General features: G+C 58.5%; 204 protein-coding genes and 5 tRNA genes (2 of these 209 cut by a window edge). 102 read left to right on the top strand and 107 right to left on the bottom strand.

Annotated elements, in window-relative coordinates:
- Positions 1-157: the 3' portion of a pirin family protein gene (locus GJT30_02620; protein ID MSM38504.1), read on the top strand. 752 nt of this gene lie to the left of the window's left edge; the window shows 157 of its 909 coding nt (coding positions 753-909); the start codon falls outside the window, past its left edge; it ends in the stop codon at positions 155-157.
- Between the two features lie 17 nt (positions 158-174).
- Here GJT30_02620 and GJT30_02615 read toward each other — a convergent pair whose 3' ends face one another.
- From GJT30_02615 to GJT30_02590, 6 genes are all read right to left on the bottom strand, one after another.
- Complete coding sequence (locus tag GJT30_02615) at positions 175-888, bottom strand: hypothetical protein (GenBank protein MSM38503.1); 714 nt, start codon at positions 886-888, stop codon at positions 175-177.
- A 248-nt stretch (positions 889-1136) separates the two neighbouring features.
- Entirely contained in the window at positions 1137-1361 is a 225-nt protein-coding gene (locus GJT30_02610; GenBank protein MSM38502.1) for a ribbon-helix-helix protein, CopG family, read from the bottom strand.
- 70 nt (positions 1362-1431) lie between these two features.
- Entirely contained in the window at positions 1432-1722 is a 291-nt protein-coding gene (locus GJT30_02605; GenBank protein ID MSM38501.1) for a hypothetical protein, read from the bottom strand.
- 22 nt (positions 1723-1744) lie between these two features.
- Positions 1745-2515, bottom strand: coding sequence for a TerC family protein (locus GJT30_02600; GenBank protein MSM38500.1), 771 nt, complete (start codon positions 2513-2515; stop codon positions 1745-1747).
- A gap of 51 nt (positions 2516-2566) precedes the next feature.
- A complete protein-coding gene (gene htpX / locus GJT30_02595) occupies positions 2567-3421 on the bottom strand; it encodes a zinc metalloprotease HtpX (GenBank protein ID MSM38499.1) in 855 nt (284 codons plus the stop codon).
- Positions 3422-3734: 313 nt separating this feature from the next.
- Positions 3735-4811: an AI-2E family transporter gene (locus GJT30_02590; GenBank protein ID MSM38498.1), complete on the bottom strand. Its 1077-nt coding sequence runs from the start codon at positions 4809-4811 to the stop codon at positions 3735-3737.
- Positions 4812-5069: 258 nt separating this feature from the next.
- On the opposite strand from GJT30_02590, the gene GJT30_02585 reads away from it, so the two are divergent.
- From GJT30_02585 to GJT30_02535, 11 genes are all read left to right on the top strand, one after another.
- Complete coding sequence (locus GJT30_02585) at positions 5070-5318, top strand: hypothetical protein (protein ID MSM38497.1); 249 nt, start codon at positions 5070-5072, stop codon at positions 5316-5318.
- 56 nt (positions 5319-5374) lie between these two features.
- Complete coding sequence (gene kdpA, locus GJT30_02580; protein ID MSM38496.1) at positions 5375-7156, top strand: potassium-transporting ATPase subunit KdpA; 1782 nt, start codon at positions 5375-5377, stop codon at positions 7154-7156.
- Positions 7157-7225: 69 nt separating this feature from the next.
- The gene (gene kdpB, locus GJT30_02575) at positions 7226-9295 is read left to right on the top strand and encodes a potassium-transporting ATPase subunit KdpB (GenBank protein ID MSM38495.1); all 2070 of its coding nucleotides are present in this window, start codon (positions 7226-7228) and stop codon (positions 9293-9295) included.
- A 77-nt stretch (positions 9296-9372) separates the two neighbouring features.
- A complete protein-coding gene (gene kdpC / locus GJT30_02570) occupies positions 9373-9942 on the top strand; it encodes a potassium-transporting ATPase subunit KdpC (GenBank protein ID MSM38494.1) in 570 nt (189 codons plus the stop codon).
- Positions 9939-12614: a DUF4118 domain-containing protein gene (locus tag GJT30_02565; GenBank protein ID MSM38493.1), complete on the top strand. Its 2676-nt coding sequence runs from the start codon at positions 9939-9941 to the stop codon at positions 12612-12614. Before kdpC ends, GJT30_02565 begins: the two co-directional genes overlap by 4 nt.
- A gap of 18 nt (positions 12615-12632) precedes the next feature.
- Positions 12633-13334: a response regulator gene (locus tag GJT30_02560; GenBank protein MSM38492.1), complete on the top strand. Its 702-nt coding sequence runs from the start codon at positions 12633-12635 to the stop codon at positions 13332-13334.
- A gap of 83 nt (positions 13335-13417) precedes the next feature.
- Complete coding sequence (gene mutS, locus GJT30_02555) at positions 13418-16042, top strand: DNA mismatch repair protein MutS (protein MSM38491.1); 2625 nt, start codon at positions 13418-13420, stop codon at positions 16040-16042.
- 52 nt (positions 16043-16094) lie between these two features.
- Positions 16095-17495 (top strand): AMIN domain-containing protein, encoded by a 1401-nt coding sequence (locus tag GJT30_02550; GenBank protein MSM38490.1) that lies wholly within the window; start codon positions 16095-16097, stop codon positions 17493-17495.
- A 14-nt stretch (positions 17496-17509) separates the two neighbouring features.
- Entirely contained in the window at positions 17510-20215 is a 2706-nt protein-coding gene (gene glnD / locus GJT30_02545) for a [protein-PII] uridylyltransferase (protein ID MSM38489.1), read from the top strand.
- The gene (gene xerD / locus GJT30_02540; GenBank protein ID MSM38488.1) at positions 20212-21099 is read left to right on the top strand and encodes a site-specific tyrosine recombinase XerD; all 888 of its coding nucleotides are present in this window, start codon (positions 20212-20214) and stop codon (positions 21097-21099) included. Before glnD ends, xerD begins: the two co-directional genes overlap by 4 nt.
- 130 nt (positions 21100-21229) lie before the next feature.
- Entirely contained in the window at positions 21230-22429 is a 1200-nt protein-coding gene (locus GJT30_02535; GenBank protein ID MSM38487.1) for a cofactor-independent phosphoglycerate mutase, read from the top strand.
- Between the two features lie 90 nt (positions 22430-22519).
- Here the strand turns inward: GJT30_02535 and GJT30_02530 are convergent, their stop codons facing one another.
- Both GJT30_02530 and GJT30_02525 read right to left on the bottom strand, forming a co-directional pair.
- Entirely contained in the window at positions 22520-23374 is an 855-nt protein-coding gene (locus GJT30_02530) for a PEP-CTERM sorting domain-containing protein (protein MSM38486.1), read from the bottom strand.
- Positions 23375-23622: 248 nt separating this feature from the next.
- The gene (locus GJT30_02525; GenBank protein MSM38485.1) at positions 23623-24321 is read right to left on the bottom strand and encodes a hypothetical protein; all 699 of its coding nucleotides are present in this window, start codon (positions 24319-24321) and stop codon (positions 23623-23625) included.
- A 344-nt stretch (positions 24322-24665) separates the two neighbouring features.
- Here GJT30_02525 and GJT30_02520 point away from each other — a divergent pair, with 344 nt between their 5' ends.
- The 11 genes from GJT30_02520 (at position 24666) to GJT30_02470 (ending at position 35854) form a co-directional block, all read left to right on the top strand.
- The gene (locus tag GJT30_02520; protein ID MSM38484.1) at positions 24666-25478 is read left to right on the top strand and encodes an electron transfer flavoprotein subunit beta; all 813 of its coding nucleotides are present in this window, start codon (positions 24666-24668) and stop codon (positions 25476-25478) included.
- 112 nt (positions 25479-25590) lie between these two features.
- Positions 25591-26925 carry an electron transfer flavoprotein subunit alpha gene (locus tag GJT30_02515; GenBank protein ID MSM38483.1) on the top strand — a complete coding sequence of 445 codons (1335 nt, stop codon included), beginning with the start codon at positions 25591-25593 and terminating at the stop codon, positions 26923-26925.
- 11 nt (positions 26926-26936) lie between these two features.
- Positions 26937-28913, top strand: a complete 1977-nt coding sequence (locus GJT30_02510; protein MSM38482.1) for a 4Fe-4S dicluster domain-containing protein — start codon at positions 26937-26939, stop codon at positions 28911-28913.
- A complete protein-coding gene (locus GJT30_02505; GenBank protein MSM38481.1) occupies positions 28910-29632 on the top strand; it encodes a type 1 glutamine amidotransferase in 723 nt (240 codons plus the stop codon). Before GJT30_02510 ends, GJT30_02505 begins: the two co-directional genes overlap by 4 nt.
- Before the next feature lie 33 nt (positions 29633-29665).
- On the top strand, positions 29666-30736 hold the full coding sequence (gene ispG / locus GJT30_02500) for a flavodoxin-dependent (E)-4-hydroxy-3-methylbut-2-enyl-diphosphate synthase (protein MSM38480.1): 1071 nt from the start codon (positions 29666-29668) through the stop codon (positions 30734-30736).
- 180 nt (positions 30737-30916) lie between these two features.
- Positions 30917-32632 (top strand): proline--tRNA ligase, encoded by a 1716-nt coding sequence (locus GJT30_02495; protein ID MSM38479.1) that lies wholly within the window; start codon positions 30917-30919, stop codon positions 32630-32632.
- Between the two features lie 26 nt (positions 32633-32658).
- Complete coding sequence (pyrF, locus tag GJT30_02490) at positions 32659-33375, top strand: orotidine-5'-phosphate decarboxylase (protein ID MSM38478.1); 717 nt, start codon at positions 32659-32661, stop codon at positions 33373-33375.
- Between the two features lie 51 nt (positions 33376-33426).
- Entirely contained in the window at positions 33427-34173 is a 747-nt protein-coding gene (gene rlmB, locus GJT30_02485; GenBank protein ID MSM38477.1) for a 23S rRNA (guanosine(2251)-2'-O)-methyltransferase RlmB, read from the top strand.
- Between the two features lie 67 nt (positions 34174-34240).
- Entirely contained in the window at positions 34241-34573 is a 333-nt protein-coding gene (locus GJT30_02480) for a hypothetical protein (protein MSM38476.1), read from the top strand.
- Positions 34574-34604: 31 nt separating this feature from the next.
- A complete protein-coding gene (hisI, locus tag GJT30_02475) occupies positions 34605-34982 on the top strand; it encodes a phosphoribosyl-AMP cyclohydrolase (GenBank protein ID MSM38475.1) in 378 nt (125 codons plus the stop codon).
- Positions 34979-35854: an ATP phosphoribosyltransferase gene (locus GJT30_02470; protein ID MSM38474.1), complete on the top strand. Its 876-nt coding sequence runs from the start codon at positions 34979-34981 to the stop codon at positions 35852-35854. Before hisI ends, GJT30_02470 begins: the two co-directional genes overlap by 4 nt.
- Positions 35855-35966: 112 nt before the next feature.
- Here the strand turns inward: GJT30_02470 and GJT30_02465 are convergent, their stop codons facing one another.
- Positions 35967-36455, bottom strand: coding sequence for a MucR family transcriptional regulator (locus GJT30_02465; GenBank protein ID MSM38473.1), 489 nt, complete (start codon positions 36453-36455; stop codon positions 35967-35969).
- A gap of 179 nt (positions 36456-36634) precedes the next feature.
- On the opposite strand from GJT30_02465, the gene GJT30_02460 reads away from it, so the two are divergent.
- The 10 genes from GJT30_02460 (at position 36635) to hrpB (ending at position 47235) form a co-directional block, all read left to right on the top strand.
- Positions 36635-36838 (top strand): 4Fe-4S dicluster domain-containing protein, encoded by a 204-nt coding sequence (locus tag GJT30_02460; protein MSM38472.1) that lies wholly within the window; start codon positions 36635-36637, stop codon positions 36836-36838.
- An 81-nt stretch (positions 36839-36919) separates the two neighbouring features.
- Positions 36920-37978 (top strand): 3-methyl-2-oxobutanoate dehydrogenase subunit VorB, encoded by a 1059-nt coding sequence (gene vorB, locus GJT30_02455; protein MSM38471.1) that lies wholly within the window; start codon positions 36920-36922, stop codon positions 37976-37978.
- A 69-nt stretch (positions 37979-38047) separates the two neighbouring features.
- Positions 38048-38791, top strand: coding sequence for a 2-oxoglutarate oxidoreductase (locus GJT30_02450; GenBank protein MSM38470.1), 744 nt, complete (start codon positions 38048-38050; stop codon positions 38789-38791).
- Positions 38792-38862: 71 nt separating this feature from the next.
- Positions 38863-39408: a 2-oxoacid:ferredoxin oxidoreductase subunit gamma gene (locus tag GJT30_02445; GenBank protein MSM38469.1), complete on the top strand. Its 546-nt coding sequence runs from the start codon at positions 38863-38865 to the stop codon at positions 39406-39408.
- A 74-nt stretch (positions 39409-39482) separates the two neighbouring features.
- A tRNA-Gln gene (locus GJT30_02440) sits at positions 39483-39557 on the top strand.
- A 66-nt stretch (positions 39558-39623) separates the two neighbouring features.
- A tRNA-Glu gene (locus GJT30_02435) sits at positions 39624-39698 on the top strand.
- A 113-nt stretch (positions 39699-39811) separates the two neighbouring features.
- Positions 39812-42706, top strand: coding sequence for a polysaccharide biosynthesis protein (locus tag GJT30_02430; GenBank protein MSM38468.1), 2895 nt, complete (start codon positions 39812-39814; stop codon positions 42704-42706).
- Positions 42707-43070: 364 nt separating this feature from the next.
- On the top strand, positions 43071-43991 hold the full coding sequence (locus GJT30_02425) for a phosphatase PAP2 family protein (GenBank protein MSM38467.1): 921 nt from the start codon (positions 43071-43073) through the stop codon (positions 43989-43991).
- Positions 43992-44008: 17 nt separating this feature from the next.
- Positions 44009-44692 carry an HAD-IA family hydrolase gene (locus GJT30_02420; GenBank protein ID MSM38466.1) on the top strand — a complete coding sequence of 228 codons (684 nt, stop codon included), beginning with the start codon at positions 44009-44011 and terminating at the stop codon, positions 44690-44692.
- Between the two features lie 2 nt (positions 44693-44694).
- Positions 44695-47235: an ATP-dependent helicase HrpB gene (hrpB, locus tag GJT30_02415; GenBank protein ID MSM38465.1), complete on the top strand. Its 2541-nt coding sequence runs from the start codon at positions 44695-44697 to the stop codon at positions 47233-47235.
- Positions 47236-47285: 50 nt separating this feature from the next.
- Here the strand turns inward: hrpB and GJT30_02410 are convergent, their stop codons facing one another.
- The gene (locus tag GJT30_02410) at positions 47286-48017 is read right to left on the bottom strand and encodes a peptidoglycan DD-metalloendopeptidase family protein (GenBank protein MSM38464.1); all 732 of its coding nucleotides are present in this window, start codon (positions 48015-48017) and stop codon (positions 47286-47288) included.
- 81 nt (positions 48018-48098) lie between these two features.
- On the opposite strand from GJT30_02410, the gene GJT30_02405 reads away from it, so the two are divergent.
- The 18 genes from GJT30_02405 (at position 48099) to GJT30_02320 (ending at position 69595) form a co-directional block, all read left to right on the top strand.
- Entirely contained in the window at positions 48099-49061 is a 963-nt protein-coding gene (locus tag GJT30_02405; GenBank protein ID MSM38463.1) for a putative 2-dehydropantoate 2-reductase, read from the top strand.
- A gap of 217 nt (positions 49062-49278) precedes the next feature.
- The gene (locus tag GJT30_02400; protein MSM38462.1) at positions 49279-49617 is read left to right on the top strand and encodes a P-II family nitrogen regulator; all 339 of its coding nucleotides are present in this window, start codon (positions 49279-49281) and stop codon (positions 49615-49617) included.
- A 131-nt stretch (positions 49618-49748) separates the two neighbouring features.
- The gene (gene glnA / locus GJT30_02395; protein ID MSM38461.1) at positions 49749-51161 is read left to right on the top strand and encodes a type I glutamate--ammonia ligase; all 1413 of its coding nucleotides are present in this window, start codon (positions 49749-49751) and stop codon (positions 51159-51161) included.
- A gap of 236 nt (positions 51162-51397) precedes the next feature.
- On the top strand, positions 51398-52078 hold the full coding sequence (locus GJT30_02390; GenBank protein MSM38460.1) for a site-2 protease family protein: 681 nt from the start codon (positions 51398-51400) through the stop codon (positions 52076-52078).
- A gap of 20 nt (positions 52079-52098) precedes the next feature.
- Positions 52099-53082, top strand: coding sequence for a tryptophan--tRNA ligase (gene trpS, locus GJT30_02385; GenBank protein MSM38459.1), 984 nt, complete (start codon positions 52099-52101; stop codon positions 53080-53082).
- 8 nt (positions 53083-53090) lie between these two features.
- On the top strand, positions 53091-53915 hold the full coding sequence (locus GJT30_02380) for a segregation/condensation protein A (protein MSM38458.1): 825 nt from the start codon (positions 53091-53093) through the stop codon (positions 53913-53915).
- Positions 53896-54498 (top strand): SMC-Scp complex subunit ScpB, encoded by a 603-nt coding sequence (scpB, locus tag GJT30_02375; GenBank protein MSM38457.1) that lies wholly within the window; start codon positions 53896-53898, stop codon positions 54496-54498. Before GJT30_02380 ends, scpB begins: the two co-directional genes overlap by 20 nt.
- A gap of 107 nt (positions 54499-54605) precedes the next feature.
- Positions 54606-55409: an AmmeMemoRadiSam system protein B gene (amrB, locus tag GJT30_02370; GenBank protein MSM38456.1), complete on the top strand. Its 804-nt coding sequence runs from the start codon at positions 54606-54608 to the stop codon at positions 55407-55409.
- A gap of 195 nt (positions 55410-55604) precedes the next feature.
- Positions 55605-58517: a PAS domain S-box protein gene (locus GJT30_02365; protein ID MSM38455.1), complete on the top strand. Its 2913-nt coding sequence runs from the start codon at positions 55605-55607 to the stop codon at positions 58515-58517.
- A 242-nt stretch (positions 58518-58759) separates the two neighbouring features.
- Complete coding sequence (locus tag GJT30_02360; protein ID MSM38454.1) at positions 58760-61432, top strand: CBS domain-containing protein; 2673 nt, start codon at positions 58760-58762, stop codon at positions 61430-61432.
- Positions 61433-61648: 216 nt separating this feature from the next.
- Positions 61649-62041 carry a hypothetical protein gene (locus GJT30_02355; GenBank protein ID MSM38453.1) on the top strand — a complete coding sequence of 131 codons (393 nt, stop codon included), beginning with the start codon at positions 61649-61651 and terminating at the stop codon, positions 62039-62041.
- Between the two features lie 147 nt (positions 62042-62188).
- The gene (gene ettA / locus GJT30_02350) at positions 62189-63865 is read left to right on the top strand and encodes an energy-dependent translational throttle protein EttA (protein MSM38452.1); all 1677 of its coding nucleotides are present in this window, start codon (positions 62189-62191) and stop codon (positions 63863-63865) included.
- 18 nt (positions 63866-63883) lie between these two features.
- On the top strand, positions 63884-65767 hold the full coding sequence (locus GJT30_02345) for a DUF4080 domain-containing protein (GenBank protein MSM38451.1): 1884 nt from the start codon (positions 63884-63886) through the stop codon (positions 65765-65767).
- Between the two features lie 169 nt (positions 65768-65936).
- A complete protein-coding gene (gene moaA / locus GJT30_02340) occupies positions 65937-66914 on the top strand; it encodes a GTP 3',8-cyclase MoaA (GenBank protein ID MSM38450.1) in 978 nt (325 codons plus the stop codon).
- Positions 66915-66930: 16 nt separating this feature from the next.
- Positions 66931-67395 (top strand): MOSC domain-containing protein, encoded by a 465-nt coding sequence (locus tag GJT30_02335; protein MSM38449.1) that lies wholly within the window; start codon positions 66931-66933, stop codon positions 67393-67395.
- Positions 67392-68606 (top strand): molybdopterin molybdenumtransferase MoeA, encoded by a 1215-nt coding sequence (locus GJT30_02330; GenBank protein ID MSM38448.1) that lies wholly within the window; start codon positions 67392-67394, stop codon positions 68604-68606. The genes GJT30_02335 and GJT30_02330 overlap by 4 nt, the downstream gene beginning before the upstream one ends.
- 24 nt (positions 68607-68630) lie before the next feature.
- The gene (moaC, locus tag GJT30_02325) at positions 68631-69113 is read left to right on the top strand and encodes a cyclic pyranopterin monophosphate synthase MoaC (GenBank protein ID MSM38447.1); all 483 of its coding nucleotides are present in this window, start codon (positions 68631-68633) and stop codon (positions 69111-69113) included.
- Positions 69110-69595: a molybdenum cofactor biosynthesis protein gene (locus GJT30_02320; GenBank protein MSM38446.1), complete on the top strand. Its 486-nt coding sequence runs from the start codon at positions 69110-69112 to the stop codon at positions 69593-69595. Before moaC ends, GJT30_02320 begins: the two co-directional genes overlap by 4 nt.
- 70 nt (positions 69596-69665) lie before the next feature.
- On the opposite strand, the gene GJT30_02315 is transcribed toward GJT30_02320, so the two are convergent.
- Both GJT30_02315 and GJT30_02310 read right to left on the bottom strand, forming a co-directional pair.
- The gene (locus GJT30_02315; protein MSM38445.1) at positions 69666-70595 is read right to left on the bottom strand and encodes a ParB/RepB/Spo0J family partition protein; all 930 of its coding nucleotides are present in this window, start codon (positions 70593-70595) and stop codon (positions 69666-69668) included.
- Between the two features lie 42 nt (positions 70596-70637).
- Positions 70638-70712, bottom strand: a tRNA-Val gene (locus GJT30_02310).
- A gap of 223 nt (positions 70713-70935) precedes the next feature.
- Here GJT30_02310 and GJT30_02305 point away from each other — a divergent pair.
- From GJT30_02305 to GJT30_02285, 5 genes are all read left to right on the top strand, one after another.
- Positions 70936-71466 carry a cob(I)yrinic acid a,c-diamide adenosyltransferase gene (locus tag GJT30_02305; GenBank protein ID MSM38444.1) on the top strand — a complete coding sequence of 177 codons (531 nt, stop codon included), beginning with the start codon at positions 70936-70938 and terminating at the stop codon, positions 71464-71466.
- Between the two features lie 55 nt (positions 71467-71521).
- Positions 71522-71926 (top strand): methylmalonyl-CoA mutase, encoded by a 405-nt coding sequence (locus GJT30_02300; GenBank protein MSM38443.1) that lies wholly within the window; start codon positions 71522-71524, stop codon positions 71924-71926.
- A 163-nt stretch (positions 71927-72089) separates the two neighbouring features.
- Positions 72090-73046 carry a methylmalonyl Co-A mutase-associated GTPase MeaB gene (gene meaB / locus GJT30_02295; protein ID MSM38442.1) on the top strand — a complete coding sequence of 319 codons (957 nt, stop codon included), beginning with the start codon at positions 72090-72092 and terminating at the stop codon, positions 73044-73046.
- Between the two features lie 8 nt (positions 73047-73054).
- Positions 73055-73978, top strand: coding sequence for a L,D-transpeptidase family protein (locus GJT30_02290; protein MSM38441.1), 924 nt, complete (start codon positions 73055-73057; stop codon positions 73976-73978).
- Positions 73979-74020: 42 nt separating this feature from the next.
- Positions 74021-74737 carry a thioredoxin fold domain-containing protein gene (locus GJT30_02285; protein ID MSM38440.1) on the top strand — a complete coding sequence of 239 codons (717 nt, stop codon included), beginning with the start codon at positions 74021-74023 and terminating at the stop codon, positions 74735-74737.
- 86 nt (positions 74738-74823) lie between these two features.
- Here GJT30_02285 and GJT30_02280 read toward each other — a convergent pair whose 3' ends face one another.
- The 4 genes from GJT30_02280 to GJT30_02265 all read right to left on the bottom strand — a co-directional run bounded on the left by GJT30_02280 (position 74824) and on the right by GJT30_02265 (position 78624).
- Positions 74824-75687 carry a chemotaxis protein CheX gene (locus GJT30_02280; protein MSM38439.1) on the bottom strand — a complete coding sequence of 288 codons (864 nt, stop codon included), beginning with the start codon at positions 75685-75687 and terminating at the stop codon, positions 74824-74826.
- A gap of 49 nt (positions 75688-75736) precedes the next feature.
- Positions 75737-76096, bottom strand: a complete 360-nt coding sequence (locus GJT30_02275; protein MSM38438.1) for a response regulator — start codon at positions 76094-76096, stop codon at positions 75737-75739.
- 97 nt (positions 76097-76193) lie between these two features.
- On the bottom strand, positions 76194-78218 hold the full coding sequence (locus GJT30_02270; protein ID MSM38437.1) for a hypothetical protein: 2025 nt from the start codon (positions 78216-78218) through the stop codon (positions 76194-76196).
- 330 nt (positions 78219-78548) lie between these two features.
- Positions 78549-78624, bottom strand: a tRNA-Ala gene (locus GJT30_02265).
- A gap of 96 nt (positions 78625-78720) precedes the next feature.
- On the opposite strand from GJT30_02265, the gene GJT30_02260 reads away from it, so the two are divergent.
- The 4 genes from GJT30_02260 (at position 78721) to GJT30_02245 (ending at position 82694) form a co-directional block, all read left to right on the top strand.
- A tRNA-Leu gene (locus GJT30_02260) sits at positions 78721-78807 on the top strand.
- 293 nt (positions 78808-79100) lie between these two features.
- A complete protein-coding gene (locus tag GJT30_02255; protein MSM38436.1) occupies positions 79101-79511 on the top strand; it encodes a hypothetical protein in 411 nt (136 codons plus the stop codon).
- Positions 79512-79629: 118 nt separating this feature from the next.
- Complete coding sequence (locus tag GJT30_02250) at positions 79630-82305, top strand: UPF0182 family protein (protein MSM38435.1); 2676 nt, start codon at positions 79630-79632, stop codon at positions 82303-82305.
- A gap of 188 nt (positions 82306-82493) precedes the next feature.
- Positions 82494-82694, top strand: coding sequence for a hypothetical protein (locus GJT30_02245; GenBank protein MSM38434.1), 201 nt, complete (start codon positions 82494-82496; stop codon positions 82692-82694).
- 177 nt (positions 82695-82871) lie between these two features.
- Here GJT30_02245 and GJT30_02240 read toward each other — a convergent pair whose 3' ends face one another.
- Positions 82872-84257 (bottom strand): FAD-binding protein, encoded by a 1386-nt coding sequence (locus GJT30_02240; GenBank protein ID MSM38433.1) that lies wholly within the window; start codon positions 84255-84257, stop codon positions 82872-82874.
- Positions 84258-84455: 198 nt separating this feature from the next.
- On the opposite strand from GJT30_02240, the gene GJT30_02235 reads away from it, so the two are divergent.
- Both GJT30_02235 and GJT30_02230 read left to right on the top strand, forming a co-directional pair.
- Positions 84456-84773 (top strand): type II toxin-antitoxin system MqsR family toxin, encoded by a 318-nt coding sequence (locus GJT30_02235; protein MSM38432.1) that lies wholly within the window; start codon positions 84456-84458, stop codon positions 84771-84773.
- Positions 84766-85179, top strand: a complete 414-nt coding sequence (locus GJT30_02230) for a YgiT-type zinc finger protein (protein MSM38431.1) — start codon at positions 84766-84768, stop codon at positions 85177-85179. The genes GJT30_02235 and GJT30_02230 overlap by 8 nt, the downstream gene beginning before the upstream one ends.
- A 104-nt stretch (positions 85180-85283) precedes the next feature.
- Here GJT30_02230 and GJT30_02225 read toward each other — a convergent pair whose 3' ends face one another.
- The 5 genes from GJT30_02225 to GJT30_02205 form a co-directional block, all read right to left on the bottom strand.
- Entirely contained in the window at positions 85284-85691 is a 408-nt protein-coding gene (locus GJT30_02225; protein ID MSM38430.1) for a hypothetical protein, read from the bottom strand.
- A 107-nt stretch (positions 85692-85798) separates the two neighbouring features.
- On the bottom strand, positions 85799-86227 hold the full coding sequence (locus GJT30_02220) for a DUF1311 domain-containing protein (protein MSM38429.1): 429 nt from the start codon (positions 86225-86227) through the stop codon (positions 85799-85801).
- A 188-nt stretch (positions 86228-86415) separates the two neighbouring features.
- On the bottom strand, positions 86416-86919 hold the full coding sequence (locus tag GJT30_02215) for a hypothetical protein (protein ID MSM38428.1): 504 nt from the start codon (positions 86917-86919) through the stop codon (positions 86416-86418).
- Positions 86920-86943: 24 nt separating this feature from the next.
- The gene (locus tag GJT30_02210) at positions 86944-87642 is read right to left on the bottom strand and encodes a hypothetical protein (GenBank protein MSM38427.1); all 699 of its coding nucleotides are present in this window, start codon (positions 87640-87642) and stop codon (positions 86944-86946) included.
- 10 nt (positions 87643-87652) lie between these two features.
- Positions 87653-88414: a hypothetical protein gene (locus GJT30_02205; protein ID MSM38426.1), complete on the bottom strand. Its 762-nt coding sequence runs from the start codon at positions 88412-88414 to the stop codon at positions 87653-87655.
- Positions 88415-88831: 417 nt separating this feature from the next.
- Here GJT30_02205 and recG point away from each other — a divergent pair, with 417 nt between their 5' ends.
- The 19 genes from recG (at position 88832) to GJT30_02110 (ending at position 116672) form a co-directional block, all read left to right on the top strand.
- The gene (gene recG / locus GJT30_02200; protein MSM38425.1) at positions 88832-91135 is read left to right on the top strand and encodes an ATP-dependent DNA helicase RecG; all 2304 of its coding nucleotides are present in this window, start codon (positions 88832-88834) and stop codon (positions 91133-91135) included.
- A 67-nt stretch (positions 91136-91202) separates the two neighbouring features.
- Positions 91203-92504 carry a DUF898 family protein gene (locus GJT30_02195; protein ID MSM38424.1) on the top strand — a complete coding sequence of 434 codons (1302 nt, stop codon included), beginning with the start codon at positions 91203-91205 and terminating at the stop codon, positions 92502-92504.
- Positions 92501-93550 carry a M48 family metalloprotease gene (locus GJT30_02190; protein ID MSM38423.1) on the top strand — a complete coding sequence of 350 codons (1050 nt, stop codon included), beginning with the start codon at positions 92501-92503 and terminating at the stop codon, positions 93548-93550. The genes GJT30_02195 and GJT30_02190 overlap by 4 nt, the downstream gene beginning before the upstream one ends.
- A 90-nt stretch (positions 93551-93640) precedes the next feature.
- On the top strand, positions 93641-93955 hold the full coding sequence (locus tag GJT30_02185) for a DUF1255 family protein (GenBank protein MSM38422.1): 315 nt from the start codon (positions 93641-93643) through the stop codon (positions 93953-93955).
- A 75-nt stretch (positions 93956-94030) separates the two neighbouring features.
- Positions 94031-94969, top strand: a complete 939-nt coding sequence (locus GJT30_02180) for a tRNA glutamyl-Q(34) synthetase GluQRS (protein MSM38421.1) — start codon at positions 94031-94033, stop codon at positions 94967-94969.
- A gap of 297 nt (positions 94970-95266) precedes the next feature.
- Complete coding sequence (locus GJT30_02175; protein MSM38420.1) at positions 95267-96424, top strand: sensor histidine kinase; 1158 nt, start codon at positions 95267-95269, stop codon at positions 96422-96424.
- Positions 96421-97782, top strand: coding sequence for a response regulator (locus GJT30_02170; protein MSM38419.1), 1362 nt, complete (start codon positions 96421-96423; stop codon positions 97780-97782). The genes GJT30_02175 and GJT30_02170 overlap by 4 nt, the downstream gene beginning before the upstream one ends.
- Before the next feature lie 40 nt (positions 97783-97822).
- A complete protein-coding gene (locus GJT30_02165) occupies positions 97823-99076 on the top strand; it encodes a TolC family protein (GenBank protein MSM38418.1) in 1254 nt (417 codons plus the stop codon).
- 30 nt (positions 99077-99106) lie between these two features.
- Positions 99107-100477, top strand: a complete 1371-nt coding sequence (locus GJT30_02160) for an efflux RND transporter periplasmic adaptor subunit (GenBank protein ID MSM38417.1) — start codon at positions 99107-99109, stop codon at positions 100475-100477.
- A gap of 48 nt (positions 100478-100525) precedes the next feature.
- A complete protein-coding gene (locus GJT30_02155) occupies positions 100526-103666 on the top strand; it encodes a CusA/CzcA family heavy metal efflux RND transporter (GenBank protein ID MSM38416.1) in 3141 nt (1046 codons plus the stop codon).
- Between the two features lie 52 nt (positions 103667-103718).
- Positions 103719-104165, top strand: a complete 447-nt coding sequence (locus tag GJT30_02150; protein MSM38415.1) for a hypothetical protein — start codon at positions 103719-103721, stop codon at positions 104163-104165.
- 206 nt (positions 104166-104371) lie between these two features.
- On the top strand, positions 104372-107221 hold the full coding sequence (locus GJT30_02145; protein ID MSM38414.1) for a hypothetical protein: 2850 nt from the start codon (positions 104372-104374) through the stop codon (positions 107219-107221).
- The gene (locus GJT30_02140; GenBank protein MSM38413.1) at positions 107196-108104 is read left to right on the top strand and encodes a hypothetical protein; all 909 of its coding nucleotides are present in this window, start codon (positions 107196-107198) and stop codon (positions 108102-108104) included. The genes GJT30_02145 and GJT30_02140 overlap by 26 nt, the downstream gene beginning before the upstream one ends.
- Entirely contained in the window at positions 108104-110929 is a 2826-nt protein-coding gene (locus GJT30_02135; protein ID MSM38412.1) for a tetratricopeptide repeat protein, read from the top strand. Before GJT30_02140 ends, GJT30_02135 begins: the two co-directional genes overlap by 1 nt.
- A 41-nt stretch (positions 110930-110970) precedes the next feature.
- Positions 110971-111489, top strand: coding sequence for a penicillin-binding protein activator LpoB (locus GJT30_02130; GenBank protein ID MSM38411.1), 519 nt, complete (start codon positions 110971-110973; stop codon positions 111487-111489).
- A complete protein-coding gene (locus tag GJT30_02125) occupies positions 111486-112793 on the top strand; it encodes a hypothetical protein (GenBank protein ID MSM38410.1) in 1308 nt (435 codons plus the stop codon). Before GJT30_02130 ends, GJT30_02125 begins: the two co-directional genes overlap by 4 nt.
- A complete protein-coding gene (locus GJT30_02120) occupies positions 112790-113791 on the top strand; it encodes a hypothetical protein (protein MSM38409.1) in 1002 nt (333 codons plus the stop codon). The genes GJT30_02125 and GJT30_02120 overlap by 4 nt, the downstream gene beginning before the upstream one ends.
- Positions 113788-115302, top strand: coding sequence for a DUF3492 domain-containing protein (locus GJT30_02115; protein ID MSM38408.1), 1515 nt, complete (start codon positions 113788-113790; stop codon positions 115300-115302). The genes GJT30_02120 and GJT30_02115 overlap by 4 nt, the downstream gene beginning before the upstream one ends.
- Positions 115302-116672, top strand: a complete 1371-nt coding sequence (locus tag GJT30_02110) for a histidine kinase (GenBank protein ID MSM38407.1) — start codon at positions 115302-115304, stop codon at positions 116670-116672. The genes GJT30_02115 and GJT30_02110 overlap by 1 nt, the downstream gene beginning before the upstream one ends.
- An 89-nt stretch (positions 116673-116761) precedes the next feature.
- On the opposite strand, the gene GJT30_02105 is transcribed toward GJT30_02110, so the two are convergent.
- Both GJT30_02105 and GJT30_02100 read right to left on the bottom strand, forming a co-directional pair.
- Complete coding sequence (locus GJT30_02105; GenBank protein ID MSM38406.1) at positions 116762-117808, bottom strand: response regulator; 1047 nt, start codon at positions 117806-117808, stop codon at positions 116762-116764.
- Between the two features lie 68 nt (positions 117809-117876).
- Positions 117877-118824, bottom strand: coding sequence for a response regulator (locus GJT30_02100; protein MSM38405.1), 948 nt, complete (start codon positions 118822-118824; stop codon positions 117877-117879).
- Between the two features lie 174 nt (positions 118825-118998).
- Between GJT30_02100 and GJT30_02095 the strand changes: the two genes are divergently transcribed.
- The 5 genes from GJT30_02095 (at position 118999) to GJT30_02075 (ending at position 123624) form a co-directional block, all read left to right on the top strand.
- Complete coding sequence (locus GJT30_02095; GenBank protein ID MSM38404.1) at positions 118999-120861, top strand: PAS domain S-box protein; 1863 nt, start codon at positions 118999-119001, stop codon at positions 120859-120861.
- Between the two features lie 322 nt (positions 120862-121183).
- Entirely contained in the window at positions 121184-121663 is a 480-nt protein-coding gene (locus tag GJT30_02090) for a hypothetical protein (GenBank protein ID MSM38403.1), read from the top strand.
- A gap of 124 nt (positions 121664-121787) precedes the next feature.
- Positions 121788-122156, top strand: a complete 369-nt coding sequence (gene queD / locus GJT30_02085) for a 6-carboxytetrahydropterin synthase QueD (protein ID MSM38402.1) — start codon at positions 121788-121790, stop codon at positions 122154-122156.
- A complete protein-coding gene (locus GJT30_02080; GenBank protein MSM38401.1) occupies positions 122149-122892 on the top strand; it encodes a radical SAM protein in 744 nt (247 codons plus the stop codon). Before queD ends, GJT30_02080 begins: the two co-directional genes overlap by 8 nt.
- 12 nt (positions 122893-122904) lie before the next feature.
- The gene (locus GJT30_02075) at positions 122905-123624 is read left to right on the top strand and encodes a creatininase family protein (GenBank protein ID MSM38400.1); all 720 of its coding nucleotides are present in this window, start codon (positions 122905-122907) and stop codon (positions 123622-123624) included.
- Positions 123625-124052: 428 nt separating this feature from the next.
- Here the strand turns inward: GJT30_02075 and GJT30_02070 are convergent, their stop codons facing one another.
- From GJT30_02070 to iorA, 11 genes are all read right to left on the bottom strand, one after another.
- On the bottom strand, positions 124053-125354 hold the full coding sequence (locus tag GJT30_02070) for an AMP-binding protein (GenBank protein MSM38399.1): 1302 nt from the start codon (positions 125352-125354) through the stop codon (positions 124053-124055).
- A 14-nt stretch (positions 125355-125368) separates the two neighbouring features.
- A complete protein-coding gene (locus GJT30_02065) occupies positions 125369-126115 on the bottom strand; it encodes an ATP-binding cassette domain-containing protein (GenBank protein MSM38398.1) in 747 nt (248 codons plus the stop codon).
- A gap of 6 nt (positions 126116-126121) precedes the next feature.
- Complete coding sequence (locus GJT30_02060; GenBank protein MSM38397.1) at positions 126122-126874, bottom strand: ATP-binding cassette domain-containing protein; 753 nt, start codon at positions 126872-126874, stop codon at positions 126122-126124.
- Positions 126867-127832 (bottom strand): branched-chain amino acid ABC transporter permease, encoded by a 966-nt coding sequence (locus GJT30_02055; protein MSM38396.1) that lies wholly within the window; start codon positions 127830-127832, stop codon positions 126867-126869. Before GJT30_02055 ends, GJT30_02060 begins: the two co-directional genes overlap by 8 nt.
- 8 nt (positions 127833-127840) lie before the next feature.
- Positions 127841-128725: a branched-chain amino acid ABC transporter permease gene (locus GJT30_02050; protein MSM38395.1), complete on the bottom strand. Its 885-nt coding sequence runs from the start codon at positions 128723-128725 to the stop codon at positions 127841-127843.
- 77 nt (positions 128726-128802) lie between these two features.
- Positions 128803-129945: an ABC transporter substrate-binding protein gene (locus GJT30_02045; protein MSM38394.1), complete on the bottom strand. Its 1143-nt coding sequence runs from the start codon at positions 129943-129945 to the stop codon at positions 128803-128805.
- 12 nt (positions 129946-129957) lie between these two features.
- Positions 129958-131097: an ABC transporter substrate-binding protein gene (locus GJT30_02040; GenBank protein MSM38393.1), complete on the bottom strand. Its 1140-nt coding sequence runs from the start codon at positions 131095-131097 to the stop codon at positions 129958-129960.
- 28 nt (positions 131098-131125) lie between these two features.
- A complete protein-coding gene (locus GJT30_02035) occupies positions 131126-131557 on the bottom strand; it encodes an ACT domain-containing protein (GenBank protein ID MSM38392.1) in 432 nt (143 codons plus the stop codon).
- A 66-nt stretch (positions 131558-131623) separates the two neighbouring features.
- A complete protein-coding gene (locus tag GJT30_02030) occupies positions 131624-132931 on the bottom strand; it encodes an AMP-binding protein (GenBank protein ID MSM38391.1) in 1308 nt (435 codons plus the stop codon).
- 10 nt (positions 132932-132941) lie between these two features.
- The gene (locus GJT30_02025; protein MSM38390.1) at positions 132942-133520 is read right to left on the bottom strand and encodes an indolepyruvate oxidoreductase subunit beta; all 579 of its coding nucleotides are present in this window, start codon (positions 133518-133520) and stop codon (positions 132942-132944) included.
- Entirely contained in the window at positions 133517-135307 is a 1791-nt protein-coding gene (gene iorA / locus GJT30_02020) for an indolepyruvate ferredoxin oxidoreductase subunit alpha (GenBank protein ID MSM38389.1), read from the bottom strand. The genes GJT30_02025 and iorA overlap by 4 nt, the downstream gene beginning before the upstream one ends.
- A gap of 231 nt (positions 135308-135538) precedes the next feature.
- Here iorA and GJT30_02015 point away from each other — a divergent pair, with 231 nt between their 5' ends.
- A complete protein-coding gene (locus GJT30_02015; protein ID MSM38388.1) occupies positions 135539-135808 on the top strand; it encodes a cytochrome C in 270 nt (89 codons plus the stop codon).
- An 8-nt stretch (positions 135809-135816) separates the two neighbouring features.
- Here GJT30_02015 and GJT30_02010 read toward each other — a convergent pair whose 3' ends face one another.
- From GJT30_02010 to GJT30_01970, 9 genes are all read right to left on the bottom strand, one after another.
- Entirely contained in the window at positions 135817-136743 is a 927-nt protein-coding gene (locus GJT30_02010; GenBank protein MSM38387.1) for an exopolyphosphatase, read from the bottom strand.
- Entirely contained in the window at positions 136736-138388 is a 1653-nt protein-coding gene (locus tag GJT30_02005; GenBank protein MSM38386.1) for a Na/Pi cotransporter family protein, read from the bottom strand. Before GJT30_02005 ends, GJT30_02010 begins: the two co-directional genes overlap by 8 nt.
- 12 nt (positions 138389-138400) lie before the next feature.
- Positions 138401-139042, bottom strand: coding sequence for a hypothetical protein (locus tag GJT30_02000; protein ID MSM38385.1), 642 nt, complete (start codon positions 139040-139042; stop codon positions 138401-138403).
- Positions 139043-139123: 81 nt separating this feature from the next.
- Positions 139124-139561, bottom strand: coding sequence for a hypothetical protein (locus GJT30_01995; protein MSM38384.1), 438 nt, complete (start codon positions 139559-139561; stop codon positions 139124-139126).
- Positions 139558-141069, bottom strand: coding sequence for an OmpA family protein (locus GJT30_01990; GenBank protein ID MSM38383.1), 1512 nt, complete (start codon positions 141067-141069; stop codon positions 139558-139560). Before GJT30_01990 ends, GJT30_01995 begins: the two co-directional genes overlap by 4 nt.
- A gap of 191 nt (positions 141070-141260) precedes the next feature.
- Complete coding sequence (locus GJT30_01985) at positions 141261-141539, bottom strand: integration host factor subunit beta (GenBank protein ID MSM38382.1); 279 nt, start codon at positions 141537-141539, stop codon at positions 141261-141263.
- A 45-nt stretch (positions 141540-141584) separates the two neighbouring features.
- Positions 141585-142610 (bottom strand): tetratricopeptide repeat protein, encoded by a 1026-nt coding sequence (locus tag GJT30_01980; protein MSM38381.1) that lies wholly within the window; start codon positions 142608-142610, stop codon positions 141585-141587.
- 33 nt (positions 142611-142643) lie between these two features.
- On the bottom strand, positions 142644-143966 hold the full coding sequence (gene rlmD / locus GJT30_01975) for a 23S rRNA (uracil(1939)-C(5))-methyltransferase RlmD (GenBank protein ID MSM38380.1): 1323 nt from the start codon (positions 143964-143966) through the stop codon (positions 142644-142646).
- Positions 143963-144352, bottom strand: coding sequence for a hypothetical protein (locus tag GJT30_01970; protein MSM38379.1), 390 nt, complete (start codon positions 144350-144352; stop codon positions 143963-143965). Before GJT30_01970 ends, rlmD begins: the two co-directional genes overlap by 4 nt.
- Positions 144353-144541: 189 nt before the next feature.
- On the opposite strand from GJT30_01970, the gene infA reads away from it, so the two are divergent.
- The 3 genes from infA to genX all read left to right on the top strand — a co-directional run bounded on the left by infA (position 144542) and on the right by genX (position 146446).
- A complete protein-coding gene (gene infA / locus GJT30_01965; GenBank protein MSM38378.1) occupies positions 144542-144760 on the top strand; it encodes a translation initiation factor IF-1 in 219 nt (72 codons plus the stop codon).
- A gap of 197 nt (positions 144761-144957) precedes the next feature.
- Positions 144958-145521: an elongation factor P gene (gene efp, locus GJT30_01960; protein ID MSM38377.1), complete on the top strand. Its 564-nt coding sequence runs from the start codon at positions 144958-144960 to the stop codon at positions 145519-145521.
- Between the two features lies 1 nt (position 145522).
- On the top strand, positions 145523-146446 hold the full coding sequence (genX, locus tag GJT30_01955; GenBank protein ID MSM38376.1) for an EF-P lysine aminoacylase GenX: 924 nt from the start codon (positions 145523-145525) through the stop codon (positions 146444-146446).
- Here the strand turns inward: genX and GJT30_01950 are convergent.
- Genes GJT30_01950 through rimI form a run of 4 tightly spaced genes read right to left on the bottom strand, consistent with a single transcriptional unit; the run spans position 146427 to position 149703 of the window.
- On the bottom strand, positions 146427-147494 hold the full coding sequence (locus GJT30_01950) for a KamA family radical SAM protein (GenBank protein MSM38375.1): 1068 nt from the start codon (positions 147492-147494) through the stop codon (positions 146427-146429). The genes genX and GJT30_01950 overlap by 20 nt on opposite strands.
- On the bottom strand, positions 147491-148414 hold the full coding sequence (locus GJT30_01945; GenBank protein ID MSM38374.1) for a dihydroorotate dehydrogenase: 924 nt from the start codon (positions 148412-148414) through the stop codon (positions 147491-147493). Before GJT30_01945 ends, GJT30_01950 begins: the two co-directional genes overlap by 4 nt.
- A gap of 3 nt (positions 148415-148417) precedes the next feature.
- Positions 148418-149233: a dihydroorotate dehydrogenase electron transfer subunit gene (locus GJT30_01940; GenBank protein ID MSM38373.1), complete on the bottom strand. Its 816-nt coding sequence runs from the start codon at positions 149231-149233 to the stop codon at positions 148418-148420.
- A complete protein-coding gene (rimI, locus tag GJT30_01935; GenBank protein ID MSM38372.1) occupies positions 149233-149703 on the bottom strand; it encodes a ribosomal-protein-alanine N-acetyltransferase in 471 nt (156 codons plus the stop codon). The genes GJT30_01940 and rimI overlap by 1 nt, the downstream gene beginning before the upstream one ends.
- A gap of 126 nt (positions 149704-149829) precedes the next feature.
- On the opposite strand from rimI, the gene GJT30_01930 reads away from it, so the two are divergent.
- Together GJT30_01930 and GJT30_01925 are read left to right on the top strand one after the other, a co-directional pair.
- Positions 149830-150870 (top strand): phosphoribosylformylglycinamidine cyclo-ligase, encoded by a 1041-nt coding sequence (locus GJT30_01930; protein ID MSM38371.1) that lies wholly within the window; start codon positions 149830-149832, stop codon positions 150868-150870.
- Positions 150863-151495: a phosphoribosylglycinamide formyltransferase gene (locus tag GJT30_01925; GenBank protein ID MSM38370.1), complete on the top strand. Its 633-nt coding sequence runs from the start codon at positions 150863-150865 to the stop codon at positions 151493-151495. The genes GJT30_01930 and GJT30_01925 overlap by 8 nt, the downstream gene beginning before the upstream one ends.
- Here the strand turns inward: GJT30_01925 and GJT30_01920 are convergent.
- From GJT30_01920 to rimP, 35 genes are all read right to left on the bottom strand, one after another.
- Positions 151473-152186 (bottom strand): YkgJ family cysteine cluster protein, encoded by a 714-nt coding sequence (locus tag GJT30_01920; protein MSM38369.1) that lies wholly within the window; start codon positions 152184-152186, stop codon positions 151473-151475. The genes GJT30_01925 and GJT30_01920 overlap by 23 nt on opposite strands.
- Before the next feature lie 90 nt (positions 152187-152276).
- Positions 152277-152828 (bottom strand): orotate phosphoribosyltransferase, encoded by a 552-nt coding sequence (gene pyrE / locus GJT30_01915; protein ID MSM38368.1) that lies wholly within the window; start codon positions 152826-152828, stop codon positions 152277-152279.
- Positions 152825-154243: an amidophosphoribosyltransferase gene (locus GJT30_01910; protein MSM38367.1), complete on the bottom strand. Its 1419-nt coding sequence runs from the start codon at positions 154241-154243 to the stop codon at positions 152825-152827. Before GJT30_01910 ends, pyrE begins: the two co-directional genes overlap by 4 nt.
- Positions 154244-154313: 70 nt before the next feature.
- Positions 154314-155144, bottom strand: a complete 831-nt coding sequence (locus GJT30_01905) for a phosphoribosylformylglycinamidine synthase subunit PurQ (protein ID MSM38366.1) — start codon at positions 155142-155144, stop codon at positions 154314-154316.
- Positions 155145-158135, bottom strand: coding sequence for a phosphoribosylformylglycinamidine synthase (locus GJT30_01900; protein MSM38365.1), 2991 nt, complete (start codon positions 158133-158135; stop codon positions 155145-155147). It abuts the gene before it with no gap.
- On the bottom strand, positions 158135-159247 hold the full coding sequence (locus tag GJT30_01895) for a mechanosensitive ion channel (GenBank protein ID MSM38364.1): 1113 nt from the start codon (positions 159245-159247) through the stop codon (positions 158135-158137). Before GJT30_01895 ends, GJT30_01900 begins: the two co-directional genes overlap by 1 nt.
- The gene (locus tag GJT30_01890; GenBank protein MSM38363.1) at positions 159210-160505 is read right to left on the bottom strand and encodes an adenylosuccinate lyase; all 1296 of its coding nucleotides are present in this window, start codon (positions 160503-160505) and stop codon (positions 159210-159212) included. Before GJT30_01890 ends, GJT30_01895 begins: the two co-directional genes overlap by 38 nt.
- A gap of 38 nt (positions 160506-160543) precedes the next feature.
- Complete coding sequence (locus tag GJT30_01885; protein ID MSM38362.1) at positions 160544-161314, bottom strand: MBL fold metallo-hydrolase; 771 nt, start codon at positions 161312-161314, stop codon at positions 160544-160546.
- 95 nt (positions 161315-161409) lie between these two features.
- On the bottom strand, positions 161410-163479 hold the full coding sequence (locus GJT30_01880) for a PAS domain S-box protein (GenBank protein ID MSM38361.1): 2070 nt from the start codon (positions 163477-163479) through the stop codon (positions 161410-161412).
- 186 nt (positions 163480-163665) lie between these two features.
- Complete coding sequence (gene gltX / locus GJT30_01875; GenBank protein MSM38360.1) at positions 163666-165078, bottom strand: glutamate--tRNA ligase; 1413 nt, start codon at positions 165076-165078, stop codon at positions 163666-163668.
- Positions 165079-165273: a DNA gyrase inhibitor YacG gene (yacG, locus tag GJT30_01870; GenBank protein MSM38359.1), complete on the bottom strand. Its 195-nt coding sequence runs from the start codon at positions 165271-165273 to the stop codon at positions 165079-165081.
- A 16-nt stretch (positions 165274-165289) separates the two neighbouring features.
- Positions 165290-166537, bottom strand: coding sequence for an aminotransferase class I/II-fold pyridoxal phosphate-dependent enzyme (locus GJT30_01865; GenBank protein MSM38358.1), 1248 nt, complete (start codon positions 166535-166537; stop codon positions 165290-165292).
- A 90-nt stretch (positions 166538-166627) separates the two neighbouring features.
- Complete coding sequence (gene rpiB, locus GJT30_01860; GenBank protein MSM38357.1) at positions 166628-167077, bottom strand: ribose 5-phosphate isomerase B; 450 nt, start codon at positions 167075-167077, stop codon at positions 166628-166630.
- 9 nt (positions 167078-167086) lie between these two features.
- Positions 167087-168319: a beta-ketoacyl-ACP synthase II gene (gene fabF, locus GJT30_01855; GenBank protein MSM38356.1), complete on the bottom strand. Its 1233-nt coding sequence runs from the start codon at positions 168317-168319 to the stop codon at positions 167087-167089.
- A gap of 86 nt (positions 168320-168405) precedes the next feature.
- Entirely contained in the window at positions 168406-168639 is a 234-nt protein-coding gene (gene acpP, locus GJT30_01850) for an acyl carrier protein (protein MSM38355.1), read from the bottom strand.
- A 97-nt stretch (positions 168640-168736) separates the two neighbouring features.
- Entirely contained in the window at positions 168737-169474 is a 738-nt protein-coding gene (gene fabG / locus GJT30_01845) for a 3-oxoacyl-[acyl-carrier-protein] reductase (protein MSM38354.1), read from the bottom strand.
- A gap of 33 nt (positions 169475-169507) precedes the next feature.
- A complete protein-coding gene (fabD, locus tag GJT30_01840; protein MSM38353.1) occupies positions 169508-170428 on the bottom strand; it encodes an ACP S-malonyltransferase in 921 nt (306 codons plus the stop codon).
- Positions 170429-170449: 21 nt separating this feature from the next.
- Positions 170450-171427 (bottom strand): beta-ketoacyl-ACP synthase III, encoded by a 978-nt coding sequence (fabH, locus tag GJT30_01835; GenBank protein ID MSM38352.1) that lies wholly within the window; start codon positions 171425-171427, stop codon positions 170450-170452.
- A gap of 18 nt (positions 171428-171445) precedes the next feature.
- Complete coding sequence (plsX, locus tag GJT30_01830) at positions 171446-172486, bottom strand: phosphate acyltransferase PlsX (protein ID MSM38351.1); 1041 nt, start codon at positions 172484-172486, stop codon at positions 171446-171448.
- 30 nt (positions 172487-172516) lie between these two features.
- Entirely contained in the window at positions 172517-172699 is a 183-nt protein-coding gene (gene rpmF / locus GJT30_01825) for a 50S ribosomal protein L32 (GenBank protein ID MSM38350.1), read from the bottom strand.
- Between the two features lie 14 nt (positions 172700-172713).
- The gene (locus tag GJT30_01820; GenBank protein MSM38349.1) at positions 172714-173253 is read right to left on the bottom strand and encodes a DUF177 domain-containing protein; all 540 of its coding nucleotides are present in this window, start codon (positions 173251-173253) and stop codon (positions 172714-172716) included.
- A 163-nt stretch (positions 173254-173416) separates the two neighbouring features.
- Complete coding sequence (locus GJT30_01815; GenBank protein MSM38348.1) at positions 173417-173773, bottom strand: hypothetical protein; 357 nt, start codon at positions 173771-173773, stop codon at positions 173417-173419.
- Between the two features lie 12 nt (positions 173774-173785).
- Positions 173786-174394, bottom strand: coding sequence for a threonylcarbamoyl-AMP synthase (locus tag GJT30_01810; GenBank protein MSM38347.1), 609 nt, complete (start codon positions 174392-174394; stop codon positions 173786-173788).
- 1 nt (position 174395) lies between these two features.
- A complete protein-coding gene (locus tag GJT30_01805; protein MSM38346.1) occupies positions 174396-175499 on the bottom strand; it encodes an aminopeptidase in 1104 nt (367 codons plus the stop codon).
- Positions 175500-175559: 60 nt separating this feature from the next.
- Positions 175560-176009 carry a dUTP diphosphatase gene (locus GJT30_01800; protein ID MSM38345.1) on the bottom strand — a complete coding sequence of 150 codons (450 nt, stop codon included), beginning with the start codon at positions 176007-176009 and terminating at the stop codon, positions 175560-175562.
- Between the two features lie 12 nt (positions 176010-176021).
- Positions 176022-177278, bottom strand: a complete 1257-nt coding sequence (locus tag GJT30_01795; GenBank protein MSM38344.1) for an insulinase family protein — start codon at positions 177276-177278, stop codon at positions 176022-176024.
- A 135-nt stretch (positions 177279-177413) separates the two neighbouring features.
- On the bottom strand, positions 177414-179507 hold the full coding sequence (gene pnp / locus GJT30_01790; protein MSM38343.1) for a polyribonucleotide nucleotidyltransferase: 2094 nt from the start codon (positions 179505-179507) through the stop codon (positions 177414-177416).
- A 225-nt stretch (positions 179508-179732) separates the two neighbouring features.
- Complete coding sequence (rpsO, locus tag GJT30_01785) at positions 179733-179999, bottom strand: 30S ribosomal protein S15 (protein MSM38342.1); 267 nt, start codon at positions 179997-179999, stop codon at positions 179733-179735.
- Between the two features lie 80 nt (positions 180000-180079).
- Complete coding sequence (gene truB / locus GJT30_01780) at positions 180080-180979, bottom strand: tRNA pseudouridine(55) synthase TruB (GenBank protein ID MSM38341.1); 900 nt, start codon at positions 180977-180979, stop codon at positions 180080-180082.
- Positions 180980-180981: 2 nt separating this feature from the next.
- Positions 180982-181947 carry a bifunctional oligoribonuclease/PAP phosphatase NrnA gene (locus GJT30_01775; protein MSM38340.1) on the bottom strand — a complete coding sequence of 322 codons (966 nt, stop codon included), beginning with the start codon at positions 181945-181947 and terminating at the stop codon, positions 180982-180984.
- Positions 181919-182284, bottom strand: coding sequence for a ribosome-binding factor A (locus tag GJT30_01770; protein MSM38339.1), 366 nt, complete (start codon positions 182282-182284; stop codon positions 181919-181921). The genes GJT30_01775 and GJT30_01770 overlap by 29 nt, the downstream gene beginning before the upstream one ends.
- Positions 182285-182458: 174 nt before the next feature.
- Positions 182459-185131 (bottom strand): translation initiation factor IF-2, encoded by a 2673-nt coding sequence (gene infB, locus GJT30_01765; GenBank protein ID MSM38338.1) that lies wholly within the window; start codon positions 185129-185131, stop codon positions 182459-182461.
- A complete protein-coding gene (locus tag GJT30_01760) occupies positions 185128-185724 on the bottom strand; it encodes a DUF448 domain-containing protein (GenBank protein ID MSM38337.1) in 597 nt (198 codons plus the stop codon). The genes infB and GJT30_01760 overlap by 4 nt, the downstream gene beginning before the upstream one ends.
- 6 nt (positions 185725-185730) lie before the next feature.
- A complete protein-coding gene (gene nusA / locus GJT30_01755; GenBank protein MSM38336.1) occupies positions 185731-186894 on the bottom strand; it encodes a transcription termination/antitermination protein NusA in 1164 nt (387 codons plus the stop codon).
- 45 nt (positions 186895-186939) lie between these two features.
- Positions 186940-187419 (bottom strand): ribosome maturation factor RimP, encoded by a 480-nt coding sequence (gene rimP, locus GJT30_01750; GenBank protein ID MSM38335.1) that lies wholly within the window; start codon positions 187417-187419, stop codon positions 186940-186942.
- Between the two features lie 215 nt (positions 187420-187634).
- On the opposite strand from rimP, the gene bioB reads away from it, so the two are divergent.
- The 3 genes from bioB to bioA are packed head-to-tail and all read left to right on the top strand — an operon-like array spanning position 187635 to position 190723.
- A complete protein-coding gene (gene bioB, locus GJT30_01745) occupies positions 187635-188624 on the top strand; it encodes a biotin synthase BioB (GenBank protein ID MSM38334.1) in 990 nt (329 codons plus the stop codon).
- On the top strand, positions 188617-189342 hold the full coding sequence (bioD, locus tag GJT30_01740; protein ID MSM38333.1) for a dethiobiotin synthase: 726 nt from the start codon (positions 188617-188619) through the stop codon (positions 189340-189342). Before bioB ends, bioD begins: the two co-directional genes overlap by 8 nt.
- The gene (gene bioA / locus GJT30_01735; GenBank protein MSM38332.1) at positions 189245-190723 is read left to right on the top strand and encodes an adenosylmethionine--8-amino-7-oxononanoate transaminase; all 1479 of its coding nucleotides are present in this window, start codon (positions 189245-189247) and stop codon (positions 190721-190723) included. The genes bioD and bioA overlap by 98 nt, the downstream gene beginning before the upstream one ends.
- A 60-nt stretch (positions 190724-190783) precedes the next feature.
- Here bioA and GJT30_01730 read toward each other — a convergent pair whose 3' ends face one another.
- A complete protein-coding gene (locus tag GJT30_01730; protein ID MSM38331.1) occupies positions 190784-195526 on the bottom strand; it encodes a choice-of-anchor D domain-containing protein in 4743 nt (1580 codons plus the stop codon).
- Positions 195527-195703: 177 nt separating this feature from the next.
- Here GJT30_01730 and GJT30_01725 point away from each other — a divergent pair, with 177 nt between their 5' ends.
- On the top strand, positions 195704-195952 hold the full coding sequence (locus tag GJT30_01725; GenBank protein ID MSM38330.1) for a putative motility protein: 249 nt from the start codon (positions 195704-195706) through the stop codon (positions 195950-195952).
- A gap of 23 nt (positions 195953-195975) precedes the next feature.
- The gene (locus tag GJT30_01720) at positions 195976-196272 is read left to right on the top strand and encodes a flagellar basal body rod protein (GenBank protein MSM38329.1); all 297 of its coding nucleotides are present in this window, start codon (positions 195976-195978) and stop codon (positions 196270-196272) included.
- A 188-nt stretch (positions 196273-196460) separates the two neighbouring features.
- On the opposite strand, the gene GJT30_01715 is transcribed toward GJT30_01720, so the two are convergent.
- The 10 genes from GJT30_01715 to GJT30_01670 all read right to left on the bottom strand — a co-directional run bounded on the left by GJT30_01715 (position 196461) and on the right by GJT30_01670 (position 206686).
- A complete protein-coding gene (locus tag GJT30_01715; protein MSM38328.1) occupies positions 196461-197411 on the bottom strand; it encodes a diguanylate cyclase in 951 nt (316 codons plus the stop codon).
- A gap of 161 nt (positions 197412-197572) precedes the next feature.
- Positions 197573-198601: a cytochrome d ubiquinol oxidase subunit II gene (cydB, locus tag GJT30_01710; protein MSM38327.1), complete on the bottom strand. Its 1029-nt coding sequence runs from the start codon at positions 198599-198601 to the stop codon at positions 197573-197575.
- 1 nt (position 198602) lies between these two features.
- Positions 198603-199952, bottom strand: coding sequence for a cytochrome ubiquinol oxidase subunit I (locus GJT30_01705; GenBank protein ID MSM38326.1), 1350 nt, complete (start codon positions 199950-199952; stop codon positions 198603-198605).
- 150 nt (positions 199953-200102) lie between these two features.
- Entirely contained in the window at positions 200103-200516 is a 414-nt protein-coding gene (locus GJT30_01700) for an Rrf2 family transcriptional regulator (GenBank protein MSM38325.1), read from the bottom strand.
- A 73-nt stretch (positions 200517-200589) separates the two neighbouring features.
- Positions 200590-201870: a tetratricopeptide repeat protein gene (locus GJT30_01695; GenBank protein ID MSM38324.1), complete on the bottom strand. Its 1281-nt coding sequence runs from the start codon at positions 201868-201870 to the stop codon at positions 200590-200592.
- Positions 201852-202145 carry a DnaJ domain-containing protein gene (locus GJT30_01690; protein MSM38323.1) on the bottom strand — a complete coding sequence of 98 codons (294 nt, stop codon included), beginning with the start codon at positions 202143-202145 and terminating at the stop codon, positions 201852-201854. The genes GJT30_01695 and GJT30_01690 overlap by 19 nt, the downstream gene beginning before the upstream one ends.
- A gap of 63 nt (positions 202146-202208) precedes the next feature.
- Entirely contained in the window at positions 202209-204098 is a 1890-nt protein-coding gene (dxs, locus tag GJT30_01685) for a 1-deoxy-D-xylulose-5-phosphate synthase (GenBank protein MSM38322.1), read from the bottom strand.
- Entirely contained in the window at positions 204095-204985 is an 891-nt protein-coding gene (locus GJT30_01680; protein ID MSM38321.1) for a polyprenyl synthetase family protein, read from the bottom strand. Before GJT30_01680 ends, dxs begins: the two co-directional genes overlap by 4 nt.
- A gap of 51 nt (positions 204986-205036) precedes the next feature.
- Positions 205037-205267, bottom strand: coding sequence for an exodeoxyribonuclease VII small subunit (locus GJT30_01675; protein ID MSM38320.1), 231 nt, complete (start codon positions 205265-205267; stop codon positions 205037-205039).
- Between the two features lie 54 nt (positions 205268-205321).
- Positions 205322-206686 carry an exodeoxyribonuclease VII large subunit gene (locus GJT30_01670; protein ID MSM38319.1) on the bottom strand — a complete coding sequence of 455 codons (1365 nt, stop codon included), beginning with the start codon at positions 206684-206686 and terminating at the stop codon, positions 205322-205324.
- A gap of 163 nt (positions 206687-206849) precedes the next feature.
- Between GJT30_01670 and GJT30_01665 the strand changes: the two genes are divergently transcribed.
- Positions 206850-208256, top strand: coding sequence for an AAA family ATPase (locus GJT30_01665; protein ID MSM38318.1), 1407 nt, complete (start codon positions 206850-206852; stop codon positions 208254-208256).
- A 3-nt stretch (positions 208257-208259) separates the two neighbouring features.
- Here the strand turns inward: GJT30_01665 and GJT30_01660 are convergent, their stop codons facing one another.
- The 3 genes from GJT30_01660 to GJT30_01650 all read right to left on the bottom strand — a co-directional run bounded on the left by GJT30_01660 (position 208260) and on the right by GJT30_01650 (position 213423).
- Positions 208260-209210: a divergent polysaccharide deacetylase family protein gene (locus GJT30_01660; protein MSM38317.1), complete on the bottom strand. Its 951-nt coding sequence runs from the start codon at positions 209208-209210 to the stop codon at positions 208260-208262.
- 107 nt (positions 209211-209317) lie between these two features.
- On the bottom strand, positions 209318-210679 hold the full coding sequence (locus GJT30_01655; protein ID MSM38316.1) for a hypothetical protein: 1362 nt from the start codon (positions 210677-210679) through the stop codon (positions 209318-209320).
- 140 nt (positions 210680-210819) lie between these two features.
- Positions 210820-213423 (bottom strand): CxxxxCH/CxxCH domain-containing protein, encoded by a 2604-nt coding sequence (locus tag GJT30_01650; protein ID MSM38315.1) that lies wholly within the window; start codon positions 213421-213423, stop codon positions 210820-210822.
- Positions 213424-214031: 608 nt separating this feature from the next.
- Here GJT30_01650 and GJT30_01645 point away from each other — a divergent pair.
- The gene (locus GJT30_01645; protein ID MSM38314.1) at positions 214032-215543 is read left to right on the top strand and encodes a response regulator; all 1512 of its coding nucleotides are present in this window, start codon (positions 214032-214034) and stop codon (positions 215541-215543) included.
- A 197-nt stretch (positions 215544-215740) separates the two neighbouring features.
- On the opposite strand, the gene GJT30_01640 is transcribed toward GJT30_01645, so the two are convergent.
- Positions 215741-215935 carry a hypothetical protein gene (locus GJT30_01640; protein MSM38313.1) on the bottom strand — a complete coding sequence of 65 codons (195 nt, stop codon included), beginning with the start codon at positions 215933-215935 and terminating at the stop codon, positions 215741-215743.
- 4 nt (positions 215936-215939) lie between these two features.
- On the opposite strand from GJT30_01640, the gene GJT30_01635 reads away from it, so the two are divergent.
- Both GJT30_01635 and GJT30_01630 read left to right on the top strand, forming a co-directional pair.
- A complete protein-coding gene (locus GJT30_01635) occupies positions 215940-216479 on the top strand; it encodes a hypothetical protein (protein MSM38312.1) in 540 nt (179 codons plus the stop codon).
- A gap of 120 nt (positions 216480-216599) precedes the next feature.
- The gene (locus GJT30_01630) at positions 216600-218492 is read left to right on the top strand and encodes a DUF4062 domain-containing protein (protein MSM38311.1); all 1893 of its coding nucleotides are present in this window, start codon (positions 216600-216602) and stop codon (positions 218490-218492) included.
- A gap of 102 nt (positions 218493-218594) precedes the next feature.
- On the opposite strand, the gene GJT30_01625 is transcribed toward GJT30_01630, so the two are convergent.
- From GJT30_01625 to pyrR, 9 genes are all read right to left on the bottom strand, one after another.
- Complete coding sequence (locus GJT30_01625) at positions 218595-218792, bottom strand: DUF1858 domain-containing protein (GenBank protein ID MSM38310.1); 198 nt, start codon at positions 218790-218792, stop codon at positions 218595-218597.
- Positions 218793-218863: 71 nt separating this feature from the next.
- A complete protein-coding gene (gene greA, locus GJT30_01620) occupies positions 218864-219340 on the bottom strand; it encodes a transcription elongation factor GreA (protein MSM38309.1) in 477 nt (158 codons plus the stop codon).
- A gap of 86 nt (positions 219341-219426) precedes the next feature.
- A complete protein-coding gene (gene carB / locus GJT30_01615; GenBank protein ID MSM38308.1) occupies positions 219427-222675 on the bottom strand; it encodes a carbamoyl-phosphate synthase large subunit in 3249 nt (1082 codons plus the stop codon).
- 14 nt (positions 222676-222689) lie between these two features.
- Positions 222690-223016, bottom strand: a complete 327-nt coding sequence (locus GJT30_01610) for a hypothetical protein (GenBank protein MSM38307.1) — start codon at positions 223014-223016, stop codon at positions 222690-222692.
- The gene (locus tag GJT30_01605) at positions 223013-223948 is read right to left on the bottom strand and encodes a radical SAM protein (GenBank protein MSM38306.1); all 936 of its coding nucleotides are present in this window, start codon (positions 223946-223948) and stop codon (positions 223013-223015) included. Before GJT30_01605 ends, GJT30_01610 begins: the two co-directional genes overlap by 4 nt.
- Before the next feature lie 121 nt (positions 223949-224069).
- The gene (carA, locus tag GJT30_01600) at positions 224070-225191 is read right to left on the bottom strand and encodes a glutamine-hydrolyzing carbamoyl-phosphate synthase small subunit (protein ID MSM38305.1); all 1122 of its coding nucleotides are present in this window, start codon (positions 225189-225191) and stop codon (positions 224070-224072) included.
- 27 nt (positions 225192-225218) lie between these two features.
- Positions 225219-226496 carry an amidohydrolase family protein gene (locus tag GJT30_01595; GenBank protein MSM38304.1) on the bottom strand — a complete coding sequence of 426 codons (1278 nt, stop codon included), beginning with the start codon at positions 226494-226496 and terminating at the stop codon, positions 225219-225221.
- Between the two features lie 65 nt (positions 226497-226561).
- Complete coding sequence (locus GJT30_01590; protein ID MSM38303.1) at positions 226562-227497, bottom strand: aspartate carbamoyltransferase catalytic subunit; 936 nt, start codon at positions 227495-227497, stop codon at positions 226562-226564.
- Between the two features lie 11 nt (positions 227498-227508).
- The gene (gene pyrR / locus GJT30_01585; GenBank protein ID MSM38302.1) at positions 227509-228045 is read right to left on the bottom strand and encodes a bifunctional pyr operon transcriptional regulator/uracil phosphoribosyltransferase PyrR; all 537 of its coding nucleotides are present in this window, start codon (positions 228043-228045) and stop codon (positions 227509-227511) included.
- A 559-nt stretch (positions 228046-228604) separates the two neighbouring features.
- Between pyrR and GJT30_01580 the strand changes: the two genes are divergently transcribed.
- On the top strand, positions 228605-230686 hold the 5' portion of the coding sequence (locus tag GJT30_01580; protein MSM38301.1) for a hypothetical protein. The gene runs 1593 nt beyond the window's last position; the window shows 2082 of its 3675 coding nt (coding positions 1-2082); its start codon is at positions 228605-228607; its stop codon lies off the right edge, out of view.

Raw genomic sequence — 230686 nt, 5'->3', positions numbered from 1 at the left:
TACCGCCGGGGAAGCGGGGGTCCGGTTTCTCTTTATCGCCGGCAAACCGCTGCACGAACCGGTTGCCTGGTACGGTCCCATTGTCATGAACACCCAGGAGGAGTTGCGGATTGCCTTCGAGGAATTCGAAAAGGGGACGTTCATCAAGAAACGGTGAGTGCCGGGGCGGACCGGTCAGTCAATCAGGAGGGGCGCCTGTTCCGGGCTGGAGGTTGCATCGGTCGGCCCCAGGGGGAGGATACATTCCGGTGTATCGTTTCGTGGGTTGTTGACAAGGGATGTGACAGGATAGGCCGTCATGACACCGGGAGGGTAGGGCTTGCAGAGAGGGAGAAGCCTCTCGGGCTCGGATACCTCGCGGTCCAGCCAGAGTGAATATTCGGCAGGATGCAGAATGACCGGCATCCGGTCATGGATCTCTTCCATGAGCTTGTTGGCGCTGGTCGTCAGGATGGCGCAGGATTCGAGGATGGCGCCTTCAGGGGTTTTCCAGTGTTCCCAGATGCCGGCAAACCCCATGGGAGAACCATCGGCCATGCCGACATAGTAGGGGGATTTCTCCGTGTCGTGCTGACGCCATTCGTAGAAGCCGGTGGCAGGGATCAGGCATCGGCGGGTGCGGACCGCCTGACGGAAGGTGCGCTTTTCAAAGACAGTTTCCGCCCGTGCATTGAGCAACCGGTAGCCGATGGCGGGATCGTCGGCCCATGACGGAACAAGGCCCCATTTCATGAGATCGAGCCGGTTTTCGCCGCCGAGGCTCCTGATGACAGCAATCTGTTGGCTCGGCGCAATATTGAAGCGGGGCAGCAGGTCAGGCATCTCTGCAAGCATGAAGATTTCGGCAAGCTGTGTCGCGCTCAGTTGTAGGGTAAATCGGCCGCACATGGGATCTCCTCTGGTTCCGGGTTTGCAGATTGACTGTGAGCGCGAACAGGTTCAACCCTGAAAGAGCATACCATATGTGTATCATGCCCGGAATCAAGAGCAAAGAGAATCTCATCCTGTTAGCATAAAAGCGCTGATACGGCGGATCGAGGGGTGGGAGATTCCGGAGGGGTTCTCATGGACAGGCAAGGGGCCGGCATAGTGTCCGGCCCCTGCAGGGGATCTTTCAGGCAAGGGGTGCTGTCAGGTCATACATCGAGACAGAGTCGCTGCCGCTGTGCCATCCAGAGATCCAGCGCCTCGCGGATCACCTCCGACACATTCTTTGAACTTGCCTTGGTTATCCGTTCAAGTATCTTTTTTTCTTTATCACTGATCCGTAGCGAAACGACATTCTTCAACGCAGTGTCGTCCCGTCTTCGCTTTTGTGCCTTTGACGATTCATCCTGGGGTTTTTTTCTGTAATAGCGCATCTCCTCTCCTCCTATTGTGAAATATGATCGGTTTGTTTCTGCGATAAACCGACTGCCTGCTTTTGTTGAATCAATCGAAATCGAACAAATCCGAAAGCAGCGATTTCTTTTTGTGCGGCTTGTAGCCACCCTGGTGGTGACCGGGCATGCCGTGCTGGTAATGGACAGGGGCGGGCGCCGGTTCAGGTGCCCGCTGTTGCGGTCGGGCAGGGGCTGTCTCACTGTTGTCGGACCGCTCGATGATCTTGTCGAGTTCGCCGCGGTCAAGCCAGACCCCGCGGCAGCGGGGGCAGTAATCGATCTCTACTCCCTGACGTTCGGACATCAGGAGATCCACGTTGTCACAGACGGGACATTTCATCTGCATCCTCCTTGGTTTGAATTCAGCTGGTTTTTTCAAGTGCCGCGTTTTCCTCTTCTTCGGTAAATGGCTGATGAAGCTTGACCGGCGTCCCGGTCTGACGAAGGCGGAGGTTAAGCATCTCGACCATGACGGAAAAGGCCATGGCGAAGTAGATATATCCTTTGGGAAGGTGCCGGTCCAGACCGTCGCCGATCAGTGCGACTCCGATCAGGATGAGGAAGGAAAGGGCCAGCATCTTGATGGTCGGGTGCCGATCCACGAAGGCGCTGATCTTGCCGGAAAAGAGCATCATGAAGCCGACTGCCAGGACTACCGCAGCGACCATCACCCCGACCTTGCTGGCCATCCCCAGGGCGGTGATGATGGAATCGAGGGAAAAGACGATATCCAGGAGAAGGATCTGGACGATGACCGCGGCAAAGTTTGACCCTGCCCGGGTACTGGAGTGCCCTTCCTTCCCCTCCAGCTTCTCGTGGATCTCCATGGTGCTTTTCCCCAGGAGAAAGAGCCCGCCGGAGAGAAGGATGAGGTCTCTTCCCGATATCTCGTTGCCGATTACCGTGAAGAGCGGGGCGGTGAGACCCATCAGCCAGGTAAGGGAAAAGAGCAGGGCTATCCGGATGAACATCGCCAGGCCGAGCCCGGTCAGGCGGGCCTTTTCCTGCTGGTGGGCTGGAAGCTTCCCGGCAAGGATGGAAATAAAGATGATGTTGTCGATGCCGAGCACGATCTCCAGCGCCGTCAGTGTCGCCAGCGCCAGCCAGACCTGGGGATCAGTCAACCACTCCATGGTGTGAGGCTCCTTATTCTATGATGAATTATGCCCGTTTCTGCTGCAATTTTACCGGGGGCTCATCGCTTCCAGCCGGGCGATCCGCTCCTCCATGGGGGGATGGGTGGAGAAGAGGGACATGAGGCTGCCGCCGGTGAGCGGGTTGACGATGAAGAGGTGCGCCGATGCGGGGCGCGCTTCCTGCATCGGGATCATCTGCGAGGCCGTGTGGAGCTTGCGCAGGGCGTTTGCCAGGGCCAGGGGCTGGCCGCAGATGCGGGCGCCGCTTTCGTCGGCCAGGTATTCGCGGGAGCGGGAGACCGCCATCTGGATCAGCATGGCAGCAATCGGGGCAATGATCGCCATGGCCAGCGAACCGATCAGTCCGCCTGCTCCCTCGCCATCTTCGTCGCTCCGGCCGGCACCGAGCATGGCCCCCCACTGCAGCATGTTGCCGAGCATGGAGATGGCGCCGGCAAAGGTGGCGGCAATGGTGGAGACGAGGATGTCACGGTTCTTGACGTGGGCCAATTCATGGGCCATGACCCCTTCCAACTCCTCCGGGGAGAGGATGCGCAGGATCCCCTCGGTGGCGGCGACCGCGGCATGATCCGGGTTGCGTCCGGTGGCAAAGGCGTTGGGGCTCTCCGAAGGGACGATGTAGACCTTCGGCATGGGGAGGCCGGCCTGCAACGCCAGGCGGCGAATCATGCCGTAGAAAGCGGGATGGTCGTTTTCGCCGATCTCCTGGGCGCCGTACATCTTCAGGACGATCTTGTCGGAGAACCAGTAGGAGAAGAAGTTCATGGCGAGTGCCATGCAGAAGGCGAAGACCATGCCGGTCTTGCCGCCGATGGCGCTCCCCATCAGGACCATCAGCACGGTGAGCAGTGAAAGGAGAAGGGTTGTCTTGAGTTGATTCATGGTGTCTACCTCCAACGTTCTGGTAATCGCCGGGGTAAAAAAAAAGACCTTTACCCGCGGCACTGTTGCCTGGATAAAGGTCTTGTTGGCAGATTTCTGCCCCGGTTCCGGGCCTTGCGGCCGTCTTGACGGAAACCGGGTCGGCCTTGTCGGTGGCCGATAACTACTCCCCTTTACGATATCGAAACAATAATAATCATCGGGTCGGTTGTCAAGGCAATTTTTCAACCCGTTTCCCGATAACGGTCGGCCTTGCCGACTATGTGCCGTGGTATGATCGTCCCGCCTTGCGTATACAGGCGCTCCACAGACGTCAGCCGTTTTCAGTCCCCTTGTTCAGCGGGCCTTCAGACTGGTATAGGTCGAAGAAAACGATGATCATGGCCAGGATGATCGGTCCTATCATTACACCCAGAAGCCCGAATGCCAGGAGGCCGCCCAGGGCGCCGAGGGCTATCACCAGGATGGGGAGCTGGGCCTTGCCGCTGATGAAGAGCGGCCTGATGAAATTGTCGATGGAACCGACCACCAGAACCCCCCAGGCGATCAACAACACCCCCTTCAGAATTTCGCCGTGGAGCAGCAGGTATCCGGCACCGGGCAGCCAGACCAGGGCCGTTCCGACCAGGGGGACCAGGGCACAGATCGCCATCAAAGCGCCAAAGAGAAACGGCGACGGTAACCCGGCGACCCAGAAACCGAGCCCCCCCAGCGCTCCCTGCACCAGGCAAGTGAGAAAGATGCCGTACATCACGGCTCTCACGACACGCTTGATCGTGGCGATTATGATCTGTCGATTATTTTCGCTGATGGCAACAACCCGCCAGAATCCTTCCTGCATCCGCCGACCGTCCTTGTAGAGGAAAAACAGCGTGATCACCATCAGGACCATGTTGATGAAAAAGCCGAAAAAGTTTTTCAGGATGCCAGTGGAGTAGTTGAGCAGGGAGGAAACCCCTCGCTTTACGGCATCCAGCAGCATGGTATCCATCTCCTGGCTGACAGGCTGGATCATTGGCATAATCCGTTTCAGCCAGGGGCCGACCAACGGGTGGTTCAACAGGTCCTGAAATTCGAGCAGGCGAGAGCCCTGGGCAGCGCTTTCGAGATAGGAATAGGCTGCTGCTGTCTCCTGCGTCAGAGAGATGCCCAGAATCATAATGGGGATGATCAGTGTAAGGACAACCACCGTGGTCATCAGCGCGGCTGCGGTTATTTCCCGGCCTTTGCAGCGTTGCAGCAGCCTGGCGTGGAGCGGGATGGTAACGGTCCAGATGACTCCAGCCCAGCCCAGCGCATTCAGAAACGGCGAAAGAATGACATAGACAAGGTAAAGAAAGAGGCAGGTCATGAAAAGAACGAATAATGTCACATATAGTTTGCGGTCCATACACATTCCCTTGCGAGTGAAGGTTACCGGAGGAATCTCCCCGCGCAGTCTGAGACTCCCTCCCAACATCTAAGCGTACATCTGCTCAATATCCTGAAACAACCTCGTTGTAAAGCGCTCGTTTTATTTGATCGGCGATCTTTCGATCTTGATGAGTTTTTGACACGTTCAGAGCCTATCTTGAAACCTAATTTATATCGGATGTCATATCTTGATACTAGATAAAATACATCAGATCGGAAACGGAGGTCTCGCGTCATGAAAATCTATTTTTTCGATCGGGACAGCGGTATTTATCAGGGAGAGGAGTTCGAGGATGATGCTCTCATTTCCGAGATGGACGATGCAACGACCGTTGTGCCTCCTCCGTCGTGTAACAGGGGTGAGATTGCGGTATTTGACCTTGTTGCACAGAGATGGGATATCAGGAATCTGGCTGAGGTTTCCCGGCAGACTCGGGCAGTAGCCGGTGCTCCGGCTCAAAATCCGGATTCGCGCAGCTCGTAAGCTACATGAAATGCGCTACAATTGCACCATGTACCAGTGAGAGAAAGTGAGAAGCCATGCCAGTCTATGCTGATCTCATCCAGTCCTTCGTTTTGCTGGCGTTGCTTGTTGTGCTTGCCCGGCCCATGGGCGGATTCATGAAGAAGGTCTACCAGGGAGAGCCGACTCTTCTGACTCCCCTGATCGGCCCCTGCGAACGCCTCTTCTATCGACTCTGCGGGGTCGATCCGGACGATGAGATGACCTGGCAACGGTATGCCCGGTCCATGGTTCTGTTCAACCTGGTACTCGGCGTAACACTCTTTGCCATGCTGCTGTTACAGCACCTGTTGCCGCTCAATCCGCAGCGGATGCCCGGCTTCACCTGGCAGCTGGCGTTCAACACGGCTGTCAGCTTCGTCACCAACACCAACTGGCAGGCATACAGCGGTGAGCAGGCTGCCAGCTATTTTACCCAGATGGCCGGTCTCACTGTCCACAACTTCGTCTCTGCAGCCACCGGCATGGCGGTCGCCATTGCCCTGATCCGCGGCTTCGCACGGCGCAAAACCACGGTCATCGGCAACTACTGGGTGGATATGACGCGCGGCACTCTGTATATCCTGCTCCCTTTTTCACTCATAGCCGCATTGTTCCTGGTTTCACAGGGGGTGATCCAGAATTTCGGCGCCTACCGGAACGTGCCGCTGGTTCAGCCCGCAAGCCTTGAAAAACCGAAGTCGGATGGAAATGGCAACCCGCTCAGGGATGCAGCCGGCAGGCCGGTCATGGAAACCGTGACAGTCAAGGATGCCCTGATTCCCATGGGGCCGGTGGCATCCCAGGAGGCGATCAAGGAGCTGGGAACCAATGGCGGCGGCTTTTTCAACGCCAATTCGGCCCACCCCTTCGAGAATCCGACACCGCTCACCAATTTCGTGGAGATACTCCTGATCCTGTTGATTCCGGCCGGACTCACGGTTACCTTCGGCCTGATGGTCGGGAACATCGCCCAGGGACGGGCGCTCTTCGGGGTCATGCTCTTCCTGCTGGTTCTCTCATTCGGACTTCTGTACTGGACTGAAACGACCGGTACCCCGCTAGTCTCCGTTCTTGGAGTCCAGGGTGGAAACATGGAAGGGAAGGAGGTCCGTTTCGGGGTCTCAGGCAGCGCCCTGTTTAGCGTTGCCACCACCGCCACCTCCTGCGGCGCGGTGAACGCCATGCACGATTCCCTCACCCCGCTTGGAGGCATGATCCCCCTGGGCCTGATCCTTCTGGGGGAGATCGTCTTCGGCGGCGTTGGTTCCGGGCTCTATACCATGCTTGCTTTTGCCGTGATAGCGGTCTTCGTCTCCGGCCTGATGATCGGACGCACCCCGGAGTACTTGGGGAAAAAGATCGAGGTGCGGGAAATGTGGATGTCGATACTGACGATCCTGACGGCCGGGGTTACAGTGCTGGTCATGTCGGGCATTGCCATGGTCACCCCCTCTGCTGTTTCTTCCATGGCCAATCCTGGAGCTCATGGCCTCACGGAGGTGCTCTATGCCTTTGCCTCGATGGCAAACAACAACGGCAGCGCCTTTGCCGGCCTCAACGCCAGCACCGGTTTCTATACCATCCTCGGCTCCCTGGCCATGCTGCTGGGTCGTTATGTCCCGGCCATTTCCATCCTGGCCATGGCCGGGTCGCTGGCGGAAAAGAAGTATGTCCCGCCGAGCCTCGGGACCCTGCCGACCGACAAGGTCCCCTTTGCCCTCTGGCTGACCCTGGTTATCATGATCGTCGGGGCGCTGACCTTTTTCCCGGCCTTGGCACTAGGGCCGATTGTCGAGCACCTGACCATGGTCGGGTAGGGACAACCCTGTTTGGTTGCCCGATCGGCGGGGCAATGGAGGAGCGACGCCTACAGGAGATCAATTACCATGTCCAAACACGCACCTCAGCCGATATCGATCTTCGATCCGCGGATCATGGGCCCCGCTTTTGTCCAAGCCCTGAAGAAACTCGATCCCCGCGTCCTCTGGCATAACCCGGTCATGCTCTGTGTGGAGATCGCCAGCGTCATCACCGTGGTGACCTTTATCATGTCTCTTTCCGGCGTCAATCGCGAGCCGGCCTGGTTCACCGGTACCGTTTCCCTCTGGCTCTGGCTTACCGTTATCTTTTCGACCTTTGCCGAGGCGCTGGCCGAGGGGCGTGGCAAGGCGAGGGCTGCGTCGCTGCGGAGTTCACGTGCCGAGGTGACCGCTAAGCTCCTTGTCAAGCCGGAATTCGGGAGCTCTTTTACGACGGTAGGCGCCGGCCAGCTCCGAAAGGGTGACCTGGTCCTGGTGGAGGCAAACGATGTGATAGCAGGCGACGGCGACGTGGTGACGGGTGCGGCGCTGGTGAACGAGTCGGCGGTCACCGGCGAGTCTGCGCCGGTGGTGCGCGAGTCCGGCGGCGACCGGAGCGCGGTGACCGGGGGGACCACGGTCATCGCCAATGCCATCATCGTCCGGATAACCGCCAATCCGGGCGAGACCTTTCTCGACCGGATGATCGGCCTGATCGAAGGGGCCAAACGGCGCAAGACCCCTAACGAGATCGCCCTGGAGGTGCTGCTGATCGCCCTGACCCTGGTCTTCCTGCTGGTCTGCGCCAATATCAGCCCCCTTTCCATTTATAGCGTCAAGGCTACCGGGCAGGGGTCTCCCATATCGCTCACCGTGCTGGTGGCGCTCTTTGTCTGTCTTGCTCCCACCACCATCGCCGCGCTCCTGCCCGCTATCGGTATCGCCGGCATGGACCGGCTCTTCCAGAAGAACGTCATCGCCCTGTCCGGCCGGGCCATCGAGGCGGCGGGCGATGTGAACGTGCTCCTCTTGGACAAGACCGGCACCATTACCTACGGCAACCGGGAGGCGGTCGCCTTTGTCCCGGTGGGAGGACATAACGAACGGGAGGTCGCCGAAGCCGCTCTGATGGCATCACTGACCGACGAAACCCCGGAGGGGCGCAGCATCGTGACGCTTGCCGTGCAACAGTACGGTCTACAGGCGGAGGAGCTTCCTGCCGATGCCGAACCGATCGTTTTCAGCGCCGATACCCGCCTATCGGGGCTCAATCTCGGCGGGCAGCAGTACCGCAAGGGGGCGTCCGATTCCCTGGTCGCCTTTGTGAAGCAGCAGGGAGCGAAGGCCATCCCCGACAAACTCGCCGAGATCGTGGACAAGATCGCCCGGGCCGGGGCCACGCCGCTGGTGGTCAGTTGCGACAGGGAGATCGTGGGGGTCGTCAACCTGAAGGACATCGTCAAGGCGGGCATCCAGGAGCGCTTCCTGCAACTGCGCAGCATGGGAATCAGGACCGTGATGATCACCGGCGACAATCCGCTCACCGCAGCGGCCATCGCCGCCGAGGCACAGGTGGACGACTTCCTGGCCCAGGCAAAGCCGGAGGACAAGCTGCGCCTGATCAGGGACAACCAGGAGGCGGGATTCATGGTGGCCATGACCGGCGACGGCACCAACGATGCCCCGGCCCTGGCCCAGGCAGATGTGGCGGTTGCCATGAATACCGGCACCCAGCCGGCTCGCGAGGCAGCCAACATCATCGACCTGGACAGCAACCCGACCAAACTGCTGGATATCGTCGAGGTGGGTAAACAGATCCTCATGACGCGGGGTAACCTGACCACCTTCAGCATCTCCAACGACATCGCCAAATACTTCGCCATCATCCCTGCGGCCCTGCTTTCCATCTATCCGCAGCTGGGAGTGCTCAACGTGATGCACCTGGCAAGCCCCTACAGCGCCATCCTGTCGGCGGTCATCTTCAATGCCGTCATCATCCCGATGCTGGTGCCGCTGGCGCTCAAGGGGACCAGATTCCGCCCGCTGCCGGCCGAAAGGCTCCTGATCCACAACCTCCTCATCTATGGGGTAGGGGGGATTATCGTGCCGTTCGTAGGAATCAAGGGGATCGACCTGTGTGTGGGGATGTTACTGTAGCAGTGGAGAAAAGGGGAGTAGCTCGAGGCGAACATCTCCCCCTCTTGGGGCAAGAGGGGGGAGGGGGGAATTGATCAATGAAAGACCTGAAATCTGCGCTGCTGCTTTTTTTCCTGCTCACCGTCATCTGCGGTGGTCTCTATCCCGCAGTGGTTACCGGCGTTGCCGCCGTTGTCTTCCCGCACCAGGCCCAGGGAAGCTTCATCACCGGCGCGAATGGCCGCGAAATCGGTTCGGCACTCATCGGCCAGCCCTTTTCCGATCCGAAGTATCTCTGGCCACGGCCGTCGACTACTCCTGACAGTGCCTACAATCCCGCAGGCTCGGGCGGTTCCAATGCCGGCCCCACCAACCCGGCCTACCTGCAGACCGTTGCCTACCGGGTCAAGTCCCTGCGGTCGGCGGGCATCTCAGGAACGATACCCGCCGAGATGGTCCAGGCATCTGCCAGCGGCCTCGATCCCCACATTTCACCCGCAGCGGCTCTGATGCAGGTTCCGCGCATTGCCAGAGCCCGCAACCTGAGCGAGGAGGAACTGCAACGCATTGTTGCAGTCCATACCGAGAACCGTTTGCTCGGCATTTTCGGCGAATCGCGGGTGAATGTGCTTGCAGTCAACGGTGTATTGGATAAGCTGACCCCATGACCGATCAAGGCGACGACAATCGCCCTTCTCCCGAAATCCTGCTGAAACGAGCCCAGGCCGAAGAAGCGGAACAGGGACGGGGCAAACTGAAGATCTTTCTCGGCTATGCGGCCGGCGTGGGGAAGACTTATGCCATGCTTGAGGCTGCCGAGCAACGTAAGCTCGAAGGCTGTGACGTGGTGGTCGGCTATGTGGAGTCCCACGGCCGATTCGAGACAGACTCGCTTCTGGCGCTATCGGCACTGGAAATCATCCCCAAGGCCCGGGTCAGCTACCAGGGGGTCGTGTTGACTGAGCTGGACATCGATGCGGTGCTGGCCCGCAAGCCGCAGATCGTGTTGGTTGACGAACTGGCCCACACCAACGCACCCGGCTGCCGCCACGAGAAGCGCTGGCAGGACGTGGCTGAGTTGCTGGCTTCCGGCATCGATGTCTACACCACCCTGAATGTCCAGCACTTTGAAAGCCTCAACGATGTGGTCGCTCAGATCACCGGCATCGTCATGCGGGAAACCGTGCCCGATCGGCTCCTGGACGAGGCTGCAGAGATCCGACTGGTCGATATCTCTCCCGATGACCTGCTGCAGCGCCTGCGTGAAGGGAAGGTCTATATCCCCGAGCAGGCGGCCCGCGCCATGGAGACCTTTTTCCGCCCCGGCAACCTGCTCGCTCTGCGGGAGCTTTCCATGCGGCGGGCAGCCGCCCGCGTCGACGACCAGATGCGGGCCTACATGGAGAGGCAGTCCATCGCCGGGCCCTGGCCGACAGCGGAACGTCTCCTGGCCTGTGTCAGCGGCAGCCCGAACAGCGACACCCTGATCCGCGCCACCCGGCGCCTGGCCGACGAACTGAAGGCAGGCTGGATGACCCTGTACGTCGAGACACCCGACGGTGGCCGGCATGCACATGAAAACAGGGAGCGGGTCTGGCGGGACCTCCGGCAGGCAGAGAGCCTGGGCGCAGAGGTGGCAACGGTGACGGCACCTTCGGTGACCGATGCGGTGGTCGATTTTGCCAGGCGGCACAACATCACCAAGATCGTCATGGGCAAGCCCCATCGTTCACGCTGGCAAGAGATTGTCAGCCCGCCGTTGGTGCATCGTATCATCCGCCAGAGCGGCTCCATTGACGTGATGGTAGTCAGTTTCGCAGCGCCTGTATCTGCCCCGGTAAAAATGGCTGCAAAACCGAGACAGCCGTTCAATCTGGCTGGCTATACCGGCAGTCTCGTCCTGGTTGCTGCGGTGACTCTGGTCTGTGAGATGTTCCGCTCCGTTCTGGTGCCGACCAACATGGTCATGTTCTACCTGTTGGCCGTGGTCCTGGCCGCGGTTCGTCTCGGCAGGCGCCCGGCCGTGGCCACCGCTTTTTTCGGGGTGCTGGCCTTCGATTTCTTCTTTGTCCCCCCACGTCTCACCTTTGCCGTGGCAGATACCCAGTACCTGATGACGTTCGTGGGGCTGTTCGTCGTCGGTGTGGTAATCAGCTCGCTGGTGGCCCGCTCTCGCGAACGGGCCGAGGTGATCCGCACCAGGGAGGTGCAGACCGCCAGTCTCTACTACCTGAGTCGCGATCTGGCCGCTGCCGGAGACCTGGCCGCAATCTTCGAGGCGCTGGTCAGGAACGTGGAAAGCGCCCTGGATGCGCGGATGGCCCTTTTCCTGCCGGAGGGGGAGCGGCTGGAGATAGCTGCTGCCAGCCAGGAGCTCGCGGTCGACCTGAAGGAACAGGCAGTGGCAGACTGGGTGTTCCGCAACCGGCAACCGGCCGGGCGTGGAACGGAAACGCTTGTCTCGGCCGGGATGATCTATCTGCCGCTCTCGACCCAGGCTGCCATCCTGGGGGTACTCGGGGTGCGGATGGAGAACGAAACCGATTATCGTTCCACGGAAAACCGCCGCCTGCTGGACGCCTTTGCCATGCAGACGGCCATGGCTATCGAACGGGTCCAGCTGGCCAAGCAGGCAGAACAGACTCAGATCCTCCAGGCCAGGGAAAACCTGGAGCGGGCGCTGCTCAATTCCGTCTCCCACGACCTGCGGACCCCGCTGGTTTCCATCACCGGAGTGCTGGCGAGCCTGCGCAAGGAAGACTGCACTCTGGGAGAAGCGGCCCGGCGCGACCTCCTGGATACGGCCTGGGGTGAGGCGGACCGTCTCAACCGTTTTGTCGGCAACCTGCTGGACATGACCAGGCTCGAATCGGGGAATGTCGTCCTGAAACAGGAGCTGTGCGATATTCAGGACCTGGTCGGCTGCACCCTTGCCGCGCTGGACCAGAGTGTCAGCAGTCGGGCCATTGCGGTAAAACTCCCTCCCGATCTCCCGTTGGTAAGCATGGATATGGTGCTGATGACCCAGGTGCTGGTGAACATCCTGGATAATGCCGTGAAATATGCGCCGCCCGCAAGCCCGATCGAGATCGCGGCACGCAGCGACCGGGAATGGCTTACCTTGGAGGTGACGGATCAGGGACCGGGGGTGCCGGAGCATGACCTGAAAAGGATCTTTGACAAGTTTTACCGGATTCCGGTCCCCGAAGGGGCAGGGGGGACCGGTCTCGGGCTCTCCATCTGCAAGGGGATCGTCGAAGCGCATGGGGGAAGGATTCGGGCGGAAAATCTCTCCGGCGGCGGCTTCAGGATCATTGTGCGGCTGCCGCTTAAAACGTGACGAAAAGGACCGGAAACCATGGGCACCGATACGGGCAGCAGCAATCTTCCTCGCATTCTGATCGTGGACGACGAGGTGGCAATCCAGCGTTTTCTCCATGCCATTCTGGATAAAGAATTTTCCCTGCACCGGGCCGAAACCGGCCATGCCGCGTTGGCCGCGGCTGCAGCGGTTCGGCCCGACCTGATCCTGCTCGATCTGGGCCTGCCCGATCTCGACGGGGTCGAGGTGATTCGGCGGATCCGGGAATGGTCTCCGGTCCCGATCATCGTCCTGTCGGTACGGGAGCGGGAGGACGACAAGGTGAACGCCCTGGATGCCGGAGCCGATGACTACCTGACCAAGCCGTTCGGCATCGGCGAACTGTTGGCCCGGATGCGCGCAGCCCTGCGCCGGGCCATCCGGACTGTGCCCGAGCCGGTTTTTCGGGTCGATGAGCTGGAGGTGGATCTGCCGCGGCGCCGTGTCCTAGTCCGGGGGGAGGAGGTCCAGCTTACGCCCACTGAGTACGAGTTGCTGAAGTTCCTGGTGACCCATGCGGGAAAGGTCCTCACACATCGGCAGATGCTCCGGCAGATCTGGGGGCCGGCCTATGTCGAGCAGCCCCATCTGCTCAGGGTCAATGTCAGCAACCTGCGGCGAAAGATCGAGCCGGACGCCTCACGGCCACGCTACATCCTGACCGAACTGGGGGTGGGGTACCGTTTGAAGGAAGGCTAGTGCCGCACCACATGATGAGTTGGCGCCGGGGGCATGTTTTGTTTTACAAGGGTGGCTGATTTTGCTAGATTCCCATACTGCAAATGAGCCACCATACTGAACATACACCCATGATGCGCCAGTATCTGGAGATCAAGTCCCAGTACCCTGACGCCATCCTCTTTTTCCGCCTCGGCGACTTCTACGAGATGTTCCTCGACGATGCCGTCAAGGCTGCCCGCATCCTCGACATTACCCTCACCTCCCGCAACAAGAGCTCCGACGGCACTGATGTGCCGCTCTGTGGCATCCCGTTCCATTCCGCCGGTCCCTACCTGGCCAGGCTGGTCGAGGCAGGGGAGAAGGTGGCCATCTGCGAGCAGGTCGAAGATCCCAAGGGGGCCAAGGGGATCGTCAGGCGCGAGGTGGTCAAGGTCGTCACCCCCGGCCTGGTGGTGGACAGCGACTCCCTGCAGCCCAAGGAGAACAATTATCTGGCCGCGCTTGCTCCCGGCGCGGGCGGGACATGGGGGCTTGCCTGCCTGGATATCTCCACCGGCGAGTTCCGGGCCACCGAACTCTCCGACGCTGCTGCGGCCTCTGCAGAGCTTCTCTGTCTCAATCCCCGCGAAATCCTGCTCCCCGCATCCCTTAGCGCGGCGGAGAGCCGTGCCGGGCTTGCCGAGGTGCTGACCGACCGGCTGGTCTCGCCGCTGGACGAGTGGGTGTTCGAATACGATTACGCCCGGCGCCTCCACGAGTCGATACTCGCCGGACCGGCCCCGACCGCAGTTGACGGCAGGAACCTGAAGGAAGGTCTCCTTGCCGCCGGCGCAATCCTGCACTACCTGCGCGAAACACAGAAGGGGAGCGCATCCCACATCCGCCAGCTCCTTCCCTATGCCACCACCCAGCACTTGGTCTTGGACGAGCGGACCCGGCGCAACCTGGAGCTGACCGTTACCCTGCAGGATGGCAAGCGGAAGGGGTCCCTGCTCTGGCTCATGGACCGGACCGTCACGGCCATGGGGGGAAGAAAGCTCAAGCAGTGGATTAATTATCCACTGGTATCTGTCGAAAAAATAAACGATCGACATGATGCCATCGGGGAATTCGTCGAGAGCCAGCAGTTTCGCCGGGAGGTCAGCGGGCAGCTGAATGGCGTTGCCGACCTGGAGCGCCTGAACGGCCGGATCAGCCTGGCATCCGCATCAGCCAAGGATCTGGCGGCCCTGCGTGTCTCCCTGGAGCGGCTGCCGGCCCTGCTCGCGCTGCTGTCCGATGTTGCCGCGCCGCTGCTTCGGGAGACGGTCCGCGCCATCGATCCGCTGGACGACCTGGTCTCGTTGATCAGCTCAGGCATCGTGGAGAACCCCCCGTTCGTGCTGCGGGAGGGGGGGATCATTGCCGCCGGTTTCAACGCCGAACTGGATGAGCTCCGCCTGATCAGCCGGGAGGGAAAGGGGTTCATCGCCCAGCTGGAGGCCCGCGAGAAGACACGCACCGGCATCTCGTCGCTCAAGGTCCGCTACAACAAGGTCTTTGGCTATTACATCGAGATTACCAAGACCCATCTCGCCTCCATCCCCGACGATTATCTGCGCAAGCAGACCCTGGTCAATGCCGAGCGCTTCATCACCCCGGAGCTGAAGGAATACGAAGAAAAGGTCCTGGGGGCGGAGGACCGGATCGCCGAGCTGGAGTATTCCCTGTTCCAGGCGATCCGCGAGCAGGTGGCGGCCCAGGCCGAGCGGATAGCACGCACCGCCGATGCCGTTGCCACCCTCGACGTGCTCACTGCCCTGGCCGAACTCGCCCACGACCGGAGCTACTGCCGGCCCGAGATGAACGACAGCGACCGGATCGAGATCACTGACGGTCGCCACCCCGTGGTGGAGGCGATGCACCTGGCGGAACGCTTCGTCCCCAACGATACCCTGCTGGACAACGGGGATAACCAGCTCCTGATGATCACCGGCCCCAACATGGCCGGCAAGTCGACCTACATGCGCCAGGTCGCCCTCATTACACTCATGGCGCAGGTCGGGAGTTTCGTCCCGGCGGAAAAGGCGGTCATTGGCCTTGCCGACCGAATCTTCACCCGGATCGGCGCCTCGGACAACCTGGCCAGCGGGCAGTCCACCTTCATGGTGGAGATGGCCGAGACCGCCAACATCCTGCACCATGCCACCCCCAAAAGCCTGGTACTCCTGGACGAGATCGGCCGGGGGACATCGACCTTCGACGGGGTCTCCATTGCCTGGGCCGTGGCCGAGTACCTCCACGATGCCCGTCAGCACGCTGCCAGGACCCTGTTTGCCACGCATTACCACGAATTGACCGAACTGTGCGTCACCCGGCCGGGGATCAAAAACTTCAACATCGCGGTCCGGGAATGGAACGAGCAGATCATCTTTCTCCGCAAGATCGTATCCGGCGGGACCTCCCATTCCTATGGCATCCAGGTCGCCCGGCTCGCCGGGCTGCCGATGGATGTGGTGGAGCGGGCCAAAGAGATCCTGAAGAACCTTGAGCAGGGGGAGTTTACCGAAGGAGGGGAGCCGCGGATCGCCAACCCGAAGGGGAAGAAGCGGTCCGCACCGGTGGCGCAGCTCTCCCTGTTCGGCGACAACGACGAACTGCGGCAACGGCTCAGAGAGCTGGAAGTGACCCGTCTTACCCCGCTGGAGGCTTTGAATATCCTCGACGAACTGCAAAGGATGGCGTGAAACCATGCAGCATTGTATCGTTCGATTGATCGGAGGTGTCTGTCTCGCGCTTATGCTCATGTCCGCTCAGGTCAGGGCCGAAGACGACCAGCCGCGAACCGCGAAAAAACAGGCTGTTGTGAAGAAAAAGGTCCAAAAAGGCAAGGCTGCGACGGCCAAGGCGACAAAGGCGACAAAGGCGACCAAAGGTGCCCGGAAAAAGAGCTCTGCCGCTTCGGAAAAGAAGCCTGTTGCGAAACCGCCGAAGGTGGCGGAGGCCCCGGCGCCCGTGAGCAAGCCAATGGCCGTGGTTAAGGAGTTCCGCTCCTGGTCCAATCCGGATTACACCCGGATTGCGGTAACCCTGGATCACGAGGCACGCTTCGAGTATCACCAGTTGGGCCAGAACCGGGAGACAGGCATTCCGGGTCGGCTCTATCTCGATATCGGCAATGCGCACGTCGGGCCCGGCGTGAAAGACATTCCCATTGCCGACGGCCTCCTGAAGACCGCCCGGATAGGGCAGTTCCGGCCGGATACGGTGCGGGTGGTGCTGGACATGGAGAGTATCAAGGACTACAAGGTCTTTACCTTTTCCGATCCCTACCGGATTCTGATCGACGTGCGCGGCGAACGCCGCATGGAGATTTCCTCGCTCAGGGAGCGGATAGAGTCGGCCCCGTCACTCCCCCCTCCCGCAAAGGAACCGGCTGTTGAAAAGCCTTTGCGGCCGACGGTTGCCAAGGCGGTTCCCGTTGCTATCGGCAAGATTCGCCGGGTGGTGGTCGATCCGGGGCATGGGGGGCACGATCCCGGCGCCATCGGCGCGGGCGGCACCAGGGAAAAGGACGTGGTGCTCGCTATCGGTCTGAAGCTCGCCAAAAGGCTCAAGGAGGAGCTCGGTCTGGATGTGGTCATGACCCGTTCCACCGATGTTTTCCTGGAACTCCAGGAGCGGACGGCCATTGCCAACCAGGTGGGGGCAGACCTCTTCATCTCCGTCCATGCCAATGCGGCCCCCAATCGAGCCAGCGCCGGGATCGAGACCTACTATCTCAGTCTGGCCAAGACCGAGAAGGCTGCCCAGCTTGCGGCCAAGGAAAACGGTACCTCCCTGGAAAAGGTGAGCCTGCTCCAGGCGGTGCTGTTCGACCTGATGGTCAATTACAAGATCAACGATTCCGCCCACCTGGCAGAAGTAGTGCAGAAAGAGCTCCATCACAAGGTGGATGTGCAGTATCCGGTCAAGTCGCTGGGGGTGAAACAGGGGCCGTTCTACGTGCTGGTCGGTGCCACCATGCCGAGCATCCTGGTGGAGACCGCCTTTCTCAGCAATGAGAAAGAGGAACAGCGTCTGCGGGATGCCCAGTATCAGGAAATGACAGCCGACGGGATCATGGAAGGCGTCAGGGCGTACATCGTCAGTCAGCATCAGCAGTCAGCCTATGTGCGACAGGGTGACACAGGCCGCTGACCAAAGGGGAGCCGATGGAATTCAGCATCAACAAGTATTTCCCGGATGAAACGCACGAAACGGGCGATGCCGGCAAGGCCTCCTTCGAGGAGAAGCGGCCGCTCTATTTCACCGCCAGCAAGCGTTTTCTCGCCCATTACCGGCAGGTCATCATGGAGAAGCACCGTGCAGGCGCCTCCGGCGAAGAGGTGGTGCAGCACATCACCAAGATGACCGACACCATGATCATCAAGCTGTTCCGCTCCATCCTGGAGGATCTGCCTCCGGTCAAGCGGAGGGACGAACAGCTGACCCTGGTTGCCACCGGCGGCTATGGCCGCGGCGAATTGAACCCCTTTTCCGACATCGACCTGATGTTCCTCTACAAGGGGAAGGACTCTGCCCGGATCGAGGATATTGCCCAGAAACTCCTCTATTTCCTCTGGGACATGCGTCTCGATGTCGGCTACTCCGTCCGGACCATACCCGATTGCATCGAGATGGCGGGAAGCGACCTGACGATCAGGACGGCACTGCTGGACAGCCGCTACCTGGCCGGCGGGCGGCTCTTGTTCAAGGAGCTGCAGAAAGTGATCTTCACCCAGATCCTGACCAAGGGGAGCGATGCCTTCATCCGCGAGAAGCTGGCGGAGATGCGCAAGCGGCGGGAAAAGTACGGCTCGTCGGTTTATATCCTGGAGCCGAACCTCAAGGAGGGGGAAGGGGGGCTTCGGGATCTGCATACCGCCATCTGGGCGGCTAAGAGCAAATACAAGGTCGCTACCCTGCGTGAACTGATCATCAAGGGGGTGCTGGCCGAAGAGGAGCTGGACGAGTATTCCCGTGCGCTCTCCTATCTCTGGCGGATCAGGAACGAGCTCCATTACCTGGCCGGCAGGAAGAACGACCAGCTCACCTTCGATGCCCAGAACAGGGTAGCCGAGTTCCTCGGCTATCAGGACAACGGGCGGGTCCTTGCCGTCGAGGAGTTCATGCGGGACTACTACCTGCATGCCAACGATGTGGAGCATTTCTCCTCGCTCCTGGTCAACAAGTGCGTCACCCGCGAGGAAGGGGCCTTCAGGATCATCGGCTACTTCATCCGCCGCCCCATCGGCGAGGGGTTCTACGTCCTCAAGGGTGAACTGGTGGTGCCGGACGAATCGGTGATTGAAAAGGACCCGGCCCGGCTGATGAAGTTGTTCGAGTATGCCCAGAAGCAGGGGGTCAGCCTCAGTCTCAGGGCAAAGGCCCTGATCCGGCGCAGTCTCGACCTGGTGAACGACAAGTTCCGGCGCAGCCGCGAGGTGAATGCCTCGTTCTTCAACATCCTCCGGAGCGACAAGGGGGTTGCCGAGACCCTCCGGCTGATGCATCACCTGCAGTTCCTGAACCGGTTCATCCCCGAATTCGAGCGGACCTACTGCAAGGTCCAGCACGATCTCTATCACATCTACACCGTCGACATCCATTCCCTCTTTGCCGTGGAGGAGATCATCCGGCTCTGGAAGGGAGAACATGCCGAAGACCTGCCGCTTCTGACCCAGGTCGCCCGTGACGTGGACAAGCGGGAACTCCTTTTGCTGGCGGTCCTGATGCACGATATCGGCAAGGGGGGAGGAGGGCGCCACGCCGAGCTGGGGGCGGAGATGATGCCGACCATTGCCCGCCGCATGGGCCTTTCCAAGGAGGACAGTGAGCGGCTGGAGTTCCTGATCCGGCACCATATCCTCCTGGCGCACATTGCCCAGCGCCGCGATCTCAACGACGAGAAGATGATCGTCCAGTTTGCCCGCCAGATGGGAACCAGCGAAAACCTGAAGATGCTCTACCTGTTGACCTATGCCGACATCAAGGCGGTCGGTCCCGATGTCTGGACTGAATGGAAGGGACGGCTGACACAGGAGCTCTACGAGAAGGCGTTCCAGGTCCTGGAGCGGGGCGATTTCCGCATGGAGGCGAGCAGCGAGCGGGTGAAGAAGGTGAAGCGACAGGTCATCGAGCTTCTGGGGGATGAGTTCCCGCTCCCGGCGGTGAAGGAGGAGTTGAAGGCCATGGCCATCCGCCACCTCCTGGCCAATCCGCCCAAGGTGCTGGCGGAACATGTGAAGATCCTCCTCTCCCTGGAGGGGAAGACCATCGTTACCCGTGTCGAGCACGACCACGAAGGGGGCTTTTCCAACTGCACCGTCTGCACCCTCGATGTGCCGGGCCTGTTCTCCATGATCACCGGGGTGATGGCGGCCAACGGCATGAACATCCTCGGCGCTCAGATCCACACCGGCACCAACGGCAAGGCCCTGGACGTGCTGCAGGTCAATGCCCCCCAGGGGTTCGTCATCACCGATCCGGCCCGGTGGGCGCGGCTGGACGAGGACCTGAGGCAGGTCCTGCAGGGCCAGGTGAATGTCCGCACCCTGGTGGAAAAGCGCCAGCGGGGCACCGTGCTCACCGACCGCCCCCGGCCCCGCTTCCCGACCAGGGTGGAGATCGACAACGAGGTCTCTGCCGATTATACGGTCATCGACATCTATACCCACGACAAGGTCGGTCTGCTCTACAGCATCACCAGCACCCTGACCGAGCTGGGGCTCTATATCGGCATCTCCAAGATATCCACCAAGGTGGACCAGGTTGCCGACGTCTTCTACGTCAAGGATATCTTCGGGCACAAGGTAACCAGCGACAGGAAGGTAGAGGAGATCAGGGAGCGTCTCTGCAAGGCCATTGACGAGCTATGAACGAATACCTGGACCTCTTCCTGAGCTATCTCGTGGTGGAGAAGGGGTTGTCCCGCAATACCCTGGAGGCGTACAGCCGGGACGTGGCAGGCTACCTGGGGTATCTGGAGCGGCAGGGGGTGGCAACGGCGACAGATGGCCGGCCGCTGGATATCAGCGGCTACCTGGCGGAACTGAAGGGGGCCGGACTTGCCCCGCGCAGCCGGGCCAGGGTGCTGTCGGCCATCCGCATGTTCCACAAGTTCCTGGTCATCGAAGGGTATGCGACGGTCAATCCCGCGTCGCTCATCGAGGCGCCCAAGACCCTGCACCGGTTGCCGTCGGTACTTTCGTCCCGCGAGGTGGAGCTGCTCCTGGCGGCTCCTGTTGGCGACGATCCGGGCGCCATCCGCGACAGGGCTATGCTGGAGCTTCTGTATGCCACCGGCCTCCGGGTTTCCGAGCTGGTGTCACTCAGGGTCCAGGACATCAACCTGAACGCCGGCTATCTCCTGACCATGGGGAAGGGTTCGAAGGAGCGGGTGGTGCCGATCGGCGATTCGGCCCGGGACCAGTTGAACGACTATCTCGGCCGGGCACGGCCCGAACTGGGGAAGTCGGGCGATTCGGCCCATCTCTTTCTCAGCAGGCTCGGCAACGGCATGAGCCGTCAGGCATTCTGGAACATCATCAAGAAACGCGCGCTGGAGGGGGGGATTGTGAAAAACATCTCCCCCCATACCCTGCGCCATTCCTTTGCGACGCACCTGTTGGAAAACGGGGCGGATCTGCGGAGTGTCCAACTGATGCTCGGCCATGCCGACCTCTCCACGACCCAGATCTATACCCACATTACCCGTGAGAGGCTGAAACGGCTTCATGCGGAGCATCATCCCCGCGGCTGACAACGACGGCAGCGGATAGCCGGCATTCCTGCCGCGTAGACCGGCATGGAGCTTTTTTCTGTAACTGAGCGAACATTTTGCGGTATAGTGGGTGAACAAACTCTGGACGGAAAGGATTGACATCTTCGTTATGAAATACTTGGTTCTCCTTGGCGATGGCATGTCCGATGAAAAACTTCCGCAGCTTGGCGGGAAGACCCCTCTGCAGGCGGCCCATACGCCAAACATGGACTTCATGGCGCGTCGTGGCCGGCTGGGACTGGCCAGAACCGTGCCCAAGGGTTTGCCGCCGGGGAGCGATGTCGCCAACCTGTCGGTGTTCGGTTATGACCCGCGGACCTGCTATACCGGTCGTTCCCCCCTGGAGGCAGCCAGCATGGGCGTCTCCCTCGGTGCCGACGACGTGGCGTTCCGCCTCAACCTGGTCACCCTCAAGATCTCCGGCAGAAGGATCTTCATGCAGGACTATTCGGCAGGCCATATCACCACCGACGAAAGCCGGGTGCTGATCCAGGACCTGCAGAAGGAGTTCGGCACCGACGGCGTCGAATTCCACCCCGGCGTCGGCTACCGTCATCTGATGGTCTGGCGGGGGGGGAAGGATGCGCTCAAGGCGACTCCGCCCCACGATATCACCGGTAAGGACATATGCGAGTTTCTGCCGCAGGGGGATGGCGCAGATCGGCTCATTTACCTGATGAACGCATCGCAGATGCTCTTTTTGAACCACCCGCTGAACAAGCAGCGCGAGGCTGACGGCAAGAATCCCGCCAGTTCCATCTGGCTCTGGGGACATGGCAAGTCGCCGCGCATCGAGACCTTCCAGAAGCGGTACGGGCTGACCGGTGCGGTCATCTCGGCGGTGGACCTGATCAAGGGGATCGGCATCTATGCCGGCCTGGACGTCATTGCCGTCCCTGGCGCGACCGGGTACATCGATACCAATTACGAAGGAAAGGTTGCTGCCGCCCTTGCCGCACTGGAGACCAAGGATTACGTTTATCTCCACGTGGAGGCGCCGGATGAGGCTGCCCATTCGGGCAATCTCGAACACAAGCTGAAGGCCATCGAGGATTTCGACGCCAAGGTTGTAGGTCCGATCCTGGCCGGGGTCAAGAAGTTTGATGGGTACCGGATCCTCTGCACGCCGGATCATCCCACGCCGCTTGCCCTCATGACCCATACCTCCAACCCGGTCCCCTTTATCCTCTACAGCGGGGAAGAGGCTGAAAACCGCTCTGTCGCGGGGTATGACGAGGAGACGGCCGCGGCAACCGGGCTTTCCCTCGACGAAGGGCACCGGCTGATGGAACTGCTGCTGCAACGCTGACCCTGCCGTTCACAAGAATCCCGGAACAAAAAAGGGATGCCCCGAAAAGAGGCATCCCTTTTTTTACTGCATGAGCCGGAACAGCGGAGCTCATCCCCTCCGTTTGAACCTGAACACGCCGACACCGAGCAGCCCAACGCCCAGCAGCACCAGTGTCGACGGTTCGGGGACTGGGGGAGGGGTGGGAGCCATCCCCTCGATGGTGTCGTTTCCGCAACTCATGGCCCAGTGATATCCCCATCCGTTTGGTGAATTCAGATCCTCTGTGGTGAAATATTCGCTGAAATCGGCGAGATCAAAGGTCAATGCCTGGTCGGTGCGGGTCCAGGTGCCAGCGCCCAGAGCCCCTTCCCTGGTGACGCCTGCTCCGTTTTTATTGACGGCCCATTCCTGGCCGTCCCGCCAGATGTACCCGCTCGGCATGCCGCTGAACCGGGTGGCTGCTGCAGCGGCTGCGACGGTCGCGGTCGGCAGGGCATAGACGGAGAACGTCCCGCTGGTGACCTGGCCACTGCCGGTGGGAAGGCTTCTTGCGGCATCGGAATCGAAGACAAAGGCGTATTCCCACATTTCCCCGTCGTTGCGTATCCATGTGCCGTTCTGTTGCTTCCATCCGTCGTTCAGGTAGTTTGCCTTGCTCGTGTCGGGACGCCAGCCATTGGTGCTGATGAACAGGTCACCCATGGTCGTACCGTACTTGTTGCCCGAAGTCGGGTTGAAATAGGAGCCGTTGACCGAGATCTGCAGTTTCGACCCGGTGGTGACGACCTGGAGAGAGGATACCTGGAATGCATTGACATTGGTGCTGGCTGCCAGTACGTCCCCATAGCCATGATCGTAGGACCCGTAGAACTGGTCCTGGATGGTTGAGGTCAGTGCGTGGGCTTGCGTCGCCAGCACCGCGACTGTCATGCAGGTGGCGAACATGGTTTTCCAGGGTGTCATGTCGGTATCTCCTCTACGATTTTGTTCTAGATCCGTATTTACGACGGTACGTTGCAATCCATGCTAATACTAAAGTCGTATATGCACTGGTCATGCCATTGCCGGATCATGCGCGGGTATGTGGTAACTCACCGGGAATACAGAGGGATGGGGTGGGAACGGCCAGGGGAGTACGCTCAAATATGTAAAAGAAACCGACAACTTGGTTGAATAATCTTACAGATTGGTCGGGGTTGCCGGGGTGGGAACTACTGGTTCGGCCTGATGATAACCCCTTCCGGGCGGAAATGCATCGGCACGTCGTGGCCATAGTAGTACGGGTCGATCAGGTTGGTGCCGGGGATGCCGAAGGGGCGTTGCGGTTCGTCGTCTTCCTGCCAGAGATGGATCTCTCTGATGGATACGACCGGATAGGTATACGAAATTTCGTCGAGGGGGCGGGTCCTGGTCCCCTTGAACTCGCCGGTGAGGGTCACCAGCGTACCGGGGAGGTAGACCAGCGGGTCCAGCAGGGTCGGGGCGGTGGCGAGGAATCTGCCGCCGGTGACCTGTGACCGTTCGGGGTAGCCGTCATCGGCGAGCTGGAACTGGACAATTTCAAGTTGTCCGCCGTCAGGTGTATTTCTGGTTTCTGCCACCATGCCGCCGAGCATGACCAGTTTCCCCAGGTAGCGGGACGGACATTCCTTGAGTAACTCGATGGTTACGGAGGGATCTGCCCCTTTTCCCATCTCGTCTCTGATGACATTGGTGCAACCGGCAAGGGAGACGAGGAGAACAGCTGCAAGAGTAACGACGATTCGACCCGTCATGGGCGCCTCCTGGCAGGTGATTCCCCGTACTATGCCCCGATCCGGACTGTTTGTCAAACCCGTACCTGCCTTCTCAAAAATGCATCTGGCGATCGATCGATATGTTTCCTTTGCCTTGAGCCGCAGACGCAGCATATTTGCCTTCTGGATCTCGAAGAGGCAGTTTGACCCAGCATCAAGCGCTCCCTGGTGGTTTGGGCGATGCGTTTTGGCTTCAGTTATTTTCCGACGCCTGCCCGTGCAGAAATGGAACCGCTTTGTTTTTCTGATCTGACCTGTGATAAATATTTAGTCACAATAAACGTGCTTTGATTAAAATTTAAGCAAATCACGCTTGCCATCATTAATGAGCTTTGATATATTTGGCATCGCCTAAAAACTGTACAGTGACGCCCTGAGCGATTTTTTTCAGTCATTCGTGGCTGGGTGGCCTTTACCTTGCTATCTGCACAGCAAGGTCCACAGCGAGGTTACAGACAATGCAGATCGTAGCGTGCATCAAACAGGTTCCCGACACGACACAGGTGCAGATCGACCCGGTTACGAACACGCTGATTCGGGAAGGGATTCCGTTCATCATGAATCCCTACGACACCCACGCTCTGGAAGAGGCCTTGCGGATCAAGGACCGCTTCGGCTGCAGCGTGACCGCCATCTCCATGGGGCCCCCCAATGCCGAGGCCACGCTGAAAAAGGCGTTGGCGCTGGGTGCGGACCGGGTGGTGCTCCTGTCCGATCGCTGTTTCGGCGGCGCCGACACCCTGGCGACCAGCAACGTGCTCACCGAAGCGATTCGCGCCCTGTCACGGGAGGACGAGGTCGGGATCATCATCTGCGGCAAGCAGACCATCGACGGCGATACCGCCCAGGTGGGACCCGGCATTGCGACCCGGCTCCATTATACCCAGCTGACCCTGGTGGACCGGGTCATCGACCTGGACCTCGGCCAGCGCAGGGTCAGGGTGAGCCGCAAGCTCGAAGGCCGGCACGAGATCGTCGAATCCCCCTTGCCGGTCCTGTTGACCGTTGTCCGCGAGCTGAACCGTCCCCGCTACCCGACCGTCCCCATGCGTCTGGCAGCAGCCGACGCCACGGTGGAGGTCTGGAACAACCAGGTTCTGAAACTCGATGAAACGACCATCGGGCTCAAGGGCTCCCCGACCTGGGTGAGCAAGATCTTCTCTCCCCAGCGGGACAAGGGGGAATTCATCGGCGAAGCCTCTTCGACCTCCGATGAGACGGCGCAACTCCTGATCGACAAGCTCTTGAGCAAGGACTTGCTGTCGATATAAGACAGATTGAGATTTCGCCTGCTTTGCACGCTCGTTCGCCATCGCTCACAGCTTAAGGTTAAGAAGGGCTTTTCCCTCAACCTTAACCTCAACCTTCACCTAAGGTGTACCAATGTCCGAACCTAAGAAACTGAAAAAGCCCCGGGGCAAGGCACGTCTCATCCCCGGCAAGTGCATTGCCTGCGGAGCACGGTGTCAGACCGCCTGTCCGGTAAATGCCGTGGAGATGACCGACGCGGGCGAGCCGATCATTTTGAGCGATAAGTGCATCGGCTGCATCAAGTGCGTCAAGATCTGCCCAGCCGAGGCGCTGGAGATGTTCTTCACCCCTGAAGAGTTGAAGATCCTCGAAGAGCTTGCCCGGCTGCAGGGGGGGAAGCCGGAAGAGGAAGAACCGGACGAGGAGGCCAAAGCCCTGGCTGAGAGCCTCTCGGCCTGGCGAGGGGTCTGGGTTTTTGTCGAGCAGACCGAGGGGGAGGCGGCCAAGGTTTCCTGGGAGCTTTTGGGCAAGGGGCGCGAGCTGGCCGATGCCCTCCGGGTGCCGCTTTCGGCAATCGTGCTGGGGGAGGGGGTGGAACACCTCTGCCACGAAGCCTTTGCCTATGGGGCCGACCAGGCCTACCTGATGGATGCGCCGGTGCTGCACTTCTACCGTACCGAGTCGTATCTTCGCGGGATCTGCACGCTGATCGATGCCTACAAGCCCGAGATCATCCTCATGGGCGCCACCGGCCTGGGACGCGATCTGGCCGGGGCCGTGGCCACCGTGGTCGGCACGGGTCTCACCGCTGACTGCACCGGCCTCGGGGTAGACGACAAGCGCAACCTGATGCAGACCCGACCCGCTTTTGGCGGCAATATCATGGCCACCATCATGTGCGACAAGTTCCGTCCCCAGATGTCCACGGTCCGGCCCCATGTCATGCAGATGCCGGAAAAAAAGGCAGCGGCCTCCGGCAGCATCGTCAGGGTTGACTGTCCGGTCAGGGAAGAGGAGCTTCTGGTCAAGGTCCTGGAGATCATCAGCGACAAGCAGAAGGACCATGTGGATATCGCCGGGGCCGAGGTGATCGTCTCCGGCGGCCGCGGCCTCATGGCCAAGGAGAATTTTGCCATTCTCAAGGAGCTTGCCGACGAACTGGGCGGCGTGGTCGGTTCGTCCCGAAGCGCGGTCGATGCCGGCTGGATGCCCCACGAGCGCCAGGTGGGACAGACCGGCAAGACCGTGCGGCCGAAGATCTACATCGCCTGCGGCATCTCCGGGGCCATCCAGCATCTCGTCGGCATGCAGGACTCCGACACCATCATCGCCATCAATCGTGACAGGGAGGCGCCGATCTTCGAGGTCGCCACCTACTGCATCGTCGGTGATCTGTTCCAGATCGTACCTGCCATGACCCGCCGGATCAGGGAACTGAAGGCCGAACGGGCACGAAACGCCGCATAGGGGAATTCTCGATGATCCGAAACTATCTGTTCACCATCCTGTTTGTCGGATCTGCCGGCGTCTTTGCCTGGGAGATAGGAAAGCGTCTCCGTCTCATCAGGCTCGGACGGCCTGAATCGCGCTTCGACAGCATCGGCCGCAGGCTCAGGTCCATGTTCCTCCATGCCTTTGCCCAGGACCGCGTCCTGAAGCGCCCCTTCGGGATCAATCATCTCGTGATCTTCTGGGCATTCATGGCGCTGCTCCTGGTCAATGCCGAATTCATGGTCAACGGCATCTTTCCCGATGTCCGGCTGGCCCTGCTTCCCGACCCCATCTACCTCCCGATCCGTTTCATATCCGATGTCATGGCACTGCTTACGCTTATTGCCTCGGTAATCGCCTTGTTCCGGCGCACGATTTTCCCTCCTTTCAGGGAGGCGCGGAGCCTGGAGGGGTATGCCATCATCATCCTGGTTGCGCTCCACATGGTGGCATATCTGGGGATGAACGGCGCGGAGATATCCATGTTCAGGGAGCGGGGAGGGGCGGCCATGCCGGTATCCTCGTTCGTGGCCATGCTGCTCGGCAATGCGGACGTCCAGCTGCTCTGGCCGATCTATATGGGGTTCTGGTGGCTGCATGCCGTGGCGCTTTTCGCCTTTGTCGCGCTCCTGGTCCCCAGGACCAAGCACCTCCATATCATGACCGCCATTGCCAACTGCTTTTTTGCCAGGGAGGGGAAGCCGAACAGCCTGAAGCCCGAACAGTTCGCCATGGATGAGGTCTACGGGGCCGGCCGTGTCGACCGTTTCTCCTGGAAGGACCTTCTGGACAGCTTTGCCTGCGCCTCCTGCGGCAGATGCGAGAGCGCCTGCCCGGCCACCACGACCGAAAAGGCTTTGAACCCCCGCAAGGTCATCATGGAGATCCGCAACAACCTGCTGGCAAACGGCTCTCTCCTCAAGACCGGCGGCGCCCCGCAACTCCCCCTGATCGGGGAGGACGGCACGGTGAGTGTTTCTCCCGAAGCCATCTGGTCGTGCACCACCTGCGGCGCCTGCATGGAGGCCTGTCCGGTCCTCATCGAGCACATGCCCAAGATCATCGAGATGCGGCGCTACCTGGTGCAGATGCAGGCGGATTTCCCCGAGGAGCTGCTCAACCTCTTCGAGAACATGGAAGGGCGGAGCAACCCCTGGGGGATCGCCCCGTCCGACAGGGGGAAGTGGGCGGCTCCCGTCGGCGGCCGCCTCTATGAGCCGGGCCGGACCGAATACCTCTACTATGTCGGCTGCGCCGGCTCGTTCGACTCCCGCCAGAAACAGGTAACGGTTGCCCTGGCAACCATCCTGGATGCAGCTGGTGTGACCTGGGGAATACTCGGCAAGGAGGAGCTCTGTTGCGGCGACAGTCTCCGGCGGCTGGGCAACGAGTATGTCTTTGACCGCAAGGCGCGGGAAAACGTCAAGCTCTTCAAGGAAAAGGGGGTGACCAAGATCATCACCCAGTGCCCCCACTGTTTTTCGACGCTCAAGAACGATTACCGCCAGTATGGCCTCGAAGTCGAGGTGATGCACCAGTCGCAGCTGATCGACAAGCTCATCCGGGAAGGGAAGATCAGTATTACGGCAAAGATTGAATGGGTCGGCAAGGTCCTGTTCCACGATTCGTGCTATCTCGGCCGGCACAACGACGTCTATGAGGAACCGCGTCACCTATTGCAGACCGTGACCGGCTCGGCGCCGCTGGAGTTTGCGCGGACCAGGGAAAATGCCTTCTGCTGCGGTGGTGGCGGCGGCCGGATGTGGCTTGAGGAGAACACCGGCAAACGGATCAACATCGAGCGGGTCGAGGAGGCGTTGTTCAAGAACCCCGACACGATCTGCGTTGCCTGCCCCTACTGTCTGACCATGTTTGAGGATGGCCTCAAGGACCGCCAGGCAAAGAGTACCCGTGTCCTGGACCTTGCCGAGGTGGTTGCCGAAGGGCTGCGGATGTCCCAATGACGGATGCTGCAGGGTGCCGCACGCTGCTGGTGGTCCAGAACGACCCGGAGGTCCCGCTTGGCAGGTATGCAGAGACCTTTGCCCAGCTTGGCATACCCTGCCGCACGGTCCGGGCCTATGCCGGTGAACACCTTTCCCTGTCCGCGGAGATGGCAGGGGTGATCGTGCTGGGAGGGGCGATGGGGGCGAACGATGAAGAGGCCCATCCGTTCCTCCGCGGGGTGAAGGGTTTTATCGCGCTCTGCTTGGAGAAGCGGGTCCCCTTTCTCGGCATCTGCCTCGGCGGCCAGCTGCTCGCCGACGTGGCCGGGGGGAGGGTGACCTCCCGGACTTGCGGAGAGCTGGGAACACTTTCGCTTCAGCTGACCGGGGCAGGGAAGCTCGACCCGCTGTTTGCCGGTCTCTCCTCGCCGTTTTACTCCTTTCAGTGGCACAACGACAGCTTTACCATCCCGGACGGAGCCGTGCATCTCGCCCGTTCGCCGGTTTGCCCCCATCAGGCATTCCGTTGCGGCAACGCCTACGGCCTGCAGTTCCATCCCGAGGTGACCGCTGCCATCGTCGCCACCTGGGCCCAGGAAATTGCGGTGGAACCGCCCCTTGCCGCGGCGGATGCCCAGCGGCTCCTGAGCGAATTCGACCGGCTGCAGCCTGACTATGCCGATGCATCGCAACGGCTCATCCTCAATTTCCTGGGGCTTGCCGGCCTCCTCCCTTGACTTTTCCCGCCTGTTCACCTACTATTCGCGATTGTGAAACGACTTACCAGGCAGATATCCGTTGGCAATGTCACCGTCGGGGGGGGTGCCCCCTGCTCGGTCCAATCCATGTGCAACACCGATACCCGTGATGTTGCCGCCACCCTGGCCCAGATCGGGCAGTTGACCGCGGCCGGCTGCGAGCTGGTCCGCTGCGCCGTGCTCGACATGGAGGCTGCGGAGGCTCTGGGGCGGATCAAGGCCGAAAGCGCCATTCCGGTCATTGCCGACATTCATTTCGACTACAAGCTGGCTCTGAAGGTACTGGAGGGTGGCATCGACGGCCTGCGCCTCAATCCGGGAAATATCGGCGAGCGGTGGAAGGTCGCCGAGGTGGTGAAGGCCGCCTCCGAGCGGCGGGTGCCGATCCGGATCGGCGTCAATGCCGGCTCCCTGGAGAAGGAACTGCTCGTCAAATACGGCCATCCCACTGCCCAGGCCATGGTCGATTCGGCCCTGGGCCATGTCCGGATACTGGAAGAACTCGGTTACGACCAGATCAAGATCTCCCTCAAGGCATCCGACGTGCCGAAGACCGTGGCGGCCTACCGCCTCCTCTCGGCCAGCGTCGACTATCCGCTCCATATCGGCATCACCGAGGCGGGCACGATCTTCTCCGGTACCATCAAGTCTGCAGTTGGGCTCGGCATCCTGCTTGCCGAAGGGATCGGCGACACGCTCCGCGTTTCGCTCACCGGCGATCCGGTGGATGAGGTCCGGGTCGGTTTCGAGATCCTCAAGGCGCTCGGCCTGCGCCAGCGGGGGATCAACTTCGTTTCCTGTCCCACCTGCGGCCGCTGCGGCATCGACCTGATCGGCGTTGCCCAGGAAGTGGAAGAGCGCTTGAAAGACCTGGATGCACCGTTGACCGTTGCAGTCATGGGCTGCGTGGTGAACGGTCCCGGCGAGGCCCGCGAAGCCGATGTGGGGGTGGCAGGCGGCCGCGGGGAGGGGCTTCTGTTCCGGCACGGCGAAATCGTCCGCAAGATCCCCGAGGCGGAACTGGCCGATGCCCTGGTTGCCGAGGTCCAGGCCCTGGCTGCAGCCAGCCGCACCTCACACTGAGCGTCCCGCAAGGGTTCCTGCCCTGTCGGTCTGCTGTCGTTTCAGTGTCGTGAGCTTTCCGCAGATCCGCGTCATTCCCCCCTGTCAGTTCCGGAAAGCGGCGGATGCAGATCCGCTGTTCATCTGTGGAACCCATACGGACGTTGTATCCCGTACAACATACAAGCAGGCGAGGTAGCAATGCGATATTCCCAGTATTTCATCCCCACCGTGAAAGAAACCCCGGCGGATGCCGAGGTGATTTCCCACCAGTTGATGCTCCGTGCCGGCATGATCCGCAAGGTGGCGGCAGGTCTTTACAATTATCTTCCCCTGGGGTTGCGCTCGCTGCGCAAGGTGGAGAACATCGTCCGCGAGGAGATGAACCGGGCCGGCGCCATCGAGATCCTGATGCCGATGGTGACCCCTTCCGAACTCTGGCAGGAATCGGGCCGCTGGGAGCAGTACGGCAAGGAACTGCTCAGGATCAAGGACCGAAAGGATACCGAATTCTGTCTCGGACCGACCCACGAAGAGGTGGTCACCGACATCATCCGCCGCGAGGTGCGCAGCTATCGCCAGTTGCCGCTGAACCTCTACCAGATCCAGACCAAGTTCCGGGACGAGATCCGTCCCCGTTTCGGGCTGATGCGGGGTCGCGAGTTCATCATGAAGGACGCCTACTCCTTCGATGTGGATAGCGCGGCAGCAGACGGCTCCTATGACAAGATGTACCGCGCCTATCGCCGGATCTTCGAACGGTGCGGACTGAAGTTCAGGGCGGTAGAGGCGGATACCGGCTCCATTGGCGGTTCCTCTTCGCACGAGTTTATGGTCCTGGCCGAATCGGGCGAGGATGCCATTGTCTCGTGCAGCGCCTGTGATTATGCCGCCAATGTGGAAAAGGCCGAGGCACGACAAGTGGAGACCGTGGAACATGCCGAGCCGCGGCCGCTGGAAAAGGTTGCCACGCCGGGGAAGAAGACCATCGATGAGGTCAGCGAATTCCTCGGGGTGCCTGCCGCAACCACCGTGAAGATGCTGATCCTGCTGGCGGACGCCGTGCCGGTGGCTGTCATGGTGCGGGGCGACCACGAGCTGAACGAGATCAAGCTGAAGAACTATCTCGGCTGCGAGACCCTGGAGATGGCCAGCGACGAGATCATCACCAAAACCACTGGTTCGCCGGTGGGATATATCGGCCCGATCGGTCTCTCCCTGCGCATCATTGCCGATGTTGCGGTGCGCGGCATGCGGAATTTCGTTGCCGGCGCCAATCTTGCGGACTTCCATCTGAAGAATGTGAACCTGGAGCGGGACTGCACGGTGTCGGAGTTTGCCGATGTCCGCTCCGTTGCCCATGGCGACCCGTGCCCCCGCTGCAGCACCGGCACCCTGGAGATGTGGCGCGGCATCGAGGTGGGTCACGTCTTCAAGCTCGGCACCAAATATTCCAAGGCCTTGAAGGCTACCTATCTGGATGCCTCGGGCCAGGAGCAGATCATCTTCATGGGGTGCTACGGCATCGGCATCGGTCGAACCGTGGCGGCCTGCATCGAGCAGAACCATGACGACAACGGTATCATCTTTCCGGTGCCGATCGCGCCGTTCCATTGCATCATATCGGCACTGAGCGTCAAGGACGAGCCGGTGGTGCAGGCTGCCGAACAGCTCTATGCCCGGCTCACCGGCGCCGGCGTGGAGGTGCTCCTGGACGACCGCGACGAGCGGCCCGGCTTCAAGTTCAAGGATGCCGACCTGATCGGGATCCCCCTGCGGATCGTCGTGGGAAGCAAGCATCTTGCCGACGGCAACGTGGAACTGAAAGACCGTCGTAGCGGCGAGGTGGAGATCCTCCCGGTCGAAGACGCGGTTGCGAAGGTGATAGCAACGGTAAAACAGTCACTTGAGTTGTAAAATATCCTGTAATGGTTGAGGTTGTTATGACGAAAGACGAGGCGCGATCCCGGATCATCTTTGCCCTGGACGTTCCGGGCATGGACGAGGTGCGACGGTGGGCCGGACTGCTGGCTCCCCACGTGGGCATGTTCAAGATCGGCAAGCAGCTCTATACCGCCTGCGGTCCGGAAGCGGTCCGGACGATCCTGCAGGCCGGCGGCCAGGTCTTTCTGGACCTCAAGTACCACGATATCCCCAACACCGTTGCCATGGCTTCCTTGGAGGCAGCCCGCCTGGGGGTGAAGCTCTTCAACCTGCACGCCCTGGGTGGCTACGAGATGATGGCAACGACCGTTGATACCCTGGACCGCGAGTTCAAGGGCGCTGAGCGGGCCAAGGTGCTGGCGGTAACCGTCCTGACCTCGTCCACCGGGGAAACCCTCCGGGAGATCGGGATAGGCGTGCCGGTCGAGGAGCAGGTGGTGCGGTTAGCCCGGCTGGCGCACAAGGCCGGGGTCGACGGTGTCGTTGCATCGCCCCGCGAGGTCCCGCTCATCAGGGAGGCCTGCGGCGCCGATTTCCTGATCGTGACGCCGGGTGTTCGTCCTGCCTTTGCCGCGGCTGACGATCAGAAGCGGATCATGACCCCGCGGGAGGCGATCCAGTCGGGTGCCGACTATCTGGTGATCGGCCGGCCGATCAGCGCCGCACCCGATCCGGTGCGCGCTGCCGAGCTGATCGTCGAGGAGATGGTGCAATAGGAGTTCATCCGCTAGTCCTGCTGCAGGCGCAGCCGGGGAATGGTTCATAACGTGACCGATGAGATAGTCTACGGCATCAATGCCGTAACAGAGGCCCTTCGCGGCAAGAGGAGGGCCTTTGAGCTGTTTGCCTCTCCTCCGCCGGGGAGCGACCGCCGTTTTGCCAAGCTGCTCGAACTCGCCGCCGAAAAGGGTGTGCCGGTGCGCCAACGGCAGAAGCAGGATCTTTTCCGCCTCTGCGGCAACGAATACCATCAGGGCGTTGTCCTGCGCGTCGAGCCGTTTCCCTATGCCGATCTGGACGATCTGGTCGCGGCATGGAAGGGCGCGGAGGCAGGGGTGGTGCTGGTGCTGGATTCCATTCAGGACCCTGCAAACCTGGGCTCTCTGGTTAGAAGCGCTGCCTGTGCCGGAGTCCTGGGCGTGGTCATTGTCAAGGACCGCGCCGTCGGCGTCACCCCGGCGGTGGAGCGGGTTTCTGCCGGGGCAGTGGAGACCGTCCCGGTTGCCCGGGTCACCAATCTCGTCCAGGCCCTGGATCAGCTGAAGGAAGCGGGGTATTGGGTCTACGGACTCGACCAGGATGCCCGGACCACCCTGTATCAGCAGGACCTGCGCGGCAAGGTGGCCATGGTGATCGGAAGCGAGGGGGAGGGGATCAGGCCCCTGGTCCGGAAGAGCTGCGACCTCCTTTTGTCGATACCGCTCACGGGCGGGGTAGGATCGCTCAATGCCGCGGTTGCGGGGAGCGTCGCACTGTTCGAGGTCGTTCGGCAGCGGTTGCAGAGTGGCGGCTGATCCGCGATACATGAAACTTGCAAATGGAAAATCTTTGATTTAGGATAACCGAATTTTGGAGGTTCCCATGCTCGATTCGTCTGATATCCCCAAGGATATGGAAGTCATCGATACCATTCTTTCCAAGACCCTGAAGAGCGGGTTTCTGATCGACGTGAAACTGGTACGGCGGCCGCGTCAGTATGAGGCGGCACTGTTCGTCAACGACAAGTACAAGCCGGGTCCGCCGCTGCCCCGATCGATGGATGCCCCGGTGGGGGACGCCACCCACTGGATGGGGGTCAGGCCCAAGGTCGGCTTTACCGCGGAAGAGGCCGACAAGATCATGGACGAGGTCAGCGGCCAGAATGTCCTGCATCGGATCAGGATGGTCGACCGATGGGGAATGGAAGAGGAGTGACGCACTCCATCTCACGATACGAGGAGCAGTGATGATTTCGATTGATTTCGACAAGATGGGTGGGTTGATCCCGGCGGTCATCCAGGATCATGAGAGTGGCGACGTGCTGATGGTTGCCTTTATGGATGAAAAGACGCTCAACCTCACCCTTGAAACCGGCAAGACCTGGTTCTTCAGCAGGAGCAGGAACAAGTACTGGATGAAGGGGGAGGAGTCGGGAAACACCCAGGAGGTTGTGGAGGTTTATACCGATTGCGATGCCGACACCGTGGTGATAAGGGTGAAACAGAACGGTCCCGCTGCCTGTCATACCGGCAATCGGAGCTGTTTCTACGTCAAATGGGAAAACGGGACCTGGGTGGAACATTCCAACCCCCTGTTCGATCCCAAGGAGGTCTACAAGAAGTGAGCAATCCCCTTCAATTCGGCATCCCCAAGGGAAGTCTCGAAAATGCCACGGTCGAACTGTTCAAGAAGGCTGGCTGGCAGATCAGCATCTCGTCGCGGAGCTATTTTCCCGGTGTGGACGACGAGGAGATGAACTGCAAACTGATCCGTCCCCAGGAGATGGGGAAGTACGTCGAGCGGGGAACCATAGACGCTGGCATAGCCGGTCGGGACTGGGTCCGCGAGAACGAATCGGATGTGGTGGAAGTCTGCGAGATGGTCTATTCCAAGGTCTCGCGGAAACCGGCGCGCTGGGTGCTGGTTGTGAACAAGGATTCGAAGGTCGGAAAACCCGAAGACCTCCATGGTGCGACGATTTCGACAGAGCTGGTCGGCTTCACCCAGCGCTATTTTGCCGAACGTAATATCCCGGTCACGGTGGAATTTTCGTGGGGAGCCACTGAGGCAAAGGTTGTGGACGGATTGTGCGATGCCATCGTCGAGGTGACGGAGACCGGTTCGACGATCAAGGCCAACGGCCTTCGGATCGTCTGCGACCTTATGGAATCGGTGCCTGTTCTGGTCGCCAACAAGGCGTCCTGGGCAGACCCCTGGAAGCGGGAAAAGATCGAAACCATCGCCACCCTGCTCAAATCCGCGCTTGCCGCGGAAGGGATGGTCGGCCTGAAGATGAATGCCCCCAACAGCGCCGTGGAAGCGATCACTGAGATTCTGCCGAGCCTCAACAACCCGACGGTTGCCCATCTCTACAAATCCGACTGGGTCTCAATTGAGAGCATCCTCCCCGAGCAGGAGGTACGCCGGATCGTGCCGAAACTGATCAAGCTGGGTGCCGAAGGGATTGTCGAATATTCGCTGAACAAGGTGCTCTGACGTTCGGGGAAGCAGTGCAGATGGACAGATGCGGTATTTATCGCCGTGGATGATAAAAAACCCGGCTGACCAGTCAGTCGGGTTTCTCTGTGTCATGCGGCGGTGCTACGGATCAGGCCTTTTTCGCCTTGCTCGTCTTTGTCTTGACCGCAGCAGGCGCCTTGGCCTTGGCAAGCTTGGCGGCCCGGACTGCCCTGGCCTTGGCCAGGTTGTCGGCCAGCCCCCGCTCGTTGGCCATTTTGCGACGGGCGTCGGAGAAGTTCTTGGCGGTCAGCGACTGGCTGGTGGGGATACCGAACTGCTTCCGGTATTCGCGGGGTTTCATGCCGTGAACCTGCGACAGGTGCCGGGTGAGGGTCTTCATGCCGCCCTTGCCGCAGATCATGCAGAAAATCTGGTCGGGCTGGAACGCCTTCTTGAGACTCATGGTCGGAGCCTTTGCCGAAAGGTCCCCGGCAGCATCCGGGGCAGCACCTTCAAGAACCTGCAGGGACGAAAAGACCCTCTGGATTTCCTGAAGGAGTTCGTCTCCTGACATTTCTGTCACTGAAGCATGTGCTGATACAATACTAGCCGTCAGTTCTAACAGTGTCTGTGCCATGCATTCCTCCATAAGGGGGTTGTAATCGTACTGTGTACCTATTTAACGACATATTATTTGGAAATCAAGTAACTTTTTATGATTACTTATTTTTTTCTTACTGTGAAGCTCAGTTGACTGGTCAGTTCATCTTTAGAGAAACGAATCAGCCTTTCATTTCATGAACAAGGAAAGCCGTTATGCCTAGAATAGAGATTGACGAGTTGCGCTGTAAAGGATGCGGTCTCTGCACTACCGTCTGTCCCCACAACATTGTGATACTGTGTGAAAAGATCAATGCATACGGTTATCATCCCGCAGCAGCTCCTTTACAGGAAAAATGCATCGGCTGTAAGCTCTGTGCCGAGATCTGTCCTGACGTAGCCATCACTGTCTTCAAGTAAGTGGATTGCTGAGCGGGGCAGGCCGGACAGGGAGATACAGTTGTCCGTCTTAATGACTTTGCCGGAACCTGGAGGTATCAGTTGACGACGCGGTTGTTCGTAAAAGGTAACGAGGCAGTGGCCATGGCTGCCATCGAGGCAGGGTGCCGATATTATTTCGGTTATCCCATCACCCCTCAGAGCGATATCCCCGAATATCTCTCCCGTGAGATCCCCCGTCTGGGTGGCGAATTCATCCAGGCGGAAAGCGAGATTGCCTCCATCAACATGCTGCTGGGAGCATCCGCAACCGGCGTCCGGGCCATGACCTCTTCGTCCGGTCCGGGGATCTCCCTCAAGCAGGAAGGGATCTCCTACATGGCCGGGTCCGAGCTCCCCGGCGTGATCGTCGACATCTGCCGCGCCGGCCCCGGACTCGGCGGGATCGATGCCTCCCAGGCCGACTATTTCCAGGCGGTAAAGGGAGGGGGGCATGGCGGCTATCACATCATCGTGCTCGCCCCGGCATCGGTGCAAGAGATGTACGATTTGACCATGCTCGCCTTTGACTTGGCCGACATCTACCGCATGCCGGCCATGGTGTTCGCCGATTCGGTGATCGGCCAGATGAAGGAGTCGATGGTGCCCCATCCCCGGCCGGCCATGGCGCTGCCGGTCAAGGACTGGGTGGTGCGGGGCAGGGAAGAGGGGCAGGAGCAGCGGGTGGTGAAATCGCTTTATCTTGGCGATGGCGAGATGGAGGCTTTCCACTGGCGTCTCCATGCCCGCTATGCAGAGCTGGCCAAGAAAGAGGTGCGTTGGGAGGAGTTTCAGACCGATGATGCCCAGCTGGTCATCACCGCGTTCGGTTCTGCCGCCCGGATTGCAAAGACCGCAGTCATCATGGCGCGCGAGGCCGGCCTCAAGGTCGGCCTGTTCCGGCCGATCACACTCTTCCCTTTTCCGGCGGAACAGCTCCGCGACCTGACGGCACGGGTGGGGCATATCCTGGATGTGGAACTGAATGCCGGCCAGATGGTGGAGGATGTCAGGCTGGCCGTTGCCGGGGGGACCAGGGTCTCGTTCTATGGCCGTCCGCCTGGCGCCGGGTCGTTGCCGAATCCGGAAGAGCTCTTCGAGCAGATTCGGAAGCACTACTGACCACGGTAACCCGGCCGGCGGCAATGGCCGGAAGCAATCGGTTCCTGTCCATATTTTCGAGGTTATACAATGCAACAGATATTCAAGAGACCGGCCAGCCTGAAGGATGTCCAGACCCACTTCTGCCCCGGCTGCCAGCACGGCACCATCCACCGGATCGTTGCCGAGGCCTTGGACGAGTTCGACGTGCGGCACCGGACCATCGGCGTCGCGTCGGTGGGATGTTCCGTCTTTCTCTACAGCTACTTCGACATCGATGCGGTGGAGTCGCCCCATGGCCGTGCCCCGGCTGTGGCGACCGGCGTCAAGCGGGCGCGTCCCGATTCCATCGTCTTTACCTACCAAGGGGATGGCGATCTCGCTGCCATCGGCACTTCCGAGATCATCCATGCCGCCAACCGGGGGGAGGGGATCACGGTGATCTTCGTGAACAATACCACCTACGGCATGACCGGGGGGCAGATGGCCCCCACCACGCTGGTCGGCCAGAAGACCTCCACCTCTCCCTATGGACGGGACCAGGCCAAGGATGGTGCGCCGCTCAAGATGGCCGAACTGCTGGCGCAACTCGGCGGGGTTGCCTTCAGTGCACGGGTTGCCGTCAATAACCCGAAAAACCTGATGGATGCCAAGAAGCAGATCCGCAAGGCCTTTCGTTATCAGGTCGAGGGGGCAGGCTTTTCGTTTATCGAGGCGCTTTCCGCATGCCCCACCAACTGGGGAATGACCCCGCTTCAGGCCAACGAGCGGGTCGAACAGGAAATGATCCCCTATTTTCAACTCGGGGTCTACAAGAACGACAAGAATCTCTAACGGAAGGGGCGAACACGGCGAGCGGTGGAGCTGCTGTTTCACCCTTGCCCATCGTCCTGCACGAGGTCTGTATGCGTCATGATCTGTTTATTGCCGGTTTCGGCGGCCAAGGGGTGCTGCTTGCCGGCAATCTCCTCTCCCTCGCTGCCATCAAGGAAGGGAAGAACGTTTCCTATTTCCCTGCCTACGGTGTCGAGAAGCGGGGCGGTGCTGCCATGTGCACCGTCATCATCGCCGATGGCGACGTCGGTTCTCCCGTGGTGGGCAACCCGTCGGTGGCCATCCTCCTGAACCAGGCTTCCTTTGACAAATATGTCGGCAAGGTCAAAAAGGGTGGTGTCTGTATTGTCAATGCATCCCTGGTCGACTGCTCCGGGGCTGACCGGGACGACATGGAACTCTACCCCATACCGATGAACGATATTGCCAATGAGCTGGGCGACCCGCGGATGGTCAACATGGTCGCAGCCGGCGCCTATGCCGCCAAAACCGGCGCCGTATCGCTCGAATCCCTTGCCGAGGCACTGAAGAAGGCGCTTCCCGAGCGTAACCACCGCTTCATCCCCGCCAATGTCAAGGCCATGGAGGCCGGGGCAGCGAGCATCTCCCCCCGATGATCGTGGATCTTTGGTCGCCTGGCAGCGGAAAAGGCTTGACCGCCGTCAATATATTTGTTATGTAATTGCGTCGTTGGGGTGTAGCCAAGCGGTAAGGCAATGGACTCTGACTCCATCATCCCTAGGTTCGAATCCTAGCACCCCAGCCATTTAAGGAATGTACCGTACTTAACGGATAAACGATATTTCCTTTCATACGTTCGTCATTTTATATCGGTCCCATCGTCTAGTGGTTAGGACACCGGCCTTTCACGTCGGTAACAGGGGTTCAAGTCCCCTTGGGATCACCATTTCCAAGCAGTGATTCTTGATTCAAGGGTTGCTGTTTTTTTTTATGCAGCTTCAGGCTGCCATCCCGCCATGGGGGGCGGAGACCCGGAACAGGCAGCGAAAGGGAGATCCGATGCGTAGATTCAAGCAGGTAATCGGTCTTTGGCTTCTGTTGTTTTTCATCCCGGCCCTTGGCGGCGCTGCATCGCTTTCCGACCAGGAAACTCAGCCGGATGAGGGGGTCTACGTCGGCGAGGTGAAGCAGGAATTCCCCCTCGGCAAAGAGATGGTCTCCGATGACCAACTCAAAGAGACCAGGAAATCCGGGGATGGGTGGCAAGCGCTGAAACCGCTGAAACCGACCGTCAAGACGTCGGAAGATGCCAAAACCGACAAGGTCCCGGCTGCCAAAAAGCTACGCATCCTCCTTCGCGCCGAGCCGGGCGACAGCATGCTGACCCTCTCCTGGAAGCTCAAGGAGCTGAACGTCCGACCCGGTGACCTCCCACCGAAATTTACCCTCTATTACGGCATTGAACCGGGCCGCTACGAAAAAAAGCTCGAAGTCGGCGACGTCAGCGAATACAAGCTCCGCTTCCTCCGCAACAATCAACTCTACTATCTCAAGCTGCAGGGAGTGATCCCGGCCCCGGTCGAGACGACGAAATCCGTTGAAGCCGCGGACGACGCCACCCAGCCGTCCGAACTCACCATCTTTTCCAACGAGATAAAGGCAACCCCGGCGCCACCTGAAGAGCTGGGCTCCCCCCTGGAAAAATCGTTTGCCGCCAAGACCCAGACCCTGCAGGACAAGATCGAGGCAGAGCCCTTCCAGCGCTCGCTGCAGCAGTTCGGCTACGATTTCTTCAAGAACAGCCTGACTGCCGGAACAGCCCTGGAGAATACACCGGTCGGCCCCGACTATGTCATCGGACCGGGTGATTCCCTCCGCATCGACCTCTGGGGCTCGATCCAGGCCCGCCAGGATCTGGTCGTCGACCGTAATGGAGAGATCTCCATCCCGCGGATCGGCACCATCAAGGTCTGGGGGGTGACGTTCCAACAGGCCCGTGAGATCATCGACAAGGCGATTTCCCGTTACTACAAGGGGTACGAACTGAATGTCTCCATGGGGCGGCTCCGCACGATCCAGGTCTTCGTGGTAGGAGAAGTGGAGTCTCCCGGCACCTACTCGGTCGCTTCCACTGCCACGGTCATCAATGCCCTGGCCCTTGCCGGGGGGCCGGCAAAGACCGGCACCCTGCGGGCCATCAGGCTCTCCCGCGGCGGGTCGATGGTCCAGGAGATCGATCTCTACGCCATGTTCCTCTCCGGCGACCGCTCCAAGGACCTGCGGCTGGAGAGCGGGGACACCATCTTCGTGCCGGTGATCGGACCGGTTGCAGCCGTGGCCGGTGAGGTCAAGCGGCCCGGCATTTATGAACTGAAGGAGAAGACCACCCTCCAGCAGCTCCTGCAGATGGCGGGCGGGGTAACGGCGTCCGGCGATCTGGGGCGGATACAGCTGGAGCGGTTCGAGGGGAATGCCTCCCGGGTGGTCATGGACTTCGAGCTGCAGAATGCCCGGCTCGACGGCCCGGCAGCAGCGTTGGAGATCAGGGACCGCGACCTGGTGAAGATTTTCCCGGTCTACCAGGCGCTCCGCCAGGTGGTGACGCTGCAGGGGAATGCGGTGCGCCCCGGAGAATACCAGTTCCGCCAGGGTATGCGCATTTCCGATCTTCTCCCTTCCTACCGGGATCTTCTCCCCCAATCCTACCTTGAATCGGCACAGGTGATCAGGCTCGTTCCTCCCGATTTCCATCGCGAGTCGATTGCCGTCAACCTGAAAAAGGTCTGGGACGGGGATACCGGTGAGAACATCCTGCTGCACGAACAGGATACGCTGAAGATCTTTTCCCGGACCGAAATGGAAGAGAAGATGTCGGTGGCGATCAACGGGCATGTGGTCAACCCCGGCACCTATGACTATTATGACAGGATGACGATCCGGGACCTGTTGGCAGCAGCAGGGAGCCTCAAGCGGAACGCCTATATGGAGAAGGCCGAGCTGACCAGGACCGTTACGGCTGACGGCGTCGCCCGGACCACCCGTTTTGACGTCAATCTCAACAAGGCGCTGGCAGGCGACCCGCAGAACAATCTCACGCTGCAGCCGGACGATGTCCTGATCGTGCGGGGCATCCAGGAGTGGCTGGAATCCGACGACCGCTTCGTTACCGTCGAGGGGGAAGTGCGGTTTCCCGGCACCTACTCCATCGGCAAGGGAGAAAAGCTGAGCTCTGTGTTGGAGCGGGCAGGCGGTTATACGGACAAGGCGTACCTGAGTGGGGCGCGCTTCACCCGGAAGGCGGTGCAGAAGGAGCAGCAGAAGCGGATGGATGAGATCATCCTTCGCACCGAGCAGGATATCCTGAAGAAACAGGGAGAGCTCGCCTCGGTGGCGGCGTCGCGTGAAGAGCTGGAGGCGACGAAATCGGCACTGGAAGGCCTCCAGAAGAGCCTGGAGAAACTGAAGACCCTGAAGGCAGAGGGAAGGGTCGTGGTCAAGCTCGAAAAACTCGATGCATTCGAAGACAGCGCCTATAACGTGGAGCTTCAGGGGGGGGACCTGATCCAGATCCCGCCCCGGTCCAACGTGGTCAACGTGCTCGGCCAGGTCTACAATCAGACCGCCCATATCTACCAGCCCGGAGAGCAGGTATCCTATTACCTGGAAAAGGCCGGTGGTGTGACCCGCGATGGCGACGAAAAGGACATGTATATCATCCGGGCCGACGGATCGGTGTTCAGCAGGCAGCAGGCATCGTTCGGCATTCACTGGGACGACGCCTCGAGCAGTTGGACCTTCGGCAGCTTCATGGCCGCTGCCCTGCAGCCCGGCGATACCCTGGTCGTCCCCCAGAAGCTGGAGCGGACAGCCTGGCTTCGCGACATCAAGGACATAACCCAGATCCTGGCCAATGTGGCCCTGACCGCCGGCACGGTCCTGATCGGACTCAAATGATGATCCGCACCGTGACCTCTGCCGACGGTGCCGGTTCCCCGCCGGGAGGGACTGCCTTGGTACGCCTCTGGCGGCAATCCGCATGAGATGGGCGAACTTGCGCAGGTTGGCCCTTGTGCTCTGCATTGCCTGGGCGCTGGTCATTGTCTGGCTCTCGCTCACCCCTTCGCCACCCGTCATCCCCCAGGCTTTGCTGGGGTGGGACAAGTTCCAGCATGCGGCTGCCTATGGGCTGCTCACCATCCTGGCACTGCGTGCCTCCAGTGGCGATCCCCTCCCGAAGCGTCTGCAGCCTCTGCGCATAGCGGTGGCGGTGATTCTGTTCGGTGGGCTCATGGAGGTGGCGCAGGGGCTCCTGACGAGCATGCGCAGTGCCGATCCGCTGGATCTGCTGGCAGATGCGGTCGGAGTGCTGGCTGCCTACCTCTTGTTCAAATTCCTGAATTCCCGCTCCCGCACGGAACATTGCCCCGTTTTCATCCTTGCCGCGACCGTTGCGTGTCTCCTGCACGCCTCCCTGCCGGTTGCGGCAGCTGACCATCTCCTGAACAGCACCGCCGAATACGGGCGGGTAGCTGGACGGCTGGCCGATGAGGCTCTGGAGGTGGCAGCGACGCCGGTCGACACCAGGGGATACGGCATGCTCGGAACCCTGCTGGTGACCGGGGCGGTGGCGTTCACCAGCAGTTACGACAGCGACATCCGCGACAAGGTCGGCGGCATCAAGGGGACAACCCTCGACCACGTAACGGATGCCGGCAGCATCGCGGGCGATCCGTTCCTGCACCTGGGATTGGCTGCAGCTGTCTATGGCGGCGGAATCCTGGCCGAGTCCCCCAAGTACCGGGAACTGGGAGAGATGCTCGGCGAGGCGGCCATCTTGGCCGATGCCACGACCTTCATCCTCAAATCGGCAACGGGCCGGGCACGGCCGAATACGGGGAGCGGTTCGGGCAGCTTCCGTCCGTTCCGTTTCGCTGCGGATTACGACGCACTGCCGTCCATGCACACGGCAAGCTCCTTTGCCATGGCCTCCGTTGTCGCGTCCGCCGCCGACAATCCGCTGATCGGGATCGGTGCCTATGCCGCAGCCGCCTTTGTCGGGTTTTCCCGCATCTACCAGGACAAGCACTGGGCAAGCGACGTGGTGCTTGGCGCAGCGATCGGCGAGCTCTGCGGCAGGGTGGCAATGGGGTATCATGCATCGGGCAAGGCCCGACGCTTCTCGGTCGCGCCGGTGGTCAGCTCTGAGGCGGCTCTGGTTGCCGTGACCGGGCGATTTTGACCTATTCTGGAGGGGAGATGCTGTCTGCAGTCATATTCGATTTTGACGGGATCATCGTCGACACCGAGCCGCTGCACTACCGGTCGTTTCAGATCATACTCGAACCGCTCGGGCTCGGCTATTCGTGGGATGAGTACGTCTCCCGCTACATGGGGTTCGACGACCGCGACGCCTTTGCCGAGGCGTTTCATGCCGCCGGAAGAGCGCTTGCCCCGGCCGAGCTCGATGAACTGATCCAGCGGAAGGCGAAGGTCTTCCAACAGGTCATCAGCGGCGGGGTTACCCCCTATCCGGGAGTCACGGAACTGATCCGCGGGCTTGCCGGTTCCCTGCCGCTTGCACTCTGCAGCGGGGCGCTCCTGTCCGACATAACCCCCATCCTCTCCCAGTTTTCCCTGGAAAATGCCTTCTCCGTCATTGTCACGGCCGATGACGTCGCTGCCAGCAAACCCGACCCAGCCAGCTATGCCCTGGCAGTGACCCGGCTGCAGTCCCGCTTTCCCGCACAGGGAATCGTCCCGGCGCACTGCCTTGCCATCGAAGATACCCCTGCCGGTATCGCCTCGGCTCAGGGGGCCGGCATCCCGGTCCTGGCGGTCACCAACAGCTATCCCGCTCCTGATCTGCACGCAGCCGACCGGGTAGTAGCCTCCCTCGAAGGGCTCGACCGGGACCGGCTGACAAAGCTCCTCACCCCCTGACCATGTCCCGGCTCCCCGTCGACCAGGTCATCCCCGACCTTCTCAGGGCGCTGACCTCGGCGCCGGGGGCGGTTCTCCAGTCTCCTCCCGGCTCGGGCAAGACCAGCCGGGTTCCCCTGGCCCTCTTGGATGCGCCTTTCCTGCGGGACAAACGGATCGTCATGCTCGAACCGCGCCGTCTGGCAGCGGTGAATGCCGCCACCTGGCTCGCAAGAAGCATCGGTGAGGAGGTGGGGGGGACGGTTGGTTATGCCATCCGCTTCCAGCGGAAGGTATCTGCACGGACACGCCTGGAGGTGCTGACCGAAGGTCTACTGGTGCGGCGCCTGCAGAACGATCCCTCCCTGGACGGGATCGGTGCGGTGGTCTTCGACGAGTTTCACGAACGGAGCATTGCCGCCGATACGGCGCTTGCTTTCTGTCTGGAGGTGCAAAAGACCCTGCGCCCGGACCTGAAGATCGTGGTGATGTCGGCAACCCTCGATGCGGGTGGGCTGGCTCGCCTGTTGGGGGATCTGCCGATCATCAGGGCAGAGGGGAAGAGTTACCCAGTGGCCCTGCGCTACCTTGGGGAACCGCCGGGGCAGCTGGTGCCGGCCGTGATCCAGGCCATCTCCAGGGCACTGGCAGAGGCTCAAGGGGATATCCTGGTCTTTCTGCCCGGCAGCGGCGAGATCCGTCGCTGTCACCAGCAGCTCCGGGATGCGCCGCCGGTGCGCGACCTGCTGGTCGTGCCGCTCTATGGCGATCTCCCCTTTGCCGAGCAGGAGCGGGCCATCCTCCCGGAAGACCGGCGCAAGGTGGTCCTGGCAACCAACATTGCCGAGACGAGCCTGACCATTGAGGGGATCGGGCTCGTCATCGACAGCGGCCTGACCCGGCGGTTGCAGTTCGATCCGTCGTCCGGCCTCAACCGGCTGGTTACGGTGCGGGTTTCGGCTGCATCGGCCACCCAGCGAGCAGGCCGTGCCGGGCGCCTCGGGCCGGGAACCTGCTTTCGCCTCTGGAGCGAAGCGGGCAATGCCGCGCTGGTCCCCTTCAACCCGCCCGAGATCAGGATCGCCGAGCTTTCTCCACTGGCCCTGGAGCTGGTCAACTGGGGGGTGAGCGATCCCTTGGCGCTTTCCTGGCTCGATCCCCCGCCGTCGGGCGCCCTGGCCGAAGGGCGTGTCCTGCTCACTGCGCTCGGCGGGCTGGACCGGCAGGGGCGCATAACCCCCTGCGGCAGGCGGATGGCCGAGCTGCCGCTCCATCCTCGCCTGGCCCGGATGGTGCTGGCCGGGGCAGAACGCGGGCAGGCCGGTCTTGCCTGCGATCTGGCCGCGCTTCTGGAGGAACGGGACATCTTTCGCCGCGACCGGCAGGAGTCGCTCGCTGTCAGCGGCTGCGATTACCTCGACAGGGTCGAGGCGCTTGAGGTGTGGCGCATGCATGGCTCGGGCCGTAACGATCCCCACCTCGATCCGCAGGCCTGTGCCGTTGTCCAGCGTACTGCCGAGCGGCTGCGGCGCCTGATTGGCGCCCCTGCCCGTGGCCCGGAGCCTGACAACGACGAGATCGGACTGCTCCTTGCCCATGCCTTTCCGGACCGAATAGCGCGGCAGCGCGAGCCTGGTTCGGATCGTTACCTGCTCGCCAATGGGACGGGTGGACGGCTCGGCACCAGGAGCGCCCTCCGTGACCGGCAATTCATCGTTGCCGTGGAAATCAACGCCGGTGCCGGTGGCGACGGTCTCATCCATGGGGCATCGTCCCTTTCCCCGGAGCTGCTGCGACGCGAATTTGCCGAAGAGATCCGCACCGAGCGGCGCGTTGGCTGGGATGCCGAACAGGGGAGGGTCTGGGTGCGGGAAGAGGAGCGGCTGGGGGAGCTGGTGTTGTCGTCCCGCCCCGTTACCCCGGGCGATGCGGAAAGCAGTGCGCTGCTTCTCGAGGTGATCCGCGCGGATGAAGAGTTGGCGCTTCTCCCCTGGACCCCTGCATGCCGCCAGCTGCAGGCGCGGGTTGCCCTGCTGGCACGGGTCGCCCCGGAGCGGGAGTGGCCCGATATCGGGAATGCCGCCTTGGCTACGAGGCTCGATGACCTGCTCGGCAGCAGCCTGCGCGGATGCCGGACCGCCAGCGATCTGCAGCGTATCGACCTGGCGGGGCTGCTCAAGGGGCTGTTCAGCTGGGAGCAGCAGCGGCAGTTGGACGAGGGAGCGCCGACCCATCTCACTGTCCCCAGCGGTTCGCGGCTCCCCCTTGATTACGAAAGCGGCGTGCCGGTCCTCTGTGTCAAGCTGCAGGAACTTTTCGGCTGTGCCGACACGCCGACAGTGGCATGGGGGCGGGTAGCGGTACTCCTGCACCTTCTGTCGCCGGCCCGGCGGCCGGTCCAGGTGACCAATGATCTCAGGAGTTTCTGGGATTCCACCTATCCCCAGGTGAAGAAGGAACTGAAAGGGCGCTATCCCAAGCACCCCTGGCCCGACGATCCGTGGCGTGCGGCACCGACGCGCAAGACCAGAAACCAGCAGGAAAAAACTCCCGGCAGGGCTTGACAGAGTCCCTCGCTTTCATGTATTCCTCTGTCTCTGCGTTCTTCTAATGGTTAACGGAGATTGGTAAAGAGGATGGTTCCGTCCGGCTGCAGCAGCCTGCGCACGGGTGCGCTGGCCATAGCCGGAGCGTCGCGGCCAGAGGCGTGTGCCGGCATGAAGGACCGTGAGATATTGGTGTCGTCCTGCCATGCCTCGAAATGGAGGTGGGGTCCGGTTGAACGGCCGGTTGAGCCGGAAAGGGCGATGACCGTGGCACAATCCACCTCTGCCCCTTCCGGGACCAGGTTCTCGGCATGATGGGCGTAGATGGTCTTCATGCCGTCGTGGTGGTCGATGATAACGGTGTTGCCGTATCCCGAGCGCTGTCCGCTGAAGATCACGGTGCCCGGTGCAACCGGTTTTACCGGTGTCCCGGTTGGTGCAGCAATGTCGATGCCGTTGTGGTGCCTGAGTTTTCCGTCGAAGGGGTCGAAGCGGAGACCCGCGGTGGAGGTGATGACCCCCTGAAGTGGCAGGGTGCCTCTCTGCAGCACGGAACCCGTTTCATCCCTGTTGTCCGTGGACGACTTGACCTGACCTGCGGTTGATCCCGGCCTGCCCTTCTTCCCGGCGGGGTGGCGCGTTGCCCGGTCGCGCATGATCAGGGTATAGCGGCGACTGCTGGGGGAATCGGTGAAGGATACCACGCCGTCGTCATCCTCCAGCCGGAATATGTCGGCCTGTGCCGTACCGGCAGCGGTTACGCAGATGAGCAGCAGTGTGGTGACGAGGAAGCGGATCATGGGCGCCTTGGTGCTGAGATGATGTTCCCTTTACTCTATATACTTCGGCAGGGGTTTTGACAAGTTGAGGAGTTGCTGGAGATGCGGATAGCGGTAGTGGGTGCCGGTGCCCTCGGCCTGTATTACGGTGCCATGCTGCAGCGGGGTGGTGGGAAGGTCGCTTTTCTCCTGAGGCGCGATTACGAGGCGATCTCCGCTCATGGCCTGCAGGTCAGTTCCGTGAACGGTGATTTCCACCTTCCCCACGTGGCCGGTTATCGGCAGACCACGGATATCGGGCCGGTGGATCTGGTGCTGATCGGGCTCAAGACCTTTGCCAACGACCAAATCCAGGAGTTGATCCCACCGCTTTTGGGGGAGCAGACCCTCCTGCTTACCTTGCAGAACGGCCTCGGCAACGAAGATCTGCTGGCCGGGCTGTTTGGCAGTCAGCGGGTGCTTGGCGGGGTCGCTTTTCTCTGTGCCAACCGGGGGGAACCCGGAGTCGTCCACCATCTCGGCGCCGGCAGGATCGAACTCGGGGCCTGGGGTGATGTCCCGGTCGGGCGCCTCGCATCGGTCGCTGCTGCCTTTGTGGCAGCCGGCATCGAGTGCCGAGTGGTGGCCGATGTTCGCAGGGCCCGTTGGCAAAAGCTCGTCTGGAATATCCCCTTCAACGGTCTCTGCGCACTCCTGGATCAGCCTGTCGACCGTTTGTTGCGTTTTCCCGCCACTCGACGGCTGATTCGGGAGATCATGCTGGAAGTCATTGGCGCTGCCAATCTGCAGGATCTTTCTGAGCCGATAGCCGATGCGTTTGCCGAACAGATGCTCGTCTTTACCGATGCCATGGGGCCCTACCTTCCTTCCATGCTGATCGATCGCCGGGAAGGGCGGCCACTTGAGCTCGATGCAATCTTTGCGGCGGCCGTGTCTGCCGGAGCAGAACGGGGCGCGGCTCTTCCCCGGACGTCGACGGTCCATGCGCTGCTCTCCTTTGCGGTTGACAGCGGCGTTGCCGCCGACACTCTGTTGCTTAAAAAAGAGGCGCATGTGGCGGGTTGATGCCGTAAATTTGGGCTGATTTGTTTCCTTTTCAGTGTTTGTTGTTGGCAGTGGCTGTAATATGTTGAAAATACTGGGGCTGGTTTCCGCTCATGAGTTGGCAGCATATTTGCTTCCTTGGGTGGAGCAGACGCCGCGTGCTTTTGACGTAGGCACCCTTGTGCAGTACAATTTACGAACAATCCATGACTTATCAATCACAAGGGGGTGAGTGGCCTTGAAAAAAGTGGAAGCGATAATAAAGCCGTTCAAGCTTGATGAAGTGAAGGATGCGCTCAACGAGATCGGCATCCAGGGGATCACTGTCAGCGAGATCAAGGGATTCGGCCGCCAGAAGGGTCATACCGAACTCTATCGCGGTGCCGAATATGTGGTGGATTTTATCCCCAAGATCAAGATGGAGATCATCGTCGGCGACGATATCGTGGCCAAGGTCGTGGAGACCATTGAGCAGGCGGCAAAGACCGGCCGGATCGGCGACGGCAAGATCTTTGTCACCTCTGTCGAGGAAGTAGTCCGGATCAGGACGGGAGAGCGGGGAGAAGACGCCCTGTAGGGCTGCCCTGCGGTCTGCCCCGTCCGGCCTTCTTTAATACAATCCATCCAATATGCTTAAAACCCGTCGAAACAATCGGGTTAACAAAGCGTACGTGCGTTCATGCGCATTAAACCGAAAGGAGAGTCTTGATGACACCACAAGAGGTAGTAGCATTTGCCAAAGAAAATGGCGCAATGATGGTAGATTTCAAATTCATGGACTTCGTGGGGATCTGGCAGCACTTTTCCGTGCCGATGTCAGAGTTCGGCGAGGATACCTTTGAAGAAGGGCAGGGTTTTGACGGTTCCTCCATCCGTGGCTGGCAGCCGATCCATGCTTCGGACATGATCATCCTTCCCGACCCGACCACCGCAAAGATGGACCCCTTTACCGCGGTGCCGACCCTGTCGCTGATCTGCAACATCTTCGATCCGATCACCAAGGAAGACTACAGCCGCGATCCGCGTAACATCGCCCGCAAGGCCGAAGCATACCTCAAGTCCACCGGCATTGGCGACACCGCCTATTTCGGACCCGAAGCAGAATTCTTCATCTTCGACGACGTCCGCTACGACTCCAGCGCCAACCAGTCGTTCTACGCGGTCGACTCCGTCGAGGGGACCTGGAACACCGGCCGCGAGGAGTTCCCCAACCTCGGCTACAAGCCGCGCCACAAGGAAGGGTACTTCCCGGTTTCCCCTACCGACTCCCAGAACGACCTGCGCAACGAGATGGTTATCGAGCTGCAGAAGGTCGGCATTCGCGTCGAGTGCCAGCACCACGAGGTTGCCACCGGCGGCCAGGCCGAGATCGACATGCGCTTCAACTCGCTGGTTGCCATGGCTGACGATCTCCAGTGGTTCAAGTATGTCATAAAGAACGTTGCCTGCCGCAACGGCAAGACCGTTACCTTCATGCCGAAGCCGCTCTATGGCGACAACGGTTCCGGGATGCACTGCCACCAGTCGATCTGGAAGGCCGGCACCAACCTGTTCGCCGGCGACAAGTACGGCGGGCTTTCCCAGATGGCCCTCTGGTACATCGGCGGGATCATCAAGCATGCCAAGGCTCTCTGCGCCTTCACCAACCCGACCACCAACTCCTACAAGCGTCTGGTGCCCGGTTTCGAAGCCCCGGTGAACATGGCTTACTCCAGCCGTAACCGTTCCGCTTCCATCCGTATCCCGATGTTCTCCACCAACCCGAAGGCGAAGCGGATCGAGTACCGTACGCCCGACCCGTCAGCAAACGGCTACCTGGCCTTTGCCGCCATGCTGATGGCAGGCCTCGACGGCGTCGAGAACAAGATCGATCCGGGCCAGCCGCTGGACAAGGACATCTACGGTCTCTCCCCGGAAGAGCTGAAAGACATCCCGTCAGCTCCGGGCACGCTTGAGGAAGCTCTCAACTGCCTCAAGGACGACCACGAGTTCCTCCTCAAGGGGGACGTCTTCACCCCCGACGTCATCGAGAAGTGGATCGAGTACAAGATGGAAGCAGAGGTCAACCCGGTCCGCATGCGTCCGGTTCCCCTCGAATTCGCCCTCTACTACGACATCTAGGCAGAGGTTCCATACGGAGCAGTACGAAAAAGGCGGGGGAGCAATCTCCCGCCTTTTCCCGTCTGCAGGGCGCTTTCCGGCAACGAGCAGTTTTCAGCCGGTGTAGGTTGTCAACAGAGAAGCCACAACCGAAGGCGAACGGTTGAGCGATCAGTTTCGGCGCGGCCCGACATTGACTTTGTCCGCCCAATCTGCTAAAAACAACAGTCTTGTCAATTCGTTTACCCGGAGGCGGAATGGATCAGTTTTTCCTCAAAGTCTCCATCATGCTGGTGCCGGCACTGATGGCCATCACCTGTCACGAAGTGTCTCACGGGTACGTGGCCTACCGTTTCGGCGATGATACGGCAAAGTCTCTGGGCCGCCTCACCCTGAATCCCCTGAAGCACCTGGATATCATCGGCACCCTGATGATCTTCATCGTCGGCATCGGTTGGGCCAAGCCGGTACCGGTGAACTTCGGCAATCTCCGCCGTCCCAAGCGCGACATGATCTGGGTTGCCGCTGCCGGCCCCATCACGAACTTTTCCCTGGCAGCAGTGTCGGCACTGCTCATGCGGGGGATGCAGGCCCTGGGCGACCTGATCGGCGATGCTTCGCTGATGCAGTTCCTTATCGACCCGATGGTGCTGATGCTGGCCTTTTCCGTCTACATCAACCTGCTATTGGCAATCTTCAACCTCATCCCCGTGCCGCCGCTGGACGGTGGCCGGGTTGCGGTGGGGCTCCTTCCCGAGCGGCAGGCGATCGCCTATTCGCGGATCGAGCCGTACGGCATGATCATCATCATTGTCCTGGTCTTTTTCACCAATCTGTTCAGCTATATCATTTCACCGGTACTGAGCATGGGGGTTCGGCTTCTGGCAGGCTCCCAGAGCAACCTCGTTTTCAGCGTCACCAATCTGATGTTCAAGTAAACCGGCAGGGGAGAGGAATCATGAGCAACAATCGCGTAGTCAGCGGCATGCGCCCGACGGGCAAGCTGCACCTGGGACATTTTCATGGCGTGCTGGATAACTGGCTGAAGCTCCAGAACGAATACGAGTGTTTCTTCTTTGCCGCTGACTGGCATTCCCTGACCACCGAATATGCCGATACCTCTGGTATCCGCGAGAGCACCCGCGAGATGGTTCTCGACTGGCTCGCCTTCGGGCTCGACCCGAAGAAGTGCACCATCTTCGAGCAGAGCCTGGTGCCACACCATTCGGAACTGAACCTGATCCTCGGCATGATCACGCCGGTGTCGTGGCTGGAGCGCAACCCGACCTACAAGGAGATGCAGGACAACCTGGAGCACAAGGACCTCTCCACCTTCGGTTTCCTTGGCTATCCGGTGTTGATGGCCGCGGACATCATCATCTACAAGGCGACCAGGGTGCCGGTCGGGCATGACCAGCTCCCCCATCTGGAGATCACCCGCGAGATCGCCCGCCGCTTCAACCATCTCTACGGCCAGGTCTTTCCCGAGCCCGAGGCGTTGCTCACCGAAACCCCCAAGCTGACCGGACTGGACGGCCGGAAGATGAGCAAGTCTTACGGCAACTCCATCTATCTCTCCGACACGGCCGAGGATACCCGCAAGAAGATCATGACCATGATCACCGATACCCAGCGGGTCCGCCGCGCCGATCCGGGTGAACCGGACCGCTGCATCGCCTTCAACCTCCATCGCCTCTATGTGTCGCAGGAGAAGCTCGACATGATCGTGCCTGCCTGCCGCGGGGCAGAAATCGGTTGTGTGGAGTGCAAGAAGATCCTGGCCGAGTCCGTGGTGGAGGGGCTTGCCCCGTTCCGCGCCAGGCGCGAGGAGCTGGCCGCCCGGCCGGAGCTGGTGAGCGATGTCCTGTCTGACGGCAGCAAACGTGCCCAGGAAGAGTCGGGAACGACGCTGGCGGAGGTCAGGGCTGCCCTGAAGTTCTGATAACGGCCATGCCCGATACAGCCCCTTCCCAGCCCCTCTTTGACAGTCAGCAGTTCTCCGCCTACTCGGTCAAGGTGGAGTCCTTCGAGGGGCCGCTCGACCTTCTCCTGCATCTGATCAAGAAGAACGAGCTGGATATCTACGATATCCCCATCGCCATCGTCACCCGCCAGTATCTGGAATACCTGGAGGTGATGAAGGAACTCAACCTGGAGATCGCCGGCGAGTTTCTGGTGATGGCCTCGACCCTGCTGCAGATCAAGTCCAAGCTGCTCTTGCCACTCCCTGAAGAAGAGGATAGCGGCGAGGACGAGGAGCTGGACCCCCGTGCGGAACTGGTCCGGCGGCTGCTCGAATACCAGAAGTACAAGGAAGCGGCTGCCGGCCTGGCCGGCCGCGAGCTGCTCGGCCGCGACGTCTTTACCCGTACCATCCCCTTTGTCGACGAGTCGCTGCTTCCGGCCGGCGAAGAGCCGCTGGAGATCGAGCTGTTCGAGCTGGTGGACGCCTTTCGCCGCGTGCTTGCCCGCATCCCGGTGGAGCGCTTCCATGAGGTCGTCAGTGAATCGATCAGCGTTGCCGACCGGATCGGTCGCATCCTCGATCTGGTCCAGTCGCGGCAGTCGGTGCAGTTCGACGACCTCTTCGACGACGAGGAGATAACGCGCGAACTGGCGATAGCGACCTTCCTGGCTCTCCTCGAACTCTGCAAGCTGAAAACGATCAAGGTCTCCCAGTTGACCCCGTTCGGCGTGATCTGGCTCGTGCCGGGGGCACTGGAACCTGAGGAGGACTCTGCCGGAGTGGACGACGATGACAGCGAAAAGCCTTAAATCATTGCTGGAGTCCCTCTTTTTCGTTGCCGAAGGTCCGCTTTCCCTGGACCGGCTGACAGCGGTGCTGGAGGAGTTCGACCGGGCCGAGATCGCCCTGGCGCTCGATGAGCTGGCAACTGAGTGCATAGCCCAGGAGCGGGGGATCATCCTGGCCGAGGTTGCCGGCGGCTACCAGCTCCGCACCCCTTCCGAGCACACCGAGTATCTCAAGCGGTTGCAACGGAGCAGAGGGGCGAAATTCAGCCAGTCCGCCCTGGAGACCCTGGCGATCATCGCCTATCGGCAGCCGGTGACCCGTGCCGAAGTGGAATACCTGCGGGGCGTCGACTGCGGCGGTGTGCTGAAGACGCTCCTGGAGAGGAAACTTATCCGGATTCTCGGCAAGAAAGACGTGCCGGGCAAGCCGCTGGTCTACGGCACGACCAGGGAGTTTCTCGAAGTCTTCAGCCTCAAGAACCTGACCGCACTCCCCACCCTCAAGGAGATCCAGGACCTGGCAGAGCCGCCGGTCTTCGAAGAACAGGCAGAACTGCCGTTGGAAGGCGATCCGTCCCCTCCCGAATTCCCCAGCGGTGAATGACCCCTCGTTGCATTCCCTTCACAATCGGGTAAGCTGACAGGAAGGGTGTCCGCCGCGACACCCTGTCTCCATACAGCACCAGACCTGTTCCGGTACGGGAGGATGCCATGATTCGCCAGCCAGCCGTAGCCAATCAGTTTTACACCGGTGATACGCAGCGACTTCGAGCCGAACTTGATACCCTGATCGTCCGGTCGGCAGAACCGGAGCAGGTCATCGGCGTCATCTCTCCCCATGCCGGCTACATCTATTCCGGCGCCGTCGCCGGCGCTCTGTTCGGTGCCATCGCCATTCCCCGGACCGTCCTCATCCTCGGTCCCAATCACCACGGGCTCGGGGCACGCGTCTCCCTCTATCCCTCCGGCACCTGGCATACCCCGCTCGGCAACGTACCGATCGACGCGACTCTCGCCGCGCTGGTGCGTCGCCACGCCCCCATGGTGGAGGAGGAGACGGCGGCCCACCTGCGTGAACATTCCCTGGAAGTCCAGGTACCGTTTCTCCAGCACCTGCAACCAGAACTCGCCATTGTCCCGATCTGTCTCGGATTCGGAGATTATGCCACCTGCCGGCAGTTGGGGGAGGGTATTGCCGTGGCGATCCGGGAATATGGCGCTCCGGTTCTCATGGTTGCCAGTTCCGACATGACCCACTACGAGTCCGCAACCGTCGCCAGGGAGAAGGACGACATGGCGCTGGAACGCGCCCTGGCGCTCGATGCAGAAGGGCTGCTCGCCGTCTGCCGGTCCAAGCGTATCACCATGTGCGGCGTGGTCCCTTCCACAGTCATGCTGGTGGCCGCCAAGGCCCTGGGTGCTTCCGAGGCCCGAATGGTGCGGTATGCCAACAGCGGCGATACGAACGGAGATTACGAGCAGGTGGTGGGATACGCATCGGTTGCCGTATGGTAGTTTCCGTCCGGAAAGGGTTCTTTTCCGCCCTGGCGGCGTCAATCCGCGGGATTGCTTGTGCGGCGTACCGATGTACGCCTCCGTGCAATCCCTTGATTTCCTTGCCAGGACGAAAAATCCCTCTTTTCCGATCCGGAAACCATTCGTTTCCATCCGAAGTTTCCGGATGGAAACGAATCAGCGAGTAGGGGAGAAATGGACCGGGCAGACAGCGACTACGAGAACAGATACCAGTCCCTCTTCGAGGAGATGCCGGTCGGCGTTTTCTATCAGGACGCAGATGGCACGCTGATCGATGTCAATCGGGCAGCACTGGAGATGTTCGGCCTGAGCCGGGACCAGCTCCTTGGCAGGACTTCGTACCATCCCGAGTGGCGGGTCATCGACGAGAACGGAACTGAACTGCCTCCGGAACGGCATCCATCCATGGTTGCGCTTCGGACCGGGAAACCGGTCGCCAATGCGGTTGCCGGCGTCTATTCCCCCGAGCGGGGAGATTTTACCTGGCTGCGGATCACTGCGATCCCCCAGTTCATGCCGGGAGTGACGGCTCCCTTCCGGGTTTTCGTCACCCTGCTCGACATCACCGAGCGCAAGCAGACCGAAGATATCATGGCGGCTCGCCTGCGGCTGCAGCAATTCGCCACTTCTGCCTGTTCGCTGGAAAAACTCCTCCAGGCAACCCTGGACGAGGCGGAAAAGCTGACCGGCAGTTCCATCGGTTTCTATCATCATTTCAGCGATGATCAGCAGGCGCTCACGCTCCAGGCATGGTCCACCCGGACCATGACCGAATTCTGCCGGGCCGAGGGGAATGGCCTGCATTATCCCCTGGCACATGCTGGGGTCTGGGTCGACTGCATCCGCGAGCGTCGGCCGGTGATCCACAATGATTATGCCTCGCTGCCGCACCGCCGGGGGATGCCGGAAGGGCATGCCGACGTCGTGCGGGAGCTGGTGGTTCCGGTCTTTCGCAACGAAAAGATTGTGGCGATCATCGGGGTCGGCAACAAGACAACCGGCTATCACCAGCAGGATGTGGAAGCGGTCTCGCTATTGGCGGACCTTTCCTGGGACATCACCGCGCGCATGAATGCAGAATCCCGCCAGCAGGAGAGTGCCGAGCTGTTCCGGACCCTCACCGAAACCACCAGCGACGGGTTCTGGATAACGGATGCGGATGGCAGGATCATTGAGGTCAATGACGCTGCCTGCAGGATATACGGATACGGGCGGAACGAATTGCTGGGCAAGTCCCTCCGCGACTTCGAGGAGATCGAAAACGAGCAGGAGACCCAGGATCATGTTCAGCGGATCATCGCCAACCGGTTCGAACGCTTCGAAACCAGGCACAGATGCAGGGATGGCACCGTTATCGACGTGGAGGTGAGCACTACCTTCATCCCCGGTAAAAACCAGTTCCTTGCCTTCCTGCACGGGGTGACCGATCTGAAACGCTCCGAAAAGGCGCTACGCGACAGCGAATTGCTGCTCAGAGAGGCGCAGAGGGTAGGGCATCTCGGCACCTATGCCTATGACATCCCCATTGACCGGTGGAGCTGTTCGCCGGAACTGGATCGGATCTTCGGTATCGACGATTCCTTTCCGCGGACCTTCAATTCCTGGCTTTCGCTGGTACATCCCGACCACCGCACCAGGATGGACCAGTATTTTTCCTCGCTGCACCGTACCCAGACATGGTTCGACATGGAGTACCCGATCGTGCGCCCCGTTGATGGCGCCGAGCGCTGGTTGTACGGCACCGGTGAATTCACCAGGGACGACGCGGGCAGCCCGATCAGGATGATCGGCACGATCCAGGATATCACCGAGCGGAAATCCCGCGAGATCGACTCGTTGCGGATGCTGCAGGCGCTGATAGACCTGGCCCGTAACAAGGCGCTCTATGTTGTCCAGCTCCCTGCTGCGCTGGCAACCATAACCGAGGCTGCGGCAGAGGCGCTCGGGACCTGGCGTGTCAGTGTCTGGTTCTACAGCGACGATCATGAGGGGATCGTCTGCAGCGACATGTTCGACCTGGAGCAGCGGCGTCATTCTCAGGGGGATTTCCTGAAGATCGCCGATTTTCCCGCCTATTTTGCCGCCGCTGCAACCGGCGAGGTCATCGCTGCCCACGACGCCTGCAACGACCCGCGCACCGTGGAATTTACCGAGCGATTCCTCTTCCCCAACGGCATCACCTCCCTCTTGAATGTGCCGATCCTTGCCGAAGGGCAGGTGTTGGGCGTTGTCTGCCATGAACATGCCGGACTGGCACGGAACTGGACCCTTGAGGAGCAGAGTTTCGCCATGGCCGTAGGCGGCTTCGTCTCCATGCTGGTCGAGATGAACCAGCGCAGAAACGCCGAGGCGGAGTTTCGCAGGCTCAATGAGCAGCTTGAACAGCGCGTGGCCGAGCGCACTGCCCAGTTGGAGGCGATAAATCGGGAACTGGAATCGTTCTGCTACTCGGTATCCCATGACCTGCGAGCCCCGCTGCGGCATATCGGCGGATTCAGCAGGATGCTGCTCGATGACCACGTGCAGCAGCTCGACCCACATGGTATCCACTGCCTGCAGCGGATTGCAGCCGGGGTCGAAAAGATGCAGGGGCTGATCGACGACCTGCTCGCCCTGTCGAGGGTGAACCGGGCCGAACTGCACCGCCAGAAGCTCAATCTCTCCTCGCTGGTGCGGGAACTGGCCAGTGATCTGAAAAACACCTATGCTGGGCGCGATGTGGAGATCGTCATCGCCAACGGCATCGAGGTTCAGGGAGACCCCGGTCTCATGCGGGTTGCCCTGGAGAACCTCCTGCACAATGCCTTCAAATACACCGGCAAGCGAGATCATGCGGTCATCGAGTTCGGTTCGTTCGAGCGGGTCGGCGAGAAAATATTCTTTATCCGTGACAATGGCGCGGGTTTCGACATGGCCGGCTACGAAAACCTGTTCGGCGTCTTTCGCCGACTGCACCGCGAGACCGAATTTCCCGGCACCGGCGTCGGCCTGGCAACGGTCCAGCGGATCATCCGGCGCCATGGCGGCAGGATCTGGGCAGAAGGGGTGCCGGACGCCGGGGCAACATTCTATTTCACGCTGCACTAACCTGGTTTCCAGCCGGAAACGGTTCTTTTCCGCCCTGGCGGTGTCAATCTGCGGGATTCCTTGTGCGGCGTAGCGCTGCTACGCCTCCGCGCAATCCCTTGATTTCCTTGCCAGGACGAAAAATCCCTCGTTTCCGATCTGGAAACCGGCAATGTCTCATCCGATGTATCCGGTTGGACACTAGTCTGGAAACTTCACTGCCACAGGGGGATTCTGCCCGGCTTTTGGGGGCAGGCTTGTCGATGGAAGTCATAACTACGCACATCAATGCCGATTTCGATTGCCTGGGCGCCATGGTAGCGGCTCACAAGCTCTATCCCGACGCCCATATGGTTTTTGCCGGGTCCCAGGAAAAGAGCATGCGCGACTTTTTTCTCAAGTCGTCCAGCTATGTCCTTAATTTCACTCGGATCAAGGATATCGATTTCGATCGTATCGACCGGCTGATCCTGGTCGACTGCCAGCACACCTCGCGGATCGGCCGTTTTGTCGACGTGGTCCGCCGGCCGGGCGTATCGGTCCATATCTATGATCACCATCCGGAATCTGCCGGCGACATCGGGCATGACGGCGGCCTGATCCGCGAATGCGGTTCCTCAACCACGATCATCGCCCGCATCCTCGAGGGACGGGGGATTGGGGTCTCCCCCATCGAGGCGACCCTGATGATGCTCGGCATCTACGAGGACACCGGCAGCCTCACCTTCGTCTCCACCACCGAGGACGATTACCTGGCTGCTGCCTGGCTCCTGAAGCAGGGGGCCAACCTGAACACGGTGGCGGACTTCATGACCCAGGAGCTGACCGCCGAACAGGTCTCGCTCTTGAACGACCTGCTCAAGTCGCTGCAGACCATTACCCTGAACGGCATCACCGTTTCCATTGCCCAGGCCTCCCTTGACTACTATGTGGGGGATATTGCCGTGCTTGCCCACATGATGCGGGACATGGAGAACCTGGAGGCGCTGTTCCTGGTGGTCGAGATGGGGAGCAGGGTGCACATCGTGGCACGCAGCCGCATCCCCGAGGTGAACGTGGGGGAGATCCTGCGCGAAATGGGGGGGGGCGGACATGCCACGGCAGCTTCGTCAACCATCCACGAGCTGACCATGATCCAGGTGATGGCACGTCTGGAAGAGGTGCTGCGACTGAAGGTGAACCCGCGCCGGGTCGCCAGGGACATCATGTCGATGCCGGTGAAGACGGTGACGGTGCAGACGAGTCTTGTCGAGGCACGTGATCTCCTGACGCGCTACAACGTCAATGCCATGCCGGTTCTGGCTGGTAGGAACATGGCCGGCATCATCTCCCGCCGGATCGTGGAAAAGGCGCTCTACCACAACCTGGGGCATCTCCCGGTCAGCGAGTACATGCACACCGAATACCTCTCGGCCACCCCCGACACCCCGGTCCAGGAGATCCAGGAGTACTTCGTCAGGCATAACCGCCGCTTTGCTCCGGTTTTCGACGGGGAGGAACTGGTCGGGGTCGTGACCCGGACCGACCTGCTCCGCTCCATGTATGCCGGCGAGGCGCTCTACGACCTGGCCCGCGAGGCGTTGCCGATGCGGAGCAAGGAGGTTGCCCGTCTCATGCAGGGGAAGCTCTCCCGTCGCGTGCTGCAGCTCCTGAAGGAAGCGGGGGAGACCGGCACCGCGCTCGAACTGCCGGTCTACGCGGTGGGCGGCTTCGTGCGCGACCTGTTGCTCGGGATCGAAAACCTGGACATCGACATCACCGTGGAAGGAGATGGCATCCTCTTTGCCGAGACCTTTGCCCGCAGCCATGGCTGCCGCTGCAAATGCCATCACAAGTTCGGCACGGCAGTGATCGTCTTCCCGGACGGCTTCAAGATCGATGTGGCGAGCACCCGCCTGGAGTTCTACGAAACCCCGGCTGCGCTCCCCATCGTGGAGCGTTCGTCCCTCAAGATGGACCTCTACCGGCGCGATTTTACCATCAATACCCTGGCCATTCAGCTGAACAGCGGGGACTTCGGCCTCCTGATCGACCACTTCGGCGGTCAGCGGGACATCCACGAACAGACCATCAGGGTCCTGCACAACCTCTCCTTTGTCGAGGACCCGACCAGGGTGTTCCGCGCCATCCGTTTCGAGCAGCGCCTCGGCTTCCATATCGCCACCCATACGGAAAACCTGATCAAGAACGCGGTCCGGATGAATTTCCTGGAAAAGCTTGGGGGGAAGCGTCTGCTCACCGAGCTGGTGATCATCCTCCGGGAGCGTGATCCCCTTGCTGCCGTGGGTCGAATGGCCGAGCTGGAACTGCTCCGCTTCATCCATCCCGAGCTGAAGCTGACCGCTGAGACGCGCCGCGTGCTGGATGAGTCGCGCCAGATCATCTCGTGGTTCGAGCTGCTCTTCCTCGACCGCCGATACGAAAAGTGGGTGGTCTATTTCCTGGGACTCTGCGAGACCCTGGAGGACGAGGCATTTGTGGCGGTCTGCATCAGGCTGGCGGTGAGCGAACACTACCGGGAAAAACTGGCCGAGATGCGGCGCCGGGGCAGGCAGATCATGGAGGCATCGACACGCCGCAGCCTGCGTCGGGACAGCCTGACAAAGAGCGATGTCTACAAGATGTTCAGCGATCTTTCCGTCGAGGTCCTGCTCTACCTGATGGCGCGCACCAGGGAAGAGGAGATGAAAAAACACCTCTCCCTCTATTTCACCCAGCTGCAGAATGTCCATTGCCTCATCACCGGCACCGACATCATGGCAATGGGGGTCCCCGAGGGGCCGCTGGTGGGGATGATTCTCGGTTTGCTGCTGGAGGCACGGCTCAACGGCGAGGTGATGAGCCGGGAAGACGAGTTGCGCTTCGTCATCGCTGCCCGCGATCGGCTGTTGCACGAGCGCAACAGTTCCGGCGATATGGCCGAGTCGCGACAATAGCCCGAATTATAATGAGAAAACAGCCCGGCACCATCCGGGGTGAAGTGAAATCGCCACAAAGGAATTGACTGTTCGTCGGTTTGGGTTATAGTAGGAACCGGCAATACACCGGATATCAGACGGTTTTCACGTTCTTGCCCCTGCCTGTTGCCCTGGCCCGATAGTTGCTAGTTGCAGGATACCCGTAACAACCGAACAGTCACGAGAGGGGATGGTATGAAGAAGATGAAGAGAATCCTGGCACTGACCCTGGCAGTATCCCTTTTGACCCTGTGGAACCTTCCCTGTTACGCATCCGACAACGGCTTCAAAGATACCTTTGAAAATGCCTTCTACGGCGGTCTCGCCGGTACCCTGGTGGGTGCTGCCTTGCTGGCATTTACCAACAAGCCGGGCGACCACCTTGATTACATGGTCTATGGTGCTGCCGGTGGCGTCCTGCTCGGTGCGACCTTCGGCATCGCCAAGTCCACCAGGGCCCTGGCGGAATACGAGAACGGCAAGGTGAAATTCGCCATCCCGACCGTGATCCCCGAACTGCGCGAGAACGCGGCGACCGGCCAGGCATCCCTGGCATTCAACGCCCAGCTGGTGCGGGGCAACTTCTAACCCTTTGTACAGATACCTGTCGAAAGGCGGTCTTCGGACCGCCTTTTTTTATTCCTCCGTTTCCGGCCGCCGGACCGGAGGCTTTCCTGTTGACACCCGCCCGTGGGAGCGGGTAAAAGAAGACCACATTCCCCAGGAGGTTGGCTGATGAGTACCGAAGGTCAGAAAATCATTTACACCATGATGCGGGTTTCCAAGTTCTACGACAAGAAGCCGGTCATCAAGGATATCTCGCTCTCCTATTTCTATGGCGCCAAGATCGGCGTCCTCGGCCTGAACGGCTCGGGCAAGTCCTCGCTTTTGCGGATCATGGCCGGGGTGGACAAGGAGTTCAACGGCCAGGCAGTCCTCTCCCCCGGCTACACGGTCGGCTACCTGGAGCAGGAGCCGAAGCTGGACGAGGCCAAGACCGTGCGCCAGATCGTGGAGGAGGGGGTGCAGGCGACGGTGGACCTTCTGGCCGAGTTCAATGCCATCACCGACAAGTTTTCCGAGCCGGATGCCGACTTCGAGAAGCTGTGCGATCGGCAGGCGGAGCTGCAGGAGAAGCTGGACCATCTGGAAGCCTGGGACCTGGATTCGCGGCTGGAGATGGCCATGGATGCGCTCCGCTGCCCGAACGGCGATACGTCGGTCAAGGTGCTCTCAGGCGGCGAGAAGCGGCGGGTGGCGCTCTGCCGCCTGCTCCTGCAGAAACCGGACATCCTGCTCCTGGACGAACCGACCAACCATCTGGACGCCGAAACCGTGGCATGGCTGGAGCATCACCTCCAGAGCTACCCCGGCACGGTCATTGCCGTCACCCATGACCGTTACTTCCTCGACAACGTGGCCGGCTGGATCCTGGAACTGGACCGGGGGGAGGGGATCCCCTGGAAGGGGAACTATTCTTCCTGGCTGGAGCAGAAGCAGACACGGCTCGCCAACGAGGAGAAGCAGGAGAGCGAGCGGCAGAAGACCCTGCAGCGCGAGCTGGAATGGATCAGGATGTCCCCCAAGGGGCGGCATGCCAAGTCCCAGGCCCGCATCAGCGCCTACGAGCAGCTGGTCAACGAGGCGGGTGAGAAGCAGGCAAAGGAGCTGGAGATCTATCTCCCGGCCGGCCCGCGCCTGGGTGACGTGGTCATCGAGGCGGAGAATGTCGCCAAAGCCTATAACGACCGGCTCCTGTTCGAGGGGATGACCTTCAGGCTGCCGCGCGGCGGCATCGTCGGCGTTATCGGCCCCAACGGTGCCGGCAAGACCACGCTGTTCCGTCTGATCACCGGCCAGGAGACCGCCGATTCCGGCACGATCCGGGTCGGCGATACGGTGAAGCTCGCCTATGTCGACCAGAGCCGCGATGCCCTCAACCCGGAGAAGAGCATCTGGGAAGAGATCGCGGAAGGGGCAGATACCATCCAGCTCGGCAGGGTGAGTGTCAACTCCCGCGCCTACGTGGCCCGCTTCAACTTCTCCGGCAGCGACCAGCAGAAAAAGGTCGGCACGCTCTCCGGCGGCGAGCGGAACCGGGTTCACCTCGCCAAGATCCTCAAGGAGGGCGCTAACGTCGTCCTGCTCGACGAACCGACCAACGACCTGGACGTGAACACCATGCGCGCACTCGAAGAGGCGTTGGAAAACTTCGGCGGCTGCGCCGTGGTCATCTCCCACGACCGCTGGTTCCTCGACCGGATCGCCACCCATATCCTGGCCTTCGAGGGGGACAGCACCGCAGTCTGGTTCGAGGGGAACTACTCGGAATATGAGGAAGACCGGCACAAGCGTCTCGGCGCGGCCGCAGACATCCCGCACCGGATCAGGTACCGCCAGCTGACCCGCTAGAGGGAGCCCGACCAACCCATGCACCTGCACCTGGTCACCATCCATGCCATGCACTCCCCCCAGGCCGTGCCGCTGGCAGCCGCCAGCCTCAAGGCCTTCCTCGATGCGCGCGACAACCGGAACCCCCCGGTAACGGTCACCTGCGCCGAGATCTTCTCCGGCACCCCCCTGGATGCGGTCGCTGGCGAGATCCTTGCGCTTGAGCCGGACATGGTCGGCTTTCCGCTCTACGTCTGGAACCGGGCAGAGTGTTGCGGCCTGGCGGAATTGCTGCGCCGGGCCGCGCCGGGCCTCATGATCATCGCCGGCGGCCCGGAAGCGACCGCCGATCCCGAGGGCGTCCTCAAGGAGGCGCCCTTTGACCTCGTGGTGATCGGCGAAGGGGAGTTTACCCTGGCCGAGCTGTTCGATCGCCTTGCTGCCGGTGTAGCCATCGACGATCTGCCGGGGATCGCCCGGCTCGTCCATGGCCGAGCCGTCTCTGTCAAGCGTCCGCCGATCCCCGACCTGGGTCTGCTTACTTCTCCCTACCTCTCCGGTCTGCTCGACGCCCATATCCCGAACGGAGTGGTCTGGCAGCTGTCGCGGGGCTGCTCATTCGGCTGTGATTTCTGCTTCGACGGCATGGGTGACCGCAAGGTCCGGCGCTACCCGCTGGAGCGGCTGGAAGCGGAACTGGACTATGTCCTGGCCCATAGGGTGAACCAGATCTTCGTCCTCGATTCCACCTTCAACCAGGATGTGAAGCGGGCCAAGACCCTGCTCCGGCTGATCGCGAAAAAGGCCCCTCATGTTCATTGCCATTTCGAGGTGCGGCACGAACTGCTGGATTCGGAGCAGGCCAGGCTCTTTGCCGGGTTGACCTGTTCCCTGCAGATCGGTCTGCAGAGCGCCGATCCCGAGGTGGCCCGCAACGTGGGCCGAGCATTCAGGCGCGACGATTTCGTTGCCAAGATCGGGATGCTCAACGAAACCGGCGTTATCTTCGGCTTCGACCTGATCTACGGCCTGCCGGGCGACAGCCTGGCCCGATTCAGGGAGGGGCTCGATTTTGCCCTCTCCCTCTATCCCAACCACCTGGACATCTTTCCCCTCTCGGTCCTGCCCGGCACGGCGCTTGCCGGCCGCGCCACAGCCCTCGGCATGAAGCACCTGGCAAAGCCCCCCTATACCCTGCTGGAGACGCCGACGTTCCCGGCTGCCGATATGGTTCGTGCCCGCCGACTCGGGGCTGCCTGCGACATCTTCTACAGCAGGGGCAAGGCGGTGGCCTGGTTCAATGGCGTGGTCGCAACGCTCCGCCTGACGCCGGTCGCCTTCCTGGAGCGCTTTGTCGCCTGGCTGCAGGAACAGGGAGCAGGGGAGTGCGACGAGTCCCGCTTCGGCGACGAGGCAATCTGGCGGCTGCAGCGGGAGTTTCTTACCGCCCGGTTCACCCGGCAGCGGGTCGGACGCCTCTTGCCGCTCGCCCTCGATTTCGTGGACTACCATTACCATTATGCCGCCACCGTCATGGCGGTGCCGCCGCAGCTTCCCGGCCGGCGAAAGCCCTCCCGTGCCGACCTGCTCCGCAAACCGCTCATGCTGGCGCCGTCGTCGCGGCTGGCCACGTTCACCTACGAGATCCTCGATCTCCTGGAGACCGGGGAGCCCGACCTGCGCGCAATAGCCGCCACCCTGCAGCCGTCGGGATCCTATGCGGCCATCTATCCCCATGACGGCCAGGTCTGTACCGAGTCGCTGGCTGAACCCTATTTCCGCCTGCTGGAACGGCTCGACGGTGAGACACCGGCAGCCCTTCTGGCCGCCGATCTGGAGATTGCTGCTGACGAGGCAGGGGATTTTCTCGCATTTGCGACTGCGGAGGGGATCGTTACCCCTGTTGCACCTCTAGGCGCCTAATCCTTGGTCACATCCCTGTGCGTTCATGCCTGTAATGCCATCCCCTGTGCGTTTGCAAATTCGCAGGGGTGTGTTATAAGCGCTCAGTGGGCCGCTGCATGAATCAACAGACAGAGCAGGGGGGAAACGGGTGACATCCCAATCGTTCGAGCCGGGAGAGGATCAGCGCGTGCAGCTGGTTGATACCTTCGGGCGGACCATCAATTATCTGCGGCTTTCCGTGACCGATCGCTGCAATCTCCGCTGCCACTACTGCATGCCCGACAAGGGTGTGGAAAAGCTTGCCCACGGCGATATCCTCAGTTACGAGGAGTTGCTGCTGATCGCCCGGACAGCGGTGCAACTCGGGGTGGAAAAGGTGCGGGTGACCGGCGGGGAGCCGCTGGTGAGACGCGGCATTACCTCGTTCCTGGCCCGGCTGGCCGGGCTGCCGGGGCTCAGGCACCTGGTGCTCACCACCAACGGGCTGCTCCTGGCAGAGCTGGCTGCCGATCTCAGGCACGCCGGCGTGCAGCGGGTCAACGTCAGTCTCGATTCGCTCGATCCGGCGACCTTTGCCGCCATCACCCGCGGTGGCGATCTGGCCCGCGTCCTAGCCGGGCTGGCTGCTGCGGATAGTGCCGGTCTCCCCCTCAAGCTCAACATGGTGGTCATGCGCGGGGTCAACGATGCCGAGATCGAGGCGTTTGCCCGACTGACCCTGGAGAGCCCCTTTGCGGTCCGCTTCATCGAATACATGCCGACCCTGCAGGATAGCGGCTGGCAGGAGCAGATCGTTCCCGGCAGCGAGATCCTGGAGCGCCTGGCGAAACGGTTCCGCTTCGCCCTGGTCGATCGGGGCCCCTATGCCGGGCCGTCCCAGGATTTCAGGATCGAAGGGGCCAGAGGAACCTTTGGCATCATTACCCCGGTTTCGGGGCACTTCTGCAGCGATTGCAACAGGATTCGGGTCACGGCGGCCGGAGAGGCGCGCAGTTGTCTCTTTTCCGCAGCGGGCATCGACCTGAAGCCATTCCTTCGGCCTGAGGATGGCGAGGGGCTGCGGGAGGCCCTGCGCCGGCTGGTGGAAGAGAAGCCGCACCGGCACGGGATGAACCGCTGTGGCTGCGAACACGAGCCGTTTGTCATGGCCAAGATCGGCGGATAGGCAAAATGGAGGAGAGATGGCCAGCGTAACAGCGGTCTGCGTGAGCAAGGAGAAGGGGGAGCGGAAGGTGCCGGTCCCCAGGGTCGAACTGGTGGTCGGTCATGGCATCGAAGGGGATGCCCATGCCGGTGACTGGCATCGCCAGGTGAGCCTTTTGGCCAGCGAGAGCATCGCCAAGATGCGCGCGCTCGGGCTGGATGTCTCCAGTGGGGACTTTGCCGAGAACATCACCACCGCCGGCATCGAGCTGATCGCCCTCAAGGTGGGGGACCGGCTGGCGATTGCCGATGCGCTGCTGGAGATCACCCAGCTCGGCAAGGAGTGCCATAGCCGCTGCGCCATCTACCACCAGGCCGGCGACTGCGTGATGCCGAAGGAGGGAATCTTCGCCCGCGTGCTGCGGGGGGGGACCATACAGCCCGGAGACGAGATCACGCAGGTCTTTCCCGAGACCGGGAGTCCTGCAGGAGGGGAGTCATGACGACGTTGGCGCAAGCCTTGACACAGATACTCGATTCGGTTACGCCGCTCGACACGGAGCTCGTGGAACTGGGGAGCGCCCTCGGCAGGGTCATTGCCGGGGAGATTGTCGCCCTCTGGGATCTGCCGATGGTCGACAACTCGGCAATGGACGGATATGCCGTCCGCCATGTCGACTGTACCCCCTGTGCATCATTTCGCGTCACCGGCTTTCTGCCGGCGGGGAATGAGCTGGTGCCCCAGGTACGGCAGGGGGAGGCGGTCAAGATCATGACCGGCGCGCCGATCCCCGCCGGCAGCGACCTGGTTGTCCCGGTGGAGGAGGCCGAGGAGCGTGACGGGCAGGTCACCTTCTCTGACCCGGTCAGGATGGGACAGCATATCCGGTTTCGCGGCGAGGATGTGCGGGCCGGCCAGACCATCGCCGGACCCGGCACCCTGATCCGGCCGGCGGAGATCAACATGCTGGCATCGCTGGGCAAGGCGCTGGTCCCGGTCTATCGGCGGGCCAGGGTGGCTGTCGTGGCAACCGGCGACGAGCTGGTCGAGCTGGGCCAGCTGCCGGAGCCCGGCTGCGTCATCAACAGCAATTCCCTGGCCCTGGCAGCCGCCATCAGGGAGATCGGGGCCGAACCGGTGATGATCGGCATCGCCCGCGACGATCTCGACAGCCATCGCCGGCTCCTGACCGCTGCCCTGAGCGCCGATGCGGTCATCACCTCGGCGGGGGTCTCTGCCGGTGACCGCGACCTGGTGCGGGACGTCCTGGCAGAGCTCGGGGTTCGCCAGCTCTTCTGGAAGGTCAAGGTCAAGCCGGGTGGGCCGACCGCGTTCGGCATGAAGGGAGCGGTGCCGGTCTTTTCCCTGCCCGGCAATCCCGTCTCCACGCTCCTCACCTTCGAGATGCTGGTCAGGCCGGCGCTGCTCAAGCTGATGGGGCATGCCAGGCTGTTCAAGGTCCCGGTCAGGGCCATCCTTGCCGAAGATGCCCGCCCCCGCGAAGGGAAGACGACGCTGCTGCGGGTGAGGCTTTCCTATGCCGACGGTGCCTGGTCCGCCTCTTCTTCGGGAGACCAGAAGACTAGTTTCCTCCGTACCCAGGTTGCGGCAGACGGCATCGTGCCACTGGCACCGGGCAAGGAGACGCTCCCTGCCGGGAGCGAGGTTGGCGTCCTGGTGCTCGGCGAGCGGCAGTGGTTGGTGGAGTGCTGAGGGAATCAGACGTGGAGGAGCATGATGGCTTTCAATCATTTTGACAGTCGCGGCCAGGCGATCATGGTGGATGTGAGCGCCAAGGAGCCGACCTTGAGGGCTGCCGTTGCCTCTGCCAGGGTGCGGCTCACCCCTGCCATACTCCGGTCGATCCTGGAGGGGGGGGGTGTCAAGGGGGATGTGCTGGGGGTTGCCCGGCTTGCAGGGATTCAGGCGGCAAAACGGACCCCGGACCTGATCCCCCTTGCCCATCCGCTCGCCATCCACCATGTTGCCATTGAGTTCGCACCGGTTCCGGAAACGGGGGTGGTGGCGATCAGGGCAACGGTGAAGGCCCTGGAACGGACCGGCGTGGAGATGGAGGCGATGGTGGCCGCCAGTGTTGCGGCGCTCACGGTCTATGACATGTGCAAGGGCGTGGACAAGGGGATAGCCATCGAAGAGGTGGTGCTGCTCGCCAAGGATGGCGGCAAGAGCGGCAGCTACCGCCGGGGAGAGACATTATGAGGGTGGCAATCCTGACCCTGAGCGACAAGGGGGCCCGCGGCGAGCGGCAGGACCTGAGCGGCCCGGCACTGCAAAGCTGGCTGGAAGGGAAGGGGGCGACTGTCTGTGCAACCGAATTGCTGCCGGACGAGCGCGGGATGATTGCCGAACGGCTGGCATCCTGGGCGGCAAGCGGCAGCGTCGACCTGGTGCTCACCACTGGCGGCACCGGGGTTTCGCCCCGCGATGTGACGCCGGATGCTACCCTGGATGTGGTGGAACGGGTCATACCCGGATTCGGCGAGGAGATGCGCCGGGCGAGCCGGGAAAAGACTCCGCATGCCCTCATCTCCAGGGCGGTTGCCGGCATCCTGAAGTCGACCCTCATCATCAATCTCCCCGGCAGCCCCAAGGGGGCCGTGGAGAACCTCGAAGCGGTCTGGCCCGCCATCCCCCATGCCATAGCCAAGATCCAGGGTGATCCTGACGACTGCGCCTCCTGAACGTCCCTTGCCGGCACTCTTTCCGGCGTCTTTCTCTGGGAGCTTCGGCATGCCGAAAGCGGGTGTCGTGTTACCTCTCGTCGACCAGTTCCGCCAGGTGCCGGTCGATGATCTCCCTGAGCCCTTCCAGTTCTGTCTTCACCTTCACACGCTCTTTCCCCTGCAGGGCGGTCACGTCAATGGCTGTAATTTTTTTCGAAAATGAGCGGCAGAGCCGGTGGTAACCCGGACTGACGGCCTGTTTTGCCGAGGTGCGGGAACGCAGGGCCGCGCGCGACAGCCCTTCCCGGTTATAGCGCCGGTAGAGGGCAAGCATCTCCTCGGTGGTTGAGAGCTTGGCGATCTCCACCAGGATGCTGCGGGCCAGGTCGCGGCGGGGGCGGCATTCGTCGCGGATCTCCAGCGGGAGCCGGGTCAGGGAGATGATCTCGGAAAGGGTGGAGACCGACTTGCCGAGGATGGCGGAGAGATCGGCAAGGGTATAGTCGTGCGAGCTCTTGAGCCGTTCCACGGCCTCTGCCTCTTCGATGCAGCCGAGATCCTGACGGATAAGGTTTTCCACCAGGGCGATCTCGGCTGCCTGGCCGTCGCTGCAGATGGCTGGAATGGTCTTTAGCCCGGCCTGGCGAGCTGCGGCGAGTCTGCGGCCACCGGCGACTGTGAAAATGCTGCCGTCGGGTTCCTGGCGAAAGATCACCGGCTGAAGGAGCCCATGACGGGCTATGGAGATTGCCAGTTCGTCAAGGGACTCTTTGTCGAAGTGCTTGCGGGGCTGTGACGGATCGGGAAGCAGATCGGCAACAGCGACACGGTAGAGCCGGCCCTTCTGGTAGCTCGTGGTAGCCGGAGCCGGGGGCGGTGGTGCCTGCTGCATCACGGTTTCCGGAAAGAACGACAGCTGGTCGAGATGGTGTGCATCCTGCGCTGGTGTGCGTGCCGATTTGTTTGTCATAGCGGTCTCTGTTCCGAGGTTGTCTGCGCACCGGGGGATGGTACACATAAAAAATGGGTTAGCCTGGTGGGGCTAACCCATTGTCGTTCCTGGTGGGCGCTACTGGGATTGAACCAGTGACCCCTGCCGTGTGAAGGCAGTGCTCTCCCGCTGAGCTAAGCGCCCCAAGCACTCTTTCAATAGCAAATGTTCAATTCCCTGTCAAGAACGTTGTGTTGACGGGCCGGCCAATCGCCTGACCAGTGCCGTTGCACGGCTAATACGCCTTGACCTCCCGTTGCACTCCTGCTATATTTCTGCGTCATCATTAAAATCCGAAGTAATGGAAAGTTATACCGAAATGCCGCCTGCCGCGATTTTCGCGGATGTGGGGGGGCCAGGAGGGTGCATGCCGCTCGAACAGGGACTGGTGCAGGTCTATACCGGAAACGGCAAGGGAAAGACGACCGCTGCCCTGGGATTAGCCTTTCGCGCCTGCGGCAGGGGGCTCAAGGTCCTGATGATCCAGTTCATGAAGGGGGGCGGTCCCTACGGCGAGCACCTTGCCGCGGAACGACTTGCGCCCCTCCTGACCATTGTCCCTTTTGGCCGGCCCGGCTGGGTCAACCGCGACAACCCTGACCCGGAAGACCGGCGCCTGGCCCTGGAGGCCCTGGCACTTGGGCATGAAGCCGTGAGTGGCGGCAACTACGACCTGGTGATCCTGGACGAGGTGAACGGGGCGGTCGGCTTCGGCCTGTTGACCGTCGAGGAGGTGCTGGCATGTATCGCTGTCAGGGCGCCTGGCGTGGAGCTGGTCCTGACCGGAAGAAATGCCGACCAGCGCGTTATCGATGCCGCGGACTTGGTGACGGAGATGCGGGAGGTAAAGCACTATTACCGCGCCGGCGTCCCCGCCCGGATTGGCATCGAGAAATAAGGATTTACGGCTCTGAGCGAGTTGAAGCTATTTTCACCCTACAAGGAGATCGACCATGGCTGAAAGAACGTTACGCGTACTGGTTGGAAAGCCGGGCCTGGATGGCCACGACAGGGGGGCGAAGATCATTGCCAGGGCCTTCCGCGATGCGGGTTTCGAGGTTATCTACACTGGTCTGCACCAGACCCCGGAGCAGATCGTCTCTGCCGCCATACAGGAGGATGTGGACTGTGTGGGGCTTTCCATCCTTTCCGGTGCGCACAACACCCTTCTTCCCAGGGTCTGCCAGCTCCTGAAAGAGAAAGACGCCGACGACATCATGGTCTTTGGCGGCGGGGTGATCCCTGATGACGACATCCCCGGTCTGAAGAACGCCGGTCTCAAGGAGGTCTTCACGCCGGGGTCCTCCACCGAGGATATTGTCAAGTGGGTCAGGGACAACGTGCACCCGCGCGCATGAGTTCCGGGAGGTTCCGGGACTTGCGTAGCTCGACGTGATGATCGACGGCGAGATGGATGCCAGGGCATATGAAGGCGAGGGGAATCCCTCGCCTTCGCCATGCCGGGGTGGTGTCTGCCTATGCCGTTTTGCTTGAACTATTGCTGGAAAGAAGGGTACGACCATGTCACTTGCAGAACGGATTCTCCTGGGGGATACCCGCGCCGCAGCGCGGCTGATGAGAGATATCGACGACGGTTACGCCAGCGCCCGCGAAGAGCTGAAGCTCCTCTACCCGCACAGCGGCTCTGCCTACCTCATCGGCATCACCGGACCCCCCGGAGCCGGCAAATCGACCCTGGTCGACCAGGTCACCGAGGCGTATCGCCGTCGCGGCAAGCGGGTCGGCATCGTGGCGGTCGATCCCACCAGCCCGTTTACCGGCGGAGCGATCCTGGGGGACCGCATCCGCATGAACCGGCATGCCGACGACGAAGGGGTATTCATCCGGAGCCTGGCAACACGTGGCCATCTCGGCGGCGTCTCCCGTTCCACCGGGGACGTGGCGCTGGTGATGGACGCCATGGGGATGGACGTGGTGATCATCGAGACCGTCGGGGTGGGGCAGGATGAGGTGGATATCGTCAAAATGGCCCATACCACGGTGGTGGTGATGGTGCCCGGACTCGGCGACGACATCCAGGCCATCAAGGCGGGCATCCTTGAGATCGGCGACGTGTTCGTGGTGAACAAGTCGGACCGGCCCGATGCCGACCGGACGGTCCGGGAGTTGACGACCATGCTGGAGATGAACAGTGCCAGGGCCGATGACTGGCGGCCCAAGGTGATGCGGACCGAGGCACACCGGGGGACCGGGATCGCGGAGTTGGTGGAGGAGTTCGAGACGCACCGTTCGCACCTGTTCGGTTCTGCGGCCATACACCGCTTCCTTGCGGAAAAGGGCGCACGTACCTTCATGGAGATCCTCAAGGATCGGCTTTTTGCCGAGGTCTTTGCCCCTCTGGAGGCAGACGGCCGTTTTGCCCGGATCGTAGACGATCTGGCCAACCGGCGCATCGACCCGTACAGCGCGGTTGAAGCGGTGGTTGCCGAACGCTTTGCCGCAGGAGCAGACAACTGATCATGAAGATGTACAGTGGAAATTCGCAATCGACGAACACGAAACGCCCGGAGACGGGAAGGCCGCTGCTGCGAAGGATTGCCCTGAGGCTACCGCTGATCCTCATCGTGCTCTTTCTCGGCGGATGGATCATCGTCAAGGAGCCGGCAGTGGTGGACGACCCTGCCGCCAACCCGCAAGACCCTGCCAGGGAGGATCTGAGCAGGGTATTTTATCCCAGTGCGGAGCAGATAGCCTGGCATCCCTACTTCGTCAAGCCGAACGATACCCTCGAATCGCTCTTTGGCAAAGACTGGCCCCTGGTGGCGCGCTTCAACCGGATCGACCGCCGCCATGTCTATCCCGGCATGACCATCAAGGTTCCGGACCGGATGGACGACATCAGGGACTACACCCCGTTGCCGAAGTTCTATGAACCGGCCCGCCGGCATGAGAAGTATATCCTGATCAACATCATGGAGCAGTGGCTGGGCGCGTACGAATACGGGAAGCTCAAGTTCTCCATGCCCGCAGCTACCGGCAGCAGCGGCCACGAGACACCGACTGGGCTGTTCAGGGTCGATGCCCGACACCGTAACCATACCTCGTCGCTGTACAAGACCGAGGATGAGGCGGCGCAGTACCCCATGGACAATGCCATCCGCTTCCATGTGGGGGCGGACAATGTTTCTTATTGGATTCATGCCAGGGATCTTCCCGGCAAGCCGGCTTCCCACGGGTGTGTCGGATTGTATGACGAGTCGATGCAGAAGCGGATCTACAGCTTCCCGACCGATCCGGTGCTTCTCGATTCCAAAAAGCTTTACCAGTGGGCGGTTGGGGAAGACGAATACGAAGACGACACCGGTGCGCTGGAAGAACTTGAGGATGGACCTCTGGTCGAGGTTATCGGAGAGAACCCCGTCTATCTGACAGGGGCCATGCAGCACTAATCACTGTTGTTCCGCTCCGTGCGGCACAACATCGGAGGAAGCATGAACAGAACGTTGAAGGTGGCGGTGTTGAGCTTGACGCTGGGTCTCCTTTTCCTGGGGCAGACTGTTTGGGCAGCCGCATTGGCAACCAGTCCGGAGGCGGCCCTGAAAAAGGCGTTTCCCGAGATCACGGTCGACAGCATGCAAAAGATCGACGTACCCGGCTGGTACGAGGTCGTCACGGGGCAGAATGTCCTCTATTTCTATCCCGAGAAGGATTATCTCTTTGTCGGCGAGATCTATGGCAAGGATCGACAGAGCCTGACAGCCGCGCGCAAGCGGCAGCTCAGTGCCAAGCTGGTAAAGACCCTGCCGCTGGAGAAGGGGGTGAAGATCGGTTCTGGTAAAAACGTCATCATCGAGTTTACCGACCCGGATTGCCCCTATTGTCGGAAAGCCTCCGAGTTCCTAGCCAAGCGACGGGATGTGACCCGGTATGTCTTCTTTGCTCCGCTTGCCCATCCCGCGGCAATCGGCAAGATACAGCACATCCTGAATGCCAAAGACAAGGCGCGGGCCTACGAGGAGATGATGAGGGGCGCATCGCCGCCGCAGGGTGAAAACTTCCCCGAATCGGTGAAGGCCCTTGCCCAGGAGCATCTGGCGCTTGCCCGAAAAGTGGGCGTACAGGGAACGCCCACCTTCTTCGTGAACGGAACGGAAGTTGTGGGAGCTGATGAAAAGCGGATCGAGGCGCTTTTGACCGGAGGAAAATAGTTTCGGAAGTTCACTGCACATAAAAAGGCCCCGCTGTACCGTATCCGGTTACAGCGGGGCCTTTTTCGTAGTCAGTCTGAAGCGATTCAGGGATAGATGATGATGCTGATGGCTGCCAGACCGTTGTCTGCGAGGCAGACCGGGAAATAGAGACCGGTATAGCCGACCGGGATATCGATCCCTCCGGTGCTGTCGATTATCTCCGGCGGCATGATGTCCAGGCTCTTCCCCTGCTGGGCTGATTTGGCAACCACATTGCCGCAGACCACATTGACAAACTCCATGACCGTGTCATCCAGCACTTCCTTCGGCTCATGGGAGACACTCTCCTGGTTCAGGATCGCCTTGGCGATCTCTTCCTGCACATCTGCAGAAGCCGTCAGAATGTAGCGACAGCGGAGGTCTCCGGTAAAGTCCATGGCTGCCATCACATGCACCTGGTCAAGATGGGTGACGATCTGGCAGGGGCCGGGACGGAAGGTCAGGCGGGCAACACGGGTGAACATCTTGTAGGTCATGTCCACCATGATTTCACAGAGATCAGCATAGGGGACCCCTGCGGGGATTTCCACCTTGCTGGTGGCAAACTGCGCCTGGTCTGCCTTGAATTCCGCTAGATAACGCTGCAAATCCTCATCGGTGAACCCGCCTACCTGAACGATCGCCTCGCCGATATAGAGGTGTGTCTCTGACTGCCTGGCCAGGGCACGTTGTAACTGATCGGGTGTCAACAGCCCCATCTGTACGGCGAGGTCTCCAAACCGCATGTCTACGGTTCTTTGTGCCCGGTTTACCTTTTCCACTGCCTCTGCGTTCAAGAACCCCAGGTCGAGGACGATCTCCCCAACGCTTTTATTTACCGATTCCTGCAGGTTAATGGCCTGCAACAGGACATCCCGGGGGATGATCCCCTGTTCTACCAAAAACTGCCCGAAAAACTTGACCGCCATTACGGTTCTCCTTTGGCTCTGTTGTCGATACCGGCTCTGCAACCCTTATTCATGCTTCCCGCAGGATCTTCAAAACGTTGTCCGTCTCGAACGGTTTGGAGATAACATTCCGCGCACCCAGCTTGATGGCCTCGTTGAACTTGTCTCCCACGCCTCCCAGCGAGGTAATCATGACTACCTTGATGTTCCGGTCCAGCGCCATGAGTGTCCGCAGGGCGGTGATCCCGTCCATCCCCGGCATGTTCATGTCCATGCAGATGATGTCGGGGTGGAGCGACTGGTACATCTTTATGGATTCAAGGCCGTTCTTGGCATGTCCGACCACCTGGAATTCTCCGCTTTCAGTCACGATCTTTTCCAATTGACGGGCTACCGAGATGCTATCGTCTACCAGCAGAACCTTTCTCATATCTTTCTGTCTCCTTGATATCAATAAACAACATATTAAGTCGGCTTTTGTTCATATCGGCGCCGAGGACGATTCCTTAAGGATCTCTACTGTGATTTTACAGGAGTAACATGATGACGGCAATCACGACGCCATTGATTATGCCGATGACCGTGTATTCTTTCGTGCGGTCAGGGCCTGAAGGTACAGCGGTGTCAGCGGGGTATTCTCCGGAATAGGTGTCTGAGGGCATGCCAGCGTCACTGGCCTGCATTGTCGCGCTGTCGGCTGGCTGCGCAGTCTGGGGCAGCACCTGCTTTTGGTCTGGGGCGCTTGCTCCATCAGCGGCAAGGTCGGCTGTGCGCTCTTTTGCCAGAGGCCGGATGACTGCAGCAGGAGGGGGTTTGGGAACCTCCACGATAACGGTTGCCGATTTTTCCTTTTCGCGGTTTCCCGCCCGGTCCACGCTCCAGTAGCTGATCCGGTAGCTGCCGTCCGTGGCTATGGTGAACGGTTCGGATCCGTAGCGCTCGCTGGTGCCGCTTATCCTGTATTCGCTGGTGGCAACGCCTGACAGCGGGTCCTCAGCTTCAAGGGCGATGACGGTCTTGTCCGAAATGCGATAAACACCATTCTCGACCGTTTTTGGGGTGCCGATCAGCAGACTGGTCTCAGGTGGGGTCTGGTCGATGGTGATCTTGACAAAGCGCGTCGGTTCCAGATTTCCCAGGCGGTCGCTGCTGCGGTATTCCACCAGGTGGACCCCTTGCGCCGAGATGGAAAAGGGCTTGCAAGGGAGCCACTGGCTGCTGTCCAGCTTGTATTCGACCGTTTTGACTCCGGCGTTGTTGTCCGTTGCCGTGCACGAAACCTGGCTTGCCGTGGCGCTGATGACGATATCGCCGTTCTGGCGGCTCTGTCTGTTGACGGTCAGTACCGTTGAAGGAGGTGCGGAGTCGACGGTAACGGTTTTAGATCGGGCAGTTTCGACATTTCCGGAGCGGTCGATACTGCGATATTCGATAAGATGCTCGCCCGGTTCCTGGATGGTAAAGGGGGAATAGGGGAGCCAATCGCCGCGGTCGAGGCGGTATTCGCTCGCATCGACTCCCGATTGGGAATCCTCGGCCTGCAGTGTGAAAAAGGTGCTGTCCGTTACCATGGTTGCACCAGAGGTAGAGGTCACCTGGGGGGAGCCAATGGAGATGGTGGTGACCGGCGGCGTCTTGTCGATTTTGATGGTGACAGACTTCGCTGATTCGCGGTTTCCCACCTGATCGGTGCTGCGAAAGGAGATGACGTGGGTGGTGCGATCATCGACCCTGAACGGCTCATAGGGCAGCCACCCCCCCTCGTCGATACGGTATTCCCTTGTTGCGATTCCCGACAGCATGTCGACGGCATCCAGTTCAAATGCAGTCGGCTGTCTGATGTACAGGGCATCGGCGGAATTCAGGGAGTGGCCCGCCGACGTGAGGGAAGTAATGGGGGGCGTCGTGTCGGTAATCAGGGAGAGGATGTGCACGGCATCCTGATTGCCGACATTGTCGGTGCTGCGATATTCCAGCCGGTGCTCACCTTCATTGGCAATGGTGAAAATTTCCCGAAACGGGAGCCAAGGCCCGCCGTCAACGCGATAATCGATCTGGGCGATACCGCTCATGGCATCGCTGGCGGAGAGGGTAATGGTGGTATTGGCAGAAATGAAGGTCTTGCCGCTGGGGGCTGTCCGGTTTGGCGAGCCAATCTGGGCCGAGCTGACCGGACTGGTGGTATCCAGGGAGAACGAAAGCGACTGGGCCTGCCCCTGGGTACCGGCAGGATCAACGGAGCGGTAAAAGAGCGTATGGGCACCTTCCGGCAGTTGTGAGAGGGAAAGCGGACCCTGTAACGTTTTCCACTGGTCGGCATCGTCAAAACGGTATTCGGCCCTGGCAACACCGGAACCGTTGTTCGTAGCGGCGAGCCTGATCGTCGCTTTTGGGGAAACAAAAAGCGCTTTAAGGGTTGTGTGCTGCGGGCCTTCGACAACGGCAGTGGGGGAGGGCGTAACGTTGTCGAGGGTTGCGCACCACCCGTCAGGGAGCGGTGGCATGACGGCCAGGGCCGACAACAGGTAAACGATCTTGGCGTATCGTATCATAATCGGATTTCCGGCCCTGTCCTCTCGGGATTGCGTTAAAACCCGGTAATGATACCTGCCGTGGCGACTCTGTGCAAGTCAAAATACCAGCAACAAGGTTAAATACTGGACATCAGAACAGATATTGGTGATTATGACTCAGTAATAGTCACAAGGTATGTCAAAATGGAAATAGTTACTGTAATAAATTGTTACATGAAGCGCGAGAATAGATTGTGACGTCTTTGGTTGCTGACAGAGGCAGGTACTCTGTTATGGCGGATGGAGTAAAAGGTGTGCAGTAATAAAACAAAAAGGGATTAGCGTTGCCGCTAACCCCTTATCTGTTTATGGTGGAGCTGATCAGGATCGAACTGACGACCTCTTGAATGCCATTCAAGCGCTCTCCCAGCTGAGCTACAGCCCCAAATACGAGGCATTTATAACAAACCTGCCGGGAGGTGTCAATGATTTTTTAAATCTTGACGCCTATTGGGCAAATAGCTATAATTCGCCAGCAATCGCCGGAGTGGTGAAATTGGTAGACGCACCGGACTCAAAATCCGGCGCCAGCGATGGCATGTCGGTTCGACTCCGACCTCCGGCACCATAATATACAAGGGCTCGCGTTATCTATTGACGCGAGCCCTTTACCGTTTCTGCCCGAAGGATCAGAGATAAAACAGCTTGACAGGAGCATAGGGGAAGGCTATCTTGAATTTCGTAATAAAGGGGAGTAGTTATCGGCTGGAGAAATAGCCGACCCGGTTTCCGTCAAGACGGTCGAAAGACCCGGGACCGGGGCATGAACTTGCCAACAAGACCTTTATCCAGGCACACATGCCGAGGGTAAAGGTCTTTTTTATTACCCCCGCACACGCAGGAAACCAAGGAGCCAACAGAATGAAAAGACATGTCGTCAACGTATGTGCCGTACTCGCAGCCGTCCTGTTCCTGAGCATCACCGTGCTGGAGCTCACTGCTGAAGCCAGAATCGGCGGGAGCCGCTCGTTCGGAAGCCGCGGCTCGCGCAGCTACTCCAAACCTGCCGGCACGTACTCCCAGCCGAGCCCGTCGCGCCAGCAGTTATCGCCTTCTGCCGGTCCATTTCAGCAGCAGGCGGGCGGCGGATTCATGAGAAGCATGGCAGGCGGAATCATGGGGGGCATGCTGGGAAGCATGTTGTTCGGCGGCACTGCCGGAGCCGGGACAGGCGGTATGGGAGGCGGTGGCGGCATAGGCCTGTTTGACATCGCCCTCTTGGGTGGCGTCGGCTATCTCGTCTACCGTGTCGTAAGACCCAGAATAGGCTGATACTTCCTTTTTCACGATGCAAACGGAACTGTAATCAGATACAGGAATGCTCACTGGTGCCCGTTCCAGGGCACCTTTCCAGCGCATGTTGTTGAACAACCTGCTAGGGGAGGCCACGATGCCCAATAAAAAATTCATGTTCGTCCTGATTCTCCTGGCAGTGGTTTTCCCGCTCTTGTCATACCTCCTGAATGTCTATTCCGACTGGCTCTTTTTCGTCGAGACCGGATATTCGTCGGTCTTTGCCACGACACTCACAGCCAAGACGGTCTCCGGGCTGCTCTTTGGCGGGCTGTTGTTTCTCTGCGTGCAGATAAACCTCCACCATGCGTTCAAGGCACGGTTCCCCCTGACCGGCATTTTCATGGTGGGAGGCGGCAACATCCGCATCAACAGGGAAGAGGTGGTCCACTTCGTCAAACCTGTCGCCATGCTCCTCAGCATAGTACTGGCACTTTTAGCGGGCAACTGGGGGGCTGCGCAATGGGAAGATCTGCTGCTGTTCACGAATAAGCTGGCGGTCGGAACGGTCGATCCGGTTATCGGCAAGGACATCGGTTTCTACCTGTTCAGCCTGCCGTTTCTGGAAATGCTCAAGGCCTTTGTAAACTTCACGCTGCTGGCAACGGCGCTGGTTACCGCTGCGGTCTATTTTGCCCGTGGGGGCATCACCCTGTCGGAGCGGGGCACGGCAGTCGACGCGCAGGTTCGCCGACATCTGGCGGTTCTGGTCGGGATCTTTTCGTTCGTGGTCGCTGCCGGCTTCTATCTGGACGGCTTCAGGCTGCTGTTTGCCAACAACGGCGCCTTTTACGGTGCAGGATACGTCGATGTCAACTCCCGGCTGCTGACCTACCAGGCTCTCACATTCCTGACCCCCGTGGCAGGGGCCGTGCTGGCGTTCGGGATCTGGAAAGGCGCCTGGCGCCTGGCTCTTCTGCCGCCAATCATCGTGGTTGCCCTGTACGTCATCGGCATCCGGGTCTATCCGGCGGTACTCCAGAAATTCAAGGTCGCGCCCAACGAGTTGGCCCTGGAAACCCCCTACATCGAGCATAATATCCGATCCACCCGTTTCGGCTACGATCTGGACAGGATCGAAACCGTCCCCTTCGATGTTGACACGAGGCTTACGGCTGCCGATATCGCCAACAATGATGCCACCATCAAGAACATCCGGCTCTGGGATCATGCACCGCTGCTGAAGACCTACAGCCAGCTGCAGCAGATCAGGACCTATTACAAGTTCTTCGACGTGGATAACGACCGCTACATGGTCAACGGCCAGTACACCCAGGTGATGCTGTCGCCTCGCGAGCTCTCCTACGCCGACCTCCCCAGCAAGAACTGGATCAACGAGCGCCTGATCTTCACCCACGGCAACGGCATCACCTTCGGTCCGGTCAGCCGGATCAGCAAGGAAGGGCTGCCGGAGTTTTTCGTCAAGGATATCCCGGCGGTCAGCCTGGCCGACATCAAGGTAACCAGGCCGGAGATCTATTACGGCGAACTGTCCAACGACTATGTGGTCGTCAAGACCAAGGTCCCGGAATTCAGCTACCCCACCGCAACCGGCAACATAAACACGACCTATGCCGGCAAGGGAGGGGTACCGATCGATTCCATCCTGAAAAAGGCGCTCTTCGCAGCCAGGTTCAGAACGGAAAAGATCCTGCTCTCCTCGGACATCACCGCGCAGAGCCGCATCCTTTACAACCGCAACATCAGCGAGCGGGTCAGGACGATAGCCCCCTTCCTCCATTTCGACGGCGACCCCTACATGGTGGTGGACGATGGGGGGAGACTCAAATGGATCATCGATGCCTACACCTATTCGAACCGGCTCCCCTATTCGAAGCCTCTTAAGGGTGGGATCAACTACATGCGGAACTCCGTCAAGGCGGTCGTCGATGCCTATGACGGCTCCATCGATTTCTACATCAGCGATCCGGACGATGTCCTGCTCAAGGTCCATGCACAGATATTCCCGAAGCTCTTCAAGCCGATTGCATCAATGCCGGCCGTTCTGCATAAGCATGTCCGCTACCCCCACCAGCTCCTGCAGGTCCAGGCCGCCATGTTCGCCACCTACCACATGACCGACCCGAAGGTCTTCTACAACCGGGAAAACCTCTGGGAGATCCCAGTCCTGGGCGAAAAGCCGATGGAGCCGTATTACACCATCATGAAACTGCCGGGGGAAACGAAGGAGGAGTACATCCTGCTGCTCCCCTTTACCCCTTCCAAGCGGGACAACCTCGCAGCCTGGCTCACGGCGCGCAGCGACGAGCCGAATTACGGCAAGATCCGCGCCTATACCTTCCCGCGAGACCGGCTGATCTATGGGCCGAAGCAGATCGATGCGCGGATCAACCAGGACTCCTTCATCTCCCAGCAGTTGACGCTCTGGAGCCAGCGCGGCTCCGAGGTCATCCGGGGGAGCCTGCTGGTGATCCCGATCGAAAAATCGCTGCTCTATGTCCAGCCGCTCTTTCTTGCGGCCGACAAGGCCGGTCTGCCCGAGTTGAAGCGGGTGATTGTCGCCTTCGGGGATGAGGTGGTCATGGAGGAAAACCTGGAACTGGCCCTGCAGCGACTCTTCGGGGGCAAAAAGACTGCCGTCGCTGTTGCCGTGTCAGCCGCAACGGACGTGAAGGCATCGCCTGCATCGCTGGCCAAGGAGGCGATGAGCATCTACGAGAAGGCCATGACCCTCCAGCGCCAGGGTAACTGGGCCGGTTACGGCGAGGAGTTGCGCAAGCTGGAGCAGGTACTGAAGCGGATGGCGCAGTAACACCCCTGGGGGGGGAGCGACCGGTCGACTTTCAAGCAGGGGATGACCTGACCGGTATCGCAGTCCCCAGCTTGTTTGGACATCGTAATGCCATGAACCAACCCATAGAGAAGATTAGCGCATTCTAAAAAAATGTGGTACGCTGTAGACCATCACTGGTGGTCACAGGGGAACAAGGGGGTGGGGTCATGAAAATTCTCGTCAAGTATTGCGATCTGAGGTCGGGGTTGGTCAGGGCGGAAGAGCTGCAGGAAATGATACAGACCGGAAAGATCCTGTCATTCCGTCGGAACGAAGATGAATGGGTGCGCATCGGCGTTGACCCGATTCGCGGCACGGGAGGGAAATACCGCGGCCCGGAGCGGAGGGGAAACGTCTACTTTATGTAGCTGATCCTCCACCTTCTACCGGGACAGGTCGGCATCCACTCGCTTCGATGCGGCCTGTCCCGCCTTCCACTCTTCCCTCCATGTTTATCCTGTGCCGTGCTGCTCTCATCGCCCAGCGCCGAAAGTCCGACCAGTGGAGTTTGCGACTAGCCCGGCCGTCAGGCGCATGAACTCTCCTCATACCGGCTTGATGTTCTGGTTCATCCTGAAAAGGTTCGTCGGGTCGTACTTCTTCTTGATTTCCACCAGCCGGCTATACGTCGCACCGTAGGCAAACGCGATACGCTCGCTCTCATCCCTGGTGAGGAAGTTGATGTACGCGCCGCTGCTGGCAAACGGCTGTGACGCGGCGAAGAATGCGCGCGACCAGGCTATGCAGCGATCATCCTCGACGGAAGACTCCCAGCGGCTGTGCACGTTCATCACGTAATTGGCGTCCCGGCTGGAGTAGGCCATAGCATCCGGCGCCACGCGGCCTGTCTGGCCTCCGACCGTGCCTACCAGAATCTCGCACTGCGGCGACGGCAGCGTAGCGGCGTATTCGATGATGACGTCGATCGCACCATCGCTGAGCTGCGAGAAGTTGTGCGACTTCCAGTAATTGCGTCCACCCGGTGTCAAGAGTGGATCAAAGGCCTGCTGCCAGGCGGTGTACGGCTGCACACCGACATGCTCGCCAAGCGGCGTGCCGAACCCGCGCAGCGGCTCGATCAGCTTCTTCCCCTCAGCCGGGTCACCCGAATAGAACAGGGCGAGCGCGACGATCTCCTTGCCGTGGACCTCTTCGGGCAGGAAGGGGAGGGGGGGCGCCTTCCTGGTGATCATCCAGACGTTGAGCTCGTCGGGCATCGTCTCGGTGAAACGTGCGAACCGCGTGATCACGGATTTCGCCTGGCTGAACGGGAAGACGATGAGCCCGCTCAGCACGTCCGGTCCAACGGGATGAAGCTGGAATTCGAAGCTGGTGACAATGCCGAAGTTCCCACCGCCGCCACGCAGCCCCCAGAAGAGATCACTGTTTTCCGCCTCGCTGGCGTGCACGAGACTGCCATCTGCCGTGACAACGTTCGCGGAGAGCAGGTTGTCGACGGTCATGCCGTATTTCCGGCTCAGCCAGCCGAAGCCGCCGCCGAGTGTCAGACCGGCCACGCCTGTGGTGGAGTTGATGCCCAGCGGCGTGGCAAGGCCGTGCAGCTGGGCTGCCGCGTCGAAATCGGCAAGGGTGCAGCCGGGCTCGACGGTTGCCCGGCGGGTGCTCGGGTCCACCTGGACGCCCTTCATCAGCGAGAGGTCGATCATGAGGCCGTCATCGCAGACGGCATTGCCCGCGATGTTGTGTCCGCCCCCACGGATCGAAACAAGAAGAGCGTGCCTGCGCGCCAGGCCGACAGCCTGGACGACATCTTCAGGCGACGTGCAACGGGCGATCAGCGCGGGCCTGCGATCGATCATGGCGTTCCAGATCTGGCGCACCTTGTCGTAGCCCGTGTCGCCGGGAATGAGCAGATCTCCCCGGAAGTGCGCCTTTAACTCCTCGACATGTGCCTTTGATAACCGGTTCATGGGTGCCTCCTTTGTTTACGCCTACGCCACCATCCTCCTGTTTTCTATAAGGTTACGGCATCTGCCGGGAGTTGCAAGGGGGGGTCGGTTCGGAGGTGACTGAGAGCTGCACCGTCACCGTCCACACTCTTTCGTTTTATCAATAAGCAGAAAATCGAAACCATTGCCATATACACCATAATGGTGTATAAAATTTCCATGGCCGAAAAAAAGAAACCTACCTACGATCTTGATGCGTTCAAGGCCACGTTTGCAAGTGTCGAAAGGCTTGCAGTTACAGGTACGGCACTTCGCAGTGCATCTGTGCTCGGATATGGCCGTGCCGAGATCGTGGGCACCATCCAAACGATGCAGCGAGGCCATTTCTACAAATCGATGACGGCTTATGCAGATTCCCGATTGTGGCAGGACGTGTATCATGTCCCGTCTCCGGTGGGTATGCTCTATGTTAAGTTTACCGCCGATGCCATAACCGAGTTTTTGCTGTTGTCCTTCAAGGAGAAAAACAATGACTAATCCTGTCTGCCCGGAAACGGGGGCACCGATGTATCGCGGAGTGCGCCCCATGACTCTTACCTTCAAGAGTAAAAGCATTACGTTCGATATGCCTGGCTGGTATTGTGATCGATCAGAGGAGAGTATTCATACCGGAGAGGATATGAAGGTTTCCGACCGGATGTTGAATCTCCTCAAGGCTCGGAGCGAAGGGCTGCTTGAACCGGAGGGAATTCGTCGTATCCGCAAGAAACTTCATCTCTCGCAGGAAGCGGCAGGCCTCTTGATCGGCGGGGGGCCGCGGGCTTTCCAGAAATATGAAAGCGGTGACCTGTTGCCGAGCCGCGCTGTCTGCAGCGCTCTTGTCCTGCTGGATCATGACCCGTCGGCGTTGTCGGTGCTCAAGGAGCACAACAGAGCTGCTTAGTCTGAAGGTGGCTGGTTGGTGGCATGAAACTTGGCAACTTGTGGGTCTGGCGCACACATTTTGCCATCGAATCGTTGTCATATCACCAGTTACATGGAGGGTAGTTATTCTCCGCGATGGTTATGCAATAATTCCTTCTTTTCTCGCTTTACTTTCAACACTGCACTGTAAGGCAAATACTCACCCTCTGCTGGCTCAAGCCACTGTATTTTATGTGTCGATCGATTAACTCTGAAACGATCCACAATCGGGGTGGTATCAGGATCACCGGGACATGCGCCACCATGCTTTTCATGGATTGCAAAGTCAAAATATTTCTTTGTTATTTCCTCAGTGATGAATGACAGGCAATCCATGCTTGTCCAACTGTCATATAATTTGTCTTTTTGAATTTGTGACACCATAATATTTAAAGCATGCTCTTCATCAAGTATGCTCTTAGCATTGGCTGGAATAGAAAGTAAAAATACAATAATCAAAAATAGTAAGCTCATTAAGCGCATCTGTTTCATAAATTACCTTATGCGTTATTGTTTAACCTGTTATTGAGACAGCTTCTCGATATAAGTAATTTATCTACTATATTGATACCTAGGAGTCGGGGATCTTCGTTCGCTTTCTACAATTCTAATTCATTCAGATAGCGTTCAAGCTCTTGTACTCGTCTTTTAAGCATTTCGTATGCAAACCCACCGGCTGATACCGACTGCAATGTTCCCCCTTCATTCGGGTCAAGAGCATATGACAAATCCTGCTCGGTAGTGCGCCATGCCAGCCACTTCCGTTGAGTGTTTTTCAATAACTCCTGTTTTGGTTTCGGCAGTTTTTCCATCAGCGCCTTGTAAACCTGATTCATACGTTTGTCCATTTTGCTGATGGCATCACCTGAACAGTTGTTCATGTTTGCCGTTACGCCTTTGGATTTATCTAAGCAGGCGGAATATGCATCATCAATCCTGTCGGTTTCAGTGATCTTTAGAGCTGAATGACTGGAAGTTGCTGTCAACAGGATTGTCAGCAGGCAAACGGTAATAGTTAGTCCCCTCATTATTTCTCCTATAAAAGAAATCTACTCCTCTTGAGTTTAAGGTATTCAAGATGGCTACCTGGCTCTTGAACGTATCACTTCGAAGCCTGACCAGTCATGCTGTTCAAAATATGTTTAGTGATATCGATGTATTATGAGTTATTTTGCATGTTAGCATGCTTGGTCTTTCGCGGCCCACTCCCCCTTTGTTATTTGTTGTCATTTATTGCAATATTTTCTAACGTAGCAATTATAATGTCATTACATATTGAACCTACATGCATTTTATTACTGTTATTAATAAATAATCCGCAAAATTCTTTATTGACTGGCTCGAATAGAATTAATAAATTATTTGTATCACATTCTTTTTGTTTGCATGTTCTTACTAAGATATATTCTACTGATTTTATTTTAATCAATCTATTTCTTCTGCCTGGACCAGACATATCAGTAGCCCATTTATCAAAGTTATATTTTGAAGCTAACTTATTATATGGCATTATAAATTCATTTACCTTTTTCAATTCCCATGGATAAGTTTCATATTTTTTGTAGTTATTATTAAAATAAACAAACTCGTATAAATCATTATTGTAGTTATCTGACTTTGTAATATTATCTGCATAAATAATGTTACTAAATAATAAAGATGAAATTATCAATAAGCACACATATAGCTTATTCCAACTAAATCTAGTTATAAAACTCATTTGATCCCTCCTCACAATTTATGCTTATATCAGCACATTATGAGTCATTTTTGCATGTTTGCAGGCCTGACCCCGCGGCCCATGTGACCCCGCGGCCCATGTTTGCAGGCCTGACCCCGCGGCCTGTGACCCCGCGGCCTGACTTATTTCGGGATTGTCGTAAAGGCAGCCAGTCGCTGGGCCTGCAAGATAGATTCGAGCTGGCTCTTTATTTAGATCGTCGATGACCTGAGAAACTCGTGCATATAAGGTCCAAAGTGCAGTTTGTGCAAACTGTTCACGGGTTTGCTCGCGTAAATCGTTAAGGCTGGTCAGGGTAATGTTAGTAAATTGTGAACATCGGACAGCTCCAGCCTGAAATCCTGATTCCGATAGCAGAAACGCGCGATCCGATCCGATATCCATTGCAATTGCTTGAAGAGCGAGCACCTTCTCCTTAGGAACGCTCGACTTCCAGTCTTTGCATTCGATGATCCAGCGCACCTGAAAGCTTTGGATTTTCCCAGTGATCCAGACGTCAATGTTGTGAGTTCCGCGTGCGCCAACAACTCTTTTTTCGATTTCAGCTGTAAGTCCCAGCGTACGAAAGAACTTTGCAGCCTCTTCAGTGTACTCGCTTCCAGCCTTCGGCATAATTGCCCTCAATTTTTTGTATTCAGTTTGCTGGTATAACGTCGTGGGGGCGCACCGGCGGAGCGTAGCGGAGGCCGCGTGCCGCCGCATTGTTGAACCCTCAGTTTTTCTGCCTCAGAGGAGGAAACAGCGATTCTTTGGGGAAATCTCCTTCGTTTTCCCAAAAACCATCCTCTGACCGGCTGTAATGAATCCAATCGTGTCCGTTGTAACGATAACGTTTGTAAGTTACTTCAAAGGTATCATCGCTCTTACTCTTGAATGCAGGTCTACAAAGGATTTCAAGAATGTCCTGATTCTTTCCGTGCGGGAATAGCTTCCATACCGTTTTCAGAGTTTGTGCCACATGAATTTTTTCAACTTTATTGGTTTTTTCATCTTTGGCCTGTACCCATTTTATCTTACCTGCAGCAACATCGAAGAACTTGGTGCCTGGTCCAGCATATGATCCAAATCCGGCACTATAATCTACTGTCAGGCTAAAACTTTTAGGCCTTCCACCAATGAGGTTGACGGTGTTGATTCTTGCAATGGGCCTTTCCAATTCATGGGTTTCAATTCGTTTGTTGTTGTTCCCTTCGAGATAGAGGAGTGCATTGCAGGAGGTTTCATGATCGTCAACAGAATACTCTTCGGCAGTAATCATGCTTCGATCTCTCATTACGACAAGCGCACCGTCTATGCCGTGCTGCTTTGTGAGCGGCAGGCGCTGATATTCGACATAGTCACACTTTGGTTGCGGTTCATTGCCTCTTGCCGCATTGGCTTCTCCTGTGTTCAGCACCAGCACCGTCGATAAAGCCAGCAGATATGCTCTTGCGGAACAAATTTCCATGTCTCGAATCGCTTTCATTATTCTCATGGTTCAACTCGCAAATCACCCGTTAGAGGGTGGTATCTATATGTATATGAATGCCTGTCATCTATATGTAGATGCTTTTTCTAATATTCCCAGTTATCCCGTTTCATCTACCTGTATATGCTTTTCCGGTTCAGCTCCAGAGCCGTCATAGTATCTGCGAAACCATGGACGTGTCTCTGGTTTTCAAGATATCCCGACTGACTTGATCAGCGCGCACATACTAACACGGCTTGACAGCAGAATAAACGGTATCATATTCAACCGGTTGCAAAGCAAACGCAGGCAAAACCTTGTGCGGATTAATATCCGGCGCAATGCCATATGAGCCCTATCTGCATGACCGCGCATCGCGATATTTACGAATCGCCTCATGAATGGTACTATTTCCCTGCCGGTGCATGCCCCGGCTCCCATACCATGCCCATTATCACACTCACCGACAACAATATCCTGACCATTCCCGCTGAACTGGTGCAGCAGCTCGGCCTGAAGCCGGGGGACCGTCTCTCCGTTGAGATCGACGGCGAGGGGCGGCTCGTCCTCTCACCGGTGCGCGGGACTCCGCCGCCTCCCGAGCCGTCCCTGCAGCAGTCCATCAACCGCAAAAACCTGGAGACCTCCATCCAGTTCATCAAGGGGGTCGGGCCGAAGCTGGCAGAAACCCTGAAGAAAAAGGGGATCACCACGGTGGAGGAGGCGCTCTATCTGCTTCCGCACCGCTACGAGGACCGCCGCACCCTGGTCCCCATCGCCCGGCTGGCCCCCGGCGCCATCCAGGTCTTCAGCGGCGAGATCATGGCCGCCGACAGCGTGACGACCAAGGGGGGGCGCCGCTTCTTCGAGGCGGTGGTGCAGGACGCCTCCGGCATCATCCACCTCAAGTGGTTCCACTTCAACCCGGTCTTCATCAAGCGGACCTGGCGACCGGGGCGCAAGGGGATATTCACCGGCCAGGTGGGCCAGTACGGTTTCCAGAAGGAGGTCCACCACCCGGATGTGGACTGGCTGGGGCAGGGGGAGACCCTGGCAACGGTGATGGAGCGCGACCCGGTGAACTTCGGCCGGGTGGTGCCGGTCTACCCGCTGACCGAGGGGGTGTCGCAGAAGATCATGCGCAAGGTGCAGAAAGAGGTGGTGGACCGCTTCGCCCCTTGTGTGGAGGACCTGCTGCCGGAGAAGCTGCGTCAGCGCCATGGCCTGCTTCCGCTCTCCACGGCCATGCAGGAGACCCATTTCCCCACGGAGTTCACCGACCTTGCCCGGCTGAACCGGGGCGAATTCCCGGCCCACCAGACCCTGGTGTTTGACGAATTCTTCTTCCTGGAACTGGGCCTTGCCCTGAAGAAGCGGGGGATCGCCCTGGAGCCGGGGATCTCTTTCACCGTTTCCCATCGCTATACCAAGCCGCTCCTGGAGCGGCTGCCGTTCCATCTCACCGCTGCCCAGCGCCGGGTCCTGACCGAGATCAAGGAGGACATGATGGCACCCCATCCGATGCACCGCCTGGTGCAGGGGGACGTGGGGAGCGGCAAGACACTGGTGGCGCTGATGGCGGCGCTGGTGGCGGTGGAAAACGGCTACCAGGTTGCGATCATGGCTCCGACCGAGATCCTGGCCGAGCAGCATTTCCTGAACATCCACCGCTGGTGCGAGGAGCTGGGGGTGTCGGTGGTGCTGCTCACCTCCGGCCTGAAGGGGGCCCGCCGCAAGCTGGTGCTTGAAAAGATCGCCTCGGGCGACGCCCGGATCGTGGTCGGCACCCATGCGGTGATCCAGGAAAAGGTGGAGTTCCAACGGCTCGGGCTCGGGATTGTGGACGAGCAGCACCGCTTCGGTGTGCTGCAGCGGGGCATCCTGCGCCGCAAGGGGGAGAACCCGGACATCCTGGTCATGACCGCCACCCCGATCCCGCGCACCCTGGCCATGACCGTGTTCGGCGACCTGTCGCTGTCGGTGATCGACGAGCTGCCGCCGGGCCGGACCCCGGTGGAGACCAGGGTCTATGCCGAGTCGCGGCGAAGCCTTGTCTACGCGGCCATCCGCGAGGAGGTGCACAAGGGGCGGCAGGCCTATGTCATCTACCCGCTGGTGGAGGAGTCGGAGAAGAGCGACCTGAAGGCCGCCACCCAGATGGCGGAGCACCTGGCCAACGATATCTTCCCCGACCTGCGGATCGGCATCCTCCACGGCCGGATGAAGCCGGAGGAGAAGGAGGCGGTGATGCGCTCCTTCAAGGTCCGCGAACTGGATATCCTGGTGGCGACCACGGTGATCGAGGTGGGGATCGACGTCCCCAATGCCACGATGATGGTGATCGAGCATAGCGAGCGGTTCGGCCTCTCCCAGCTCCACCAGCTCCGGGGGAGGGTGGGGCGGGGGAGCGACAAATCACGCTGCATCCTGCTCGCCTCCCACAAGCTCTCCGAGGATGGCCAGCAGCGGCTCAAGGTGATGGAGGCGACCACCGACGGCTTCCGCATCGCCGAGGAGGACCTGGCGATCCGCGGACCTGGCGATTTCCTCGGCACCCGCCAGTCGGGCCTGCCCGATTTCCGCATCGCCAATATCCTGCGCGATGCCGGGATTCTGGAAGAGGCCCGCAAAGAGGCGTTCGCCGTTGTCGAGCGCGACCCGGAACTGGCCCTGCCGGAGCATGCCGGGCTCAGGGCCGAACTGGTCCGGCGCTGGGGCGGGCGGCTGGAACTGGCTGGTACCGCCTGAGTTACAGTAGCTTATCCCACCTGCCGATAAGCTCTTTCATGGATCAACAGTTTCCAGGGAGGGCTCGATGCTTCGCGTGACAATCACCTGCCCGCATTGCGGCTACAGCAGGGCCATGAACGAGTCGGCCATCCCCGATGGAGTCGTCAGGGCTACCTGCCCTTCGTGCCGTAACTCCTTCGAGCTGGCAGCCGCCATCACGGAGGTCGGCACGGCCTCTGCTGCAGAGCCGCCCCCCCCGCCTCAACCCCCATCACCTGCCGCCCCCGAAGGGATGCCCCCCCCGGCAGCTCCCCGGTCACGCACCCAGCGCCTGCTCCATTTTTCCTTTAACGGCGATGCCCGCGAGTATTTCGGCATCTGGATCGTCAACACCCTGCTTAAGATGCTTTCCTTCGGCATCTATTCCGCCTGGGCCAAGGTGCGCAAGAAGCGCTATTTCTACGGCAACACCCTGCTCAACAGCGCCTCCTTCGAGTATCTCGCCGATCCCATGGCCCTGTTCAAGGGGTGGCTGATCGGTGCCGGGTTCTTCATCCTCTACACCATTGGAACCAACGTGAGCCCCGTTCTGTCGGGGATCTGCGGTCTTACCTTCTTCATCGCCATGCCCTGGCTGATCGTCCGCTCCCACATGTTCAACCAGCGCAACTCCGCGCACCGCAACATCCGCTTCAATTTCCGTCCCGACTACCGCGAGGCCTATCTGGTGTTTGCCGGCCTGCCGATCCTGGTCCCTTTCACCCTCGGGTTCATCCTCCCCTACATGGTCTACCGCCAGAAGCGGTTCGTCATCGAGAACAGCTCCTACGGCAAGACCGGCTGCACCTTCGACGCCACGCCCAAGGAGTTTTACCTGGTCTTTCTCAAGGCGATCGGCTGGTTCCTGCTGTTGGCAACGGCGTTCGCCGTCGGTGCCTTCTGCCTCTCCGCCACGGTGCGGGAATTTTCGCCGCTCTTCCTCGGCAACATGGAGAGCGACAACGAGACCATCAAGAAAGGGGTCGCTGCCCTGGTGATCATCTTTTTCCTCGCCATCAACGCCATCTATCTCTATTTTGCCATCTACGTCCAGACCGCGCTGGCAAACCTCACCTGGAACAGGACACGGATCAAGGGGAGCCGCTTCGTCAGCACCCTGCGGGTCCGGAACATGGCATGGCTCTATCTTTCCAGTGCCGTGGCCATCATCTTCTCCCTGGGGCTCCTGATTCCCTGGGCCTCCATCCGGCTTGCCCGGTACCGCTTCGACAACCTGGCACTCAATCTCAGCGACGACCTGGAGACCTTCACCGCCACCGCTGCCGACCCGGTCGGCTCTGCCGGCGAGGAGATCGGCGATATGTTCGGAATCGACATCGCCCTATGAGCCTGGTCAACGGCTATTTCTACGACGGCAAGAGTTCGGCACGCACGCTGGTGTCGGTGGTCCGCTCCGGGGATGAGCTGATCCTGCGCGGCGAAGGCCTGGAGCGGCACTATCTCCTTGCCGGGGTCAAGGTCTCGGCGCCGGTGGGCGATACCCGCCGTTCGCTCCGATTCGCCGATGGCGCCCTGTGCGAGATCATCAACGATTCCGCCATCGACCTCGCCCTGGGGGACGAGACCGGTGGGCTGTTCCAGCGGCTGCTCAACCGCTGGGAACGGAGCATGACCCTGGCGCTGCTCGCCCTGGTGCTCACCGTGGGGGTGATTGCCGCCTTCATCAAATACGGTATCCCGGCGATCGCGAAACAGGTGGCATTCGCCATCCCCCCGGCCACGGAGAAGAGCCTGGGGAAAGAGTCCCTGGCATTTCTCGACAAGCTGGTGATGCAGCCGTCGCAGCTCCCCGAATCGCGCAAGAAGGAGCTGACCGCGCTGTTCAGCCGGATGCGGCAGGACCTCCCCGGCGGACAGGAGTACCTCCTCGATTTCCGCAAGAGCGACAGGATTGGCGCCAATGCCTTTGCCCTTCCCGGCGGCACTATCGTCATCACCGACGGCCTGGTTAAGCTGGCGAAGAACGACGAGGAGATCGTGGCAGTGCTCGCCCACGAGGCGGGCCATGTCCGCAACCGCCATATTCTGCGCCACGTGCTGCAAAGCTCCGGCACGGGCCTGTTGATCGCCGCCGTGACCGGTGACGTTACCTCCATTACCTCCCTCTCCGCCGCGCTCCCGACCAGCCTGATCGATGCCCGGTATTCGCGCGAATTCGAATACGAGGCCGACGATGCCGCGGTCGACTACCTGGTGCGCCGGCGGATCCCGCGGCAGCGTTATGCCGACATGCTGGCCCGGCTCCAGGCCGAATACGACCGGAAACGGGGAGAGAAGGGTGGGGAGGAGGAACAGTCGAGCCTGGGCGACCTGTTTGCCAGCCACCCGGTCACCTCAGAACGGATCAGCCGGATCATGGGCCATGGTCGCTAGCACGGCTTCGTCTTGACATCGACGGTCAAATCGGGCGATTATGGGCAGCCGGTAAGCGGGCACATTTCCAAACGATACAAGGAGCAGCGCATGTCAGAATTTACCAATGTCACCATCGTCCGCGAGGCAAATGTCTATTTTGCCGGCGGCGTCACCAGCCGCACCCTCCTTTTTCCCGACGGCACCAAGAAGACCCTGGGGATCATGCAGCCGGGCGAATACGAGTTCTCGACCGGCGCAGCCGAGATCATGGAGATCCTTTCCGGCGAGCTGGACCTGAAGATGCCGGGGAGCACCGGCTGGGACCGGATCGGCGGTGGCGAATCCTTTCAGGTGCCGGCCAACTCCTCCTTCACCATGCGGGTCCTATCGCTTACCGATTACTGCTGCTCATTCCTGCCGTAAGATCCTGAGACTCTCGCACCGTTGCCGGCGCCTCTTGAGCAACCGAGGCGCCGGCAACGGTCATGGCACCTTCCCATGACCCATTCCCCCGAAAACAGGCCGGTCGTCGGCCGGTTCGCGCCGTCTCCCACCGGTCCGCTCCACATCGGCTCCCTGGTTGCGGCCGTGGGGAGCTATGTCATGGCGAAGCGGGCAGGGGGGCTCTGGCTCGTCCGGATGGAAGACCTGGACCGGCCCAGGGTGGTTCCGGGCATGGCCGACGACATCCTGCGGACCCTGGAGACGCTCGGCTTTGCCTGGGACGGTCCGGTGCTCCGGCAGAGCAGCCGGGACGAGGCGTACGAGGCTGTTCTCTCGCGGCTCCTGGCAGAGGGGCATGCCTATCCTTGCGGCTGCTCGCGGGCTGAGATCGCCCGTACCGCTTCCGCCCCCCATGACGGCGACGTTGAACCGGTCTATCCCGGCACCTGCCGGGGCGGGCTCTCTCCCGGCAAGACGGCCCGCTCCTTCCGGGTGCGGGTGGGGGAAGAGGAGACCGTTTTCCACGACCTGTTCCTGGGGGAGCAGCGTTTCGACCTGGCTACGGCCTGCGGCGATTTCGTGGTGAAGCGGGCCGACGGCCTGTTCGCCTACCAGCTCGCCGTGGTGGTGGACGACGCGGCCCAGGGGGTGACCCAGGTGGTGCGGGGCGCCGATCTCCTCTCCTCTACGCCACGCCAGATCCTGCTGCAGCGGCTACTCGGCTGCGATTCTCCCGTCTACGGCCATCTGCCGCTGGTGACCGGGCCGGGCAGCGCCAAACTCTCCAAGCGCGACAATGCCGTCTCCCTTACGGGAGGCGGCGACCAGCAACCTTCCGCTTCCGCTCTCCTCTGTGCGGCCCTCCGTTTCCTCGGCCAGCGGCTGCCTCTGGACCTTGAAACCGCTCCCCCTGCCGAAGTGCTGGCTTGGGGTGTTACCCGGTTCGATCCTTCCTTGGTCCCCTGCAGTTCAGCACCGCTCTCCATCTCCTGAAATCCCGCAGTACTTTAAAAAAGCATTTAACCGCAGATAAAAACGGATAACTGCGGATAAATGCGATTTTTTTACCGAAGGGATGAAGTCGTGGGTGAAGTTATCTGCGTTTATCTGCGTCCATCTGCGGTTACCTGTTTTTCGGGTTTATTGTTGTATCCAGGATGTTGAATATTCCCCGTTCTGCTGTAGAATATTCTACAGAAATGGTTGTGGTATTCCGCGAATAGCGTGTGAAATCCACGAGATATGCGCTGGTACGCGTTGTGTATTGCAGAGGGCAGAGGTGGGAATGCGATGGCCGACACAGGGTTCCAGACGACGCAGGCGCTGACAGGGGCAACAGAGCGGCAAAACCGTTTCCGTTACGGGGTGGTGGCGGCGTCCATCGTGGCAATCTCCCTGGTACATTATACGACCCCGCTCCATCATCCCGCGCTGCACGATATCTTCCAGCGTCTCTACTATATCCCCATCATCCTGGCCGCCGTCTGGTTCGGCTTCAAGGGGGGGCTCACCGCCTCCATCATCATCAGCATCATCTATGTTCCCCACGTGATGTTCCAGTGGGGGGACCGCCTGACCATGGAGCTGGAAAAATACCTGGAGATCGTCCTCTACAACGTGGTGGGAGGGATCACCGGCCTGCTCTCGGAACGGGAGAAACGCTACGCCGAGGAGCTGAGCCGGACTGCCCGGGGGCTTGAGGAGTCGTGCAGCAACCTGCAGCGCCAGTCCGAGGTGATCATCGAGCTGGAGGAGCAGCTGAGACGTTCCGAGCGGCTCTCCACCCTGGGGGAGATGACTGCGGTCCTGGCCCACGAGATCCGCAATCCGCTCGGCTCCATCCGGGGGACCGCCGAGATCCTCAAGGACGATTACCAGCCCGACGATCGCAAGTACGAATTCGTCGAGATCCTGGTGAAGGAATCGGAGCGGCTGAACCGGGTGGTGGAGGATTTTCTCCGGCTGGCGCGGACGAAAAAGACCGAACGCCGCATCTGCGATCTCGGCGACGAGCTGCAGAACGTGGTCACCCTGGTGACTGCCGAGGCGCGACGGCGCGGGGTTTCCCTGGAGTTCGACCGGGTAGCGCTCCCCGCTCTGTTCGGCGACCGGGAGAAGCTGATGCAGGCATTCCTCAATATCGTGCTCAACGGCCTGCAGGCAACCCCGCCGGGTGGACGCATGGCCATCCGCGCCTCCCACGATGAGGCGGCCGGGACCCTCCGGGTCGCCTTTGCCGACAGCGGCAGCGGTATCGGTCCGGATGCCCTGGCCCGGATCTTCGAGCCGTTTTATACCACCAAGGAAGAGGGGACCGGGCTCGGCCTGGCCATAACCCGGAAGATCATCGAGGCCCATGGCGGCACCATCGGCGTGGAGAGCACGCCGGGGCAGGGGACGACCTTCACGGTCACGCTGCCGCTGCCGCAGGGGGAGGAGACCTCATGACGCCGCGCATCCTGGTCATTGACGACGATGCATCGCTGCGCCGGGTTCTGGAATACAACCTGGAGGAGGAGGGGTATGAGGTTCTGGCCGCTGCCTCCGGCGAGGAAGGGCTCAGGCTCTTTGCCGCACATGCACCCGCCCTGGTGATCACCGACATGAAGATGACCGGGATCGACGGGTTCCAGGTGCTGCGCCAGGTGAAGGAACAGGCGCCCGAAACCCTAGTCATCATCATCACCGCCTTTGGTGCCGTCGACGCCGCGGTGGAGGCGATGAAGCTCGGAGCCTACGACTATATCACCAAACCGTTCAAGCGGGACGAGCTGAAGCTGATCGTTGCCAAGGCGCTGCACCTGAGGGGGCTGTCCGAGGAGAACCGGCGGCTGCGGGAAGAACTGACCGACCGCCAGGATTTCCAGCGGATCATCGGCACCTCCCGCGCCATGGAGCGGGTCTTCGAGATGGTGCGAAAGGTGGCCGACACCGAGGCCACGGTGCTGATCACCGGCGAATCCGGGACCGGCAAGGAGCTGGTGGCGCGGGCGATCCATGCCCGGAGCTCCCGTCGGGACGGGCCGTTCGTTGCCATCAACTGTGCCGCCATCCCCCGCGACCTGTTGGAGAGCGAGCTGTTCGGCCATGTGAAAGGGGCATTTACCGGTGCCATCCGCGACAAGACCGGCAGATTTCGGCATGCCGAAAGCGGGACGATCTTTCTCGACGAGGTGGGAGATCTCCCGTTGGAGCTGCAGCCCAAACTGTTGCGGGTGCTGCAGGAGCGGATGGTCGAACCGGTGGGGGGGAGCGCGCCGATCAGGCTGGATGTGCGGGTCATCACCGCCACCAATGCCGACCTGGAACAGGCGATCGAAAGCGGGGCCTTTCGCGAGGACCTTTACTACCGCCTGGCGGTGATCCCGATCCATCTTCCCCCCCTGCGCGAGCGGCGGGAGGATATCCCGCTTTTGCTGAGGCATTTCAGTGCCCAGCACGGCGCGCCCGATGTCACCTTCGACCGTGAGGCCACCGAGGCGCTCAGCCGCTACCCTTGGCCGGGCAACGTGCGGGAACTGGAGAACACCGTGGAGCGGATGCTGATCATGCGCCAGGGGGATACGGTCACGGTTGCCGATCTCCCCGAACGGGTCCGCTCGGGAGGAGCCCGGCGGGAGGGGTCGCGCATCGTCAACCTCCCGGACGAGGGCTACCCCCTGGAGCAGCTGGAACGGGAGGTGGTTATCGAGGCGCTGGAACGGAACGGCTGGAACCAGACCTCGGCGGCCCGATTCCTCAGGATTCCGCGCCATACCCTGATCTATCGCATGGAAAAATACGGGATCAGGACACCGGATCGATAGGAGAGCCATTGTGAAACCGCTTCATACATGCTGCATCTGGATGCTCCTGCTGGCTCTTTCCCTGCCGCTTGCGGCCGTTGCAGAGGAGCGTCTCCCACCGGCAACGGAGAGACTGGACGAGTTGGTGGCATTCTCCCTTGCCAACAACCCGGAACTCAGGTCGTCACAGGCGCGCTGGCAGATGTACGCCGGCAGGATCAGGCAGGCCGGGGCTCTGGATGACCCGATGCTGATGCTGAAGATCCAGAACGGCATCCTGAGCGACCCCCTGAATTTCAGCAAGGACCCGATGACCCAGAAGGTGATCGGCATCTCCCAGCAGATCCCTTTCTGGGGGAAACGGGCGCTCAGGGAAGAGATCGCCAGCCACGAGGCCGCAGCCTTCCGCTGGCAGCTGGAGGAGCGCAAGCTCGAACTGGCCCGGATGGTCAAGGAGTCCTGGTACCAGCTCTACATGACCGACCGCGCCTTGGAGATCGTTGCCCGCAACATCCGGATCATGGACGATTTCATCACCCTGGCACAGACCAAATATAGTGTGGGGCAGGGGGTGCAGCAGGACATCTTCCGCGCCCAGGTGGAGCGGTCGAAGATGCTGGAGATGCAGATAACGCTCAGGCAGCAGCGGACGAGCCAGCAGGCCGTGCTCAATACCCTGGCGGGCCGGCCCGCCGATACCCCGGTGGGGGCGATCCCCGATTTCGCCGTTTCCCCGGTGAAAGAGACCGCGCAAGAGCTGCAAGCAGCGGCCGAAGAACACCGCCCCCAGCTCAGACAGACCCAGGCGCTGATCGAGAAGGGGAAGGCCGGGCACCGGCTGGCGCAGAAGGAGTTCTATCCCGATGTCAACCTCTCCTTCGAGCTGATGCAGCGCAACCCGACCATGAACGACGAAGGGCTCAACATGTATTCCCTGGGGGTGACCTTCAACCTGCCGGTGATCCGTGAGCGGCGCGAGGCGATGCTGGCCGAGTCCTCCGCCGAGACCGGCATGGCAACAGCCGAGCTTGCAGCGGTGCGCAATGCCATCAACAGCGGCATCGTCGACCTGCTGGCCCAGCTTGATCGCCGCCGCCAGCTGATCGACCTCTACAAGACCGGCATCATCCCCCAGGCGCAGCAGTCACTGGAATCGTCCACCATTGCCTACCGGGTGGGGAAGGTGGACCTGCTCACCCTGATGGAAAGCCGGATCACGCTGTTCAATTACGAACGAGAGTATTACGACTCGCTGGCCGACTACCAGATGCGCCGGGCCCAGCTCGAAGCGCTGGTCGGCACCGAGCTGCACTGATGCAATGAAAGAGACGAAACGGAGCGTCACATGAGCCTCTCCAGAAAGATTACCATCCTCGTAGCCCTGATCGCCCTCGTTGCCGTTGCCGGGGGGGCATACTACTATTTCCGCCATGCCGGGCACGACCATGCCGCGGAAAAGAGCGGCACAGCGGCACAGGGAAAGGTGCAGTACACCTGCCCCATGCACCCGTTCATCATCAAGGATCAGCCCGGCACCTGTCCCATCTGCGGGATGGATCTGGTTAAGAAGGTGGAGGGGGCTGAAGGGACGCCCGAGGAACGGGCCAGGCTGGGAGAGATCGCACTCTCCCCCACCCAGCAGGTGATCGCCAACGTGGCAACCGTGAAGGTGAACCGGGAGCCGCTTACCAGAGAGATCCAGGCGGTCGGCATCGTTCAGTACGACCAGTCGCGACAGGCAAAGGTGACCGCCTGGGTGGCGGGCCGGCTGGACCGCCTGTATGTAGATGCCGTGGGGGAAACCGTGAGCAGGGGGCGGCCGGTGGCCGAGGTCTATTCGCCCGAGCTGGTTGCGGCCCAACAGGAGTATCTGCTGGCGCTCAAAAGCCGCGAGCAGCTTAAGGATTCGTCCATCGCGGCCATCTCCCAGGGTGGAGAGGGGCTGGTTGCCTCGGCCCGGCAGCGGCTGAAGCTGATGGGGGTGAAGGATGCACAGATCGCCGACCTGGAACGGTCGGGTGAGGCCACCATCCGGCTTGCCATCTATACTCCCATCTCCGGAGTGGTGATCGAGAAACTGGTGCAGCAGGGGCAGTACGTCAACCTGGGCGACCCCCTGTTCAACGTGGCCGACCTCTCCCGTATCTGGGTGGATCTGGACATCTTCGAGAGCGACCTGGCCCTGGTGAAGGTGGGGCAGCGGGCAGAAATCACCGCCCAGTCCTATCCCGGACGCACCTTTTCCGGGCGGGTGGCGCTCGTCAACCCGTTCCTCGACCCCAAGACCAGGACCGTCAAGGTACGGGTCGAGCTGGCAAATCCTGGCCTCATCCTCAAGCCCGACATGTTCGTCAACGCCCGGATCAGGGTGCCGCTCGGCGAGACATTGACGGTGCCGGTGTCAGCCCTTATCGATACCGGCAAGCGCCAAGTGGTCTGGGTCCGGGTCAAGCCGGGGCTCTTTGCCCCCCGCGACGTGGAGATCGGCCAGCGGGCCGGCGACAAGGTCCAGATCCTCAAAGGCCTTTTCAGGGGGGATGTAGTGGCGGCCAGCGGCGGTTACCTGATCGATTCCGAGGCCCAGCTCTCCGGCGGCAACAAAGCGGAACATGCCGGCCATGCCGCGCCGTCGACACCGCTGGAGCCGGGGACAGATACAAGGCAGAAACCGGCAGCGCCAAAGGGCGGCCTGGATATGGGCGATATGAAGATGTAACGGGAACAGCGGCCTGAACCGTAACCATTGCCGCAAGAGGATCTCTTTGTGATCGAAAAAATCATCGAATATTCCGCCCGCAACCGGGTGATCGTCCTGATGCTCTATGCGCTGGTAGTGGCATGGGGGATCTGGGCTGTCTACCGGACTCCGGTGGACGCCATCCCCGACCTGTCGGACAACCAGGTCATCGTCTTCACCGAGTATCCGGGACGCTCTCCCCAGGTGGTGGAGGACCAGGTGACCTATCCCCTGGCGGTCAACCTGCAGGGGCTCCCCATGGTCAAGGCGGTGCGCGCCTCGTCGGCCTTCGGCTTCTCCATGATCTACGTGATCTTCGAGGACAAGGCAGACATCTACTGGGCCAGGACCCGTGTCCTTGAGCGGCTCAACTACGCTGCTTCGCTCCTCCCCCCCAGCGTCCGGCCCACCCTGGGACCGGACGGCACCGGTGTCGGCCACGTCTTCTGGTACACCATCGACGGGCCGGGGTACGACCTGGAGCAACTGCGCACCCTACAGGACTGGTTTGTCCGCTACCAGTTGAACACCGTTCCCGGGGTGGCCGAGGTCGCCTCCATCGGCGGGTTTGTCCGCGAATACCAGATCGATCTCGACCCCAACAAGCTGCTTGCTTACAAGATCTCGGTCGGCCAGGTGATGGAGGCGGTGGGGCGCTCCAACAAGGACGTGGGGGGGCGGCTCCTGGAACAGTCCGATGCCGAGTACCTGATCCGCGGCCAAGGATACGTGAAGTCGCTGGCCGACCTGGAGGATATCGTGGTCGGGGCCGACATGCGCGGCACCCCGGTCTCTGTCAGGAATCTGGGTACGGTGCAGCTGGGAGGCGCTATCCGGCGCGGGATGCTGGACATGAACGGCCAAGGTGAGGCGGTCGGCGGCATCGTGGTCATGCGCTACGGCGAAAATGCCAAGGACGTGATCGACCGGGTCAAGGAGAAGATCGCGGCACTGCAAAAGGGGCTGCCGCCGGGGGTGAAGATCAATGTCTCCTACGACCGCTCCGATCTGATCAGCCGGGCCATAGACACCCTGAAGCATGCCCTGGCCGAGGAATCTGTGGTGGTCTCCCTGGTGATCCTCGCCTTCCTGCTCCACTTCCAGAGCTCGCTGGTGATCGTCCTGACCCTGCCCATCTCGGTGCTGATCGCCTTCATCACCATGAAGCTGATGGGGGTCACCTCCAACATCATGTCCCTGGGGGGGATCGCCATCGCCATCGGTGTGCTGGTGGATGCCGGGGTAATCATGGTTGAGAACTGCTACCGCCACCTTTCCGAGCTGCCGCCGGAGGAACGGGCGGAAAAGCGGCTGGAGACGGTCATTGCCTCGGCCAAACAGGTGGGGAGGGCGATCTTCTTCTCGCTCGCCATCATCGTCCTCTCCTTCGTGCCGGTCTTCCTGCTGGAAGGGCAGGAGGGGAAACTGTTTCACCCGCTCGCCTTCACCAAGACCTTCTCAATGGTCGGCTCGGCGATCATCGCCATCACCCTGGTGCCGGTGCTGATGTTCTTTTTCATGCGGGGGAAGATGCCGCCGGAGAGTGCCAACCCGGTATCCCTCTTCTTCATCAGGATCTATTCACCCATAATCCGCTGGGTGCTGAAATGGAAAAAGACCACCATCGCCCTGAATATCGCTGCCCTGGCCCTGGCCGTGCCGCTCTTCATGCACCTCGGCTCCGAGTTCATGCCCCCCCTGGACGAGGGGTCGCTGCTCTACATGCCGGTCACCCTCCCCAATATCTCCATCACCGAGGCCAAGCGGCTGATCCAGGTCCAGGACCGGATCATCAAGGAGGTGCCCGAGGTGGAGCATGTGCTGGGCAAGGTGGGGCGGGCAGAGACCTCCACCGATCCGGCGCCGGTCTCCATGTTCGAGAGCATCATCATCCTCAAGCCGAAGGAGGCGTGGCGAAAAGGGCTCACCAAGGCTGACATTGTTGCCGAGCTGGATGCCAAACTGCAGCAGATCGGGGTGCGCAACGGCTGGACCCAGCCGATCATCAACCGGATCAACATGCTCTCCACCGGGGTACGCACCGACCTGGGGGTGAAGATCTTCGGCAATGACCTGAACGTCTTGAAGGACCTGGCCGTCGCGGCGGAAGGTATCCTCAAGACCGTGCCCGGCTCGGCCGACGTGGTTGCCGAACGGGTCACCGGCGGCAACTACATCGACATCGACATCGACCGGGAGGCTGCGGCGCGCTACAACGTCAAGGTTGGCGATATCCAGGACATCATCGAGACTGCGCTGGGGGGCGAGACCCTCTCCACCACGGTGGAAGGGCGCAACCGTTTCCCGATCCGGGTTCGCTACCTGCGGGAATACCGCGACAGCATCCCCTCCATGCAGCGGATCCTGGTCTCCGGCATGAACGGCGAGACCCAGGTGCCGCTCTCCCTGGTGACCAGGATCAAGGTCTCCACCGGCGCCCCGGAGATCAACAGCGAGGGGGGGCTGCTCCGCTCCATTGTCTTCCTCAACGTGCGGGGCCGCGACATGGGGGGCTTTGTCACCGAGGCGAAACAGGTACTGGAAAAGCAGCTGAAGCTCCCGCCGGGCTACTATGTCGCCTGGTCGGGCCAGTGGGAGAACCAGATCCGCGCCAAGCAGCGGCTGCAGTACCTGGTCCCTGCCGGGATGCTGATCATCTTCATCCTGCTCTATTTCACCTTCCACTCGGCCCTTGAGGCGTCCATGGTAATGCTGTCGGTCCCCTTTGCCCTGGTAGGGGGGGTCTACCTGGTAGCGGCGCTCGGCTACAACCTGTCGGTGGCGGTCTGGGTCGGCTTCATCGCCCTCTACGGGGTGGCGGTGGAGACCGGGGTGGTGATGGTGATCTACCTGCACGAGGCACTGGATAAGCGGTTGCAGAAAGGGCCGGTGACGGAGCAGGATATCTACGACGCCACCTTCGAGGGGGCGGTGCTCCGGCTGCGTCCCAAGCTGATGACCGTGGCCGTGGCGCTTCTTGGCCTGGTGCCGATCATGTGGTCGACCGGCACCGGCGCCGATGTCATGAAGCCGATCGCCGCGCCAATGATCGGCGGCATGATCTCCTCTGCCATCCATGTTTTGATCATGACGCCGGTGATCTTTGTACTCATGAAAAAGCGGGACCTGAGGAAGGGGAGGCTCCACTATTCAGGGATGAAACACTAGGCAGTTACTCGCAATATGCGAGCATTCACAACATACACAAAGGAGAAAAGCGATGAAAAAACTGGTACTGATCTTTTCGGCAATCCTGGCATTGACTGCCCCGGCAGCGTTTGCCATGGAGCACGGCGGGCATGGCGGCCACGGCGCTGCAGCCCATGAGGAAGTGGTGAACGGGGTCAAGGCGACCTTCATGGTGCAGACCATGGCTGATGCCATGAAGGCCATGGGGATGGAGATGCCCAAGGGGGTGAAGGAGACCCATCATATCTCGGTCATGTTCAAGGATGCAAAAACCGGCAAGCCGATCACGGGAGGTGAGGTAATGCTGAAGGTGCAGGGACCGGACAAGAGCGAGCAGACCAAGGAGCTGATGGCCATGCAGGGGCATTTCGGCGCCGATGTCACCCTGGCGAAGAAGGGGAAATACGGCATCATGAGCAAATTCAAGCTCACCGACGGCAAGGTGAGAACCGCCAAATTCTGGTACGAGGTAAAATGATCATATTTCCTCTGCGAGGAAATTTTGATGCCTGAAAAAGGGGGGCCGGCCGGCTCCTCTTTTTTTTTGTTTTGTAACCCCCTTGGTCTGCGTGGAAATCGATTCACGTATGAAAATGGCGTAAAACAAAAGTTGCAGATTCGAATGTCAAACGGTATGCTAAGCACATTTTCATGTTCCGGGTGTAATCTGGTGTGGCATGCTCCATGCCGGACAGATCCGACCTCTACCGTAACCGAATGAGAAATCCCGTCCTTTTCCGGAAGTTAGCCTCTATGATGCACGATTCACGTATAGGTGCCGTGAGACACATCCTGTTCTTCCTCCTGTGTGGCCTCGCAATGGTCTGTGCCGCGGCGCCGGCTCATGCCGCAGACTTTTCCATCGCTTTCTTCTATGCTGAATCCCCCCCGGTTGACGAACTCAAGGCATTTGATCTGGTGGTGGTCGAACCCGATGCCGGCCTGTCGCCAGCAGTCTATGGCGAGGGCAGGAGCGAGCTGTTCGCCTATGTCAGCATCGGCGAACTCGACCCGAAGCGGAGTTACGCCGCCGGTCTGGAGAAGGGGTGGATCATCGGCCGCAACGACGCCTGGGGAACCTCTATCCTCGACCCTGCCAACCCTGCCTGGCGTTCCTATCTGCTGGAGCAGGTCATGGCGCCTCTCTGGGAGAAGGGGTACCGCGGCTTCTTCCTCGACACCCTGGATTCCTACCAGCGGGCCGCGGGAGGCATTGAAGAGCGGCAACGGATGGAGGATGGGCTTGCAGCGACGATCTACGCCATCAGGAAGCGTTTTCCCGGAGCCAAGCTTATCCTCAACCGCGGTTTCGAGATCTTCGACCGGGTCAGGGGAGAGGTGATGGCGGTGGCAGCCGAGTCGCTGTTCCAGCGCTTTGATCCGGTCAGCGGCACCTATGGCGCAGTGTCGGAAGAGGACAGGGAGTGGCTCAAGGGGCAGCTGGCGCACATCCAAAAAGCCGGGGTCCCGGTGATCGCCATCGACTATGTGCCGCCTGACAAGCGTGAACTTGCCAGGGAGACTGCAGCGAAGCTGAGCGAACTGGGCTATATCCCCTGGGTGGCTGACAGCGATCTTTCCAGCCTGGGGGTCGGAGCGGTGGAGGTTGTGCCGCGGAGCATTCTCGGTATCTACGACGGGCTTGAAGGAGATATGGCCTATACCCGGCTGCACCGATTTGCCCAGATGCCGCTCAATCATCTCGGCTATCGGCTGGAGCTGCACAATCTGCGGGAGCCGCTTCCCAAGGGGATCCTGGCAGGCCGCTATGCCGGCGTGGTTGTCTGGCCTCTTTCCGGAGCTCCGGGAGAGCAGCTCGAACTTCGCAGCTGGGTGCTGGAACGGTTCAAAGAGCAGGTGCCGGTGGCATTCCTGGACAGTTTTGGCTTCACCCTTGCCGATCTGCCTGATCCGTTCGGGTTGCAGACGGGCGGGCAGCCTGTTACGGGAAGCGGGACCCTGCAGGTCGTCTCCCGCGATCCGATAATCGGTTTCGAGTCGCCGCCGCTTCCCCAGCAGGATGCCTTTGTCCAGCTCCGTCTCCGCAAAGGACGCTCGCTGCTCAAGGTGAGCCGCGGCCCGGCAGAATCCGACCTTGCCGCCATCACCCCCTGGGGCGGGTATGCCCTGACCCCCTTTGCCCTTGCCATCCCCCTGGGTGAGCAGTTTTCCTGGGTCGTCGACCCTTTTGCCTTTTTCCGTACGGCGCTGCGCCTGCCGCAGTTCCCGGTCCCCGACACCACCACGGAGAACGGCTCCCGACTGATGCTGGTTCACGTCGATGGCGACGGCTTCGACAGCATGGCCGAGTGGCCCGGCGGCAAAGGCGCAGCGGATGAACTCCGCACCAGAATCCTGGAGCGCTACCGGGTGCCGACCACGGTTTCGGTGATCACCGGAATGATGGAGAAGGATGGGCTTTATCCGAAGGGAAAAGCCGCCGACCTTGTCCGCCAGGCCCGACAGATCTTCCGGCTTCCCTGGGTGGAGGCCGCGAGCCATTCCTTTTCGCACCCGTTTGTCTGGCCTGGTCGCACCCGTATCGAACCCCGGGAAGAGGCGGCCATGCACAACCTGCCGATTGCGGGGTACACCATGGACCTTGAGCGGGAGATTGCCGGTTCGCTTCGCTTCATCGACGACAATCTCCTGCCGACGGGTAAAAAGGCGAGGCTGTTTTTCTGGACCGGCGACTGCACCCCGGACGCCGAGGCCGTGGCAGCGACCTATCGTGCCGGCGTGGGAAACATGAACGGCGGCAGCACCCTGATCAACGAGTCCGATCGCTCCCTCACAGCCGTAGCGCCACTGGGCATCTACCGCAACGGCGTTTTCCAGGTCTATGCGCCCAACCAGAACGAAAACGTCTATACCAATCTCTGGCAGGGACCGTTTTACGGCTATCGCCGCGCCATCGAGACCTTCCGTCTCACCGACAGCCCGCGGCGCCTGAAACCGATGGATATCTATTACCACTTTTACTCGGCCACCAAACCAGCCGCTCTCAAGGCCCTGGAAGCGGTCTACGACTGGGCGCTCACCCGCGACCGGCTGAATATCTTCGTTTCCGAGTACGTGGAGACGGTTCTCGACTTCAACCGGACCGTGGTGGCACGTGACCTCTCCGGGGGCTGGCTGGTGCGGAACAGCGGCGCGTTGCGCGAGTTCCGCATCCCGTCGGAACTTGGCTATCCCGACCTGAAACAGAGCCGCAACGTGGCGGGGTTTGCAGATTTGAACGACAGCAGGTACCTGCATATCGGCCCCGGGGGCGAGGCACACATTGTCGTTGCGACAAAGAAGCCTGTATCTCCCTATCTGTCCACCCTTGGCGGTCACCTGATCCGTTTCGGGACAAAGGGCAAAGATCTGCGCATGAAGTTAAGCAGCCATACGCCATTCTCCCTCACCCTTGCCAATGCCGACAGATGTTCTCCGGCCGGGAAAAAGGGTGTGCCGTTCCGTCGCCAGGGGAACGCACTGACCGTTTCGCTGCCTGAAGGGAATCATGAACTGGTTTTCACCTGTAAATAGGACTTCGGCCCAACGGGAGCGCTTTGCCTCTCCCATGGCAGTGGCAGGGATGTTTCTCTCCTTTGTACTGCTCCTGGTCGTGCTCTATCCGGAACGTGAAATCCTGGCGCTGCTCCGGACTGGCGAACTGGGGAGCCCGGTTGCCATGCACTACCTGAGGGCACTGGCCGGCATTCGCCCCAATGACGGCGCACTGCAGCTCAGTTATGCAGAGGCTCTGGTTGCGGCAAAGCGATTTTCCTCGGCGCTGCCGGTTCTGGACCTGGCGGCAGCCCATCTCCCCCCTTCGCAGCAGCGGCACTGCCTGGAACTCCGCCTGGTGATCCTGCAGGGGCTTTTGCGGGAGACTCCGGCCAACGCACCGAATCGCCAGGTGCTGGAAGCCTATTTCTCCGTGACCGCGCGACAGCTCGCCGGCAGTGGCAGTTCGCTCGAAGATCTCCGTCGTTACCTCGGCCAGGCCCGTTTTGCCGGCGCAGCCGAGGCGCTGTCGTACCTGGAAGGGAAGGTGACTCCGCACGGTACTGCCAACTCCCGTCTCGACATCCCGAACCTGCCGTCGGAAGAGACCCCTGAATCGGCTCTGGCGGCTGGTGACTACCGGAAGAGCGCTCAACTCTACTTCGACGCCATGGCGAGCGAGCCGGATCAGTTGCAGCGACGGCGTCTCTATCTGAAAGGGGTGCGGACACTGCAGGCGGGGAACCTGGTGGAAGAGGCGCTGGCGGCAGCCGACCAGTACATGGGCGCCATCCAGGTCGATCGGGATACCCTGATCTATCTCACGCGTCTCGCCCTGGCAGCGAACCGGCCGGCAAAGGCGCAGGAATATGTCAAACGGGCACTCGGCGAGAAGACGCGGGCCGAAGGGGGGAACGGCTGATGCGTCCCGCCCTGCTCTTGCCGGCACTTGCGCTCTGCGTTCTGGCCTCTGGCCCGGCGCACGCCGAATCAACGGCTTCTGAGATTGCCGAGGCTGCGATCGGAGCCCCCTTTGAGCATGAGCTCTACGAACTGGCATACAAGGTGTTTCTTGCCAACAACAATGCCGATGATGCCTTTCGGCTCGCCGAAGCTGCGTTGAAAGCGCGGCCCCGCGACACTCTCTGGCGCCGAAGAGCCGTACAGGCTGCACTCTGGCGATCCCGAACCACTGATGCCCTTGTGCACCTGAGCTACCTGGCCCTTTCTGCCGGTGATGCGAAAGCCTTGGAACAGGCCCTTACGCTTGCCGAGGGGATCAACGATCAGGCGAGCCTCAAGCCGCTCTTGGCCCTTCGCCTGAAAAAGCGGAACGATGCTGCCACGCTCCGGGAATACGTAAAGGTTGTCGAGGCGCTGGGCGAGCCGGAAGAGGCTGTCGCCACCCTGAAACGTTACCAGAACGGCCCTTATCGGCGCGAAGTGCTCGAACTCCTGGCCCGGCTCTACGAATCTACCGGCAATCCCGCTGCATCCGTCAAGGGAGTGGACCTCTATGCCCATGAATACCCGGTGACCGTGCCGCTTGCCATGCTTCGCAGCAGGCTCCTCTATGGGACGGGGGACATTGCGGCTGCCTGTCGGAGCCTGCAGGAAGGCGCGGCAAGTGCCAAACCCGCAGATACCGACTTCTGGATGACCTTGAGCGATCTCTGCTGGGCGATGCAGGATGGCGCCTGCGCGGTCAATGCCTCGTCGCAGCTCATTGCAGGTGGGGCGGGCCGCGAAGATGACTATCAGCGGATGGTGACCTATTATCTGCAACATGACCCGGAGCGGGCCTATGCCACTGCGCGCGAAGGGTGGCAGCGCTTCCGGAAAGAGTATTACTTTGTTGCTGCCGTCGAAGCCGGGCTGGCGCTCGGACGTCATGACGAACTGTTGGCATTCGTGGGCAATCTTGATGAGCAGCAGCGATCGGCCCTTGCCAGGAGCGGTTACGCCTGGCAACTCCGCTCCCGGCTCTACCGCCAGGCCGGCAGGACGGGAAAAAGCCTGCACTCCTATCAGCAGGCCCTGGCACTGGAACCGGGCAATGCCGAGGTGGCTGCCGGTTATCTCTGGCTGCTCATCGATCTGGAAAAGACCGAAGAGTTGCGGGAAACGGCAGAGCTCTTCCGTTACCGCTTCCGTGGTAAGCCCGAACTGCTCGATCCGTTGGGAGCGGCCTATGCGTGGCTGGGAGATTATCGTCGTGCACTGGATTATTACCGGCTCAATTACCACCAGCGGCGAGACGACCCGCTCTGGCTGGCAGATTACGCCGAGCTGCTCGATCAGGCCCATATGGCCGATTCCGCCTACCGGGAACGGTTGCGGGCCCTGCTTCTGGTACGCCAGGTCGGCGCCGGGGGCACAGGGGGGGGAAAAGAGCCCGAACGGCCGCTCTTAAAGACACGACTCCTGCTTTTGCTCAATCCGGGGGATGCCACGGATGCCGCATTCGGCAAGCTGCTTGCCGACGACAGCGGCAATGGTGCCACCCGTGAACTGCTGGTCGCCTGGGCGCTCTCCACCGAACGGAACGATTATGCGCGGTTGTGGCGTCTGCGCCGGTTCGGTCTTCTCGCCCGGCAACCCCGGTGGGCACAGCTTTCCCTGGCTCTGGAGGAGAACGACACGACAGCCATCGCAGATTTGCTCCAGAAGGATCTTGAACGGCTTCCCTACCGGGATGCTATAGAGGGAGCCCGCCGGACCGGCCAGTTCCCTCTTGCTGCCGATCATGCCTTCAATCGGTTCGATCGCAATCCCGAGGACGAACTCCTCGATCTCCAGTTCCGCGAACTGGCCGTTGCCCATCCCTCCCAGGCATCGGCCGGGTTGCGCCTCATGGACCGGGGCGGAATCGGTTTCATCCAGACGGCCGAGCAGGTCTCCCGCCCGCTCACCAATCGCTATTCCCTGGCGGGCAGGTTTTCCTACACCGGCTTCGGCACGTTGAAGGATGATGTCGTTGGTACCATGCCCGACCGGGATGTAGCGGGGCAGTTGAGTCTGTCGACCTTGTTCGGGCAGGGAAGGGCCAGCGTCAGCGTCGGCGGCAGAAGCTCGTTGAACTCCTTTGCCTTTGTCGGGCTGGATGCGGATTACCGGCTTTCGTCCACGCTGTCGCTAGAACTTTCGGCAGACTGGTCCGGCCTGGCGGAAGAGACGGCGCCGCTGCAGATCGGCGGCCTCAAGGACCGGCTCACCATCGGGATAACGCATCAGTTGTCGGGGCGGGACACCCTTTCGTGGCGCGGATCTGTTTATTCCCTGCGCGACCAGTGGCGGCGCGAGCTGGGCAATGGCGGATCGATAGAGGCCGAAGCGGTGCATCGGCTCTCCGTCGCCTACCCCGATCTGCTCGTGCGGGGCTTTGCCGGCGGTTACCAGTACTCCCGAACCGGCGCTCCGGAAGGAGAGACCTATCTCTTGCAGCCGGCCGGCTCCGTCCCGGACAGCGGCTACTTTGTGCCGCACAGCTTTGTGCAGGTCGGCATCGGCACTGCCGTGGGGAGTTCGGCGCGTGAAGGATACAGCCGCTGCTGGCAGCCGTACGGCTCCGCTGATCTGCTCTGGAACAGCGAATCCGGGGTCGGCTTCCATTACGATATCGGGCTGGCAGGCCCTCTGATCGGCTACGACCGCCTGATCTTCGGCGTTGCCCAGGACAGCGGCAGGTTCGGCAGCAGTGATCTCAATTCGCTCCTGGAGATGCAATACCGTTACTATTTCAATTGAGAGCCGGGGAGAGTTGCTCCCCGCGCGGAAAGGACCGTATCATGCGCAACATGCTTTTCATCCTTGTCCTGGCCCTGGGGTTCACGGGCTGCACCACACTGCACCAGGGAGGGGGCGGACCGCTTGCCCGCTCCGAGTCATGGGCGGTGCTTCCGTTCGTCAACAACACCGAAACGCCCTATGCCGCTGAGCGCGCAGAAGCGGTCACGACGGCCCTGCTCCTGGCCGAAGGGTTCGGCCGTGTGGAACAGTACCAGCCGAGCGGCAAAGAGGATGAGCCGGTACTTGATCGTGGCGTGAAACGCCATGCCGAGGCTCTTGCCTGGGCACGCCTGCACAATGTTCGCTACGTGGTGAACGGTGTGGTCAACGAATGGCGCTACAAGGTCGGCCTGGACGGCGAGCCGGTGGCGGGGCTGACCCTGCAGGTCGTCGATCTCCCCAGTGGGAAAGTGGTCTGGAGCGCCACGGCGGGCAAGAGCGGCTGGAGCCGCGATGCGGTGAGTGCCGTTGCTCAGCAGGTGATCGCCAGCATGATCAACATGATGCCGGTGCAATGAACGAGCAGGTCAAGAACCTCTTTTTCAGGGTCGAGAAGTGGCTGGAGGTGGCGGTTATCACCTGTGGCCTGTTCCTGTTCTGCCGCTATCTCAATCCTCTCGATCCGTTCTTCGTCCAGGGGCAGTTCCCCTGGCCCTGGATAGCGCCGCTCCTGCTCTCGCTCCGCTACGGCATTGCCGCGGGGATGACCTCTGCCTTTCTCCTGGTTGGCGCACTGCTGACCCTGATCTGGGAAGGAGGGACTTCCGCGCAGCTCCCCACCGGGTATATCCTGGGAGGACTCCTGACGGTCCTGATCAGCGGCCAGTTCAGTTCCGTCTGGAACAAGCGTCTGCGGAGGGCCACCCTGCTCGGGAGCCATGCCGGCGAACGGTTCGAGCAGCTCTCCAAGGCCTATTTCATGGTGCGGCTCTCCCATGACCGCCTGGAGCAGAACCTGATCAGCAGACCGGTAACGCTGCGGGGGGCGATGACCGAACTGCGCGGGCTCCTGGCAAGGGAAGGGGGAGAGCTGAACGAGCGGACCGCACGTGCGTTGATGGCGATCCTGGTCCATTACTGCAGACTCGGGAGCGCCGCTATCTACCCATGTGTCGACGGCCGGGTCAGTGACCAGGTTCTGGCCTCCTGCGGACGCGGTGCACCGCTGGAGCGGAGCGATCTGTTGCTCAGCTCCGCCCTGGAATCGGGAAATACGATCTATCAGGCAGTGAACCGCCTGGCTCCCGACGAGCGGAGTTCCTACCTCGTTGCCGCACCCATCAGGACCAGCAGTGGCGACCTGCCCGGCATCCTGCTCATTTCCGACATGCCGTTTCTCGCCCTGGAACGGGAGACCCTGCAGATCATGGCCGTGATACTCACCTATTTTGCCGATCATGCCGGTGCCGCAGGGGTTACGCAGGAGGTCCTGGCGGTCTTCCCTGACTGCCCGGTCATGTTTGCGGCTGAACTGGCCAAGATGGTACATCTCCGAAAGGACCTGGAGATCGGGAGCGTCCTGGTGGTCATCGAGGTTCCGCAGGGGCCGCGCCAGGACGAGATCTGCGTCAGGATGGAACGTCTGCAGCGGGGGCTGGACCATTCATGGCGCCACAACACCCCGGATCTGGTCCAGTTTGTCACCCTGATGCCCTTCTCGGGACCGGCAGGAGTGGAGGGGTTCAAGACGCGCATGCGGGAGGTACTCCGCAAGAACTACGGGCTGTCGTTCGACCAGGACGGACTCCGTTTCCGTTCCAGGTTGGTGACTTCCGATGAGCCGCAAAAGCTCCTTGTCGAACTTCTGCAGGAGGCGTCATGAACGGCAGCGCAAAACTCCTGGTTATGGGCATAGTCGGGGAACTGGCTGCCCTTGCAGCGATGTTTCTGACACTGCCGCTCTGGGAGCGCGTCAGCATTTTTTTCCTCACCCATGGAGCCGCAAGCTTCTCCTTTGCCCTGTTCATGACCATGCTGCTCCCCAGCCGCTATAGCGGCAGGCAGCGGGCAATCTTTGCGCTGTTTTTCTGTTTTTCCTTCTGTATCCCTCTGTTCGGGGCGTTCGGGATGCTCGTATCCCTCATCTATTTCCGTTTCTTCCTGAAGACCGGCGAGCGGGCGGAGTTTTCCGCTGTTCCGGTGCCCGATTTCGTGGCAGAGAGCGGTTATACCCCTCCGGTAATGGGGGAGGGAGGGGCATGGTCACGCCTTTCCAACGACCTGGTCTCGCGGGATCTCCGCCTGAAAGCACTCCTCTCGGTCGGTTCCCTGGAGGGGGGCAATTCCAGCCGGCTGTTGCAACTGGCATCCGCAGACCCAGACGACGAGATCCGCCTGCTGGCCGTCGCCATCTTCGACCAGCGGGAAAAGCTGATCAGTGCAGACATCACCGAGGCGCTTGTCTCTCTGAAGGCCTGCATGGACAGGAGTGAGCAGGGTGCTCTCTGCCGCCGCCTGGCATTCTCCTACTGGGAGATCGTCTATAATGAACTGGCCCGCGACGAACTGCACGAATTCTTTGTCCAGCAGGCGCTCACCTATGCCGACCGGGCTCTTGGGCTTATTGGCGAGGATTCGGCGCTCACCGCGCTGAAGGGGCGCATCCACCTCCTCCGGGGCGATGTGGAGAAGGCTGAGGCCGCAGCCAGTGCCGCCCTTGAGCAGGGGGCGCACCCCGACCGCATCCTGCCATATCTGGCGGAACTGGCCTTTGTTCGGCGCGATTTCAAGGCATTGCGCTCCATCTTCGACTTGGACTCCACCCTTCGCCACAAGCCGGGGATCGGGCATGTAGTCCGCTTCTGGCAGGATGCGACATGACGGAACGATTCCCAACGGCCGAAAGCGTCGATATCATGCTCCTCCTTGAGGGGACCTTCCCCTATGTGAGCGGCGGTGTTTCCAGTTGGGTGAACCAGATGATCCGCGGTTTTCCGGAATATCGCTTCGGAGCGGTGTTCCTGGGGAGCCGGGCCGAGGATTACAGCGGGCTCAAGTACGAACTGCCCGAAAACCTGGTCCATCTGGAGGCGTGGTATCTGCAGGGAGGGCAGCAGCAGCCCCGCATCGAGCCGCAAAAGGGGAATCCCCCGGCATTCTCCGCCATGCGCCAGCTGCACGACTGGTTCCGAAGCGGTGGCGAGAAGCTGTTCGACCATCGCCTGCTACAACCCGATTACTTCCTGGACCGGGACGCAGGGGTCGATTTCGCGCAGTTCCTCTATTCCGAGCAGTCGTGGCAGATGATCACGGACCTCTACCGTGAGCACTGCAGCGATCCATCATTTGTCGATTTCTTCTGGACCGTGCGAAACATGCATGCGCCCATATGGCAGATGGCATCCATAGCAGCAGGGATGATACCTGCCCGGATTTATCATACGGTTTCCACCGGCTATGCCGGTTTCCTCGGCGCACTGCTGCATCAGCGAACCGGCAGACCACTGCTTTTGAGTGAGCATGGGATTTACACCAAGGAACGCCGCATCGATATCTTTCATAGCGACTGGATACGTGACAACCGGAATGCATTCCAGCGTGATCCTTCTGAGGTCAGCTATTTCCGGGAGTTGTGGATCCGATTTTTCGAAACCATGGGGCGGCTCTGCTACGAATCGTCCGATCTCATCGTTTCCCTGTATGAGGGCGCCCGAGAGCGACAGATCCTGGATGGCGCACCCGAAGAGAAAACCCGTGTCATCCCCAACGGTGTGGACATCGAGCATTATGCGCCGCTTCGCAGCCGTCGTTCCGACACTGCACCTCCCATCCTCTGTCTTGTCGGCAGGGTGGTGCAGATCAAGGACGTCAAGACATTCATCAGATCCATCCGGATCATGGCCAACCATCTGCCCAACGTTGAAGGATGGATCGTCGGTCCAGTCGAGGAGGACCCGACCTATTTCGACGAGTGCACGGCGCTTGCAGAAAGCCTGGCAGTGACCGACCGGATAACCTTCCGTGGTTTCATGGACCCGGTAGATGTATATCCGTCTGCCGGTCTCCTGCTGCTCAGCTCCATCAGCGAGGGGCTGCCACTGGTGGTTCTGGAGGCTTTTGCCGCCGGATTGCCTGCAGTGACCACCGACGTGGGGGCCTGTCGGCAACTTGTGTTCGGCAGTGGGGGAGGGGGGGACTCCTTCGGGGCTGCCGGAGAGGTTGTGGAGATCAACAATCCACAGGCCCTTGCAGATGCGGCGCTCCGGCTCCTCTCGGACCCGGCCGCCTGGCAAGGCGCCCAGTCTGCGGCCATCGGGCGGGTAGAACACGACTATTCCCGCGATCTCATGCTCAGCCGCTACGGCGCCATATTCCGGGAAAGGGTTTCGTAATGGCGGGAATCGGTTTTGAATTACGGAAACTGATGAAGCGGGACTCGTATTTCGCTCTGCTCCAGGCCTATACCTATGCCGGGGTGATCAGCTCGGGGCCATGGGTGCTCTCGATCATAGCAGTGCTCACCATCGGCTTCATCTCTCTTCCCATCGTCATACCTCCCTCACTGGTCGCCGATTTTCAGACCTCGGTTACCAACCTCATCGCTGCATCGCTCATCTTTACCGGCCTTTTCCAGCTGGTGTTCACCCGGTATGCAGCCGACCGTATCTTTGCCAAGGAGCACTTTCGGTTGCTGCCCAACCTCAACGGTCTCCTCTTGTTCGTAACCGGTATTGGCGGCAGTCTCAGTTATCCGTTCGCGATCCTGCTCTTCCCAGAAAGTTCGCTGGCATTCCGGCTGATGTTCGCAGCAACCTTCGTGGTGCTCTCCTGTGTCTGGATCTGTGCCATCCTCCTGTCGGGGCTTAAGGCCTATAAGGCAATCTTGCTCAATTTTGCCGCCGGCTACGGCGTAACGGTCATCCTTGCCACATTCCTCCGCCCGTGGAAACTGGACGGACTGACTCTGGCCTTTCTTGCCGGCCAGTTCGTCTTGTTGATGGGGATGCTCTATGTCCTTTTTCACAACTACCCGTCCCGGCAGTTTATCGAATTTGATTTTCTCAACAAGGGGAGGGTCCATCGTTCGCTGATCTTCTCCGGTTTCTTTTACAACCTGGGGCTCTGGATCGACAAGTATGTGTTCTGGTTTCATCCTGCCACTGGCGTGAATGGGATCGGCCCCTTGCACACCTCCATTGTCTACGACCTGCCGGTCTTTCTCGCCTATCTCTCCATTATTCCCGGCATGGCGGTGTTCCTGGTGCGCATGGAGACCGATTTTGTCGAATATTATGATCGCTTCTACGATGCCGTTCGCGAGGGGGGGTCGTTCACCCAGATTTGCACCATGAAGGACGAAATGGTCTGCATGGCACGGGAGGGCATCTACGATATCATCAAGATCCAGGCGATCGCCACGATCCTTGTTTATCTCCTGGGTGGCAAGGCATTCGCGGTTCTCGGCCTTTCCCCGGTCTTTCTCCCTTTGTTGCATATCCATGTAGTCGGTGCCGGGTTCCAGGTTGTTTTCCTCGGGCTTCTCAACATCTATTACTATCTGGATCGCCGGGAGAGGACCCTGTTCCTGACTTCCCTGTTTGCATTCCTGAACCTGGCGTTGAGCCTCCTTTCGATCTGGCTCGGTCCGTTCTATTATGGCTATGGTTTTGCCTTGTCCCTCTGTATCTGCATTGCCGTTGGTCTGCTGCTGCTGGACAGGGATTTCAGGCGTCTGGAGTATGAGACCTTCATGTTGCGCTAGGAGAATTGGTTGAGGAAATCAGGAGAGACGCGCAAAGGGCGGCCATCTGGCCGCCCTTTGCTGTAGATGCGCGCATGCATTGATAGATGTTACTGGAATCTGCAGCCGGCAACCTCTTCCCAATGTGTGCGGGGGATTTGCAGGAATTCGTCGACGATGGAGGGGTCGAATTGCGATCCCTTGCAATATTTGAGCTCGTCAATGACTGCGTTGAACGGCATGGCCTTGCGGTAGCGACGATCCGAAGTCATGGCGTCGAGGGTGTCGGCAAGGGCAAAGATGCGGGCACAGAGGGGGATCTCTTCTCCCCGCAGCCCGTTTGGATAGCCTGCTCCGTCGTAACGCTCATGGTGGGCAAGGATGAATTCCGATACACCCTTGAGGAACGATATGCCTGAGAGGATCTCATAACCTACCTGGGGATGTTTCTTCATCTCAATCCACTCTGCGTCAGTGAGTTTGCCCGGTTTGAGCAGAATATTGTCGGATACGCCTATTTTCCCGATGTCGTGGAGCAGTGCACCCTTGGAGATGATTGACAGATCGGCTTCTGCAAGCCCCATGTGGCGGGCGAGCAGGAGCGTGTAGTTCATGACCCGCTCGGAATGGGAACCGACCTCTTTTTCCCGTGCATCGAGCGATCGGACCAGGGCTGTCAGAGTAGTTTCATACGACTGGTTCAATTCATTCATGGCAGCACGGATCTGGTTGGTCTGTTCCATTACTTTCTGCTCAAGATCGTTCTGGTATCTCCTGTTTTCGATGATGAGCCGGCGCTTTTCTAGTGCGCTTTTGGCCTTGACGACGATGCTCTCAATGCTGAACGGCTTGGTTATGTAATCGTCGGCGCCAAGATGAATGCAGGAAAGAGCTGTTTCCATGTCACTCAGGGCGGTGATCATGAGGACAGCAGTGTCGGGGCTGGTCTTTTTCAGCTCGCGCAGCAGTTCCACTCCGGAAAGGCCGGGCATCATCACATCCAAGAGAGCCAGGTCGATCTCCTGCTCTTTGAGGATGGAAAGCCCTTCAATGGCATTGCTGGATTGAAAACAGGTGTAGTTCTCACGGGAAAGGGTTGTCAGGAGCAGTTCCCGTATCATCTGCTCATCATCGACTATCAGTAGGTTCGCACTCAAGCAAGTTCCCTCGAATGTTTATCATGATGTCTTTTGGTCCGGCTGGATTCTGCTGCTGGTTAAAGCGGTCAGCGGGTTATCAGTTGGTCAGTCAGCTCAACGAGTTTGGGGAGATCCGGCTTTGTGAGGATGCCGCTTGCTCCGAGCGCCTGCCACTTGCGCATATTGTCATCACTGGCCAGCGAGGAAAAAATGACAACTGGCAGCTCTTTGAGTGCATCGTCTTTTTTGATCCGTGAAGTGAGATGCAGACCATCCATCTTAGGCATCTCTATGTCCGTAATGAGCAGCGATAATTCATCCAGAAGAGCGGTTTGCTTCAATCGTGCCTGTTGCTGTTTTGCCAGGATGATTTCCCACGCCTCTTCACCGTTTTCTGCCTCGATCACGCGGTAGCCGGCGGCTCGTAACGAATTGCACATGGTGTTCCGGATAAACGGAGAGTCGTCTGCGACAAGAACATTTGTTTTACTGCGATCAATCTTGCCCGATGAATCGATGTCGAGAAGATGGATGTCATCGCCCATGGCGTATTCGCGATACAGCTCACCGACAATCTTCTCGAAGTCAAGGACGAGGATGATCCGATTGTCCATCTTCACCAGACCGGTGACCTGGTTGCTGCTCGCCGTTTTCACCGGGGGTTCCACCTGTTCCCACGAAATGCGGTAAATCCTGGAAACAGAATGGACCAGTACAGCCACGATGAGCCGGTTGAACTCCAGAACTATGACTCTGTCGGCTTGAAGATCATTGACCCGTTTGTTGAGCATGACGCTCAGGTCCACAACGGTAATGACCTTATCGCGTAGCTTTATCATGCCCGGAATGGCGGGATGTCCGTTGAGAACCTTCCAGAGATGGGGGAGTCTAATGATTTCCCTGACCTTAGCGACATTGACGCCGTAGTAACAGGGAATCACATTGCCCTGTTCGTCACACTCATCCACCCTGAATTCGACGATCTCAAGTTCGTTGGTATCGCTTTCCAGGAGTACGGCAGAGTTGTTTTGCATGGTGGGCTCCTCGATCAGGTGTGAGCATGTATAGGGTACTCATCGGATAGCCACTGTAAAGCTTAAGCATTTTTCAAAGTGACTATCAATATGTATAAATTTCTCCTAAACCCGCGCGGGATCTTGACGATACATCTTAAGTAATATACTAACCATACCTCCGGGGCTGACTAGATGGAACGTCATATTAATATTCTGGTTGTAGAGGATTCGGAGGATGATGCCATCCTCCTTTTACATGAACTGCACAAAAGCGGCTATCTGGTCTGTTTCGAGCGGGTAGAAACCCCACAGGGAATGTCAGAAGCCTTGGATCGTGGCGGTTGGGACATCATCATTGCCGACTACCTGATGCCGCAATTCAGTGCCCCTGCTGCTTTGATGATGGTGAAACGCTATGAACTCGACCTACCGTTCATCATCGTATCAGGTAAAATTGGGGAAGATACTGCCGTTGAGGCGTTGAAGGCGGGCGCACACGACTTCATCGTTAAAGGGAATCTCGCCAGGCTCGTTCCTGCCATTGAAAGGGAATTACGTGAGGCAATTGTCAGGCGCGAGCGCAAGAAAGCTGACGAGTCGCTCAGAAAGCTTTCAAGCGCTGTCGAGCAGACCGCTGACGCAGTCATTATCACCAGTCAGGAAGGGCGCATCGAGTATATCAATTCTGCGTTTGAACGTCTCACCGGCTACAGTTCTGCCGAGGTCATCGGCCGGACACCGCAATTTCTCAAATCCGGAGCACATCCCGAAGAGTTTTACCGAGATCTCTGGTCAACCATTCTAAATGGAGAGGTCTATCGCAGGGAGGTCGTCAATCGTAGAAAGAGTGGCGAGCTCTACTATCAGGAAGAGATCATCACCCCTATTCTTGACAGCAAGGGTGTCATTTCCCATTTTGTTTCTACTGGTCGAGATGTGACTGAACGAAAGAGGGCTGAAGAGAAAATATCCCATCAACTGCAGCGCCTGGCTGCACTTCGCGATATCGACAAGACGATCACTACCAGCCTGGACTTGAATGTTACCATATCAGTCATTATTGAACAGATTATGCGTCAACTGCATGTAGATGCAGCAATGGTTATGCAACTTGACAAGATCCGCCACCAGTTCGTACCGTTGGCTGCGAAAGGTTTTGTCAGTATTGCCACCTCTGCACTTACGGTGAAGGAGGGGGAAGGCTACCCTTCCATTGCATGTTCGGAAAAGCGCATCTATCATATGCCGTTCCTTGCCGATTGCAAATCGGTTGATGAACGGCTTGCCCATTTTTCGGCTGAAGAGGGTTTTGTATCATATTTCGCCGTCCCTTTGTTGAATAGTGGTGAAATTACGGGAATTCTTGAAATTTATCACCGATCACAGCTCAAGCCCGATGTGGAATGGCTCCACTTTCTCGAAACACTTGCAGAACAGGCAACCATAGCAATTGGGAATGCCACATTATTTGCCGATCTACAACGTTCGAACAATGAACTCGCATTGGCCTACGATACGACCTTGGAAGGGTGGTCGCACGCTCTTGACCTGCGCGATCAGGAAACTGAGGGGCATACGCAACGGGTAACCGAATTGACGATGCGCCTGGCAGGCATAATGGGCTACCCAGAGGAAGATATGATTCATCTGCGGCGCGGTGCCCTTTTGCACGATATTGGCAAGATGGGAATACCTGACAGCATACTCCTAAAACCAGGAGCCCTCTCTCCTGCTGAATGGGATATCATGCGTCGCCATCCCATCTATGCCTACGAGTTGCTCTCGCCCATCTCATTTCTTCGTTTCGCGTTGGACATCCCCCATTACCATCATGAGAAATGGGATGGGAGTGGCTATCCTCACGGGCTTCAGGGTGAAGACATCCCGCTGGCGGCACGCATATTTTCTGTCGTTGATGTCTGGGATGCCCTCTGTTCTGATCGCCCCTATCGCAAAGGGTGGCCCATGGATAAGGTGCTCCAGTACATTCGCGACAATGCCGGAGGTCACTTTGACCCTGCCGTTGTGGATGCCTTCCTTAATTTGTCTTTTTGATCCATCCCCCCTTGAGCTCTTTCTGTTGATTTCTGATACCGACATTGCAAATTTTCCTTGTTCAAACATCTAACATTCCTATCAGTAACACCTGATTACTGTAATTGCCTGTAATTACTTACAAATTCAACTAATCCTCAAAAACCATGCGCAGAGTTCAATCAACAAAAATGTCTGCACAAAATTAGCACGTTATGGTTTTAATGAATATTTACGCCGTAATAACAATACATTATATGAAATTATCATTGGTGCGTGCCATTTGGTATCACTGTTGAAATGGTGAAGAGCAGACACAGAAAGATATCAGGGGGGCACGACCATGGGATACCGATGCAAAATAGCGAGCGAGATGAATAATAATGACAGTTCGTTCAGAGTAATGGAAGTGGTCATGATGAGACGTGGCAGGGAAGGGGGGGAAAGCACCTCGAACCACTTGATCCTCGTCGACAATCACAATGAAACACTTAAATTCGTTCAGGAAAATATGGACGATTTTATCAACAACATAGTCGGGATGGATAAAATGACACGACAGAGCAAAAAAGTGGACGAAAGCGCCAAGCTCTTTGAAAAGAACCTCGATCCTCTCTTTTCTGTCATGACCGAGACGACCCAGGGGAATATCCTGGACAAGCTCTCTCTTTCCCTGAAGAAGGCACTGATCCTGATGGCCATGGACCGCTACCAAAGCAATCGTGATTCCGTCTGTAAGGCCTTGGGAATCAGCCCTGACAAACTGGACAGCGAAATGGCCCTGTGCGGCATTATTCGCAAGCGTCGGGCAAAAGCTGCCTGACGGTATTAATTATCCAGCCCCCCTATGAGGTCATGCACCATGCATGGCCTTTTTTATTGCGACAAAGACTTTTCAATTGATGGTGATGCATGTTAGTATGCAGCAAAAAACAAGGACTTGCGACATGTATAAATTGAAAATCATCACATCTTTTGCCGCTGCACACAATCTCATGCATTACCAGGGAGAATGTGAAAACCTCCATGGTCATAATTGGAAGGTTGAAGTCATGGTCGCTGCCAAAAAACTGGACAAGGCAGGGCTCGGCATCGATTTCAAGGTACTCAAGGCAGAAACGATCTCCCTTCTGAAGACCCTTGATCACAAGTATCTCAACGAACTCACTCCATTCATGGAGCTGTCCCCTTCATCGGAAAATATTGCCCGCTATCTTTATTATGCGCTTGGTGAACGGTTGAATGACGACAACATCGCGATTGACATGGTGACCGTCTGGGAATCGGATTTTGCTGCAGCCAGCTACTATGAGTAACAAGCGTGCCGATCTGGTCGAAATGTTTTCATCGGTCCAGGGTGAAGGAATTCTGGTGGGCCGGCGTCAGCTATTCCTCCGTTTTTCCGGTTGTAATTTGAACTGCAGCTACTGTGACACTCCATTACTGCCTCAACCAACCTGCAGAATTGAGGAATCTCCAGGAGGGAATTTCGTCGACATTCCCAATCCCGTGGCTCTCGATACAATCGCGTCCTATCTCAAGACCTGGCTGCACGATTATCCCAGGCTGCATCACTCCCTGAGCATTACCGGCGGTGAGCCTCTGCTGAATGCAGATCTGCTTTCCGACTGGCTTCCGCTGCTGCATGAGTTTCTGCCCGTTTTCCTGGAAACAAACGGGACCTTGCCCGAAGCACTTGGCAGAATCATAAACAACCTCGATTATATCAGCATGGATATCAAGATCCCTTCGACATCCGGGTATACGGAACTCTGGGAACTGCATCGCGACTTCCTGGCTCTGGCCGTAGCGACAACCTGCTATGTAAAGACTGTTGTATCGCTTGAAACCAGCGCCCACGAGATTGAGCAGGTCTGTAACCTTATTGCGACCGCCGGAAACGATATCCCCTTGATCCTGCAGCCGGTGACCAGCCAAGTCAGTATGCCGCATATGGGGCGGTATCTTCTCGAACTACAGTCACAAGCCAGCAGAACTCTGACGGATGTCCGCATTATCCCGCAACTCCACACATTTTTGCAGGTACTCTGAAAGGTTCTCGTGATGATCATTGAAGAAATGACCATGAAAGAGTTCGAGGAGGGGCTTGCCCGTACCAGAACGGTCATTATCCCGTTTGGTTCCGTAGAGGAGCATGGAAGTCACCTGCCACTCTCCACCGATACCATCCAGGCATATGAGGTGGCAAAAAAGGCTGCTCTGATAGTGCCACTGTTTGTTGCACCGCCGATTCATTATGGCAACTGTCGTTCCACGGCGACCCATCCGGGTACCGTTTCTATCACCACCGCAACGCTCAAGGCACTCTTGAAGGATATCGTCAGCTCATTTCGTACTCAGAAGCTGCATAATTTCATTATACTGACCGGACACGCAGGAGGTGCACACCGCATGGCACTGCAGGATGCTGGCGAAGAGCTGATCGCACAGTTTGACGACATATCAATCGCAGTCATCACCGAGTATGATCTGGCCAAGAATGAAGGGGCCCAACTCATCGAGACACCAGGCGATTCACATGCCGGTGAGATAGAAACCTCACGGATTCTCCATACGCATCCGCATTTGGTAAAAGGGAGTTCTCCTGAAGAATATCCGACATTTCCTGTCGGCCTTTTGGTGCGCAACAAGCGAAAATACTGGCCTAACGGCGTCTGGGGCGATCCTGGCAAGGCGTCTGCAGAGAAAGGCAAACAGATCGAAACGCTGGTGGTGTCAAAAATAGTCGAATTGGTAAAAGATCTCGAATCGTTAGAAGATTAAACATTCATTGACTGTGAAATCTGTATAGATTACAATTTTGAGGGGATAGATATTATTGTCTATCTTCCATAAGGGGTCCCCGGTTGTTGAACTGGAAACAGGGATGCAATCGGGGATTTATTTTATCATCACCCCATACTTACCCCTTCTTCGACACAAGAAAATCCCTCACAGGCCAAATTTGAAATCATCATCTGTAAGACCGCACCAGACTGGGGTTTGTGGTTCACGCCACAATAAGTCACAATAAGTGGCGCAAAATATCCGCGAGTAGTGGTGGAATTCATTTCTGGAGGGAGCACGGTTGGAAGCCACAACAAGAAACGTCCCACAGATTGTCATGCTGCTTGCAACTTTACATAATATATCTTATGGGACGTAATCGATTGATGCAAAGGGGGCATGGAGGCCCCCTGAGATTGGTTGTCTTATTTATTCCTGAGATCGATGACTCTCGATGCCTTTCCTTCGAAGCGAGGGATACTGCTCGGCTCAACGAGCTTTACGATGACGCCAACCCCGATGACCGACTCGATTCGGTTTTCCACTTTTTCCAGGAATGCCCGCTGCATCTTCATCTCATCGAAGAAGATATTTTCCGTTACCTCGATCTGCACTTCGAGGCTGTCAAGTGCACCTTTGCGTTCTACGACCAATTGATAATGCGGTTCACATCCTTCGATCGCAATCAGGACTTCCTCGATCTGTGAGGGATAGACATTGACTCCCTTGATGATCAGCATGTCGTCGCTTCGCCCCATGGTCTTTTTCATCCGGACCATGGTTCGTCCGCAGGCGCAGGGTTCGTAGATTAGACTGGTGATATCCCTGGTTCGATAGCGAATCATGGGGACAGCCTCTTTGGTGAGCGTCGTGAGAACCAGTTCGCCAACGCTTCCGGGAGGAAGCACCTTGCCGGTTTCAGGGTCGATGATCTCCGGTATGAACGTATCCTCGAAAATGTGCATGCCGCATTTGTGGCGGCATTCTCCGGCAACGCCCGGACCGATGATTTCTGACAATCCATAGTTGTCGGTAGCGCTGATACAGAGTTTCGACTCGATCTCATTGCGCATTGCTTCAGACCACGGTTCAGCGCCAAATAAGCCAACTTTTAATGAGAGCCCCTTCGGGTCAATCCCGAGTTTTTCCATTCTGTCAGCAATGGTTATGGCATAGCTGGGTGTGCAGACGAGCACGCTCGATTTGTAATCCTGCATGATCATGATCTGCTTTTCTGTGTTGCCGCCTCCCATCGGAATGACCGATGCACCAATATTTTCCGCGCCGTAATGGAGGCCGAACGCACCGGTAAACATGCCATAGCCGAAGGCGATCTGCACCACGTCCTCACAGGTAACGCCGGCAGCGGTCATGAATCGGGCAACCAGGTTGGCCCATGTTTTGATGTCGTTTTTTGTATAGCCAACGACCGTCGGCTTTCCCGTGGTCCCGGACGATGAGTGGATGCGCACTACCTCACGTAGCGGAACAGCAAACATGCCGTAGGGATAGCTGAGGCGCAGATCCTCCTTGGTCGTGAAAGGGAGATTTGCCAAGTCGGTCAAGGACTGAATGTCGTCGGGGTCGATCCCCTGCTCGTTGAATTTGGTGCGGTAGCAGGTTACATTCTTATACGCTCGATGCAAGGTTGCCTGAAGACGTTCGAGCTGCAGCTGTTCCAGTTCTTCCCTCGGCATGCATTCATGGTGGCGATCCCAGATTTCCATAACTCGTTTCTCCATCAACGCTCCCAAATTCCCTTCTTTTCCTTCCCGAGGTAGGCGCGTTGTACTTCCTTATTTTCCAATAGCTCCGATGATACTCCTTCGAGTATTACTTTACCTGTTTCCAAGACATAACCGCGATCAGCCATTTTCAGGGCTGCTTTGGCGTTCTGCTCAACCAAAAGAACGGTTGTCCCTTCATCCTTGCGCAACCGTTCAATAACGTTGAATATTTCCTGAACAACCAAAGGCGCCAATCCCATTGACGGTTCGTCGAGTAACAGCAGCTTGGGCTTGGCCATGAGCGCCCTGCCGATTGCCAGCATTTGCTGCTCGCCCCCGGACAGGGTTCCTGCCATCTGTTTCCTCCGCTCTTCCAAACGCGGGAAGAGTTCGTAGATATGACGCATGTCCTGGCGAATAAGATCCTTTCCCTCACGTCCCCTGAAGCGGAGATAGGCACCCATCTCGAGATTGTCGGCCACGGTCAGCCCTTTAAAGACCTGTCGCCCCTCCGGTACCTGCGAGATCCCGATCTTGACGACCCTGTCTGGGGCCATGCCAGCGATCGGTTGGCCGAGAAGCTGGATGATACTCCCCCCCTCCGGAGGACAGACTCCGGAGAGTGTATTCAGCATCGTTGTCTTGCCGGCCCCGTTTGCACCGATCAGCGCCACGATCTCACCCTGGTCGAGATGCAGGGTGACATTTTTCAAGGCATGTACTTTCCCATAATAGGTATTTACGTTTTTTACCTTGAGCACGCTCCCCTACCCTTCACCCAGATAGGCAGCTATCACTGCCGGATTTTCCTGAATCTCGCGCGGTGTTCCCTCGGCGAGTTTCTCGCCAAGATTGAGCACTACGATCCGGTCGCAGATATCCATGACGAGCTCCATGTCATGTTCCACCAATACCACTGTCACTCCTGTATCGCGGATCTTCCTGATGAGACCGGCGAGTTCGGAGGTTTCCCGATTGTTGAGTCCAGCAGCCGGTTCGTCCATCAGCATGATGCGGGGCTCGACTGCCATGGCCCTGGCAATCTCCAGCAATCGGCCTTTGCCAAAGGGGAGACTGCCAGCGGTATGATCGGCAAGATCGCTGATGCCGCAAAATGCCAGCCATTCTTGCGCACGTTTGCGGATATGTCGTTCTTCCCGCATGTGCCAGGGCATTTTCCCCATACAGGAGATGATGCCGCAGGAACTGCGGGTATGCAGGCCGACCATGACATTTTCCAGGACGGTCATACTGCCGAACAGCTCAATATTCTGGAAAGTCCGCACCAATCCGCGCTGCGCCAGCTTTTCGGCCGGGACATGGGAAATATCGGTTTCAGCGAGGAAAACCTGTCCGGCTGTCTGAGCATAGATGCCGGTGATAATGTTGAAGAGGGTGGTTTTCCCCGCACCATTGGGACCGATGACGCCCGTGATATCTCCCTTTTCAACCGTAAAGGAGATATTTAGCAGAGCATTAATGCCACCGAAACGCTGGGTTATGCCTCGTACCTCAAGCATGGGCAGCAGGACTCCTCTTCAATTTTCCCCATATTGAGGAAAGCAGCGCGGGGATTCCCTGCACCAGACCACCGGGCATGTACATCGTCATAATTATGAGCAACAGGCCATAAACAACGATATCGAAATCCTGGAAAGTACGCAGGATCTCGGGGAGAACCGTCAACAGTGCAGCACCCAGAAGAGATCCATAGATGCTGGCCAGGCCACCGATGATGACCATGGTGACCAGCTCGACGGAAAAGTTGAACCCGAATGAGGCTGGTGCGATGAACGTCATGGTGTGGGCGTACAGGCTGCCTGCAACTGCGGAGATACCAGCGGAAAGCGCGAATATCTGTACCTTCAAGAGCCGTGCGTTGACCCCCATGACGCGTGCCGCGACTTCGGAATCGTGGATAGCCCGCAGTGCCCTCCCGATACGTGAATGAACGAGATTGAGGGCAAGTCCCATGCAGATGAGGGTTGCTGTCCAGATCAGGTAATAGTTTTTGATATCGCTGTCAAAGGTGATGCCGGCAATACTCAGGTTGGGGATGCCCGATAGGCCGGAAGGGCCGCCGGTCTGATCCACCGCCTCGTTGAAGACGATGTAGATGATGATCCCGAGGCCCAGCGTGGCCATGGCCAGATAGTGCCCCTTGAGCTTGAGGATGGGGAACCCGACCAGAAACGCCATGAGCGTGACCGTGGTGGCAGCGATTGCCATGGCCAGCCAGGGGTCGATGCCGTGGTTGGCCGTGAGAACCCCTGAGATATAGGCACCGAGTCCGAAGAAACCGGCGTGGCCGAGCGAGATCTGTCCTGCGTAACCGAGCAGCAGATTCAACGCCAGCGCCAGCATGGTGTGGATGCCGACAAAAACCAGGACGTTCAGCAGATACCCTTCGCTAACTGAGAGGGGGGCCACAAGGACCACGACGACCAGCAGCAGGAATTTGATGATTTCGCGATTCATGCTCCCCCCTAGACCCGTTCTGTCTGGGCTCGGCCGAACAGTCCCTGCGGCCGGATGACCAATATGAGGAGGAGAATGATAAAGGCGATGGCGTCCTTGTATCCGGAGGAAACGAGACCGGCTCCGAGCGATTCCAAGATACCGAGAAGCAAGCCGCCGAGCACCGTACCAACACCACCGGACAAGCCGCCGATGATTGCGGCGCAGAATCCCTTGAGCCCTAGCATTATGCCGACGTCATACGAGGTCATGGTGAGGGGAGCGACGATGATTCCGGCCAGGGACCCGAGCGTGGCACTGATGGCAAAGGAAAACATAACCATTCTTCTCACATCGATGCCGACCAGACCGGCAGCGCGCCGGTTTGCCGCACATGCGCGCATCGCCTTGCCGGTGATGCTGTACTGGAAAAAGAGCTTGTTGCCGATGATGGCAATGGCCGTCAGGCCGAAGATCCAGAGATTTTGGGGAAGTATGGTTGCAGAGCCGATCATCAGTGGCTCACTCCCTGAAAATGACGGGAGGGCATGGGTATCCTTCCCCCAGACCAGCATGGCTATGCCGCGGATGAGGATACTGCCGCCGATGGTGATGATGATCAGGCTGAGCGGAGTCGGCGATTTGAGCGGCCTGATGGTGAGGCGCTCGAACAGGATACCTGCTGCAGTAGCGGCAGCCACGGCCAGGATGATAGCCAATGGCAGAGGCAGTTTGCAGACGTTGAGGAAGAAGAGCGTAAACATCCCGCCCAGCATGACCAGTTCACCCTGGGCAAAATTGATGATTTCAGTGGTGTTGTAGATGATGGCGAATCCGATGCCGATGAGGGCATAGATGGCGCCTGTGGATAGGCCTGAAACCAGATACTGCGCTATTTGATCGGAAAGTTCCATGGAGCTCTGCTTCAGACACACAGGCGCCCCGCCGGCTGGCCCGGCGAGGCGCCTGTCCTGTCAACTGTAGAATATTATTATTTAACCAGTGCCCAATCCTTGTTTTTTACTTCGACAAGTACAAAGGCATCCTTGCTCAGACCGGCATGATCCGCTGCGGAATAGGTAAAAATTCCACCGATGCCGGCAAAATTGACTGTCCGCTCCAACTGGTCCCTGATAGCAGCCGGTGAATCCCCGCCCCTCTCGATGGCTCCTTTGAGAAGCATGACCGCATCCCAGGCATGGCCGCCAAAGTGGTCACCTTCTGCCCGGTAATGCTTCTGGTAATCCTTGACAAAGGCGATGAGACTCTTTTTCTGCTTGTCCTTCGCAGGGAGGACATCGGAAACAATTACCCTGCCCGAAGGGAGAATAATACCGTCAGCCGCATCGCCTGCCAGTTCGATGAATTTCTTCGAGGAGACGCCGTGACTCATGAAGAGCGGCAACTTGATGCCGAGCTGCTTGACGTTCTTGGCAATGACCGCAGGCCCCGGATTGGTGCCCCAGCAGATGATGGCCTGGGCTTGACTGCCCCTGATCTTGGTCAACTGGGCGGTCATGTCGGTATCCTTGGGTCCATAGGTGTCATCGACCACGATCTGGATACCGTACCGTGCTGCATTGGCCTTCAACTGCTCGCGGCCCGAAGAGCCGAATCCGTCAGAAACCGTGAGGATGGCTATCCTGCTGATCTTTTTCCGGTTGAGATACTCGTAGATCTTGGCTACGGCAAGGCCATCGTTCTGAGCTGTCTTGAAAACCCATTTCTTGACCGGGTCGGTTATCTTGCTGCCGGCAGCGCAGGAAATAAGCGGTACCCGCTCCTTTTCCGCAACAGGGATGACTGCCATCGTCTCACCCGTGGTGCTGGGGCCGATAATTGCAACTACCTTGTCTTCCTTGATGAGGCGGTTGGCTGCCTGAACCGCCTTGGTTGCATCTCCCTGGGTGTCATAGACCACCAGCTCAAGTTTCCGCCCTTTGATGCCCCCCCGCGCATTGATCTCGTCCACCACCATCTTGGCGGTATTACGCTCGGGTTCGCCCAGAAAAGATGGAGGACCGCTTACGGAGAAGAGAGCGCCGATCTTGATAGTCCCCGTACTGGCACCGCAGATACTCGCCCAGACGAGCAACAGCAGCGCTATAGTCGTTGTTTGCAGAAAACGCTTCATTCGTATTCCCCCTTACTTGGCGATTTCCCAGTCGCCTTTGACGATTCGCACCATCTCGAAGGCAGACAGATCGAGTCCATTGTGGTTTGACGGCGACATGGTGAAGATGCCGGAAACTGAAACGAGTTTTTTGATCCCTTCCAAAGCGTCACGCAGCTGATCAGGCGTTGCTGCCCCTTTCTTTGCCGCTTCGGCGATCATTAGGAAGGCATCGTAGGCATAGCCGCCGAAAGTAGAGGCTTCAACATTGTAATTCTTCCGGTAGGACTGGTCGTACTCTTTGAGAAGCTTGAATTGCGGATCGTTGTGTTTGAGCTTGTCGAAAATGGCCAGCTTGCCTGCCGGGAGTATGACTCCTTCGGCATTCTCGGCGCCGGCCAGTTCGATATACTTTTTCGAGGCAACACCATGACTCTGGTAGAGTGGCGTTTTAATCCCCAACTGCTTGACATTACGGGTAACAATGGCAGGTCCCGGATTGGTACCCCAGCAGATTATCGCGTCGGCCTTACTGCCTCTGATCTTGGTCAACTGGGCAGTCATGTCCGTGTCCTTGGGTCCATAGGTCTCATCGGCAACAACAGTAATTCCCTTTTTCCTGGCAAGGTCCTTCAACTGTTCACGTCCAGAAGATCCAAAACCGTCGGTGACGGTGAGGAGAGCAACATTTTTCTGTTTCCTGCCCAGCATGTAATTGAAGATCTTTTCCGCTGCCACATGATCATTGGCCGGGGTCTTGAAAACGTATTTCTTCACCGGCTCGGTAATCTTGACGCCGGCGGCGCAAGAGATAAGCGGTATCTTCTCCTTTTCGGCAACCGGGATCACTGCCATGGTCTCACCGGTGGTGCTGGGGCCGACGATGACCTTTACCTTGTCGTTCTTGATGAGTTTGGTGGCCAGTTGAACCGCCTTGGTGGCATCTCCCTGGGTATCGTATACCACCAGCTCGAGCTTACGCCCTTTGATGCCCCCTTTTGTATTGGCCTCTTTCACCAGCATTTCGAGTGTGTTCCGCTCGGGTTCTCCCAGGAATGAAGCCGGTCCGGTAACGGAAAACAGGGCGCCAATCCTGATCGGCTCAAGCGCCAGCGCCGGCAGTGCGTACAACAGACCTACCAGAACGACTACGGCAATCCTCAATCTCTCCATAATTACCCCCCCTGGCAAAATGAACGCTCTAGATACCGTAGAGTCGCTCTCCTTCAAGCATATTGAACCCTTTGGCCGCAAGGACGGCAATGGCCTTTTCCGTCTCATCGAAACGGAAGATGATGACGGCATTGGACCCGCATCGCTCGACAAAGGCATACATGTATTCCACGTTGATTGTCTCGCTGTCCAATACCTGCAGGATACTCGCCAGCCCGCCCGGCTGATCCGGCACCTCGACAGCGACAACAACGGTTTTGTTGACGGTGAACCCCTTCCCCTTGAGAGCGGCCATGGCCTTATCCCGGTCATTGACGATCAGACGCAGGATCCCGAAATCAGAGGTGTCGGCCAGGGAGAGAGCGCGGATGTTGACCCCGGCATCTCCGAGAATCTTGCTCACCTCTGCCAGACGTCCCGACTTGTTTTCGATGAAAATGGAAATCTGTTCGACCATCATAGGTGTGGACTCCTTATCTGTTGCTGCCACGCGATTGCATAGGGAGTTTCTTGGGAAAAATGCGGGCTACAGAGCTCGCTTATCAATGACCCTTTGGGCCTTCCCTTCGCTCCGTTGGATCGTTTTCGGTTCCACGAGTTTAACGGTACAGGTCACGCCCAGCATATCCTTGATCTCTTTCTCGATCCGCTTGGAAAGCCCTTGCAGGACCTTGATCTCATCGGAGAAAATCTGCTCGTCAACCTCCACCTGGACTTCAAGCGTATCAAGGTTCTCTTTCCGGTCGACGATGAGCAGATAGTGCGGTTCAACCCCCTCGATACGGACCAGAATGGATTCGATCTGCGACGGGAAGACATTGACGCCGCGGATGATCATCATGTCATCGGAACGTCCGCTCATGCGGGCGATCCGCGCATGGGTCCTGCCGCAAACGCATGGTTCGTAGGTGATGCTGGTGATGTCCCTGGTGCGATACCGGATCAGCGGGATGCCCTGCTTGGTGATGGTGGTTATCACCAACTCCCCTTTTTCGCCTTCAGCGACCCGCTCGCCTGTTTCAGGGTTGATGATCTCGGGGATGAAATGGTCCTCCCAGATGTGGAGCCCGCATTTCCCTTCAAAACACTCCTGGGCTACCCCCGGCCCCATGATTTCAGAGAGACCATAGATATCGAGAGCGGTCAGATTGAGTTTCGCCTCTATCTCACTACGCATCGACTCGGACCAGGGTTCAGCGCCGAAGATACCGACCCTCAGCTTCAGATTCCTGAAATCGACCCCTCCCGCCTTTGCCTCTTCAGCCAGGAACAGTGAATACGAGGGTGTGCAGGTGAGAACGGTGGAACTGAAATCCTCCATGATCATGATCTGCCGTTTGGTATTGCCACCGGAGATCGGGATCACAGAAGCGCCGAGTTGCTCGGCGCCGTAATGGGCCCCGAGACCACCGGTGAACAGGCCGTAACCGTAGGCATTATGGATGATATCCCCCTTGTGCACACTTGCGGTTACGAGTGAGCGAGCCATGAGATCGGCCCAGTTCGAGATATCCTTCCGGGTGTAGCCGACAACGGTCGGCTTGCCGGTGGTGCCTGACGAGGCATGGATACGAACGATTTCCTCCATCGGAACGGCAAACAGTCCATAGGGATAGGAATCACGCATGTTCTGCTTCGTGGTGAACGGAAGTCGCTGCAGGTCTTCAAGTGATGTTATGGTGTCAGGCCGGATACCGGCAGAATCGTAGGCAGTGCGATAAAACGGTACGTTATTGTACACCCTCTCTACTGCCGATTTCAGCCTCATCAGTTGGAGAGCTTCCAGGGCGGTTCGGGGAAGGGTTTCGAATTCCTCGTTGAAATAGGTAGTCATCTTCCGTCTCCTAAAGCGAGCGTCCCAACTGAAAAGCCTTGAGGTTGACAGGCAGCGCCTTTTTCGGCACCATCTTCTCCAACGCCTTCTGCCAGACCCCATCGGCGATATCGAGGTACTGTGCAACGGCGCCCAGCAGAACGGTGTTGGCAGCCCGCGGATCGCCGGCCTCTGCTGCCAGTTTCAGGCCGTCAATCAGCTGGAAGTTGCTGAAACGGGCATTGATCTTTTCGGCAAGCCCTTCGGGATAGGTCTCCTGGCCGAGGAGAACCGCCGGCGGCGGAATGCGGAAATCGTTTACCACAACCCGCGCTCCCGGCTTGAGGAGTGAAAGGCAGCGGTAGGTTTCCAGCAATTCAAAACCGAACAGGATGTCGCCCTCTCCTTCGGGAACAACGGGTGAGAAGACCTCTGTACCGAAGCGGACATGGGAGACGACGCTGCCGCCTCGCTGGGACATGCCATGGATCTCGCTCTTCTTCACATCGAATCCGGCGAGCATGAAGGCTTCGGCAAGTATCTCCGAGGCGAGCAGGATCCCCTGCCCCCCCACGCCAACCAGCAGAATATTGGTTACCGGTTTGTTCATTTCGTTCCCCCTGCCCGGTGGATAGCGTCGAATTTACAGAGCTGCTGACAGAGGGTACAGCCGGTGCAGAGCTGTGGGTCGATGCTCGCTTTCCCTTTGGGCCCATCAAGAGCCGGGAGCCATTCAATGGCCGGACAGCCGATGCGCAGACACGCCCTGCAGCCGGTGCAGGCATCGGAGTCGACCTCCAGGACCGGGCTCCTGTCGAACCTTCCCTCCCCTTTGATAAGACAACAGGGGCGATTGGTAACCACTACCGACGGTTCGGGCCGGGCCATCTCCTCGGCCAGAACAGAGCGCGTCGCTTCCAGGTCGTAGGGATCGACGACCCTGACATGGCGAATCCCCAGTGTGCGGCAGAGAGCGGGGATGTTCACCTCGGGAGCTTCGATCCCTGTCAGGGTATATCCGGAAGCGGGGTTCTCCTGACGCCCCGTCATGGCAGTGATGCGGTTGTCCAGGATGATCACGGTTGCGGGCGCCTGGTTGTAGGCCATTTCCATGAGAGAGTTGACGCCGGTGTGCAGGAACGTGGAATCCCCGATCACTGCCACGACCCGCTGCTGCTCTTCTCGGGGGAGCGCCCTGACAATACCCGACGCAGTGCTGATAGAGGCTCCCATGCAGACACAGGTATCCATGGCGTTGAGCGGAGGCATGAAGCCGAGGGTATAACAGCCGATATCGCCGGTCACATAGGCGTTGGCACGGCTGAGGAGATGGAAGACTCCCCGGTGCGGGCAACCGGGACACATGTTGGGTGGCCGGGGCGGGAGTTTTTCCTGGGCAGGTTGCTGCGCGTCAATCGTTTTGGTAATGATACCTGCCCGGGCGAATGCTTCGCGAATACGGCCGGGAGAGAGTTCCCCGCAGAGCGAAATGACCTCCTTGCCGGTAACGGCAATCCCCATGGCACTGACCTGCTCCTCGATAAAGGGGTCCAACTCCTCGACAACGAAGAGTCGTTCGACCTTGGCGGCAAACTCGCGGATCAGGTTCTTGGGCAACGGGTGGACCATGCCGAGCTTCAGGGTCGCTGCCTCGGGCAGGGCCTCGCGCACGTACTGATACGTCACCCCAGTACAGATGATCCCCATGGCAGCAGAACGGTAGTCGGCCCGGTTTATGGACCAGGAGTCGCCATACTCGCTGAGCCTGACGGTGCGTTCTTCGACCAGTGGATGCCTGACCCGGGCATTGCCCGGCAGCATGACCAGCTTGGCAGGATTCTTGACCAGTTTCGGCTCGGGCAGCCCCTTGACCGGCTCGCCCAGTTCGACGATCGATTTTCCATGTGATATGCGGGTACAACTGCGGATCATGACCGGTGTATCGAATTGCTCGGACAGCTCGAATGCGAGGCGGGTAAATTCCTTGCATTCCTGAGAGTCGGCCGGCTCCAGCATGGGGATCTTGGCAAACTTGGCGTAATTCCGGCTGTCCTGCTCATTCTGGGAAGAGTGCATCTCAGGGTCATCGGCAGCGACCAGCACGAGCCCACCGCCGACACCGGTATAGGATAGGGTGAAGAGAGGGTCGGCAGCCACGTTGACCCCGACATGCTTCATGCAGGCAATGGCTCGGCCCCCTCCAAACGAGGCACCGATAGCCACTTCCAGGGCAACCTTTTCATTCGGTGCCCAGGAGGCATTAATGGAAGGATATTTAATTATGTTTTCGAGTATTTCGGTGGAAGGAGTGCCCGGATAGGCGCTTGCCACCCGAACACCTGCCTCGAACGCGCCGCGCGCGATCGCTTCATTCCCGGATAAAATTTCCGTACTCAATGGATCTCCCTTGAAACAAAATAAGGGGGGGTGCCCCCTTGCTGGACCGCAACTATACTCGATTGAGGCGGTTCCTGTCAACTGCAATTAAAACGGGATTCTACAGGGTTATGGTCGATGAATGTTGACAACGGACAATGGTGGGCTAGTCTTGCTTGAAAAAACAGGGAGGTCGTCATGCGGACAATGAGAGTGCTTGGAACGGCAGTTGTGCTCTTTTTCGGGGTGGTTATCACTGATGCCGGGGCAGAAGAATCGGTGGATAAAGGGCGGGAACTCTTTAACAGCACGGCGCTGGGGAAGAACGGCAAGAGCTGCGCAGCCTGTCATCCCGGTGGGAAAAAACTGGAATGGGCGGCAACGTTCGATGATGAGAAGCTTGCCGGCATCATCAACCGGTGCATCAAGCAGGCGCTCAAGGGAAATCCGCTCCCTGCCGATTCGGATGAGCTGAAGTCCCTGGTGCTCTATCTCAAGACCTTTGCCGGACCGGGCAACTGACAAACCTGTTACGGTCGGTACTTTTCCCAGGCCGAGAGAAGTACCCCTTCCAGCAGCCCGAAGTCGGAGACCGTGAGGGTTTGGCTGCCGAACAGTTCCAGACTTTTGAGAGTAACGAGTGTCCCGGCGATGATCAGGTCCTCCCGCCCCGGTTCCATGCCCGGAACCTGAAGACGCTCCGCAGGCGTCAGCGGGAGCAGCCGGCGTAATATGGTTTCTATCTCGCCACGCTGGATGGTGTAATTGTTGACCTTCCGATAATCGTAATCGAGCATCCCCATGCTGATTGCTGCCAGGGTGGTGGCCGTTCCCGCTGTCCCCACCACTCTGGCTCCCTCTGCCAGCGGTAACAGTCCTTCCTGCATCAACGCCTCTTTCAGGGAGCGTAGTTCTCGTCCGATCTTGTCGTTCATGGCGTCTATCGTAGACTTGCCTTCGGTGAGCCGTACCACGCCGATCGGGAGACTCCGGGAAAAGAGCAGTTCCCTGTTCCGGGCGATAGTGTATTCGGTGCTGCCTCCCCCCACATCGAACACCGCAATATGTTGCGGAATCGGGTCCAGACCGGCAAGAACACCCTGCAGGGTCAACATCCCCTCGTTCTGACCATCGATCACCTCCAGGGTTATCCCGGTGGACTCCATTACCTGGCGACAAAACTCCGCACCATTGACTGCGTCGCGAACGGCGCTCGTGGCAACTGCCCTGATGCGCAGCACGTCATGCTGCCTGAGCTCGCGGCTGAATTCTGCAAGCGCGGTCAGAGTCCTTTCCCGCGCTTCCGGTGAGATCCCCGTCTCACGGCTGAAGCCACCACCGAGCCTCGTGATCCGCCGCACGACGGTATGTGGAAGAACCCTCCCCTCTTCGCACGTCCCGATGAGCAGACGGGCGGTATTAGTGCCAAGGTCGATGGCCGCAACAGGCTCAAGCATGTTCACTGCCCCTTCCGAGCTTGATGATGCTGAAGGCGTATTCCGCAACCTTGTCAAAGGCTGCAATAATGTCGCTGAAGACCACGCCTGCCATTACCGTACATTTCCCGTCAGTAAGCCGCTGCACATGATTTGCATGCATGACCTCCTGCAGCCGGTCGATTTCATCCTTAAGAGCCCTCGCATCGGTAAGTATCGTTTCATTGACGTCTTCGGGTGAACCGAGCGCCAGGTGAACAAGATCCCCGATGCGTACTGCCAGATTTTTCAACTCGGCAAGCGCCGTGCTGGAGAAAATGACCTTGTTTTCCTTTTTCTTGATCAGGCATTTGATGATTACTTCGTTCTGATCGCCCATATGCTCCAGGGTATTCACCGTGCTCAATATTGCGGGGATGCCCAGAGCCATTTCAGTAGACAGGGGTTGGCGGGAAAGTTTTGCCAGAAAACCGGAGATCTCCCGCTGGAGCACGTCCAGGGCCTCTTCCTTTTTGTTGATGCGCAGTGTCCGTTTTGCATCGAATCGGAAAAACTGTTCCACCACGTCATCATACATGGAGGCAGCGATATCCGACATTCGGCGCAATTCGTTTCTGAGCTGCAGCATGGCAAGGGATGGCGTATTGATGACCCGATCGTCGATGAACTTGCAGTTCGCTTCGAATTCCAGACCTTTTTCCCTCCCCGGCAGGATGACCTTGGCCGATCTGACGAAGAACCCGAGGGGGGGCAGGAACAGGACTATGCTCAGGACACTGAAGAGGGTATGGCTGTTGGCGAGCAGGCGCGCCGCAGCGCCAGCTGCTGCAGGCGCTGCGGTATCGGAAACACCTGGGGTGATGTAATGGACCAGATTCTGGAAGGACTGGGGAAAGAGCAGCACCAGGATTATGGCGGCGATATTGATGAGAAAATAGATGACCACCATTCGCTTGGCGGCAAGAGTCCCGCTGATAGTGGCGATGGCTGCGATTGCCGTGGTTCCCAGCACTTCACCGATCACCATGTGAAAGCCATAGTCGTATTTCACCAGACCGCTTCCGGTCATGGCGATAACGATGCCGACGGCAGCGCTTCCGGATTGCAGCATGAAAGCAAAGAGCGCCCCGAGAAGTATCGCGGCAATGCGCCAGGGGAAATGGGAATCACCTATACCAAAGCCGATAGCCCGTTCCGTCAAGGGGACGAACCCCATCTCCATCGTGTGTAAACCCAGAAAGACGAGACCGGCGCCGAGAAGCATTTCCCCGGCATATACCCAGCGCCGTCTGCGGCAGAAGAACTTGAGGATTGCCCCGACAAAGATCAGCGGCTGGGAGGCAATGGACACCTTGAAGGCAATGAACTGGACGGCAAGGGTGGTGCCGATACCGGTGCCGAGCATGACCCCAAGCGCCTGGTACAGCGAGACAAGTCCGGCATTGACGAACCCCACCAAAAGGATTGCCGCTGCACTGCTCGATTGCAGGGATGCTGAAAGGCAACTGCCGACAAATGCGGAACTGAGACGAGTACTGGCCAGTCTCTCCAGAAAGCGGCGAATACCTTCGCCGGCAAGTCTCTGGAGCCCCTCGGACATGGATTTCATGCCAAGGATGAACAGACCCAGCCCCCCGAGCGCCTCCCAGAGGGATGCGTAAGACATGGGATTCTCCGGTTATTTTAAGATCTTGAATGGAAAAACGAAATCAGCTGGGGCCGATTTTGACGTCCCTTTCTTGTAGAAAAGGAGGCTGACCTCTTTCTTTCCCTGAAGATCGATGCGGAAGTAAAGGAGTCCGGCAACTTTGGCCTTGGGGATAATGACACCGACAGGGAGCGCCTTGGTGTAGATATCCTGGGGGTACAACTCGTAGAAATAGGGACGATCTGTGGTAAAACGGTTCTGAAACGAGGCTCTTTCATAATCTTCAAGATAATAGAACCCGACATAGGGATAGGGAATCAGGTAATAGGTATTTTTTGCCACGATATCCTTGACCTTTTCCGGTGTCAGGGACGAATACTGCATGCCATCATTATCCTTGAGGAGAAATGAATCGGCGCCGATAGCGAGCTCATGGTCTGTCTGGTTATCTACGACAACCTTGAACGAGGCGACAGATCCTTCGAGATTGTAGGATAGTATCTCGGCATCGCCGCTCCTGACGGTAATCGAGATGTTATCGCGGTTTATGGTCTGGGACTTTTCCTTGTCGTTGACGATTCCATTTGCCACCGGTTCCGGGATCACCTGAAACGAAGAACATCCGGCCACGAGCAAGACTGATACGAAAATCGCTAAGTATCTGATGATCATTGATCCCTCCCGAAATCGATCTGAAAACTACTTTATGATACCAGATCGGCAGGTAAACAGAATCCATTGGATGATGAACCGTCAGTTATCGAAAAAATCGAGCGGATAGGTTGAAAACCTGACTTTGGGTCGATCAGCGGGGCTAGCGCCGCCATTTTCCCAGACGGATATATAGTACTCGAAGCGCAGATTGTGCCTGCCGGAAAGGTACTGTTGCGCCTGCTCGGCAAGGGCATAGGCCCTTTTGATGTGGTCTTCCTTGCCCCGTCCCTTCTGGGCCGGGAAATGAGCTTCGATCAGGATCGGGGAATCAGCCGGGAGCTGCCGGAGTCTGGGGACAAGCGAGTCGAGTTCACCCCTCATCAACTGGTCCAGCGGCTGGTCCGCCCCTTCAGCATGCGCCACGCCTACCAGTTCGGCGCCGCGTGGCAGATTTGAATCCGCGTCTTCTGCAGCCCAGAGGGAAACCGTGACGAGCGACAGCAAAAAAGACAGCAGTACGCATGCAAACGGCCTCATTCCTTATCCCCACGTTTTATGAAGAGTATCTCGAAACGCCGGTTCATTCTGCGGCCCGGCTCGGTTGCATTGTCCGCAATCTGCTTGGCGTTTCCCATCCCCCGCACGAAGATGCGACCGGGGTCTACCCCCTCGCGTGTAATCAGATAACTGGCGACTTCGATGGCCCGACGCAGCGAAAGGTCTGCGTTGTACTTTTGCGAACCAACGCCATCGGTATAGCCATCTATCCGGAGATATGCCCAGGTCTTGTCGGAGCGGATCTGATCGGCAACCCCGGCCAGCAGTCTCTTTGCCTCGACGGTGAGTTCAGACCGCCCTTGTTGGAAGTACCCCACAACATCAGGGAAGCGGAATTTGCGATAGGCAACAAGTCTCTCCTCGGTCGGAGGTGGTGTTGCCGCAGCGGACTCGCGCATCTCGCCCTTGAGGTCGAATCCGTATGTGGGCGGGTTCTCCGCGGTGACGGTCCCGTTCCCGAGAGCTGCATCGGGTCTCCCCGGCGGAGGAATCACTGGACGGCTCTGTGATACCTGGGGAGGAAGGATGATCTGCCCATACGTATGAATGACGACCTCTTCCCGATCAGCATCGAGGGGCACCTCGATTTTGCTGACCGGTTCGGCAGGAGCAGGTGTCTTTACAAGCTTGGGCGAAATAGGGATGATCTTTACCGGTTTGATGTCGGCCTTTTTGGCGGCTTCCTCTTCGGCCAGGATCTCACTGGCCAGCTTTGGCACAGGCTTGATGTAGGCTCCGAGCCCTGAAGACGTGGATATGCCGAAAAGGAATCGCCAGTCAGGACTGAGATCGCTCAGCCCGGCACCACCGGCAAGCGAAAAGGTGAGATAGGGGGAGAGATGGTACTGGATGCCGAGGTTCGCTTCCATGGGGCCGTCATCCTGCAGGCTCTGGCGATAGCGACTGCCGAACAGCTCCGCAGTTACCCTCGATCGTGGGGTTACCGCCAGTTCCACGCCGCCGCCGAAGAGAATCTCGTCATCGATAAGCTTGCGGCTCATGTAGCCGCTATAGGCGTGTACCCCATAGTTCTCCGTCTTATAGGTCACGAACAGGCGACCGCCATAATCGGTAGAACCGTCCCGATAGAGGTTATCCGAAATCCGACGCTGCAGCATGATATCGGCAGCTGCCTTGAAATTCGAGCTCCGCGTACCGTAGAAACGGATTTTGGTCCCCACGTCAGCGGTATTCCGGTCGGAAGAATCTTCTTCCCCGTTAAACAGCAGATTTGGGTACGTGCCGTAAACTTCCCAGAAAGAACCGATCCCCAGAGTAATGACGGCGGGGACAACAAAAGCCTTATCGGTTTTCGATTTCGTCAGGTTCCCCCAAACGCCTACGGCAACATTTCCCATATCGAGTGTTTCTGCAGTCGGCACGGAAATGAGGCCTGTAGGCCCTGTTTGGGTGGGCGTTGCAAAGGCTGGGGTGACAGACACGAGTGCCGCCACTGAAAAGAAAAGCGATGCGGATAAATAATTCATGTGTGGTATTGGATGCTTTGGCACGAGACAAAAGGCATGGGCATATATAACAGATTATCGGCACATTTTGAAGCAAAATTAATAATTATCCGTGCTCCACCAACAGATGTCCTGGAGTTTCACCCCCCTCCGCCACCCACAATGCTAAGCCATATGACGTAGTTTTTGATTAATATGTCGCTATTTCGCTGTCAGCTTTTTGCGACACGCTCTTTGAGTTCCTTGCCGACTTTGAAGAAAGGAAGCTTTTTGGGTTTCACATCGATGGATTCACCGGTTTTCGGATTTCTCCCTGTATAGGATTTGTAGCTGTTGACAACGAAACTGCCAAACCCGCGAATTTCAATACGATCACCGTCCATCATGGCATCGGCCATGGCATCGAAAATGGTATTGACGATCTCTTCGGCCTTTTTGTAGGAAAGCCCCTTTCGCGCTGCCAACTCCTCAATCAGTTCTGACTTGTTCATTCTACCACTCCTTTCAACAGGGTGAATATTAAGGTCATTGCAAGTTTAACAACAACCTTTGAGATATCGCTTTGCAAGTGCCTGGGCATCCCCTCCCCGGCCCATTGATTCGAGGATGGGTATCGCCCTTTCCGCAGCTGCACGAGCCGCAGAAGGATAACCGAGTGCCTGCAGGCATCGGTCAAGAGCCGCATCGCTCTGTCCGAGGGCCAAGAGGACATCAGCAAGCATCAGGCTTGCCTGGTCGGGCAGGTGCCCATCGGCGATCATACCCTCCAGTATGGGCACCGCTTCCGGTACCCTTCCCGTCTCGATAACCAGTTGAACCAGGGTGAGGAGACAAAGTGCGTTCTGCGGGTTCAGACTGAGAGCTCGCCTGAGCAGGGATTCGCATTCCTTGAAGCGTCCCTCCTGGAAGGTAATGAGCGCAAGCTCGTAATTGAGGATGTCGCTCTCGCCCTGAACCGATAATTTATGAAAGATTTCCAACCCTTCTGCGATCCGGCCATCATGAACGGCCGTATATGCATATGCAAATTCCTCTCCCAATTGACGGTAGCGATCAGGGAGGTCGCCGGGCAGGGGGTGGATGAGAAGCTCGAAACGATCATTCAATGAGAGAAAATCAATCGGTGCTTCAACATCTTGCGGAAGTTGATCATGGGTAGAGCCACAACCGCTACATGAATGGTTTTTCATCGTAATTGAAGGGGGTTGGGGTTCTTTCTGAACCATCCGACTCAACAATTGCCGGGCATTTCCCCGGATTGTTTCGTCATCTGCCTGACCCAAGGCCAAGTCGACATGCTCTTTCGCCTTTTGCGGGTCTCCCAGGTGCATGGCATGCTCGGCCTCAACCAGGTTGAGTTTCGCAAGCTCGTTGCCGGCTGCCCGCAACTGTTGTTGCAGGTAGCTTTTTTGCTCCGCTGCATCCGTTGCCCCCTCCTTGAGTCTGTTCAGGGCCTCTTCATATTCATGTCGAGCTTCGGCAAATCGATTTTCGGCGAACAGGCGATCACCTCGTTCCTGGAAATGGCCGGAATCCTTTTTGAACAATTTAAACAGCATCACTCTTCTCCTTGGTTGGTTGTGGGATGTCTGGAATCAGGAACGCTCAAGCAGCGTTACACTTTCTATGTGGAATGATTGGGGAAACATGTCGAGTGGGGTTGCTTTTGCAACACGGAAGCCATTTTCCATAAGAATTGCCACATCTCGGGCGAGCGTGACCGGATTGCATGAGACATAGACGAGCCGTTGCGGCTGCAAGAGCGGTAACTGGTGCATGAGCTGGAGCGCCCCGCTTCGCGGCGGGTCCAGCACGATGACGTCGAATGTTTCCCCGAGCTGGATCAGACGACGGATTTCGGCATCTGCGTCGGCACAGACAAACGAGACATTGCCGACTCCATTGTCAGCAGCATTTCTCCGGGCATCGGCAATGGAGGGCTCATACTCCTCGACCCCTACAACATTCCGGGCTGAGGATGCCAGCGGCAGGGTAAGGTTGCCGTTGCCGCAAAACAGGTCCAGGACCCGCTCTTGGCCGGAGAGTCCGGCACCTTCCATGGTCAGCCTGACAAGATTGAGGTTCTGCTGGTAGTGGACCTGGCTGAATCCCCCTCTGCTGAACGCCATGAGCAGATGCGGCATGCCGGTTGTGAGCCCCGCCGGGACGGAATAGGTCAATTGGTCGATTCCCTTAATGAGCTGCAGACTCTCTTTTCTGCCGGTCTGAAGCCAGATGCCCCCGGCCGAGGGGAACTCTGCCAGGTTATCGGCCAGAAAAGAGGCGATATTTTTCGAATCATGACCGATGTAATGGACGATGACAATGCTCTCGCCACTATCGCTCACGGTCAAGTCCACCTGGGGAATCCGTTCCGGTTCAGGGGAACGGGAGAGAAGCGGATGTAACTCGCCAATCAGGTCATTGATGCGTGGATGGGCAATGGCACACGATCCGGGGATCGGAATAACAAAATGCGAGCCGCTGCGATAGAAACCCATCAGTAGCCGGTTATCGATCCAGCGCAGCTTGATCTGGACCCGTGACCGATACGACCAGGGGGAATCCGCGCCGAAGATCGGGGCACACGCCTCTCGCCCGACCCGGGCAAATCGCCAGAGCTGTTCCGCGAACAATAGCTCCTTCCACTGCAGCTGGTTTGCGTAGGAAAGGTGCTGCAATGCGCAGCCGCCGCATTGGCCGAAAACCGGGCAGACCGGCTCGATGCGATCTGGCGACGGCTCCATCACGCTCAAAAGCTCTGCTTCGATATAGGAGCTCTTTTCCTTGATGACCCGGCCTCTGACCCGGTCGCCGGGCGCCGCAAACGGCATGAAACAGGCCTTGCCCTCCAGATGGCCGAATCCTGCACCGCCAAAGGCGATCTTTTCGATGCACAGTTCTATCTCGCGTCTCATCGGCTGGCCGGTCCTCTGCCTCGTTGAGATGCCTTGAGCCGGGTTTCCAGCTCTTTCCTGACAACGCCGGCAGGGAATGCTGCCGAATCGAGATACGAGCACGCCGTTGCCAGAAATGTTTCGATGAGAACGTTTCTGGTTTCGACCAGATCTTTCTCGCGTACCCCCATCTGACCGATGTCCTTTCTGTAGAGTACCGTCGGGCCGAGCGTGCTGACGGCATGTTCGTACGTTGCCTTGTCGGCGAAAAAATCGGGTTGCAGGTCGATGGTGCAGGTGGCTTCGACCCGTGCCTGGAAGTAGCCTCCGTAGTAATGGCGGCTCAAGTCCGTGAAACGAAGGAGCAGTCCGTTGTTCAGGGCTACCTCGCGCAGTACTTCACTCATATGTCCTACCTCCGTACTCATGAAAGATACTACTCTAACCAGATTACCAAAATGTGTAAAGCGGGTTTCAGGTCCAGGTGCTACCCGAAGGTAGGCGATCAATTCCGGCTTGCAATTTTAAGGCATTCTTAGTAGAGTAAACCTCGCCGTCACCGGCATATACCAGTATTCACCGGCAAGGAGTGCTCCATGAGCAAAGAAGAAGCCATTGAAGTCGAAGGGACCGTCATTGAACCGCTCCCGAACGCCATGTTTCGGGTCAAGCTGGAAAATGACCACATTGTCCTTGCCCATATCTCCGGCAAGATGCGTAAATATTTCATCAAGATCCTTCCCGGCGACAAGGTGACCGTTGAGCTTTCCCCCTACGACCTTTCCAGGGGCCGTATCACGTACCGCGTCAAATAGCCGGATCTGCCGCATTCGCAGCCGCTGACTCCAGCGGCGCCTGCCCTGTCGGGCGATCTTCCCTCCCCCCTCATTTTTTCCAGCAACACAGAGAACTTCCGGTGCTCTGCCTCTGCGTACTCCCAGATTTCTCTTCACATACGGGGCGATTTCGGCTATAGAGAATAGTTCAATTTTCCCAAGTGAGGATAAACCCAATGTACACTGTCGCAGATCTCAAAAAAGGCCTGAAAATAACCCTCGATGGCGACCCATACGTGGTGATCGCCTTTGATTTCACCAAGCCGGGCAAGGGGCAGGCACTCTATCGTACCAAGATGCGCAACATGATTACCGGCGTCATCCTGGACAGGACCTACCGTTCCGGCGAAACATTCGAGACGGCCAGCCTGGAAGACCGGAAGATGCAGTTCCTCTACAAGGAAGACGACCATTTCGTCTTCATGGACAACCAGAACTACGAACAGTACCGGATGAGCGAAGAGGCGGTAGGCGATGCCAAGAACTACCTGATCGACAACCTCCCCGTTGATATTCTCATCTTCAAGGACAAGGCCATCGGTGTTGACCTCCCCAACTTCGTCCAACTGAAAGTCATCGAAACCCTCCCATGGGTCAAGGGAGACACCTCCGGCAGCGACTCCAAGCCCGCCACGGTGGAAACCGGTTATATCCTCCGCGTCCCTCCGTTCATCGAGGAGGGGGAAACCATTGTCATCGATACCCGCTCCGGCGAGTATTCCACACGGGTCAAAGGGTAGCATGACCGCAGGATGGCAGCAGACTCTGCGCAGACCGGCTCTTATGGAGCGATCGCGCATCATGCAGGCCATTCGCCGGTATTTCGATGGAGGGGGGTTTCTCGAAGTGGAGACCCCCCTTCGCATTCCCGCCCCTGCCCCTGAATCCCATATCGATGCCGTGCCGTCCGGCGACTGGTTCCTGCAGACCTCGCCGGAACTTTGCATGAAGCGGCTCCTGGCGAGCGGATACGAGCGGCTGTTCCAGATATGCCGCTGCTGGCGGGACGGCGAACGGGGAAGGCTACATATCCCCGAATTCACCATGCTGGAATGGTATCGTGCGGGTGGGGATTACACCGACCTGATGGCAGACTGCGAAGGGCTGATCCGGAGTGCTGCGGCGTGCGTGGGAAAACGGTCTTTCCTGGTCGTGAACGGTGCGGAGATCGCTCTCGATCTCCCCTGGGAGAGGCTGAGCGTGCGTGAGGCCTTTCTGCGCCATGCCGGCTGCACGATGGAAGAGGCACTGTCCGCAGACACCTTCGACGAGCTGATGGTGACCGCCATCGAACCGCACCTCGGCATGGAGACCCCGACCCTGCTCTGCGATTACCCGGCAAAAAGGGCTGCGCTCGCTAGTCTCAAGGCAGCCGATCCGACCGTTGCGGAGAGGTTCGAGCTCTATATCGCCGGTATCGAACTTGCCAACGGTTTTTCCGAGCTGACCGATGCGGTGGAGCAGAAGCGTAGGTTTGACGAGGAAGAGACGTTCCGCAGGTCGCAGGGGCGCATCCCCTACCCCGAACCGGCCCGTTTCCTGGAAGCGCTCCCCTCCATGCCCCCCTCAGCCGGCATCGCCCTTGGCCTGGACCGCCTGGTGATGGTGCTGCTCGATGCCGCGTCCATCGACGCTGTCGTCGCCTTTACCCCCGAGGAGTTGTAACCTCTCCGTTTGTCACATCGCGGTATTCGACGATCTCCCCCCGGTAGTTCCGCAACTTCAGCAGGTCCCCGTTCCGGCTTGCATAGTCGGGCAAGAGCGGCACCTTTCCCTCCCCCCCGGCCAGATCAATCACGTAATAAGGTGTTGCAAGCCCCGAGACGTGGCCACGAAGCGCCTCCATGACGGCAATGCCGGTGGCAACGGGCGTCCTGAAGTGGCATGTCCCCCTGACCAGGTCTATCTGGTGGATGTAGTAGGGTTTCACCCGTATCCTGAGCAGGCCGAGCATCAACTCTCGCATGACCGTTGGGTCGTCGTTGACCCCTTTGAGCAGCACGGTCTGGTTTCCCAGCGGTATACCGGCATCGGCAAGCCTGGCACAGGCCAGTGCCGACGCAGGGGTAATCTCCCACGGGTGGTTGAAGTGGGTGTTGATATAGAGCGGGTGGAACCTTCGCACCATGCGGCAGAACCGCGGGGTGATCCGTTCCGGCAGGGTAACCGGCACCCTTGTGCCGATCCGGATGATCTCGACGTGGGGAATGCGGCGAAGGCGCTCAAGCAGGTCGGCAAGCCGATCGTCTTCCATGAGCAGTGGATCGCCGCCCGAAAGGATCACGTCGCGAATGGCCGGAGAAGAAGCGATGTAGTGGAGTGCCGCGTCGATGTCAGTGTCCGACGGGGCCAGGCACGCACATCCGACCTGGCGCTTGCGCATGCAGAAGCGGCAATAGACTGCGCAAGTATTGGAAACGAGCCAAACCACCCGGTCGGGATAACGGTGGATCAGCCCGGGTACCGGGCTCAGGTTCTCTTCGCAAAGAGGATCGGGTATGCCGGCCCGGTCGTCCAGTTCCTTCGAGTCAGGCACGGCCTGTAGCCAGATCGGATCGCCCGGCTCTTTGATAAGCGAAAGGTAATGGGGGGTGATCCGCAGGGGGTAGCGGGCGCTGACTGGGGCAAGCTGCTCCGGATCAATGGCGAATCGCTCTGCCAGTTCAAGGGGCGAGGTCAGGCTCTGGGCAAGACTGCGCTGCCATCCGTTCATCGGTCGGTCTTCAATGCCCCGATCAGTTCCCGGATATCGGCGATACCGTTTTCAACCAGGTAGGTCTCGATGCCGGCGGCAATGGTCTCGGCAGCCGAGGGGTCGAGGAAGTTCGCGGTCCCGATCTGCACCGCGGTGGCGCCGGCCAGGATGAACTCCAGGGCATCAACCGCAGTCATGATGCCGCCGATGCCGATCACCGGCACCGTTACTGCCCTGGCCACTTGCCAGACCATGCGCAACGCCACGGGCTTGATGGCCGGCCCGGAAAGCCCGCCGGTGATATTGGCGAGGATCGGGCGCCGGCTCTTCAGGTCGATGGCCATGCCGGTGAGGGTATTGATGAGCGACAGGGCATCGGCACCGGCATCGACGCACGACTTGGCCATGACCACGACGTCGGTGACATTGGGGGAGAGCTTGACGATCATCGGCTTGCCGGTATTCTTCCGCACCAGGTCCACCACCTCGAATGCGGCTTTTGGGTCGGTGCCGAAGACGATCCCCCCCTGCTTGACATTGGGGCAGGAGATGTTCACCTCGATCCCGGCCACCTCGGCAATGCCATCCAGCCGGCTGGCCAGTTCGCCGTACTCTTCGAGGGAGTTGCCGTACAGGTTGACGATGACCGGTGTGGAGATCTTACGCAGATAGGGGACTTTTTCGCCGATGAACGTGTCGATCCCCACGTTCTGGAGCCCGATGGCATTGAGCATCCCCCCTGGAGTCTCCACGATGCGCGGGGTCGGATTGCCAGCCTTGGGCTTGATGGAGAGCCCCTTGGTGATGATGGCGCCGATCTTTTCCAGGTCCAGGTACGGGGCGAATTCGCTGCCGTAGCCAAAGGTGCCGGATGCGGTCATGACTGGGTTGCGCAGCTTGATGCCTGCAATGTCGACGGAGAGGTTGGGATGTGTCATGGGTCAACTCCAGAGGAGATCTGCTTGATCAAAGACCGGGCCGTCCTTGCAGACGCACCGGTAGTCGGGGGTTGTTTCGCTGTGGTCCTTCCCCTGGACGACGCAGCCGAGGCAGGCTCCGACACCGCAGGCCATGTACCCCTCAAGGGAGACCTGGCAGGCGATCCCGTATTTCTCTGCCAGAAACGCCACTGCCTTCAGCATCGGCGTCGGACCGCAGGCGTAGATGGTGGCATTGGCGCCGGCTCGCGACAGATGCTGCTCCAGGACCTCGGTCACCAGCCCCTGGGCTCCCAAGGTCCCGTCATCGGTGGCGACATAGGTCTCAACACCGAGCCGGTCGAATTCGGTGATGCAGAGGATATCCTCCTTGTTTCGCCCCCCGGCGAACAGGTGGACCCTGGACTCTCTTACCAGCTCCTTGGCCAGGTAATAGAGCGGTGCCAGGCCGACCCCTCCCCCCACCAGCAGCTTTTCGCCGGCGGGATCGCCCGGGGTGAAGCCCTTTCCCAGCGGCCCGAGGATATCCAGGTGATCCCCATGGTGCAGGGTCGAGAGCATGGCAGTCCCCTTGCCGACAACCTTGTAGAGGATCTCCAGGTAGGTCTGCCTGCCGCAGTCGGTGAATTCGGTCTCGAAGGTCCCCAGATCGAAGACACCGAACGGCCGGCGCAGCAGCGGGTCGATGGCCGGATTGACCTTCACCATGACGAACTGCCCCGGACAGGAGGAGCCGATGGTGGGTGGTGCGGTCATCCGCATCCGGAAATACGAGGGTGAAACCTCCACATTGGAGAGCACCATTGACTTAAACTGCATTACCTGTCTCCGGGTTGGTCGAAGATGTACTCCATCAGGATGGCATCTTCGCCGTTTTCATAGTATTTGGGACGCCGTCCCGTCTCAACGAAGCCGAGATTCCGGTAGAGGGCACGGGCAGGCTCGTTGGAAACCCTGACCTCCAGGCTCAGAACGCTGGCTCCGCGGTTACGGTAGTCGTCAAGCAGGGACTCGATCAGCAGGCGACCCAGACCGTGGGAACGCAGGTCGGGCCGGACAGCCACATTCAGGATCTGCGCCTCGTCAAGAAGGAGCATGGGGCAGAGATAGCCGGCCACCCGCCCCTCTCCGTCCAGCGCCACCAGGGGGGAAGCAAACGGGGAATTGAGTTCGTCGAGGAAGTGCTCCCTGGTCCACGGCTTGGGGTAGGAAACCGCCTCAATGGCCAGAACCTCATCCAGATCGGCATCGCTCATGGCGCAGATGGTAATGTCGCCAACTCCCGTCATCCGTAGCATCATAGGCGAACAGCAGGCGGCATGCAAACCTTTTTTCGGGCCAGAATCGGTTTGACTTTTCCATGTCGATAGTTTAAGTAAAGAGTTTCGATATTGTCAGAAACGGAGCAGGTACCCATGGGTGTTACCTATAAGGACGCCGGCGTAGACATCGATGCCGGCAACACTTTTGTCAAGATGATCAAACCGCTGGTAAAGGCCACTTCGCGCCCCGAGGTCATCGCCGACATCGGCGGCTTCGGCGGCCTTTTCTCGCTCAATACGAACAAATACAAAAACCCGGTCCTGGTGTCAGGAACCGACGGCGTCGGCACCAAGCTCAAGCTGGCATTCATGGCCGACAAGCACGATACCGTAGGCATCGATCTGGTCGCCATGTGCGTCAACGACATCGTCGTCCAGGGGGCCGAACCGCTCTTTTTCCTCGATTACCTGGCAACCGGGAAGCTTTTGCCGGAAAAGGCCGCGGAGATAGTCAAGGGGATCTCGGCCGGCTGCGTCCAGGCCGGCTGCGCCCTGATCGGCGGCGAGACCGCTGAAATGCCCGGTTTCTATGCAGACGGGGAATACGATATCGCGGGCTTCACCGTCGGCGTCGTCGACCGGGACAACATCATCGACGGCTCCTCCATTACCGTCGGCGACCGTCTGATCGGCATAGCCTCCAGCGGCCTGCACAGCAACGGCTACTCCCTGGCACGCAAGGTGATCTTCGAACATCTCGGCCTCGGTATCGACAGCCAGCTCCCCGGTCTCGGCAAAAGCGTCGGCGAAGAGCTGCTCACGCCGACCCGGATCTATGTAAAATCGGTGCTGAACCTCATGCGCGATTTCCATGTGCACGGCATCGCCCACATCACCGGCGGCGGGCTGCTGGAAAACATCCCCCGCATCCTCCCCCACAAATGCAAGGCGATGCTCCATCGGCAGAGCTGGGAGATCCCTCCCCTCTTCTCCCTGTTGCAGCAGGGGGGCAATATCAGCGACGAGGAGATGTTCCGGACCTTCAACTGCGGCATCGGCATGGTGCTCGCGGTGCCGGAAAAAGAGACCGAGGATATTCTCATCAGGCTGTCGGGCCTTTCCGAACAGGCCTTTGTCGTCGGTGAAGTAGTGAAATGCGAGGAAGGGAAAGAGTGTGTGGAGTTCAATGACTGACACCGGCAGACAGGCAGTCGCCGTTGGGGTGCTGGTTTCGGGAAACGGCACCAACCTGCAGTCGATCATCGACCGGATCGAGTCCGGCGAGCTGTTGGCCCGTATTGCCTGCGTCATCAGCAACAAGGCCGACGCCTTTGCCTTGGAGCGTGCCCGTCGCCACTCCATCCCCGCCATCCATCTCGACCACAGGCAGTACCAGAACCGTGAGGCCTACGACGCCGCCCTGGTTACCACCCTGGGAACACACGGCGTTGAACTCGTCGTACTTGCCGGGTTCATGCGGATACTCACCCCGGTGATCATCGACGCTTTTCCCAACCGGATCATGAATATCCATCCGGCTCTGCTCCCCGCCTTCCCCGGCCTCCATGCCCAGCAGCAGGCGCTCGACTACGGGGTAAAGGTCAGCGGTTGCACGGTTCACTTCGTCGATGCCGGCTGCGATACCGGCCCGATCATCATCCAGGCTGTCGTGCCGGTCGTCGAAGGCGACACCGAAGATTCCCTGTCCCAGCGAATCCACAAGGAAGAACACCGGATCTACCCGGAGGCCATCCAGCTCTACGCAAAGAGGCGCCTCACCATCGAGGGGCGTTGCGTCAGGATCGCTCCTGCCGATTGAGTGCGGCCGCTTTCTCTCCTGCGGCCACGAACCGCTCCACCCATTCCTCCCAATCAAACCGCTCAGCATCGAACAGCACGGCCAGCGGGATAAAGGTATCCAATTCCCTCACGTCACGCTTGAACAATTTAGTAACAACATCATGAAACAAAAGGACTTCCTCCTGGAACAGGCGGGTGAACTCTGCCCGTAATCCCGGCAGTTCCACAGGCGATCCTTCGGTGAAATTGAGCGTACACCACTCGTCGTGCAGCAGGGTGCCGTCAGGGTCGATGAGCGGCAGCCCGTGGAGCCTGCAGGTCATGGGGCGATGCTCATAGACAAGGCAGCGGCCGTCGTCCCCCAGGAGGACGCAGGGGGTCTCGTCGTCATCGGGCATGAGCTGTTCCCACTCCTCTTCGGGCCGATCGTTAAGGACGAATGGGGGCGCCAGTTCCGGCCAGAGCCGCTCCATCTCTGCCAGCCGCGCTGCGGCCTTCTTTCGCACCGATTCCTGCAGTTCCCGGGGAAGCCGGGCAAAACCGAGGCGCAGAAACAGGGCGTCCGTCAGGGTGATGTCGAACAGTCCCCGGCAACAGTCGCTGCATCCGGCATTGCAGCGGATATCGTCAGGGAAAGCCTCCATGCAGCGCCTGAACCAGGCGTCCACCTCGGCAAGCAGCGCCCCGTAGCGGTCAAGGATATGGAGTATTTCAGGTTGCATGGATTTCCACGACAAAGGGCGGCGAGAGTTACACGCCGCCCTTTTGGATGCTGTTCAAGTGAAGCTGGCCAATGAAACTTATTCGCCGGTCAACTCGGTTCTGCCGAAGATGGCCTTCAGCACATACCCTTCTGCCTCGATATTCTCGCGGCCACCCTCTTCCCGGTCAACCAGGGAGACAATGCCGAGCACCTTGAGCCCTTCTTCTTCTGCCCGCCGCACCGCTTTCATGGAAGAGCCGCCGGTGGTGACCACGTCCTCCACGATGACCACCTTGGTGCCGACAGGAAGGTTCTTGCGCCCTTCCAGCCACTGGCCGGTGCCGTGCCCCTTGGGCTCCTTGCGGATGATGAACGCATGCAGCGGGTTGCCGTCCAGAAGGGCGGCAATGGAGGTTGCCGTGGCAATCGGGTCTGCGCCGAGGGTGATCCCGCCAACTGCCTGTACCCCCTCGAACCCCTTGGCGGCCTCATAGAAGAGCTTCCCCACCAGAAAGCCCCCTTCTGCATGGAGTGTGGTCTGCTTGCCGTCAAAATAGAAATCGCTCTCCCGGCCGGAGGCGAGAGTCACCCTCCGCTTTTCGTAGGACAGCTCCATGATGATCTGCTTCAAACGCTCCCGATCGGTCATAACAGTGGCTCCTTTTCAAATAGGTCGAGTTGCGGCTCAGGCCCGAGCCGGGGAAATTGAATGGGGTACTCGCCGGTGAAACAGGCATGGCAGTGACAGCCGGCCTTCCCTCCCACAGCCTGCATCAGGCCTTCACGGGAGAGGTAGCCGAGCGAATCGGCAGTGATGTACCGCCGGATCTCCTCGATGGTATGGGATGAGGAGATCAGCTCTTTCCGGTTCGGGGTGTCGATGCCGTAGTAGCAGGGGTAACTGGTGGGTGGCGAGGATATCCGCATATGGACCTCTTTCGCACCGGCATTCCTGACCATCTTGACGATCTTGCGCGAGGTGGTTCCCCGGACGATGGAATCGTCGATGACCACCACCCTCTTCCCCTTGAGGATCTCCCGCACCGGGTTGAGCTTGATCTTGACGCCGAAGTGGCGGATCGATTGGGCCGGCTCGATGAAGGTGCGCCCCACGTAGTGGTTACGGATCAGCCCCATCTCGAAGCGGAGCCCCGACTCCTCGGCATACCCCATGGCTGCCGGCACCCCGGAATCCGGGACCGGGATGACGATATCGGCCTCGATGCCGTGCTCCCTGGCCAGTTGCCGGCCAAGCTCCTTGCGGACCTGGTAGACGTTCTTGCCGAAGATGAAGGAATCGGGACGGGCAAAATAGACGAATTCGAAGATGCAGGGGGCCGGGATCTCCTTCTTGAAGGGGAAGTGGGAGGTCACGCCGTCCTTGCCGATCACCACCATCTCGCCCGGTTCGATCTCGCGGATGAATTCGGCCTCGATCAGGTCGAGGGCACAGCTTTCCGAGGCGACCACATAGGAGTTGCCCAGCTTGCCGAGGCAGAGCGGCCGGAAGCCATGGGGGTCCCTGGCTGCAACCATGCGGGTTTCGGTGAGAAACAGGAGGCAGTAGGCCCCTTTGATACGGTTGAGTGCCTCGATGATCCGGTCTTCCAGGCTGCTGGATTTGGAGGCGGCCAGGAGGTGGACGATGATCTCAGTGTCCATGGTAGTCTGGAAGATCGATCCCCATGCCTCCAGTTCGGCCCTGATCAGCTGGGAATTGACGATGTTGCCGTTGTGGGAGACGGCGATGGAGCCGCGGGAGTAGTTGACCAGGATCGGCTGGACGTTCTTGACGACCGAATCGCCGGTAGTGGAATAGCGGACATGGCCTATGGCGGAATTGCCGGGGAGGTACCTGAAGATGTCGGGGTTGCCGAAGACATCGGCAACCAGCCCCATGCTCTTGTGGGAGAAGAGATTCTGTCCATCGGACGAGACGATGCCGCACGCCTCCTGCCCGCGGTGTTGAAGGGCATACAGTCCGAGATAGGTCAGGTTGGCCGCTTCCTTATGGTTGTAGATGCCAAAAATGCCGCATTCTTCTTCGGGCCTTGCAAACTTCATGGTTTCTCCTTCGGGAAACCGTTGAACCGCTCCCCCGGCCGCCATGAGTCGGCGCCCGGCAGGCAACGGCTCAACAGAGGTTCTTTTTCACATACTCGGCTGCATTCCGGAACAGGATCAGGCCATCCCCATCCTCGGGGAGTTCTTCACGCGTCCAGCGGGGATGGTTGGTCCGGTGGACAAAGGCCTCGGGATGGGGCATCAACCCCATCAGCCTGCCACTGGCATCGCAGATGCCGGCAATGGCATTCTGGGAGCCATTGGGGTTTAAGGGGAACTCCATGACAGGCGTTTCGTAGGCAGAGTCGGCATATTTGAGGACCGACAGGTTGCGGTTTTCGATCTGTTCGAGCACCGCCGGCGAGGCAGCGACGAATTTCCCTTCACCATGGCGGATCGGCAGGTAGATCCCCTTTTCGATCCCCTGGGTAAAGATCGAAGGCGCATCGGGATTGACCTTCAGATAGACCCAGCGATCCTGGAAACGGCCGCAGTCGTTGAAGGTAAGGGTTGCCTCCTGGTTGAGATAGGTGCCGTCCAGTGCCGGCAGAAGCCCCATCTTCACCATCATCTGGAAACCGTTGCAGACCCCCAGGATCGGCTTGCCATCGGCGATGAAGCGGATCAGCTGATCCAGCAGATGCTCCTCGCTCCCCGCTATCCGGGCATACCTGAGTCGATTGGCCTGTGCCTTGGCGCTTCCCAGGTCGTCGCCATCCAGGAACCCCCCGGTCAGGTTGAGAAAATGGAAATCATCGAGACGGACCCCGCCGGTCAGGATATCGGCGATATGGGCGATGACCGCCTCGTCGAATCCCCCCAGGCGGCAGGCATGGGCTGCCTCCACCTCGCAGTTGGTGCCGTTGCCGGTTATGACGATTGCGCGTGCTTTGTGTGCCATTTACAGGTCCCTCAGGGTTTTCTGCCAGGATTCTTTCAGTTCAGCCAGTCCCGCCCGGATCACGCTGTTCCCGTCAAGCCCCGCGATGTCAAGCACTGGCTCAGCCGTGACCAGTCCGATGGACGCGAAGCAGTTGCCGCTCATGATCGCCTCAAAACGCTCGCGGTTCTCGGGATGGACCGTCACCAGGTGACGGGAGGCGGATTCGCTGAAGAGCAGCACGGTGTCGTTTCGTGCCGTCATCTCACCTTTCCAGAGTACGGAGGCAAGATCGATGGTCATCCCGTACCCGCCGGCAAAGGCGGATTCGGCGGAAGCAACGGCCAGGCCGCCATCGGACAGGTCGTGGCAAGAGGCAACGACCCCGGCCAGAACCGCTTCATGATAGGCCTGGTAACGGCGATAGGCCTTGGCGGCATCGACCACCGGGACGTTGTTGCCGACAAAGCCCTTCAGGTTCAGGAATTCCGAGGCCCCCAGTTCGTTGCCGGTCTTGCCCAGGAGGTAGACGATGTCGCCGGGTCGTTTCAGGTCCATGGTGACTGCCTTGCGGATATCCTCGATCTTGCCGATCACGGAAAAGAGAAGGGTCGGCGGGATGGAGATCTTCGTGGTACCGTCGTAGAAGTCGTTTTTCATGGAATCCTTGCCGGAGATGAGCGGCAGGTTATAGGCAAGGCAGATGTCGTAAAGCGCCTGGTTGGACCTGACCAGTTGGGCCATCTTGTACGGTCCGTCAGGGGTCTTCTCGGAGAGAACCGGGTCGCACCAGCAGAAGTTGTCCAGGCCGGCCACCAGATCCAGTGAACCGCCGACGGCCACATAGTTGCGCATCCCTTCGTCGATGGAATTGGCGGTCATGTGGTAGGTGTCGATGTCGCTGTAACGGGGGCAGATGCCGTGGCTGACGACCACTCCCTCGTAGGAATCGAGGATGGGTCGAACGACAGCGGCATCGGATGGGCCGTCATCCGCAACCCCGGTGAACGGCTTGACAATGCTCCCTCCCTGCACCTCGTGATCGTAGCGCCTGACCACCGACTCCTTGGAGCAGACATTGAGGGAGGCAAGCAGCGCCTTCAGGTCATCCGTATGGTCTGCTCCGGAAGCGATCTGCGGCTCGGGGTGCCGTCTGGTCTCCCATTTTGCCGGGAGGATCATGGGGGGGAGCCCCTCGTGCATGAACGCCACCGGCAGGAAGGCTACAGTCTGCTCGCCGTACATGATCTGGAATATGCCGGTGTCGGTGAACTCGCCCAGGACGGTCGCCTCGACACCGAAGCGCCTTGCCATCCCCAGGAATTCATCGATATGCTCCGGTGGCACAGCCAGGGACATCCGCTCCTGGGCCTCCGAGATGAGGATCTCCCATGGGTTGAGACCGGGATACTTGAGGGGTGCCTTGGCAAGGTCCATCCGGCAGCCACCGCATTCCCCCGACATCTCGCCGATGGAGGAAGAGAGACCGCCGGCGCCATTGTCGGTGATGAACCGATAGAGCCCCTTGTCCCGGGCGCGGATCAGGAAGTCGAACATCCGCTTCTGGGTGATCGGGTCGCCGATCTGCACCGCCGAAACCGGGGAGTTTTCGTTCAACTCTTCCGAGGAAAAGGTGGCGCCATGAATCCCGTCCTTGCCGATGCGGCCGCCGGTCATGACGATCAGGTCGCCCGGCAGGATCTCTTTCTCGTGGGATTTTTCGCCATTGATGGTCGCCGGCATGATCCCGGCCGTGCCGCAAAAGACCAGCGGCTTGCCGGCAAACCGCTCATCAAAGACCAGCGAACCGTTGACCGTGGGGATGCCGCTCTTGTTGCCGCCATGCTCGACCCCCTCCACCACCCCTTCGTAGATGCGGCGGGGATGCAGCAGCCGGGCAGGAAGAGGCTTGTCGTAGAACGGGTCGGCAAAACAGAAGACATCGGTGTTGAAGATCAGCCTGGCACCCTTCCCCGTACCAAAGGGATCGCGGTTGACGCCGACGATGCCGGTGAGCGCCCCACCATAGGGGTCAAGGGCTGACGGGGAGTTGTGGGTCTCGACCTTGAAGACCAGGGACCAGTCGTCATTGAAACGTATCACACCGGCATTGTCCTTGAAAACCGACAGACAGAAGTCCCGCTCCCCCAGCTTTTCCCGGACATCTCTGGTGGTCCGCTGGATGAACGACTTGAACAGGGATTTGATCTCCTGCCGGTTCCCCTGCTCGTCTTCGTACAGCACCGTGCCGGCGAAGATCTTATGCTTGCAGTGTTCCGACCAGGTCTGGGCCAGCGCCTCCAGCTCGACGTCGGTCGGTCTTTCCCCCAACCCCACCTTGCGCCGTTCTGCCAATATCTGCGGATCCCGGAAATGCGCCTGGATGATCTTCATCTCTTCGAGGGTCAGGGCCAGGACCCCATCCTTGCTGATTCTCAGCAACTCTTCGTCGGCAACGTTCAGGTCGATTTCACGGACCTCCGGCCTGGACTCGGACTGGACCTTGGGCACCGTTGCGGGGAACCCGCCGCGGGCCTGGAAATCGGCAGCAGCAAGGATTGTATAGCGCTGGATCAGGGTATTGCAGAGGAGACCGGTGGCAATCCGCTCCATGTCGGCGAGGCCGAGTCGGCCCGTCACCAGGTACTGCACAGAGGTGTAGACCGCTTCCCCCGATGCAAGCGGCCGGCCGATCAGATACTCGATCGCCTCCTTGGCAGTGCGCCCCACGTTGTCGGTGACACCGGGGCGGAAGCCGACCTCGACGGCATAATCGAATCCGGTTGCCCGTGGACTGTCGAGACTCCAGGCCTGGATCACCGGATCGCTGAAAGGGCCCGCGGCAACATGCACCAACTCCTCGGGCGACAGCGCTGCATCCACCGTATAGACATCCAGGGTGCGGACTTCGTCCACGGGCAGATGCAGGAAATGTTCGATCTCTCTTTTTACCCGCTCGCCGCGGGCATCGCGAATTCCGTCCTTGAGGGCAACCTCGATACGATGGGCCATTATTGTTCCTTGTGCAGATGGATGGTGCGAACGGGATAGGGAATGACGATTCCTGCCTCTCCGAATCGCGTGAGGAGGAGCGTATTGATCTTGTCGGTCACGGAGAAGACGCGCGTATACTCTTCAACCCAGAAAAACAGGGAAAGGGCAAGGGCACTGTCGCCAAAGGCGGTAAAGTACGCCTCCGGCGCCGGTTCCCGCAGGACCTCCGGTATCTCCAGGGAGGTCGACACAAGCAGCTTTTTTGCCAGTTCCACATCTGTGCCGTAGGCCACCCCGACGTTGATGCGCCCCTTTGCCCGGACATCGGGGAATGCCAGGTTGATGACCGTGGTGTTGCAGAGGTCGGAGTTGGGGATGATCAGCAGGGTATTGTCGACCGTCTTGATCTTGGTGGTCCGCAGCCCGATATCGGTAACATCTCCCCAGTTGCCGTCCTTCAACTGGACCCGGTCGCCGATCCTGAACGGCCGGTCGATCATCAGGGTAAAGCCCGAAATCATGTTTGCCAGGGTATCCTTGGCCGCCAGACCGATGGCGAGCGAGCCGATTCCCAGGGCGGTGACCAGGGAGAGGATATCGTAATTAAAGTGCTTGAGGGTGATGATCAAGGCCGTACTGGCCAGGAAGATGGTGACCAGCTTTTCCAGAAGCGGGATGAGCTGGCGATCGAGCCCATCGCCATGCCGCTGGGCCAGCCGGTTGGCATACCAGGCAAGGACCTCGTCCGTGACCCGATAGGAGATATTGGTCAGAATCGCCATGTTGACGACAAAGACCGCTCCCGATGCGGCAACATGGATCTTCTCGGCAAACGGCAGCGACGTGACCGCGTAATAGAGCCCGGCAAAAACCACCAGCATGGCGGTCGGCGGCGTGACCCTGGTCAGGATGCGATCGTCCAGGTCCGACGCGGTGAACGCGGTGAACCGCGGCCCCCAGGTCATCATGAGATACTTGACGATCTTGGAAGCCACCCAGAAACAGGCAAAGATCAGAACAGCGATCAGGAGTTCCTTGGACCAGAAAAGATAGAGTCCGTCGGTCTCCTGGGCGCGGAAATAATCGAGAATCCTATCCACCGAACACCCTCGTGAAGATCGTGTCCACATGTTTCAGATGATAGCCCAGGTCGAACGCCTCCCGGATCTCATCCTCACCGAGATAGCCCCGTACATCCTTGTCGCTGCAGAGCTCATCCTGGAAGTCCTTCCCCTCTTCCCAGACCTTCATGGCATTGCGCTGCACCAGCGTGTATGCCTTCTCTCGCGAAGCGCCGGCCGTGGCAAGTTTCAACAGCACCCGTTGCGAGTAGATCAGCCCCCGCATGAGATTGAGGTTCCTCATCATGTTGTCGGGGTAGATCACCAGGTTGTCGATCAGGCCGATTGCCCGGTTCAGCATGAAATCGAGCAGGATGGTTGCATCCGGACCGATGATCCGCTCGACCGAAGAGTGGGAGATGTCGCGCTCGTGCCAGAGGGCGACGTTCTCCATGGCTGAAACAGCATAACCGCGGATCAGGCGGGCAAGACCGGTGAGATTCTCCGACAGGACCGGGTTCCGTTTGTGGGGCATGGCCGAAGACCCTTTTTGCCCCTTGCTGAAGAACTCCTCTGCCTCCAGGACCTCGGTACGCTGCAGATGGCGGATCTCGACGGCGAATTTTTCGATGGAAGAGGCGATGATCGCCAGGGCGGAGAAGAATTCGGCATGCCGGTCGCGCTGGATGACCTGGGTCGAACAGGGGGCCGGCTTGAGCCCGGCCTTTTCGCAGACGTAGACCTCCACCCGGGGATCGATGTTGGCAAAGGTCCCCACTGCGCCGGAGATCTTGCCGTAAGCCACGGTCTCCCGCGCAGCCTCCATGCGGCGGAGGTTCCGGCGCATTTCGTCATACCAGAGCGCCATCTTGAGCCCGAAGGTGACCGGTTCCGCATGGATGCCGTGCGATCGCCCCATCATCGGAGTCATCTTGTGTTCAAAGGCACGCCTTTTTATGACTTCCATCAGGCGCTTGATGTCGCTGATGATCAGGTCCGAGGCCTCGGCAAGCAACAGGGCAAAGGAAGTGTCCAGCACGTCCGAAGAGGTCATCCCAAGGTGAACGAAGCGGGAGTCGTCGCCGATGTAATCGGCTACAGAGGTGAGAAAAGCGATCACGTCGTGTTTGACCGTCTTCTCTATCTCGTCGATGCGTGCCACGTCGAAGTTCGCCTTTGCCTTGATCCGCTCGACCGCGTCGCGCGGGATGTTGCCGAGTTCAGCATGAGCCTCGCAGGCGAATACCTCGATATCCAGCCATTTCCGGTAACGGTTTTCAGGGGTCCAGATGGCAGTCATTTCGGGACGGGAATAACGTTCGATCACTGGTCAACTCCTTGAGTCTGTGTTGTGGATGAAAAATATCAGAGACAAAACATATCACTCGCACGGTACTGGGTTCCGACAATCAACTGTGGTGCGCAGGTCGTTTGCCTGCTCATGAACGAGACGGTGACTTCGGCAACCTTTTCCGGATGGTTGTTTACCTCGGAGAGGTGGGCCAGAAAAACCGCTTCCAGTTCCGCATGCAGGATATCCCCCAAAAGCTCCATGGATTCGTTATTGGAAAGATGCCCGTGCCGTGATTTGATGCGCTGCTTCAGGTGCCAGGGATATGGCCCGTTCAGGAGCATCTCTTCATCATGGTTTGCCTCAAGGACCAGGGCTCGGCAGCCTTTCAGCTTCTCCTTTACCAACCGCGTGGCAATGCCGAGGTCAGTGGCAATACCGACCTTCCCCTCCCCGCTCTCCAGGACAAATCCCACAGGGTCGCAGGCATCGTGCGTAATGGGAAATGGATCGATCTGCAGATCGCGAAAGGCGAACGAATAACCGGACTCAAATTCAAGGGGGCTGGTCCGGGCAAAGAGTTTCGAGCTGCCGGCAAGGGTCGGATAACTGATGAGTACCGGGATCTTCAGGCGCCGTGCCAGAGTCCCGACACCACGGATGTGATCGCCATGCTCATGGCTCACCAGGATGGCATGCAGGCTGGCAGGGTCGACATCGATACTGGAGAGCCGCTCGACAATCTCCCTTCCGGAACAGCCGGCGTCGATGAGCAGCCGGGTATCGCCGGTCTCCAGATAGATCGAATTTCCCTTACTGCCGCTGGCAAGCAGGCACAATCGCACGTGCGATACCCCAATGAAATGAGCTTTCCCGCATAGACCGATAAACTTTGAAATATACCGAAAACTCGCTCTCCATTCAAGGAGAAAGGTGATATTCAGAGCATGTTCATGTATTCAAGCGTGGCGTCCACAGTGAGGGGATTGAGCGGAAGAAGGATATGGAAGGTCGAACCAGGGAACTTGTCGGGATTGTAGCCGGGGGATTCAACCCAGATCTCACCACCGTGCATCTCGACAATCCCCTTGGCAATGGCCAGACCGAGCCCGGCTCCCTTTGCCTTGAATGCGACCTTACCCGAGCTGTGCTCCTCGATTTTTCCGGCTTCATAGAATTTTTCAAAGATTCTCTGCTGGTCTTCGCGATCAATGCCGATGCCGGTATCGGTGATGGTCACCTCCACGTAGAGGTGATGTTCCTTGCCGATATCCGCTGCCTTGCGGGCGGCATCGACGATCTCCGAATTGCGGTTCTTGACGATGTATTTGGCCGTTGTCGCAATGGTTATTTTGCCGCCGTCGGGGGTAAACTTGATGGCGTTTCCCAGGACGTTGGAGAGGAGCTGGATCAACCGCATGCCGTCGCCGCGGATGGGGGGAATGGATTCATCCAGGTTGAATGCCAGTTCCTGCTTGCGCATGGTGAAAAAGAAGCGGAGCTCATTGACCGCGTCCTCCACCAGCCGGTTCAGGTTGATATCCTCAAGCTTCAGCCGCAGACGCTTCTCGTCGATCATGGAGACATCCACCATGTCCTTGACGATGCCATCGAGCCTCACTGCAGCATTGGAGATATTTTCCACCATCTCCAGAATGGTCTTGTCGACCTGATCGGACATGTCGGAAAGGATCAGTTCGGTATATCCCATGATGACCGTCAGAGGGGTTTTGAGCTCGTGGGAGGCAAGTCCGAGAAACGAATCCTTCATCTTGTTCAGGCGGGCAAGGTCGGCCGCGCTCTTGCCTAGATTGAGCAGCACTTCGCGTTCCCGGGTAATGTCCCTGAAGATTGTCTGCACGAGGAACTGATTGCCGCTCTTGATGGAACTGGCATTGACCCGGGCAAGAACGACCTCTCCCCCCATCTTTACAAACTGCATCTCTTCGGCGATATGCACCCCTGAGAGTGCCTGGCGGAAAACATTGTGGATCTTGGGGATATTTTCGGCATTGAGAAGCAGGAGCAGCTTGGTAATGGGGAGGCCAACCAACTTCTGGGCGGAATAGCCGAAGAGCTCCTCAGCCATTTTGTTGACGATAACGACCGTCTCGTTGTTACCGACAACGACGATGGCATCACCCGAGTCTTCCATCAGCGACTTATAGAGCTGCTCCGAGCGTTCCAGCTCGATGCTCAGATTTTCAAGCTTCTGATATGACATGCGCAATTCCTCGTGAGTGCCTGCCAACTCACGGTAATTGCGCTGGATCTCCTCTTCGCGGTTCTTGAGGGATTCGGACATGAAATTGATGTTCTTTGCCAGTTGGTTGAACTCGTAAACCGGCACCTCCTGGATGCGGGTCTCGAATGACCCTTCGGATATCTTTTTTACCCCACCCAGCAAAGCGGCAATGGGGTTCAGGATGCTCCTGTTGACAAAAGCCACCAGAAAGGAAAATGAGACCAAAAGTGCCAGTATCAGAAAGAAAACGGTCCGGATGATCTTGCTTTTCAGCTTGGCATTGATAGCTTCCGCCGGGAAACCGACGTGGATCTGTGCCGCTACCTTGCCATCTGCCGTATTGACCGTGGTGATCGTATCGTAATAACGGTAGGAGGTACCGATGATGAATGCCTGGCGATTGTTCTTGGTGGTGATGACGTGCCTGACATCATCAAGTTGAAGATGTAGAAATACGGGGTCATTGAGGAAAAGCTGCCTGCCGGTGGGATCGGTAACGATACAGTAGGCGATTTCGGGATTGCCCTGCACAAGCTCCTGGCATTTTTCGGAGATGCCGGCAATCTCCTTCAGTTCCAGCCCCAGACCAACGATCTTCTCCACGTAAGTCCGCATGGAACTGCCGATACTCTGGGAGCGCAGAACCAGGATATCTACGTAATCCCTCCTGTCTTCGGCGAGCTCCAGGGCGGAGAGACAGAAGATCAGGATAAACAGGAATATGAAGGAGAAAAATGTTATCCGGAATTTGAGAGTGTTCTTCATGTCAGGCGCCAGATTGTGGCTAGAGTGGAGGGCCGCAAGAAATTCTTAAAATAATAGCATGCATTGAGCTGACTTGCCATTATTTTAAATCCCATTACGACCTCTCAGCACCCAGAAAAAAGGCTGTTTAACACAGCCTGTCTAGCCACGTGGCGCCTTGGCGGGAACCTGGGCAGCTTTTCCTGATCAATCCAGGGGATGCGCCTGGAGAAATGTACGGATCTGTTCAATGCGTCGACAGGTCTCCTGAACCCCGAGCACCTGAATGATTTCACCTATTCCCGGCGCATGGGTCCCCCCGGAGAGGGCTATGCGCACCGGCTGGCCAACCTGCGGCATCTTCCATCCCTGCTCGGTGCAGACCTCTTTGAACAGCAGATCGAATTCTGCTGCAGATTGAGCGGCCGAGCCCCCCAGCTTGTCGAGTACGGCGCCACAGACCGCTACCAGGTGATCCGTGCCGAATTTCCGCAATGCCACGAGGTCGTAGTCAACAGGTGGAATATAGTAGAAGAGCGCCCCATCCGCCATCTCGATCATGGTCCTGGCTCGCTCCTGCAGCGATCTGACCACGGAGACAAGCTCAGGGCCACTGGCCAGGGAGACGCCGCGCTGTTCGAGAAACGGGATCAGCAGTTGAGCTAGCCGGGCCGGGTCGCCGGTTTTGATATAGTGGGCGTTCAGCCAGAGGAGCTTGTCGGGATTGAAGACCCCGGCCGATCTCCCCACCGACTCGATAGTGAACTTTTCGATCAGTTCTTCTCGCGAAAAGATCTCATCGTCGCCATGACTCCAGCCGAGCCGGACCAAGTAGTTGACCATGGCCTCCGGCAGGAATCCCATGTCGCGATATGCCATGACGCTGGTGGCACCATGACGCTTTGAGAGGCGCGTCTTGTCCGCGCCGAGGATCATCGGCACATGGGCAAACTGCGGCACCGGGTGACCAAGGGCTTCATAGAGCAGTATCTGGCGCGGGGTATTGTTGATGTGGTCGTCGCCGCGGATGACCATGGAAACGTTCATGGAGGCATCATCGACCACGACCACGAAGTTGTAGGTCGGCGTCCCGTCCGTGCGCTGGATGATAAGGTCGTCCAGTTCGGCATTGTCAAAGGATATCCGCCCCTTGATCAGGTCGTCGAAGGCAGTTGTTCCGCTGTCGGGCGCCTTGAATCTTACCACGTACGGTTTTCCGGCCGCTTCTCCGGTCAGACTGCGACAGGTGCCGTCATACTTCGGCTTACGACCCTCTGCCAGTGCCCGCTCCCGTTTGGCCTCCAGTTCCTCGGCAGTGCAATAGCAACGATAGGCCTTTCCTTCGGCAAGAAGCTGCTGCACACACTCCGCGTAAACAGGGAAACGTTCCGACTGGTAGAACGGCCCCTCGTCCCAATCGAGCCCCAGCCACTCCATAGCCTGGAGGATCGCGTCCACCGATTCCTGGGTAGACCGGGCAACGTCGGTATCCTCGATACGCAGGATAAAGGTGCCCTTCAGCTTTTTGGCCAGCAGCCAGTTAAAGAGTGCGGTACGGGCACCACCGATATGGAGATAGCCCGTGGGGCTGGGTGCAAAACGAAGACGGACTGGGGACATTCACTGCTCCTCTCGGTGGCTCGAACGTTCTTCTTGCGGATCAGGCGCCGGTTTCCCAGGGATGCGATACTCCTCAGCCGCCCATGCCCCCAGATCGATCATCTTGCAACGATCGCTGCAGAATGGTCGTGCAGGATTCCCTTCCCAGAGCGAAGGTTTCTTGCATACGGGGCAGGTAAGCTCTCGCAGCGGCATCCCTCTCCCCTGCCTGTCAGGCGAGTCGCTTGGCATAGAGCGGAAACTTCTTCATGAGGGCATTCACCTTCAACTTGATGGAAGCAAGCACTGCCTCATCAGCAGGATTGCTCAGGGCCTCGCTGATGAATTCGGCCACCAGCTCCATTTCGGTCTCTTTCAGGCCGTGGCTGGTAGCAGCAGGCGTCCCGAGCCTGATCCCGGAGGTCACAAAGGGTGAACGGGTCTCAAAGGGAACGGTATTCTTGTTGGCCGTGATGCCCGCCTTGTCGAGAGCCTCTTCGGCGATCTTCCCGGTCATGTCGGTGCCGCTGAAATCGATCAACATCAGATGGTTGTCAGTTCCACCGGACACCAGCTTGAACCCGCGCTTTTTCAGCCCGCCGGCAAGGGCCTGGGCATTATTGATGATTTGCTGCTGGTAAGTCTTGAACTCAGGGAGCAGCGCCTCCTTGAAGGCAACCGCCTTGGCAGCGATAACATGCATCAGCGGCCCACCCTGGATGCCGGGGAAGATGTTGGAGTTGAGGGTCTTGGCAAATTCTTCCCGGCAGAGGATCATACCGCCGCGAGGACCACGCAGGGTCTTGTGGGTCGTGGTGGTCACGAATTCGGCATAGGGAACCGGGTTCGGGTGGAGACCCGCCGCAACCAGACCGGCAATATGAGCCATGTCTACCATGATGACCGCTCCAACCTTATCGGCAATGGCACGAAAAGCGGCGAAGTCGAAAATGCGAGGATAGGCGCTAGCGCCAACGACGATCATCTTTGGCTTGTTCTCCACGGCCAGGCGCTCAACTTCCGCGTAATCGATGGTCTGGGTTTCGGGAGAGACTCCGTAGGGGACGATATTGAAGAGACGGCCGGAAAAGTTCACCGGACTGCCATGGGTCAGGTGCCCGCCGTGGGAAAGATTCATCCCCAGGATGGTATCTCCCGGTTTGCATGCCGCGAAATAGACCGCCATGTTCGCCTGGGACCCTGAGTGGGGCTGGACGTTCGCATGCTCGGCCCCGAACAGCTCCTTGGCCCGGGCTATTGCCAGATTCTCCACCACATCGACCTGATGGCAGCCACCATAATACCGCTTGCCCGGATACCCCTCGGCATATTTGTTGGTGAGCACCGATCCCTGAGCTTCAAGCACCGCTTCGGAAACGAAGTTCTCCGACGCGATCAGTTCAAGGTTGTACTCCTGGCGCTCGGTCTCCAACCGGATGGCCTGCGCTACTTCAGGATCAAAGGTTTCGAGAATCGACATGCTGTAAGGCTCCTTGTATACGTGTGATGAAAAAGCAAACGGGACCAGAAGTCCCGTATGTCCGCACCGCAGCCTCCCTGCCCGACACTGTCAGCGGCAGCGGAGTTCCTGTTCCAGGTGAGTAATCTTGTCCAGTCGCCCCTGGTGACGTCCACCCTCGAAGGTGGCGTCAAGCCAGGCCGCAACCATGCCGCACGCCTTGTGGGGGTCGAGCACCCGTCCCCCCAGAACCAGGATATTGGCATTGTTGTGCTCTTTTGCCATCTGCGCCATGAAATTATCCGTGGCGAGAGCGGCCCGAACGCCAGGGAACTTGTTGGCAACAATGGACATGCCGATCCCGGTGCCGCAGATCAGGATACCCTTTTCAGCCGTGCCTTCGGAAATCCTCCGGGCGACCCTGATCCCGAAATCGGGATAATCCACGGAGTTGCCGTTGTCAGTGCCACAGTCCTCGAAGGAAATGCCACGCTGTGCCAGGAATTCGATGATCGCGGCCTTGAGTTGATAGCCGCCATGGTCGCTACCGAGAAGGATCATCGCCCCCACCTATATCTTCCTGAAGAGAAGCGACGCGTTGGTTCCGCCAAAGCCGAAGTTGTTGCTCATGGCATACTCTATCGTGGCGGAACGTGCAGTATTGGGGACATAGTCGAGATCGCACTCTGGATCCGGCTCCTGGTAATTGATGGTCGGGGGAATAACGCCCTTATCCATGGCCAGCAGGGTAAAGACCGCCTCGATGCCGCCGGCGGCACCGAGCAGATGGCCGGTCATGGACTTGGTCGAGGAGACCATCACTTTGTGGGCGTGTTCGCCGAAGGTCGTCTTGATGGCCATGGTTTCGTAGAGGTCGTTCATCGGGGTCGACGTCCCATGGGCGTTGATATAATCAACCTGCTCAGGGTTTATGCCGGCCCCGGCAAGAGCCATTTTCATGCAGCGGGCCGCGCCTTCGCCACCCGGAGCAGGAGCAGTCAGATGATAGGCATCTCCGGTGAGACCATAACCGACCACTTCGCCATATATCTTGGCACCGCGCTTCTTGGCAGCCTCGTACTCTTCAAGCACGACGATACCGGCCCCCTCACCCATGATAAAACCGTCGCGATTCTTTTCAAAGGGGCGGGAAGCGGCAGTAGGGTCGTCATTCCTGGTGGAAAGGGCCTTCATCACGGCAAAACCGCCTATGCCCAGCGGGGTAACCGTTGACTCAGTTCCGCCGGCGATCATGGCGTCGGCATCGCCACGCTTGATCATGTGATAGGCATCGCCAATGGAGTGGGTACCAGTGGCGCAGGCCGAAACCGACGACACATTGGGCCCCTTGGCGCCGTATTTCATGGAGATGTGACCGGGAGCCAAGTTGATGATCAGCATCGGAATGAAGAAGGGGGAAATCTTCTTGTATCCACCCTCCAGCATGGCGCTATGATATCTTTCAATAGTCGGCAGACCGCCAAGTCCCGCTCCGACCAATACCCCAACCCGCTCGGCATTGCTTTCGTCAATCAGCAGGCCGGAGTCAGCCATGGCGAACTGTGCCGCAGCCAAGGAATACTGGATAAAGAGGTCCATCTTCTTGACCTCTTTCTTGTCGATAAAATCTTCCGGATTGAAGTCCTTCACCTCTCCGGCAATCTTCACCGGAAACTCCGAAGCGTCAAATCTGGTTATGGAGGCAATTCCCGAACGGCCCGCGGTCAGGGCGGCCCAGTTAGCGTCGTTACCAGTCCCCAGCGGGGAGACAACGCCGACTCCCGTCACCACAACTCTTCTCATAAACAGTTTCTCCCGGTTTACCAAATGAAAGGGTGCCACAGAGGCACCCCGAAAAAGGGGAGGTTACTCCCCTTTGTAGCGATCTGTTAGGTGTGCTCGGTGATATAGTCAACGGCATCCTGAACCGTCTGGATCTTTTCGGCATTCTCGTCGGAGATTTCGATATCGAATTCTTCTTCAAGGGCCATGACCAGTTCCACGGTATCAAGGGAATCGGCGCCGAGATCGTCCATGAACGATGCCTCGTTGGTGACCTGGGACTCGTCAACCCCAAGCTGTTCAGCGACTATTTCCTTGACTCGTTTTTCTATTGTTGACATTCCTCTTACCTCCGTTGGTTATATTACCTTTTCAGGCAGTGTGTGCGTGTGTGTCAATGCTTCATAGCATGAATCAGTAAAATTGCAAACGAGATTTTTACATGTACATGCCGCCGTTAACTGCCAGCACCTGCCCGGTGACATACCCGGAACGTTCGGCAGCAAGGAATACTACGGCATTCGCAATATCCTCTGGTGTGCCGAGCCGCTCCAGAGGTATCTGCGCAGTCAGTTCGTCCCGGACCTTTTCTGGCAGGGCATCCGTCATTGCTGTGGCAATGAAACCGGGAGCCACAGCGTTTACCGTGATGTTCCGCTTCGCCAGCTCGCGTGCGTTGGACTTGGTGAGCCCCATCAGCCCGGCCTTGCTGGCACAATAATTGGCCTGACCGACGTTCCCCATCTGCCCGACTACCGAGGCAATGTTGATGATCCTGCCGAAACGCTGCTTGGTCATCACCTTAGCTGCGGCACGGGTGCAGAGGAATGCCCCTTTGAGGTTGACGTTCAGGACTGCATCCCAGTCATCCTCTTTCATCCTGAGCAGAAGGCCATCCCTGGTAATGCCGGCGTTATTCACCAGGATATCCACCCTGCCGAAGGCTGCTACTGCGGCATCTATCATCTTTTCCGTATCCGCGGCAACCGTTACGTTTCCGACGACGGCGATCGCTTCCACGCCCAGTTGCTGGACCTCAGCAACCATTGCCTCTGTTGCTGCCTGGTCAACGTCGACCGCAACGATTTTTGCCCCTTCCGCTGCCAGGGCCAGGGCAATGCTTCGACCGATCCCGCGCGATGCACCGGTAATAACAGCTACTTTTCCTTTGGGCATTGCGTACTCCTTTCCACGTAATTCTACAGGGGCTTACAGAGCCTGCAGCGTTGCTCCATCTTCCACGTTAACCGTTGAAACCTCTTTGGTGATACGCTTGACCAGGCCGGAAAGAACCTTGCCGGGGCCTATCTCCACAAACTCCGTCACCCCCAGTACCACCATCGTACGCACCGAATCCTCCCAGCGGACCGGAGCGCTCACCTGCCGCACCAGCAGCTCTTTGACCCGGGTGCTGTCCTGGTTCGGCTCGGCTTCCACGTTGGTGACCACCGGCCGGGCCAGTGCACCAACGCTGATATCGGCGAGCGTCTCGGCAAGCCGTTCGCCGGCAGGGACCATGAGGGAACAATGAAAAGGTGCGCTTACCGGCAACAGCATTGCCTTGCGAAAGCCTCTCCCCTTTGCGATCTCGATGGCACGATTGACCGCTGATGCGTGGCCGGCAATAACCACCTGTCCGGGCGAATTATAGTTGGCAGGCGAGACAACCTCTCCCTGTGCAGCTTCGGTGCAGATCTCGGCGAGAATCTGCGGCTCGACACCAAGAATCGCTGCCATGGCACCGGTACCTACGGGGACGGCCTCCTGCATGTATGCACCACGAGCGCGCACCGTGCGGACTGCATCGGCAAATTGCAGCGCACCGGCTGCCACCAGGGCCGAGTATTCGCCCAGGGAATGCCCTGCCAGGAAATCCGGGACCAGACCCTTTTCAGACTGTACAACCCGTAGCGCCGCCACGCTTGTGGCGAGGATAGCGGGCTGGGTGTTGGTAGTCAACTTCAGGGATTCCTCGGGTCCGTTAAAACAGAGTTCGGAGAGTTTGAAGCCCAAGGCATCATCGGCTTCGCGAAACACCTCCCTGGCAACCGGAAAGGAATCCGCCAGCTCTTTGCCCATGCCGGCATATTGTGACCCCTGTCCGGGGAAAATGAAAGCCTTCTTGCCCATATTCATCCTTTCACGTTCGTTCTACCAGCGTACCAGCACGGCTCCCCAGGTAAGACCTCCCCCGAAGGCATCGAAGAGAACAAGGTTCCCTGGCTGCAGCGCGCCTGTCCGGTTGGCTTCGTCAAGGGCGATTGGGATGGATGCCGCAGAGGTATTCCCGTATTTATGGACATTGACGAAGACCTTCTCTTCGGGGAGTCCCAGACGTTTGCCGATGGCATCGATGATCCGCCGGTTGGCCTGATGCGGTATCAGCAGGTCCAGGTCGGCGAGCGTGAGGCCATTGGCGTTCAGCGCCTCATGCGCGACATCATCCATAGCCCGCACCGCGAGCTTGAAGACGTCGTTCCCCTGCATTCTGATATGGGCGAGACGTTCATCGACAACCCTTTGGCTTGCCGGCGACCGATTGCCGCAGGCCGGCTGATGGAGAAGCTCCCAATAGCTGCCGTCACTATGGATGTGCGTCGAGAGGATTCCCGCCCCATCGTCTCCCGAGCCAATCACGACGGCACCGGCACCGTCACCGAACAGGCAGCAGGTGTTCCGGTCTGACCAGTCGACGATCCGGGAAAGGACCTCGGCGCCGATCACCAGACCCTTGCGAATGGAACCGGTGGCGATCATCTTTTCTGTGATGGAGATCCCGTAGAGAAAGCCGGAGCAGGCGGCGGAAACATCGAAGGCAGCAGCACGGGAAGCTTTGAGGTTATTCTGCACCAGGCAGGCAGTGGCAGGAAAGGGAAAATCAGGGGTTACGGTGGCAACGATGATCAGGTCGATCTCTTCGGCAGTCACCCCGGCCATTTCGAGAGCACGTATCGCCGCCCTGGTGGCAAACGTCGAGGTGAACTCGCCGTCAGCAGCTATATGCCGCTCCTTGATGCCGGTGCGGCTGGTAATCCATTCATCGGAAGTGTCTACACGACGTTCAAGGTCACAATTTGTCAGGACCGTGTCGGGAACTGCCGAGCCGGTACCGAGGATCTTTGCCCGTATCATGCGCCTCACCCATGCCTAGTTGGCGGCAGCGTCTTTCAGCGTCTCAAACTGCTGGAGCGAGAGAGCAAAACTCTCCTGCAGCTTATCGGCCATCTGCTGGTTCACACCGCGCTGGGCGTATTCGTGAGCAAAGCGAATGGCATTCTTGATTGCCTTGGTATTCGAGCCGCCATGACAGATCATGCCGACACCATCGATACCCAGCAGAGGGGCACCGCCGTATTCGGCATAGTCGACCTTTTTCATGAAATTCTGGAAAGCGGGGCGTGCAAGCAGAAATCCTACCTTGGGGAGGAAGCTCTTGAGAATCTCCTCCTTGAGCATTTTCCCCACTGCTTCTGCCAGCCCTTCGGAAAGCTTCAGCACCACATTGCCGACAAAACCGTCACATACAACCACATCCACGACACCGCTGAAGATGTCGCGCCCCTCGACGTAGCCAACGTAATTGAGGGGTGCCTGCTTGAGAATGACATTGGTCTCGCGGGTCAGCTCATTCCCCTTGCTCTCTTCTTCGCCATTGGACAACAGCCCGATCCGCGGAGCATCCACATCCATGATACAGCGGGCGTAAACGCCACCCATGATGGCAAAATGGACAAGATGATTCGATTTACAATCCACATTGCCGCCGACATCGAGCACAAGGGTTCTGCCGTGCAGGGTTGGGAAGATCTGGGCAATCGCCGGTCGCTCGATACCCTTGAGTCGCTTGAGGACGAACATGCCGGCTGCCATGGTTGCACCGGAGTTTCCGGCACTGACCACCGCCTCTGCCCCCCCGCTTTTGACCAGTTCGAACGCCACCCTGATGGATGAATCCTTCTTCTTCCGGATGGCATCAGAGGGGGAATCGTGCATGCCCACGACCTCGCTGGCATGGTGAATGGCAAGGTCCAGACCGCGAATGTCGTATTTGTTCAGTTCCTGGCGAATACGATCGGTATCCCCCACCAGCGTGACGGCAATACCGAACTCGCGAGCAGCGCAGACCGCTCCTTCCACCTCAACGCCCGGAGCGTTGTCTCCCCCCATTGCATCTACTGCAACTCTCATAGTGGCCCTAGACTTTTCAGGTAATGATGGTTAAAGGTCTTCGGACTTAAGTACTTCTTTCCCCTTGTAGGTGCCGCAGGAGGGGCACGCACGATGGGGCATCTTGGGTGCTTTGCACTGCGGACAGACTGCGGCAGCGGGTGCGGTCAGAAAGTCGTGCGCCCTTCTCATGTTTTTACGCGATTTGGATGTCTTTTTCTTGGGTACTGCCATACGGAATCTCCTTTTTATCTATCCAGTTTGAGGTTCTTCAACACACTGAATGCCAAGCTCCCCTTCTGTTCGGTGCAGTCACAGCTGCTGTTATTGAGATCGATGCCGCAGATACTGCAGAGACCCCGGCAGGTGTCAGTGCAGAGCGGCTTGAGGGGAAGCTCAATGATCACATGCTCGGCGACTTCCGGGGCCAAGTCGATCTCATCCCCTGAATACGTGGCCGAAATCAGTTCCTTCTCGGACAACTCCACCTCCTCGTCCTGAGGCAGGTCGGCAGTTGCCTTGGAGTAGAAGATGGTAAAGCTCGACCGCAGATCCAGGGAGTACGGGGTCAAGCAGCGGGCACAGACCATCGTAACCTTCGCGCTTATCGCACCCTCGACCCTGATGTGGTCGTACTCCCTGACAACGCTGAACTCCTGCGCCAACGGGGAGAGGAACTCGCAGATGCCCTCTTCCTGCAGTGCTGCCAGAATTGGGTAGTCTGCCGGCTGTTCGTTGGCCGACAGCCGTTTCACCGTATCGGTGATATCGTTGACCCTCAAGATCACGGGGTAATCGCCTCCTGGCGCTCAAAGCCCTTCAGTATAGTGATGCAACAGGAGTTGTCAAGGAAATTTGCACGCCTGCCCTGATCGCCGCCGCGGTTTGTTCATACCCCATCGTCCGGTCAATTGCAAGATTAATTAAAGAACGGACAGCAACGGGAAAGGTTCAGATGGTGATGGTCTCGCCAGGCTTGAGAGGGGGTTGCTTCATCGGGACACCGTTCAGGGAGAGATAGACCAGGATGGCAAAGGCGAGCAGTGTCGCCATCAGGACCAGAACGGGGGTCCGCAGCCCCACGGTCCGACCGCGCTCTTCGGCACGCAGCATGCCGAAAACCGTGATGATGGTCCCTGCCCCCCCCAGCATGCTCCCCCAGAAAAACCCGAAATAGATCACACTAGCCGGGCCGGCGGAGAATGGCACAAGATCCGAAACCAGGGCAGGATAAAAGGTGACAAGGGTTGTCACCACAACCCCGGCAGTGAGGAGGTTGAATCCTTTTCTGACCAGACGCGAACGCATGTCTCTATCCCGTTACGAACACCAGCTGATATCGCCCACGCCGGCGCGCAAGACTTCGGGGCGATCGCCGATGAGACTCACGATGGAACTGACATCGGCAGGTAATACGCCGCCGTCCACGATCAGATCCAACTGTTTTCCCAGTTCCGCCTCAATCTGGCTCGGGTCGCCAATCGGCTCCTCACCGGAACGATTGGCGCTGGTGGTAATGATAGGATGTCCCAGTTCCCTGACAATGGAAATACATATCCGATTTTCAGGAATACGGATGCCGACGGTCTTCTGGCGGGTCAGGAGCAGGTCGGGGACAACGCTGCTCGCATCGAGGACAAAGGTATACGCCCCAGGCAGATAACGCTTCATGATCTTGAAGGCATAGTTGCTCACCTTGGCGTAGCGTGCCACGTCAGCCAGCTCGGAACAAATGAACGAGAACGGCTTCCGCTTTTCCCGCTGCTTCAATTGGTAAACCCTCTCGATCCCCTTCTTGTTGAAGATGCTGCAGCCAATCCCATAGGTCGTATCAGTAGGATAGGCAATGACCCCACCCCGCTCCAGGGTTTCCTTGACCCGTGCAACAAGACGAGGCTGGGGATTATCGGCATTGATGGCTATCATCATCTCAGTCACCGGGGTTGAGCGACGCCAGACTGCTGTGCACGAAACGGCCGTCTTTCTGGATCATGACGCCGTCGAACAGGATTTCCCCATCCCCTTCCAAGAGCTTTACCATATCCCAATGGACCGCCGAACGATTGCCGTTGTCGCATTCGTCGTAACATTGCCCCGGCGTGAAATGGATTGAGCCGAATATCTTCTCGTCAAAGAGGATGTTCCGCATCGGTCGACGAATGGCCGGATTGACCCCGATGGCGAACTCGCCGATATAGCGGGCACCGTCATCGGTATCGAGAATCCGGTTGAGCTGCTCGTCCATGCCCGAAGACGTTGCCTTGATGATCTTGCCCGCGGAAAACTCCAGGCGGATATTGGAAAACTCCTTGCCATGATAAATGGTCGGGCAGTTATAGGTGATATACCCTTCCACGGAATCCTTGACCGGAGCCGTAAAGACCTCTCCATCCGGAATATTGTAACGTCCGTCGCACTTGATACCGGGCATACCCTTGATGTTGAAGCAGAGATCGGTATCCGATGCCTTGATCTGCACCTGCTCGGCCTGATCGACCAGCTTCTTGAGCCGTTCCTGCTTGCGCGACTCTGCCTGCCAGTCGATGCAACAGGCGGCAAAGAGATACTCCTCGTACTCGTCGAGGCTCATCTTCGCCTCCTGCGCCCCGGCATGTGTCGGGTAGCGGGTGACAACCCAGCGGGTATTCTTGACCCGGCAGTCGACGATCGGCCGCATGACCCTGGCATGGGCTATCATATGCTCCTGATTGGCATTGGCCATGACCATCGAGTTGTCCGCAGCCGAAATGGCGATGTATACCGTTACCTGCCGCATGAAATCCAGTTTGTGCTGGGGGAAATATTCGATCTGGCTTTTCTTGGCCAGATTGTAGAATTGGCGATTGATCTCCGGAAGGGAGAAATCGTATTCCACATACTTCGCTCCCCTGGCGATGCAGAGGGCGTGGATCTCCTTCACCAGGGGAGCAGCCTCGAAACCGCTGGCGCTGATCATGACCACGTCACCCTTTTTTACCCGGGTTGAATAATTGACCAGCACATCAGCCAGTTGCCGAACACGTGGGTCTCTCACAAAGCTCTCCCCCTACTGCAGATTTTGCATCATAACAGTCTGAAACATAGAGGTTTGCCATTACCTTCCGGTGTGGCCGAACCCTCCCGAACCCCGGTCTGTCTCGCTCAGTTCGTCGACCTGGATGAGCTGGGCACGGACCACCGGTGCAACAACCAGTTGCGCGATCCGCTCACCGTTTCTGATCGTAAAAGGCTCAGAACCGTGATTGACGACAATGACCCCGATCTCTCCCCGGTAATCGGCATCAATGGTGCCGGGCGAATTCAGCATGGTGATGCCATGTTTGAGCGCCAGCCCGCTTCTCGGCCTGACCTGAGCTTCATACCCTTCGGGCAGTGCGATGGCAATACCGGTCCCCACCAGGGCACGCTCCCCGGGAGCAAGCAGCAATTCCGCCGCAATATCGGCATAGAGGTCCATGCCTGCAGCATGCGGAGTCATGTAGGCAGGGAGCGGATTGGTCGATTCGACCCTGAGCCGCTTGATATGTAGAGTGACGTGGGACATGGTGTGGGAGGTTTACAGTTTCAGATCAGCAACAGAGAGATTCCCCGTGTTCGTCTTTCCCAGCAGCACCAGGGTGAGGCTGTCGTCGACAAACAAATGCCGGCTCATCTCCAGGACACTTTCACAGGTCACCCGGTCAAACCCCCGCATGATTTCTTCCAGGGGTTGATAGGTGCCGAAATAAACCTCATTCTTGGCGAGCTTGGACATGCGGTTATCACTGCTTTCCAAGGAGAGGAGGATATTCCCCTTGAGTTGGTCCTTGGCAGACGCCAGTTCGCTCAAGGTGAGCGGCTCGCTCTTCAATCGCCTCATTTCCTTGAGGATGATCTCGATCACCTGGGGCACCTTCTCCTGGCTGGTACCGGCATACACAGCCAGAGAACCGCTGTCCGAATGAGATGCCAGATAGGAATAGATGGAATAGGCAAGCCCCTGTTTCTCCCTGACCTCCTGGAACAGACGCGAACTCATGCTCCCGCCAAGCACGGCATTGAGAATATATGCCTCAAAGCGGCGTCCATGATTCTGGGGAAGCGCACAGGTCCCAAGGCAGAGGTGAACCTGCTCCAGCTCCTTTTCATGGCGATAGAGACCCCGGTCATGGACCGGAAGCGGTGCCGGAACTGCCTGTCTCCCTTGGGGCACCACACTGAAGGCATCCCCCACCAACTGCAGCAGCTGATCGTGGTCCAGATTTCCGGCAGCGGCAACGATGATATTTTCTGCCGAGTAGGACTCATGCCGGTGCGACAGCAGATAGTCCCTGGTCAGTGATGCCACGCTCTCTTCCGTGCCGATGATGGGGCGACCAAGGGGATGTCCCTTCCAGAAGTTCTGATAGAAGAGGTCGTGGATAAAATCGTCGGGCGTATCCTCCAGCATGTCGATCTCCTGGAGAATGACCTTTCGTTCCTTTTCGATTTCATCGACATCAAAGACCGAATTGAGGAAAATGTCAGCCAGAAGGTCGATCGCCTTGGGGAGATGGGTGCTGAGAACCTTGGCATAGTAACAGACATATTCGCGGCCGGTAAAGGCATTGAGGACGCCACCGACAGCGTCGATCTCCCGGGCTATGTCAAGGGCGCTGCGTCGGCCGGTCCCCTTGAACATCAGATGCTCAATGAAATGGGCGATGCCGTTCATGTCAGCGGATTCGTGGCGGGAACCACTGGTTACCCAGATGCCTATCGATACGGAATGGGCATGGGGGATCTGTTCCGAAACAATCCGTAATCCGTTATCCAAAATCGTCTTATTTACCATGTCGATAACTATACCGTGAAACCGTAAAATTGCCAGATCGCCCCGTTTGGAGGTTTTCTGGCCGATCTGGCACAAAAAAACATTGGGCGGTCACCTGAAAAGGGACCACCCAATGTTTACTGCAGTGATAAGGGCCTAATTTTCCGGGAAGGTCGCTCCCAGAGCTTCCTTACGGGAGAGTTTTATCTTGCCCTGTTTGTCTATGCCGATGCACTTGACCAGCACCCGGTCCCCTTCCTTGAGGATGTCGGAGACGTTTTTGACCCGTTCCTTGTCCAGTTCGGAGATGTGGACAAGCCCGTCGGTACCGGGGAAGATCTCGACAAAGGCGCCGAAGTCCATGACCTTCTTCACCGTACCCATGTAGAGTTTGCCTTCCTCGGCTTCGGCGGTAAGGTCGCGGATCATCTGAATGGCGCGGTCGCAGGCAGCCTTGTCGTTGCTGGCAATGTTGATCTTGCCCGAATCCTCGATATCGATGGTAACGCCAGTGCTTTCGGTGATGCTGCGGATAGTCTTGCCACCGGAACCGATAACGTCGCGGATCTTGTCGGACTTGATCCAGATGGTCGTGATGCGCGGGGCATACGAAGAGAGTTCCGCGCGCGGGCTGGACATGGTTTCGGCCATCTTGCCGAGGATGAAGAGCCTTCCCTCGCGGGCCTGAGCCAAAGCGGTCTGCATGATCTCACGGGTGACACCGGTGATCTTGATGTCCATCTGCAGGGCTGTTACCCCGACAGTGGTCCCTGCCACCTTGAAGTCCATGTCGCCGAGATGATCCTCGTCACCGAGGATGTCGGACAGGATGGCGACATTGTCCCCTTCCTTGATCAAACCCATGGCAATGCCGGCTACCGGTGCCGCAAGGGGGATACCGGCGTCCATCATGGCCATGGAGCCGCCACAGACCGTGGCCATGGAGGAGGAACCGTTACTCTCCAGGGTATCGGAAACGATACGGATGGTATACGGAAAATCGTCATGCTTGGGGAGAACCCGCTCCAGCGCACGCTCAGCCAGCGCGCCATGACCGATCTCACGCCGGCCCGGAGCAAGGCGGAAGCTGGTTTCACCAACCGAATACGGCGGGAAGTTATAGTGCAGGATGAATCGCTTCTTGCTTTCACCGTAGAGAGAATCGATTCGCTGTTCGTCAATGGAGGTGCCGAGCGTTGCGGCAACCAGCGCCTGGGTTTCGCCACGGGTAAACAAAGCCGCACCATGGGCACGCGGCAACAGGCTCACCTCGGTGGTTATGGGGCGGATGGTCCGGGTGTCGCGACCGTCGATCCGCTCCCCATCCTTGATGATATGCTCGCGGACCAGTTCGTACTCGAAATCCCCGAGGAAACCCTTAATCTCCTTGGCACGCCCTTCGTATTCGCCAAGCAGCAGTTCCAGGACCTCATCGGTGATGGCGTCGAGACGGTTGTGTCGTTCCTGCTTGGACTTGATCCGCACTGCTTCCCGCACCTTATCGTAGGCCAGCGTGCTGACCTTGGTCCTGAGTTCTTCGTCCACGACTTTTTCGGCATTTGCGCGCTTCGGCACCCCTGCCAGCCTTTTCAACTCTTGTTGTGCTGACAGGACATTCTGAACCGCTGCATGACCGAAGAAGACCGCCTCCAGCATGACCTCCTCGGGGACCTCAGCTGCTCCCCCCTCGACCATGATGACGGCATCGTTACTCGCAGCCACGATAATATCGATGTCGCTCTGTGCGAGTTGATCCGCAGTCGGGTTGGCAATGAAGTTCCCATCGACCCTGCCGACCTGCACCCCGGCAATGGGGCCGAAGAAGGGGATGTCGGAAACCTCAAGGGCAGCCGAGGCGCCGATCATGGCGAGAATGCCGGGGTTGTTGTCCTTGTCGGCGGAAACGACCGTAGCCATGATCTGGGTGTCGTTGAGAAAGTTTTCCGGGAAAAGCGGGCGGATGGGACGGTCGATGAGCCTGCAGGTCAGGGTCTCGTTATCCGACGGACGCCCTTCGCGCTTGAAGAAGCCGCCCGGGATCTTCCCGCCGGCATAGGCCTTTTCCTGGTAGTTAACGGTCAGGGGGAAGAAATCCTGGCCTTCCTTGGCCGTCTTGGTGGCCACTGCCGTGACCAGGACCATTGTGTCGCCGCACCGTACCACCACCGCACCGCTGGCCTGTTTCGCCATCTTGCCGGTGGATATGGTAACGGTTCTGCCTCCGAGTTCTGCCTGTACGATTTGTTCCATGTAGTTTTCAGCTCCTCAACGTGAGATGTGTTGGGGCCGTCGACAAAAGAACCATGACACGGCGTTACGCCGCACTGTCGCCGATGGCCGCTCGCCTGGCGATTCATCCGACAGGTAACGGTTCATGGTTTCTTTATCCACGCCCCCAACAAAAACAAATGGGCTGCAAAGCCCATTAAAAAACAGAAAGGCAATATACCCCGGTGCGAGGTATACTGCCTTCGCTTACCTACGAATGCCAAGTTTTTCGATGATTGCCTTATAACGCTCGACATCCTTGGACTTGACATAGTCGAGTAGCCTGCGCCGCTGTCCAACGATCTTCAGAAGCCCCCGGCGACTGTGGTGATCCTTTTTGTGGATCTTGAAGTGCTCGGTCAGGTAGGTAATCCGCTCGGTCAATATCGCGATCTGGACCTCCGGAGAACCGGTGTCGCTATCGTGACGTTTGTGGCGGCTGATGATCTCCTGTTTTTTTTCAGTTACCAGCATGTTCACACCCCCTTTCATTTTGATTATCGGGCAATAAGTTCTGTGTTCATACCATATTAGACGCTCGAAGTAAAGAAAAACTAGGTGAAAACCCTGAGCAATCGTAGAGTTGACGTCCCTTCGGACAGAAAACAGCGGGCAACCGCCAGAAGTCGTTCGCCGTGCATAAGCATTACCCGCTCACAGTCGACAGGTAGGCACGTTGGAAGAAATTCCCCGATTGCGGGGATCACGCCATTGAGCACCTTTCGCGCTCCTGAGTCCGAGAGCTGCAGTTCATGCATCTCTCCCAACGCAGAGGGAACAGACATGAGCCAGGAGCCGGGCTCATTGGCCTCGACATTCAGGGCAACCTGCTCCAGGGCCAGTGCAGTGTCGATGGAAAAGGGGCCGCTCCGGGTTCTCCGCAGGGAGACGAGGTGGGCGCCACAGCCCAGATGCCGTCCAATGTCATGGGCCAGGGTTCTGACATAGGTCCCACGGGAACAACTGACCAGCAGGGTAATCTCGGGAAGGGATATCTGCTCCACGCGAATGGAGTGAATGGTGATGTCCCGCAATTCCCGCGGCACATCGGAGCCCTGACGGGCAAGCCGATAGAGCGGCACCCCGTTCTGCTTGATTGCCGAGTACATCGGAGGGAGCTGCTTCTGCGGTCCGAGGAACAGAGCGGCAGCACGCAGGATGTCGTCATCGGTTACCTGCTGCCAGGCATGCTCTTCGAGCAGCGTACCGGTGCAGTCCTGGGTATCGGTTATCTGCCCGATCCGCATGACGGCACGATATTCCTTCATTGATTCGTCCAGGAACTGGATCGCCTTGGTGGCGTCCCCGAGGGCTATGGGGAGGACACCGGTCGCAAAAGGGTCAAGCGTACCGGTATGACCGGCCTTTTTCTGTCCGGTGATGCGACGAATCCGACTAACCACGGTATGGGAGGAGATCCCGGGCGGCTTATCCACGACCAGAAAGCCGTTCATCGTTACAGAGAATGCTCCAGGTGGGTCATGATCCGCTGACAGACTTCGGCGAGCTCGCCGGACATGGAGCATCCTGCTGCATTATGATGACCGCCGCCGCCGAATGCTGCTGCCAACTGCGCCACGTTCACCTTCCCCTTGGAACGGAACCCGACCTTCCAAGCCCTGCCAGGCTCCAGCTCACGGAAGAGGATCGCCACTTCGACCCCCTTGATGGAGCGGGGATAGTTGATGAAACCGTCCGTCAGCTCGGCTCCGGTGCCGGTGGCTTCGTACATGTCCAGGGTGATGGATACCGATGCCACATCCCCGCGGGGAGAGACGATAAGGGTGTCCAGAACCAGGGCGAGCAGCTCCAGTCGCTGCCGGGGCTGGCTTTCGTAGAGCTTCTCGGACACATCCCAGGCATTGACCCCGCAGGAGATCATCTCCCCAGCAACCGCAAACGCCTCTGGGTTTGCATTCGAGTATCTGAACGACCCGGTATCGGTAATGATCGCCGTGTAGATACAGAGAGCGATATCAAATCCGATCGGGTGCCCGGCCGCCTTTATGATCCGGTAGACCAGGGTCCCGGTTGCACTGGCAGTGGAGTCGATCAGGTTGTATGTCCCGAATTCTTCGCAGGAAAGGTGGTGGTCGATATTGATGAAACTGCCGATGGTCCTGCACGCTCCGATTGCTTTGCCGGCACGGTGGAACTCGCCGACATCGAGGACAAAGCAGATGTCGAAGTGGCGATCGGGGATAGTCAGCACCACCGTATCGGCCTGGGGAAGAAAGGCGTAGAGTTCGGGAACGGGATCACAGATATGGACCGTGACATCCTTACCCAGCTCCCGCAGATAACCGGCAAGGGCAAGACTGGAACCGACCGCATCGCCATCCGGGTTCTCATGGGTGGTCACGAGGAAGGTGGTGGCAACTGCTATGGCTTCGTTAATCTTCCGAATCGTCTCGCTGCTCATGTGCCTTGATTTCCCGTAAAAGCTTTTCGATCCTGTTTCCCTGGTCGAGGGAAACGTCATACTTGAAGAATATCTCCGGAATGTAGCGCATGTGGAGCTGCTTACCCATCTCGCGACGGATAAATCCACGGGCGCTGTTCAACCCCGCCGCTGTCGCCTTCTTGGCATCGTCGTCGCCAATGACGCTGAAATAGACCGTTGCCTGGTGAAGATCGTCGGTGACCTTGACGCCGGTAATGGTCACAAAGCCGATGCGAGGATCCTTGAGCCCCTTCACCAGGAGCTCGGTTACGACTTCGTGGATTGCCTCTGCTATCTTTTCCGACCGTTTATACATGATTACACATTAGCCGGCACACCGATCTCTAGCAGGTTGTTTGAAAATTCAGGTTGTTCAAAAACGGTCAGATCGGCGCACCCGCAGAAAGCCCCGCGGAGTCGTAGCAGCGCTACGACGCACAAGGCGGCTTTTCGAGGACGGCGGCGAGATGGCAGTTTTTTCAACAACCTGCTAGAGCGTAGCCGCTACCTTTTCCATTTCGAATGATTCTATGATATCGCCGATCTTGATATCGTTGTAGTTCTCCAGGCCGATACCGCACTCGTACCCGGTTGCCACCTCTTTCACATCGTCCTTGAAGCGGCGCAGCGACGACATCTTCCCTTCGTAGATCACCACATTGTCGCGCAGCAGGCGAACCTGGGAGTTACGCAGCATTTTGCCGTCCTGGACATAACAGCCTGCAACGTTTCCGGCCTTGGGGACCGAGAATACCTCGCGGATTTCGGCCCTGCCCAGGTACTTCTCCTTGAAGGTCGGCGACAGGAGACCTTCCATCGCCTTTTTGACATCTTCAACCGCATCGTAGATGACGTTGTAGAGCCTGATGTCAACCCCTTCCTTCTCGGCCAGGTTCTGGGCCTTGACCTCGGGGCGGACGTTGAAGCCGATGATGATGGCATTTGATGCCGTTGCCAGGTTGACGTCGGTTTCGGTAACGGCACCGACGGCGGAGTGGATGACGTTGAGACGGACGGCATCGGTGGAAAGCTTGCGGAGCGACTCTCCAACTGCCTCCACAGAACCCTGCACATCCCCTTTGACGATGACGTTGAGGTCCTTGACCTCGCCGCTCTGGATCTTCTTGTACAGGTCCTCCAGGGAAAGCTTGCTGTGTTTGGCCAGCTCGGCCTCGCGCTGCTTGATCTGGCGCAGCGTGGCAATTTCCTTGGCCTGCTTTTCGTCCTTCATGGCCACAAAGATGTCGCCCGCATCGGGTACACCGGAAAGACCGATAACCTCGACAGGGGTGGACGGGCCCGCTTCGAGCACCTTGTCCGCCCGGTCGCTCTGCATGGCACGGACGCGGCCGGAATGGATGCCGACTACACAATAGTCGCCCAGCTTCAGGGTGCCTTCCTGGACCAGCACGGTAGCCACCGGTCCGCGTCCCTTGTCGAGTTTCGCCTCGACAATGGTCCCCTTGGCAAGCTTGTTGGGGTTGGCCTTGAGTTCCATCAGATCGGCCTGCAAAAGGACCATCTCCAGGAGTTCCGCAAGGTTCATCCGCTTCTTGGCGGAAACCTCGACCATGGTGGTGTCGCCACCCCAATCGGATGAGACGAGGCCGTGCTCGGTCAGTTCCTGTTTTACCCGCTCCGGCTTGGCATCGGGCTTATCGATCTTGTTGATGGCAACAATGATGGGAACACCGGCTGCCTTGGAGTGGTTGATCGCCTCGCGAGTCTGGGGCATGACGCCGTCGTCGGCCGCCACCACAAGAATGACGATATCGGTTACCTTTGCACCGCGGGCACGCATGGCAGTAAAGGCTTCATGACCAGGGGTGTCGAGGAAGGTGATCTTGCGACCGTTCAGTTCCACGTCGTACGCGCCGATGTGCTGGGTAATGCCGCCCGCCTCGCCGGCGATGACGTTTGCCTCACGAATGGCGTCGAGCAGCGAAGTCTTGCCGTGATCGACGTGTCCCATGATGGTAACGACCGGCGGACGCTTCTCCAGGGATTCGGGCGAATCCGGGGCAGTCTCGATGATCTCCTCAAGGTCGATGGCAACGTTCTCGATCTCGTAGCCGAATTCACCGGCAACAATGGTGGCGGTATCCACATCCAGAGGATGGTTGATGGTCACCATCATCCCCATCTTCATCAGCATCCTGATCAGATCGGTTGCCTTTACCCCCATCCGCTTGGCAAGTTCACCAACAGTAATGGATTCGGTGATCTTGATGATACGCTTGATCGCCTTGGGAGTGGTGATCTCGGTCTTGCGCCCTTCGGTGACCCGGTCCTTCTGTTTTTTCTTGCCCTTGCCCGATTTGGGCCCCGGCTCGAAGATCCGCTCCCGTTTTTCCGCCAGGTCGGCCTTGCGCACGACCTCTTTCTTCCGATCGCCCCCCTTCTTCCCTCCCGGCTTGTTGCGATCCGGAACGGCAGTGGCCGTCATGTCCACTTCTACACGCTTTTTGGCTTTGCGATCGTCTGCCGTAGCCGGCGTTTCAGTGGTGGGAACCGCAGGTCGATCGCCACGGGGGGCAACCGGTCGATCGGTGCCACGCTGCGGACCACGATCCTGTGGCCGGGGGCTGCTCCCCGGACGCGCAGTTCCTCGCCTGTCGGTGGGGGCTTCCTTGGTTCTCACTCCGGGGATTTCAACCCGTCCCAGAATGACGGCACGATTTGCCGTAGCTCTCTGCACCGGTGCTTCCTTGGGAACGACCGGCTCCACTTTCGCGGGAGGCGGTTCCACCTCGACCTTGGCAGGTTCCTGGGGAGCCTCGGCAACCACCGGGGGCTCGACAATGACGGGCGGCTCTGCCACTTCGGCAGGCGCAGCAGTCACAGGAGGCGCAACCTCAACCGACTCCTCTTTGACGACTTCCACCGGTGGAGGTTCAGGGGCCGGGGGTATCTCCTCGGCGGCCTGCTCTACAATCTTGGCGCGACGTCGGATGATGGTACTGGTGACCCGTACCTCCTCCTTCGACTCCGGGGTGGCAACCGCCGGCTTGGACGCGGGCGCATCCAGTTTCTTCGCATCCGCCTCATCAATCACGGCCATATGATTTTTAACCTCGACCCCAACGGCCTTCAGCTTCACAATCAGCTCCTTGTTGTCGATGCCCATTTTTTGGGCCAGTTCATACACGCGGATTTTACTCATTCGTGCGCCCCTTCCTCAAAGAAGTTCCTCATCCGTTCAATCTCATTCGTGATAGCGTGGACAAAACCGCCGGAGCCGATTGCAACGGCGCTGCGGAGTCCTTTTCCCACCAACGCCCCCAGTTGATCCTTGGTAAGGATGTAATAGCAGGGGAGTGATGTTCGTTCCGCCAGGCGAGCAATCTTCTCGCCTATCTCTGACGATACGTCCTGCGCTATGATGACGAGACCGGCCTTCTGCTTCCTGATCGCCTCTTCCACCATGTCGCTGCCGGTTATGATCTTGCCGGCCTTGTTTGCAAGCGCGATATAGGAGGAGATACGTTCCAATAGCCGTGCCGACACTTCGTCCGCCAGTTCTGCTCCCGTTCCGTGGCTTACCGCCCCCTTGAACGTCCTCGAAAACTGGTTCCTTCGCACTGCTTCGTCGAGACATCTCTTATTGAAACAGGTATATGCGCCTCGTCCCGGCAATTTCGCCTGGATATCGGGCACCAGGGTCCTCTCCGGAGTCAACACGAAACGGAGCAGATCTTCCTTGTCCCTCACCTGTCGACAGCCGATACAACTCCGCTGGGGAGAATTCCGGACCATTACGCCCTACTCCACAACCTCTTCAACGGGCTTTGTCTCATCGCCTTCAACCGGCTCGGATGCTGCTTCCGCTTCCTCGATCTCCTCATCCTGGGAACCATCGTAGGAGGCATACTGCATGAGCTCGGTTTCAGCCATGCGCGACTCACTCTTCATGTCGATCTTCCAGCCGGTCAGTTTGGCTGCCAGGCGGACATTCTGTCCCCGCTTGCCAATGGCAAGCGACAACTGATCGTCGGCAACGATGATTTCCATGGAACGGCTTTCCTCATCTACATAGACCTTGGTTACCGTTGCAGGCGAAAGCGCATTGCAGGCGAAGCGCGCTACATCCTCGGACCAGGGGATGATATCGATCTTCTCTCCACGCAATTCGGAGACTACGTTCTGGACCCTGCTCCCCCGCATGCCGACACAGGCACCTACCGGGTCCACGTCAGAATCATGCGAGTAGACGGCAATCTTGGCGCGGCTTCCCGGTTCGCGGACAACCCCCATGATCTCCACGATCCCTTCAGCGATCTCGGGTACTTCGGCCTCGAACAGTTTGACCAACATGCCGCCATGGGTGCGCGACAGGAGTATCTGCGGGCCTTTGGTCGTCATGCGGATATCCATGATGAGCGCCTTGACACGATCCCCCTGGCGGTAAACCTCGCGAGGAGCCAGCTCTTTGTGGGTCAGCACGGCTTCGGCCCGTCCCAGGTCGACAATGAGATCCCCTTTTTCGTAACGGCGCACCAGGCCGTTGATCAGCTCTCCGACCCTGTCCTTGAACTCGTTGAAGATCGTCTCACGCTCTGCCTCACGCACCTTTTGAATAATGACCTGTTTTGCAGTCTGGGCGGCGATCCGGGAAAACTCGCTGGAAGGAAGCTTCATACCGATGGAATCGCCGACTTCGACCTCCGGATCCTCTTCGCGCGCCTCATCCAGAGTGATTTCTTTATAGGAATCCTGCACCTCTTCAACGACCGTCACAAATTCGAACAGTTCCACCTCGCCCAGATCATCGTTGAAATGCGCTTCAAGATCGCGGGTATTGCGGTATTTTTTGTTGGCGGCAGTAAGCACGGCCTGCTCGAGAGCCTCAATGATCACCGACTTGTCGATGGCCTTCTCTTTGACGATCTGATCGATGGTGTGCTTCAGATTGAAGTTCGTTTCCACGGCAGTATCTCCTTGACTATGTTCAAAATGCCGGTATTTCAGAAATTATATTTCGAATTCCAGGTTGGCCTTGGCAATCTTTCCGAGCGGCAGAGATGCCGACTGACCTTCCTGCAATGTAAGCCTTACCATACCATCGTCTAGACCGAGCAAGGTCCCGACAAAGGTCTTTCGCATGTTGCCGGCATCATCCGGCAGGAGCTCGAAGGTCCTCAGCTTTACCAAACGGCCGGTGTAGCGCAGATAGTCCGATTCCTTCTTCAGCGGCCGGTCAAGACCGGGGGATGAAACCTCGAGCGTGTAAAACTCACGGATGAAATCTTCCACATCGAGAACCTGCGACAATTCGCGGCTCACTGATGCACAGTCGTCAAGCGTCACGCCGCCGGGCCTGTCGATGAAAAGCCTGAGCACCATCGAACGACCGAAACGCTTGTACTCCAACTCAACCAGCTCCAGCCCAAGCGAGGCTAGGAGCGGTTCCGCAAGGGCGGTCACCCTCTCTGCAACTGTCATCTGAGCCATCCGTAAGTCCAAAAAAAAAGTGAGCCGGAAGAGCTCACTTTTTAGTAGTGAACATGAATTGTGGGTGTTTTGTAGCATCGGCAAGAGGAAAATGCAAGTATTTTTTTACATCTTCACCGGCCTGATCAGTGATTTTATCGCGGATTGGTCAACCTGGAAAGCTTTTTGAGTTGACATAAAAAATCCGGCCATGATAGATCAGTTGCGGAGGTTCCATGAACGACAAACTTTCCGAAATCACTCAGCGGATCATCGCCGGTGGTGCCATCAGCGAAAACGAGGCAGAGCAGCTCGCTCTACGGGCGGGGACCGATCTGTTCGAACTTTTTCTTGCAGCTTCACGTGTCCGCGACCATTTTCTCGGTCAATCGGTTCATCTCTGTTCCATCATCAATGCCAAATCCGGCCGCTGCCCTGAAAATTGCTCATTCTGTGCCCAGTCGGCCCATCACGCGACCGGTGCCCCCGAATTCCCCCTTGTCGACGAGGAGGATATCGTATCCGCGGCCATAAAGGCCGATCAGGAAGGTTCGGACTGCTTCGGCATCGTAACCAGCGGTTCCGGCATCGGCGCTGGCGCGGAGCTCGACAGGATCATCCGTGCGCTCAAGCGCATCAGGCAGGAAACCGGCATTACCCCTGCCTGCTCGCTAGGTATCATAGATCGCGATACGGCCCTCCTGCTCAAGGATGCCGGTGCCGGCACCTATCATCACAACCTGGAGACGAGCCGGAGTTTTTTCCCCCAGGTCTGCACCACTCACAGCTACGATGACGACGTCACAACCGTGCGGGCGGTAAAAGAGGCCGGCCTGCGCGTCTGCTGCGGCGGCATCCTCGGTCTGGGCGAAAGTGTGAACCAGCGTATCGAACTGGCCTTCACCATCAGGGATCTGGGAGTGGACTCGGTACCGCTCAACTTCCTCAACCCGATCAAGGGGACGCGCTTGGGAGAAGCTTCGTTCATCACCCCCCTGGAGTGCCTCCAGGCCATTGCCCTCTTCCGTCTGATCCTGCCGGACCGGCAGATTTCCATCTGCGGCGGGCGGGAACACAACCTGCGCGACCTGCAATCATGGATCTTTTTTGCCGGCGCCAGCGGCACCATGATCGGCAACTACCTGACGACCTCCGGCAGGTCGGCGGAGCAAGACCGTATCATGCTGCAAGACCTGAATCTAACATTGGAGGAGTGCCATGCCTGAAAAGGGGATCTTCATAACCGGAACCGACACCGGCGTGGGAAAGACCATAGCCGCAGCTGCGCTGGCGAGAATCCTCATGCTGCGTGGCATCAATGTGGGAATCATGAAACCGGTAACCAGCGGCTGCAGCAGCCGGGATGGCCGACTCGTCTCTGACGACGCCGAACTCCTTGTCTGGGCAGCCGGTGCGTCGTCGGTGACCCCGGATAACGCACCCTATCTCTTTGCCGACCCCATTGCCCCATCGGAAGCTGCTTCCCATGAAGGCGTGCGCATCGAATTCAGCCGGATCAGGGAGGCCTACGAGCGGCTGGCCCGACAACACGATTTCGTCATCGTCGAAGGCGCCGGGGGGCTGATGGTCCCTCTGGCCGGCGGCCTTCTGATCGCAGACCTCATCAACGACCTGCAGCTGCCGACGCTGGTGGTGACCCGCCCGAATCTCGGCACCATCAACCATACCCTGCTGACCACCTATGCGGCAAAACAGATGGGGATAGCCGTTGCCGGCATCATCATCAACAACTACCCCGCTCAGCCGGACAAAGTCGAATCGTACGCCCCTCACCTCCTGGGATCGCTTGCCAGCGCCCCCATCCTCGGCGTATTCCCCAAAGTAGATGCGGACGAGCCCAAAAGGCTTGTCGAACTGCTGGTGGAGCAGCTCATCCCCCACCTGCTCACCCCATTTCTTCTCAAGGAGCTCGGCTTTGAGTAAACCGATTTCAACCGCCACCCTGCAGGCATACGACCGGGACCACATCTGGCACCCGTTTACCCAGATGCGGGAATGGGAAGCGAGCGAACCGCCGGTCATCGTCCGCGGCGAGGGGTGCTGGCTCGTCGACAGCGAAGACAATCGCCTGCTGGACGGAGTCGGCTCCCTCTGGACAAATGTCCACGGCCATGCGGTTCCCGAGATCAATGCCGCCATCAAGGACCAGCTGGACCGGATCGAGCACTCCACCCTGCTCGGGCTCACCAACGAAAAGGCCGCATTGCTGGCCAAGCGGCTTGCAGATCTGGCACCGACAGAACTCACCAGGGTCTTTTATTCCGACAACGGTTCAACGGCAGTGGAGATCGGCATCAAGATGGCGTTCCAGTACTGGCAGCACCGGGGACAACCGGAAAAACAACGCTTCATCTCCTTCAAAAACGCCTACCACGGCGACACCCTGGGGGCAGTCAGCGTCGGCGGGATCGACATCTTTCACGCCGTGTTCCGGCCGCTTCTGTTCCAGACCATCCAGGCGCCCTCCCCTTACTGCTATCGCTGCGAGATCTGCGTGGAGCGGAATCACACCCGCTGTGATCTTCAGTGCCTGCAGGAATTGGAACGACTCATGGAGGCCCATGCCGGAGAAACTGCCGGGCTGGTGATAGAGCCTCTGGTCCAGGGGGCCGGCGGCATGATTGTCCAACCTCCCGGCTTCCTGAAGCAGGTGCGGGAACTCTGCAGCCGCTACGATATCCTGATGGTCGCCGATGAGGTCGCCGTCGGATTCGGCCGGACAGGGACCATGTTCGCCTGCCAACAGGAGGCTGTGACCCCGGATATCATGGCCCTCTCCAAGGGGATTACCGGCGGATACCTCCCCCTGGCGGCAACCCTGGCCACCGAAGAGGTATATGGCGCTTTTCTGGGAGAGTACAGCGAGCTCAAGACCTTTTTCCATGGGCACACCTTCACCGGCAACCCGCTCGGCTGTGCCGCCGCCCTGGCCAGCCTGGATCTGTTTGAATCCACGCAACTCCTCGAATCCCTTCCCCAAAAGATTGCATACCTTGGCTCGCGGCTCACTGAGCTGTCGCACCGGCCACATGTGGGCGATGTCCGCCAGTCGGGCATGATCGGCGGCATCGAGCTGGTCAGGAACAAGGACTCGCGTGAGCCCTATGCTTGGGAGGAACGTGTCGGCGTACAAGTCTGCCTCGAAGCGAGAAAGCACGGCCTGTTCCTTCGCCCGCTCGGCAATACCATTGTCATCTTCCCCCCCCTGGTCATCTCTCTCGACGAGCTTGCCTTCCTCATGGACGGTATTGAGCAATCGATTCGGTCAATCTGCGATCAGGAACCATCGAGCCCGTTCCCCTGAATGATAAAGGCCGCCTCCATGCAGAAGGCGGCCTTTATTTTGTCGTCGACAATCCAACTGCTACCTGATGACGAAACCATCGACAATGAGTGTCCCGCACGCAACATTCATTGAACCGTAGAGGGTGGTCATCCCCGTCTGTGCCGAAAAATCAGATAGATAACCCCCTCTCAGGGTAATCGTCTCGCCGCAGCGGTTCACAATCACATCTTCCACGAAATCGACGGACTGAACGAGAACCGTTGCGGAACCTGCCGGCACCCCCCCCAGAGCGGTAGAGATGCTGGTGAAATAGCCACCTGTCTGTTGCACCACCACACTCTGACTGACTGTTGCATCCACGCTCCAGGTGTAGCTCGCCGGGGTGGCATCGACATTGCCCGCCACGTCCGCTCCCCTGACGCTGAAGGTATGACTTCCATTGGCAAGTCCGTTCACGGTAAACGGGCTGGCGCAATTTAACCATCCGCCGCTGTCGATGCTGCACTGGAAGGTCCCGCCGGCTTCCGTTGCCGTAAAGGAGAAGGTGGCACTGACCGAGTTCGCCGGGTTTGACGGCTTGGCAGTGATGGACGTGTCGGGTGGGACCGTGTCAATGGACCAGGAGTAGGCAGGTGGCGTTATCTCGGAGTTTCCGGCCGGGTCGTGGGCACGCACGCTAAAGGTATGAGCGACGTCGGCAAGTGCCGGGTATGACGTCGGGCTCGTGCAAAGAGCCCAGGCGCCGCCATCCAGGCTGCACTCGAATGTTGCACCCGTCTCATTGGCGCCGAAGGTAAAAGTTGCATTCGACAGAGGGCTCGGGTTTGCCGGTTTTCCGCTAATGGAAGAGATTGGCGGGGTAAGATCCACTGACCAGGAGTAGGAAAGAGGCGCTGTCTCGATGTTCCCGGCAAGATCCGTTGCACGGATACTGAAGAGATGGCTCCCTTCAGCCAGGCCGGTGACGGAGAACGGGCTGGTACAGGGTGTCCAGGCAGCCCCATCCAGGCTGCAGGCAAAGGAGGTGTCCGGCTCATCAGCAGAGAAGGTGAAGCTGCCAGACGCCAGGTTCGTGGGGTTGGCAGGCCTTCCGGTCAGGGTTGTCGTCGGTGGGGTCAGGTCGATCGACCAACTGTAGGATGCCGGGGTGGCATCGAGATTGCCGGAAAGATCCTGTGCGCGGACGGCAATGCTATGGCTGCCGGCGGGGAGGCCGGTCAGGGTATATGGATTCAGGCAGGCTGCCCATGTCCCGGTATCCAGCTTGCATTGGAAGGTCGCTCCGGACTCGGATGAGCTGAAGACGAAGCCGGCACTGCTCGACCTGGAAAGTGCCGGAGGAGTCGCATCGATGGCGGTATCCGGCGTGATCGTGTCGATTATCCACGAATAGCTGGCTGTCATCCCCAGATTGCCAACCGTATCGATGGCACGCACGCCGAAGCTGTGAGCGCCATCCGGACGGCCGCTAAAGACAAAGGGGCTTGTGCAACTCGTCCACGGTTCTTCATCGATCTGGCAGCTGAATGTTGCCGGCTCATTGGCATCAAACTCGAAGAAGCCTGCCGCAGCATTGTAATAGGGAGCCGGCATGGCAGTGATTATGGCAATCGGAGCCGTGGATTCAAGGATTATGCTTGCCTGCGAACTCTGCGACACGTTAGCGGCATTGTCCCGGTATTGGACGAATACCGTCTTGCTGCCGTCACCCCCCAGAAGCGAAAGGGTCCAGTCTGCCGAAGAGCCATAGAGCTGCCAGTCGCTCCAGGTGAGCCCGTTATTGCTGAATCGCATCTCGACAACCGTGCCGTACGTGTCAAAGGCGTTCAGTGCCAGGACAACCTCCGGAGAAACCGTCACCGAGGCGCCGGCATTGATCTGAATCGTGCCGATCGGGGGAGGATCAATGGCGGTCCCGCTCAAAATCACGCTTTTCAGCGGAGAAGCCTTGGCATCGGATGCGATGAGCAGCTCCGCCATTTTGCTGCCGATTGCCGACGGGACGAATGAAAGATTGACCGTGCAGCTGGTACCCGGCGTCAGGGTCGGCGAAAAGGAAGGACAGCTGCCCAGGCTGAGCGCAAACTGTGTCGAATCCGCTCCGGAAAGCGAAATCGCGCTGATCGCCAGATCGACCACACCGGTATTGGCGAGGTTGATGGACTGTACAGTCGAAGCTCCGGGCAGTGCAATAGTGCCAAACTGCACTGACGTGGGGTTTACGGCAATTTCCGGCTCTGAAATGACCAGTCGGGAAATCCCGCTCCCGTTGCTGCCGGCAAAGACCTGCTGATCGTTAACATAGACGGGTGAAACGGCAATGGCACTGATATCCGGATTGTCCAGGCCGTTGGAGTATGGCACCCAGACGGTGCCGGCAGTGGTCGTCCTGAAGACACCGCCTGCAGTGGCGGCAAAGAGTACCCGATCGGTGGCAAAGGACCTGCTTATGGCGAGCGACTGCACATCAAGGTTCGTGAGTCCGCTGCTGACTGGGGTCCAGGTCAACCCGCCATCGGACGTGAAGAGGATGCCATATTCTGCCGTGCCGGCGTAGAGTGTCGTGTCGTGCTGATAATCCGGAGAAACCACCAGGCAGCGGATCTGGCTGTCGCCGCCAGGAACCTTGCCAGCACTGAGTGGCTCCCAACCGCTGCCGTTTGCAAGGCGATAGACACCAGAGCCAGTTGCGGCAAAGACGGTACCATCCGTCGAATAGGCAGGAGAAAAGGTTACGGTTGATATCTCCTGGCTCCCCAGGCCATCGTTCACCATGTCCCACGAATCTCCACCGTTACTGGACCTGAAGATGCCCGAGCCAGCCGTACCGGCATAGATGATTCTATCGCTTCCGTAGGCTGGTGACAGGGCCAGTGAGCGCACGGCGATCCCCCCCTTGACCAGAGACCATGAAACACCGCCATTTACGGAGCGGTAGACCCCTCCCGATCCGCCGGCAAAGACGGTGCTGTCCGAGGCATACAACGGCGATACGGCAACGGTATCAAGATTCATGTCGTCGATGCCCGTTACGCTCACCAGCCAGGTGGCTCCCCTGTTCGTGGTGCGATAGACCCCGCCCGTGACCGCGGCAAATGCCGTCTGATCGCTGTCGTACGCCGGTGAATATGCGACCGCTTTAACCTGCGAGGCGACCATCCCTGTATTTTGCACAAACCAGAACGATCCGGCATCATTGGAGAGGAGGATACCGCTCCCCGAGGTACCGGCATAGACCATCTGGTCTGTGGCAAAACCGGGCGACACAGCCAGCGCCGCAACAGACCGACTGCCCCAGTTGAGGAGTCCATGCTCTGTCCAGCTCGAACCGGCATCGGTTGTCCGGTAGACACCGCTTTCTGTCCCTGCATACACGGTTTGATCCGTAGCAAATCCCGGGGAAATCGCGAGGGCCATGATACGTGACGGCAGCGTCCCCGGTCCGAGGACAATCCACTCTCCGCTTGGCGGGTCAAACCGATAGACCCCTCCCAGAGCCGTGCCTGCATAGACGGTTGCATCCGAGACATAAGCAGGTGACACGGCAACCGCGAGCACGTCACTGGAAGCAAGTCCGTTCCCCACGAGCGCCCAGGTCTCGCCACGGTTGCTGGACAGGTAGACGCCAGCAGTTGTGGCAACCACCAGGGTCCCGTCGTCTACATAGGCAGGAGAAAGGGCAATGGCGCGGATAGAAGGAGTAGCAACCCCCGCGGTTACCGGGCTCCATGATCTCCCGCCGTCAGTTGAACGGAAAATCCCCGCAGGCGTGCCGGCATAGAGGGTCTGATCCGCGAGAAACCCCGGAGACAGGGCTACCGCAGTCACATCCAGGGATGTGATCCCATTCCCGACCGGAGACCATACCGAACCGTCGTCCTGACTCACAAACAGCCCTGAGGCAGTGGCAGCATAGACCGTTCCGTCAACGGCGAATCCCGGAGATACGGCAACATGCCGAATCGAAAGACTCGCCAGGCCATTGTTCACGGAAGTCCATGACGCACCGGCAGAGGTTGACCTGAACACCCCGCCCGGAGTACCGGCAAAAATGGTCCTGTCCGCGGCAAATACCGGCGAGATGGCCAGCGTAGAAATGGTGCCGGCGTTGGGTCCGGCCTTCATCCAGAGGTAGTTTGCCAGCGACATGTCACGATTGAAGGAAACGCTGACGTCGCGGGCTCTGTTCAGAGACACCGTACAAACGGTACCGGATACATTGTCGCACCCGTTCCAGCCGGCAAAGAGAGACGACAGATCCGGCTGGGCGGTTAACGAAACTACCGTACCAAAGGCATACGGCCGGCTGCAGATGCCGGAGGAACAGGACAGATCCGGCAGAGGCTGAGAATGGACCACCCCACTGCCATCACCCAGGAGATGCACGTTCAGGGCATAATATTGCAGAACTCCGGTGCCGGAAAGCGAGACACTTACCTGCGGAGTGGCAAGGTCGTCAGTCGCAATATCGATTGTCGCGCTCATCGTACCCGCTACCACAGGGACAAACGAGGCCAGAACAGTACAGTTTCCACCCGGTTCGATGGTAGGGGTAAGCGTGGCGCAGGTACCGGAAACAACGCTGAACGCTCCGGGATCAGTTCCTGAAAGGGTGATGGATTGAACCGTTAACGGTGAAGTCCCGCTATTACTGATCGTGAAGGTGCTGGTTGCCGGTGTGGCATTGATATACTGCGGCCCGAAATCATGGGCCTGGGGAAGGACAGCAGCATGGACTGCCGACATCCAGCCCGAACCCGATGCAGAGACCATTGACGCGATACAGATGACTCCCCACACTAACAGTGCCCTCTTGATCATATCCCCTCCCCGATTTCAATTAAATTCGACAAACACAACTGTAATTTAGGATGCTTGCGACCGCTGACTCGTGTCACACATTTACCTGCGCATCAATCCAGACTGCATTGGTCAAGCAAACCTATTTTTTAATTATTTGTCAATAATTTGCAATGACTAATATTGCAACAGATAGTGATGGATTGCAAACATTCCCTTCATTTTTTTCCTATTAAGCCGATAAGGAACGCAAGGGAGGTGGATATGGAAACAACTGCAATTGCCGGGGCAGCCATGATGATGACACAGGCGAAGACCCAGGAAGGAATCAGCATGGCGGCATTGAAACAGGCTGCCGACAGTCAGAACCAAGTTGCTAACATGCTCGCACAGCAGGTACAACAGCTACAGCCTGATCCGAGTTACGGTTTTTCTGCATATGCGTGATTGGAGGGAGAAGGAGCAGTGCCATGACCGATGCAACCAGTATTGCATCCAGTGCGCTTGATGCCTACACCACAAAGATCGAGGTAACAGCACACAACGTAGCCAACACGAATACCGAGAATTTTAAGCCGACGCGGGTAACTTTACAGGAGACACAATCAGGAGGGGTCAGTGCTGCTGTCAGACCCACCGATGACCAGGTGGACATCTCCCGGGAAGCGGTAGAGATGCTTTCCACGGTCAACGGCTACAAGGCCAACCTGCAGGCCATCAAAACCGACACGGAAATGGCACAGAGCATGCTGGACATCATTTCCTGAGAACTGCAGCGTAAAAGGAGGCGATGCCTCGGTTGGAACGTCAGGATATATGTCGAATTCTGAGTGAAGCGGTTAACCGCTTCCGGACGATACCCGCAAGTACGGGTAGAACAGGATTCAGATGACAAAGGCCATGCAAACAGATGCATGGCCTTTGTTTTTTGCGATAGACTCCCATCCCGTCACGTTCAGATAGCTACACCTTTAACGAGATTGCGGCCGTTCTGTTTGGCCTGATAGAGACAGGCATCGGCTACACGAATGAGCTGTTCAGAATCGATTGCCAAATCCTGCTGCCAAGGAGTGTGACTGGCAACCCCAAAACTGGCAGTGATCCGAATGTCATGCCCCACATCCGAAATCACCAACCCTGAAATCAATTTTCGTAACCGTTCCGCAACAATCAGAGCCCCATTCAGATCGGTTTCAGGAAGGACGACAACAAACTCCTCACCTCCATAACGGGCCAGCCAGTCGACCTCTCCACGAATACTCTCTCCGACCTGTGCAGCACAGATCTTGAGAACGGTATCACCTGCCTGATGACCGTACCGGTCGTTAACCAGTTTGAAATGGTCAATATCCAGCATGGCTATGGAGAGGGGGCGCTCATAACGATATGCACGTTTCAGCTCCTGGAGAAGCCGGTCATCGAGATAACGTCGGTTGAACACACCGGTGAGCGCATCGGTGAGGGATAACCGTTTGATCTCTTCCAGGCTCCGCTGCAGCGATCTTTCCAGGTCAATGATGCGACGGGCCGTCTTGATCCGCACTGTCAGCTCTGCAGGATTGACCGGCTTTACCAGATACTCGTCAGCCCCCGCTTCGAGACCCTTTATGATATCATCCTGCCGAGCCTGGGAAGTCAGAAGGATGATGTATGTATATTGTTGTCGATGAGACTCGCGTATTGCCCGACAGAGTTCGACACCATCCATTTCCGGCATTACCCAGTCGCTGATTACCAGGGGGAAATCCCCTTCCACCAGCATCTTCAAGGCAATCTTGCCATTTGCGGCAGTCTCGACCTTGTAGCCGAGGCGAACAAGAGCGTCTTCCGTGATGCGTCGGATAAATCGATCGTCATCAACGAGCAGAATCGGATATTCGCATATGTCACTATCAAAAGTACTCATGCATGTCTTTTCGGTTTGGCCAGATATTTCTTAATAAGATTACGCCAGAACGCAAGAACCCCTGCCTTGATGCCAAAGCAGGGGTTCTTGCACAGGAGACTCAGACCAGCGAGGAACCCACACCAATCAATGAGCCGTATGTCGTATTACCAGATACTGACTTAGTAAGCGTGAGTATCTTCCATGACATCGGCCTCGGTGACCCGTTGCCGAAAGAGCCTGTAGACCCAGATCTTGTAGATAATCACGATCGGTACGAAAATGAAAGCCACGCCAGTCATGATCTTCAAGGTATAGAGACTGGAAGAAGAATTGAATATGGTAAGACTGTACGCCGGATCAAGACTCGAAGGTATCAGGTTCGGGAACAGTCCAACTACCCCGGTGGCAACCACGGTAAGGATTGTGACTGAAGACGCGGCAAAGGCCCCCAGAACGTTTCCCTTTGCCGAAAGAACCCTGATTCCGACAAGCGCTGCTACTGCCAGGAGCGGGATGATAAAGAGCGCCGGGTTGTTGAAATAGTTGTCGAACAATTTCGTGGCGAATTTTGTGGCACCCAGAAAGACAACTGCGACAACAAGGAGAGCCGGCCAGAGCTTATTGGCAAAGGCATGCGACCGCGCGGAAAGATCTCCGACGGTCTTGACCGAGAGATAGAGGGAGCCGTGCACCAGGAAGAGACAGACGAACAGAATGCCCGTCACCAGACCGTACGGATTCAGCAATGAAATGAGGGAACCATGGTAACCGGTGGCATCCATGGGCAATCCCTTGAAGATATTGCCAAAGGCCACGCCGAACAGGAGCGCCGGCAGAAAATTCCCGACCATAATAGCCATGTCCCAGCCACTTTTCCAGCCTGCCCCATCCATTTTGCCGCGGAATTCGTAGGAAACACCACGAACGATCAACGAAAAAAGAAGCAGAAGCAGTGCAGTATACAGGTAACTGAACATGAGCGCATAGGTCGTGGGAAATGCGGCAAAGGTCGCGCCACCGGCAGTGATCAACCAGACCTCGTTACCATCCCAGACAGGGCCAATGGTGTTGATCATGACCCGTTTATCCCCATCGGTCCTGCCGATGATGTTGTGAAGCATGCCGGCTCCCATCACAAAGCCGTCCAGCATGAAGTAGACTGCCCAAAGGACACCCCACAGTACGAACCAGATGATCTGGAATTCCATCTTACGCCCCCCTTCCAGCAGGATTGATCATGGTTGAAAGATCCTCGTCAGGTCCCTTCCTGGCGTATTTCACCAGAAGGAAGATATCTATGACTCCCAGGAATCCGTACAGCAGGGTAAACCCTACCAGTGAACCAACTACCTGACTGACGGAGATCGAACGGGAAACCGCATCCGAAACCTTGAGAACACCATAAACAATCCAGGGTTGGCGACCGACTTCGGCAACGATCCAGCCGAGCAGGGCCGCAAGATAGGGTACCGGGATCGCAAGGACCATGACCCGGAGGAACAATCGCTGTTTCTCAAGCGTTCCCCAGCGAGAAAGTATCATTCCCACCAGCGAAGCAAAGATCATGAATGTGCCCATCCCCACCATCAGACGAAAACTGAGAAAAGTCGGCAGGACTGGTGGTCGAAGATCGCTGGAAAAATCCTTCAAACCTTTGATTTCTGCATCAGGGGTATGAAAAGCAAGGAGACTCACCATATTCGGAATGCACAACCGCTCAATGGCATTGCACTCGCCCTTCTCGTCAGGGAGAAGGAACACATTGAAACCGACCCCTCGTTGTGTTTCCCATATTGATTCCATGGCAGCGAACTTGGTCGGCTGGGTCTTGGCGATCTCGACTGCATGGAAATCTCCTGTCACTAAGACCAGGAGGGAAGATCCGACGGCAAAGGTTGCAGCCATGCGAAAGGATCGCTTGAAGAATTCAAGCTGATTCTGGCGGAGCAGGTGCCATGCTGAAATACCCATGACAAAAAAGGCTGCCACCAGGTAACCGGATGTAATGGTGTGGGAAAATTTAATCAGGCCGTACGGATTGGTGATCAAGGCCATGAAATCGACCATTTCGGCACGCCCGTTTCGCAACACAAAACCGACCGGTTTCTGCATCCAGCCGTTGGCGATGAGGATCCAGAGAGCCGATAGGTTCGTGGCAAGAGCAACGATCCAGATTGAAACAGCATGGAGCTTTTTGGAGATCTTCTTCCAGCCAAAAATCCAAACGCCAATAAAGACCGATTCAAGAAAAAAGGCTACCGTGGCTTCGATGGCCAGCGGCGCACCAAAGATGTCCCCCACGTAGCGGGAGTACTCGGCCCAGTTCATGCCGAACTGGAACTCCATGGTAATGCCGGTGACCACCCCCAGGGCAAAGTTGATGAGGAAGAGTTTCCCCCAGAACTTCGTCATCCTCAGGTAGGTCTCGTCATTGGTCATCACATACCTGGTTTCCATGAAGGCAACCAGGATGGAAAGTCCCAGGGTCAATGGTACGAAAATAAAGTGGAACAGGCTCGTCGCTGTAAACTGTAGCCTGCTCAATGCCAGAACATCCATGTCGCGTTTCTCCTTTCACTTAAGTAAAGTGCCGTAGCCCTGACCATCCATGCAGAGATACTCATGTTTTCATCTGCCACCCCCACGGGTATACTATCGTTTTAACATTCATTAAAAGACCTTTTTGGTCCTGTATGCAGGCAAAAAAAATCAGCACATTGCCGATTTTGCAAGCTCCTCAATTGTAACACCATCCAGTATTTCCACAACCTTCTCCTGAACCGTGCGCCAGACAGGATGCACGAGACAGGTACGGGAAGATTCGCAGCCGTATTCGCCCATGAGGCAACGATTGGGCATGATCTGGCCTTCCACGGCCTCGACGACTTCGCGCAGGGTAATCTGGGATGCAGGGCGACCGAGAACAAACCCTCCCCCGGTGCCGCGAAATGAGTTCACCAGACCAATTTTGGCAAAGCTCTGCAGGATCTTGGCAAGAAAGGTCTGCGGCACATCGGTCGCCTCGGCAATCTCGCTGATGAGCGCCACCTTCCCCTGCGGTAGTCTGGCAAGATAGATGATCCCTCGTATTGCGTATTCACCCTTGCGGGTAAGCTCCATCATAGAGTACCTTTCGGATCGATTTAGTCTTTTATACAGCGCTCAGATGGAACTGTCAAGGAATAATATCGCAGTGCTATCGACGGTACTCCTTCTGCACATGATCGACCCATTCATGGTATGCGCCGGCGTAATCGACCATCAGATCATGAAAAGCGCTTTCGAACGATGCGCTGACAGTCATCCCCGAACCCAGTGCAACGAGGAGATCTTTGACTTTATACCAGCCGTAGGTCTGCACCAGATAATCAACAAACGAATAACTCTGCTGGTAGGCAAGGATTGCCTTTTGTGACGACAGGGATGAAAACGACCCTTCCAGAAGGGACAATGGCAACAGGTCACCGCTGTTCACTGCCGCAGCCAGCTCGGTCAAGGGATGGCTGAATTCTCTGCGCCCTTCCAGTTCGGCCAGCCCCTCATTGAGCCAGGTTGGGCAGTTCCCCGAAGTGAGTTCGTGAATAACGACATGGGTGTATTCATGAAAGAGCAGGGAACGGAGGCCCTCATGCACTTCAGTGACTCCTCCAAGCGGCAAGCGGATCTTGCCGTCATACAATCCACCCGACCAGTCAGGGCTCTTGGTGACCTTCCGGTAATCGGTTCTGGTGTAAATAAGCACCGGAACCCGAGTCACGGGGAAATGGGAGAGATCGGAGCCAACGCGATTATATGCGGTTTCGAGGATATCCAGAACCTGGTCGGCAAGTTGCGATCGCTCATCGCCATCATAGGAAATCATGAAGCGCGAACTGAAGCCGTGTTCCATGCCTCCCTCGACCGACAGCTCACGGCGAGCCTTTTCCGCTGCGGCAGCAATATCCTTGCGACCGGGATCAAGCCCAAGGGCCTGATCCCATGCAGCAAGGGCATCTGTCAGATTCCCCATATCATAGTGGGCCCTGCCGAGAACGTAGAGCAAATCCGGCGTATCGCCTCCAAGCCCCTGCGCCCTCTCAAGTTCGACAACGGCTGCATCATACTGCCGTGCAGAGTAGAGGGCGATGCTGCGTAAAATGCTGTATCGTTGGACCTCGGGGTAAAGTTCGCGTGCACCGTCAAAACTCGTCGCAGCATCTTCATAGCGGCCGTGGGCCATTCGCTGCTGTCCGACCACCGTATAGACCTCTGCCAGATTCCGGCGCAACGTCTCATTGTACGGGAACAGACTGTATGCCTGCTGCAGCTGTTCGAGGGCCTTTTCCGGCTCACCTTTTCGCAGCAACTGCTGGGCGTAATCGTTGAGGAGAAATGGATCGTTGGCAGAGGCTGGGGTACAAGCCAGCACTGTCGCCAGAAAAGCACAAACCACCAGAAATATGGGGAACCGAACAGGCATTACCGTATTCCACCCCATAATGGGTCTTCCCAGAATTGGCGGCGAAGCCGTTCTTCGGGGTTCTGGAGATAGAATTCTTCTTCGTTGAAGGAGTAGGTATAGGTGTCGAGGTAGGAACGTATGAGGGCGTAGGCAGCATTGACCTGCCTGATCCGTTCGGGATCTTCGTCTGTTGCTTTGTCGGGGTGGAGACGTTTGACCAGATCCCTGTGACGTCGCTTGATATCGCGAAGACTGGCACGGTCCGAAAGTCCCAGCACACCGAGGGCATCACGAAGTTCAGCATAAGTCATGGTATCTACCATAACACAGCGACAGCCGCGTGTGAACCGAAAGGTTCGGTTCACCGCTGCCGGTTACCGGCTTGTGTCAGCGCGCAGAGCCCGTTGAACCGATGCTGCAATCCCTGCCGCATCGAGACCGTAGCGGGCACGGAGTTCGTGCTGCTCCCCCTGCTCCACGAATTGGTCGGGATATCCGAAGCGGGTGACGGCCGCGGGCAGCCCCTCCTCTTCGAGCAATTCCAGTACCGCTGCTCCGAAACCACCCTGCAGCGCGTTCTCTTCAGCCGTAAACAACCGTCCTGCCTGACGTGCAAATGCGAGAACAGTCTCCCGATCGAGAGGTTTCACAAAGCGAATATTTACGACGGCCAGTTGGATTCCTTCAGCAGCAAGCGCCTCTGCAGCCTCTAAGCAAGGCCGGACCATGGTTCCCACTGCAAGCAGCGCCCCGTCCCTGCCATCGCGCAGAACCTCTGCCTTGCCGATGGGGAGCTCGTGAAAGGTCTGATCGAGCGGGACGCCGTAGCCATTGCCGCGGGGATAGCGCACCGCTGCCGGTCCGCCGCTGGATATGGCGGTAAAGAGCATGTGCTGAAGCTCGTTTTCATCCTTGGGCGCCATAAGTACCATATTGGGCAGATGGCGAAGATAGGAGAGATCGAACAGCCCGTGGTGGGTAGGCCCGTCGCTTCCCACCACCCCTGCCCGGTCGATGGCAAAGGTCACCGGCAGGTTCTGCAGGCAGACGTCATGGCAGACTTGGTCAAAGGCACGTTGCAGAAACGAGGAATAGACGGCAAAAACGGGTCTGAATCCCTTTGTAGCCAGACCAGCGGCAAAGGTTACGCCGTGCTGCTCAGCTATCCCCACATCGAAAAACCGCTCGGGAAATTCGCGGGCAAAGGTGCCAAGGCCGGTTCCATCGGGCATGGCTGCCGTAAGGGCAACGACCCGCTCGTCATCGGCAGCGATCTTGCGGATAGAGTCGCCGAAGACGCCGGTGTAGGATGCAGCTCCTCCCTTCCCTTTTATGACCTTGCCGGTCGCAATATCAAAGGGACCAACGCCGTGGAACAACGAAGGGTTCCCCTCGGCGGGCGGGTAGCCCTTCCCTTTTTTCGTCAGGACATGGATCAGGACCGCATCGTCGAAGCGATGCACCTTCTGCAGGGTCTCCTGGAGCAGCTCCAGGTTATGGCCATCGATGGGACCGACATACTCGAAGCCGAACGCCTCAAAGAGCATCCCAGGCGTGAACAGCCCCTTGAGCGACTCCTCGGCACGCTTGGCCACCTGCAGAACCCCCCGGCCTACGGAATCCAGCCCTTCGAGGAAATGCTCCAGATCCTTCTTGATCTTGTGGACGAACTCATTGGTTATGGTACGGGAAAGAAACTCCGACAGTGCCCCGACGTTCTCGGCAATGGACATCTCGTTGTCGTTGAGGATGACGACGAGGTCCTTGTTCAGATGCCCGGCATGATTGAGCCCTTCATAGGCAATGCCGCCGGTCATGGAGCCGTCGCCAATGACCGCAACCACCTTGTTCCTCTCCCCCTTCAGATCGCGGGCCACGGCCATCCCGGTTGCCGCTGAGATCGAGGTGGAGGAATGGCCCACATCAAAGGCATCGTGAGGGGATTCGGCCCGCTTGGGGAAACCGCTGATCCCGTCGAGGGTTCGCAGGGTGCGGAAACGGTCGCGGCGGCCAGTCAGAAGCTTGTGGGCATAGGCCTGGTGGCCAACGTCCCAGACGATCTTGTCGGCAGGTGAATCGAAGACGCGGTGCAGGGCAAGGGTAAGCTCCACAACGCCCAGGCTGGGAGCCAGGTGTCCGCCATTGGTCGCGCAGGTTGCGATGATCTCCCGGCGCAATTCGTCGGCAAGCGACCTGAGATCGGCAAAAGAGAGCCTCTTCAGGTCCTGCGGCTCGTTAATGGTATCAAGGATTCGATAGTTCATGATTTACGGGCGATGATGTAGCGGGCAATCTCCCGCAGCGGTTCGGCCTTGGCATCGAATGGATCGAGGGCATTGAGCGCCATCTCGACCAGTTCGGCAGCACGACGCTTGGAATCGGCAAGCCCCATCACCGCAGGATAGGTCGCCTTGCCGCGTGCCTGGTCACTGCCGGCATCCTTGCCGATCTCTTCGGTGGTCCCCTCGATGTCGAGGATGTCATCCGCGATCTGGAAGGCGAGACCGATAGCCTCCCCATAGGTGGTCAGAGCTGCCAGCTGTGCCTCCGTGGCCCCGCCGAGGATGGCCCCCGACTTCACCGCCGCCTTTATCAGGGCACCGGTCTTGTGGGTATGGATATACTGGACCGTGGCAAGGTCGATCTCCGCCTTCCCCTCGCTCTCCATGTCCACCACCTGGCCACCCACCATGCCGTGGGAGCCGGCGCAGCGGGCTATTTCCTGGATAACCGCCATGGTACGGCCGGCATCCGCCTTCTGGAATGCGGGATTGCTCAAAAGGACAAAGGCCTCGGTGAGCAGGGCATCTCCGGCCAGGATCGCAACTGCCTCGCCATAGACCTTGTGGTTGGTCGGGCGGCCGCGCCGGAAATCATCATCGTCCATGGCCGGAAGATCGTCGTGAATGAGCGAGTAGGTATGGATCATCTCCATGGCGCACGCCGCCGGCATCACCGTCTCGCTATTGCCGCCCACTGCTTCGCAGGCCGCCAGCATTAGAACCGGACGGATTCGTTTGCCGCCGGCAAAGATCGAATAGCGCATGGCCGAATGCAAAGATGCGGGGAGTTCCGTTTCCGGCGGTAGGAAACGGTCCAGCGCCGCATCAACCTCGGCACAGCACTGCTTGATATACTGCTTGAGATCCATCGAACCTCTCCTTCAGAAGGGACAGGGGTAATCAACCACACAAAAGCCGGGTTATGCATCCTCCAGATGAAACGGCTCGGTCCTGAAACTGCCATCCTTCTGTTTGAGCAGCAGTTCCACCTTCTTTTCAGCCTCGTTCAGCTTCCGGCTGCAGACGGCAGCATGCTTGACCCCTTCCTCGAACGCCTTGAGGGCATCGTCAAGGGGGAGCTCGCCGCTTTCCAGGCGCTTGACCACCTCTTCCAGTTTCTTCAGCGATGTCTCGAACTTTTCCACGGCCATATGGTTCCCGGTCATCAAAAATGGATCGTCATTATACCTGTTTGGGACTGCCAGTCAAGCACTGCCTTGATCTGCGACCGCAGGCTCAACCGTTTCCACCAGGCAACCGGCAGAACCCCTGTGCAGGCGAAGACGCAGACGGTCACCCACTGCCAGCTGATCGGAACTGCGGACGATCAGGCCGTCCTTTTCGCGCTGGGCCAGGGAATAGCCGCGTGCAAGGGTGGCAAGCGGCGACAGGGCATCCAGTGCACCGGTGCGGCGGGCCATTGTCTCGCGGAGATGGTCCATCCGACGCTGTACGGCCTGGTCCCTGCGGGCAACGAGGTTCTGAAGTTGTTCCCGCCCATGCTCCACCGCTCTCCCCGGACTCCGGAGCCGAAGCATCTCGATCAGGGCACTGAGTCGATCGGTGTGGCGTGCCAGCATTCTTCCCAGAAGGGATGACATCCGCTCCTGCATGAAATCGACCCTTTGACCGAGCTGACCGATCAGCATGGCCGGGTCTCTGAGTGACGCCTGAGCCATTCCCACCCTGGACTTCAGACCCGCTATCAGACCGGCTGCAGCGCGTCCCAGCCGGTGTTCGAGGGTCTGCACCAGGGTTGTCAGCTCCGCTTTGCTGGTAATGACCAGTTCAGCCGCTGCCGATGGAGTCGGCGCCCGCAGGTCGGCGGCCAGATCGGCGATGGTGAAGTCGATCTCGTGCCCCACAGCCGAGATCACCGGGATCCTGGACGATGCGATGGCCCGGGCAACAATCTCCTCGTTAAAGGCCCAGAGGTCTTCCAGCGATCCGCCTCCCCGGCCGACGATCAGCACGTCGACGTCGCGGTAGAGATTGAAATCCCTGATTGCCGAGGCGATCTCCACTGCCGCCCCTTCTCCCTGCACCTTGACCGGGATGAGCAGAACCTCGATATTGGCGAAGCGGCGATCGAGCATGGTGAGGATATCATGGATCGCGGCGCCGGTCGGCGAGGTCACCACCCCGATCCGCCGTGGCAGACGGGGAATCGGCTTCTTGTTCGCTTCGGCAAAGAGCCCTTCCCTGGCAAGCCGCTCCTTGAGCTGGAGAAAGGCGAGCTGCAGGGCGCCAATCCCCTGCGGCTCCAGGTATTCGGCAATGAGCTGGTAGTCGCCCCGCTGGGCAAAGACCGAGATCCGGCCGCGGACGATGAGACGCATGCCGTCCCTGATCTTGAACCTGAGCGAGCGGGCCGCGGCGCGGAACAGAACGCATTTCAGCTGTGCCCCGGCATCCTTCAGGGTGAGATAGATATGCCCGGACTGGGGAGTCGCCAGGTTCGAGACCTCCCCTTCGACCCAGACCTGCTCGAAGTTCTCTTCCAGCACATCCTTGACCAGCGCAGAGAGCTGGCTTACGGTCAATATCCGTTTTTCGGCAAAGAGTTCCATGGCTGTGCCTGCTCAACTTGATACGGAAAGACCGGCGGCATGCTTTCCGGCCCGTTTTTCCGCTGCCGGGGGAAGAAGCCGGCCAGTGGCCGTGACACTAGCACAGGGTGCGGGGTGCGTCAATCAGGTTGACCCGACCGGGCGATCATACTATGATGCGCCCATGTCACAGCATCCCTACGTCATCACCATCTCCTCGGAAAAGGGAGGGGTCGGCAAGACCACCCTTGCCACCAACCTGGCGATCTTCCTCAAGGCCATGCGGGAGGACCTCTCCGTCACTGTCTTCTCCTTCGACAACCATTTCACCGTGGACAAGATGTTCGCGCTGCCCGGTCAACATCCCCACGGCACCGTGGCCGAGCTCCTGGGCGGCACGCCTGGCTGCGACCTTTTGCATACCGGCCAGTACGGCGTGAATTACATCCCCTCCTCCAACGTACTCTCCGAGCTGCGCAGTTCCGTCCAGGGGCCGATGTTTCTCGCCCGGTTACTGGCAACCTCTTGCATCCCCGGCATCATTGTCATCGATACCCGGCCGGAACTGGATATCCTGACCCAGAACGCGCTCTATGCCGCGGATCAGGTCCTGATCCCGGTCAAGGATATGGCGTCGCTGGAGAACTGCCGCAACATCTTTACCCTGTTCGACAGCAGGGGGCTGGACAAAAAGAGCCTGGCACTCATCCCCTGCCTGGTGGATTCACGCGTGAAATTCGACGGCATGTTCAGGGACCAGCGCACCCTCCTGAAGGCGTTTGCCATCAATCGCGGCTATCGCTGCCTCGACACCTACATTGCGAAAAGCCCCAAGGTAGACAGTCTCAACACCAACCCGGACGGCCGCATCTTCCCCATTCTGACCCACGCCCGGGGAACCGACGTCTTCGGGCAGTTCGTGCAGCTCACCCGGCTGATGCTGGCTGCAATCCGAGGCATCAAGGAACCCCGCGCCCAGCAGTTCAGCGCATGGCTGAATGCCGAGGATGAGCGACGCAATGCAGCCTTTACGAGCCGCCGTGCCGCGCTCAAGCCGCATTGCCCCATCTGCGGCAGCCCGTCGCTGGGCAACGTCAACCACCCACCCGGTCTTTACTACGAAACCGGCGACGGCAGCAGCCGAGGGTTCATCAACGGCGACTGCTTTTCCGACCTCATTACCGCCCTGCTCCTGCCGAGCGGCAGCAGTCTCAGCCCCTCGGACCCGCTCAGCACTCTACTCCTCGACGCCACGGCATCTGCCACGTTTCTGATACGGCCCTTGCAAAACGGCGCGGCAGCCCAGATGGAACTCATGGCGATCGATCCCGACGGGAAGCAGATCATTCGCCAGCGTATTGCCTGTTACGGATATGAGGGAAGTATAACGAATCGGCGGGAGGCGAGACTGGCGCACCTGGTGAATGTTACCATTGGCGCACAGGGCCTAGGTCAGGAAGGGAGCTTTCTCATCGTTCACCCCATCAATCCCCGTGCCCCGGAATCCATCCTGCAGGAAGAATCGTACCGCAGCTTCCGCAAACTGCGCCAGCGGTGCATGGAACATCTCGCACCCGCCGTCACGCAGTGACGCTTACCTGACCAGCTCCGATACCCCGACGAAGTTGATGCCATCCTTCTGCAGCTCGGGCAATGCGGCAGACAAGGCCTGGATCGTCGCCTTGTGGGGATGGCAAATGGCTATGGCGCTCCCCCGCTTGCGCGCCAGGGCAGCCACCTGTTCAAGCTGGCTTCTGATCGCCCCCACTTCCTGGACATTATCGAGAAAGACGTTCCGGCCGGCCGCATCCAGCGCCATGCCGCGCGCAAGCTCCATCCCGACGGATCGGGGGCTGGTTCTGCTGTCGACGAAAAAGAGCGAATGGGCCTTGAGCTGGTTCAGCACCACCTTCATCTTGTCCCTGTCCTCGGTGAACCGCGACCCCATATGGTTGTTGGCACCCACGGCCTGCGGCAGCAGCCGGATATAGTCATTCATACGACGGGCGATCTCCTCGTTGCTCTGGGCAACCAGGAGCCCGTTGGCTTCGAGACGCTGGTGCGGATACCCCTGGGGCTCCATGGGAATATGGATCATGACGGGGTACCCCTGCGACCGTGCCGCCTCTGCAACATCGCGTACCTTGGCAAGACCGGGGATAAGCGAGAAGGTCAGCGGAACCTTGATGGCCATGAGTGCGCGCACCTCCTGCATGCTCGATCCCATGTCGTCGACGATGATCGCCACCGTACCCGGCCCGTGAACCCGTTTCTTTCGCGGATATTTTCGAAGTGAATCGATAGAACTCGACGTATAGGGCTGTTGCTCGACGGGGTGATATGTCTGGCGGGGGGGGAGTTTGTAGCGTTCATTCTGTTGCGGGGTTGAAGGGACAGGTGCCTCAACGGGCATCCGTTCCCTGAGCTGCTCCAGCAAGAGCACCACCAAGACAATCAGGAGCACCACCAGCAACAGGGCGCCGAACGGACGCTTCCCTCCTGCCGGTTTGCGCCTGTTGGTGCGATTACGCTTCTTCGCCTTCATGGTGCCTCACTATCCCTTCCAGATCCTGAACCTTGACACACAGGCAGCCTGCCGGACTGATCCTCCCGGCAGGCTGCCTGCCACCCAAATGCTACCCTGTATCCTTCTCAGCGGGCCTTTTGTGCCGGCTGCACCTTCTGCTCTCCTGCTGCGCCGACTGAATTCCCCTTCTGCTCCTTGGGTGCCGGCTTGGCAGCAGCGGTCTGGACAAGATAGTTTGCTGCAAAGAAATAGTCATCGACAGCATCCACCGCCCCATCTCCGTTCAAGTCAGCGGCTTTCTGGTCAGCCGGGGTCCCCCCCCTGGCAAGAAACTGTCTGAAATCCGCTTCGGTCAGCTTGGGAAACGGTTTGCCGTTGTACGACTCCAACAGGGGCGCCACGGTCAGGGGGATCTCGGTGATGATATCGTCGATAAAATAGGTCAGGACCACCTGGTAGGCCCCTATTTTGGGGCGAAGCTCCACCACCCAGCTGTTTTCATCCCCCCGGCGGAAAGAGACGAGCTGCGCCTCCTTGTTGATCGCCACATTCGGAGCAGACGCGGCATCGTGCGGCGGCATCAATCTGACCTTGAGCACCTTCTTGCCGTCGGCGAGAAAGACTGCTGGCTCCTGCCGATACCCCTTGGACTGCTGACCGAAGAGGTCGAGGATCTCTTTCGGCTGGCGCGGCCCGGTGTAGGTTTTGAGTGTTTCGAGGACTCCCTTGTAAGCAAGGAATTTGGGTTCCTTTGCCTTCTCACTCTTCGGCTCTCCAGGCTGCCCCTGCTCTCTCCCGCCATCACCGGTCTCAGCAGGGGTGGAAGACTCCTTGAGCGCATCCGTTGCAGCGACCTCCGGCTTCTTAACCTCGTCCTTCTTCTCTGTTTCTAGGGGAGTGCCGGTGGATATGCTGACGCTCCCGAGCCAAGTGCCCGCCACGGTCCCGGTCGGAGGAGTATCGGTTGAACCGCTTTCCGTATTGGTGTCGTTGTTCTTATTTACGGGGATGACGGTCTCGGTCGAACCACCCGTTGATGCTGAAGAATCGGTGGTCTCGGTAACCGTCGAAATTTCCACAGGATTGGTCGCTGAATTGATTCCCGTCACCGTGACCGTCGGTATCTTGAGCGCTACCTTGCTGTTCCTGGTAAATGTCATGGTGGCGATAACGCCGTTCCCTGAGAATGATGTCGAAGTGATGGCAGCCATGGTTATGGCCCCTGTCTTGCCTGTATTTGAAGACAAGAACCCTCCCTGGTTGGATATGAGCGATCCCTGCACGACAGCAGGATTGGAGATGGAATTTGCGTCATAGGTAACCGTGATATACATGCCGGCCACGCCGTCCATGGAATAACCCTGGAGGTAGAAGACCCCTCCCCCCCCGGAAGTTATCCCCACGCTGGCAGCCTGCGCATACCCACCCATCAGCACAAACACACCAATCAGGATACAGAAAACGACCGATTTGCCTGCTTTTCGCATCGGGCACCTCGAAAACGGTATTGGACAGCATCCTCAAAGACGTCTCATTATACGCAAGTTGCCATGGCTTGTCCACCAAACGCACGAGGCTCCTCCCCGGACGGGAAGGAGCCTCGTGCGTTTATGGTGGCGGTAAACGGTCAATAACCGCTGTTGTGGCACTCCCAGCAGACATAATCGATGCCTGACCAGGCTTTGTAGCCACGATAGGGTTTCCCCCACTTCACGCTGGCCTGGCCGATGTGGCACGACACATTCGTACAGGTCTTGGTTTCAGGCGCATACGCGGCACCAGACAGCGGCCAGTAGGTGGTGGTCATGTTGCCGAACCAGTCGGGCCTGGACAGGGCAAAGGAGCGGGTCTGATCGAAGGAGACATCGTTTCTGCCGTTTACGTGCTTTGCATGGCTGGCGATCGGCATGCTGCTGAAATGGGTATAGTACGGCGACGGTGTGCGCCACCATGCTGCCTGCACTTTTACCGTATCGTTGTGGCAGAAGGAACAGGTGATCGGGTTCATATCGAACCACTCCTTGTTGAAGTGTCCCTGCTCGTACCCCCAGGGATTGCCCCAGGCATGGCTGTCCCCGGTCATGCCGTCATTGGTGGTGTAATCGTTCCGGGGGGCGTTGGCATGACAGCCCGAACAGTCGGCCGGCAGCTGTGAATTCCACTGCACGTCCCGGTAGACCCGTGTCGTAACGAGATTGGCGGTCGCATAATCGTCACAGTAGCGGGCACCCGATGCATTGGTGAAGGTGCAGTCCGTCGGGGTGGTAAACGAGGTGTAACTGTGGCAGTAGACACTGCTGCAGGTACCGTTGGTGTACGGGTAATTGCGACCGTCGAACAACACGTCATTGCCGGAGAGATACGTTGCCTCGGGCGGATTGAGCGACTTGACCGTTCCTTCGGGGGCAGTCGGGTCGTACAGTTCGACCTGAACGAATCCGTCCCGGTGATAGATGTCCATGTCTCGGGGATGGCAGTTGGCGCAGTTGAAGAGATACCCTGCCGAGGTGTCGCCGGCAATGCTTACACTGGTGTAACTGGCCTGCAGGGCCGTGCCGCTGAAATGCCTCGTGTGCGAAGGGGTGTTCGGCGGGGATTCGTGGCAGCCGTCGCAGTTGTCGGGCTGGGCGCCCCATATTCTGGCCCCTTCCGCGGTGGCATGGCAACTGGTGTTGGTGCAGGTGCCACCCGACGGAGCATAGGTGTACTGCATCGTTATTAAGCCGCTTGGAGCAATGTCATAGGCGCCGTTCAGATGATTGGCGAGATTCGTTATGGAAGAGCCGTTGGCTGTCGTAGCATTGTGGCAGACCGAGCAGTTGAGCTTGTGCGCCTGATACATGTGACTGTTGGCCTTGGGAGAGCCGCTGGCGTAACTCGGCCTGGCAGCATGGCAGCCGCTGCAGCCAATGGGTTTCCCCCAGGTGGCGGTGACACTGGTGATGACTCCCGTGGCAATCCCGGTGCCGTCATGGTGGCAATTTGCGTTAAAGCAGGACCCGCCTGAACTGGCCGAGGAAAACCTGAACTGGAGCCCGTTCCCTGGCATCACATCATAATTGCGGTCAACGTGGTTATCCTGATTGCTAATGGTGACGCCATCGGCAGTAGTGCTGTAATGGCACTTGTCACACCCATAGCCGTACGTGTTGTGCTTGGGATGGCTGTTTGCCTTCGGCGTCTTGTTCGCGTACGCCGGCGGGTATGCATGGCATGATGCACAGGAAAGCGTTCCGGATCCCCAGGAAGCAGATGTGTATGAAGGTATGATCCCCGTCGAAGCGGAAGTGCCATTGCTGTGGCAATAGCCGTTCGAGCAGGTGCCGCCGGTCTGTACGAAGGTGTAGGAGAGAGCATCCGTTCCGGAGGAGATGTCAAATGCCTTGTTCACATGGCGATCAAGCCCTGAAATGGTCGCATTGTCCGCGGTCGTTCCAAAATGGCAGGCCGAGCAGTCATAGCCTTTCTGCTGGTGCCGGGCATGGCTGTTCGCCTTGGGAGCGCCGTTGGGGTAATCGGGAGGGGAGGCATGGCAGGAGGTGCAGGCAAGGGGTGTCCCGCCCCATGCGGGTGTTATGAGCGCAGGGATTGTTCCGGTGGAGAGCGAGGTCCCGTTGCTGTGGCAATAGATGTTCATGCAGTTGCCGAAGCGGTTCTCCTGACTAGGCAGGTAATCGCCCACAGGTCCGGAGTAACTGCCGAACGGAACATTTGCAGGGTCCTTGGGAATGACGATGAGCGGCCTGCCTGCACTGGTGGCATGGCCGAATGCCGTGTGTCCGGGATGGCATTTGATGCAGTGCGCTGCCCCGGGGAAATAGTCGTCATGGCGAGCGTGACTTCCTGCAGCCCCGGAGCTGCCCGCACCATTGGGTGGCGCCCCGTGGCAACCGCTGCAATCGCCGGGATAGGTAAACAGGGCACTCCCCCATAGGGGTGTCATGCTTTCGAAGTGGCAATTGACGTTGCTGCAGGTATCCAAGGAGGGCGCGGCAGTCTGGGGGAACGCGGATGTCCGGTTGCCGTAAAGGGCTCGGACAGGTGAATTGTTCAGGTTTGCCGATAGCTGGATACTGCCGTCCCGATGCCCCTGGGTGTAAAGAGAACTGCCGGCATGGCACCGTTCGCACTGCTGGAAACCGTTCATATCAGACAGATGTGACCGGTGGTTCCCCTGAAAACCGCCGGTCGTGACATTGCGATAGGACGCATCCAGCGGGCGATAGTCCACCGGGTTTTGCGTCCCGTGGCACTGATAGCACTGAATGGCGGCCTCGGCTGCCGAATGGACTAACAGTACGCAGCATGACAATAACAGCAAGCGAACAAACAGCCCCCTCTTCCCGGTCCCCGACAATTCGCACCTCCAAGAAAGAATGATTCAGGTGCCCGTAAAATAGAGCTTTTTAACGTCAATCTCAACAAAAATGTAATGAAACTCCCTACGACGGGATGAACCCCTTGAGATCACAGGGCATGACCGCATAAGGGTTATACGATGGACGGCACCAAAGTATCAGATATTGTACTCGGCCCCATCCTGCAACAGTTCGAGGTGTATACCCATGGCCGAAGGATCGTCAATGTACGAAGTCGCAACACAGGACTTCAATGGGAGAATTAGCCTAATATTGAACACCCATTTCTCCCCAGATATGAACATATTTGCATCCCTCCAATCAAGAACCTGCAGCTTCACACGCTAATCGTCTGGAATCATGCACAATTTTTATTTTTTTAAATTACGCCTCCGTGGCACCCAACTTGCTATACCATAGTTAACTATTTGATATTTTGTTATTTTTAACCATTACACGCAGCACACCTGTAGAGGCAGCCATGAAAGCCACCGGGCAACCACATATGTATTCAGTCCTGTATGTCGAAGATGACCCTACCTATTTTGCCCGTACTGCCAAAATGCTGAGCAAGCTCGGCTTTTTCCTGTATGTCGCAGAAAATGGTCAGGAGGGGCTGCGCATCTTTAACGAAATCAATCCTGACATAGTCATCACCGGCATCGAGCTGCCATTGATGAATGGCCTGGATATGGCATTCCAGATGCGCAATTTCAGCGAAAGCACCCCCATCATCCTCACACTCTCTACACAAGAGACAGAGTACCTGATACGGTCGTTCGACATCGGTATTGACCATTATCTCTTGAAACCGATATCCCCGGAAGCATTGGAAGCAACTCTGCTTCGCTGCACGAAAAAATTGGAGAACGCACGTGTCCTTGCAGATCAGGTCAACCAGTCGTCCCTCCTGCTCAACGTGATGGAACATTGCCCCAGCATTATTACCATCACCGACCCATCCGGAAGCATCCAGTATGTGAATTCACTTGGTGCTGCCGCAAGTGGTTTGAACCAGAAAGACCTTCTGGGCAAGCATGTCTCAATACTCTTTCATCACAATTCGGCCGAAATCTTCAACGGTTTTTCCGAGGCGCTGATGACAGGCCAGTCCTGGGCAGGCGAACTGATTATCCGGGACAACAAAGGCAACGCCCTGATAGAGCAGACTAGCGTCTCACCCGTACTGGATGCAACGGATAACGTTTCCCATTTCATCCTCTTTTCCGAAGACATCACGAAGAAAAGGGAGGCAGAGGAAGAGATCCGCAAATTGAATGCAGAACTCGAATACAGGGTCTTGCGCAGGACTGCCCTCCTTGAGGCAACCAACAGGGAGCTGGATGAATTCTGTGATGCCATTTCCCATGAACTGTGCGGACCTCTGTCAAGATTGCAGGGATTGAGCAAGGCGTTATGCGAAGATCTGAAAGACACCCTCGATGATTCAGGGAAGGATTACCTGAACCGGATGAACCAGACCAGCCACCAGCTCAAACATATCATTGATACCCTGTTGAATTTGAGCCAACTGACCCGGAGAAGCCTGTCGGTACAGGACGTCAACCTGAGCGCGCTGGCGTTGTCCATCGCCAACAGTCTTAAATCCTCCTCCCTGGAAAGAGAGGTCAAATTCTACATTGCGCCAAACATTGTCGTCAAAGGAGACCAGGTACTTCTTAAAGTAGTGCTTGAAAACTTGCTGATGAACGCCTGGAAAAGTACAGAGAATCATACTCCATCGCAAATCGAATTCGGTATTGCGAAATCGAACGGCAAGTCTGTCTATTTCGTGAGAGACAATGGTTGCGGCTTTGACATGAAATATGCGAACAAGCTTTTCAAACTCTTCTATCGCCTGTCATCGCCCCACGATTCACCGGTTAACGGCACCGAACTCGCGACAGCCCAACGGATAATCCAGAGACATGGTGGCAGGATCTGGGCTGAGGGAGAGGTCGAAAAGGGGGCAACTTTCTATTTTACGCTGTAGAAGTCAGGCAACTTCCCTTCTCCGGCAGATCGAATACCTTCGCTCAAAAAGCTCGCAGCATAATGCGGGCTTCAATCCGCTGACAGGATCCTCACCTCTGGTGGGGATTTTTCTTCCCAAAAATCAAGTCCATGCCTGAAGTCAATCCACTGAAACAGCGCCAACTATCTAAATTTACATATTACAAAATACATACATCAGGTATTTTCCATAAATATGCTTGTTTTTATGTTTTTTGATGCTATAGATTCACAAAACATTTTAATGATATTTATTTTGATTTTATCTCGTAAAGAAAAATCGACCTCAAGGACACCATTATCATTCAGTGCATAGCGGTTGGGCTCCCCTGATCCCACTGCTGCCACAACACTCTCGGGAGGATTGTTCATGAAGATGTCTCTGAAACTCAGGTTGATCGGCATACTACTCTCATTGGTGACACTGTCAGGCTGTGGCGGCAGCGACAGCAGCCAGGTCACTGACAGCTATATCTTCCCGGCAGGTACGTCCACGCTGGCCTTCACCGCCATGAGCACATCCCTGCTTCCAACCTCGATCAGCGGGATTGATTTTTCCATCACCCTGCCAGTGGGTATGAACGTTGCCACTGCAAATGGTGGATCAGGCCCGATCGAGATCGCTTCCATAACAGCCGGTTCTGCTCTTGCTGGGACCAATCTGGCGTTTGGCAGCTATTCCGCATCAACCCGCACGGCTCACCTCTCCATGGCAACAACCAGCAACAGCTACCGATCCGGTGAGTTCCTTCGTCTCGCCTGTACGGTCGATCCGAACACGAACATCACTCTCGGCAGCCTGAAAAATGCAAATTCTCCGGTGCTGATCCAAAAGGCAGTCGGCTGGGATCCATCCACTCTGGGAACTGTGCTGCTTACCAATCAGGTAAGGGTGGCGATAGGTGTTGCAAATTAAACAGGGAAAGCCTGCCGAACAATATATTTAACACTGTGTAATTATTATTGATCTATCTCCAGACGTGAGGTATTGGTAAGCTGTAATGAAAACTTGCCGGTGAGCGTCTGGAGGACATGCATGAGGGAAAAGAAAGAGATCTGTGTCTTTGTTTCATCCCCCGGGGATGTGAGCACAGAACGTGATATCGTTGAGGATGTGGTTCAAAGAATCAACAAGACCTTGGGTGACGAACTGATGGTGTTCGTCAAGGTTAAGAGATGGGAGGACATCCCCCCCTGTGCTGGGAGCGTGCAGGAAACCATCAACTCCCATGTCGGCCCGTATGACATCTTTCTGGGGATCATGTGGGAACGGTTCGGCAGCCCCACCTCGAATGCCGAGTCCGGCACCCAGGAAGAGCTCAAGTCCGCCTATGAATCGTGGAAGTCAAACGGCAGTGTTGCTGAGATACTCTTTTATTTCAGGGAAAACACCTCTGTTCCCCGCAATGCAGACGCTGCGGAACAACTCCTGAAGGTCATCAGATTCAGGGAAGAGCTGAGTTCCAAGCTGAAATATACCCTGTACCACGAGCCGATCGATTTTGAACGCCTGGTCCGAGACGACCTGGAACATATTGTCAGAAAGCTCCTGAACAAGACCACGGTGCCGAAATCGATCAACGTGGAGAATACGGATATTGAAAAGGTTGAACAGGTCTGGGACGCAATCGGGGTCGCGTCTTCTTTCAAACCCAACAATCATGTAGAGAAACAGACCTTCTATCGAGCCAGGATCCAAACCACTTCCGGCTACATTGCCGGCAAAGAGGGAGTGGATGAGCTCAAATCCAATTTTATCCTCATATCCAAAGACCCGATCCGCCCCTTCGATATCCAGATCGGCGAAACCCGGTCGCTACGGCAGGCGGGAAACCCGACCGCCATACCGGACCTGACTATCCTGGACCTGGGCAGCGTCAAAAGCATGTACCCTTTTCTCCAGGTCGAGGGATACCGGTGGATCCGCATGGTCCTGGCAGAACTCACCACCGACCAGAAGATACTCGACTTCATCTACGAAAACGACACCGATCCCCAGGTGCGGTCGATTACGGCAAAAAATCCCTCTGCCAGCAGCGACCTGCAACAGAAGGAATGCAAGTTCTGCCAGGACAGGTTCAGGTTCCTGCGGGATCTCCGTTCAGGATCGGACAAGACCTTTATCATCGCCAACGATTTCCCCTACGGCCCCTATTTCCATTACATCGCCTTCCCAGCCCAGCCGATTCACGCCTGGCAGGACCTGGAACTGCCGGATATCTACGACATGAACCATACCATCTGGCGATTCCTCAAACGGGAACAGAAGGCCGGCAAGTGGCTCCCCGCACCGGCCGGTGTGTTCATAGGGCTGAATTCGTCCATCCGGCATCTGGTCATGGGAACCCGTACCCGCACCTCGGCAGGTGCGAGCATCACCCATGTGCACAAGCAGATCTGGGGCATGGCGCCCGGTTCGGTCAATCTCGGTAACCATCTGGATGAACTTTGCCGACGGATAGAGGTGAAGGGGGGCTATCTCAATGCCTACCTGCAGTTTCTGCGACGCGAGCAGATGGTGATCCACGAGGACGACCATGTCGTACTCTACGTCCCCTACGGTCAGATCTCCATCCACGAACTGCAGATCATGGTCAAGAAGCCGGGCATAACCCATTATCTGGCCCTGTCGGAGGAAGAGATCACCTCGCTCTCCATTGCGGAGACCATAGCGGTCAAGCTCCTGGATGCGCTGGGCATCCACAGCTTCAACCAGGTCATGATCACCCTCCCCTTCGACCGGGTGAGTACCTATTTCAGCCTTATCCTCTGCTTTGTCACCCGGGAAGTGGATCTGGCAGTCTCGGAACTGAATCACCTGTTTGTTGTCGACAAATATCCCGAAGAAACGAGAGAACTCCTGGTGCCGATCAAGGGGAGCATCATCAAGCAGGTGGTGGAGAGCGCAGCAGGCATTGCCATTTCCTGAATCTGCACCGGATAAGCAGGTGACGTCCGATTGCGTACAAAAAAAGGGAACGCCGGCATCGGCATTCCCTTTTTCATCTGCAGTGTAAAGACTGCCCCGTGCCTAGGGGAGTTCGTTCAGGTCTTTCAGTATCTCGTTAACGTCAAGGCCATGGGCGGAGCAGCCCTGTTCCAGGGTCTCGTTCTGGGCACCCATGCAGCCGATACACCCCAGGTTGTACTTGCGCAGCACCTTGGCTACTTCGGGGCTTGCCTGAAGGGCCTGGGCAAAGGTCATGTCCTTGTTGAACCGCTCACTCATCTCAGTACCTCTCTCTTGAAATCGTTACCGCGGAAGGGAAAACCCTAAAAAGGCCCCCTGCACGTGGCGGACTACTCGTATTTGATATCGATGATCTCGTATTCCTTGAGTCCTGCCGGAACCTTGACCTTGACCGTATCATCCAGTTTGTGGCCGATGAGCGCCTTGCCGACCGGCGAGGTACAGGACATCTTCCCCAACTTGATATCAGCCTCGTCCTCGCCGACGATCCGGTAGGTCACCTCTTCCTCGGTTGCCGTATCGTAAAGGGTCACAGTGGCACCGAACACCACCTTGTCCGGTTTCAGATTCGTGAGATCGACCACGTAGGCCCTGGCCAGTTTGTCCTGCAGTTCCTGGATCCGACCCTCGATAAAGCTCTGACGGTTCTTGGCGGCGTCGTACTCGGCGTTCTCGGAGAGATCGCCGTGGCCGCGGGCCTCGGCGATATCCTGGATGACACGCGGACGCTCCTCGCGGATCAGGCGCTTCAGCTCCTCCTGCAGTGACTCGAAACTCTCTTTGGTCATGGGTACCGAATGGGACATGAAACAACAACTCCTTTGAAAACCGCCGGGGCAGCCAGTATATGAGGCCGCCCCGGTCGAAATGTCTCTCGATTATGAATGGCCTGCTAGCGCAGATACTCCTGCAGCGGTTTTACGTCCAGCTCCTCCTGCATGATGGCGAGGATACCGTCGACCGCCGCCCGCGCACCAGAAACGGTAGTGAAATAGGTGACATTGTGCATAAGGGCATTGCGCCGGATGGAAAAGGAATCCGCAACAGCCTGGGCACCCTGGGTGGTGTTGATCACCATGGCGATCTCGCCGTTCTTGATGGAATCGACGATATGCGGCCGCCCTTCCAGCACCTTGTTGATCACCCTGACCTTGACACCCTTTTCCTGCAGGAACGACGCGGTTCCACGGGTTGCAAGCAGCTGAAAGTTGGCATTATAGAGCTTTTGGGCTATGGAGACAACATGTTTTTTGTCCGCATCCCTGACGCTGATGAAGATGTTGCCGCTGGTGGGAAGCCTGACCCCTGCCCCGAGCTGGGCCTTGGCAAAGGCCTTGGCAAAGGTATCGTCGATCCCCATGACCTCGCCGGTCGATTTCATCTCGGGGCCGAGAATGGTGTCGACTCCCGGGAACTTGACAAAGGGGAAGACCGACTCCTTGACCGCCACGTGCCGCGGCTCGATATCGCCGGTGATCCCTTGCTCCTTCAGGCTTTTGCCGGCCATGATGCGGGCAGCGATCTTGGCCAGGGGGCGGCCGGTGGCCTTGGAGACGAACGGCGCGGTTCGCGAGGCCCGCGGGTTGACCTCAAGAATGAAGATGGTGCCGTCCTTGACGGCATACTGGACGTTCATCAACCCTTTGACGTTCAATTCAAGTGCCATGAGGGAGGTCTGGCGCTTGATCTCAGCCACGATCTCCCTTGAAATGGAATAGGGCGGCAGGCTGCAGGCGGAATCGCCGGAGTGGATACCAGCTTCCTCGATATGCTCCATGATGCCGCCGATGACCACGTCCGTGCCATCGCAGAGGGCATCCACGTCAATTTCGATCGCCTCGTCCAGGAACTTGTCGATCAGGATCGGGTGCTCGGGCGAGGCCTGGACCGCGGTAGTCATGTAGCGACGCAGCCCGTCCACGTCGTAGACGATCTCCATGGCCCGGCCGCCGAGGACATAGGAAGGACGGACCACCACCGGATAGCTGATCCGGTCGGCCACCTTTTCAGCTTCTTCAAAGGAGCGGGCAATGCCATTCTCCGGCTGCTTGAGGTCGAGCTTGTGCAGCATCTGCTGGAACCGTTCCCGGTCCTCGGCCCGGTCGATGGCATCCGGCGAGGTGCCGATGATCGGAACCCCTGCCTTCTCCAGCGGCACGGCCAGCTTGAGCGGTGTCTGGCCGCCAAACTGGACGATGACCCCGTCCGGCTTCTCGATATCGACAATGGAAAGGACATCCTCGTAGGTAAGCGGCTCGAAATAGAGCCGGTCGGAGGTGTCATAGTCGGTGGAGACCGTCTCGGGGTTGCAGTTGACCATGATGGTCTCGAAGCCGTCCTCTGCCAGTGCAAAGACGCCGTGAACGCAACAGTAGTCGAACTCGATCCCCTGGCCGATCCGGTTCGGTCCGCCGCCCAGGATCATGATCTTCTTCCGTGTGCTCACCTCTGCCTCGCACTCCTCCTCGTAGGTGGAATAGAGATAGGGAGTGTACGCGACAAACTCGGCGGCGCAGGTGTCGACCCTTTTGAAGACCGGCTTGATCCCCAGCGACAATCGAAGCTGCCTGACCTCCTCCTCGTTCATCTTCCAGAGGCTGCCAAGGAACTTGTCGGAGAAGCCGTAACGCTTTGCGTCACGGATGATGCCGTGCAGATTATCCTTGTCCTCAACCTCGACCTTAACCTGCTTCAGCTTCTCCTCCATCTCGATGATCTGGCGGATGTTGTGGAGAAACCAGGGGTCGATGGCAGTGATCCCGAAGATATCCTCCACACTCATGCCGCTGCGGAAGGCATCGCCCAAATACCAGAGCCGCTCCCAGTTTGGAGTGCGGAGCTTGTCGTTGATGAGCTGCTGCTCCTTGGTAGAGAGCGCCCGGCGAGTTTCGTCGGTGATGTCGTACATCCGAGACTCCAGCCCGCAAGAGCCGATCTCCAAAGAGCGGAGCGCCTTCTGAAAAGACTCCTTGAAGGTCCTGCCGATGGCCATGACCTCACCCACCGATTTCATCTGGGTGGTGAGGGTGGCGTCGGCGGCCGGGAATTTCTCGAAGGTAAAACGGGGAATTTTGGTCACCACGTAGTCGATGGTCGGCTCGAAGCAGGCCGGAGTCTCCCGGGTGATGTCGTTGGTGATCTCGTCGAGCCGGTATCCGACGGCCAGCTTGGCCGCGATCTTGGCAATGGGGAAACCGGTAGCCTTTGATGCCAGCGCCGAGGAACGGGAGACACGGGGATTCATCTCGATGACCACCAGTCGGCCGTCCCGGGGATTGATGCCGAACTGGATGTTGGAGCCGCCGGTATCGACGCCGATCTCGCGGATGATCTTCAGCGAGGCGTCGCGCAGGATCTGGTACTCCTTGTCGGTGAGGGTCTGGGCCGGGGCCACGGTGATGGAGTCGCCGGTATGGACCCCCATCGGGTCGAAGTTTTCGATGGAGCAGATGATCACCACGTTGTCGGCGGTGTCGCGCATCACCTCCAGCTCATACTCCTTCCAGCCGATGACCGACTCCTCCACCAGGATCTCGTCCGTGGGAGAGGCATCGATGCCGGCGATGGCCATCTTCTCGTACTCTTCCATGTTGTAGGCTATCCCGCCGCCGGTGCCGCCAAGGGTGTAGGAAGGGCGGATGATGGCCGGGAAGCCGACGAGCTTCACCACCTCCATCGCCTCCTGGTAGTTGTGGGCGAACCCGGAGCGGGGCACGGCCAGGCCGATCTTCTCCATGGCAGCCTTGAACAGGGTGCGGTCTTCGGCCTTCTTGATGGCAGGCAGCTTGGCGCCGATTAGTTCGACCCCGAACTTCTCCAGTACCCCCATCTCCGCTACCGCAACCGCGGTATTGAGGGCAGTCTGCCCCCCCAGGGTCGGCAGGATCGCGTCGGGACGCTCCTTTTCGATGATCTTGGCCAGGATCTCCTGGGTCACCGGCTCCACGTAGGTCCGGTCGGCAAAATCAGGGTCGGTCATGATGGTGGCCGGGTTGCTGTTCAAGAGCACCACCTCGAACCCCTCCTCCTTCAGCGCCTTGCAGGCCTGGGTTCCGGAGTAGTCGAACTCGCACGCCTGGCCGATGATGATCGGGCCGGCGCCGATGATGAGGATCTTATGGATATCCGTTCGTTTTGGCATTGCTGCTCCTTGTGCTATCTGAAAATAAAGAATACCGCTCCGGCAAGACAGACGCCGGCCCAGAGATAATCGAGCTTCAACGGGGTCCCCATGTAGAAGACCGCAAAGGGGATAAAGACGCTGAGGGTAATGACCTCCTGGATGATCTTCAACTGGGCCAGGGAAAACCTGCCGTAACCGATCCGGTTCGCCGGCACCTGTACCAGGTATTCGAAGAAGGCGATCCCCCAGGAGACCAGGACGGCTATCATCCAGTGCCTGGTCCGCAGGTTGCGCAGGTGGGCGTACCAGGCAAAGGTCATGAAGATGTTGGAGATAACCAGGAGCACCACCGTCCTCATACGGGAAGCCGCTCCTCGTCCAACTCCTGAACCCAGCCGTTTTCCAGCCCCGCCTCTTCCAGTGCCTCTACGGCCGCATCGTATTCTTCAACGGTAATGGGCCGATCTATGCCAGCCGTCTCCCTCGCTTTGTGGGCCGGGAAGTACTGGCTCATCAACGCCAGGTGGGTCTCGCTCCCCAGGTGGTCGGCAATCCAGCGCAGCGTCTCCCGGCTGCCTGCCCTGCCACCGGGAAGCACCAGATGGCGGATGATCAGACCCTGCAGAGCAATCCCGTCGACATCGACCCGCAGGTGACCGACCTGTCGGAGCATCTCCGCTACTGCCGCACGATTGATCTCCGGGTAGCCGGGTGCCCCGGAGAGTTTCAGTGCCTCGTCATCGTCGCTGTATTTCATATCCGGAAGGTAGATATCCACCACTCCGTCAAGCAGTTGCAGAGCACTGACCAGTTCATAGCCGCTGGAGTTCCAGACCAGCGGCAGGTTGAACCCCTGCGGCAGCGCCAGGTAAAGGGCGGCCAGGATCTGGGGCAGAAAATGGGTCGGCGTGACGACGTTGATGTTGTGCGCCCCCTGGCGCTGCAGGCGGAGCAACTTTCCGGCCAGTTCCCGCGTGGTCAGCTCCGTGCCGCTTCCCAGCTGGCTGATGGGAAAGTTCTGGCAGAAGCGGCAGGCCAGGGTGCAGCCTGAAAAGAAGATCGTCCCCGACCCCCTGGTCCCGGAGATGGGGGGTTCCTCCCCCCGATGCAGGTTGGCTGAGGCGATCCGCGGCAAAAGCCCTGCTCCGCACTTCCCCCGCTCTCCCCGCATCCGGTCCACGCCACACCGGTGCGGGCAGAGGTCGCAGGCCCGCAGGCGACTGTAGGCGGCCCTGACCCGAAGACGCAGCTCACCTGTCTCGAAAAGAACCTGATAACGTGCCATATACATTCCGGGTGTCGATTTTTCGCAAGGTCAAGGCGCCCAAGGGGATCGGCGGAGGCGTAGCAGCGCTACGCCGCACAACGAATTCCCGCCGGGCAACGCAGAGATTGCGGAAAAGCGGCAGCCGTTATCTGTGCTGCTCCATCAGTTCCACGAACCGCGCAAACAGATACTGCGAATCATGCGGTCCCGGCGATGCCTCGGGGTGATGCTGCACCGAGAAGATCGGCAGGGTCTTGTGCCGGATACCTTCCACGGTCTGGTCGTTCAGGTTCTGGTGGCCCAGTTCGCAGACCTCTGCCACCGAGTCGAGATCGACACAGAAGCCATGGTTCTGGGCCGTGATCTCCACCTTGCCGGTCGACGCATCCATCACCGGCAGATTGGAGCCGTGGTTGCCGAAAGGGAGTTTGACGGTCTTGCCATCCAGCGCCAGGCCCATGAGCTGGTGGCCGAGGCAGATGCCGAAGATCGGCTTCTTGCCGATGAATTTCCGAATAATTTCCTGCACCTGCACCAGCGGTTCGGGGTCGCCCGGACCATTGGAGAGGAAGATGCCGTCCGGGTTCATGGCCAGAGCCTCTTCCGCCGGGAACGAGGCAGGAACCACGGTCACGTCGCACCCGGCCGAGACCAGGCAGCGCAGGATGTTGTATTTGATGCCGAAATCGTAGGCAACGACCTTATACTTCAGCTCCTCTGCCGTCGCCTGAGTATAGCCAACTCCCAGTTCCCAGAGCTTTTCGCTCCAGTGATACGGCTTGTCGCAGGTCACGCCGCTGGCCAGGTCGAGCCCGGCCATGGAGGGGACAGCCCGGAGTTTATGCGCCAGGCTCGCCGGATCGAAGTCGACGGTGGAGATGATGCCGTTCTGCGCCCCCTTGTCCCGCAGGTGCCGGGTGAGCGCACGGGTATCGATCCCCTGGATCCCAACCACCCCGTTTTCCTTCAGGTAGGCATCGAGGCTCATGGTGGCCCGCCAGTTGGAATACTGCTCGAAGTATTCCCTGACGATGAACCCGGAGAGAAAAAGCTGGGAGCTCTCGATATCTTCCGGGTTGATGCCGGTGTTGCCGATCTGGGTATAGGTCATGGTGACCATCTGCCCCTTGTAGGAAGGATCGGTCAACACCTCCTGGTAGCCGGTCATGGCGGTATTGAAGACCACCTCGCCGGTTGCTTCACCGGTCGCACCGAATGATTTTCCCACAAACATGCGCCCGTCAGTGAGCGCCAGTACTGCTTTCATGAACATGCTCCCATGTATCGATTATCGTCAATCTCGTTTGAACACGACTTTCCCGGCGACGATGGTGTACGCCGCGGCCCCCTTCATCTCTTGTCCGATGAACGGTGAGTTTTTCGACTTGGAGACGATCTGCGCCTCCTCGACCGTCCAGGTGGCGTTGGGGTCGATCACGGTGATGTCCGCCGGCGCTCCGGACTTGAGAGTGCCGCGATCAAGGCCGAGTATTCTGGCCGGGTTAACCGCCATTTTCTCCACCAGTTGCAAAAGTGTCAGCACCTTGTCCTCAACCAGCTTGAGCGACAGGGGGAGCGAGGTCTCCAGGCCGATGATGCCGTTCATGGCCAGGTTGAATTCGATCTCCTTCTCGTCCAGGTGATGGGGGGCATGGTCGGTGGCAATGGCGTCGATGGTGCCGTCTTTCAGCCCTTCCTTGATGGCTGCCTGGTCCTCTGCGGACCTGAGCGGCGGGTTCATCTTGGCATTGGTGTTGTAACCCCGCACGGCATCGTCGGTGAGGGAAAAGTAATGGGGTGCGGTCTCGCAGGTGACCCGGACCCCACGGGCCTTGGCGTTGCGGATGACCCGGACGGAGCCCTTGGTGGAAACATGGGCAATGTGGACGGGCGAATTGGTGAACTCGGCAAGGTAGACGTCGCGGGCGATCGCCACATCCTCGGCAGCCCACGGGATCCCCTTCAGCCCGAGTTCAGTGGCGACGAACCCCTCGTTCATCACCCCTTCGCCCACGAGGGCCTTTTCCTCGGCATGGGAGATGACCATGATCCCCATCCCCCTGGCGTACTCCAGGGCGCGGCGCATCAGTTCGGCATTGGCAACCGGATGACCGTCGTCGGAAACCGCCACGCATCCCGCTTCCTTCAGTTCGCCCATCTCGGCGAGGCTTTCACCCTTGCTCCCCTTGGTAATGGAACCGATGGGGAAGACATTGACCGCCCCTTCGGCCTTGGCCTTGGCAACGATGTAGGTGGTGATCGCCTTGTTGTCGTTCACCGGGCTGGTGTTGGGCATGCAGACCACCGAGGTGAAGCCGCCGGCAGCTGCCGCACGGGTTCCGGAGGCGATATCCTCCTTGTATTCCAGCCCCGGGTCGCGCAGGTGGACATGCATGTCGATGAGCCCCGGCGTGACATAACACCCCCTGGCATCGATGATGTCAGCCCCTGCAGGGACCTTCAGACCCTTCCCCATCTCCTTGATCACTCCCTGTTCCACCAGGATGTCGAGGGTATCGTCGATATTCTGTGTCGGGTCGATGACCCGGCCGCCCTGTATCAGCAGATTCATATGATCACCCCTATTGAATTAGGTTTCCGTTCGCTTCACTCACAGCAGTCTCAACCTGCCTCATCTCACTCCGTGGCAAGTTCGCCGCCGCTCACATGATACAGCATCGCCATCCGCACGGCCACGCCGTTTTCCACCTGCTTGAGGATATGGGACTGGTCGCAGTCGGCCACGTAGGACGACAGTTCCACCCCGCGGTTGATCGGGCCGGGATGCATGACCATGGCGTCCTTCTTGGCCAGCTTGAGGTTTTCCGGGTTGAGCCCGAAATAGCGGGAATATTCCTTCATGGTCGGCAGCAGGGTCTTGCCCTGGCGCTCCAGCTGGATCCGGAGCATCATCACCACATCGGCGCCGTCGATCGCCTCGCGCATGGTGTCGCAAACCTTCACGTTGCCGAGTTGCTCGGCACCGGGCGGGATCATGGTCGGCGGCCCGGCGAGAAAGACCGTGGACCCCATCTTGGTGAGCCCCTGGATATCGGAACGGGCCACCCGGCTGTGGGTCACGTCACCGACGATGGCCACCTTGAGCCCTTCGAGGGTGCCGAATTTGTCCCTGATGGTCAGCATGTCCAGAAGCCCCTGGGAGGGGTGCTCGTGGGCACCGTCACCGGCATTGATGATGGAGCAGGGGAGACGCTGGGCGAGGAAATAGTGCGACCCGGATATGGCGTGCCGCATGACGATGATATCGGGTTTCATGGCCATCAGGTTCTTGGCCGTGTCCAGAAGGGTCTCCCCCTTGGTGGCCGAGCTGGTGGAGGGAGAGATATTCACGGCATCGGCTGAGAGCCGCTTGGCGGCAATCTCGAAGGAGGTACGGGTCCGGGTCGATGCCTCGTAGAAGAGGTTGATGATGGTCTTGCCGCGCAGGGTCGGTACCTTCTTGATGTCGCGGCTGTTGATCTCCCGCATGTTCTCGGCTGTGTCCAGAAGCAGCAGGATCTCTTCCTTGGTCAGGTCTCGCAGGGCTATGATGTCTTTGTGCTTGAATCCCATCCTTCCCTCCCCTATTTCTGTAGAACAACGTCAGTTGGTCTGTTATCGGCGTCGAACTGCACCTGGATGCTCTCCTTGAGGCTGGTCGGCACGTTGCGCCCGACAAAGTCGGCCCTGATCGGCAGTTCGCGGTGGCCCCGATCGATCAGGACCGCCAGCTGGATGCAGGTCGGCCGGCCATGGTCCATGAGGGCATCCATGGCTGCGCGGATGGTCCGTCCGGTGTAGAGGACATCGTCCACCAGCACCACCCGGCGCCCTTCCAGCGTGAACGGGATATGGGTCTTCCCCACCGGCAGGTGCGCGGCATGCCCCTTGATATCGTCGCGATAGAGGGTGATGTCGACCTCACCCACCGGTACCGCCTCCCCCTCGATCTCTTCGAGCCTGCGGGCTATCTCGCGGGCAATGTGCACCCCGCCGGTCCTGATCCCTACCAGTACCAGTTCCCCTACTCCCTTGTTGCGCTCCAGGATTTCGTGTGCGATACGGGTCAACGCACGACGCGTCCCGGTTCCATCGAGAATAACCGTTGTTTCTTCAGCCACGATGCCCCCCTTTCTTCCAGTATCCAGCGAAACAGATCAGATCGACAGGCGCAAAAAAGGCCCTTCCACCAGAAAAGGTAGAAAGGCCCTGGAATGATACGGACATAACTGTCGAATTATCCACAAGTGCCACCTTTTCTAACCTCGCAGGGTTAAATTAAAAAGGGCCGTACTGATTCGCGAGGCAAAATACCATGTCCGATCTTCTGAGTCAAGGGAGTTTTACCCTGCTGCTCCATGTATTCGCCGAGCAAAAAAGGGGTTTGATGAACCCTCCCTCATAAGCATCTCTTATTCATGATACAGGGAGATCTCGTCGAGCCTAGCTGTTTTTGCGGCATATTCCCCTGATTTTGTCCATTTACACATCAAAATCATATTACTGACTTTCATTTGATTGTCTTCATCAATCTACCTTACACTTTTGACTAACGGGCAAACGATCGATGCAGTCAGAGGCAAGAATCACGCAAGGAAAGTCGTCTTTACTGAACGAAAGGAAACGTGCGCGGAAAGGGGAGCATACGCTAACACCCCGCAATCACGCAAGGAGGCAGCAATGAGCAACACACGAAGTTGGTTCGGAATCATCGGATTTGTCTTAGCACTATTATGTATCACAGCCAGCCCCGGATCAGCGGCCAACGGCACGCTTGCCGGCAAGATCACCATCTCGGGAACGTCGACATCCATCAAGGGAGCAACGGTAACCGCCGTTGCAACAACAGGAACGTATTCGGGGACATCCTCCAATTCGGGAACCTATAGCATCTCCCTGGCTCCGGCCACCTACTCGGTTACCTGTGTAGCAGCAGGCTATCAAACCGCGACCTCCACTGCAACCATCAAAAGCGGCGTCAAAACGACACTGAATTTCGCGCTCGTCAAAATTACGGGAGTCACCGGCACCGTAAACGGCAAAGTAACCAACAGCACCACTGGTGCATCGCTTGCCGATGCCGCGGTCAACCTCTCTCCTGGTGGCTACTCTGCCGTCACCAGCAGCACCGGGACCTATACCCTGGCCAATGTCATGGCCGGTACCTACACCCGGACGATCTCCAAAGCAGGGTTCTCCACCGCCAGCTCGCAGGTAACGGTATCTGCGGGAACCACCACGACGAGCAATGCAGCTCTGACACCACTTACGGTCGCCATCACCTCGCTGACCGCCACGCCAGCCACCCTTGTCGAAGCAGAAGCCGGAAGCGTCACCCTTACATCGGCTGTAACCGGAACGGTCTCCTCGTATCAATGGTCACAAGTCAAGGGGCCGAAGGTTCCTCTCACCGCAACGAGTGCTTCTGGCGCAACTGCCGATATCAGCAATCTCAGCATCGCCGTTGACACGGAACTGGTCTTCCGTCTTAGTGTCACCGGCACCAATCAGGCTGCTACTGTCAAAGATGTCAGCGTCTTTGTCCAGTCAAGCGACATGGTACCCATCCTGGGGGACAACATCCAGATCGGCGGAGCGACAACTGCCGTCAAGAAATTCAACTACAGCGGCAGCGAATGGGCCATTTTCAACATCGGCAGCAGACTCTGCGTGACCCCCATCGGCCCCACCAAAGGGCAGGTCTACTCCATTTACGCACCCGGCTTCATCAATGACATCGACCTGGTCACGTACAACGGCCAGAACTATGCCCTGCTCTCGGCCGGGAGCTCCGGCATCGTCGTGGTGAACATAACGGTTCCCACCGCCATGGTCCAGGTCAGTAACGTGCATCTCAACTATTTCAAGGACAACATCACCTTTACCGAGGGTGGCGGCGATATCCTCACCGGCAATGAGATCAGCAGCATCCAGGCACCGGTAGCAGCCCTTGAAACCGACGGGATCACCCTCTACATTGCCGACAGCGAATTCGGCATCCATAAGACCGCACTGGCCAATCTTCTGGGAGCAACCGGTCCGGTACTGGAAGCAGACGGAACGCTCCTGGTCGAACTGGAAAAATACACCCTCCAGTTTGCAGGGGAAAACCCATGGGGAGGTCCCATCGACCTGAAACTTTATGGCGGCAAGCTGTTTGCCTGCATGAAGGAATTGGGGCTGGGGATCTTCGATCCATCGACTCTCGAACAGATCGGGCGATATAACCTCTATACCGACACAACGATGGTCGAAGACTGGTTCATCAACATGGATGTCAAACAGGCCGTGCAGAAAGATGCAACATCCGGTGAGACATTTACCGATGCCTTCACCGGCATGCCCGACTACCGCCAGACCAATTTCGAACTGGCGGAGGTCATGCGCAACGACGTGGTCGCCCCCACACCCTGGGCCGATTTCGAGCGGTACGGCAAGTTTTATTACAAGGCCCAGTCGGTCGATATTGCCGAATTCGGCAGCCGTACCATCGCCTATATCGCCTACTCCCTCGGCGGGCTTGTTGCCGTTGACATCACCGGATTCCAGTCGGCTACATCGGCTGCATTCCTTACCGGTACCTATCTCGGCTATGTACCGGCAGTTGCAGCCAACGGCCCTGACAAGATCACCGGAACCCAGTCGCAGAGCCTGCTCCCCTATTATGGGGCCGGCATGCTCAAGGAATCCGGCATCATCGACGTGAAGATCAACGGCAACTACGCCTACATGACCGATCACTTTGCCGGTCTCGTCATTGTC

The organism is Geobacter sp., from assembly GCA_009684525.1.
GTDB lineage: Bacteria > Desulfobacterota > Desulfuromonadia > Geobacterales > DSM-12255 > Geoanaerobacter.
The sequence above is the reverse complement of the archived record's forward strand: the minus strand, read 5'-3'. Positions and strand labels throughout refer to the sequence as shown.

Bases quoted from the DNA above. Each gene is read 5' to 3' on its own strand.
- GJT30_02615 (MSM38503.1), bottom strand. From the start codon at position 888: ATGTGCGGCCGATTTACCCTACAACTGAGCGCGACACAGCTTGCCGAA.
- GJT30_02610 (MSM38502.1), bottom strand. From the start codon at position 1,361: ATGCGCTATTACAGAAAAAAACCCCAGGATGAATCGTCAAAGGCACAA.
- GJT30_02605 (MSM38501.1), bottom strand. From the start codon at position 1,722: ATGAAATGTCCCGTCTGTGACAACGTGGATCTCCTGATGTCCGAACGT.
- GJT30_02600 (MSM38500.1), bottom strand. From the start codon at position 2,515: ATGGAGTGGTTGACTGATCCCCAGGTCTGGCTGGCGCTGGCGACACTG.
- htpX (MSM38499.1), bottom strand. From the start codon at position 3,421: ATGAATCAACTCAAGACAACCCTTCTCCTTTCACTGCTCACCGTGCTG.
- GJT30_02590 (MSM38498.1), bottom strand. From the start codon at position 4,811: ATGGACCGCAAACTATATGTGACATTATTCGTTCTTTTCATGACCTGC.
- GJT30_02585 (MSM38497.1), top strand. From the start codon at position 5,070: ATGAAAATCTATTTTTTCGATCGGGACAGCGGTATTTATCAGGGAGAG.
- kdpA (MSM38496.1), top strand. From the start codon at position 5,375: ATGCCAGTCTATGCTGATCTCATCCAGTCCTTCGTTTTGCTGGCGTTG.
- kdpB (MSM38495.1), top strand. From the start codon at position 7,226: ATGTCCAAACACGCACCTCAGCCGATATCGATCTTCGATCCGCGGATC.
- kdpC (MSM38494.1), top strand. From the start codon at position 9,373: ATGAAAGACCTGAAATCTGCGCTGCTGCTTTTTTTCCTGCTCACCGTC.
- GJT30_02565 (MSM38493.1), top strand. From the start codon at position 9,939: ATGACCGATCAAGGCGACGACAATCGCCCTTCTCCCGAAATCCTGCTG.
- GJT30_02560 (MSM38492.1), top strand. From the start codon at position 12,633: ATGGGCACCGATACGGGCAGCAGCAATCTTCCTCGCATTCTGATCGTG.
- mutS (MSM38491.1), top strand. From the start codon at position 13,418: ATGAGCCACCATACTGAACATACACCCATGATGCGCCAGTATCTGGAG.
- GJT30_02550 (MSM38490.1), top strand. From the start codon at position 16,095: ATGCTCATGTCCGCTCAGGTCAGGGCCGAAGACGACCAGCCGCGAACC.
- glnD (MSM38489.1), top strand. From the start codon at position 17,510: ATGGAATTCAGCATCAACAAGTATTTCCCGGATGAAACGCACGAAACG.
- xerD (MSM38488.1), top strand. From the start codon at position 20,212: ATGAACGAATACCTGGACCTCTTCCTGAGCTATCTCGTGGTGGAGAAG.
- GJT30_02535 (MSM38487.1), top strand. From the start codon at position 21,230: ATGAAATACTTGGTTCTCCTTGGCGATGGCATGTCCGATGAAAAACTT.
- GJT30_02530 (MSM38486.1), bottom strand. From the start codon at position 23,374: ATGACACCCTGGAAAACCATGTTCGCCACCTGCATGACAGTCGCGGTG.
- GJT30_02525 (MSM38485.1), bottom strand. From the start codon at position 24,321: ATGCTGCGTCTGCGGCTCAAGGCAAAGGAAACATATCGATCGATCGCC.
- GJT30_02520 (MSM38484.1), top strand. From the start codon at position 24,666: ATGCAGATCGTAGCGTGCATCAAACAGGTTCCCGACACGACACAGGTG.
- GJT30_02515 (MSM38483.1), top strand. From the start codon at position 25,591: ATGTCCGAACCTAAGAAACTGAAAAAGCCCCGGGGCAAGGCACGTCTC.
- GJT30_02510 (MSM38482.1), top strand. From the start codon at position 26,937: ATGATCCGAAACTATCTGTTCACCATCCTGTTTGTCGGATCTGCCGGC.
- GJT30_02505 (MSM38481.1), top strand. From the start codon at position 28,910: ATGACGGATGCTGCAGGGTGCCGCACGCTGCTGGTGGTCCAGAACGAC.
- GJT30_02495 (MSM38479.1), top strand. From the start codon at position 30,917: ATGCGATATTCCCAGTATTTCATCCCCACCGTGAAAGAAACCCCGGCG.
- pyrF (MSM38478.1), top strand. From the start codon at position 32,659: ATGACGAAAGACGAGGCGCGATCCCGGATCATCTTTGCCCTGGACGTT.
- GJT30_02480 (MSM38476.1), top strand. From the start codon at position 34,241: ATGCTCGATTCGTCTGATATCCCCAAGGATATGGAAGTCATCGATACC.
- hisI (MSM38475.1), top strand. From the start codon at position 34,605: ATGATTTCGATTGATTTCGACAAGATGGGTGGGTTGATCCCGGCGGTC.
- GJT30_02465 (MSM38473.1), bottom strand. From the start codon at position 36,455: ATGGCACAGACACTGTTAGAACTGACGGCTAGTATTGTATCAGCACAT.
- GJT30_02460 (MSM38472.1), top strand. From the start codon at position 36,635: ATGCCTAGAATAGAGATTGACGAGTTGCGCTGTAAAGGATGCGGTCTC.
- GJT30_02450 (MSM38470.1), top strand. From the start codon at position 38,048: ATGCAACAGATATTCAAGAGACCGGCCAGCCTGAAGGATGTCCAGACC.
- GJT30_02445 (MSM38469.1), top strand. From the start codon at position 38,863: ATGCGTCATGATCTGTTTATTGCCGGTTTCGGCGGCCAAGGGGTGCTG.
- GJT30_02430 (MSM38468.1), top strand. From the start codon at position 39,812: ATGCGTAGATTCAAGCAGGTAATCGGTCTTTGGCTTCTGTTGTTTTTC.
- GJT30_02425 (MSM38467.1), top strand. From the start codon at position 43,071: ATGCGCAGTGCCGATCCGCTGGATCTGCTGGCAGATGCGGTCGGAGTG.
- GJT30_02420 (MSM38466.1), top strand. From the start codon at position 44,009: ATGCTGTCTGCAGTCATATTCGATTTTGACGGGATCATCGTCGACACC.
- hrpB (MSM38465.1), top strand. From the start codon at position 44,695: ATGTCCCGGCTCCCCGTCGACCAGGTCATCCCCGACCTTCTCAGGGCG.
- GJT30_02410 (MSM38464.1), bottom strand. From the start codon at position 48,017: ATGATCCGCTTCCTCGTCACCACACTGCTGCTCATCTGCGTAACCGCT.
- GJT30_02405 (MSM38463.1), top strand. From the start codon at position 48,099: ATGCGGATAGCGGTAGTGGGTGCCGGTGCCCTCGGCCTGTATTACGGT.
- glnA (MSM38461.1), top strand. From the start codon at position 49,749: ATGACACCACAAGAGGTAGTAGCATTTGCCAAAGAAAATGGCGCAATG.
- GJT30_02390 (MSM38460.1), top strand. From the start codon at position 51,398: ATGGATCAGTTTTTCCTCAAAGTCTCCATCATGCTGGTGCCGGCACTG.
- trpS (MSM38459.1), top strand. From the start codon at position 52,099: ATGAGCAACAATCGCGTAGTCAGCGGCATGCGCCCGACGGGCAAGCTG.
- GJT30_02380 (MSM38458.1), top strand. From the start codon at position 53,091: ATGCCCGATACAGCCCCTTCCCAGCCCCTCTTTGACAGTCAGCAGTTC.
- scpB (MSM38457.1), top strand. From the start codon at position 53,896: ATGACAGCGAAAAGCCTTAAATCATTGCTGGAGTCCCTCTTTTTCGTT.
- amrB (MSM38456.1), top strand. From the start codon at position 54,606: ATGATTCGCCAGCCAGCCGTAGCCAATCAGTTTTACACCGGTGATACG.
- GJT30_02365 (MSM38455.1), top strand. From the start codon at position 55,605: ATGGACCGGGCAGACAGCGACTACGAGAACAGATACCAGTCCCTCTTC.
- GJT30_02360 (MSM38454.1), top strand. From the start codon at position 58,760: ATGGAAGTCATAACTACGCACATCAATGCCGATTTCGATTGCCTGGGC.
- GJT30_02355 (MSM38453.1), top strand. From the start codon at position 61,649: ATGAAGAAGATGAAGAGAATCCTGGCACTGACCCTGGCAGTATCCCTT.
- ettA (MSM38452.1), top strand. From the start codon at position 62,189: ATGAGTACCGAAGGTCAGAAAATCATTTACACCATGATGCGGGTTTCC.
- GJT30_02345 (MSM38451.1), top strand. From the start codon at position 63,884: ATGCACCTGCACCTGGTCACCATCCATGCCATGCACTCCCCCCAGGCC.
- GJT30_02335 (MSM38449.1), top strand. From the start codon at position 66,931: ATGGCCAGCGTAACAGCGGTCTGCGTGAGCAAGGAGAAGGGGGAGCGG.
- GJT30_02330 (MSM38448.1), top strand. From the start codon at position 67,392: ATGACGACGTTGGCGCAAGCCTTGACACAGATACTCGATTCGGTTACG.
- moaC (MSM38447.1), top strand. From the start codon at position 68,631: ATGGCTTTCAATCATTTTGACAGTCGCGGCCAGGCGATCATGGTGGAT.
- GJT30_02320 (MSM38446.1), top strand. From the start codon at position 69,110: ATGAGGGTGGCAATCCTGACCCTGAGCGACAAGGGGGCCCGCGGCGAG.
- GJT30_02315 (MSM38445.1), bottom strand. From the start codon at position 70,595: ATGTGTACCATCCCCCGGTGCGCAGACAACCTCGGAACAGAGACCGCT.
- GJT30_02305 (MSM38444.1), top strand. From the start codon at position 70,936: ATGCCGCTCGAACAGGGACTGGTGCAGGTCTATACCGGAAACGGCAAG.
- GJT30_02300 (MSM38443.1), top strand. From the start codon at position 71,522: ATGGCTGAAAGAACGTTACGCGTACTGGTTGGAAAGCCGGGCCTGGAT.
- meaB (MSM38442.1), top strand. From the start codon at position 72,090: ATGTCACTTGCAGAACGGATTCTCCTGGGGGATACCCGCGCCGCAGCG.
- GJT30_02290 (MSM38441.1), top strand. From the start codon at position 73,055: ATGTACAGTGGAAATTCGCAATCGACGAACACGAAACGCCCGGAGACG.
- GJT30_02285 (MSM38440.1), top strand. From the start codon at position 74,021: ATGAACAGAACGTTGAAGGTGGCGGTGTTGAGCTTGACGCTGGGTCTC.
- GJT30_02280 (MSM38439.1), bottom strand. From the start codon at position 75,687: ATGGCGGTCAAGTTTTTCGGGCAGTTTTTGGTAGAACAGGGGATCATC.
- GJT30_02275 (MSM38438.1), bottom strand. From the start codon at position 76,096: ATGAGAAAGGTTCTGCTGGTAGACGATAGCATCTCGGTAGCCCGTCAA.
- GJT30_02270 (MSM38437.1), bottom strand. From the start codon at position 78,218: ATGATACGATACGCCAAGATCGTTTACCTGTTGTCGGCCCTGGCCGTC.
- GJT30_02255 (MSM38436.1), top strand. From the start codon at position 79,101: ATGAAAAGACATGTCGTCAACGTATGTGCCGTACTCGCAGCCGTCCTG.
- GJT30_02250 (MSM38435.1), top strand. From the start codon at position 79,630: ATGCCCAATAAAAAATTCATGTTCGTCCTGATTCTCCTGGCAGTGGTT.
- GJT30_02245 (MSM38434.1), top strand. From the start codon at position 82,494: ATGAAAATTCTCGTCAAGTATTGCGATCTGAGGTCGGGGTTGGTCAGG.
- GJT30_02240 (MSM38433.1), bottom strand. From the start codon at position 84,257: ATGAACCGGTTATCAAAGGCACATGTCGAGGAGTTAAAGGCGCACTTC.
- GJT30_02235 (MSM38432.1), top strand. From the start codon at position 84,456: ATGGCCGAAAAAAAGAAACCTACCTACGATCTTGATGCGTTCAAGGCC.
- GJT30_02230 (MSM38431.1), top strand. From the start codon at position 84,766: ATGACTAATCCTGTCTGCCCGGAAACGGGGGCACCGATGTATCGCGGA.
- GJT30_02225 (MSM38430.1), bottom strand. From the start codon at position 85,691: ATGAAACAGATGCGCTTAATGAGCTTACTATTTTTGATTATTGTATTT.
- GJT30_02220 (MSM38429.1), bottom strand. From the start codon at position 86,227: ATGAGGGGACTAACTATTACCGTTTGCCTGCTGACAATCCTGTTGACA.
- GJT30_02215 (MSM38428.1), bottom strand. From the start codon at position 86,919: ATGAGTTTTATAACTAGATTTAGTTGGAATAAGCTATATGTGTGCTTA.
- GJT30_02210 (MSM38427.1), bottom strand. From the start codon at position 87,642: ATGCGGCGGCACGCGGCCTCCGCTACGCTCCGCCGGTGCGCCCCCACG.
- GJT30_02205 (MSM38426.1), bottom strand. From the start codon at position 88,414: ATGAGAATAATGAAAGCGATTCGAGACATGGAAATTTGTTCCGCAAGA.
- recG (MSM38425.1), top strand. From the start codon at position 88,832: ATGCCCATTATCACACTCACCGACAACAATATCCTGACCATTCCCGCT.
- GJT30_02195 (MSM38424.1), top strand. From the start codon at position 91,203: ATGCTTCGCGTGACAATCACCTGCCCGCATTGCGGCTACAGCAGGGCC.
- GJT30_02190 (MSM38423.1), top strand. From the start codon at position 92,501: ATGAGCCTGGTCAACGGCTATTTCTACGACGGCAAGAGTTCGGCACGC.
- GJT30_02185 (MSM38422.1), top strand. From the start codon at position 93,641: ATGTCAGAATTTACCAATGTCACCATCGTCCGCGAGGCAAATGTCTAT.
- GJT30_02180 (MSM38421.1), top strand. From the start codon at position 94,031: ATGACCCATTCCCCCGAAAACAGGCCGGTCGTCGGCCGGTTCGCGCCG.
- GJT30_02175 (MSM38420.1), top strand. From the start codon at position 95,267: ATGGCCGACACAGGGTTCCAGACGACGCAGGCGCTGACAGGGGCAACA.
- GJT30_02170 (MSM38419.1), top strand. From the start codon at position 96,421: ATGACGCCGCGCATCCTGGTCATTGACGACGATGCATCGCTGCGCCGG.
- GJT30_02165 (MSM38418.1), top strand. From the start codon at position 97,823: ATGCTCCTGCTGGCTCTTTCCCTGCCGCTTGCGGCCGTTGCAGAGGAG.
- GJT30_02160 (MSM38417.1), top strand. From the start codon at position 99,107: ATGAGCCTCTCCAGAAAGATTACCATCCTCGTAGCCCTGATCGCCCTC.
- GJT30_02150 (MSM38415.1), top strand. From the start codon at position 103,719: ATGAAAAAACTGGTACTGATCTTTTCGGCAATCCTGGCATTGACTGCC.
- GJT30_02145 (MSM38414.1), top strand. From the start codon at position 104,372: ATGCCGGACAGATCCGACCTCTACCGTAACCGAATGAGAAATCCCGTC.
- GJT30_02140 (MSM38413.1), top strand. From the start codon at position 107,196: ATGAACTGGTTTTCACCTGTAAATAGGACTTCGGCCCAACGGGAGCGC.
- GJT30_02135 (MSM38412.1), top strand. From the start codon at position 108,104: ATGCGTCCCGCCCTGCTCTTGCCGGCACTTGCGCTCTGCGTTCTGGCC.
- GJT30_02130 (MSM38411.1), top strand. From the start codon at position 110,971: ATGCGCAACATGCTTTTCATCCTTGTCCTGGCCCTGGGGTTCACGGGC.
- GJT30_02125 (MSM38410.1), top strand. From the start codon at position 111,486: ATGAACGAGCAGGTCAAGAACCTCTTTTTCAGGGTCGAGAAGTGGCTG.
- GJT30_02120 (MSM38409.1), top strand. From the start codon at position 112,790: ATGAACGGCAGCGCAAAACTCCTGGTTATGGGCATAGTCGGGGAACTG.
- GJT30_02115 (MSM38408.1), top strand. From the start codon at position 113,788: ATGACGGAACGATTCCCAACGGCCGAAAGCGTCGATATCATGCTCCTC.
- GJT30_02110 (MSM38407.1), top strand. From the start codon at position 115,302: ATGGCGGGAATCGGTTTTGAATTACGGAAACTGATGAAGCGGGACTCG.
- GJT30_02100 (MSM38405.1), bottom strand. From the start codon at position 118,824: ATGCAAAACAACTCTGCCGTACTCCTGGAAAGCGATACCAACGAACTT.
- GJT30_02095 (MSM38404.1), top strand. From the start codon at position 118,999: ATGGAACGTCATATTAATATTCTGGTTGTAGAGGATTCGGAGGATGAT.
- GJT30_02090 (MSM38403.1), top strand. From the start codon at position 121,184: ATGGGATACCGATGCAAAATAGCGAGCGAGATGAATAATAATGACAGT.
- queD (MSM38402.1), top strand. From the start codon at position 121,788: ATGTATAAATTGAAAATCATCACATCTTTTGCCGCTGCACACAATCTC.
- GJT30_02080 (MSM38401.1), top strand. From the start codon at position 122,149: ATGAGTAACAAGCGTGCCGATCTGGTCGAAATGTTTTCATCGGTCCAG.
- GJT30_02075 (MSM38400.1), top strand. From the start codon at position 122,905: ATGATCATTGAAGAAATGACCATGAAAGAGTTCGAGGAGGGGCTTGCC.
- GJT30_02070 (MSM38399.1), bottom strand. From the start codon at position 125,354: ATGGAAATCTGGGATCGCCACCATGAATGCATGCCGAGGGAAGAACTG.
- GJT30_02060 (MSM38397.1), bottom strand. From the start codon at position 126,874: ATGCTTGAGGTACGAGGCATAACCCAGCGTTTCGGTGGCATTAATGCT.
- GJT30_02055 (MSM38396.1), bottom strand. From the start codon at position 127,832: ATGAATCGCGAAATCATCAAATTCCTGCTGCTGGTCGTCGTGGTCCTT.
- GJT30_02050 (MSM38395.1), bottom strand. From the start codon at position 128,725: ATGGAACTTTCCGATCAAATAGCGCAGTATCTGGTTTCAGGCCTATCC.
- GJT30_02045 (MSM38394.1), bottom strand. From the start codon at position 129,945: ATGAAGCGTTTTCTGCAAACAACGACTATAGCGCTGCTGTTGCTCGTC.
- GJT30_02040 (MSM38393.1), bottom strand. From the start codon at position 131,097: ATGGAGAGATTGAGGATTGCCGTAGTCGTTCTGGTAGGTCTGTTGTAC.
- GJT30_02035 (MSM38392.1), bottom strand. From the start codon at position 131,557: ATGATGGTCGAACAGATTTCCATTTTCATCGAAAACAAGTCGGGACGT.
- GJT30_02030 (MSM38391.1), bottom strand. From the start codon at position 132,931: ATGACTACCTATTTCAACGAGGAATTCGAAACCCTTCCCCGAACCGCC.
- GJT30_02025 (MSM38390.1), bottom strand. From the start codon at position 133,520: ATGAACAAACCGGTAACCAATATTCTGCTGGTTGGCGTGGGGGGGCAG.
- GJT30_02010 (MSM38387.1), bottom strand. From the start codon at position 136,743: ATGCTTGAGCCTGTTGCGGCCATCGACCTTGGCACTAATACCGCCCGT.
- GJT30_02005 (MSM38386.1), bottom strand. From the start codon at position 138,388: ATGTCTTACGCATCCCTCTGGGAGGCGCTCGGGGGGCTGGGTCTGTTC.
- GJT30_02000 (MSM38385.1), bottom strand. From the start codon at position 139,042: ATGATCATCAGATACTTAGCGATTTTCGTATCAGTCTTGCTCGTGGCC.
- GJT30_01995 (MSM38384.1), bottom strand. From the start codon at position 139,561: ATGAGGCCGTTTGCATGCGTACTGCTGTCTTTTTTGCTGTCGCTCGTC.
- GJT30_01990 (MSM38383.1), bottom strand. From the start codon at position 141,069: ATGAATTATTTATCCGCATCGCTTTTCTTTTCAGTGGCGGCACTCGTG.
- GJT30_01985 (MSM38382.1), bottom strand. From the start codon at position 141,539: ATGAACAAGTCAGAACTGATTGAGGAGTTGGCAGCGCGAAAGGGGCTT.
- rlmD (MSM38380.1), bottom strand. From the start codon at position 143,966: ATGAGACGCGAGATAGAACTGTGCATCGAAAAGATCGCCTTTGGCGGT.
- GJT30_01970 (MSM38379.1), bottom strand. From the start codon at position 144,352: ATGAGTGAAGTACTGCGCGAGGTAGCCCTGAACAACGGACTGCTCCTT.
- infA (MSM38378.1), top strand. From the start codon at position 144,542: ATGAGCAAAGAAGAAGCCATTGAAGTCGAAGGGACCGTCATTGAACCG.
- efp (MSM38377.1), top strand. From the start codon at position 144,958: ATGTACACTGTCGCAGATCTCAAAAAAGGCCTGAAAATAACCCTCGAT.
- genX (MSM38376.1), top strand. From the start codon at position 145,523: ATGACCGCAGGATGGCAGCAGACTCTGCGCAGACCGGCTCTTATGGAG.
- GJT30_01950 (MSM38375.1), bottom strand. From the start codon at position 147,494: ATGAACGGATGGCAGCGCAGTCTTGCCCAGAGCCTGACCTCGCCCCTT.
- GJT30_01945 (MSM38374.1), bottom strand. From the start codon at position 148,414: ATGACACATCCCAACCTCTCCGTCGACATTGCAGGCATCAAGCTGCGC.
- GJT30_01940 (MSM38373.1), bottom strand. From the start codon at position 149,233: ATGCAGTTTAAGTCAATGGTGCTCTCCAATGTGGAGGTTTCACCCTCG.
- rimI (MSM38372.1), bottom strand. From the start codon at position 149,703: ATGACGGGAGTTGGCGACATTACCATCTGCGCCATGAGCGATGCCGAT.
- GJT30_01930 (MSM38371.1), top strand. From the start codon at position 149,830: ATGGGTGTTACCTATAAGGACGCCGGCGTAGACATCGATGCCGGCAAC.
- GJT30_01925 (MSM38370.1), top strand. From the start codon at position 150,863: ATGACTGACACCGGCAGACAGGCAGTCGCCGTTGGGGTGCTGGTTTCG.
- pyrE (MSM38368.1), bottom strand. From the start codon at position 152,828: ATGACCGATCGGGAGCGTTTGAAGCAGATCATCATGGAGCTGTCCTAC.
- GJT30_01910 (MSM38367.1), bottom strand. From the start codon at position 154,243: ATGAAGTTTGCAAGGCCCGAAGAAGAATGCGGCATTTTTGGCATCTAC.
- GJT30_01905 (MSM38366.1), bottom strand. From the start codon at position 155,144: ATGGCACACAAAGCACGCGCAATCGTCATAACCGGCAACGGCACCAAC.
- GJT30_01900 (MSM38365.1), bottom strand. From the start codon at position 158,135: ATGGCCCATCGTATCGAGGTTGCCCTCAAGGACGGAATTCGCGATGCC.
- GJT30_01895 (MSM38364.1), bottom strand. From the start codon at position 159,247: ATGTGGACACGATCTTCACGAGGGTGTTCGGTGGATAGGATTCTCGAT.
- GJT30_01880 (MSM38361.1), bottom strand. From the start codon at position 163,479: ATGAAGAACACTCTCAAATTCCGGATAACATTTTTCTCCTTCATATTC.
- gltX (MSM38360.1), bottom strand. From the start codon at position 165,078: ATGTCCCCAGTCCGTCTTCGTTTTGCACCCAGCCCCACGGGCTATCTC.
- yacG (MSM38359.1), bottom strand. From the start codon at position 165,273: ATGCCGCTGCGAGAGCTTACCTGCCCCGTATGCAAGAAACCTTCGCTC.
- GJT30_01865 (MSM38358.1), bottom strand. From the start codon at position 166,537: ATGTCGATTCTCGAAACCTTTGATCCTGAAGTAGCGCAGGCCATCCGG.
- rpiB (MSM38357.1), bottom strand. From the start codon at position 167,077: ATGATCCTTCTCGGTAGCGACCATGGCGGCTATCAACTCAAGGCCGCG.
- fabF (MSM38356.1), bottom strand. From the start codon at position 168,319: ATGAGAAGAGTTGTGGTGACGGGAGTCGGCGTTGTCTCCCCGCTGGGG.
- acpP (MSM38355.1), bottom strand. From the start codon at position 168,639: ATGTCAACAATAGAAAAACGAGTCAAGGAAATAGTCGCTGAACAGCTT.
- fabG (MSM38354.1), bottom strand. From the start codon at position 169,474: ATGCCCAAAGGAAAAGTAGCTGTTATTACCGGTGCATCGCGCGGGATC.
- fabD (MSM38353.1), bottom strand. From the start codon at position 170,428: ATGGGCAAGAAGGCTTTCATTTTCCCCGGACAGGGGTCACAATATGCC.
- plsX (MSM38351.1), bottom strand. From the start codon at position 172,486: ATGAGAGTTGCAGTAGATGCAATGGGGGGAGACAACGCTCCGGGCGTT.
- rpmF (MSM38350.1), bottom strand. From the start codon at position 172,699: ATGGCAGTACCCAAGAAAAAGACATCCAAATCGCGTAAAAACATGAGA.
- GJT30_01815 (MSM38348.1), bottom strand. From the start codon at position 173,773: ATGCGTTCGCGTCTGGTCAGAAAAGGATTCAACCTCCTCACTGCCGGG.
- GJT30_01810 (MSM38347.1), bottom strand. From the start codon at position 174,394: ATGATGATAGCCATCAATGCCGATAATCCCCAGCCTCGTCTTGTTGCA.
- GJT30_01800 (MSM38345.1), bottom strand. From the start codon at position 176,009: ATGTCCCACGTCACTCTACATATCAAGCGGCTCAGGGTCGAATCGACC.
- GJT30_01795 (MSM38344.1), bottom strand. From the start codon at position 177,278: ATGGTAAATAAGACGATTTTGGATAACGGATTACGGATTGTTTCGGAA.
- pnp (MSM38343.1), bottom strand. From the start codon at position 179,507: ATGGAACAAATCGTACAGGCAGAACTCGGAGGCAGAACCGTTACCATA.
- rpsO (MSM38342.1), bottom strand. From the start codon at position 179,999: ATGCTGGTAACTGAAAAAAAACAGGAGATCATCAGCCGCCACAAACGT.
- truB (MSM38341.1), bottom strand. From the start codon at position 180,979: ATGAACGGCTTTCTGGTCGTGGATAAGCCGCCCGGGATCTCCTCCCAT.
- GJT30_01775 (MSM38340.1), bottom strand. From the start codon at position 181,947: ATGAGCAGCGAGACGATTCGGAAGATTAACGAAGCCATAGCAGTTGCC.
- GJT30_01770 (MSM38339.1), bottom strand. From the start codon at position 182,284: ATGTATAAACGGTCGGAAAAGATAGCAGAGGCAATCCACGAAGTCGTA.
- infB (MSM38338.1), bottom strand. From the start codon at position 185,131: ATGAGTAAAATCCGCGTGTATGAACTGGCCCAAAAAATGGGCATCGAC.
- GJT30_01760 (MSM38337.1), bottom strand. From the start codon at position 185,724: ATGGTCCGGAATTCTCCCCAGCGGAGTTGTATCGGCTGTCGACAGGTG.
- rimP (MSM38335.1), bottom strand. From the start codon at position 187,419: ATGGCTCAGATGACAGTTGCAGAGAGGGTGACCGCCCTTGCGGAACCG.
- bioB (MSM38334.1), top strand. From the start codon at position 187,635: ATGAACGACAAACTTTCCGAAATCACTCAGCGGATCATCGCCGGTGGT.
- bioD (MSM38333.1), top strand. From the start codon at position 188,617: ATGCCTGAAAAGGGGATCTTCATAACCGGAACCGACACCGGCGTGGGA.
- bioA (MSM38332.1), top strand. From the start codon at position 189,245: ATGCGGACGAGCCCAAAAGGCTTGTCGAACTGCTGGTGGAGCAGCTCA.
- GJT30_01730 (MSM38331.1), bottom strand. From the start codon at position 195,526: ATGATCAAGAGGGCACTGTTAGTGTGGGGAGTCATCTGTATCGCGTCA.
- GJT30_01725 (MSM38330.1), top strand. From the start codon at position 195,704: ATGGATTGCAAACATTCCCTTCATTTTTTTCCTATTAAGCCGATAAGG.
- GJT30_01720 (MSM38329.1), top strand. From the start codon at position 195,976: ATGACCGATGCAACCAGTATTGCATCCAGTGCGCTTGATGCCTACACC.
- GJT30_01715 (MSM38328.1), bottom strand. From the start codon at position 197,411: ATGAGTACTTTTGATAGTGACATATGCGAATATCCGATTCTGCTCGTT.
- cydB (MSM38327.1), bottom strand. From the start codon at position 198,601: ATGGAATTCCAGATCATCTGGTTCGTACTGTGGGGTGTCCTTTGGGCA.
- GJT30_01705 (MSM38326.1), bottom strand. From the start codon at position 199,952: ATGGATGTTCTGGCATTGAGCAGGCTACAGTTTACAGCGACGAGCCTG.
- GJT30_01700 (MSM38325.1), bottom strand. From the start codon at position 200,516: ATGATGGAGCTTACCCGCAAGGGTGAATACGCAATACGAGGGATCATC.
- GJT30_01695 (MSM38324.1), bottom strand. From the start codon at position 201,870: ATGGGGTGGAATACGGTAATGCCTGTTCGGTTCCCCATATTTCTGGTG.
- GJT30_01690 (MSM38323.1), bottom strand. From the start codon at position 202,145: ATGACTTATGCTGAACTTCGTGATGCCCTCGGTGTGCTGGGACTTTCG.
- dxs (MSM38322.1), bottom strand. From the start codon at position 204,098: ATGAACTATCGAATCCTTGATACCATTAACGAGCCGCAGGACCTGAAG.
- GJT30_01680 (MSM38321.1), bottom strand. From the start codon at position 204,985: ATGGATCTCAAGCAGTATATCAAGCAGTGCTGTGCCGAGGTTGATGCG.
- GJT30_01675 (MSM38320.1), bottom strand. From the start codon at position 205,267: ATGGCCGTGGAAAAGTTCGAGACATCGCTGAAGAAACTGGAAGAGGTG.
- GJT30_01670 (MSM38319.1), bottom strand. From the start codon at position 206,686: ATGGAACTCTTTGCCGAAAAACGGATATTGACCGTAAGCCAGCTCTCT.
- GJT30_01665 (MSM38318.1), top strand. From the start codon at position 206,850: ATGTCACAGCATCCCTACGTCATCACCATCTCCTCGGAAAAGGGAGGG.
- GJT30_01660 (MSM38317.1), bottom strand. From the start codon at position 209,210: ATGAAGGCGAAGAAGCGTAATCGCACCAACAGGCGCAAACCGGCAGGA.
- GJT30_01655 (MSM38316.1), bottom strand. From the start codon at position 210,679: ATGCGAAAAGCAGGCAAATCGGTCGTTTTCTGTATCCTGATTGGTGTG.
- GJT30_01645 (MSM38314.1), top strand. From the start codon at position 214,032: ATGAAAGCCACCGGGCAACCACATATGTATTCAGTCCTGTATGTCGAA.
- GJT30_01640 (MSM38313.1), bottom strand. From the start codon at position 215,935: ATGAACAATCCTCCCGAGAGTGTTGTGGCAGCAGTGGGATCAGGGGAG.
- GJT30_01635 (MSM38312.1), top strand. From the start codon at position 215,940: ATGTCTCTGAAACTCAGGTTGATCGGCATACTACTCTCATTGGTGACA.
- GJT30_01630 (MSM38311.1), top strand. From the start codon at position 216,600: ATGAGGGAAAAGAAAGAGATCTGTGTCTTTGTTTCATCCCCCGGGGAT.
- GJT30_01625 (MSM38310.1), bottom strand. From the start codon at position 218,792: ATGAGTGAGCGGTTCAACAAGGACATGACCTTTGCCCAGGCCCTTCAG.
- greA (MSM38309.1), bottom strand. From the start codon at position 219,340: ATGTCCCATTCGGTACCCATGACCAAAGAGAGTTTCGAGTCACTGCAG.
- carB (MSM38308.1), bottom strand. From the start codon at position 222,675: ATGCCAAAACGAACGGATATCCATAAGATCCTCATCATCGGCGCCGGC.
- GJT30_01610 (MSM38307.1), bottom strand. From the start codon at position 223,016: ATGAGGACGGTGGTGCTCCTGGTTATCTCCAACATCTTCATGACCTTT.
- GJT30_01605 (MSM38306.1), bottom strand. From the start codon at position 223,948: ATGTATATGGCACGTTATCAGGTTCTTTTCGAGACAGGTGAGCTGCGT.
- carA (MSM38305.1), bottom strand. From the start codon at position 225,191: ATGAAAGCAGTACTGGCGCTCACTGACGGGCGCATGTTTGTGGGAAAA.
- GJT30_01595 (MSM38304.1), bottom strand. From the start codon at position 226,496: ATGAATCTGCTGATACAGGGCGGCCGGGTCATCGACCCGACACAGAAT.
- GJT30_01590 (MSM38303.1), bottom strand. From the start codon at position 227,497: ATGGGATTCAAGCACAAAGACATCATAGCCCTGCGAGACCTGACCAAG.